This window comes from Aquimarina sp. TRL1 (assembly GCF_013365535.1).
Taxonomy (GTDB): domain Bacteria; phylum Bacteroidota; class Bacteroidia; order Flavobacteriales; family Flavobacteriaceae; genus Aquimarina; species Aquimarina hainanensis.
This window is the reverse complement of sequence record NZ_CP053590.1, coordinates 1,306,886-1,537,571: the sequence shown is the minus strand read 5'-3', so window position 1 is coordinate 1,537,571 and position 230,686 is coordinate 1,306,886. Positions and strand designations below refer to the sequence as shown.

Below are 230,686 nucleotides of genomic sequence, written 5' to 3'. Positions count from 1 at the left end.
CATCTATATAGGTAAAATCTCTTTCCATATTACCATGGTTAAAGACTTTAATAGGGGTGTTTTTCAAAATAGAAGAGATAAATAAAGAAGGTGCCATATCAGGTCGTCCCCATGGACCATAAACCGTAAAAAAACGGAGTCCTGTAGTTGGAATATTGTATAAATGGCTATACGTATATGCCATTAGTTCATTACTTTTTTTGGTTGCTGCATAGAGACTAATGGGGTGATCTACATTGTCTGTTACAGAAAAAGGTGTCTGAGAGTTGTTACCGTATACAGAAGAACTGGATGCGTAGGTTAAGTGTTTGATAGAGAAGCGACGGCAAGCTTCTAAGATATTGAGAAACCCTTCTACATTACTTTTTATATATATATCTGGATTTTCTAGACTATATCGTACTCCAGCCTGCGCAGCGAGATGAATAACAGTGTCAAAATCTTCTAACCGGAATAACTCCATTAAGATTTTTTTATCTGTTAAATCCATTTTTATGAAACGACAATTACTATGTGTTTTAGATGCAACGTATTGCCTGTTTTCAATTTGAGTTTTGTCAATTCCCAATTGTGCTAAACGATCATATTTTAATTGTGGATCGTAGTAATCATTAATGTTGTCAAACCCTAAAACCTGATGACCAAGAGTAAGTAATTTTTTTACGGTGTGATACCCGATAAAACCTGCTGCACCTGTAACTAATATTTTCATAATGCTGTTTTGCTTTGAGGCAATGGAATTGCTTGATTAAGGCTGTTTTTGTTTAATTATTGGCAAGTATTTTTTCTTTTTGCTGCTCTCTGGAAGCGTATTTTTTTAACCACTCCCCTTTAGGAGTTCCATGATCAAAAGGACTTAATAAAACAGGGAATCGGGTTTTTTGACGAGCTTGTTCATTCGTGAAGTTTTCATATTCAATTCTGTACAAAGCACTGTATAAGATAGCTCTCCCAGTTCCATGGTGACAGTGGATTAATACCGGATAGGCTTCTTCTTTATCTAAAATGCGATAAAAATCTTTGAGGTTTTTATCATTCGGAATCTGTTCAGAAGGAATATTGATATAGGTTACTTGATCAAGTTTTTCTATGGTAGTTTTTTCTGAGTGTAAAGAAGAATCTGTACTAGGATTTAAAGGGTCGCTCACTGAGCCGATTCGTAAATCAATAACAGTTTTTATCCGATGTTTTTTGATGTATTGAGTTATTTTATCAGGGGGCATAGCAGCAGATCTGTATACTCTGTCTTTAGCAATTTCTGTAAAACGATACTCGACATGTACGTGATAAGTATAATAGCATGTAAAGAGAATAGCAGTAGCTAGTAAAGAAAAAATGATTTTTTTAAAAACATTCATGATCAAACGATTAGTGGTTGTTTTTTAAAAATATTAAATCGTATCTCTCAAAAAATGCAATTGAAAAAAGCTAATTATTAGATAAAGATTATGCAACAAACCACTCCTTTTTTATGAGAGTTAATAACATATGCATAAAGATTTGTGTGTTTTTTGATAAACAGGGATATACTTTACCTAGGAGGGGAGTTTGCTAAAAAAGGTGAAATTATAGATTATTTCCAATCCCATGTGATTAACTCCCAATTTTTACCCCCAGAGGAATATGTAGAGAGCGTAGAAAAACCAACAGAATGATGAGCTGCTAAAGAGCGGATATTATTAGTGGCTACTTCGGTAATGAGCAACTCATAATGATCTTTTAGGAAAGATCGCATAGTATGGTATAAGTTTTTGAAAACTCCTTGTTTTCTATATGCCTTGTCGATACAGATTTGCCCCATAATAATATAGGAAGTTTGTTGTGAGATATATTTTTCTAACTCTGTAAACATAGGGGCTAATACAGGGATTTTTTCCCGAAAATCTATTGTCATACTCAGGGCATATCCGATAACAGTATCGTTATGCTTTGCAATAATATGAGGCTCGGAAAGATGCATCTTTTTTAAAGTCTCAAAATCATGAATAACGGTGACATATCCTTCTTTCTGTTTCTCTTTCGTAGAAATAGCAGTTGCTAAATTTTTCTTTTGAAGTTGTAATATTTGATAGAGTTCTTCTTCTGTCGTGGTACGGGAATAAGTATATAACGGAGTACTCATAATAATGGGATATAGTTACTTTGTAAAAGTACTAATTTGATAGAGATGCATGTTATCACTTTTCCCTTTTAGCTTTATAGGAGGGAGTTTTATAGCAGTAACATCATTTTTTATGTATTGAAGTGTTTGTTCTCCGATTAACACTTCATTTTCTTTTGCCTGCCCGCAGATACGAGAGGCGACATTTACCATATCTCCAATGGCAGTGTATTGATAGTGCCATTCGGCACCGATATTACCAATTGTAGCAATTCCCGTATTAATTCCTATGCCGAAATAAAGAGAAGGAACCCCCTCGGATGTAGCGTCAGTATTCATTGCTTTTTCCTTAATTCTCAATCCTGCTTTAACAGCTCTTTCTGCATGATTTTTTTGCTCATTGGGAGCATTAAAAACTGCCATGATTGCATCTCCCATATAGTTTACGATGACTCCTCCATGCAAGGATATCGCTTTCGTAGCAATATCTAAATAAATATCCAGCATATGTACAGTTTTTTGTGGATGCAATTTTTCACAGGTACTAGTAAAATTTCTGAGATCTGCAAATAGAACTGTAACTTCTCGTTCTATGCCTCCTAACTTCGGAACGGTTTTGTTTTCTAATAAATTCTTTCCTACTTCAAAAGGAATGTAGTGCTGGACAATAAATCGTAATCGTTCATTTGTAGCCTTTAAATCTTGACGCAATAAGATTAATTCATTGCGTTGTTGTTTCAGTGTTTGCTGGATGGTAGATTTAGGAGTAACGTCAGAGATCAGTACAAGAATAAAGTTTGTTTCTTGCTGTGTGTTATCTCTGTGAAAAGGAAGAATCGTCAAGTTTACATAGTGAAGTTCATTCGCAGGGGTTGTTTTATTGATGTTATCCAGGCTTATTTCCGGGCATTTTCCTTCAAAAAGCTGAGATAAATACTCTTCGTATCCGTAGAGCTCTGGTATAAAGTCTAATAAGGACTCGGGAAACTGTAAGGTTTCCTCTTTGAAAAAAGCAAAAGTATTCTGATCTCCTCCAGACTCTGTGATCATAAGATTCTTATCAACGACAAGATATCCTGTTTTTTGCTTATTCAGAATCAGCTGAAAAAGAGGGGGAACTGTAAACATATTGTTAGGGGCTTATTAGAGAGGCAAAAGATACTCGATTTTTTACAAAGAGAAAAACTCACGGGATAAATTGCTCTCCTGCTTTTTTAATCTTTTTTCCAGCCAGATTTCCTAGACCATCATAGCTGGCATACTTATATAAATTGTGTAAAGTAGGATAATTAAAAACAGTACCTATGATATGAGATAATGTGTGTTTTTCTCTGATAATTGCCATGCCATAATGAATTAATTCGGTAGCATGATGCCCAATGATGTGGATCCCAATAACAATTTTGGTTTTTGATTCGAAAATAAGTTTTAAAAAACCATTATCTGGATATCCCATGATCATTCCTCTGGAGATATCTCTATAATAGCTATACCCTACATTGTAATCAATACCATTTTCTTTTGCTTTCTCTTCTGTTAATCCAATTAAAGAGACCTCTGGAATGGTGTAAATACCGTATGGGAATATATCAGCTAGAGATTCCAGGTCAGCAGTTTTAAACATATGAGTTACTGCAATTCGACCTTGTTCCATACTAGTACTAGCTAGGGCTGGGAATCCAATAGTATCTCCCACAGCATATATATTGGGGATATTAGATTGGAACATCTCATTGACAATGATTGTTTCTCTGTCTCCTGTTTTAATGCCAGCATTTTCGCACTGGAGTAATTTGATATTTCCACTTCTTCCTGCAGCAAAAAGAAAAGAGTCTACCTGAAGGATTTCCCCAGATTCTAACGTCAGGTTTAGGTTTTGATCAGGATCATCAGGAATATGATAATTGACAATAGAATTATTAAACAAGATGGAAATATTTCTTTTTTTCATTTGAGTAACCAGTGCTTTGGATATTTCTTTGTCTAAAAAAGTTAATATTTCATCTTTATTATTTACGATGTATGTTTTAATCCCCATGGCGGCAAAAATAGTAGCATATTCACAGCCGATAACTCCTGCACCTAACACGCAAATTGATTTAGGAAACTTTTTTATGTTTAGAATCGAATCTGAGTCATGAATACGTTCATTGTCGAAAGGAATATTTTTTGGATGATAGGGGTAAGATCCTGTAGCGATCAGGATGTATTTTCCATAAATGGTTTCCGATGTTTCACCACTGATTTTGATATGATTTTTATCGATAAAACTAGCAGTTCCCTGAAACACTGTAACACCGTGTTTTTCTAGATTATACTTGATAATTTTATCCATTGTGTTTACGACAATGTTCTTCCTGTACATAAAATCCTGAATCCCGGTTTCCCTTCCCAGATCTTTATCAATTCCAAATACGCCTTTTTGATAGATACCAGATAAGTATAACGCCGTTTCCTTAAGAGTTTTGGAAGGAAGAGTTCCCGTTTGTACTCCTGCACCACCAAACGCTTGTTCTTTTTCTATTAGCGCTACAGTATTTCCAAAATAGGCTGCTTTTACTGCAGCTTTCTCTCCTGCCGGACCAGATCCGATAACAATTAGGTCGTATGATTTCATAGATATGAGATTTTAAGATTAAGTATAACCTCATGATATATGAAGTATACGTGTTTTAGTTTAGAGAGGGGATCTAATAATTCCTGTAGAGGATGTCTACTCTTTCAATTTACAAATTTTATAGCATAATTTTTGGGAGGAACTTAAAAATGAGCAAAAATGAAAGTCTAAGATTAAGATTTTTAGAGGGAAAAACACTTTTAGTCTGGTTTGATTCTATGTGTAATTCTTCGGTTAGTGATGATAGTTTTTACGATGACATTTAGTGACCCGGTAGTATCTCCTGCAAGAGGAATGTTCTGGTCGTTGTTTATATCTGCTGCCGACAAGGTATTGTCATGAGTGCCGAGTTCGGTACCTCTCACATCAAAAGAGAAAGTACAGGTATTTCCAGCGGCTAAATTCATTCCGCTAATAGAAAAACTATCAGAACCAGGAATAGCTGTAATTGTTCCTGTACAGGAAGAGGTTCCGTTTGGAGTTGCTGCTATTACCATTCCCGTAGGAAGGTTGTCTTCTAAAGATAAATTTGTAAGGTCTACTCCTGTAGCTGGGTTTTCAAGGATGATCGTTACGGTAGAGGTTTCATTGTATCCTACAGTAACAGGAGAAAATGTTTTACTGGCTACAGTAGGAAATGCAACTTCAGTAGATACGACAAAAACTCCACCCCAGATTCCTTCGCTGGCACTTCCTAAGTCCACGTTTAATGTTGTGGCATTATTAGGAACGAACCCGGTAGCATCAAACATATCGATATCAATTCCCCAGTTGAAAGCCTGGTTTGGGTTTTTAGTGGTTACATTGACTCCAAATTTAGAAATGGTGCTATTTAACGTATTATTAGCTGGATTTAGACCGTTGGCTAATGTGTTGTTATTAATTTCAATAAAATCTCCTGTTCTATTCGCTTCTCCATCCATCCCAAAATAACCAGCATCGGTATCAAAGGTCCCTGTTGATGGAGTTAATAATCCGGTAACCGTAAACATATCATTAGCCCCAAATCCAAAAAAATCAAAACCATCCCAAACACTTACACTACGGGTAATATCTGCGGGATCTTCATAAATGATAACCATCGTCCATCCTCCAAAAGGACCTGTAAAAGCACTTCCTGTTATCAAAGCAATATCTGCAACTGTATATGTTCCTGAACCGGCATTTTGAACAATAGGGGTGATATCGGCGACAGACATAAAAACATTCCATCCATTGAATGATGAATTTATACTGGTGATCCCAGCATTAATTGTTGTATAAGTTGCCGCTCCAGGCTCTTGTATTTGTACTTGTTGTATGTTAAGGGAAGGATCTGGGTTGGTAATTCCTCCAAATGTAGAATTATGAGATCCCCCCCAATATAGTCCTGCCCATGATACTGTAGAACCTGCAGGTAAAGCAAGGTCTGCACTACTTGAGTTTGTTCGCGTTGCATCTATATTTGCATACCCCATTTGAACAGCTGGATTATTGGTTTGAGGGGTTGCAGGACAATTGGCAACACATACTAGATTTGTATTTCCAATCATATCAAAATTCCCCCTTACATTTAGAGAAAAACGTTCTTCATAGGGTCTGGAAGGCCCTATTTCTACATCGACAATTGTAATAACTCCCTGATCAGTAATAGTAACAGCAGGGTCACTTACATTTAACAGATTTATAAAAAAAGATTCATTGCCTTCTACAATAATATCATCCAGTAATGCGATTGTTATAGTATCGGTATCTCCGGATATCCCGGAAAAATTCAAAGTTCCTGAAGTTGTGGTATAGTCTGATCCGGCAATTGCAGAATTATCAGCAGTGGTATAATCTACGGAAAAACTACCGGAAGTATCTAATCCTGTATGTGTGACTGTCAGTGTTACCGTGTTGTGATATTCATCAATAGAAATATCCTGAACGGTTAATGAAGTATTAAAGGTTGTAGTGGTGGTTACGGCATTAGCAAAAGCGAGATTTGCATTTTCCTGAATTATATCCCCAAAAATAACATCAGAAATAAAGCGAGTAACAATATCTAGATCAAAAGTATCAGAAAGTACTTGAATATTGTTGTTATAATTGGTAGCGTTAAAATAATGTTGTGCTTTTACAGATGTAGTTCCAATATAAATAAAAGCAAACCATATAATTTTAAAGATGCTTTTTGTTATCATAATAGCAATAAGTGAGGTTCTTACTTTTTTGAGAATCAGTTAAAAAGATACAAAAAAAAGATAAGTTATAAGTTTAATTGCTTGATTTATAAAAGCTTCATATTAATATTTGGATAAATAAAGAAGCATCTGTATACTTACATCATAATATCACATAGCTATGAGCGTATTGCCAAAAAAGTTGTTTAAGAAATTACAGAGCAGGGAAGTGAATAATGCACTTAGAACCTTGCCAGAAGTTTCTGTAGCTATAGATTTTGCTTCCAATGATTATTTAGGTTTTTCAACTTCCCAGACGATTTTTGAGGCAGTACATAATCGCCTAAAGTCAGCATTGGACCAACCAGTAAATGGAGCTACCGGATCTCGACTTTTGACCGGGAATCATATGTATTATAAAAAGACAGAATCTTATATAGCTTCTTTTCATAAGGCAGACGCTGCTTTATTATTTAATTCTGGTTATGATGCAAACGTGGGAGTCTTTTCATCAATTCCTCAGCGAGGAGATATTGTTTTTTTTGATGAATTCATTCATGCTTCCATTAGAGACGGAATACAAATGAGTAAAGCTTCTTCGTATAAATACGTGCATAATGATCTGGAAGATCTGGAACGAAGAATAAAACGAAAAATAGCAGAGGTAAATACAGAAAACACCGATGTGTATATAGTGACAGAGTCTGTTTTTTCTATGGATGGAGATAGTCCGGATCTGGAAAGATTGGTACAATTATCACAATTGTATAAATGTCATTTGATTGTAGATGAAGCCCATGCATTAGGGGTGTTTGGAGTTAATGGAGCAGGGCTTATACAGGAATTGGGGTTGGAGAACCAGGTGTTTGCTAGAATTGTTACCTTTGGGAAAGGGTTAGGGTGCCACGGAGCTGTTGTTTTAGGAACCGGAGCCCTGAAAAGGTATTTGGTTAATTTTGCCCGGAGTTTTATTTATACCACAGGGCTTTCTCCTCATGCGGTAGTAACCATTCATGAAACATACCATCAATTAGAGAAAACAAAACAAATAAATTACCTACAATCAAATATCACTTTTTTTAATCAGACAATTGAAGAGTTGGGATTAAAGAATATATTTATCAAAAGTAATTCAGCGATTCATTGTTGTGTAATTCCTGGGAATACGAGGGTAAAAAATATAGCGAAGAGTATCCGGGATGAAGGCTTTGATGTTCGGGCGATATTGTCTCCTACCGTAAAATCCGGGGCAGAAAGATTGCGCATATGCTTACATGCATATAATACTCAAAACGACATAAAAAAAATATTGGATATTGTTAAAAAACAGTATGTTTACAGTTCGTAAATAGAATTATTTATAGAAAAGACTGCAATTCCTTCTAAAAGCGTACTCCAAATAATAAACTACTTCCTACTTTTGTAGCCTTATTCTGTAACATTGACTGATCATAGGCAGTTTATATTGCTGAGAAGGAGTGTTTAGAAGAAATTTAGATTATTAATAAACCAATAAAAATACAGTTCATAGAAGAAGATTACAAAGAAGATACACACAAATGAGTCAAAATATATTTATAACAGGAATAGGAACTGATGTCGGAAAAACAATTGCTTCAGCCATTGTAGTTGAAGCATTAAAAGCGGATTATTTTAAACCGGTTCAAGCAGGAGATCTTCATTATTCAGACACGGATAAGGTTAAAGAGCTAATATCGAACACAACATCAAATTTCTATGAAAATGCATATGCACTAGAAACTCCGATGAGTCCTCATGCAGCAGCAGAAATAGATGGAGTAAAGATTGATATAGAGAATATTAAAATTCCTGAGCATGATGAGCGGGCAGTGGTAATAGAAGGAGCAGGAGGGATCTTGGTTCCCTTAAATGATGAGGATACTATACTGGATATTATTCCACTAGGAGCAAGAGTCATTGTGGTTTCCAGGCATTATTTGGGTAGTATCAATCATACATTGATGACACTTTGGATGCTAAAAGAACAAGGATTTAATGTAGCGTTGATTTATAGTGGGAAAGAACACAAAACTACAGAAGGAATTATTCAGAAAATGACAGAAACCCCTGTAATTGGAAGGATAGATGAGGAAACCTCCTTCACCCCGGAAGTAATTAAGAAATATGCAGATCAGTTTCGAGAGAATTTAGAAAAATTATAATTGATTTTATGAGCCTGAGAGATAGAGATAAAAAGCACCTATGGCATCCTTTAACCCAGCATAAAATTCATCCAGATGCGTTGCCAATTCAAAAAGCAGAAGGGGTCTGGTTATATGATGATCAGGATAAAAAATATATTGATGGAATAGCCTCGTGGTATACGGCAATGTATGGACATTGTCACCCATATATATTAGAGAAAGTACAGGGACAAATGCAGCAATTGGATCAGATTGTGTTTGCTGGATTTACGCACAAACCCGCAGTGGAACTTTCTGAAAAATTGATGGAGATATTACCTGCAAATCAAGAAAAGATTTTTTTCTCTGATAATGGATCTACAGCGAATGAGGTAGGGATTAAGATGGCATTGCAATATTTTTTTAATCAGGGAAAGAAAAAAAATACGATTATTGCTTTTGAAGACGGCTTTCATGGAGATACTTTTGGAGCTATGTCAGCTTCAGGTTTATCCGTATATAATGGACCGTTTGAAGATTTTTTTATAAAAGTAGTTCGGATTCCTACTCCTAATGCATCCAATATAGAAGAAGTAAAGAAACAGTTAACAAATATTTTGTCAGAACATGAGGTCGCAGTATTTATATATGAACCTCTGGTACAAGGAGCAAATGCCATGCATATGTTTGAGGCAAAGTATCTGGAATCAGTGCTTCAGATTTGTAAAGAAAATGATGTATTGCTATTAGCAGATGAAGTAATGACCGGTTTTGGAAAAACAGGAACTAATTTTGCTTCTGATCAGATGGATTGTAAACCTGATATTATTTCATTATCCAAATCTTTGACGGCAGGGTTTGTTCCAATGGCAGTGACTAGTTGTACACAAGAGGTATATGATGCTTTTTTGGATGACTCTGTCGGGAAAGCGTTTTTTCATGCCCATACATATTCTGCAAATCCAATTGCCTGTTCTGTAGCAGTGGCAGGAATTGAGCTTTTAGCATCAGTAGAGATACAAGAAAATATACAAAAGATCATTCAGTCTCATCAAGACTTTGATACCAAAATAAGAAACCATTCAAAGGTAAAATCAACACGACAATTAGGAGTTATTTATGCATTGGATCTGAATATAGAAATGGATCGGTATGGAGAAAAACGATATCAGATTTTTGACCACTTTATGCAAAACGGAGTTGTATTAAGACCTCTGGGAAATACCGTTTATATTCTTCCTCCATTTGTTATTACAGAAGAAGAATTAGAGATAGTTTATGATACAATCTATCAGTTATTAGAGAAGGTACTTTGATACTTTTTTTTAATAATACAAAAGCGATAAATAATTATTTGTCGCTTTTGTTATTGCTGCAAAGAATCGGATCGCTCATATCCCAATAAATCGATTTGCTCGTCTGTTTCTTGGATAATGACGTAAATTTCTTCATAAGACCATTCTCCATCAGTTTTGGTTCCTTCTACGTATAAGGTAGCAGTTCCCTTAGGACCTTTTATAGGAACAGATATATCAGCTTTTCCCGTATTATTTTCAATAGAAATACTTCCCTGCATAATTCCATTGGTTTCGATAGGCTCTCCCAATAACTCAATCAGATAAGTGTCTTGTTTTGCTTTAGCGATCCCTTCCTTATATGGATCTGAGCCGGTCATTAGAGAGCTAACCCCGAAGAAGAGAGATCCCAGAAAGACAAAAAATAAGACAACGATTGTAAGACATCCTCCAAGAGGAACTGCCCACCCCCAGTTTCGACTAAACCAACTTTTTTTCTCTTCCTGATATTCCATATATTTTCGTTTAATTCATTAAGTGATATACTGATGCCCCAAGGTGTATTTCAAGATCGTTTTGCTATCAGATAAGTAGTAAAAATAAAAATTACGTTACAGACTGTCTTTAGATAAAGAAGTCTATTTGTAAAATTATTACTTCAGTATTGAAGAAGAATAAACAATCCAGTACATTTGCTCAAAAATTAAGTATTGTTACAGCCTATTTCTATAACAGGTATCTCATCCGTTTCCCCATTAGGAGTATCGTCTGAAGATATATGGAATCACTATAACGAGGATTCTCATCAGATCACAGAGGAAAAGCTTGGTGAACAACTAAGTTTGGTTTCCCGTCTGGATAAAAACACAAAAGATGTAATTAAACAATTACGGAATAGTAGTCACCATTATAAGGAGCTTGATGACTCTGTTTTGTTTGGTATATATGCCGCAAGGCAAGCGATTAGAGATGCAGGATGGGAAGAGGATTACGATTTTGGGATAAATATAGGATCTTCGCGAGGAGCAACACAACTTTTCGAAAAGTACTATCAGGAGTTTCTATCTACAGGACAGTCTTCAACACTTAGCTCGCCAACAACTACCCTAGGAAATATATCTTCGTGGGTGGCACACGATCTACAAAGCACAGGACCGGAGATTAGTCATTCTATAACGTGTTCTACAGCATTACATGCGGTTCTAAATGGAGTGGCCTGGTTGCAATCGGGGATGGCAAATCGTTTTTTGGTAGGAGGTAGTGAAGCACCTTTGACTCCATTTACTATTGCGCAGATGAAAGCTTTAAAGATTTATGCGTCTGATGTAGGAGCGTCATATCCTTGTCAAGCATTAAATTTGGAAAAACAAAGAAATTCTATGTTTTTGGGAGAAGGAGCAGGAGTGGTATGCTTAGAGAAAGGAATACATCCGAATGCAAAGGCGCTAATAAAAGGGATAGGATATGCTACAGAGGTTTTAAAACATAATATCTCTATCTCAGCAGAAGCAGATTGTTTTCAGAAATCGATGAAAATGGCAATTGGAACAATCCCATATGATACTATTGATGCCATTGTAATGCATGCACCTGGAACGGTAAAGGGTGATATAGCAGAGTATAATGCGATAAAGATACTTTTTGGGGATCAGATGCCAGCACTTACAACTAACAAGTGGAAAATAGGACATACCTTTGGAGCAAGTGGTTTGCTAAGTCTTGAGTTTGCAATTCTGATGCAACAACATCAGACATTTATTCCGGTTCCATTTGTAAAAAACACAGGTAAGCCAAAGCAATTACGAAGAATTATTGTCAATGCTGTTGGATTTGGAGGAAATGCAGTTTCTATTCTCTTAGAACAGCCAAACGGTTAGATAGTGTACTTAATATGGTAGATGGTACAATTGTATTTTATATGTTACTGTAAGAAACATATATTACAAGTAAAAATTTAATATACGATAGTATGATGATGAGACGAAACTTTCTTCTGATAGGTAGTGTGTTTTTCTTTATGTTTTTAGGATATGCTCAAGAAACAATTCACGATGAATACACTTCCCAATTTATTGAGATTAATGGATATAAAATAAATGTAGAAACTAAAGGGAAAGGAAACCCCGTTGTTTTTATCGCCGGAGGTCCCGGAGATTCTCATGATTACTTACAAGGAAATTTTGGGAAATACTACAAAGATGCGCAAATGGTCTTTTTTGATGGTTTGGGAAGGGGGTTATCGGATAATGCAAAAAATACATCAGAATATAGTATTGACGGGGATGTAGAGATTCTGGAAGGAATTCGAAAAGCCCTGAAGTTAAAAACATGGTCCTTGGTAGGGCATTCTTATGGAACTGTAGTCGCACAAGCATATGTATTGAAGTATCCGGAAGCAATTAATAGGGTTGTTTTGATCAATGGATTTCACAGTGGATTAATGTGGCAAGCGAATTGTGATAGCTATAACCAATATGCTAAAACACATTTCCCTGAGCAATGGAAGAAAGTAGATTCTTTAAGAAGTCTGGGGTATGTATCTAGTGATTCCGTTTTCTCTAAAGCATATGGTAGTTTTCCTGTAAAATATGTGTATTACCACAATACTAAATTAAAACAACCAATGCCTGAAAAGGTTCAAAGATCTTGGAATTCAGAGGTGTACTACTCTATTGTGGGAAGAGACGCGGATTTTCATGTAACAGGGAGTATGGGAGAAATTGATTTTAGGAGAAAATTAAAATCAGTAAAAGCTCCGACTTTAGTAATTGCAGGACGGTATGATGGCGTTTCTACACCAGAATACGCTATACAGTATAAGCATTTTATGCCACAAGCACAGTTCGAAATGTTTGAAGAAAGTGGTCATAATCCATATTTAGAGGAACCGGAAAAATTCTTCCCTTTGTTAGAATCATTTCTTGGGTTAGCCAAAAAATAAAGGGATTGGTCTTTCGGATTTTCTTTGTATCAGTAAAGAACTTCAACTCTATAACTTTATAATTTAGCAAAGAAAAGGGTGTTCAGTAGAGCAACAGACAACAGGCTATTGTTATCCCTTTCATTAATTTGTAATTGCCGAATTAATTAATAGTAGAAGGGAAGCAGAAAGATAACTCGAGAGTAAGATCGACTTCTTTTTTGAATTTATTGTGATAGTGCAGTTGATTTTCTTACTTTTGGAACCTATTATTACTGTTAATTTATGAGTAAAATAAGACACGATTGGACATCTCAGGAAATACTGGATATCTATAATAAACCATTAATGGATTTGCTGTTTGAAGCAGCAACAATTCATCGTCAATACCACGATCCCAATACTGTACAAGTATCGACATTATTGTCGATAAAAACGGGGGGATGCCCCGAAGACTGTGGATATTGTCCGCAGGCAGCGCGATATCATACGGATATAGAAGGGAACGATTTAATGAGTGTTTCTCAGGTAAAAGCACAAGCTTTGAGAGCAAAATCATCCGGAAGTTCCAGAGTTTGTATGGGAGCGGCATGGCGTAATGTAAAAGACGGTCCTGAGTTCGAAAATGTCTTAGAGATGGTTCGGACTATCAATAAACTTGATATGGAAGTTTGTTGTACATTGGGAATGTTGACAGAGAACCAGGCACAACGTCTTGCAGAAGCAGGATTGTATGCGTACAACCATAATCTGGATACTTCCGAAGAATATTATAAAGAAGTGATCTCAACCAGAGGGTATGAAGATCGTCTTAAAACCATCGACAACGTAAGAAAAACTAATGTTACCGTTTGTAGTGGTGGGATTATCGGAATGGGAGAGAAACCAGAAGACCGCGCAGGAATGCTGGTAGCATTGAGTAGATTAAACCCTCAGCCAGAGTCAGTACCGATTAATTCTCTTGTCGCTGTAGAAGGAACTCCAATGGAAGAACAAAAACCAGTGGAGATTTGGGATATGATTAGAATGGTTGCCACAACCAGAATCGTAATGCCGGAGACTCAAGTGCGATTATCTGCAGGAAGAACAGAAATGAGCAGAGAAGGACAGGCGATGTGCTTTTTCGCAGGAGCAAATTCAATTTTTGCAGGAGATAAATTATTGACAACTCCGAATCCAGATGTAAATGAGGACATGAAAATGTTTAAACTTTTAGGCCTAAACCCTCAGAAGCCATTCCTTAAAATTACACAACCAAAAACGGTAGAAGCTGAGGACTCAGAATATGTACCATTGTCAGAAAAACCAAAATGGTCTAGACCTAAGCATAAAATAGAAAGAAACGAAGAGGCTAGAAAAAGAGCCAGAAAGCAGAAAATATAAGTTTCTTATCTGGATTGGTGTAATTATTGCACTGTTTTATTCGGTAATTGGGAATATGGGAGTTTTAGATTTAAAACAGATACCAAGGGTAAAAACGATTTCTAAGGAAGTATTTATAAAAGAATATGTCATTCCTCAGAAGCCTGTTGTCATAGAACGGCTAACTGAGGATTGGCCTGCTTATACAAAATGGAGTCTGGAGTATATGCAGGAAATTGCAGGAGATAAGGAGGTGCCTTTATTTGATGATCGCCCTATTAATTCTGAGTTTAAATTTAATGAGCCCCATGCGAGTATGAAGATGAGTGATTATATCTCATTATTAAAATCTCAACCTACTCGATATCGCATTTTCTTATATAATCTGCTTAAGGAAGTGCCATCATTACAAAAAGATTTTACATTTCCGGATATAGGATTACGATTGCTAAAAAAATTACCATTTTTATTTTTTGGAGGAGAGCAATCTACCGTTTTTATGCATTATGATATTGATTATGCAAATATTCTGCATTTCCATTTTCATGGTGAAAAACAATGTATCTTATTCCCTCCAGAGGAGACCAAGTATTTGTATAAAATTCCTCATGCACTTATCTCTCATCAGGAGATTGATTTTTTTAATCCAGATTTTGATAAATGGCCAGCATTACAAAAAGCCAAAGGATGTGTTACCAATCTTTCTCATGGAGAAACCCTATATATGCCCGAGGGATATTGGCATCAAATGACTTATACAACACCTGGGTTCTCTATGAGTATTCGAGCGACCCCCAGAGGAGTTGTTAATTTTACTAAGGCAGCCTATAATGTTTTTTTAATGCGTCATTTTGATAATTTAATGCGCCGATTAAGAGGTCAGAAATGGATTGATTATAAGAATAGTAAAGCGATTACTAAAACACATAAGGTGAATAATATCAAGGGATAAGGGTCGTGGTTTTTTCATAAACTAAATGAGATTCCCATCCTCTGTACAGTAAATAATCTGCCAGTTTTTTCCTTTTTTTGAATTTATCTGTTTCTTTTATGGTATCTAGCTTTTTGATAGCTAATTCATTAAGAGTTTTTAGGTATTCTGAATTTTCAATATCAGATAAAGCTGTAGTGATATTGCGAGTAGAAATATGTCGTATTTTTAATTCCTGAGTGATGCGATTTTTCCCCCATTTTTTAATCGAAAATTTTCCGCGGGCAAAACTTTTGGCAAAACGTTCTTCATTGAGATAATTATGCGCCAGCAAATGCAGAATTATTTTTTCTTTTGCCTCGGGAATAAGGGAGTAAGTAGCTATTTTTTTTTCCACTTCCTGATGACAACGCTCCTGATATGCACAATAATGTTCTAACTTTTTTATTGCTTCAGCAACGGTAACTACTTGTTGAGGTCTTTTATACATTGGGGGGTAAAGATACAATGATTAAGACGAATAAAAAGCAACAAAAGATAAAAAGCACCAGGGATGTGGTACCAAAAAAGAGGTGTAATCCCTGATGTTGTTTGTTTAGATATGGCTTCTCATGCTTTTTACTAGTTGCGCTTTTTTGATTAAGAATATGATTTCTTTCGTTTCATTTTCTCCTTTGTCATTTTCGAATTTATCCAATACACTTTTATAAGTATCTTCAAAATTCGGATCCTTAATATATTCTATTTTTTCTGCACTAATTGTTCTAAAGAAATCTTCGGCCCATAAAACCATTCCAGGTAATCCAAAATAGTTGGAAGGTCCACTAATAACCGGAATTTCTTTTGTAAACCATACGGTAATTAAAAATTCTTCTTTTTTAGAGGTCGCTTTAATACACTCAAACCCCATAATATTTTTTGTCTCATTGGTGATATTCCATTTTATATCTCCGATATTTCCGGTGGTATAAAATACACGTTGGAAAATCTCTTCTTTTTTTATGTACTCCATAGGGTTTTTTCGTGCTGTATAATGTAGCTTGTCCTCAGGGTCTAACCAGTATTCTTCCCTTCCCTTAGGCTTGTCTACTACAAGAGTGTCAAATGTGTAAATAGACTTATTGCTTTTAAGGTCTAAAGTTAGATTGTAGTAGTACTTATATCCGTAAGATAATGCCCTGTCTAGGTTCTTTTCCTCTTCAGGTCTGGAGTCATCAGTATCCACTCTATATTGGCTAAAAGGAACACTTTTATAGGTAACTTTCATCATTTGGGGTTCTTTGTTCTGAGCTAACAACTGAATGGAAAGTAAAAGAAAAAATAATTGTACAGTTTTCATTGTTCGTGTTTTTTAAAATTTGTGCGTTATACCAAATAAGAAGTATCCAGACAAGCTGGTGTTGATTACCTCCTGTCTAAGGGCTCCATTTGTTTCGGTTTGGATAGAATTAATGTTGTTTGGCGTGATCTTCAATAAATTTAATATAGATTTTGATTTTATAAAAAGAGAGGTTTTTTTGGTAAGGTTATATCTGGAATTAAAATCAATATCTGTTCTGTGAAAAGAATCAGTAGAAGTGTCGTAATAATCCCAAAAGAAAATTAACTCATATTCTAGTTTTTTGGTTTCTGATGAAATAAGAAGGTTATTTGTTATTATTTTTTGTTCAAAAGAAAGCTCATCATCAAAAAAAGATGAATTTTTAGATGCGGATGAGGTGATACTAATATCATCTAGGAAAAAATTTTGCGGTTCCAGGCTAATATTAGCACTTATTATAGCAGTATTATCTTTATATGTAACATTAGTATCTTGTATAATGGTAGGGGCATCAGAAAAAGAGTACTTAGTTCTAAGATCAAAGCTGATTTTATGATAGTTTTTAGAGAAGTAAAAACCTTTACCTGCACCTAAAGACAAACTCGTATGGTTCCTTCTTTTTAGTAATGTATTGTTATAAAAAATAATAGTATTCTCGTCTATACGATCAAAAATTGGTTGAATAAAATTATCGTCTATGGTGTGAGATACAGAAGAAGATAAAAATTTGGACTTAGCAATATTACTATACGAATACTGTAGCTGCATAACTCGATTTCTGTTTAGTAATAAGTTGAAATTTTCAGCAGAAGTTACTCTTGTATTGAAGGAGGTAGCAATCGTATCCAGAGAAAGGCTTAACTCATTTAGAAAAGAATTATCTGTATAGGAAGCGCTGATATTTTTGTTCGGAGATATTTTATATAAAAGAGAAGTGGTTATAGGTACGTACTCTCTTTGTATATCAGTGTTTTTTATTTTTTTTATGGTAGGAGAAACCTGTAGTGAATATTCTAATCTTTTTCCTTGCCCTCGTAAGATAGAAGTTATGCTGTAGTTATTGGTTCTTCTTTCTGTGTAAAAAGGATTTGTGTTTAAAGAAGAGTTGTTTTTTTCAGAAGTATTTAGATATAGGAAACCCACTCCTCCTGTCAATAGCTTAGAAGATTTATAATCCAAGCCAATTTCTGCGGTTGTAAATCGATTATCATCTTTGATATATTGCGATAGTCGACGGATAGTACTAGATGATTGTTGGGAGTTTATAATAGAATAATCACTTTCAGAAAGCTCATTTAAAGAAGAAAAATTGGAATAAAGAAGAAACCGATCATTAAATAGGCTTCGTATTTTTACCTCATTGCTTGTTATAAAAGCATCGGCATCCTTTTTATTTCTCTCATCAATAAGATCCTGATTAGGAATATAAACGGTTGTTGTAATTCCTCTTCGATCTGTTTTGTTAGTGTTCCCTCCATTTAATTCATAACGAATAGATGTGTTTTTAAGTAATTTAGCATTGATATAAAAATTGGCAAAGGAAAGATTACCAATAGCACTATTTTCTAAGGTTTCTTCTCGAATAGTATTATTAATATCTTTAGTGTTTATCAATTCGTTTTTTAGCTGATCGATATAATTAAAATAAATGACCCCTCCAGTCTTGTAGTGAGTAGCCTCTTTTCTGATGGTTAAACTTGTATTGTTTGTAATATCTTTTTTTAATCGTTCCTGATTATTTAAGAAGGAGGATACATTTTGTCTAAAAAACTGAGAAGTGTATTTTTTGAAAGAAGAAGAAATATTTTTGAATTTAAAATCTTTTTCAAAAATGTTATTTGTGTTTTGGGTTAAAAAAGCATTGAAGTTGTCAGAAAAAAACATTGCTCTTCCTTTTGCCAAGAAACTGTTCTTATAACCATAGCCTGTTTCTGCGGTAAATTTTAATACTCCTCTGAACTCTTTTTTTGTGTCTATATTAATGACAGGTTCTGTAAAATTAGAAAAATCAACATCAAAGCGGTCTTTGTAGTTGTTAATCACTTGCAGGTTGTCAATTATTCCGTAATCTATATTATCCAGAGCAATACTGTTTTGGTTGACAAAAACTTCTTTTTTATTGATCAGGACTTTTGTGATGGGAACCCCATTAAAAGCAATATATCCATCGTCATTAATGTCAAAACCATCAGATTTGTTTAATACATCACGTAGGCTGGCGTTTTTAGATAAGCGAAGACTGTCCGTTTTAATACGAACGGTGTCTTTGTATTTTTTGACAACAATAGCGACAGTTTCAAGATTGACTAAATCTTTTTCTAAAACAAAATCTTGAGACATTACATTTTTAGATGTAGCGGAAAAATTAATTTCTTTTCGGACAGTTTTATATCCCAGATATGAAACTTCTAATGCGACTATTGCTCTGTTTTCTACGGATAATGTATACACTCCCTGATCGTCACTAATTCCATAGGAAAGAATAGCGTTTTCAGTATCTGCGGAATAGACAATAAGATTTACTCCGGATAAAGCTGTTCCAGACGGATCAGATACAGTTCCCTCAATGGTGTATTCCTGAGCATAAGTAGATAAAAAGAAGCTGAATAATATGTAACTAAGCGCTAGCCTTAACTTCATATAGAGATTTTTTTTCACTAGGTTTAAAACTGTAATACGATGTTATGTTCCAAATAATCATAATGGCAGCAAAAGAATACAGATGCATAAACGCGCCTATGGATACATGCATTAATACAACTGCAATAAGGGTTATTTGCCTGGTTTTTTTGTAGTAGATAAGAAAAGGGTGTAATAGTTCTAGTAATACCACAGCAATTCCTGATATGGCTAGTACAATAGGAGGGATATAAAAAGAACTATTAAAAAAACTGGCTGTTGCTCTCCATATAGCGTCTCCATCCCACCAGTTGGGATCAACACACTTAGCAATACCAGAGAAAAAGTATACAAGTGTAAGATGGATTTGTATAATTCTTTTATAGGGTAAAGAATTCATGGAGTTTTGAGGTTTAAAGAGATAGTAATCTAGTGAAAAAAATCGACCTACAGGAAAAACGACGCAATAGAATAAAGACATAGTCATGAAGTGATCGTATCCATAATTAAATATAGGGAAGGATCTAAAAATAATTAACTGAAGTAATAAAGCTATAATTGCTGTAAAACGGGTTCCCAGACCAACAGCTAGTAAGATAAGTGCTGCAATATAAAAAAGAACAACATTGTCATAAAAAAAGTCGAGTAATGCGTAGTGTCTTAAAAAACCATAAAATTGGTCAAGTAGCGGAAAATATTCAGAAGTAAGATAACCGAGCTCTTGAGGAATAAGTGTTTTGTCTTTAGAAAAGAAGAAAGAGAGGTCAGAGGAGATTGAGAGAATGTCTATAATAGCTAACACAGGGATAGTACATCTGAAAAATGCTAAAAATAAGGCAGAATCCTTTGTGTTTTTAGAAGAGAAAATAAAACGATCTAATTGTAAGCGAGCTGAGGAGATCCCTTTTTTTATGAAAGTGAGAATTTGCTTCATAGCATTTGTTTTTATGAGTGTGTGATAGGTGGTTATTTTAATTGAGACAGATCGTATTCGATTTGCTTGTATATGAATGCGCTCGTTTTTTGATCATACTGCTCTTCTTTCCATATTTCTTTTGGATGGAGAGCTAATAACTTTACATTGTAATAGGCAGCATTTCTGGTGTTTTTCGCCGCGGTAAGCCCTACGTATTTAAAAATTTTATCTACATATTTATCATCGAATTTAGCTTGGGCTTCTAAGGCTTTGGAAGGCTTTTTTTTAAGTTCTTTTTTTCGATGTCTGTTTTCAGAAATTAGATTAAAAATCCCGGAAGATAATACCTGAAATCGAGACAAACTGTTTTTTTTATGAAGCCCGAAGGTGGTTACTTCTTTTATCTTGTTACAATCTTTATCCAATACCTCTACCACAAAAAACTTTTCTGTAGCCACATTGATTCCATAAAACCCGTATCCGGTATTTGTACCGCTTAGGATTCGGTAATTTTTTATAATCGGATTGTTTAGTATATAATCTAATGTCCCGTTTACAACAGGGTTTTCTATTTTGGTTTTGTGATGAAATTCGAGGTATGAATTAAGAAATAAAAAAGTAGAAGAAAGTATGATGATAAAAAAATGTATCAGCAAGAATGTTTTTAAAACCTTTTTCATAATGATGGATGTGTGATTGGTAGAATAACGTTCTTAGTTTCAGAAGAGAGGTAGCAACCCTCATAATGAATATTGCCACCTTTCTTTAGTTAATCAGATTAATAGTTGTTCAAAACCTCAGAAGAACTCTGGATTTCTTTTGTCCAGGTTTTTCTTCTTGATACAAACTTATCTGGGAATGTTTTCTCGTCTCTTACGAATTCTGCAGCTGCGATAGCTCTTTCAGAAACGTCTTCGTTTAAGTTGTCGATAGAAATAGTCTCAGAAGTATCCCCTATAGTAGAGAAAGAGAATAAAGAAAGAGTAACTACGAATACACCTAATGTTAAAATGATTTTTTTCATGATTTTTAATGCTATAAGATTAATAATTGTTTAATATTTGCTCCCCTTCGGCTGCAATTTCTCTGATCCACTTTTTGCGGTATGCGCTAAATTTATCAGAATGCACTTTATACGATTCAGTAAAACGGGTTACACCAGCAGCCTCAGCTTCTTGTGCACTATTGATTTTTACTAATTCTACAGAAGCGGTATTGTTCTCAATCGTCTTAAAAGAGAACAATGTCAATGTAGCTAAACAAGCTGTTGCTGCGATAACTGTCTTTCTCATGATTAATAGTTATTTAGAATTCGCTCGTTAGAAGAATCAGTGAGATCTGTCCATGTCTTTCTAGAACGAACAAACTTGTCAGGAAAAGTGTGATTAGACTCAGTGAAGTATCTTGTTCCTGCATCTTCAACTGCAACAACTCCTTCTTCGATAGATAATGCGCTATTTTCTTCTGTCAAAGAAGTAAAAGAACACAATGAAAATACACCAGCCATTAAAAGCCCAGAAAAAACTACTTTTTTCATAATTTGTGATTTTATTTTGATTTAGATGCCTACTCTTTTTAGGATTTTCGGCGACTTCCTTTTTTGTTACGTAACAATTTTGATCAATCTAAATATAGCAGTAGGGACAAGGTGATTGCAAGGGGAGTTAGTCTGTATTTAAGAATTAAGAGTGTTCGATTTATGAATAACGATCCATATTTGAAGAGGGTGTATGATAATAAATACGGTATTTGACCCTACATTCGACGGTTATATTTTTTTTGTCCTAAAATTATACCCTATCTTGATCCGTGAAAATCAATAAAACTGTAATTCACACATTATAATTTTCTAAAGGGGTATGAGAACAACAACTGTAATTATTCTTTTGTTGAGTATTGGTATTATGAGCAAAGGACATCTGCAAGAAAAGGCAGATATGGATACATCATCATTGATAGATAAAAGTTATATTGATTTAGGAGCCGGCTTCAGTCGGGCAACATCTTTAGCTATCAAAGAACAATATGTAGCAGCTTTTATTGAGAAAGCGAGAAAAGAAAAAGATACCTTGTATATCCTTGGAGGTTTTCAATTGTATACATTGGCATATAAAGGAGAGAAAGCAATCCAGTATGCAGATAGTATTATACACTACACAAAAGAAAAACCAGACTCTCAATATCCTGCGGTGGCTTATTTGGTAAAAGGAATAGAATACGATAAGCAAGGGAACTTTAAAAAAGCCCTGGACAATTTTATTATGGGAAATACCTATGCTAGCCGTTTCTTCAATGTAGAGGTAGCTTATAAATGTAATTATAAAATTGGGGTGTTAAAAGATCGTTTGGGGGAATATGAAGAAGCAATATCTATCCATAAACACAATGCAGTATTTGCAGAAAAACACAAGAAAAAGATAGGGAAGCAATCAATGATACTTTCCACCTTTGGACTTGCTTTTTCATATAAAAACCTAAAGAAATTAGATTCGGCATATTACTATAATGACTTAGGATTGCAAAGTGCCCGAGAAATAAAGAACGAAGAGTTAGTACAGCATTTTTTGCTGAATGAAGGGATTATTAATTATTGGGATCGGCAATATACAGTGGCTCGAGAGAAAATATCTGAGACTCTGAAGTATTTCGAAAAAGAAAACAAACAAAGTGATATAGGGGAAGCCTATTACTATCTGGGAAAAATTCAAGATCAAATAGGGAATAAGGAGCAGGCGATTGTATACTATAAAAAAGTAGATACGATATTTCAGAAAACCAAAGACTTAATTCCGGAAAGTAGAGAAGCGTATAACTATCTAACATCATATTATAGAAATCAGGGAGATCAAGAACAGCAATTAGTATACCTGGAGAAATTGATTGCATTAGACAAAGCATTGAATAGTAATCAAATTTATTTGAGTAAGAAGATTATTGAAAAGTTTGATATCCCTAAAATGATAGCAGAAAAAGAGGAGTTGATTACAAAGTTGGAGAGCGATAAGATAAATCTTAATTATATAGTTGGCGCTTTATTTCTATTGTTTGTTTTAATACTTGGTTATTTTTATCAACGACAACGGATGCTTAAGAAAAAATTTAATCAGATACTCAAAGAGGATACAAAAGAAGTTGAGGTTATCGTGCCACCATCTGATAAGGTAACTTTAGAAGTGCCACAGGAAATTGCAGAACATATTTTGAAATGCCTTGAAGAATTCGAGCAAAAAAAAGGATTCCTGGATAAAAACATTACACTGTCTTCTCTTTCCAAATTATTCAAAACGAATTCTAGTTATCTGTCTAAAACAATTAATTTTTACAGAGATAAAAATTTTCCGACATATCTCAATGATCTTAGAATAGAGTATGCTTTGGAAAAATTAAAAGAAGATCCTTCTTTTAGAAAATATACAATTAAAGCAATTGCAGGTGAAGTAGGATTTAAAAGTGCAGAAACTTTTTCTAAATTTTTCTTGAAAAAGAACGGAATGTACCCGTCTTATTTTATAAAACAACTGAGCAAAATGGAATCTTCATGATTTTTAAAATATTGACTTTATGTGATTTATGAGTCTTTATTTATGAATCAAGAGAAGTGCAAGGGGTGAAAACAGCTGTTTTTTCCTCAATAGATAATACTTTTACAATATCACTAAGACACGCAAACATGAAAAAAAATCAAAAAGAAAAACTAACATTAGAAAAATTTAAAGTATCAAAAATAGAATCGTCTTACGTTAGAGGGGGAGGTAGAAATGGCGCAGGTGACGGGGGAGGAGATACGGTTGATCCTGATAAACCTAGATGCATTGCTACATCTGCTATCGTGGTACAACAAGAAAACCACGTAAGGTAAAGCTAGTTAGTGGTCCCCTTTTTTACTTAGTTAACGAGTAAAATAGGGGATTTTTTATGTGCGAAGTTTTATATTTATACCAATTGTAATGTAAAAACCGCTAAAAAAGAATGTTTTTTTAGGGGGGAAGGTTACAAATTATGGTATTAAAGAGGATTTCCCTCTTTTTTTTCTAAATGTGGGTAATCCAACGTTAAGTATGAATAAAAAAAAATGGTTTAGCGGTATAATCCTCCTTTATTATATCGTTTTTTGGAATATAAATGCACAACAATTAAAGAAAACGACACTTCCTGTGTCTGTTGTGAAAGATACACTTACCAGTATAAAAGATATTAAAAACATACCGCAATGGTATTATAAAGATATAATAGCGGATAGTCTTCCAGGTATCAGCTTGGATAAAGCATATCAAAAATTGTCAATGACCGGAGGGGATACGGTTATTGTTGCAGTGATTGACATGCCGGTATATATAGCGCATCCTGCTTTGAAAGAGCAGATATGGGTAAATACTAAAGAAATTCCTAATAATGGAATCGATGATGATCAAAATGGTTATATAGATGATCTGCACGGTTGGAACTTCTTAGGAAAAAAAGATGGGTCAGGAATGCAATTTGTTCAGCAGGAGTACGCCAGAATACTTTTTAGGGATAACTTGATCTTTTCTGAAGGAGAAAAAAATGGAGATTCTGCTCAAAGACAAGAATACCTGAAAGCTAAAGAAAAGCATTCAAATAGAATGGCTGAAGCGGTTGAAATTCGTAAAAATGCAACTGTACTATATAAAGATTATTTTAAAGCTAAGAGATCCATAGAGCATTATTTTGGAGAAGTTGTTATGGAGGTTGATAGAATTGATAGTCTAAAGCAACGCTATTCTGATAATGACTCATTGCAATACCAGCTTTTATTATGGAATGATTGTATAAAGAACAGTTTATCAGAAGAGTGGGTGGTGTCTTATAAGAAGAAAGCAGACCAACGGATAGCTGTATTATTAAATATAGAAAGGGATGTTAAAAAAGAAGTGGATTCATTTCCTGAGAATAAGAACTATATCAATTATGGGCATCACAATATAGCAGCACATGCGTCAGAGATGAAACACGGGACGTTAGTTGCTGGAATGCTAGGAGTTTCCAGGAATAGTGCTATTGATAATTTTAAAGGAATTTCAGATCGGATTTTGGTTATGCCAATATGTGTATCTGCAAATGGAGACCCGCATGACAAAGATATAGCCTTGGCAATACGATATGCTGTTGACCAGGGAGCTAAAGTAATCAATATGAGCTTTGGGAAGGCTTTTTCTTTGCATCCAGAATGGGTTGACGAAGCCTTGGAGTATGCAGAAAAAAAAGGAGTTTTAGTAGTGACATCTGCTGGTAATACAGCAACGAACCTTAATGAAAATACCAATCGCTATTACCCGAATGATTATGGGACAAAGGAAAAAGAAGAGGTAGTAGATAATGTTATTATGGTTGGAGCATCCTCTTATTTGATTAATAGTAAATTGGCAGCGAGCTTTTCCAGTTATGGAAATCGCTATGTGGATATATTTGCTCCGGGAGATCAGATAAGAACGACAGTGCCAGAAGCTTCTTATAGAAAGGATAGAGGAACCTCTTTATCATCAGCATTAGTTAGTGGCATTGCGGCATTGCTCTACCAATATTATCCGACACTAGAGGTTGGTGAGATAAAAGAAATTATTTTGAAATCCGGGGTGAGATACACGTTTCCAGTGGCTGTACCCGGGGCTGAAAAAAATGAAAAAATGCCTTTTTCGAGTTTATCAAAATCAGGGTCAATTGCTAATGCGTATCGTGCTTTGTTAATGGCAGAAAAAAAAGTAGCTTCTAAGGCTGAATAAGTGTCGTATAGATGCTCTTTACCAGTTAAGAAGCACCACTGCAAGCAGTGGTGTTCCTCCCTTTTTCTTAACTGGTTGCTTCATAATATGAAGCGTTACTTTCTGGAAATGGTAGTTCCCGTTCCCATATAAGTGTTAATTGATTTGCGTTATCTTGATAGATAATGAACACATATCAAAATTAGAGAAGCTAACAAGGAAATCTTATTTTTTTGATCTAAAAAAGCAGTAGTTTCAGTAGATTTTTCAGAAAAGCTTGTCGGGACTATAAATAATGAGTGTAAATAATTGTTTTTTATTGGTTTACAGGGAGGGGTTGCTTTAGGAAAAAATGAGGTATCAGAAAGCTTTTTATTATCCTTAATTAAATAATTACCTTGTTTTTTTAGGTAGTTTCCTTCTAATTGTTAAGTTTTTTGTAAATAAATGAAAGAGTTTATTAGAAAAAATGTTAGCATTTTTGTTAAAAAACAAAACCTGAATTAGTGGTAAAATTGAATAATCCATATACTTTTTTTAATACCCTGGGAATTCGGATCCCTATGCTCCCACTTACCCAATATGAGAGATGGATAAAAGGGGTATCTTCCATAAAAGATTATCAGTTGATATGGAAACAGGCAGTGGTCAAAGAGGCAATATATCTTTCATCTCCTGTAGTGTATAAAGAGCTAGAACAATGGTTGGTCTTAGGAAATCAGATTTCTGATGAAAAAGCACGGCGTTTGGAGCATACCTTTATAAAATATCTTTCTCGGATGAGTAGCCGATGTACCCCTTTCGGGTTATTTGCCGGCTGTATTTTGGGAACCTTCGATCAAGAAGAAGAGGAGATAGTTCCTGTGTCTTATGAAAAATATAAGAGGTCTACGCGATTGGATATGAATGTGTTGGTTGCTTTGGGGCAAGAATTAGCTAAGGATGTTGTTATTCGCAAACAATTGAAGTGGTATCCTAATAGCAGTATATACCGTATCGGGGATCAGTATCGTTATATGGAATATACGTATGATGAAAACTATAGGAGAAGGTATAGTTTAGAAGCAGTGATGCAGCGCACTTATCTGGATAAAATATTGAATAAGGCTGAAGAAGGAGCTTCGATTATTACATTAGCATCAGAGATTACAGATCGAGATATAACGATTGAAGAGGCGACTGCTTTTGTAGAGGAATTAATTCATTATCAGATTTTGGTTAGCGAATTAGAACCTACAGTAACCGGGGCAGATTTTATGTCTCAATTGCAAAAAACGTTGCAGTTAGTACCTGGTGCTACACTTTGGAAAGAAAAAATAAATAAGTGGAAAGAAAAGCTTGCTATTTTGGATAGGAAACTAGGAAATTCGATTGAAGATTACCTGCAGTTAACAAAAGAGATTAGAGAATTGATTCCATTGCATAAGGAAGTATCTTATCTTTTTCAAACAGATTTGTTTCCCGTATTAGAAAAAAACAAGGTGCCTAAGCGAATAGGATACATGTTACAGCGTATGATTCCTGTTTTTTATGCAATTACAGCTAAAACAAAAAAAACGGCATTAGAACGATTTAAAGATAGTTTTGTAGAAAGGTATGAAACCAGAGAAGTTCCTTTGACGATAGCATTGGATACTGAGACAGGAATAGGTTATGGATCGGTAGCTGTGGATGATACTCCTTTTCTTGATGGAATAAGTGTTCCGGGCGTAAAACAAGAGACTGTTTATCAGTGGACAGATCAAGAAGAATGGTGGTTGCGGGAGTTAGAGAAAGCTAATGGGAGTTATAGTATGTCGATAGACGAACTTCCAATAGAAAGAGAAGTTGATTGGCAGCAACTACCAGATACATTATCTGCGATGGTGCAACTTATAACTGTAGAAGGAAAACAACAGTTGGTATGCAAAGGGGTGAGTGGGGGAGCTACTCGTTTATTTGGTCGTTTCTCTTCAACTGATGAGGAGATGCAGGCATTTGCCACAACAATTTCAGCACAGGAACAAATGATGGAAGAGGAGTGTATTTTGGCAGAAATAGTACACCTCCCAGAAGCTAGAACAGGAAATATTATTCAAAGAGCACAATTGAGGTCCTATGAAATTCCATACTTGGGAAGGGCAAGTGTATCACCTGCATATCAGCTGCCGATATCAGATTTGTGGGTGTTTGTTAGACAAGGAAAACTAGTATTGTATTCTAAAAAAAATAAGAAACAAGTGATTCCCTGTTTGTCTAATGCGCATAATTATGGAAACCTTCACGCTTTGCCGATATATCATTTTTTGTGTGACATGCAAGGGCAGCAAAAACAAAACTATTTAGGGTTTCAATGGGGAGAAATAGCAGAAAAACGCTCTTTTTTGCCTAGAGTAACGTATAAAAACGTAATTGTTTCCAGAGCTCGATGGCGTATTGTTATTGCGGATTTAAAAAAGATATTAGAAGCGACAAATGAGAAAGATTGGGTTGAGGAAATAACCCGATGGCGGATAGCAAAACAGATGCCAGACAGGGTGCAATTGGTAGAAGGGGATAATGTTTTATTGATTCATTTAGAGGTATTGGAGTCATTGCAGATGTTTTGGGCAATGGTGAAAAAGCGAAAGTATATTATTATACGAGAGTTTTTAAGTGATGTGGCGATGCCTTTGGTAGCAAGAGAAAAGGATAGTTATGCGCATGAACTAATTGTTTCTTTTTATAAATCATCAGATAAAAGCAAAAACGAATGTCATTAGAAACAAATGTACAGCGTACGTTTATCCCTGGAGATCAATGGGGATATTATAAATTATATTGTGGGCAGCGAAGTTCAGATAGCATTCTTTTAGAGGTAATAAAACCTTTTGTAAGTAAGGCTTTAGAGAACAAGTGGATTGATCAATGGTTTTTTATTCGGTATACGGATCCGCAATTTCATATTAGATTGCGTTATCGTGTTACCGATACGAAGTATTATGGAGTACTAATTAGGGAGTTGTATTTAGTGTTAAATCCATATGTGGAAAACAATAAAATTTACAAGGTGCAAATGGATACCTATCAGCGAGAGCTGGAGCGTTATGGAGAAAATACAATAGAAGAAGCAGAAACCATTTTTTTTTATGAGAGCGAAATGTTGCTTTCTGTATTGGAGTATGTAGAGGATCAGGAAGAATACGCGTTATTTATTATATGGATTATGGATAAGTTTTTGGATGGTTTTGGGTTTTCCTTCGAAAGGAAAATGACATTTACTACTTATAATTATGAAGCATATCTAAATGAGTTTTCGGCAGATAAGAAAACAAGAAGGCAGTTAGATATTAAATATAAAAAATATCGAAAAGTACTATGGCAATTTATGTCACCAAAAGATGTAGGTGAAGAGATGTCTTTATTTTTGGAGAATCAGCTACTGATAAAAGAGGAAAGGATGACCCAGGCGATAAAGCAGTTAGTAAAAAAAGATAGCGAAGCTGTATTAGCGGTATCACTTGATGCTTTGGTATCGAGCTATATTCACATGTTGATAAACAGGGCATTTCGATCTAGGCAGCGATTTTATGAAATGGTCTGTTATGGAATACTGGTTCGGTATTATAAAGAAATGTATTATAAGAAAAAGACATAAAAAAACCGGAAACATCGCATGATGTTCCCGGTTTTTTTAAAAAATATTATTGTATCAATGTTCCATCTTTATCATGGAAATGATATTCTAAGTACGTGTAAGCGTCTCTAGGTTTTATTTTGATCCATTTTTTATGGTCTAAAAACCATTGGGATCGAATGGATGGAAATCCTTTGGTCAGAAAGGCTTCGATAAATGGGTGTGCACTCAATGTTATCGATTTATGTCCTTTACTGATTAATTTTTCTAAGTCAACCTTGATTTTGTCTATTAAAACTATTGGCGCCTCAACTTCGCTGTTTCCTCCGTTAGGATTGATCTCACGGGTTTTAATATTCATTTCAGGTCTGACACGCTGTCGCGTTATTTGAATTAGGCCAAATTTACTTGGCGGTAAAATCTTGTGTTTCGCCCGATCGTCCTTCATCTCTTCTCGTAATTGATTGAAGAGGGTTCTGCGGTTTTCTGCATCATTCATGTCAATAAAATCAATGACAATGATACCTCCCATATCACGCAGACGTAATTGACGGGCAACTTCTCTCGCACTGATCAGATTTACCTCCAGTGCTGTGTCTTCTTGGTTTTTTGCTTTATTTGATCGGTTTCCGCTATTCACATCAATTACGTGCATAGCTTCTGTGTGTTCTATGACCAGATACGCACCTTTATTCATGGATACCGTTTTTCCAAAACTAGTTTTTATCTGTCGTTCTATCCCGTATTTTTCGAAAATAGGAATATTCGACTTGTGTAATTTTACAATTGATTCTTTTTTAGGAGCAATCTCCTGTAAGTAATCTTTTACCTGATCTACCAGTACCTCGTCGTCTACACAAATAGAGGTAAAGGAGTCGTTAAAAACATCTCTCAGGATTGAGGATGCTCTGTTCATTTCTCCCAATACTTTAGAAGGATGATGTGCCTTGTATAGCTTCCTACACAGGGCTTCCCAACGACCAATCAGATTTTGTAAATCTTTGTCTAGTTCTGCTACTTTTTTGCCTTCTGCTACCGTACGAACAATGATTCCAAACCCTTTTGGTTTAATACTTTTAACCAATCGTTTTAACCGATCTTTTTCTTCGGAAGATTCTATCTTTTGTGAGATAGAAACCCGGTTGGAAAAAGGAACTAAAACAATATATCTTCCAGCGATCGATAATTCCGAACTAATTCGGGGACCTTTAGTAGATATGGGCTCTTTCACTATCTGTACCAGTAGCGATTGATTTGATTTTAAAACATCGGTGATAACACCGTGTTTGTCAATGTCTTTCTCAAAAGGATAGTCCTTTAGAGAATAATCTTTTAGTTTACCTGTGCTTACACGTTTTATGAATTTTAATAAAGAAGCAACTTGAGGACCTAGGTCATGATAATGCAAGAAGGCATCTTTTTCATACCCAACATTAACAAATGCAGCATTAAGACCAGGAACAGCTTTTCGGATTTTGGCGATAAAAATATCTCCTACCGAGAAATTGCTATTTTCTTCTTCTTTATGTAATTCAATAAGTTTTCCATCCTTTAATAAGGCAAAATCTGTAGAGGAACCAGATCTGATGATCAATTCTTTGTTCACTCTCAATTAGATTTTTATCCATCTCAATAAGTATGTTGAGACAGATGGATTAAACAATTTTTTCACAGGAATTTTGTAATTCCAAATTGAGATAAAACCGCATATGGATAGCGGTATATGCATTGTTTTATCTCATATGTCAAAGAACTTTTTAAACGGAAAAAGTAGTTAAAAAAACTACTTTTTCTTGTGGCGATTAGCTCTTCTTCTTTTTTTACGCTTGTGCGTTGCTACCTTGTGTCTTTTACGTTTTTTTCCACTTGGCATAGTGTGTGTTCTTTTTTTGGTTATTAATTATCTTACTTAACTTCTACATTAGTTTTTACGCCTTCTACAAATACTTTAGCAGGCTTAAATGCAGGGATGTTGTGTGCAGGAATCTTAATAGTAGTGTTTTTAGAGATGTTACGTCCGGTTTTTTCGGCTCTTGTCTTGATGATGAAGCTTCCAAATCCTCTAAGGTATACATTGTCTCCTCCTTCTAAAGAATTTTTTACTTCTTCCATGAATGTTTCAACAGTCGCTTGAACGTCTACTTTCTCAATTCCTAATTTTTCTGAAATTTTTGCAACAATATCTGCTTTCGTCATTATAATACTAATTTAGGGGTTTCTTAATTTTTCGAGGGGGCAAATATAATAATTTAAAATCCAAAATATCAATACTTAAGATGAATTTATCATCTTTAACTAATTAAATTTGTAAAAATTGTAAATTTTAACATGAAGTTTGGTAAAAAACTCATTTTGTGGTACTTAGAAAACAAACGTTCTATGCCTTGGAGGGAAACCAGAGACCCTTATAGCATTTGGTTGAGTGAAATTATTTTGCAACAAACCCGGGTTGCACAGGGATTACCGTATTATTTGTCTTTTAAAAGTGCGTTTCCGACCGTATTTGATCTGGCAGCAGCACCAGAAGAAAAAGTATTGAAATTATGGCAGGGTTTAGGGTATTATTCCAGAGCAAGAAACCTGCATGCTACTGCAAAATACGTAGCAGATGAGTTAGGGGGGACATTTCCAGACTCATATGCTTCTCTATTGTTATTAAAAGGAGTAGGAGATTATACGGCAAGTGCTATTGCGTCTATTTGCTATGATGAAGCAGTGCCTGTTGTGGATGGGAATGTATACAGAGTTCTATCCAGGTATTTAGGAGTAGCGACACCTATTAATACTACTCAGGGGGTAAAAGAGTTTAAACAATTAGCTAAAGCATTGTTAGAGGTAAAAGAAGCGGCAACCTATAATCAGGCAATTATGGAGTTTGGAGCATTGCAATGCAAGCCACAGAGTCCTGATTGTACACAGTGTGTGTTAGATTCTGATTGTGTAGCTCTTAAAGAAAAGAAAGTAGGAGAGCTACCTGTGAAACTTAAAAAACAAAAAATTAAAAAGCGATATTTCTCATATCTGATAATACAGACCAACGAAGAGACAATTTTGCAGCAGAGAACAGGAAAAGGGATTTGGCAAGGATTATATGAATTTCCTTTGGTAGAAACGTCAGCGCCTATATCTTATGAAGAATTAAAGAAAGCTTCTGTTTTTACGGAGTTACTGGGAGCGCAGACATATGAACTCTCTCTTTATAAAGAGGAGGCGGTTATTCATAAATTATCACACCAACATTTGTATACTTGGTTTTATGTGGTGCAAGTGCAGTGTTTACCATTATTAAGCGCACCTCAGCAGAAAGTGCGCCTATCTGATGTAGAAAGGTATCCGGTTCCTATTTTGATAGGGAATTTTATAGAAGCCTTTTTTTAAGGTGTGCGGCTTTTTTAGTACATTTACATATAAGTAAATAGGTGATGAATCACGGAAAATGGAAGTTTTTTGTGAAAAAAATTGAGGAAAAAAGATACCGTTTTCTTTTTTTTGTCGTTTTAAAAGAACCCTAATAATATAAAAAGATGTCTGGAACATTGAATAAAGTAATGCTGATTGGGCATACAGGAGATGAGGTGAAGATGCATTATTTTGAAGGAGGTAATTGTATTGGACGCTTCCCGCTGGCTACAAATGACTCTTATGTGAATAAGAGTACAGGAGAACGAGTGGTTTCTACTGAATGGCATAATATTGTCGTGAGAAATAAAGCGGCAGAGATATGTGAAAAATACCTGAAGAAAGGGGATAAAATTTATATTGAAGGGCGACTCAAAACGAGGAAATGGCAAGATGAACAAGGAAAAGATCGGTATAGTACAGAAATACAATGTACTGATTTTACATTTTTAACGCCTAAAAACGAGAGTGGGCAACCAGGAGGATCAATGCCCGGGATGCAGCCTCAGCAACCTGCGGCAACAGAAAACCCCTCAACTTCTTCTGTAGAAAATACAAATGCGGAAGATGATGATTTGCCATTCTAAATCGATGTTTAATTAAACCTACGGAATTTGGACCCTGACCCTGAACCCTTATTTATACAATTTCTTACGATAGATATTGCTCAGGCTATTTATATAATACTATTGCTAGCACTGCTCATTTGTTCTGCCTTGATTTCTGGTAGTGAGGTAGCCTTATTTTCATTAACACCTGCGGATCTTAGAGAGGAAGAAGAAATCTCTGAAAAACAAAAGGTAATTTCTAAGTTATTGAGTAAGCCTAAGAAGCTGTTAGCTACGATCTTGGTAGCAAATAATTTTATCAATATCGCAATTGTCTTACTTTTGGATGCGTTGGGGAAAATATATCTTCAGGATATGGCAATTGTCTGGAGAGGATGGCTGGACCTTCGCTTTGTGATAGAAGTAATCCTGGCTACATTTTTAATTCTCTTGTTTGGGGAGATTCTGCCCAAAGTGTACGCTAGTAGAAATAGAGTGCAATTTTCATATTTGATGGCTAAGCCGTTGCAGATTTTGGATTGGTGTATTTCTCCTTTGAGTATTCCTATGCAGCGAGTTACAATAGGAATTCACAATCAAATAGGAAAACAAAAATCTAATATTAGCGTAGGACAATTATCTCAGGCGTTAGAGTTGACGTCTGATAATGATACAACAACAGAGGAGAAAAAAATTCTGGAAGGAATTGTATCCTTTGGAAATACGGATACAAAACAAGTGATGCGACCCCGTATTGATGTGTTTGCTATCAATAAAACAGCTCCGTATGAAACCATCATTCCAGAAATTATAAAGAATGGATACTCGCGGATACCAGTATATGAAGATAGTATTGATAAGATTATTGGAATATTGTATGTAAAGGATCTGTTGCCGTATATCAATGATAAAAAGCTAGACTGGAATAAGCTGTTAAGAGATCCGTACTTTGTTCCTGAGAATAAAAAATTAGATGATTTGTTGAGTGATTTTAAAAATAAAAAAAATCACCTGGCAATTGTAGTGGATGAATATGGAGGAACTAGTGGTCTGATATCATTAGAAGATATTATAGAGGAAATCGTAGGAGATATTAGTGATGAATTTGATGATGAAGATCTGATTTATTCTAAATTGGATGATCGTAATTTTCTTTTTGAAGGTAGGACTGCTTTAAAAGATTTTTATAAGGTATTAAAACTGGACGGGGATATAAGCTTGTTTGAGGAGAATAAAGGAGATGCAGAAACGATTGCCGGTTTTTTATTAGAAATATCAGGAAGCTTTCCTGCTAAAGGAGAAATCTTATCAATGGAGCATTACGATTTTACAGTAGAATCTCTGGATAAAAAACGAATAAAAAGAGTAAAAGTAACCATACATGAAACAAAGAAGGATATATAGCATTTTTATTTTTGCAGTTATATTGCTTTTGGGAGCGTGTGGGAAAGAAACGCTGCCTAAGCCCAAAGCAATGCTTAAACTATCTTATCCAAAGCCCTCTTATATTGACTTATTGTCTTATTGCGGATACTCTTTTGAGGTTAATAAACAGGCGATAGTAAAACCTATGGGGAAGCAAGGAAGTTGTTGGTATAATATAGAATACCCTACATTAAAGGCGACTATGTATATCTCGTATTTTAAAGTTAATAATAATCTGGATTCTTTGTTGAGAGATGCGCAAAACCTAACACAGGAGCATGTGGTAAAGGCAGACGAAATATTACAGGAGCCGTATGATGACAGAAAGAATAAGGTTTATGGGATGTTTTATGAGGTAAGAGGAGATGCGGCATCTCAATCTCAGTTTTATGCTACAGATAGTGTACATCATTTTATAAGCGGATCTGTTTATTTTAAAGCCAGACCTAATTACGATTCGATTTTGCCAGCAGCTAATTATATGAAAGGAGACATGAGAAAGCTGGTCGAAACCATACGCTGGAATGAATAAAGTGTTGTTCATAGCAGGGTTTTGTGATACTTTTAATGTGTGAATATCTGTAGCAAAATAGAATGTGCTTTACCCCAAAAGAGCTATCAATTTTTTTAATTTACTTTTATCAGCATGGAATACTCCAAAAAAAAATGGCTATATCTCATTGTTTTATCAATAGTCTGGGGAAGCTCATTTATATTGATAAAAAAGGCATTGATTGGCTTGAGTCCTTTTCAACTGGGGGCTCTTAGGACATTGTTTGCTGCATTTTTTTTACTGCTAATAGGATTTAGAACGATAAAAACAATTCGTAGAGAATTATGGAAGTGGGTGTTTTTATCAGCTTTGCTAGGAACATTTATTCCTGCTTTTCTTTTTGCTTTTGCTGAAACGGAAATTGATAGTGCAATTGCTTCCGTTTTGAACTCAACTACTCCATTGTTGACATTGTTGCTTGGAATTTTGGTTTTTTCTTTTCGGTTTCATAGTAATCAGGTAATAGGGGTGTTTGTTGGTTTATTAGGGAGTATGATGCTTATTTGGGAAGGGGCAGCTGTCAATCCTCATCAAAACTATTGGTATGCGGGATTGGTATTGATTGCTTCTTGTTGTTATGCTATCAATGTTAATATCATAAAGAAACATCTAAGCCAGATTTCTCCTTTAGCTATTGCGAGTGGAAGTTTTGTTCTGTTGATTATTCCATCCTGTTTAGTATTGCTCTTTTCTGACTTTTTTACTGTTTCTGTTATTGAAGATACCAGAGTGTATACCAGTATAGGGTACCTTTTGGTGCTTTCGGTAGTAGGGACGGGAGTAGCTAAGGTCTTGTTTAATAAATTGGTACAGATAAGTAGTCCTGTTTTTGCTTCTTCGGTGACCTATATGATTCCTGTAGTAGCATCTATATGGGGGATAGCTGATGGAGAGTCTTTTACTTCTTTGCAGGTAATGGCAGCTGGAATTATAATTCTGGGCGTGTACTTGGCGAATAGGAAAAGAATATAAAAAAGCACCAGAATACACTGATGCTTTTTTGTGATAGATGATATGTTTGTTTTATTTAAAATCTTCTGGACTTACACCTTCATTGACTTTAACTTCTTTGACGATAAAATCCATTTTTTGAGGACCTAAAGATTGTGATATTGTGAAAGGAAACTTAATGCCATTAACATCTTTGTAGTCGCCATACTCTATAGTGACACTCATTTTTTGTCCTGCTTGTTCTTGTACTGTTACTTCTTTGACTTTTAAGCCGGATACAGTATCAAAATAAGCAGTTTTTTTATCACTTATTTTTACTGCGTATGCTTTTCCGTTTGCGTAAGGTTCTTGTTTTAGTAAAGAAACTTCTGTTTGGTGTAGTTCTGGAAAAGGGTAAGAATCTTTTTTAGCTTGAGCAGTCTGATTATCATCAAAAACTATTTTTTGCCCTTGCGCCATGGTGTATCCCTTTTCTCCGTCAAAAACTATTTTTTGAGCAATCTGGTCATTAAAACTTACGGCTATTAACGATTGGTTTTTCGAGGTAGATTTGGCTGATAGTCCTAGAACAGCACCATTGAAATCTGCAGTAGCAGTAATAAATGTGGATTTTACAGAGGCTAATTTTTCTTTTCCTCCAATTGCTTTAAAATAATTATCCAGGATTGACTGGGCAGTGACTCCTTTTGGAACTTCACTGTTGTAATCAGGTTTTTCTACTCGAGTAGCGTATTTGTCAAAAAAATGTATCGGTATTTTCTTTCCTTCAAAAGTTGTTTTTTCTAAAGCAGGCACAATTTCACTTCCTTTCCCTACAATTAGAATTCGAGCTTTGTCTAAGTTGAAATAGGTGTTGGCAATTCTTTTTACATCCTCCTTCGTTACGGCATTTATTTTATTTATAAAGGTTTCGTAAAAATCGGTAGGGAGTTTTTCTGTTTTTATTTGTACGCTTCTATTGGCGATAGTTTTTTCGTCTTCTGATGATAAAATAAATTTTCCAAGAAAGCTAGCCTTTGCATTTTTTAAGACTTCATCACTAACGTCTTCTGTTCGGATTCTTTTTATTTCGTTGAGGATTTCTACCACGGCACTATCAGCGACATTATTTCGTACTTTGGCAAAAGCGCGAAAGACACTTTTGTAATTTTTATTTCTTGGAAGGGAAGAATAAGAGCCATAGGTGTATCCGTTTTTCTCTCTTAAATTTAAATTTAAGTATCCGCTAAAAGAACCTCCAAGGATATAATTAGTAACCAGAGCGGCATGATGATCAGTGTCAGACATTTTTATCGTAGCAGAATTTACTACCGCAATTTCAGCTTGTACAGCATTAGGCATGTCTACAAAATTGATTTGCCTGTATATGGGGTCTGAGATGTCAGATATTCCAAAAGAAGGTGCTTTTGCAGATTTCCACGGGCCAAAATATTTTTCGGTTAATTTCTCTGCTTGGTCTGCAGAGATGTCTCCACTAATAACCATATAAGCATTTGTTGGTACAAAATAATCCCGGTAGTATTTGTTTATGTCTTGTAAACTGATGTTGTTTATGGTTTCTTTGGTGATAAACTCTCCTGCCGGGTGTTTTTTTCCGTAAACAAGAGCGTTCCGTACTCTGTTCATCACTTCGACAGCACTGTTTTCTCCGGCTTTTATATTTTCCAGTGTTCGTTTCTTTTCTGTGGATAATTCTTCTTCTGTAAATTTTGGATGAAGAGCAGCATCTGCAAATAAAGAAAACACTTTGTCAGTGTATTTAGAAAGGCATTGAGCATACCCTCCATAGGTTCCAACATTGACAGTTGCTCCTAAGAAATCAACTTCTTCGTTAAAAGTGTTTTTGTCCATATTTTGGGTTCCTTTCCCCATTAAGGAAGAGGTTAAGGAACTGATTCCTGTTTTGTCCCCTTCTACATGAGGAGGGGTGTCTATGGATAAGCTGATACTTATTTTGGGAAGTTTTTTATTTTCAACCACTAATACCGTCATACCGTTACTAAGGATGAAAGAATGTGGTTTCCCAAGATTAATAACAGGGGTGGGACCTGATGCGGGTATTTTTGATCGGTCTACCTGAGCATTTGAATTGATAGCGATCAGCAGACAAGCAAGTATAAAGATTATATTTTTTTTCATCTGTGTGTTTTTATTGTTATTCGATAATCAATAATGATAATTGATGTTTTTTTTATTTTCCAGTTCCAGGAAGGTAATCCAGATTGAGTCGCTGATTTTTATTTAGATATTGTTTCGCTACTCGCTGTATGTCTTCTCGGGTAATGGATCTGTAAATTTCAATTTCTTTATTAATCAGGTCGGTGTCTTTGTATAATATATGGTATCTGGCAAGGGAGTTTGCGATCCCTTCGATGCTGGAATTAGCATTGACAAATTTATTTTCAAACTTGTTTTGAAGCTTTTGAAATTCTCTTTCAGAGATTAATTCATTTTGTAATTTATTGATAGCATTATCCATTTCTGTCTGGAGTTTTTCTAGACCAACATCTCCTAGAGGTAATGCTGCCATGATGTAGGTTCCATAATCTTCCTGTGCATCCGAAAAAGCGAATACTTCTAGAGCCATTTTTTTATCCGTAACCATCTTTTTGTACAACCTGGAGCTTTTTCCTCCACTTAGGACTGTAGAGATATAATCGAATACATATGCATCCCTTTCTACTTGTTTAGGAGTTCTGTATACCAAAACTTTTGCTGGAATTCGGATATTGGCATCGTATTCTTTAGCGTTAATTTCAGTAGTGATAGGATCCTCCAGTATGTTAGGTTTTACTGGTTTTTCTGAGATATTCTTGATGGGAGCAAAGTAGTCAGAAACAAAATTCATAGTTTCTTCTATTTTGATGTCTCCTGCGATTACTAGAGTAGCGTTATTAGGGTTGTAGTATTTTTTATTAAAGGCAATAAACTCATCTAAGGTGGCTGCGTCTAAGTGTTCCATACTTCCGATAACGGATTGACCATATGGGTGTTTTTTGAACAAGTGTTTATTTATCCCCGTTCTGTATATAATTTTTCCATAGGGAGAATTGTCGATACGTTGTCTTTTTTCTTCTTTGACAACCTCATTTTGAGTGTCGACTCCGATTTGATTTATAACAGGGTGGAGCATGCGTTCTGATTCCATCCAAAGAGCGAGTTCTAGTTTATTAGAAGGAAAGGTTTCATAATAATAAGTTCTGTCTTGAGTAGTGTTGGCATTGTTTCTTCCTCCATTGGCAGCGACAATGTCAAACCATTTTCCGCGTTCTATATTTTTGGTTCCTTCAAATAATAAGTGTTCGAAAAAATGGGCGAAACCTGTTCGCTTCGGATCTTCATCTTTTGCTCCTACATGATACATAACTCCAACTGTGACTACAGGAGCTTTGTTTTCCTGGTGTAAGATTACATGAAGTCCATTTTTTAGATTGTACTCAGTGTACGTTACTTCCTGCGCACTAATCGATGAAAAGATCATAAGCCCACAAGCAATTGCGCGAAATTTGTTTTTCATTTGTGATTATTTTAGTTACTCGAAACTGGTGTATTGAGATCGATTTTGGTGCAAAAATATGTTAAAAACATGAGAATATTATCAGGTAAATATGTAAGATTCTAATTTACAGTCTATTGTGATTTTTTTGTATCTTTAAAGGGAACTTAAAAACAAAGTAATCATGAAAAAAATGGCGATTTCTATTAGATATGGAATTTTGATTGCTCTGGGGCTTATTATTTATTTTTTAACCTTGTCTTTATTTGGAGTTCAGACCAATCCAATATATAGTTTGGGAAATGGAATTATTGTAGGTTTCGGATTGTATCAGTCAATGAAAGTGTATAAGCTATATAAAGGAAGCTCTTATGATTATCAAAAAGGTTTCATGGGAGGGATTTTTACAGGATTTAACGCTACCTTGATATTTACGGTATTTTTTGCGGTATATGTAACTAATATTAATGATAGTTTTTTACCAGAAATGTTATCGGGTTGGGATACCAGATATCATATAGGTGTGGGGACCGTTGTTTTTGTAGCGGCTGTTATGGGCTTTGCAACTACCACAGTATTAACGCTGTCATTTATGCAGCTCTTTAAAGAAAGTTGGAATATAAAACACTCGATTCCATCTTCATCAATAAAAGCATAAAATAAATATTTGTCAGTTAATTAATTAGCGTTATATTTGCACCTGCCTTTTTGGAAGGCATTATTTTTTATAGTTATAATTAATTAAACGTTACGCTATGTACGCAATTGTAGAGATAGCAGGGCAACAATTTAAAGTTGTTAAAGACCAAAAAGTTTTTGTACATCGTTTACCAGGAGAAGAAGGAGATAAAGTATCTTTCGATAAAGTTCTTCTTACGGCTGATGGTGATGCAGTTTCTTTAGGCGCCCCGGTTATAGAAGGAGCTCAGGTAGGAGCAAAAATTACAAGACATCTTAAAGGTGATAAAGTAATTGTTTTCAAAAAGAAAAGACGTAAAGGTTACCGTGTGAAGAATGGTCACCGTCAGGCGCTTACAGAAATTGTGATTGAAAGTATTGCAACTTCAGGAGCTAAAAAAGCAGCGCCAAAGAAAGCAGCAACACCAAAAAAAGCGGCTCCTAAAAAAGCAGCAAAAGGTGATGATTTAAAGAAAATCGAAGGAATAGGTCCAAAGATTGCTGAATTATTTAATAATGCAGGAATTGTAACTTTTGCTGACCTAGCAGGAACAGAAGTAGAAAAACTAAAAGAAATTTTAGTAGCAGCGGGATCTCGTTATGCTTCTAAAGTACCTGACACTTGGCCAAAGCAAGCTGGATTAGCTGCTGAAGGAAAGTGGGATGAATTAAAAGAATTACAAGACAGATTAGACGGCGGGATAGAAAAGTAATCCTGTTTATTATTAACCATAAAACCTAAAGAAAATGGCTCATAAAAAAGGAGTTGGTAGTTCGAAGAACGGTAGAGAATCAGAATCGAAACGCTTGGGTGTAAAGATATTCGGAGGTCAAGCTGCCGTAGCTGGTAACATCATTGTAAGACAAAGAGGTACAGCGCACAAACCAGGAGAAAATGTATACGCTGGTAAAGATCATACCTTACACGCTAAAGTTGATGGTGTTGTAAAGTTTACAAAAAAGAGAGATAATAAGTCATATGTTTCTATAGTGCCTTTTGAGGCATAAGCAATAAGAAAATATCTTATTTATATATAATAAAATTCCCTTTCGGATATACCGAAAGGGAATTTTATTTTTTGGGGAATTGATAGATGAAAAGGCTTACGTTGTTTTTGCAGTATAGATGAGAGAAGTTCTTGCTGATTGAGGCAATAAAACCAGGAAGAAAACTGTTTTTCTATAAGATATTTAAAAAGAAAAAAATAGCTTGATAAAATCACAAGGTTTGTTATCGAAGAAGTAATTTTTAAGAGTACTTTTTTTATATATCCTGTGAAAGTCACTATTTTTAAATAAAATTTAAAGCCTTTTAATTATGCGAAAATTAACAGTATGCACATTGCTATCAGCTTCAATCTTGTTTTCTAGTTGTTTAGGATCCTTTAGTGCTTTTAATCAATTGAGAGATTGGAATGACGGTCTTACGGATAATAAGTTTATGGATAACTTAATATTTTGGGCGTTGAACATCGTTCCTGTGTATGGGCTCTTTTTTATTGGAGATGTGATTATTTTTAATGTTGTCGAGTTTTGGAGTGGATCCAATCCGATTGCAATGAATGAAGGAGAAACAGAAGTGCAGTATGTAGAAAAAGATGGGAATAAGTTTAAGATGGTTGCTACGAAAAACAGATTACAGGTAGAAGTGGTAGAAGGAAAACGAAAAGGAGATAAGTTGGATATGGTGTATAGTCCTTCAAAGAAGTCCTGGAGTGCTATAAAACCTAATGGAGAAGTAATTAAATTATCTTCTTTTGAAGAAGGGTTCTATGTAGTACATTTGCCTAATGGAGAAAAAGTTAAGATAGATCCAATGGCTTCTAAAAATGAAGGATTGGCATTGTTAGACGGAAAGATTGCTTCGTATGAAAACTGCCTGCTGGCAGAAGCAAATTAATAAAATACAGTAGTCAGGGGTGTAATCATATGATTGCATTTTTGCAACACTTTATTCTAATAAAAAAAGCTCTATATTTTAGTATAGAGCTTTTTTTAATAGTTTGTTTTAGATTAGTATCTGTAGTATTCAGGTTTAAAAGGACCTTCTACAGTTACTCCTATGTATTCAGCTTGTTCTGGACGAAGTGTCTCCAATTCAGCTCCAAGACGTGCTAGGTGCAGTTTAGCTACTTTCTCGTCAAGATGCTTAGGAAGCATATATACTTCGTTTTTGTATTTATCAGAATTGTTCCATAGCTCTATCTGAGCTAATGTTTGGTTGGTAAATGAATTACTCATTACGAAGCTTGGATGCCCGGTTGCACACCCTAGGTTAACAAGGCGTCCTTCTGCAAGAATGATAATGTCTTTACCGTCTATGGTATACTTATCTACTTGTGGTTTGATCTCATCCTTGGTGTTTCCGTAATTGTCATTTAACCAAGCCATGTCAATTTCGTTATCAAAATGCCCAATATTACAAACAATCGCTTTGTCTTTTAAAGCTTTGAAGTGATGCCCCTGGACAATATCTTTATTTCCTGTAGTTGTAATAACTACGTCTGCATTGCCTATGATGGTTTCTAATTTTTTTACTTCGAACCCATCCATGGCTGCCTGTAGTGCACAGATAGGATCAATTTCTGTTACAGTTACAATAGACCCTGCACCTCTGAAAGAAGCAGCAGTTCCCTTTCCTACATCTCCATATCCGCAAACTACTACTCGTTTTCCTGCAAGCATGGTGTCAGTTGCTCTTCTGATCGCGTCAACTGCGCTTTCTCTACATCCGTATTTGTTATCGAATTTAGATTTGGTCACAGAATCATTAACGTTTATGGCAGGCATAGGTAATGTTCCGTTTTTCATTCTTTCATATAAGCGATGAACTCCGGTAGTCGTCTCTTCAGAAAGCCCTTTAATAGCATCAACTAATTCAGGGTATTTGTCTAAAACCATGTTGGTAAGGTCTCCTCCGTCATCAAGAATCATGTTAAGCGGTTCTCTTTTTTCTCCGAAGAAAAGTGTTTGTTCAATACACCAGTCAAATTCTTCTTCATTCATTCCTTTCCAAGCATAAACAGGGATTCCTGCTTCAGCAATTGCAGCTGCTGCATGATCCTGAGTAGAAAAAATGTTACATGAACTCCAGGTAACATCTGCTCCCAAAGCTACAAGAGTTTCAATAAGAACAGCTGTTTGGATGGTCATATGAAGACATCCTGCTATTCTCGCACCCTCTAATGGCTTGGTGTCCTTATACTCTTCTCTAAGGGACATTAAACCAGGCATTTCAGCTTCCGCTAACTCTATTTCTTTTCTTCCCCATGCAGCAAGAGAAATGTCTTTTACTTTGTAAGGTACATAAGGTGTTATTTTTGTACTCATAAGTGTTTATTTTGGTTTTATAGTGCGTTTATTTCTAGTATTTCGCTCCAATTTATTCTAAATTCGTTCCCGGAAATACAGCGTCAATTGCTGCGATTTCCGGATAGCAAAGGTACATAATAACTTTAAGAAAATATATGCCTCTTTACAAAACTATAACAGTAAATAATCACACTAAAGTGTTGATTTGGAAGATTGATGAATCGTTTGATTTTTTAAGTAAAGATGTTGTGTTGACTCCTCATTGTCAGCAGAGAGTAGATGATATGAAATCGGATATTCATAGAAGAGGTTTTATGAGTATTCGGCACTTACTCGCAGTGGTAGGGTATACGGATTTTGATTTGTATTATGATGCATCAGGAAAACCAAATTTGAAAGATGGAAAACAAATTTCTATTACGCATTCTTTTGAGTTTTCAGGAATCATTATTAGTGATAAGCCGGTAGGGATTGATATAGAAAAACAACGTGATAAAATACAGCGAATCGCTCGTAAATTTATAAACTATGAAAGTTCTTTTGTGGAGCAGCAGCTGTATAAAACCAGAGTGTTAACGGTAATTTGGGGGGCAAAAGAATCGCTGTATAAACTATATGCAACACCAGGATTGAGTTTTGAGCAACATATACAGATAGCTCCGTTTGATTTTGATGCATATGCTACAGTAGGAAAGATAGCCTATAAAGGGGAGGAGAGTGATTATACAGTTCGGTATTTAGAGTTTGAAGGATTTACCTGTGTGTTTACCTTACCCTTAGAAGAATAGGGATATTTTTAGTGAAAAAAATAAAATACAGATGCAGATTTCAGTAGAATTGACATTATCTCCTCTTCAAGAGGATTATGAAAAACATATAATCACTTTTATAAAACGCCTGAGACAATCAAAGTTTGAGGTGATAGAGACCCCCTTAAGTACACAAGTATACGGAGATTATGATGAGGTAATGAAGTTCTTGTCTCAGGAAATTAAGAAGTCTTTTGAAGCGATGGAGCAGGTATTGATACATATGAAATTAGTAAAAAGCAATAGAAGTAACTATGAGCCAGATTTTTGATTTCTTTTTGAATGCATATTCTGAGACTCCTACTTCTTTTATAGTGTTAGAAGCGATTGCTTTTGTGTTTGGGATTCTAAGCGTTTTTTATGCAAAGAAAGTTCATATCTGGGTATATCCGACAGGATTATTAGCTACAGTTATATCAGTCTATCTTCTCTATAAGGCAGCATATTTTGGAGATATGATGATGAATTTTTATTACTCTATAATGAGTCTATATGGTTGGTGGAACTGGTCCAGAAAAAATAACAACAGCCCTGTTGTTCCTGTTTCCAGAACAAATCTCAAGGAAAAACTAGTTGGATTTTTTATGTTTTCTATAACAATGTTTGTAACTTATATGGTATATGCTTTAACTGGGGTAGCGATACAGGGAGAAAATTGGATTGATATATTTACTTCCGGTGTGTTCTTTACAGCAATGTGGTATATGGCGAATAAAAAAATAGAAAATTGGACACTATGGATTTTTGCAGATATAATTACAGTTCCTTTATATGCTTATAGAGGTTTGGGGATGTTATCTTTGCAATATTTAATCTTTACAGTAATAGCGATTTTAGGGTATTTAGCATGGAAGAAAAGCTTAGACAAGAACAAGGAGATTGTGTGAAAATTGTTTTATTTGGTCCGGAATCAACAGGGAAGACAACATTGTCTAAACAATTAGCCTCTCACTATGAGGTAGCTTGGGTACCAGAATATGCTAGAGAATATCTTCAGAAAAAATGGGATACCTCAAAAGAAATATGCGCTTATGCAGATTTGCTCCCTATAGCAGAAGGGCAAATGCAATTAGAAAATGAAGCGGTAAGACGAGGAGGTAAACTTGTAATATGTGATACAGATTTGTTAGTAACTAAAGTGTATTCAGAGGCTTATTTTGATGGGGAAGTAGCGGATGTGCTTGATAAATTTGCTATTGAAAATGAATATGATTTATATTTGCTGACATATATAGATACACCTTGGACTCCAGATGACTTACGAGACAAACCCCACGAAAGAGAGCAGATGTTTCTCCGTTTTAAAGAGGCTCTGGAAAAATACAAGCGTCCATATGTGGTCTTAAAAGGAGATAAAATACCTCGTTTTAAGCAAGCCGTTAAAATAATTGATGAACTAATTAAAGGAAAGAAGTGAATATTTCGGATAAGGATATTAAGCTAATTAATCAAAGGGGGTTAACAGTAGAAAAAGTACTTTCTCAAATAGAGACATTCAAAAAGGAAATTCCTTTTGTAGCATTAAGGGATTCAGCAACAATTGGAAATGGAATTATTCAGGTAGCAGATCACCATCAATCAGAACTGATAAAGTTGTATGAGTCTCGTATTGCTAATCTGGATACGATTAAGTTTGTTCCCGCTTCAGGAGCAGCAACTCGTATGTTTAAAGAATTGTTTAAGTTCTTGGATAATTATGAATATGAGAAAGAAAGTTTGAATGCCTACACTAATTATGAAAAAGCAAATGCAATTCGTCTTTTTTTAATTGGTTTGGAGAAATTTCCTTTTTACCGGGTAGTTATGGGAAAAGTCAGAAGCTCTTATCCTAATTTTGAATCCTTGTCAGAAGGAAAACAATTGTATGTATTTGTAGAAATGATGCTCAAAGAAAAAGGGCTGAATTATGGTACTTTTCCCAAAGGGCTTTTTCCGTTTCACAATTATTCGGAGGATGTGTCTACTGCTTTTGAAGAGCATTTATATGAAGCGGCAGGATATAATTGTAATAAAGAGGCATTATCTAGAGTGCATTTTACAATCTCTAAAGAGCACCTGACAGCTTTTAAAGGGGAATTTAAAAGAATAGAAAAGAAAGTACAGGAAAAAACAGAAACGCGTTTTGAAATTTCATATTCATTCCAAAAACCTGAAACAGATACAGTTGCGGTAACAGAAAAAAATGAGCCTTTTAGAACAGAAGAAGGAGAAATACTGTTCAGACCAGGAGGGCATGGGGCTTTGATAGAAAACCTCAACGATATAGAGGCGGATATTATTTATATTAAAAACATAGATAATGTAGTAGTGAGAAAGTATCAGGATGAGGTGTCAAAGTACAAAAAAATTCTCGCAGGGAAATTAATTGAAATACAGGATGAGGTATTCAGGATAATGAATGCTTTGGATAAAGAAACCCCTTCTGAGGCAGAGTTAAAAGATATAAAAAAATTCCTGGTACAACAGTTAAACGTAAGATTACCATTGGATTTTGATAAATTTTCTGAAAAATATAAACTGGAGTTTTTAAGGACTTCTCTTAACAGACCTATTCGTGTATGTGGTATGGTGATTAATGAAGGAGAACCTGGAGGAGGACCTTTCTGGGTTAAAAATGAAAGAGGAAGGTTAGTGCTACAGATTATAGAAGCACCTCAGATCGATAAAAATGATAAGAGACAACAAGATATCTTAAAAACAGCAACGCATTTTAATCCGGTGGATTTGGTATGTGGAGTGCGAAACTATAAGGGAGAAAAATTCAACTTGACGGACTTTGTAGATCCTGAAACTGGATTTATATCAAAAAAGTCATTAAATGGAAAAACACTGAAAGCTTTGGAGTTACCAGGACTGTGGAATGGAGCAATGTCTAACTGGATTAGCGTGTTTGTAGAAGTGCCGTTAACTACGTTTAATCCAGTAAAAACAGTAAATGATTTACTGAAATCTGCTCATCAAACAAAATTATTTTCCTGAAAAAAATAGATGCTTCTGAAATACTAAAAAACTCCGATATAAACATCGGAGTTTTTTAGTGTGTAAAATTTCCACATTTTTATGTGGAATCTACATATTTGTTTTTCGTTGGTGATAATCTTTTTAGATATAATTAATTGAAAAACAGTGATTTATGATTTTTTTTCTTTTTCTGTTTTTTTGGAATAATTATTCCTATTTCTATAGTGTATTAAAGTTAAATCTAATGAAAAAGATAGCAATGATAATAGCAGTTGTAATAAGTGTCATCTCGGCACAGGGAATTTCAGCGCAGCAGGATTTAGCAATGAATGGAATTTATGAAGAGTTGAATAGTTTTAATAATGAATTGGAAAAGTTAAATCATTTATTAGAACAAAATGAATATACAGAAATTGAGATAGCAGAATTACCCGTTGCAATAGTAGATGCTGTTGTAAGAGATTATGTCGATTTACATATTTATGGGGCATTTTTCTCAAAAGACAATACCTATAAGGTAATCCTAAAAGGAGATAAAAATAAAACCAAAACTCTTTTTGCAAGTGCAAAAGGACAATGGATAAAGCCAGACAACGAATCTTAAATCTAGGGGTAGAAAAGGATATCGTTCCATTAGTGTCATAGTGAACGATATAAAGTTGTTTAGTGCTATAAAAAGAGACTCAATCCCAGGAGTCTCTTTTTTTGATTAATATATAATAACATACGACTTTTAATGTTTAACTTTAGGGGGAGATATAATAAGTACATTTATAGAGAACTTTATATTTGTATGATTAAGAAGAATGAAGAAGAATTAATTAAACAATATGTCTAAGATACTGATCGTAGAAGATGATGTCGCATTTTGTACAATGCTTAAGACGTTTTTGCAAAAGAATGATTACGAGGTAAGTACTGCATTTTCAGGAAGTCAAGCAGTGTTACAAATACAAAATGATACTTTTGATGTAGTGTTAACAGATGTAAGATTACCGGATAAAGATGGAATTGCTCTTTTATCTGATATTCTAAACAAAAATAACGATACTCAGGTGATCATTATGACGGGGTATGCTGAAATTAATATGGCCGTTAATGCCATTAAGCAGGGAGCATTTGATTATGTGTCCAAACCATTTAATCCAGATGCGATTCTTCAGGTGATAAAAAAAGCGTTAGAATCAGGAGAGTCCAAAGAAGAAATTACTCAGAAGCCAAAAAAGAATACAATTGATGTTTCTAGAAAAACGCCCAGCTCTTTTGTAAGAGGGGTTAGTGATGCTTCTAAGAAATTAGGGGATTATATTGCATTGGTTGCTCCAACAAGAATGTCTGTTTTGGTGATTGGCGATAGCGGTACGGGAAAAGAATATGTAGCGAGTAGCATTCATAAAGCAAGTAAAAGAGCTGAAAAACCATTTGTGGCAGTCGATTGTGGAGCTATTCCCAGAGAGATTGCATCCAGTGAATTTTTTGGTCATATAAAGGGTTCTTTTACCGGAGCGGTAAACGATAAAGTAGGTCATTTCGAAGCAGCGAATGGAGGAACATTGTTTTTAGATGAAATAGGGAATCTCAGTTATGAATTACAGGTACAGTTGTTAAGGGCACTACAGGAAAGGAAAATTAAACCTGTAGGGAGTAATAAAGAAATAGAAGTAGATATAAGAGTCGTAGCAGCAACGAATGAAGATCTCAGTCAGGCAGTAAAAGATGGAGACTTTAGAGAAGATTTATATCATAGGTTAAATGAATTTTCTATAAAAGTACCTCCTCTAAAAGATAGAGTAGAAGACTTGATTTTATTCGCTAACCATTTTCTGGAGGAATCTAATGTAGAATTAGATAAACAGGTTGTTGGTTTTTCAGAAGAAGTAATAGAAGCTTTTAAAAAATACGATTGGCCAGGAAACCTTAGGGAGCTAAAAAATATTATTCGCAGATCAGTATTGCTTTCTCAGGAAGGGATGATTTCACTAACAGTATTACCAAATGATATTGCTTATGCTTCCCATACAAGGAAACAGACATATGGATTGTTTAAAAATCAGAATGAGCAAGAACTTATTCTCGATGCTTTGGAAAAAACAAATGGGAACAAGGCAAAAGCAGCTCGTTTATTGTCAATAGACAGAAAGACATTGTATAATAAGCTAAAACAATATGATATAAGTCTTTAAGAGGTTACTTTTAGGTTTTCGATAAGTTTTTTAATTTTATGCATGGCAGTAGATGCCAGAGGAAGCATTGAGGTGTTTGTAGCATCCATATGTTCCAGTTCTTCGAGCATAGGAATTATTTCTTTAGCCTTTATTTGTTTGAACATTGGCAGTATTTTATGAGCTATTTTTTTGATCTGATCTTTGTCTTCTTTTTCAATAAGCGATTTTAGACTATTCATATTCTCAATGGTACTTTCATAAAATGTATCCAGAATAGCATGTAGGGAATCGGTGTCTCCATGAGCAAATAACATTAAATCTTCTAGAGAATATTGTTCGTTTTTTGAAACAAGGAGTTTGTTCTGGGAGGTGGGTAATGGTTCTTTTGTATTAATATTAAGGGTCTCCGCAATTAATTTAGTCAGTTCTTTAGGAGCATATGGTTTTCGTAAGTTTGCAGAAAAACCAGCATCCTTATATTCTGTGACAGAAGTATTGATCCTTCCTGATAAGGCAATAACAGGGATGTCCTTGTACTGATCCATTTTTTTTAAAGCATCAAGCAATTCGAAACCGTCCATTTTTGGCATTTGAATATCAGTTAATATTAAATCATACCTGTTTTCCCTGATCATGGATAGTGCTTTAATAGCATTGTCGCAAGAATCATAGGATAAGCCTGCCATAGAAACCACTTCACTGGTTAATGCTAGTTGACTACTCTCATCATCTACAATCAAGACTTTTTTATCAACAAAATCTAATATATCATTTGTGGCGTCATTCTCTTCGGGAATAATAAAATTAGAATCTTTGATAGGAATAGAAATGGTAAACTCACTTCCTACATCAGGATCACTTTTTAAAGATATTGCCCCATTTAATAAGGATATTATTTTTTTGGATATAGCAAGTCCAAGACCAAAACCTCCATATTTTTTATCAGTATCATCCTCTCCCTGAGTGAATTCGTCAAATATATATCTTTGCTGTTTTTTTGAGATGCCAATTCCGGTGTCCTTTACTTTAATGATCAGTTTTTTGTCAGAGATATCAGATTCGTCTATTTCGCTTTGGATAGTAATAGATCCTTCAAAAGTAAATTTATAAGCGTTACTTATGAGATTCGTGAGAACTTGTTTTATTCTGAAAGGATCGCTGAGATATTGCCTGTTTAGGGCATCAGTAGAAATTACCTTTATTTCGATGTCTTTTTTGCTATTAACCGGGATGGCATTAGAGATGGTGTTTTCGATGATTTTTTTTGGAACAAAAGGAAGCTCCTCAATAATCATCTTTCCAGCATCTAGTTTGGATAAATCCAAAAGATCATTAACCAGGTGTAAGATGTAATCAGAGGATTTTTTTAGATAATCCAGATAGTGCTTTTGCTTAGCATTTAAATGTGTTTTCTCTAATAGGTCAGAATATCCAATAACAGTGTTTAAAGGAGATCTCAAATCATGAGTAACCGTATTGATCAGAGATTCTCTCATTTTCAGAAGAGATTCTGTATATGCTTTTTCTGCCTCTAAGTCATTCCTGTACTTTTGACTTCTGGAAACATCTTTGATAATCATGAATAGAAAAAGAATTGTGATAAGCAAACTGATAGAGGAAATAAGAATAATTGTATTTGTCGTTTTATCCAAAACCTCATTAGAGGCTTTTAGACGAGAGTAATATTGGTTTCTTTCATTTAATTCGATAGTGGCAAGAAGTCCTCTAAGTTGTTGTGTAATAATTTGATCATTTTCTAATAATGTATTTTCTTTTTCCAGAATTTCTTTTTCGTGCTTTTTGTCTCTTTTTTCCAGTTCAGCAAGTACATGTTTCACCTTTGCAGCCAGAGAGTCAACAGTTTGATTGGTTAGTCGCTTAGCATTATCTTGCTTAGTTAGTTTGATAACGTTTACAATAGTTTTTCTGAATTCCGGAGTCAGGTTTTTAAAGCGTTCGTCATAGTTGGGATCACCAAAAGATTCATTCGCTTTTTTCAGTTCGTCAATAGCAGTTTCGTATAACCCTTTTTCATTTTGCTGTTTGTGAAGCAGCATTAAATCTTCCAGGTTTTTATTTTTACTGTCTACCAGATATCTGATGCTGTCAATTTTTTTTATTTGAATAGAGTCCCCGGATATTTTACTGACATTATCGATGGTTTTAAGAATAGAGTCGATTTTAGCCTTGTAGTTTTCCAGTTTTTCCAGGTCAGAGGTTTGTATAATAGTACGGGTAAGACTTTCTGCTTCATATAGGTCAGTCAAAGCAGAACTAACCATAAAAAGCTTTTCGTTATTTTCGTTCTTAATATCGGTGATTTTTGTGTAGTTGCTCACCTGGTGATTAATAACCCAAAAAGCAACAATGGCAAGGGCAGTAAGGATAATATACCCTACAATAATCTTTAATGTTACAGAAGTTTTCGACTTACTCATATGACTATATAACTCAGAATGAAAGAAAGCATTGTTCTAATAGAATAAAGTTATTATAAATCACCAAAACCTACTACTTTTGCACTTAGAATTTCGAGAGGGGTGCTGATTTGAATTAAAAACTTAGAGTCGGCTGAGAAGATACCCAATGAACCTGAGCAGGTAATGCTGCTAAGGGAGGAAGCATACTATTTTTATGTCTTTATACAGGAACTCTTCCTGATGGTTGTGCCTCAAAAGCGGATTGTAAGGAGGTTCTGCAGCATCGTACTCTTGTTTTTTTATGAAAGAAATGTTCAAAATAAAGAAGAACATGGTTTTTAGTAATTATGAAAAAATAAAGAGATGTCAAATAAAGTATATGGTATCATATGTATGTTGTTTTCTGTAGTAGGAATAGCACAAGAAAAAGTACAAGATTCTATAAAAAAAGAACCAGAAAAACTAGATGAGGTTTTAGTAAAAGCAGTTCGTGTAGAGGCAGATGCACCTATCACCTATTCTAATGTCAGTAAGGAAGAACTGTCAGGAAGAAACTTAGGGCAGGATATCCCGATATTATTAAATTATCTTCCGGGAGTAGTAACCACTTCTGATGCAGGAGCAGGGGTAGGGTATACAGGAATACGAGTGCGAGGTAGTGATGCTACCAGGGTTAATGTAACCCTGAATGGAATTCCTTTTAATGATTCAGAAAGTCAAGGGACTTTTTGGGTGAATTTACCTGATTTTGCCTCTTCAGTAGAAAATCTGCAATTGCAAAGAGGAGTAGGGACATCAACTAATGGTTCCGGAGCGTTTGGGGCAAGCCTGAATCTTTTAACAGATGCTGTTTCGGAAAAAGGATATGGAGAAATAACAAACTCATTCGGTTCTTTTGGCACTAGAAAACATACATTGAAATATAGTACTGGGCTTTTGGATAATAAGGTAGAGTTTTCGGGAAGGCTTTCGGCAATTGCTTCTGATGGATATATTGATCGGGCAGCTTCGGATTTGAAATCATATTTTTTGCAAGGGGCATATATTACAGATGGGACCTTGATTAAAGCAATTGCTTTTGGAGGTCATGAAATTACATATCAATCCTGGAATGGAGTTGATGAAAAAACATTAATAGATAACAGAACGTTTAATTCTGCTGGTCAGTATGAAGATGAAAATGGAAATATTCGATTTTATGATAATGAAGTAGATAATTATAAGCAAGATCATTATCAATTGCATTGGAATCAAAAATTTGATAATTACTGGTCGTCTAATATAGGGCTGAATTATACTTATGGAAGAGGGTATTTTGAACAGTATAAAGAAGATGAGGATTTTGAAGATTATGATTTTACGCCTATTAATATAGGGGGAGAGATTATTAATACCACGGATCTGATCAGACGAAGATGGCTGAAAAATGATTTTTATGTGATTAATGCCAATGTAAATTATAAAAAAGAAAATCTGGATATTAAAGCAGGAGGTTTCTTTAGTCATTATGATGGAGACCATTTTGGAGAAGTTATTTGGGCTCAATATGCAGGCGGGTCGGAAATAAGAGACCATTATTACTCTGGTAATGGAAGAAAAAATGAATTTACTGTTTTTGGAAAAACAACCTACAAAGTCAATGAAAAATGGAGTGCATTCCTGGATCTTCAGGGGCGATTCGTAACTTATAAAACAACTGGACTTACCTCTGACAGGGTTGCGTTACAGGTTGATGAAACATATGATTTTTTTAACCCTAAAATAGGAACAACCTATACGATTGATAAACAGAACCATCTATATGCTTCCTATGCTATAGCCCATAGAGAACCGAGAAGAGACGATTTTGAGAATGGAATCAATACGGCAGAAAAATTACAGGATGTAGAAGTTGGCTGGCGATTATTCTCTGATAAATTAGTATTGAATACCAATGCATATTTTATGTGGTATAAAGATCAATTAGTACTAACAGGAGCTATTGATGATGTAGGGGAGCCTATCAGAGCAACAAGTGGAGAAAGCTATCGATTAGGAATAGAAGTAGATGCACAGGTAGTGATATTAAAGGATAAGCTTTTAGTTAGACCTAATATAGCTTTGAGCGACAATAAAAACAAAGATTTTATCAAAACAGAAGGCGATGCATTAGTTTCTCTTGGAGATACTCATATTTCTTTTTCTCCTCAGATTATTGCAGGAAATGTGATTGAATACCATCCAGTTGAAAACATGACAATTGGTTTTTTATCTAAGTATGTAGGCGAGCAATATATGGGAAACATTGACAGTAAAAAATCAAAGTTAGACGATTTTTTTGTCAACGACCTGAATATCGTTTATGAAATTACAGGTTTTTCAGTGTTTAAAAGTGTTGTACTTAGTGGAGTGGTGAATAATATTTTTGATCATAAATATGAATCTAACGGATATTTTTATACCTATCAAGATGATTTTAGTACTCCAGGAACAATAACAACTGAAGAAGGGGTAGGGTATTATCCTCAGGCAGGAATTAATTTTTTGTTAGGGGCAACACTAAAATTTTAAAACAGTCTAACACGAAATGCATGCTTACGGTAGTGTAACCTTGCAGTTGGTATTAAGAATTGATCTAAAAAGCGAATAAAAATTGCTTTTTAGATCAGTTTGATTACTTTTACAACATAAACTTTAGGGGTGTCCTTATTTTTTGTAATGAAAGTGAGGTCTGAGAAATACCCTTTGAACCTGATGCGGCTAATCCCGTCGAAGGGAAAAGTTATTATCGATTTTTTTCGGTAGTATTTCTTCAATGGATGTAACGATATTGTATTCAATTATGTAGTTACAGTACCTAGAGTTTATGGCAATATAGCTAAGAACATGACCATAAACGTTAATAATCAACAACAAAAAATAGAAGAAAACAGCTCTGTACAGACGTTGTTACAGTTACTTCAGTTATCCTCTCAGGGAATTGCAGTTGCGATTAATAATACAATTGTACCAAAAACAGATTGGGAAACTCTTTTGTTCAAAGAAGGAGATAATGTTATTATTATTCAAGCGACACAGGGAGGATAAATAGAAGGAACTGCCTCAGACGAAGCCTGTGAGGGGTTCGTTTGAAACAAATTTTTAATTGAGAGGCTTGCCTCGGAGCATGAATCTCACCAAGTGAGTAAAGTAATAGCTCAAAATAAATCGTTAAAATACGTTACCATGAAGAAAAAAGATACAGCACCTCAGGAAAATGTAATTTCTACTACCCCGTTTCCTGCATCGAAAAAGATCTATGTTCCGGGAGAAATTCATCCTAATATAAAGGTTGCTATGCGTGAAATTACCTTGAGTGATACTGTTGATAGTTTCACAGGAAAGAAAACACCAAATCAGCCTGTTACGGTATATGATACCAGTGGACCATATACAGATCCTTCAAAAAAAATAAATGTACACGAAGGAATAGAGCGTATTAGAGAAGAATGGATTATGAGTAGAGGTGATGTGGAAGAACTAGATGGTTTTTCTTCTACATATTGTAATGAACGGTTAAATGATAAAAGTCTGGATCACCTTCGATTCAATCATATTCAAAAACCGAAAAGAGCCAAAAAAGGTAAAAATGTCTCTCAGATGTATTATGCTAAACAAGGAATTATTACTCCAGAAATGGAGTATGTAGCAATACGAGAGAATCAAAAACTTCAGGAGGCGAAACGATTGTCTGTACAGCATCCGGGACATGATTTTGGAGCTAGTATTCCCGATGTTATTACTCCTGAATTTGTGAGAGAAGAAGTTGCCAGAGGAAGAGCTGTAATTCCATCTAATATTAATCATCCAGAAAGTGAACCAATGATTTTGGGAAGAAACTTTTTGGTAAAGATTAACGCCAATATAGGAAACTCTGCTACTACCTCTTGTATTGAGGAAGAAGTAGAAAAAGCTGTTTGGGCATGTAGATGGGGAGCTGATAATATCATGGATTTATCTACAGGTAAGAACATACATGAAACCAGAGAGTGGATTATTCGTAACTCTCCAGTGCCAATAGGAACTGTTCCTATCTATCAGGCATTAGAAAAAGTAAATGGAAAAGCGGAAGATCTCACCTGGGAAATCTTTAGAGACACATTGATAGAACAGGCGGAACAGGGGGTTGATTACTTTACAATTCATGCTGGGGTTCGTTTGGCGTATGTGCCGATGACAGCAAAACGAATTACAGGAATCGTATCCAGAGGAGGATCAATCATGGCTAAATGGTGTTTAGCACATCATAAAGAAAGCTTTTTATATACGCATTTTGAAGAAATTTGTGAGATATTAAAATCCTATGATGTGGCATTTTCTCTTGGAGACGGACTCCGTCCAGGATGTATTGCTGATGCTAATGATGAAGCACAATTCGCAGAATTAGAAACACTGGGAGAATTAACCAAGATTGCATGGAAGCACGATGTGCAGACATTTATCGAAGGACCAGGGCATGTACCTATGCATATGATTAAAGCAAATATGGATAAGCAGCTGGAAGCCTGTGGAGAAGCACCTTTTTATACATTAGGTCCATTGACAACAGATATAGCCCCTGGGTATGATCATATTACTTCGGGAATCGGAGCTGCTATGATTGGGTGGTATGGAACCGCTATGTTATGTTATGTAACTCCAAAAGAACACTTAGGTCTTCCTAATAAAGACGATGTACGAACAGGAGTAATAACCTATAAACTGGCAGCACATGCTGCTGATTTAGCAAAAGGACATCCAGGAGCGCAACATCGAGACGACGCACTTAGTAAGGCGCGATTTGAATTTAGATGGGAGGATCAGTTTAATCTTTCTTTAGATCCGGAATTAGCAAGAGAATATCATGATGAGACGCTGCCGGCAGAAGGAGCAAAAATTGCTCATTTCTGTAGTATGTGTGGACCAAAATTCTGCTCGATGAAGATTTCTCAGGAGGTCAGAGATTATGCTGCTAAGAAAGAAATTGAAGAGAAATCAGCTCTGAAAATTGGATTGGAAGAAAAAGCGGAAGAGTTTAAGGAAAAAGGGAGCGAAGTATACTTATAATATTAATTGAGGGTACAAGTCATTTTGTACCCTCAGATAATGATTTTAAATAATATACGTATGGTGATCGTTCTTACCTCAGAAAAAAATATTTCAGAAGAAGCTAATGTTATCAATAGTTTGTTTGCTAATGGATTGCAAGTATTACACTTGAGAAAGCCTGAGTTTTCCAAAGAAAGATATAGGGAATTGCTGGATCAGATCGAGAAGCCATTTCACAATCGGATAATGCTGCATTACTATCATGATTTATGCAAAGAATATAAGCTTAGAGGAGTGCATATTCAAGAAAAACCTCGTATAGACTTGGGCGCAAAATTAGAAAAATATGTGCAGTCATATATAGAAAAAGGATATTGCGTAAGCAGCTCTTTTCATCTTCCTGAAACTATTGAAGCTTGTCCGGTCTCATTTGATTATGTATTACTGAGTCCTGTTTTTAGTTCGATATCCAAGCAAGGATATGAAGGAAGAGGATTTGATGTAACCCAAAGTTCAAAAAAAATTATTGGAATGGGAGGGATTAATAAGGAAACAATACGAGCCACATGTGATTTAGGGTATAAAGGTGTTGGCATTTTGGGAGGAGTGTGGAATACTGTTGATCCATTGACTAGCTTTATAGAAATCCAACAAGCATACGAAGCAGTAACGAAAAAATAGGAGTAATAGTTCTTTTGAAATGAGAAATAGACCGTATGTAATAACAATAGCAGGTTTTGATCCTTCGGGGGGTGCAGGTTTGGTTGCGGATAGTAAAACATTCGATCATTTAAAATGTTATGGACTAGCAGTATGTACAGCAAATACAATACAAGACGATAAGTGTTTTAAATGCTGTCATTGGATAGAAAAACAGGTAATTAAACGGCAACTGCAAACCTTGTTAGAGCGTTTTGATATCGAGGTTGTAAAAATTGGGATTATAGAAGATTGGGAATTACTACATGAGATTATAGATGTACTGACAGTGTATAATGATAGAATAAAGATTGTAGTAGATCCTGTATTGAGATCCAGTACCAATTTTGATTTCAAAAAACAAGAAGAGCAAATAGAAGTATTTAATGCTGTTTTGAAAAAAATAACATTGATTACTCCTAATTATGACGAAATAGAAGCTTTATTTCCAGAAAAAGATATTGAAGAAACAATAGCATATATCAGTGGGAGAACCGGTTTGTTGTTAAAAGGAGGTCATCGTTTAGAAGCTATAGGAAAAGACGAATTATACCTGCCATCAGGAGAGGTGTTTACCTATAATCCAAAAGGGAAAAACCATTCAGAGAAACACGGAAGTGGCTGTGTGTTATCGTCTGCTATAGCAGCTTATTTGGCAAGAGGATTTTCACTTCACAAAGCAGTCTATAGAGGAAAAAGATATACAGAGAAAGTATTGCAATCAAATAAAAGTTTATTAGGATACCATGGATAGAGTGTATTACATATCTCAGGGGAAAACTCCGGAAGAACATCTCGAAAACATAAAAAATGTTTGTAAGGGAGGCTGCAAATGGATACAACTTAGAATGAAAAATGTAGACACAGTTGTCTACTTACAAACAGCATTACGATGTAGAGAAATTTGCGATGATTATGAGGCTATTATGATTGTAAATGACAATGTAGATGTGGCAAAGGCAGCTCAAGCGGATGGAATCCATCTGGGGCTGAATGATGTAAGTCCCGAAGAAGCAAGAAAAGTGCTGGGAGCTAATTTTATTATCGGAGGAACAGCAAATACTTTCGACGACTGCAAAATGCATATAGACAATGGAGTCGATTATATTGGTTTGGGACCATACAGGTATACCAGTACAAAGGAAAACTTAAGTCCTGTATTAGGGATAGAAGGATATAAAGAAATTTTATCTGAAGTTAGAAACTATAAAGCCTCGGTTCCTGTCGTAGCTATAGGAGGTATAAAAGAAGAGGATGTAGGAGCATTACTAGAGACAAAAGTTTCAGGAGTGGCGGTGTCCGGAATGTTGACAGCAACAATGGATATAGAAGAAAAAATAAAAAATATAAACACACTGGCGGTTAGTAGATAAAGATATGGATAGGTTAAAAATAGCAGATAAGGAGTTTTCTTCTCGATTATTTACAGGAACAGGTAAGTTTAGTTCTTCTTTACTGATGAAAGAAGCCTTACTGCAATCAGAAAGTGAGTTGATCACAGTAGCGTTGAAGCGTGTAGATGTACATGATGATGAAGATGATTTATTAACCCATTTACAGCATCCTCGCATTAATTTATTGCCCAATACATCTGGAGTTAGAGATGCGAAAGAAGCTGTCTTTGCAGCGAAACTGGCAAGAGAGGCTCTGGAAACGAATTGGGTTAAGTTAGAGATTCATCCTGATCCTAAGTATTTGTTGCCGGACCCGATTGAGACTTTAAAGGCAGCAGAAGAATTGGTAAGAGAAGGTTTTGTGGTAATGCCTTATATTCATGCAGACCCGGTTTTGTGTAAACGGTTAGAAGAGGTCGGCGTACAATGCGTAATGCCTTTAGGAGCACCGATCGGAAGTAACAAAGGGTTAAAAACAATAGAGTTTCTGGAGATTATAATTGACCAAAGCAATGTTCCGGTAGTCGTTGATGCTGGGATTGGAAGCCCTTCTCATGCTGCATATGCAATGGAGATCGGTGCAGATGCCGTATTGGTTAATACAGCAATTGCAGTTTCCCAGAATCCAGTACATATGGCCGAAGCATTTCGAAAAGCAGTAGAGGCAGGTCGAATGGCATATAATGCAAAACTAGCTCCTGTGCGATCACATGCGGAAGCAAGTAGTCCTTTGACAAGTTTCCTGTCTGAAAATTAATAAAAAAGTATAGTGTAATTATATCCGGATGAACAGCTTTAAAAAAATATTCGAACAATATCCATGGGATGATGTTCTTTCTAGTATTTTTTCCAAAACATCAGAAGATGTGGATAGGGCATTGCATAAAGAGAAAAGAAATCTGGAAGATTTTAAAGCATTAATTTCCCCTGCAGCAAAACCGTATCTTGAACAAATGGCACAACAGAGTAGTTTGTTGACTAAAAAGCGTTTTGGAAAAACAATACAGATGTATGCCCCTATGTATCTCAGTAATGAGTGTCATAATATTTGTACATATTGCGGATTTAGTATGACTAATAAAATTCCGAGAAGAACATTAACGGATGCTGAAATACTTAAGGAAATCGGTTATTTAAAGTCTAAAGGTTATGACCATATTCTTTTAGTAACCGGAGAAGCAAATAGAACGGTAGGAGTAGATTATATCGATCATGCGATTCAGCTAATCCGATCAAACTTTGCAAATATTACAATAGAGGTACAACCCTTGCTCCAGGAAGAATATGAACGCTTAATTGCAAGTGGTTTGTATGCGGTATTAGTGTATCAGGAAACCTATCACAAAGAAGAATATAAAAAACACCACCCCAAAGGAAAAAAATCAAATTTTGATTTTCGGTTAGAAACCCCGGATAGGTTAGGAAGGGCAGGGGTTCATAAAATAGGTTTAGGAGCTTTGTTTGGTCTTGAAGATTGGAGAGCAGATAGTTTTTTTACAGCACTGCATCTTCAGTATTTGCAAAAAAACTATTGGAAAACAAAATACTCCATTTCTTTTCCCAGATTGAGACCTCATTCGGGAGGTTTAGAACCTAAAGTAGCTATGACAGATGCGGATTTGGTACAGTTAATTTGCGCTTTTAGGCTGTTGGATGAGGATGTGGAACTTTCCTTATCTACCAGAGAGAGTGAAGTTTTTAGAGAAAATATAGTTAATTTAGGAATTACCTCCATTAGTGCAGAATCAAAAACCAATCCAGGAGGATATGTTGTAGAACCAGAATCTCTGGAACAGTTTGAGATCTCTGATGAACGCCCTACAGAAGTGATTGTAGAAATGTTAAAAAAGAGAGGGTTAGAAGTAGTCTGGAAAGACTGGGAAAACAATTGGCAATAAAAAGATTACGGAGCTATAAAAATTGCTCCCAGCAGAAGTAAGTTTTTTTACTCTCTAAATAGGATGTAAATGTTCCGGTACTTGTGTTGAAATATTTTATAGTAGTTTCCTTTGAGTGTTTCGTAGATTTGTCCGGAGGTAGTTAACTGTATTTATTTTCAGTAGTATAAAATTTTATAAAAATAGATGAGGTTTAGTAAGGAAGAAAAAATACAATACAGCAGGCATCTGATTTTAGAAGAAATAGGAGAAGAAGGACAGCAAAAAATCGGTTCTTCAAAAGTATTGGTGATTGGTGCAGGAGGACTAGGGTGTCCGGTGTTACAGTATTTAACAGCAGCAGGTATAGGACATATTGGGATTGTAGATGATGATGTAGTGGATCAGACAAATTTGCAAAGACAAATTTTGTATACTATAGATGATATAGGGAAACCGAAAGCAATTACAGCTTCTAAAAGGTTGGAGAAGCTGAATCCATACATTTTTTTCAAAGTGTATAACGAAAGGCTTACCAAAGAAAATGTACTGGATATTTTTTCAGAGTATGATATTGTTGTAGATGGGAGTGATAATTTTCCGACACGCTATTTGGTAAATGATGCATGTGTTTTATTGGATAAACCATTGGTTTTTGGATCAATTTTTAAATTTCAGGGACAAGTATCCGTATTTAATTATAAAGGAGGAGCAACATACAGATGTTTGTATCCTACCCCTCCAGAACCAGATGCAGTTCCTAATTGTTCAGAAATAGGAGTACTGGGAGTATTACCTGGAATTATCGGAAGTTTTCAGGCGAATGAGGTTATCAAGATGGTGTTGGAAATAGGAGATGTTCTGTCAGGAAAACTGCTATGTATAGACGCATTGTCATTACAACAATATATACTCTCTGTAACTAAAAATGAAGCGTCGGATATTGTCACATTAGCCGATGATTACGATTTCTTTTGTGGGATACTGCCTGCAGGTAGAATAGTAGAAATTACTGCACAGGAAGTGCAAAACAATCTACAGGAATATCAAATCTTAGATGTCCGAACCCAAGAGGAGTTTGAACAGTTTAATCTTGGAGGGATTCATATACCCATTGAAGAAATGGATGATAAAATTCATCAAATTCAGTCAGACAAGCCGATTGTTGTTTGTTGTCAATCAGGAGTAAGAAGCAAGATCGCTATACGTAAAATACTTGCATTGAGAAATGATCTGAATTTGCTGAATCTAACTAACGGACTAGCTGTAATATCTTAATTTGTAATAAAAAGGGTATTTCCTTCTGCTCTAATAGTATATCGAAGCAAAGGATAACCACCTTCTCCTTTAGTTTGTATACCAGTAACGATATTGTATACATTGTCGTTTCCACAGTTAGAAGAAGCTAAAATACCCGTTACCGATAAAGGAGAACAATCGCTTATAGGAATATTCGGATCACTTAGTTCAAAAGCTGAAAACTGAGAATTTCCTTTGCTGTAAATAATGATACCTTTTATACCTCTTCCTGCGGTTGTTTCAATAACATGATTTCCGGAAAATTTTAAATCACTGTATTGAGGAAGGTTTAAATCAATTTGGAAATTGACATTTACCTCAGGTAAAAACGGGTTTCTTCTCGCAACATCGTCGCTGGAACAAGCAATTGTAATTAATGCTAAAACAAGAAAATAAAAATAGCGTCTCATAAAAAAGAAATATTCAAAATAAGATAAACACTGGTTATTTAAAAAAATAAAGACAGAGAAATAAAAAGTAAACATACTTCATTTGAATAAGAAAACCCAAATGATTGTGGCTCTTTTTTGTCTTTTTACAAGTATTAAATCGTTTTTCTTGTTGAAAAATACTCCTGTCCCATTACTTCTATCAGGTGTTTTTTTTTCTTATCTTTGTTATACTAAGATCCCATCTTTATGGGATTTTTTCTATTTTATAAACGATGAAGTTATGAGCAAAGTATCTTATTATACTGCGGAAGGATTAAAAAAATTAAGAGATGAATTAAATCATCTCAAAGATATAGAACGTCCTAAAGCTTCTCAGGCGATTGCAGAAGCCCGCGATAAAGGGGATTTAAGTGAAAACGCAGAATACGATGCTGCGAAAGAAGCACAGGGACTTTTGGAAATGAAAATATCGAAGCTGGAAGAAACCTTATCAGGAGCAAGGTTGATAGATGAATCACAATTGGATATTTCTAAAGCATTGATACATTCTACAGTAAAAATTAAAAATCAGACAAATGGAGCCGAAATGATATATAAACTAGTGGCTCAGAGTGAAGCGAACCTTAAACAAGGAAAAATCTCTGTAGATTCTCCTATTGGAAAAGGGCTGCTGGGAAAAAGTGTAGGAGACGTAGCTGAGATTCAGGTTCCGAATGGAATTATGAAGTTTGATGTGATTGAAATTTCCAGAGAATAATTAAATCTTAAAAAATCAAAAAAGCCTTTCTTAAGAAATCAAAGAAAGGCTTTTTTTGATTTTATCTTCGGGTTAAATACCCTATATTTCCGTTTTATAAACACAAAGAAACATCCTAAATGGCCTCAATATTTACAAAAATTATCAATGGAGAAATCCCTTGTTACAAAATTGCAGAAGACGAACACTTTTTTTCTTTTTTAGATATAAATCCTAATGCTCAGGGACATGCATTGTGTATCCCTAAAAAAGAGGTGGATAAGATATTTGATTTAGACGAAGAAACATATCAGGGATTGATGAATTTTTCAAGGAAAATAGCAATTGCTATAGAAAAAACAGTGTCTTGTAAGCGTGTTGGAATGGCTGTAGTAGGATTAGAAGTGCCACATGTGCACGTGCATCTGATTCCGCTTAATGATATGAGAGAAATGACATTTCAGCATAAGGTGTCTATGCAAAAAGAAGAATTCATGGCGCTGGCAGAAGCAATACGAGCAAACCTGTAAGCAGTGAAGATGAGTGAGTCAACAAGTAAACTCTCTTTGCAATTGCGAATTGACTGGAGTGAAATGGATACCTATCAGCATGTGAATAATGTTAATTTTATGAAATACATGCAAAGCGCCCGGGTTCAGTTTTGGGAAGTTAGTGGCTTGGCAAAACTTTATGAAGAAACTAAAAAAGGACCTATGCTTGTTTCTACTCATTGTGATTTTAAACACCCGTTGTTTTTCCCAGGCAATGTTTTAATTAAATCCAAAGTTGCCTTTGTCAAAAATTCTAGTTTTGGCTTATATCATGAACTGTACAATGATGATGGTGTATTGTGTGCAGAGGGTCATGATGTAGCCGTTTGTTTTGATTTTAACATCGACAAAACATTTAGAATTCCAGATGCCTTAAGAGCGCTGATGAAAGAGTATCAGTAAAGACGGTTAAGATTTTAGATAAGGAGACAATGTGTCCCAATACATAATAATAACGGTAATGGCTGTCAATAAGAAGAAAATGAAGTATGATAATCCAGAAAAATGCATGGATGCAGGTTTTGGACGGATCGTTTTTTTATGATACTTATATACTAATTCGATGTCTTTAGTCCATTGTCCAGGAAAAATGGAGGATTCACATTTGGAGCAGTGCATCGACTCTTCTATTGCAGGTTTTACAATGGTTAATAATCGGGAGCGTAATCGTTTTTGTCGAAAAGCAAGTGTTATACTTCCTTTGGCATAACATTCGGGGCAGTTATTGTTCAGAATCGCTTCTTTCAGGATAATTTGTTCCGTTTTCACTTGTATGTAGGTTTACATACTATAACGGATTTGTCATAATTATGTTATGCAAGAGGGTCAGATTTACGCAGGGTGATTTGAAAAGAGGTTCCCTTTCCTATTTCAGATTTATAGACTTTAATTCGCCCGGAGTGATAGCTTTCTATAATTCTTTTTGCTAGCGATAGTCCCAATCCCCATCCTCTGCTCTTAGAGGTGTATCCAGGTTCGAATATTTTAGAAAACTTGCTTTTTGGGATCCCTTTACCGGAATCTTTAACCTTGATATAGACTCTTTTGGTATCTTCGGTTAATGAGATATGAAGATTTCCTTTTCCTCTCATTGCATCAATCGCATTTTTAACAAGATTTTCTATTGTCCAGCTATATAATTGCCGATTCAGGTATACTTCTATAGGATAATCAGGAAGATTGATTGAAAAATTAATAAGTTTAGAACTTCTCGCCTGGAGATACAAATAGGTTTCTTTGGTTTCGTGGACGATATCCAGTTTTTCCAGATTGGGAATAGAACCGATTTTAGAAAAACGCTCTGTTATCTCTTTTAATCGGGCAATATCTTTTTCCATTTCTACGAGGTACTCAGGATTGACATTTTCTGATTTTAAAATTTCACCCCAACCGACTAATGAAGATAAGGGAGTTCCGATTTGATGAGCGGTTTCTTTTGCCATTCCTGCCCATAGTTTGTTTTGTTCACTGACTTTAGAGGTAGAAAAGAAAAAGTAAATAACACCGATAAGCAAGAAAATAATCAGGGCGATCGCAATCGGATAGTATTTTAATTTGTTTAACACAGCAGAATCTCCGTAATAAATATATTGAACACTTTCTTTTAGGTCGATAGTCATAGGATCATTTTCTGACTTTAGCTCTTCGAGATACTCTTTTAACTTTTCCGAATCCTCGTTGACTCCATCAGGAAGATTGGCGCATAAAGTAGGGTCAATGTTATCATTTTCATCAGTGATAATGATTGGGATTGTAGTATTGGACTTATTGATAATAATTGTCAGATCTAAGTAATCATCCATTAGGTCACTGTTAAAAGCTTTTTGTGCCTGTGCCCATACCTGCATTTTTATACGCTCGTCATCTTTTAGTTTTTGAAAAAAGAGAGAAGTGTTCCATAAGACAAGCCCGGTAATCACCAAAACAGCTACAATGATAAAATAGCTCGCAAAATTACGCTCGTCAGAAAAATTCATAGGATATTGATTTATTGAATTTCAAATATAATCGTTTTTAGAATGGTTTTATTGTTTGTGGATATTATGAAGAATAAACTTCCTTTTTCTACTCTGATTAGGGATAAACTTTAGTTATCTTTGTTTTAGAATTTATAGATATGATAACAATAGATCCTTCTCAGGTAACGACAGGGAAATTACACGGTATGATGTTAGGAGCCATAGGTCCCAGACCTATTGCTTTTGCGAGTACAATAGATGGAGATGGGAATCCGAATCTTTCTCCTTTTAGTTTTTTTAATGTTTTTAGCGCGAACCCTCCTATTCTGATATTTTCACCAGCAAGAAGAGTTAGAGATAATACGATTAAACATACGTTGGAAAATGCTCAGGAGACCAAAGAAGTTGTTATTAATATCGTTAATTATGATATTGTACAGCAAATGTCTCTATCCAGTACTGAATACCCAAAGGGAGTGAATGAGTTTGAAAAATCTGGATTGACAATGGTCTCTTCGGCGAAAGTAGCCCCTTTTAGAGTAGGGGAGTCCCCTGTTCAGTTTGAGTGCAAAGTAAATGAGATAATGCCGATGGGGAATGAAGGAGGAGCAGGAAACTTAATTATATGTGAAGTAGTTCTTATGCATGTAAAAGAAGAGGTGTTGGATGAAGCGGGTAAAATAGATCAACATAAAATTGATCAGGTTGCTCGTATGGGGGGAAATTGGTATTCCAGAGCTAATATGGGAATGTTTGAAGTGCCGAAGCCATTAACCACTATGGGGATTGGAATTGATGCACTCCCGGAAACAATAAAACACAGCACAGTATTTACAGGGAATGATCTCGGTAAATTAGGAAATGTAGAGAAAATCCCGTTACCAGAGGAAGCAATAGCCTTTGTTGATAATAGTACGGAGATTAAGACAAAATTAGATCAGGATAACGTTGAAGAAATTCATAAATTTGCCAAGCAGTATCTAGAAAAAGATGATATTCATACTGCATGGAATATTTTAGCAGCAAAATAATAATACAGAAAGATGGAAGTACAAGGTAAAGTAAAGATGATAGGTTCTACACAAACCTTTGGAAACAATGGTTTTAGAAAGCGTGAAATTGTTGTAACTACAGATGAGCAATATCCACAGCATATAATGGTAGAATTTGTGCAGGATAAATGTGACTTGTTAAACAATTTTGGCGTAGGACAAGATGTGAAAATTAGTATCAACCTTCGAGGTCGTGAGTGGGTAAACCCTCAGGGAGAAACCAAATATTTTAATTCGATCCAGGGGTGGAGAATTGAAGCGCTGCAAGCTGCTGGAGCTGGGATGCAAGCACCTCCTCCAACGCCTCCGGCAGATGCTTTTGAACCAGCATCAGATGTGTCGAATGATGAACACGATGATTTACCTTTTTAATAATAAGAAAAGAGATGTTTTTTGCAAACAAATGGGTTTGTTGAAATCAACAAAATAGCAAAAAGTCCGATACATTGTATCGGACTTTTCATATTGTGAATTATTATAACCTTTTAGTAACTCAAAAAGCAATGATGAACAAAATTAACCTAAAAGGTTCTAACAAATATTATCATTATTTTAATGAATTCAAAATGAATGTATAATGTTTAACCTAGAGATAAAGTAAAAAATTTGTTTTGTATATTCTTAATGATTCCATAGTGTTTCCTCCGGTTTCTCATGCAAATCCGGATGGGTTGTTAGCATTGGGAGGAGATTTATCTGTAGAACGATTAATAGCTGCTTATCAACAAGGAATTTTTCCATGGTTTAATGATGATCAACCTATTATGTGGTTCTGTCCGGATCCCAGAATGGTTCTTTATCCAGAAGAGATTAAAGTGAGTAAAAGTATGCGCAAATTATTCAGGCAAGAAGCATTTGAGGTGACTTACAATACTTGTTTTGATCAAGTAATAGAACAATGTGCTTCTATAGAACGGGTGGATCAGGATGGAACATGGATAACAAAAGAAATGAAGAGATCGTATAAAAAACTTCATCAAATGGGAATTGCAGTATCTGTAGAAGTTTGGAAGGAAAACAATTTAGTTGGTGGGTTATATGGTGTTTGGCTTAGAGAGAAGAAAGTTTTTTGCGGAGAAAGTATGTTTTCTCATGTTAGTAATGCTTCTAAATACGGTTTTATCAGTTGGGTGAAGGAATTAATGCGCTATGAAACCAAGATAATAGATTGTCAGATGTATACGGAACATTTAGCAAGTTTAGGAGGAAGGGAAATCCCAAGAGAACAGTTTTTGGCATACCTGAGGGAATAACAACTTATGTCTTTTTTTAATAATAAACTAATTTTTATGAGAGTATATAATTTTGGAGAAAAAAACTCAATACTGAATCATTTTGTATCAGAGATCAGAGATGAAGAAATTCAAAAAGATCGAATGCGGTTTCGCAAAAATATAGAACGAATTGGCGAAGTGCTGGCATATGAGATGAGTAAGGAGATTTTATATACTACTCAGGAAATAAAAACACCTTTAGGGGTGAAAAAGATGTCTTTGCCAGAAAAAGAACTGGTTTTATGTGCGGTACTTCGTGCCGGGTTACCTTTATATCAGGGGGTGCTGAATTATTTTGATTTTGCAGAGAGTTCATTTATTTCTGCTTATAGGGAGCATACGAATTCGGATACCGATTTTGAGATCATTACGAATTATCTGGCGACCCCTTCATTAGAAGGCAAAGTACTCGTAATTATAGATCCTATGTTGGCAACCGGAAGTACATTGGAAACAACTTATAAGGCATTGCAAAAACAAGGAGAGCCAAAAGAAATACACATTATATCTGTAATAGGATCCGCTAAGGGAGTTGCTTATGTACAGGATCACTTTCCTGTCCACACGTCTCTATGGATAGGTGCAATAGATGAGGAGTTGAATAATAAAGGGTACATTATACCGGGATTAGGAGATGCAGGAGATTTAGCATATGGAAGTAAATTGTAACGGCTTATACTTCCTTGTGCCTGAAACAATCTACTACATGATCATTAACCATTCCTATAGCTTGCATAAAAGCATAGATAACCGTAGAGCCAACAAACTTGAATCCTCTTTTTTTCAGGTCTTTGCTAATGATGTCAGAGGTGTCAGTAGTAGCAGGACAATCTTTGTGATGCGCCCAGGAATTAATAATAGGGGTATGGTTGACAAAGCTCCAGATATATGTGTCGAAACTGCCGAATTCTTCCTGTATTTTGATAAATGCCTGCGCATTTGATACGGTAGCATTTACTTTTAGTTTGTTGCGGATAATACCAGCATTTTGAAGTAAAGCCTGTTTTTTGTCATCTGTATACAATGCAATTTTTTGATAGTCAAAATTATCAAAGGCATTTCTGAAATTTTCTCTCTTTTTTAAAACTGTAATCCAGCTAAGTCCTGCCTGAAATGTTTCGAGAATAAGAAATTCAAATAATTCTTGCTCATCATGTAACGGAACTCCCCATTCCTCATCGTGGTATTGTTCGTATAAAGAATCACCAACACACCATGCACATCTGTGTATTTCCATTTTACTTTTTGTTATAAATATATTGTTTTTCTGTCTTTGTATATAAAAAAGCCCTCTAGAATTTAGCATTAAAGAAATGAATCTGACAATGAGGTAGCCACCGTATTATTCTTTCTTTTGCAGCTTGTGAAAAAGGATTTTTAGCAGCAAAAAGCTGTGTAAGAGCAGTTAGATGTTGAATAGAAGAGGGAAGAGCTTCTAGATAATTGTGAAAGAGATATAATGTTTTTATCGATGTTAATGAGCCAATAGTATCCGGGATAGAGGTTAGTTTGTTTTTAGAGAGGTACAATGCTTCCAGCGATTGAAGTGCTCCAATGGTATCTGGTAAAGAGGTTAGTTGATTTCTGTTGAGGTTTAAAATCCGGAGTTTTTTTAATTTTCCAATAGAATCCGGGATGTCGGATAATTGATTGTTGTAGACCAATAATATGTGAACGTTAGCAATATCACCTATGGATGCAGGCAAAGAAGTGAGTTGGTTATGATGGATGATAAGCCGCTGTAGGCGTATCATAGTACCGATGGATTCAGGAAGGCTGACAAGTTGGTTATAGGTTGCGTATAGATGGGTTAGGTTTTTTAGCGATCCTATAGACTGAGGGAGCTTTTTAAGTTGGTTCTTATTTAAAAAAAGCTGTGTTAATGCTTGTATATTTCCCAGAGATTCCGGCAGGACAGTTAGTTTGTTTTCTTGAAGAAATAAAAGAGTCAGTTTCTGTAAGCCGGAAGCTGTATCCGGAAAATTTTGAAGATTGTTTCTGATCAGGTGTAATTCTTTTAAATTGTTTAGCCTTTGTATAGAAGCAGGGAGTGTTTGTAAGTTGTTGTTGTTTAGGTATAATGTTTGCAAAGCGGTTAGGTTTCCTATAGTCTGAGGGAGTGCTTGAATTGAATTGTTTCTTAGGTTTAGTTCTTTTAAGTGTATAAGCCCCTGGATGGATTCTGGAATGGTAATCAGAGAATTGTCATTGGCTATGAGTTTTTCCAGAGCGGTCAAATTTCCAATAGAAGGAGGGAGTTTTTCGATATGATTAAGGTGAAGAAAGAATTCTTTGAGGTTGGGGAGGCTTCCAAAAGTATTCGGAAGTTCAGTTAGCTGATTTTTATAAATATTTAGTTTTTCTAGTCGCATTAACCCATGTAAGGAATCCGGGAGCTTTGTTATTTTGTTTTGTTGTAGTTCTAGTGATACTAAATTGGATAGTAACCGAATACTTTCAGGGATAGAGTGAAGTGCATTATTGTGCAGGATTAAGTGTTTTAGTTGCTGCATATTTCCAATAGAAGGAGGGAGTGTTTTGAGTTTGTTATTGTAAGCACTCAGGTAAGACAGTTTTTCTAGCGATCCAATAGTGTTCGGCAGGTATTGGATGTGATTCCATTCTAAGTGTAATTCTTTTAAGGAAGGTAAGTCGCCAATCGTATGAGGTAATGAAGAAATGCGGTTGCCTTCAAGATGTAAGATTTTTAGTTCTTTTAAGTTGCTGATAGCAGTGGGGAGTTGTGCTAATTTGTTTTTTCTGATAAATAGTTTTTCCAGATTTTTGAGCCCACAGATAGCTAGTGGAAATGAGGTGAGAAGATTATTATTTAGGTTTAATTTTTTCAGGGCATTCATTGTGCTGAGCTCTTCAGGGATTTTTTTAAGTTGATTATCACTTAGATTGAGCTCTTTTAGTCTGGTTAGCTGCTTTATGGAAGCGGGTAATGAAGAAAGTTGATTTCCTTCCAGGAATAGATATTGAAGATTGCGGAAGCTGCCAATTGACGATGGAAGTTTATCCAGTTGCCGGTATGACAAATCAAGGATATAAACCTGCTCTTTATGTAATAGCGCTTCAGATAATGAGCGATACTTTTTTGTCTCTTGAGCATTTGTACAATGTATGAGAATAAAAGAGAATAATATGTGGTAAAATAGCTTGATAGGTGTTTTTTTTGTAAGTAATGAGTTTTGAGGAAGCTGTTATTTCTTAGTAGATGTAAAAATAAGCACTTATCCAATACTATTAATTATTTGTTAAACAACAGGCTTCTTTTTAACAAAAGAATAATAATTAAATGCGTAAGTTTCCATCATTTTTTTCGAACTAAATAAAAAAATAAAGAAACACGCCAGTATTATGAAAGAAACATCAACATTATCTGTCAATCAATTGATTGATGAAGGAATTAAAAACTCCAGAAGCTATTCAGATTATAGAACATTAGTGAATGACTTAATTTCGGAAGGAAAATCTACAGCAAAAGAACAGACAGAAGACTTGTTAAATTATAGTACGTTAAATAATCGTAGGATGAAACGATTAGATAAGACGATCAAAATAGATGAAACAATAGCATCTGGCATTAAAGCAAAGAAACTGGATGTTACATGGTTAGTGCTTTCAGAAGGTTGGTGTGGAGATGCAGCTCAGTCTTTACCGGTTATAAACAAAGTAGCAGAAATTAATGAAGGGATTGATCTTAGGATTGTGTTGAGAGATGAGAATGATGCGCTAATGAGTCATTTTTTGACAAATGGAGGGAAGGCAATTCCTAAGCTGATTGCGATTGACAACTCTAACAGAGAAATTATCGGAACATGGGGACCAAGACCATCGACAGCAACAAAAATGGTTAATGATTATAAAGAAAAACACGGAGGTTTGGATGCCCAGTTCAAAGAAGATCTTCAGGTATGGTATAACAAAGACAAAGGGGAAAATATAGTAAACGACCTCAGTGGATTATTAGCCTAATTAGGGGGTTATTCACTGTAGTTAAAATAATACGTAATAGTGCCTTTTTGTTCCTTTACTTCGGAAGCAGAAAAAATAGCTTGATTTGCATAATCTAAGGCATTGTCAAAAAGGCATTCGTTTCTGGTTGTAGAGTTTTTTTTGTCTACTTTGCTATGAGATACATAGCCATTGGCATTTACCTGAACTTTTACAACGACTTTACCGCTTCCCTGACATGTATATATTGGATTGGGGAGATCGATTGCTTTTCTTCCCTTTAGGGTAAAGGTGAGGGAACTATTTCTGTTATTGGTTTCGTTAGTTTTTTGTTTTTGCTTATTGGTATCGGTATTGGTTTGTTCAGGAGTTTCTTCTTCTTCTTTTTCTTTGTCTTCTTCTGTAGAAACATCTCCCAGATTATTCGGACCATCCTCAGAAGATTCGGCGATAGGACTTTCTGTAAGTGCTTTTAAACGGTCTTCAAAAGAAGTATCATCAGGATCTTCAAAATCTTCATTATAGGCATTGTGTGTGCGTTTAGCAGCAATGAGTTTTCGTTGTTCCTGTATAGGATCCAGTTCCTCCTTTTCTTTTTCTAGCTCTTCCATAATATCTTCTACGGGAAGTTCGACTAGCATTTCTCCTTTGTTATTGGAGGTGCCCAGCATATGAATGTTGTATAGCCCAAGTAGTAAAATCCCCATGAGAAGGGAAGTAATAATTAAGGCTTTATATTTTTCTATGAAATTCATCAGTAAAGTAAACTCTGTTTCTATGACAATATTTTATGGATTGCTTATTTCAGGGGTTAATAAGGCTTCAAATTCTTCTATAGTAAGTGCCTTTTCGGTAGAAAAGTCTCCTATTTTGGTTCTTCTTAATGCACTCAGATATCCGCCACTATGTAATGCTTTTCCAAAATCATTAGCTAATGATCTGATATAGGTACCTTTGCTGCATACAACTCTAAAATCTACCTCCGGCAATTCGATTCGGGTAATTTCGAATTCGCTAATTGTAATTTTTCTGGATTTTATTTCAACAGCTTCTCCTTCTCTGGCATATTCATACAATCGTTTTCCATCTTTTTTTAAAGCAGAAAAAACAGGAGGGTATTGATCGATATCACCCAAAAACTGTTCTGTAGTTTTTTTTACAATTTCTGCTGTAATATGTTCTGTAGGATATGTTTGATTGATTTCAGTCTCCAGGTCATAGGAAGGAGTTGTTGCTCCCAGTGTAATAGTACCGGTATATTCTTTTATTTGCCCTTGAAAATCCTGAAGTTTTTTAGTGAATTTTCCTGTGCAAAGGACAAGTAAACCTGTAGCAAGAGGATCAAGAGTACCAGCATGACCAACCTTTATTTTTTTTAGGTTGAATTTTTTTCGGATATGCCATCTAATTTTATTGACTACCTGAAAAGAACTCCATTCCAGAGGTTTGTCAATTAGAATTACCTGACCATCTTTATAATCTTGTTCGGTTAGCATTTGGGGGTTATTTTATAAAACTAAAGCCGATGGCAATTAGTCCAACTATGATACAATATAAGGCAAAATATGATAACTTGCTTTTTTTAACCAAAGAGATCATCCACGTGCAGGCTACTAACCCAGATAAAAAGGCAGCAATAAAGCCAATAGTCAAAGGAAGGATATTAGCATTAGCGAAATCAATTTTCCCACCCAAAAGATCTTTAGCAATTTTACCAAAAATTAATGGAATTACCATTAGAAAGGAGAAACGAGCAGCCTTGGTTTTGTCATTTCCTAGTAAGACAGAGGTGGAAATCGTAGCACCACTTCTAGAAATTCCTGGCAACATTGCTATTGCCTGAGCAATTCCGATTACCAGGGCATTTGAGGTACTTATAGATTTCAACGTATCTTTTGCCTTGTCAGCCAACCAGAGAAGGACAGCGGTAACCAGAAGCATGTACCCTACAAATCGGATGTTACCTCCAAACAACTGTTCTAGTTCTTCTTCAAAAAATACTCCAATAATAATAGCAGGAATCATAGAAATGAGGATCTTAAATGAAAAAAGAGTTTCCTCATTTTTTTTGAAAGCGAATAAGCCCTTAAAGATATCCAGAATGTCTTTTCTAAAAATAACAATGGTGCTTAGTGCAGTAGCAAAATGTAAAACAACGGTGACCAGTAATGACTCTTCTGGAATGCTTTCTGCTCCCAAAATAGCTTTTCCCAGTTCTAAATGACCACTAGAAGAAACAGGTAAGAATTCTGTAAGTCCCTGAATAATTCCTAAGATAATTGCGTCTAAAATTTCCATGTGTATATTGCTATATAGCTACGTTGCTCTGTCAGTATCAGAGGGTCGGTAGATTTGTGCGTATTGATTAAGGTCTGCAAATATACTTACTAATCTCAAAGAAACTTAAAAAATAAGAAGAGAATGCACTGTAAAAAACGATGAGAAACAGAAGAGAGCTACTTTTTCTTTTTTTTGTCAGGATCAAGTAATATGGCATAGGCTTCAATACCAAATCCAAGTAATACAATCATAGGAGCAAGCCGAATTCTTCTGAAATTATAAATTTCAGGATTAAAAACAGCAGGATCATCACTACCACCACCAGCCATGAGAATAAAACCTAATGCGATTACGCCCAGACCTATCGCCATAACAATATAGTTTTTCTTTCTAAAGACAAAATCAGATTGTGATGGTGTTTTAGATTGTTTTTTCATGAGTGTCGTTGTTTATTTCATTAAAAATTACCTGCTCGTCTATTATCAACTTGGATATATGTCCCATGTTGCAATCTCGGGTAAAGATAGTCCATCTTTTAATAGAATACAAAGTAACTTTTTTATTCAGAAGAAGTGGTTGGAGTACATCTAATTTTAATTGATGTTGTAAGCCTCTGTTGATGTAGTAATAATGATCATCTCCCTGAATCTTTATTGCTATGTCGTCTCCGGGAGCTTCATAAATACGTTCGACAATACCAGATATTAGCATAACATCTTCAGGTTCTACATTGCGTACAGGTTTGAATGTTTGTATCACGATCCATAAGAAAATGATAAACAGAAAGGACATGATTATGAAGTATACTTTTGCGAATTTTTTCATAGTAACTAAAGGTCTTTTTTGCTCATCAGGCTTAGAATGATTCCGGTAAATATAAAAGGTAGACTTAATAACTGCCCCATATTTATAATCATATTCTCTTCAAAAGAAGCTTGGTTTTCCTTGAAAAACTCAATGATAAACCTGGCAGAAAACATAAGAACTAAGAACAGGCCAAATAAATATCCTTTCTGCTCTACAATTTTTTTCTTTTTGTAAAGGAACCATAATACGCCAAAAATGATTAGGTATGAGAAACCTTCGTATAATTGAGTTGGGTGTCGAGGGATTAAATCATCCTTCATAAAAATAACCCCATAATTTCCTTGAGTAGGTTTTCCGTAAATCTCAGAATTCATAAAATTTCCTATTCTGATAAAAAAAGCAGTAACAGGAATAATCAAAGCTACTCTGTCGATAGCCCATAAGAAAGATGTTTTTGTTTTTATGGTGTACAAGGTAATTCCAACCAAAATACCGATGGCAGCTCCGTGACTTGCTAATCCAGAGAAACCGGTATAATGCCATCCGCTATTCGTTATTTTTACCGGAAGAAAAATTTCTAAAGGATGATGGTAAAAATACGAGAAGTCATAAAAAATACAATGCCCTAATCGCGCTCCTATTAAGGTACCCAGAAGGATGTAAGTAGCTAGTTTATCTAAGTCCTTGAGGGGGATATTTTCTGAAATGTAGATTTTCTTTATAACTTGATATGCCAGAAGAATTCCTGCTACGAATAAAATACCATAATAGCGTAGTGGGAGTACACCAAAAAGTGTTGTAATCTCAGGGTCGATATTCCAGTGAATAGGTCCCATAATCTAGTAATAAAGATCGTCCGTTCTGAGATTTAGAAAACGTTGTGTGGCAATGTATGTACTAATCCAGGTAATGACAACTCCTATGATAAAAACCCCTATAAATAGAATAGCGAGTAAGATCGTATCGTTAAGTAAAGCAAGTTCTGGGAAGGCTTCGTTCAGGTAATATAAAACGGTTCCGACTCCCGCAATAGCAACAATAGCGCCAATCATACCTAAGCGTACACTTTTCCATACAAAAGGACGACGAATAAATTTTTTAGTAGCCCCTACCATTTGCATCGTTTTTATAATAAAGCGCTTAGAGTAGACAGACAATCGGATAGAACTGTTGATTAATAATACCGCAATAAATGTAAAAATTCCGCTGGCAAGTAATACCCAGAAACTAATACGTTTAATATTGTCATTCAGAAGAGAAATTAATGGTTTGTCATAGATAACCTCGTCCACAAACTCTTTTTTTGAGATAGTAGCACTAATTTCCGCGATTTTGGCAGCATCTACATAAGCGGCTTTTAAGTTGACATCAATACTGTTTTGTAATGGATTGTATCCCAGAAAATCCATGAAATTCTCACCAATATCTTTACTGTGCACTTCTGCAGCTTGATCTTTAGAAATAAAAGTTGTTGATTTTGTATATTCAGCCAAAGCCAGGCTCTTTTCTAATTGTTTTATTTCGACATCTTTGGTACTGTCTTTTAGGTAAATGGTTAAGGCAATTTTTTCCTTAAAATGATCCGCTACTTTTTTAGTATTTAAGACTAATAGACCCAAGAGACCTAGTAAGAAAAGTACGAGAGATATACTTATGACAACAGAAAAATAAGAAGAGATTAATCTTCGCTTTTGATACCTATCGAAAGATGAACTCATAAAATGTATTTTTATGGGGTAAAAATAATAAAGAATAGTTAATTACAGATCTCAAGAAAAAAATACTCTTTATGTTTTATACATTGATAATTTACTAAATAAATTATAAACTTAAAAATTAGCTAATTATTGAGAAGCTGTTATAGAAAAATGTAACCTAAAGAAAATATTTATTTAAATTAAAAAGACATGCATACAGTTATTATAGGTGTTGGGGGTGTTGGAGGATATTTTGGAGGTAAAATTGCTTATTCCGGTCAGAAAGTAACGCTTTTGGCTAGAGGGAAACATCTTGAAGCGATAAAAAAGAAAGGATTAGTCGTTAAGAGTATTGAGGGGGATTTTAGTGTAAAACCTTATCAGGTAACTAATAATATTGATATAGTAGAGAAAGCAGATGTGATTCTGGTTTGTACAAAATCTTGGCAGGTGCGTGAAGCCGCCCGACAAATACAACCTATCTTAAAAGAAGATACAGTTGTAATCCCTTTACAAAATGGGGCAGATAATGTAGAGAAACTAGAACAGGAACTCAAAACGGAGCATATCCTGGGGGGACTGTGTAAAATCTATAGCAAAATAGAATCCCCGGGAACAATTTTGCATTTTGGATTTCCTCCGGAAATCATTTTTGGAAATGTGTTTAACAAAGAATCCGAAAAATTAGAAAAAGTAAAACGCATTTTTGATACAGCAGGAATAAAAAATAAAATTGCAGACGATATTAATGTAGCCATCTGGAGAAAATTTATGTTTATAGCAGCTGTCAGTGGATTAGGTGCTTTGACAAGGGCAACTATTGGAGAGATGTATTCAGATATGGAGTTGCGAAAAATATTAGCGATGGTTGTCAGTGAAATTTATCAGGTAGCAAAAGCTAAAAAAGTCAACTTAGAAGAAACCGCAGTATCCGCTACTATGGATTTTATAGCAGGACAACCTTTTGATTCTACGGCATCTACACAAAGAGATATTTTAGAAGGGAGACCTTCAGAGTTAGAAGACTTTAATGGGTATATTGTCAAAGAAGGAAAACGATTAGGGGTAGAGACCCCAGCCAATAAATTTGTTTACTATTGTCTAAAACCGATGGAAGAAAAAGCAAGAAAATAGTTGTGAGTTCTGATTTTTGTCCGTTTTTAGAGAAGTACTAGGGCTACTTCGTCATAAGAAAAATAAGGAAGCGCTGAAATACTCTTATAAAATTGTAAATTTGCGGACTGAAAAACCAGGTTGATGAAATACGATTTTAACAAGATAGAAGCCAAATGGCAAGCATATTGGGCTGAAAAAGGTACTTTTAAGGCTGAAAATGCTAGTGAAAAAGAAAAATTCTATGTTTTGGATATGTTTCCATATCCCTCTGGAGCAGGGTTGCATGTAGGGCATCCTCTCGGATATATCGCTAGTGATATCTATGCGAGATACAAACGCCATAAAGGATTTAATGTCTTGCATCCGCAAGGGTATGATTCTTTTGGGCTTCCAGCAGAGCAATATGCTATACAAACAGGACAGCATCCTGCCATCACTACCAAAGATAATATAGCTAGATACCGTGAACAGCTGGATAAGATCGGATTTTCGTTTGATTGGAGTAGAGAAGTAAGAACCAGTGATGCAGCTTATTATAAGTGGACTCAATGGATTTTTATTCAATTGTTTGACTCCTGGTATGATCTTAAAGATAATATGGCAAAACCGATTAGTGATTTGATTGCCATATTCGAGAAAGAAGGAAATAAAGAAGTAAAAGCTGCATGTGATGATGCAATACAGACTTTTTCTGCGGGAGAATGGAATGCGTATTCAGATAAAGAAAAACAAGCAGTATTACTTACATATAGATTAACCTACCTGGCAGAAACTGAGGTAAACTGGTGCCCTCAGTTAGGAACAGTGTTAGCAAATGATGAGATTGTTAATGGAGTTTCTGAGCGGGGAGGATATCCTGTAATCAGAAAAAAAATGACCCAATGGAGTATGCGTATTTCTGCATATGCAGAACGATTGCTCCAAGGGTTGAATACTATTAATTGGACAGATTCCTTAAAAGAATCTCAGCGAAACTGGATAGGGAAATCGGTAGGAGCAAGCGTTACTTTTGATATAAAGAATTTTGAAGATACAATAGAGGTGTTTACTACTCGACCTGATACGATCTTTGGGGTTACTTTTATGACCTTGGCACCAGAACATGAATTGGTTGCAAAAATTACTACAGAAGCACAAAAAGAAGCAGTAGAAGCTTATGTAGAAGCTACGTCAAAAAGAAGCGAAAGAGAACGTATGGCTGATGTGAAAACAATCAGTGGAGTTTTTACCGGAGCTTATGCAGAGCACCCTTTCAGTAAAGAACCAATCCCGATATGGATTGGGGACTATGTACTAGCAGGATATGGTACCGGGGCTGTAATGGCAGTTCCTTGCGGAGATCAAAGAGATTATGATTTTGCGAACTTCTTTTCAGGAAAAGAAGGAATGCCTGTTATTAAGAATATTTTTGCGGATGCAGATATATCAGAAGCGGCATTCGTAGATAAAGAGAAAACAATTATTGCAAATTCCGATTTCTTAGATGGATTGAACTATAAAGAAGCGACTAAAAAAGCAATTTCGTCCTTAGAAGAGATTGGTCAGGGAAAAGGACAGACGAATTATAGATTGAGAGATGCGGTTTTTAGTCGCCAGCGATATTGGGGAGAGCCGTTTCCTGTGTATTATGTAGATGGGATGCCCCAAATGATTGAAAAAGAGTATTTGCCGATAGAATTGCCGGCAGTAGAGAAATACCTGCCAACAGAGACAGGAGAGCCTCCGTTAGGAAGAGCAGATGCCTGGGCTTGGGATACCAAAGCACATAAAGTAGTGTCTAATGATTTAGTTGACCACACTACAGTATTTCCGTTAGAATTAAATACGATGCCAGGATGGGCTGGAAGTTCATGGTATTTGTTTCGATATATGGATCCTTTGAATAAAGAAGAATTTGCTTCAGAAGAAGCGTTGTCTTATTGGGAGAATGTTGATTTGTATATAGGAGGAAGCGAACATGCGACAGGTCATTTGTTATATTCTCGATTTTGGACAAAGTTTTTAAAGGACCGAGGTTTTATAAGTGTAGAAGAGCCCTTTAAAAAACTGATTAACCAAGGAATGATTTTGGGTACCAGTGCGTTAGTGTATAGAGTTAGCGGTACTAATAAATATGTATCCAAAGGTTTGGCGTCTTCATATGAGACAGAGGCGCTACGTGTAGATGTGAACCTGATTAATGCATCGGATGAACTTGATATCGATGGACTAAAGCAATGGCAACCACAATTTGCTGATGCGGAATTCGAATTAGAAGACGGAAAATATCTTGTAGGAAGAGAAGTGGAAAAAATGTCCAAAAGATGGTTTAATGTTGTGAATCCAGATGATATTTGTAATGAATATGGAGCGGATACTCTTCGATTATATGAGATGTTTTTAGGACCGTTAGAGCAAGCAAAACCATGGAATACAGCAGGGATAACCGGAGTACATAATTTCCTGAAAAAATTGTGGAAATTATATATTGGAGAAGAAGGACATGTTGTTTCTGAAACAGCTCCGACAAAGGATAACCTGAAGACATTACATAAAACTATTAAGAAGGTAGAAGAAGACATCGAAAACTTTTCATTTAATACCTCGGTTAGTACATTTATGATCGCAGTGAATGAATTGACTGCTCAGAAATGCAATAGCAAAGAAGTGCTAGAACCATTATTGGTATTAATTGCTCCATATGCTCCCCATGTAGCAGAAGAATTGTGGAGTCTGATAGGAAATGAAGCTTCAATTTCTACCGCTTCTTTCCCAAAATTTGAAGCAGCACACCTTGTAGAAAGTACTAAAAATTATCCAATATCATTTAATGGGAAAACTCGTTTTACAATGGAGTTGTCATTAGAAATGAGTAAAGAGGAAATAGAAAAAGAAGTAATGGCTCACGAAAAAACGCAGCAACAGTTAGCAGGTCGTAGTCCTAAAAAAGTAATAGTAGTCCCAGGTAAGATTGTCAATATTGTGGGATAAGCTATTTTTATAAAAATAAAAACGAGAAAAGCAGGGGGTATTGGTTGTATATCTCCTGCTTTTTTTAAGAGGTAACCTGTCTATAGAAGGGGGATAAAGCTGTTTCGAAAAGGAGTGATTGTAAATTATCAAATCTTCAATTTTAGCTTTTTTTTTATTGTGTATTTTCTTTAAATAACATAATTTCGGCAAAAAAATAAAAATATGATAATAGGTGTTCCTAAGGAGATCAAAAATAACGAGAACAGGGTTGGGTTAACCCCTGCCGGAGCAATGGAGCTTGTTAAAAATGGTCACACTGTATATGTTCAGCATACAGCTGGAGTTCAAAGCGGGTTTAGTGACGAAGAATATGTTGAGGCAGGTGCTAAAATATTACCTACTATTGAGGAGGTATATAGCATTGCTGAGATGATTATCAAAGTAAAAGAGCCTATTGAACCAGAATATTCATTGATTAAAAAAGATCAACTAGTTTTCACGTATTTCCACTTTGCATCAAGTGAGCCATTGACAAAGGCAATGATCGAAAGCGGATCTGTATGTGTTTCTTATGAAACAGTTGAAGAAGCTGATAGAAGCTTGCCGTTATTGACTCCTATGAGTGAGGTGGCAGGAAGAATGTCTATCCAGCAAGGAGCTAAATATTTGGAAAAACCATTAAAGGGAAGAGGAATTCTTCTTGGAGGTGTTCCAGGAGTTGCTCCTGCAAAAGTATTAGTACTTGGAGGAGGAGTTGTAGGGACACAAGCGGCTAAGATGGCTGCTGGTATGGGAGCCGATGTCACAATACTTGATATTAGTATGAAGCGTTTGCGCTACTTAGATGATGTAATGTCGGCAAATGTGAATACTGAGTATTCTAATGAATATACCATTCGTAAGCATATCAAAAATGCTGATTTGATTATCGGAGGAGTGTTGATTCCAGGAGCAAAAGCTCCAAAGTTGATCACCAAAGATATGTTGAAAGATATGAGACCGGGAACTGTAGTGGTTGATGTAGCTGTTGATCAGGGAGGATGTTTTGAAACCACAAAACCTACTACACATCAGGATCCTATCTACATTATTGACGATGTAGTACATTATTCTGTGGCGAATATGCCTGGTGCTGTGCCATATACGTCAACTTTGGCACTGACAAATGTCACTTTGCCATACGCTGTACAATTGGCAAATAAGGGATGGAAAGCAGCATGTGCAGATAACGAACCTTTGAAAAAAGGATTAAATGTTATTAATGGAGATGTTGTATATCCTGCAATTTCAGAGGCTTTTGATCTTCCGTTAAAAGATGTTGAAACATATCTGAACTAAGAAACAAAGGACAATAGATTTCTATAATTTATATAAAAACCTCGCTTACGGCGAGGTTTTTGTTATTATATTAGCAAGTAACAATGTAAAATTATGTAATTATGATGGGATATTATATTCTTGGAGGAATCATTTTTTTGGTAAGCTCCTTGGTGAGTAGTCGTTTGAAAAGCAAATTCAAAAAATATTCTAACATGTATCTGTCTAATGGGTTAAGTGGTCATGAGATCGCGACAAAAATGTTGCATGATAATGGGATATATGATGTAAAAGTGATTTCTACTCCTGGTATGTTGACAGATCACTATAATCCAATGAATAAGACAGTGAATCTTAGTGAAGGAGTATATAATCAAAGAAATGCAGCAGCAGCAGCAGTGGCAGCACATGAATGTGGTCATGCGGTTCAACATGCGACGGCTTATAGCTGGTTGACAATGAGGTCTAAGATTGTGCCTGTAGTTGGTATAGCGGGAAAGTTTTCTAATATTGTGATTATGGCTGGGCTGGTTCTTACGGCTTCAGCTTCGGCAATAGGAAGTACTGTATTTCTGGCAGGGATTGTATTGTTTGCGATGACAACTTTGTTTAGTGTAATTACATTACCTGTCGAGTACGATGCGAGTAACCGGGCATTAGCCTGGTTAGAAAATACCAATACTCTGACAAAAGAAGAACATGGAGCGGCAAAAGATGCTTTAAAATGGGCAGCAAGAACATATGTGGTAGCTGCACTGGGATCTATAGCAACGCTTCTGTATTTCATCTCCATCTTTTTAGGAAGGAGAGATTAAAAAGTAGTACGTAAAAAACAAATAGAAGAAGCCTCAACTTGAGAATAGGGGAAATCAATGTTGAGGTTCTTCTTGTATATCAACACTTCGTAAATGCTAAGTGCATATTACTTGGGGTAAAGGTTGATAATGCTTCTGTCTATTCTTCTTCTTTAGGAAGCGTTCTTTGTTGTTTGTTTTGATTCTTGTGATTATCTTTTTGAAAAGAAAGCTGATGAGTTGTTTTTTCTGATATGGATATAATAGGGGTTAAAAAGAAAAGCAACGGTTCGTTATTATCTGTTACGATAATAGTTTCTTTTTTGGATTGATAATTAGAATCGTTAATAGCGATTTCATAGGTTCCTTTTGATAAATTATTTATCTGGAAATACCCATTTTCATCTGTAGAAGTTCCGTAAAAATTACCTTTAGAGCTAAAAAATATAGTTGTTCCAGGTATAGGAGCCTCTGTGTTTTCTTTCAGTATTTGTCCGTGTATATCATACGTTCGCTGTCCAAACAATGAACAGGTGGATATGAGTAGAATAAAGAAGAAAAAATAAGAATTCATTTCTTTTTATTTAGACGGTTTTTAAATAGTTACTGTGAATGCGAAAGTATTAAAAAATGAAAATGCTTTCTTTTTTTGTGAGAAGTTTAACCGATTCTTTTGGTTTTTAAAATGTTCATTTTTTTTGAGAATATTTTCATTAAACACTTTTGTTAATCATTGTTTTTCAGTTTGTTGTGTTTTTGTGTAAAAGTTTTTAAGTACGTTTTTACCCTTGTTTAAGTATTAAAATTGAGTTAAAAATAAGATTTTTCTTTCGAGACTAATCGAGATGTTTATGTCCTCAAGAGGTGGAAATTGAAAAACATTTTTTATAGTGGGGGCGGATTATATCTTTATTTGCCTGTCGATTTGCTGATCCAGTGATATAAAAGTCTCTGTTCTGGAAACCCCTTCGATTGCCTGAATGTTTTTATTTAATACAGTCATGAGATGTTCGTTGTCTTTACAAAGGATTTTGATAAAGATAGACCAGTTTCCGGTAGTATAATGGCATTCGATTACTTCAGGAATTTCTTCTAATTGTTTAACAGCTTTTGGGTTGCTGACGGCTTTGTCTAAGTATACTCCGACAAATGCCATAGTTTTGTACCCTAATATTTTAGGATCTATAATAAATTTGGATCCTGCAATAAGTCCAGAAGCTTCCAGTTTTCTTAAGCGTTGATGGATGGCTGCTCCCGAGATGTTTATTTTTCGGGCAATCTCTAAGATGGGTCTTCTGGCATCTTCCATAAGATTTCGTAAAATCTCTTTGTCTGTACCATCTATTTTTATACTATTTCCTTGATTCTTCATAGGGTGGGTGGTGCGGTAATGATCAAAATATTAATTTGATGCTTGGGTTGATTTAATTTTTTTAAAAGATATGTAATGATTAGCCGGTTACTCTATTAGGGTTGTACCCGAGATATTCACATTCTTTTTCTTTAAAAATGATTCCGTATTCCTCTAATTCTTTGAGGATAGGTTTATATACTTGTTCCTGTATAGGGATTTGAACCCCGGTAAGTGTTATTTCCTTGTTTAGAATTCTTAGGGTTGCCATTGCTACTGGTAGTCCTACTGTTCGTGCCATAGCTGTATATGTCTGATCTTCTCCTATACTGACCATGGTAGCATCGATTTGTTTTTGCTCACCATTGATCTCGTATCCAAATTTGTGATACATAACGATCATGTCTTTATCTCCTTCGTCTAATGTCCATTTGTCCATTAATATTTTTTGAAGGATTTGAGCAGGGGTAGCATTAGGAATGCCTATTTTTTTATCAGGATTAAAGAGGTCTAACTCGATTAGCTTAGCCCACATAATATCATCCTGATCAATTTTTAGATAATGTCTTAGTTTTAATTCTACGGAATCTGTAGGAGAATATGCCAGGAAAGAATTGGTGAACTCCCTGTAACTCATATTTTCGGAGTTTTCAATTGTGTAATCATCAGCGGTCATTCCTAGTTGTACAAATGTATTCCAGGCTCTGGAGAACCCTATTTTTCGAATAGTTCCTCTATAAAGTGTTAGAATATCATCAAGTCCGTAAATGCTTTGGTATTTTAGGGAGTTTCTGTTGGCATAGGCTTCAAATCCTCCGTATTCTTCTATTTCCAGAAATTCAGTCCTTCTAAAAAGTTTGTGATATGGAATGTATTTATAGGTGCCTTCTTGAAGAAATTCTGCAGCACCTCCCTGTCCGGCAACAACCACATTTCTGGGATTCCAAGTGAATTTGTAATTCCATAAATTGGTATCGCTTTCGGGAGCGACAAGTCCTCCGGTAAAGGATTCAAAAAGAACAACCTTAGCTCCTTGTTTTCTGATGCGATCTAATACCTGCATAGCACTCATATGATCGATTCCCGGATCAAGACCTATTTCATTCATAAATAACAATCCTTTTTCCTTGGCTTTTTTATCTAAGGCTTGCATTTCTTCACTTACATATGAGGCTGTTACCATTGATTTGTTGTATTGCAGGCAATCTTTTGCAACTTCTATATGAAATCTCGCGGGGAGCATAGAAACAACAATATCTGCATTTTTGATAGCTGCTTTCCGAGAGTCGCTCTTGAAAACATCTAATAAAATAGCAGTTGTATTAGGGTGGTTAGCTTCTAGTTTTTTGGCGTTTTCTAAAGAAATGTCCCCAATAGTAATATGTAGATTTTCAGTGACAGATTTGTCCTGTAAATATTTTATTAAAACAGCAGTAGACTTACCTGCACCAATAACCAATATCTTTCGCATACTTCATAAGAATTTTGATAACTTTGATACGAATGTAGTAAATAAGGGAAAAAAAAAGTTCGATATCACTAAGTGTTAATTGTGTTTCATTAAAATTTTTGTCTTTATTTATGAAAAACAGATAGAATATAATCAAATTAGGTAAAAAAAACAATGAATAAAGCAATTTTGATTACAGGGGTTGTTGCTGGTATGTTGGCGGTTATTCTGGGAGCTTTCGGAGCTCATGGTTTAAAAAAAATAGTGGACTTAGCAGCAGTTGACTCTTTTAATACAGGAGTTAGGTATCAAATGTATCACGCAATTGTATTATTGGTGCTGGGAAGTATGTCCAAAATAGAAGAACAAAGGAAAAAAAGTATATTTTATCTTTTTACTATGGGAATGGTATTGTTTTCAGGATCTATTTACTTACTGGTTGTAGATCAGTCATTAGGGATTGATTTATCAGGAATAGGGTTTGTAACCCCTATTGGAGGAAGCTTGTTAATCGTTGGGTGGTTTTTATTTTTACGGGCTATTATTAAGATAAAGTGATTTTTTTAGTGGTAGTGAATTAATTATTCCTAATTTTGTCGATACATATAACTAACACAACATATTTTTTTATGGAATCACGAGATCCAATTACGAAAAGGTTTTCGTTAGAAAATTATGGTATTGAGAATGCCACAATGAGGTATCAATTGTCGACAGATGAGCTTCAGGAAGAAACGGTATTAAAAGGACAGGGAAGGATTACAGAATCAGGAGCTCTTGCTGTAAATACAGGGGAGTTTACAGGTCGTTCTCCTATGGATCGTTTTATTGTCAAAGATGATATTACTGCTGATAAAGTTTGGTGGGGAGATATCAATATTCCTTTTGATAAAGACAAATTTGATGCGCTATATGCTAAGGTAACAGCTTATCTTTCCGGCAAGGAAGTTTTTGTGAGAGATAGTTACGCCTGTGCAGATGATGCGTATAGGTTAAATATCCGAGTGGTAAATGAGTATCCATGGTCTAATATGTTTGCCTATAACATGTTTTTGAGACCAACCGAGGAGGAATTAGAAGGATTTGCTCCAGATTGGTTGATTGTTAATGCTCCCGGTTTTATGGCGGATGCCTCTGTAGACGGAACACGTCAGCACAATTTTGCAATCCTGAACTTTGAAAAAAAGATAGCTTTAATAGGAGGGACAGGGTATACCGGAGAAATTAAAAAAGGAATTTTTTCAGCTTTAAACTTTATTCTTCCTGTAGAGAGAAACTGTCTTCCTATGCATTGTTCTGCTAATGAAGGGAAAGATGGTACTACAGCATTGTTTTTTGGATTATCTGGTACAGGAAAAACAACCTTGTCTACAGATCCTAAGAGAAAACTGATTGGAGATGATGAGCATGCCTGGACGGAAGAGAATACAGTTTTTAATTTTGAAGGAGGATGTTATGCCAAGGTGATCGATCTTTCTCAGGAAAAAGAGCCTGAGATTTATGGAGCGATAAAGAAAGATGCGTTGCTGGAAAACGTAATTATAGATAGTGAAGGAGTTGTTGATTATACTAATAGTACAATTACTCAGAATACAAGAGTGAGTTATCCGATTCATCATATCGAAAATATTAAGACCCCAAGTAAAGGGAAAACAGTAGAGAATATTTTCTTTTTGACTGCAGATGCTTTTGGGGTATTGCCTCCGATTTCTAAATTGACTAAAGAGCAGGCTTCTTTTCATTTCATTAGTGGTTATACTGCTAAGGTAGCAGGGACAGAAGCAGGAATCAATGAGCCAAAGCCAAGTTTTTCAGCTTGTTTCGGAGCTCCGTTTATGCCATTACATCCCAAAGAATATGGAGATATGCTAATGGATAAAATTGAAAAAACAGGAGCTAATGTTTGGCTGGTGAATACTGGATGGACAGGAGGAGCTTATGGTACGGGAAGTCGTATGAAGCTTAGGTATACAAGAGCGATGATTAATGCAGCCTTGAATGGAGAGCTGACAGATGTTTCTTATATAGAGGATAAGCATTTTGGTCTAAGTGTTCCGGAAACTTGTCCAGAAGTGCCATCAGAGATTCTTAATCCTAGAAATACATGGGAAGATAAGGAGGCTTATGATGCAAAGGCAGAAGAGTTGTTAGCTTCTTTTGAGAAAAACTTTGAACAATTTAAATAACATAGTGTAGAGAAAAATGTGTCGTGTTAGCTTTCGACACATTTTTTGATAAAAAGAAAGGGAGTGAAATTTTTCACTCCCTTTCTTTTTATGTTTCTTATTTGTTTATTAATGATAGTGTCACTAATTAAAAAAAGCATTTATTTTTTATTCACTTCTTTAATGTATTTCTGAAGCGCCATCGTCATTGATGGGGTTTCAGGGGTTGGTGCTTGTATGTTTACATCCAATCCGTGGGCTTTTGCAGCTTTAATGGTAGAGTTTCCGAACACGGCAATTCTAGTGTTGTTTTGCTGAAAATCTGGAAAATTCTCGAAAAGCGACTGAATACCAGAAGGGCTGAAGAAAACCAGAATATCATAAAATACATCTCTTAGATCTGATAGATCGCTAACAACAGTTCTGTAGAAAACCGCTTGTTTCCAGTTGACCTTTAATCCATCTAAGGTTTCAGGAATTTCTTTCTTTAATTTGTCAGAAGAAGGAAGTAAAAACTTTTCGTTTTTGTATTTCTTTATCATAGGAGATAATTCCTGAAAGGTTCTTTTTCCTACGTAAATTTTTCGTTTTCTGTAGACAACATATTTCTGTAAGTAGTAAGCTACAGCTTCACTTTGACAAAAATATTTAAGGCTATCCGGTACTTTATAGCGCATCTCTTCAGCAATTCTGAAAAAATGATCTACTGCATTGCGACTTGTAAGAATAATCGCAGTGTATTGTGATAAATCTACCTTTTGTTGTCGTACCTCTTTGGCGTCAACACCCTCAACATGAATGAATGGTATAAAATCAATTTTTACCTTTTCTTTTTCTTCAAGCTCAAAGTAAGGTGAATTCTCTACTTTAGGCTCTGGCTGCGAGACCAAAATTGTTTTCACTTTCATATTACTTAATTTTCATAAGTTTTAAGTTTAAGGTTTATCGGGCAATAAGCTTAAACAGCATAAAATACGGGGCAATTTCAAAGGCGCAAAGATATAAAATAAAATAAAATAAGTTGTTTAAAATAACGTTTTCATTCTTTTTGTAGATCATAAGAAGGATGATAAGGTTGATAAGAAGGGTCGAAAAAAGAATGATAGAAACCAGTAAATGTGTAGGGGATACTGTGTATGTCAGTATAATGTCAACTGGTAATAAAATAAGTCCTATGAAATTTCTGTAGGATATTTTTTGAAAAATATAGTCCTCAATGATCTCATCTATCGAAAAAACAGTTCCAAATATTTTTTCAACTAGCATTTTTCCGATTACAAATAATCCGTAAATCGTCATTATTTTAATAAAAAAAATGAAATCCTGCGAATGAGAGTTCCATTTCAAGGTGTTAAAACAGATGAAAGCAAATAAGGAGATGGAAATGATTTGCGCCAATATAAGCATGGCATTAAAAGAAGAGGATAAACGCTTAGGTTTTTGATGCAATGTAATATATTTACTGGTGTTGAACAGCCTGATAAAATCGTTAAACTGAGGAGCATCGATTGTTTTTGCAATGGCTAAAAAAACGAAGCAAAAAAGCAATGCAATAGTGATCCAATTGGTGTCCGATATGTGACGGGTAATCATATCCATAATTCAGCGATAAAATTACGCTTTAGATATTATATGGTAAAATATTATAGCGTACAATTTATACGGTTAGCACATTTCCTTGAGATCTTTCTTTCAGGAGCGATCTTCAAAAATCATAATTGTTGAGCGAAACAGACTAAAAAACCTTGTGAATATTTAATTATATTTGCCGGAAAAGAGCCTAAATGGTAGATGCTATCGTAATTATTCCTACCTATAATGAAATAGAAAATGTAGAACGTATTATAAGAAATGTGTTTTCGTTACAGCGTAGGTTTGATATTCTTATTGTTGATGATAATTCTCCTGATGGAACGGCTGTTTGTGTCAAAGAATTACAAAAAGAGTTTCCAGATCGTCTTTTTTTGAAAGAAAGAAAAGGAAAGCTAGGATTGGGAACTGCTTATATTACTGGATTTAAGTGGGCATTAGAGCGATCCTATGAGTTTGTTTTCGAAATGGATGCAGATTTCTCTCATAATCCTAATGATTTGATACGCTTGTATAATGCTTGTGCTAAGGGGACATCACATGTAGCAATAGGGTCTCGATATGTGACAGGAGTCAATGTAGTAAATTGGCCAATGACCAGAGTGCTATTATCCTGGGGGGCTTCTAAATATGTCCGGTTTATAACAGGGATGGATATTCATGACACAACTGCCGGATTTATCTGTTATAAAAGAGAAGTGTTGGAAAAGATACGACTGGACAAAATTCAATTTATGGGGTATGCTTTTCAGATAGAAATGAAATTCAAAGCCTATTTACTGAAGTTTAAAATAAAAGAAATTCCAGTGATTTTTACCGATAGAACCAGAGGAACCTCTAAGATGAGTAAAGGAATTATTTCTGAAGCTGTTTTTGGAGTGCTAAAAATGAAGATAAAAAGTTTATTTAATTTATACGAAATATAATCATGCAACAAGTACTAATTAAGAATGCTAATATCGTTAATGAAGGAACGATTTTTAATGGAGATGTTTATATAGAAGATGGTGTTTTTAAAGAAATCGCATCGCAAATTAGTGCCAAGTCTCCTGATGTGTTAATTATTGATGCAGAAGGGAAGTACTTGTTACCGGGAGTTATCGATGATCAGGTACATTTTAGAGAGCCGGGATTAACGCATAAGGCAACTATTGAGACAGAATCTAAAGCTGCAATCGCAGGAGGAATTACGTCTTTTATAGAGATGCCCAATACCGTGCCTCAAACCACAACAATAGAAAAATTAGAAGCTAAGTTTTCGATAGCGGCAGAGAGTAGCTATGCAAACTATTCTTTTATGTTTGGAGGGACAAATGATAATCTGGAGGAAATTATGAAAGTGGATTCCAAAAATGTGGCCGGACTAAAATTGTTTTTAGGATCCTCTACAGGAAATATGCTGGTGGATAATCCAGAGGTTTTGGAAAAGATCTTTGCATCTACGGATTTGTTAATTTCGGTACATTGCGAAGATGAAGAAACTATTAGAGAAAACACCAAAGTATATAAAGAAAAATACGGAGATGATATTCCGATTGAATTGCATCCGGTAATAAGAAGTGAAGAGGCTTGTTATTTATCGTCTTCAAGAGCAGTAGCATTAGCTAAAAAAACAGGTGCCAGATTACATGTGTTTCATTTATCTACAGCGAAGGAATTAGCTTTGTTTGATCATACAATTCCTTTGCAGGAAAAGAAAATTACAGCAGAGGTTTGTATTCATCACTTATGGTTTTCGGATGAAGATTATAAAGAAAAAGGGACATTGATCAAATGGAATCCAGCTGTAAAAACAGCAGCGGATAGAGATGCGTTGTTAGAAGGATTGTTGATGGATAAACTAGATGTTATTGCTACGGATCATGCACCACATACTGCCGAGGAGAAAGACAATGTGTATACGAAAGCCCCTTCTGGGGGACCTCTGGTACAGCATGCACTACCAGCTATGTTAGAATTGTATCATCAGGGGAAAATAAAATTGGAAAAAATAGTAGAGAAGATGTGTCACAATCCAGCTATTTTATTTCAGGTAGAAAAAAGAGGATATATCAAAGAAGGTTATTTCGCCGATGCAGTATTGGTAGATCTAAATGCTCCATGGACAGTTAATAAAGATAATATTCTATACAAGTGTGGGTGGTCTCCTTTTGAGGGGAGTACTTTCAAGTCCAGAATAACTCATACATTGGTTAATGGAAGTGTAGTGTATGAAAACTTTACGGTATCAGGGATTAAAAACGGAAAACGTTTGACTTTTGACCGATAAACCTTTAAGGGATATATAAAATACGTTTAATTAAGAAAAAATGAATAAGAAGCTTTGTTTGGTAATAATGACGATCGTGGTTTTTTCATGTCAGAGTATCGACAAAAAAGAAAAACCAGATCCTTTTATACAAGAAGAGAGGATGGTAGAAATTCTGACGGATATTGCTTATGTAAAAGCGGCAAAGATTTCTTATAAAAAAAAATTGGAAGAAAAATACTTTGATCCCGAAGCCTATATTCTAAAAAAACATGGGATTGACAGTCTTGTTTTTGAGAAAAACAGGGCTTGGTATATTACAAAATTAGACCGCTATAAAAAGGTTTTTGATAGTGTTAAAAAGCAATTAGAGAAGAGAAAAGTAGCCTATGAAGAACTCGAAAAAAAAGAAGATTCATTAAAAAGGAAAGAAGATTCACTTCGAATGTTTATTCATAATAAAAACAAAGAAAAACGGGAGATTAAACAACTGAAAAAGGAGCGTAAAAAGAAGTGATTATTTTATTTCTGTATCCTTGATTTATTTTTTTCTTTCAGGAAGAAATTAGCAGCCTCTGTAATGGAGGCTTCTATTTTTTCAAACGAATAAGTGAGCTCTTTTTTGATTTTTTCATTTTCATAAAATGTTTCCGAAAAAGCACTTTTGATAGAAGATCTGAATATAGATCGTTTGGTTCTGAAAAGACGATATCCGATTAATTGCAAGTAATATCCGGTTTTCATCAGAAAGACAGATGCTTTTTTATGGGGCGGTTTTTTATGAAGGGCGTGAGCAATAAGGGTGAATACGGTTTTGTAACTATTGTTCTCACTAACGAGAATATACCGTTCGTCAGAATAATTCCCTTTCATTAACCTGTGTGTGATTTTTACAACATCTGATACGGCGACATATCCAGTGATTCCCGGGGTATGATAAGATAACCCCCTGTGTATTTTAGAAAAAAGTAGCCCGCTTCCACTATCGTAGAAACCAGGTCCGATGATTATTCCCGGATTGACAATAACCGTGTCTAGTCCTTCCTTATTTCCTCTCCAGACCTCCATTTCTGCTCCGTATTTAGTAATGGCATATACCGAATGAGGTTCTTCGGAGTTCCATTCGGAGCTTTCATTGATATTTGTGTTTTCAGCTCCTTTGTTTAGAGTGGCGATCGAACTTATATAACATAGTTTCTGTACTTTTTTCTGTATACAGATATTGACAATATTGGCGGTTCCTTCGATGTTCGTTTTTCGAAGTTCTTTGTAATCTGCCGGGTCAAAAGAAATAAGAGCAGCACAATGATAAACATGGGTGACGTCGTTAAAAGCATCCGTGAGTCCCGGAACATCTTCTAGGGTACATTGAATCCATTGAATAACAGAGAATAAGGAGTCTCCTTCTTGTGGGTGATGGTAATTAAAAATATGCCGAACATACTCTTTTTTTGCTTCTGTACGATACAATGCCTTGATAGGCAGTTCTTCTTTTACCAGTGTTGCTAATAGATGACTACCGACTAACCCTGTTGCTCCTGTGACTAAAATCATGATATAATTTCTGCTGACTAAAGTATAAATTATTTGTTAATCTGAGAGTCTAAAAAGAGCAGAGTTACTATAAACCTCTTCTGTGGAAATGTGTTTTTTTATACAATACCCAATAGGATTTCTTCATGTATCGATAGTGTAATATTATCTCATATTTTTATATTTGTAGGTCATAATAGAAACATAGGAAAATGACTAAGAACTTTATAGAAGAGATCACTTGGCGAGGGATGTTACATGATGTAATGCCAAATACAGAAGAACATCTGTTAGAAGAAATGAGGGGAGCATATGTGGGGATTGATCCTACGGCAGATTCCTTGCATATTGGTCATCTTGTTGGAGTGATGTTATTACGTCATTTCCAATTAGCAGGACATAAGCCTTTTGCGTTAGTAGGAGGTGCTACCGGTATGATAGGAGATCCTTCGGGGAAATCAGCAGAGCGTAATTTGCTAGATGAAAAAACATTAAGACATAATCAGGAGGCGATAAAATCTCAATTAGAGCGATTTCTGGATTTTGATAGTGACGCAGCTAATGCAGCGGTTTTAGTAAATAACTATGACTGGATGAAGGAGTTTTCATTTCTGGAGTTTATCAGAGATGTAGGAAAGCATATTACGGTTAATTATATGATGGCAAAAGATTCTGTAAAGAAAAGGTTGTCTTCTGAATCTTCAGAAGGGATGTCTTTTACAGAGTTTACATACCAGTTGGTACAGGGGTATGATTTTTTACACTTGTTCAGAACGCATAATTGTACCCTTCAGATGGGAGGTAGCGACCAATGGGGGAATATTACCACAGGTACAGAGTTGATTCGTAGAATTGGAGGAGGAAAAGGCTATGCATTGACCTGTCCATTAATAACTAAAGCAGACGGAACTAAGTTTGGAAAAACTGAAGGAGGTAATATCTGGTTAGATGCTGCGAAAACATCTCCATATAAGTTTTATCAATATTGGTTAAATACCAGTGATGAAGATGCTGAAAAATATATTAAAATCTTTACTTTCTTAACTAAAGAGGAAATAGAAGCATTGATTGCTGCACATAAAGAAGCACCACATCAACGTGCCTTGCAGAAAAAACTAGCAGAAGAAATTACTGTTATGGTACACTCTAAGGAAGATCTGGATAATGCGATTGCAGCATCTAATATTCTGTTTGGTAAATCTACTTCTGCAGATTTAAAAGGATTGGACGAAGCTACATTTTTAGATGTGTTTGAAGGAGTACCTCAGGCAGAATTAACAAAAGATCTGATTACTGAAGGATTAGATATTGTTGGGGCATTAGCACAGCATACCGGTTTTCTTAAATCCAATGGAGAAGCAAGAAGAGCTTTAAAGGAAAACTCAATATCTGTCAATAAAGAAAAAGTATCTGATTCATATATGATAGCTACTACAGATTTGATTAATGATCAGTTTGTATTGTTGCAGCGAGGAAAGAAAAATTACTTCGTTATTCGTGTAAAATAAAAGATTAAAAAAAGAACAAAGCCTGTCGGAATTTTCCAGAGCAGGCTTTGTCAACCAACCAATCAATTATTGAAAAAATTCTCTAATGTTTAAGGGTGCTGCCCAATTTCGCCCAATTTTTATCGGCTTTTTCTTGCAGGTCTTCTGCACCTTCCTGTTTCCATTTTTTTAGGGTGTTAATACCCCATGAATTGTAAAACAAATACAATTTTCCATCCCGTATCTCAAATGTTTTAGGGTTTATGGAAACCTTTTCGCCATTAATGCCAATCGCATATGCGCAATATCCGCCATATTGAGGAATATACTTTATGGGATTTTTGTCAAATTTTTCTTTATTTGCGGCAGTAATGAACTGATAGCTTACACCGTTATAGGAACTAGTAAAATTGGGGTCCCCTTTAATTGCTTTATTGTTGAAATATTCTGTAACATCATATCCATTAGCAACAAGACCATTTTTGGTATTGTAATCCTGTTGCGCATAAAAAAACGTAACGACAAACAAGCAAATTATAAGAACCCTTTTTTTCATAGCATATTCTTTTCCGTAAGCAAAGAATAAGTCGGAGATAAAAAAGATTCCTTACATCTTAATTACAGAATTATAAGTAGAAGTGCTTTAAAGAAAATTAGTGGTTTCCGGATAAGGGATTAGTGCACTGATAAGTAAGCTGATACTGTTTTTGGCAATAATAGTAATCGATAATAACGTAGCGGTTACAATCAGTGCGGTAGAGGTGTTGTTTTGCTGAATATCCTTAAATTCATTAATCCCTTTTGTCAGTGCAGAAAACAAAAAGAAAACAGCAATGTTTGTCAGTACAGCAAAGACAAAACCGATAAATAAGTATACTCCTGAATAGGTTATAATTTCAGTGATTGATACTTGATCCTGTCCGGATAATGAAATTCGTATGATATTAGTGATAGACGGGATGATTTCACTTAAAATAAGCCCTATAGACAGGATAATCCCTCCGGTAAAAATAGAAAATGCAATATTATCTTCTCTTAACGATACTTTTTTTAAAAAAACTTTTTGAAGAATTTTGAAGGAAATAAATATGATGACTACTGAAACAAAAATAGATAGTAGTATTTCTATAGAGGCGAGCGTTAGTAGTTTCGTTTTCATATAATAGTTTTATGTGTTTGTCAGGATGATATTCCAGTGTTTTATGTTTGCAAAGTTACTGGGGAGAACGCCGATTGAGAAATTTTTTGAGGTAGTTTCCCATACGTAATAGCGTTTCCCTTTATAAGGTTTAAATTTTCCTTTGGCAGGAATATGAAGTCCCAGGATAGAATGTTTGTAGTAATTACTGTTTAAGATGGCTACCTCGTATCCAAAATGGTTCAGGATGGCAAAAATAAGTACAGTACGGGTGTCACAGTCTCCTTTTAGATTGCCCATGAATAAGGTAGGAGGTTGTATCCCGAAGGGTATATTACCAATGCAACATTTCTGGCATTTTTGCAAGATATCTCTAATTGATGCTTCGTATTTTTCGGGAGATTCGCACTGTTTGCTAAAAACGAAAGAATACGGAATATCTTGTACAAAGGAAACAACCATCTCGGCAAACTCGAATTGCGTTAGCTTTTTTTGTTTTTGAATTTGTTCGAACTCCTGAAGAATTAAATCCAGGTGAGGCGTATTCGTGTTTATAAGATATGCATAGAGATTTGCCCAGTGCATTTTTTGTAAGTGCGAAGTGTGATTGTCGTACGCTTTGGCAGAAGCAAAATAATCCCTTTCTCTAATAGAGAAATCTCCTGAGAATCTATTTCCGTAATTATCTTTCCACTTTCTTTGATGTGTCAGGATAAAAAGAGAATCCCCGTTAATTACTTTTTTTTCCTTAGATACAATTTCTGAAGTTTCTGGCTGGTAGTCATGGATGTTATCGCTGCTGAATAACAAGTTTTTTAAATAAAATATAGCTGCGAATAGGATGACATTAGGAATGAAATACTTTGCAGGTTTCTTTTCGATATACTTTCCGGTAAGCCACGAGAAAAGCAATAAAAAGAAGATAAATAAAGTAAATAAGCGGACAGGTATAAAAAAGCATACAAAACTACTGCTGATAAAAGCAATTAAGACTATTGCAGGATAGCCAAAGCAACCGAGCGTATTGTTTTTTTTCGAAGACATTCTATAGTACCATTAGATTACAACCCCTGATATCACTGTGATCGAATCGACCTAATACCTCGAAACTACCGTCTTTATATTTTTTACCTAGATCCTGAGTTGCAATAAAAGAACAGGAGTGTAGGTTTGCCAGGTCGATAACGTTAATCCCGCCTGTTTTTCCATACGGAATATAGGATAGGGCATCTTCTGTATCGCGAATAATTACATCCATCCAGGGAGGACAATTAAAGCTTCCATTGCCTTTGGAATACGCTTGAGATAATAATTCGGTCATTCCATACTCACTATGAATGGAAGGGACATGAAACCCTTCTGATAGGATACGGTGTAGTTCTTCTCTAATCAATTCCTTTCTTCTCCCTTTCATACCTCCAGTCTCCATAATAATAATATTTTTAAAAGATAAAGGATAAGCTTCTACAAGATCTAATAAGGCAAAAGATACACCAATAAGAAGTGTTTTTTTTGAACTTCCCTCGCATTGCTGTAGTGTTTTAATCAGTTTGTCGGTATCATGAAGATAAAAACCACTGCTACTTGTTTTGCTGTCTTTGATCAGTTGTTCAGCCATATATACCAGAGAGGAGCCTTCTCTTTCCAGATATGAAGGAAGCAATGCTAATACTGTATAATCGGTGATGTCTCCATAGAAATAAGAAAATGCTTTTCTGAAACTTTGTTCATATAGTGCTAAATCAGCTACATAATGTTTGCTGGTTATGGTTCCTGTGGTACCGCTACTGGTGAAAATTTTTGCGATAGAAGGGGTGTTATCAATAACAGGATATTGTTTGAAAAACTCAATCGGCATAAAAGGGATGTCGGTTATTTGTCGTACCGAAGTTTTTGTAACACCTAATAAATTGCAGAATCGCTGATATATTTTATTGTTCGTGTATTGATGTTGAAATACATTTAATGCTACCGTTTCAAAATCTTGGCTGTTTTTAATTGAGAAAATGGATTTCGACAGCATAAAAAGGAGTGTTTATTATGAAACAAAGGTAAAAAAAAACACTCCTACAAAGAGGAGTGTTTTTTTATAAAGTTTAATTAAAATTAATTAATAATAAGTTTTTTTGTGACAGATTTTCCACCTTCTTTGACCTGAATAATGTATACTCCAGTATTTAGTGGAGAAATATCCAGTACTTTTTCAACAAGTACTTTAAAAAGCACTTTTTTTCCTAAAACATTAAAGATGGTAATCGTTTTTGTTTTGGCAGAGGCAGAAGTAATGTATAACTTTCCTTCGTTGGCAGAAGCAGGGTTGGGGTAAATTCGCAATCCTCGTATACTTATTTCAGCCGCAAGGTCTTTTTCAGCATGGGGCGCCTGTGCCTTTACTCCCGGGGTAAAGGAGAGAGCCATGATGCAGGTAAAAATTAGTAATAAGTAGATTTTTTTCATATGATTAAGAGTAGTGATCTGGTTATCAAATATAAAGATACAAATTAAAAATAAAAAAATCGATTATAATAGAAAAATATGCGTTTTTTTGCCTGATTTTTCGTTTTTACTTATAAAGTCTGTATTTTTGGCGTATTATGAAGTTATAAAGAATTAATTCCGACGTGTTTGATAAATGATTTTCTACTGAGGTAGAAACCGTTTGTTGTATTCTGTTATTACGCTATAATTTAATTCTTTAATTTGATGGGTCATCATACTTCAAAATTTCAAAAATCATTATTATTTCTTAAGGCTGCAGTACGTGGTGAACAAAAAGAGTTCACTACAGGAAGTATTCGCAGAGCCGTTTTTATGCTGTCAGTTCCAATGATATTGGAAATGCTGATGGAGTCTATTTTCTTTTTAGTCGATGCTTATTTTGTTTCCAGCTTAGGAGCGGATGCTATTGCTGCGGTTGGACTGACAGAGTCTGTTATGACTCTGGTATATGCCATTGCTATTGGGGTTAGTATGGGGGTTACTTCTATAGTAGCGAGAAGAATCGGTGAAAAAAAGGTAAAAGAAGCCTCTAAATCGGCCGTACAAGCGATATTACTAGGGGTAGGTATTTCGGTTATTCTGAGTATTATCGGAATTGTATTTCCTAAGGAAATATTAGGTGTCATGGGAGGGGATGCTGAATTGATAGAGAAAGGGTACGGATATACTCAGATACTGTTAGGGAGTAATATTACAGTGGTACTGTTATTCCTGATTAATGCTATTTTCAGAGGAGCAGGAGATGCCTCAGTAGCGATGAAAGTATTGATTTTTTCTAATGTTTTGAACATATTATTAGATCCTGTTTTCATTTTCGGATTTGGTCCTGTTCCAGCTTTTGGAGTAAAAGGAGCTGCGATTGCTACAACCATTGGAAGAGGAAGTGCGGTTATTTGTCAGTTTCTGATCTTATTTTATGGAACCAGTAAGATAAAGATTCAGATTTCTGACCTAGTGTTTAGACTGAAATTAATGATGAACCTGTTAAGGGTTTCGGCAGGAGGGATAGGGCAATTTATTATTGGGACTTCTAGTTGGGTATTATTGATGCGTATTATGTCAGAGTTTGGAAGTGAGGTATTAGCAGGATATACAATTGCTGTAAGAGTATTGATGTTTACTTTGATGCCATCTTGGGGAATGAGTAATGCTGCTGCGACTTTAGTCGGTCAGAACCTGGGGGCAGGAGCTGCGGACAGAGCAGAACAGTCCGTTTGGAAAACGGGAAAATACAATGCTATTTTTATGTTCGTGGTATCTGTTTTTTACCTGCTTTGTGCAGAGATGATTATTAGGATCTTTAGCGATGATCCCTTAGTGGTGTCAAGTGGAGCATTGAGTCTTCGAATGATCGCAATAGGATATGTTTTTTATGCTTATGGAATGGTGATTATACAATCTTTTAACGGAGCAGGGGATACCAAAACACCTACGATTATTAACTTCTTTTGTTTTTGGCTTTTTCAGGTTCCGTTTGCCTATATCATGGCATTGGTATTTGATTGGGGTGTGATGGGAGTTTTGATTGCTATTTCTCTGGCAGAAGCATTGATCGCAATTATTGGAATTGTAATTTTTAAAAAAGGAAACTGGAAGAAAGTTACGATTTAAAACCAGTATGCTATCAAAAAAAGAAAATCTCCTTTCGTAACGAAAGGAGATTTCTAAAATCCCTAATTTGTAATAAATTATATAAAGACAATTAGTTTTTTACTGTGTAGTTAGTCCAAGAGAACTTAGAGAAATCAGCTCCTACACCATTAGCAATAGATACTACGTTATCAGCTCCGATAGTGATTGCGTTATCGTTAGTAGTGAATGTACCGTTGATAGTACCTCCTATTTTATCTTCTCCAACATTACCTTGCTGTACAGCACCAGTAATAGTTACAGTTCCGTCTCCTTTATCATCTTTAGTATCGATTCTGTTTCCGAAAGAAGCAGTTCCTACAGTTCCGAAGAATAAGTTGTTAATAGTCACTTCAGAACCTCTTCTGATTTCAGCACCAGACTTTAATGCAGTATCAGCAGATAAATTGATGATCGTTACGTTTTCGAAAGTTGGCTTAGAAACAGGAGTAGCAGCAGTGTTAGATCCGTTACTGTCACCTTCGATACCTCTTGGGTCTTCAGTAGCATCGCTGAAATCTTTTTCTCTTACTCCGAATGCGTTTGTTATTTTTCCTGTATATCCTTCTGTGAAATCAAACATATCATCTTTGATATTAACACATAAGATGTTTTCTACGTTTACAGTTCCTCCGAAGAATTCAACTCCATCATCAGCTCCGTTGAATACAGCGATGTTGTTGATAGTGGTTTTAGTTCCGATAGTATATAGAGAGATTCCGTTGAATTCTTGCTCTCCATTAATTTTTGCTCCTGTGTATTCCGCGATTACATAAGAAAGTGTACCAGAGTTATCTTCTGTGTCGGTTCCTCCGTAGTTTAATCCAGCAACTTCAGTTTCAGCAGTAGCTCCTTTGTTTGTTGGAGTTTTTCCGGCTACAACGATTCCTCCCCAGTCACCAGGTGCAGGGTTTGAAGCATCAGATGTAAAACGAATTGGAGCAGCAGCAGTTCCTTTTGCTTCTATTTTAGCTCCTTGTTCAACAGCAAGAAATACATCAGTACGACCAGATTTAGCCTTGATGATAGTACCTGCTTCTATTGTTAGTGTATTTCCACTTTTTACTTTTAAAGGTCCTGTAAGTAAATATTCAGTGCTGGCACTTAATTTGATATTTGTGTTGATGTTCCCTTTGAAATCTTGAGCATCAAAATCATCCTGAGCGTCGATCTCTAGATCAAATTTTTTGTTGTCGTTTCCTCCCCCATTGTTATCATCATCACTAGAACATGAGAATGCTAATACAGATAGAGCACAGATTGATAAGAATTTGATTGTTTTCATTGATAACTTTTTTTGAGTTTTTTTTGATGCTGCAAATAACTCAATCAGTTCTAAATCCATTGTAAAGCAGGCATTATAAAAATGTTATGAGTTGTTATCTAGTATTAATTTAGTGTTATGTGAGCACCGTATTCGGTTTGAGGTTTTTTAGTAAAAAACAATAGCCTTTCTGATAAGGAAAGGCTATTGTCGAAAATGTTTTTACACTCATGAAGAGAGGGAGTTATTTTCTGTGTTCCAGAATCATTCGTCGTAACTTTTGATTCTCTTTCTGTTATTAGAATTTATAACTCATTCCCAAAGAGAAGTTAATCCCTCTATTGTATGATCTCATAACAAGTTCTTGTGGAACGTCTCTAACCTGTTCTATTTTGTTGTCTAAAAGATTGGTTGCTTTAAGCTTAATACCTAATCGCTCGTTAAACTTTCTTTCTAAAATAAGATCGAGGTTAGCAAATGATTTTTGAACCGTATTGTTATTAAAGTTAGAACCAATACCATATACCTTGTCTGCTTGATAAGAGAAAACAAGAGTTGCTAAAAATTCTTTTTTGTCTACAATGTGTCTGTAAGAAATATCACTGTTAATCAATAGTGGAGCAGCACCTTCTAATTCAGATTCCTCTTCTGTAACAGAGATCCCTTGTTCCTGAAGTTCTTCAGCATCCTTGAACTTTAGGTTTGTGTACATATAAGTTGCATTGGCACCAAAAGTTACCTTTTGCACTTTTTCAGATGTGTCGTCTTCCAGGGTGTATAAGTTTTTCTTTATTTCTACTTCTACCCCTGCGATGGTAGCATCTCCAAGGTTTGCATAAGTAAAGTTTCTGTCTGCAGCAGAGATACGCTCGATTCTGTTGATTGCTTCATTGATTTGTTTTCCAAAGATAGTGGCAGATATAAGTTCGTCTTTTTTAGGGTATGTTTCCCATTTTAGATCAATATTATAGTTGTCCGAAGGTTTTAAGTCTGGGTTCCCTGACTCCAGATAATCAATTCCTTCATATACGAAAGGAGCTACTTCTTTAAATTGTGGATACGTATATGTCTGACTGGCAGCTAGTCGAAGGATGTGTTTTTCAGATACGTTGTATTTTAGGTTCAAAGATGGAAGGACATAAGTATTATCAATATGTAATGGTCCTCCGTTTTCATCATTAGAGTTGGTTAGGTTTGTTAACCATTCTACTTCCATTTTTATATCTTCGAATTTACCTCCGATATTTACAAAGAAACGGTCACTGATTTTGTAATCTAATCCTATGGATGCAGATTGGATGGTTTTGCCTCCATTGTAAGTAAATGGATCTAATGCATTGTCTCCTGATCCGAATCCTGTAGTGAATCTAAAAACATTGTTGTCTATTGCTTCTTGGTTAAGCGTTGCTTCTAGATTGTTTGGATCGACTGCTGTAGGTTTTGATAAGTTGTAGTCGAAATAGATTGCTTCAAAATCTCGTTGCGTATTTCTGTATGTATAGTCAAAAGTTACTTTTCCTTTATTTTCATCAGGAATTCGGTTTCCTAAGTATCTGGATAAAGATACCTTTGCTGTGATATCATCTTCTTTCAGGTTGTGATAATATCTACTATTGTTTCTAGGGGTTCCAGAAGCTAATAATGTTGTTTCATCAGCTGTGTTAATGATGAAAATATTTTTCTTTCGGTTTGGTTCATCGTTTTTTACAATATTATAAGATGCTCCAAGGTTTAGGTCGTATGATTCTCCTAGTTTGTGCTCTGATAATAGTTGGTTTACTGCTAATAGATTCTGAGATTGGGTTTGTTGTACCACTCTGGCAAGCTCATTTTCATTATCAGCTACATCAGGTTTTGTTCCTAGGTAGTCTTGCACTTTTTGATCATTAGATTGTACTAAAAGAGCATTGTATGAAATTTTGTTATTAGGATTGATTTTATAGGTGAAATTCCCCATTGCTACTTTAGTACTGGCATATTTAAACTCTTTTGCCTCAGGATAATTACTTCCAAAAGTTCCATCATTATTAAAGTTTATAGAAATTCCATCTCTAAATGTATATCCACTGCTAAATGAGCCTACAAGGAAAGCTGAAAAAGATCCTTCTTCTCCAACGTCATACTTTTTTCCCCAGTTTACAGATGCTCCCAGATTTAATGGGGTAACTCCTGATTTATTTGTAGCCAGGTTGTCATCAAATGGGTATACAGTCAAGTCTGTAACCTGATGTGTCGTATGATCTGCAAAACCAATCCAATTTGCTCCATCTATAGTTTGAAATTCTCCTACCCCTATGGTTTGTGAGTTAAAACCGCTAGAGATCCCTACAGTAAGTCCTCCTTTACCTTGAAGAACTTTACTGTTTATATTGATATTTGCTCCTGCAGCATCTCCTGTTTGCGAATAAGAAAAAGCCTTGCTTACACTTAGGTTTTGGATTACATCTGTTGGGAAAAGATCCAAAGAAATGTTTTTATTTGCAGGGTCATTTGAAGGTAAAGGAAGGTTGTTTAACGTAGTCGCATTGTACCTGTCACCAAGTCCTCTTACATATACTTTATTACTTCCTTCCTGCTTGGCAACTCCGGAAATTTTAGTAGCTGCTGCAGTAGCATCACTAACTCCTTTTCGCGATAATTCCTGTGCTCCGATCTTTTGTTCAATCTTTACAGCATTTTTTTGTTCTAAAAGTAAGGCTTCTTCCTTTTCCTTACTGGTTTCTACTTTGATTAGTACTTCTTCTAACGCAGCTGCTGTAGCACCTAGTTTTGTATCAATAACAACATTTTTTCCTGCTTCTACAACTACATTTGGTATTGTTACTGTTTCGTATCCCGTGAAACTAAACTCTACTATATATGTTCCAACAGGGATGTTGTCAATAGTATACTTTCCATCGAAATCTGTTGCAGTACCAATCGTTGTTCCCTTAAGTACAACATTAGCAAAAGGCAAAGGAGAATCATTGGATTCCTTATCTGTAATCATTCCGCTTATTGATCCTTTCTCCTGAGCAAAAAGTATCCCGACAAATAAGCATGCCAGGAAAGTAGTGATTTTTTTCATTTTTTGTTTTCTGAAATTTGGTGCAAAGAACCATAGTAACTGTTAAGTGGGTGTTACTCGAACATTAAATATGCATCACTTTAATGTTATTGAATTGTTACCCAGGTAATAGTGATTATATACAAAGAGAGGTGTAAGGAGGAGTACTGTTTTGATTTACAGGGAAGAAAGATGTTTTCTAGGAGCTTGAAAGTAGTGAAGAGTTGTTATTGAGAACCAGACTAAATTGTAAACAAAATGTTAAAAAATAAAGAGTTTGCAAAATTAAAACAGCCATTATATCGATATAATGGCTGTTTTAATTTTTTATGTACGCGTATACTTATATAAGTATGCGCGTATAGCATATGTAATAGTAATGTAGGCTTGGGGGTATATTATTGGTTATTGTAGTTAACAACAACATTATTCTTATCTGACCAGGTTGTGGCAGATGCTATCTTGTTATCAGTATAATTTACTTCAGATAATTTGTCTTCATTCCAGAAAAACCATTTTCCTGTTTTTATACCGTTATTATATTGTCCCATGGAGATCTTTTTTCCCGTAGCGTCATAAGAGACCCATTTTCCATGTAATTTTTTGTTCTTGTAAAACCCTTCTTGGCGTACTTGCCCGTTATCATGATAGAAAGTTCCCTTTATAAGATCTCCCTGTTTTTCAAAAGTAGGTTTTGTCTCCTGTGCAAATAAAGCAACAGAGCATAATAATGTTATTGAGGTGATAATTCTTTTCATTGCTGTCATTGTTAATACATTAATCGTCATTTATCTGATTATAAAAGTAATAAATATTTTACATAAAATCAATGTTTTGATAACATTAAATTAACATTGAAGTTTTAATGTGCTGATTGTTAGTGTTTAGTGTTTCTTGTTTTTTGTAAAAATGAAGTTGTTTTATTCTTAAAAGAGCGTGCTATTTTAGAGCAGTTTTTTTGTTACCAGAAGATAAATGGACTTAATTGTTTCTTAACATCTTTAACGTTAGTTTAAAGTTTGGGTAACATACAGAAGGCAGGAATAAAATAGTTTTGTCGAATCATATGATTGACATGTAGTTCAAAGAATCGTATTAGTTTTTGTCGACTTGGATTTTTGAAATACGAGGCTGACTAGGCCAGTCAGCCTTTTTTTATGCCTAAAAACTTCAAGGTGTGTTTTTTTGCGGTTTTTCTGTAAGATAATCTTTATAAAATATTTAGTTAACATTTAGTTAACATGAATGTTGGTTATTTGCCTCCGACAAAAACTAATACTTGATAAATGAGATTATTAACTACACTTGTAGTAGGGCTCTTGTGTGCTATTTCTTCGATACAAGGTCAGGAAGCTTCTACAAAATTTGGAAAAGGAATTTTAAACGTAGTAGCAAAAGATAGCTCCTGGAGTGTGAAATTTGCTCCCAGAATGCAATTTCTTTCAACTTCTTCATGGGATATAGATAATGGAGATATAGGGAAGTTAGAATCCAACTTTTTGGTACGTCGTGCTCGATTAAAGTTTAATGGTTTTGCATATTCTCCAAAGCTTCAATATAAGATAGAATTAGGACTTTCTAACAGGGATCTTTCCGGAGGATCAGAATTTACGGGAGATACTCCCAGATATATATTGGACGCTGTAGTAAAATGGAATTTTTATGAAAATTTTGTTTTGTGGGTTGGTCAGACAAAACTTCCTGGAAACAGAGAGCGTGTCATTTCTTCTGGTAATATGCAGTTAGTAGACCGCTCCAGGTTGAACAGCAGGTTTAATATTGATCGTGATATGGGACTTCAATTACGACACCATTTTAATATCTCAGATAACTTTATCATTAGAGAAGCTATTGCAGTTTCTCAGGGAGAAGGTAGAAATGTGACTACTGGAAATTTGGGAGGTCATCAATATACTGCCAAGGTAGAATTGTTGCCTTTTGGGAAGTTCAAAGGAAAAGGAGATTATAAAGGAGGAGATCTGAAAAGAGAGGAAACTCCAAAGTTGGCATTTGCTGCAGCATATGATTATAATAGTAATGCAGTGAAAACAAGAAGTAATATGGGGGATTATATGCGAACACAGACAGGGTTTTATGAAACTGATATTCAAACTGTTTTTGTAGATGCGATGTTTAAGTATAAAGGTTTTTCTTTTATGGGAGAATTTGCAGATAGAGATGCAGATGAGCCAGTTGCGGTAGACGAAAATGGAACGGAAACCGGTGATGTTGTACAGGTTGGAAATGCATTGAATATGCAGGCAGGGTACCTGCTAAAAAATAATTGGGAGATTGCAGGAAGATATACTTCTGTTAATTTTGATAAGGAAGTGAATAAATTAATAGAAGAACAGTATACATTAGGGATTTCAAAGTATATTGCGGGGCATAACTTAAAAGTTCAATCTGATCTTAGTTATACTACGATTGGAGGAAAAGGGAATGGTTTACTGTTTAGAATACAAATGGATATTCATTTGTAGGAAAATACGTTCTATAACAGGGACATAACAATAAGGTAACATTGAACTAGAAATTGATTGTAATATTTGCATTTTAAAAATAATTAGATGAGTGACATTTACATTTTAATGATTGTTGCGCTGGCTATTTTGGCAGTGGCAGATCTAGTGGTTGGGGTCAGTAATGACGCTGTGAACTTTCTGAACTCTGCCATAGGTTCTAAGGCAATATCGTTCAGAACGATAATGATCGTTGCAAGTATAGGGATTGCTGCGGGAGCTATTTTTTCCAGTGGTTTGATGGAAGTGGCGAGGAAAGGGATTTTTGTTCCCGGAGAATTTTATTTTGATGAGATTATGATCATTTTCATGGCTGTAATGATCACAGATATATTATTACTGGATTTTTTTAATACCCTGGGGATGCCTACATCCACAACGGTATCGATTGTATTTGAATTGTTAGGAGCAGCAGTATGTGTTGCTTTGATTAAGATCGGAGCAGATTCTTCTTTGACAACCTCTGATTTGGGGCATTTTATAAATACAAAAAAAGCAACTCAGATTATTTCGGGGATTCTTCTTTCTGTTGCAGTTGCCTTTTCTGTAGGAGCCATTGTGCAATATGTAACCAGATTATTGCTGTCTTTTCAGTTTGAGAAAAAAGCAAAATGGGTTGGTGCCTTATTCGGAGGAATTGCCTTAACAGCTATTCTGTACTTTATTTTTATAAAAGGTATTAAAGGAACTAGCTATGCAAAATCAATTGTAGATGTTATATATAGTGGAGGTGCAAGTGGATTATTAGATTGGGCGAATGATTTTTTCTCTACCTCTTTTGAGTCGGTGAAAGAATTGGCTAAAGCGAAAAAAGATTTTGTAAAAATCAGTGAAGAAGCAGGAACTGTTTCTCTTACACTAAGAGGGTTATTAGAGATATATGTTTTGCCAATAGTAGGGATTGGATTTGTAATTTTATCTGCATTGTCCTACTTATTGATAAGCGTTTTTAAAATCGATATTTATAAGATTATCATAATTGTAGGGACATTTGCGTTGGCATTGGCTTTTGCAGGGAATGATTTGGTAAACTTTATTGGAGTTCCTGTGGCAGCATGGCAATCATACGAAGCCTGGTCTGCTTCTGGAGTACCGGCGCATGAGTTTTCGATGGCTATTCTTGGTAAGAAAGTGGATACACCTACCTTACTGTTATTTGGAGCAGGATTGGTAATGGTATTGACATTGTGGTTTTCTAAGAAAGCCAGATATGTAGCAGAAACAGAGATTAACCTTTCTAGAGAAGGGGAATCCAGAGAACGTTTTACACCTAATTTCTTGTCCAGAGGAGTTGTTCGTGGTGCAATGTTAATGTCTCAGTACGCATCAGCAATACTACCGGCTTCAGTACAGGCGAAAATCGAAAAACAATTTGAGAAACCGGTTATTGCCATTGCCAAGGACAAAAAATATGAAATGCCGGCTTTTGATAAAGTAAGAGCAGCAGTAAACCTAATGGTAGCGGGAGTATTGATCTCTATAGCAACTTCTATGAAATTGCCATTATCTACTACCTATGTTACTTTTATGGTGGCCATGGGTACCTCTTTATCAGATAGGGCCTGGGGCAGTGAAAGTGCTGTATACCGAGTTGCCGGAGTATTTAATGTGATCGGAGGGTGGTTCTTTACAGCCTTTATCGCTTTTGTGGCATCTGCTACACTAGCTTTCCTGATTCATTTAGGAGGAACGGTAATGATTGCAATCCTATTGTTGATTGCTGTTGTGTTATTGGTAAGAAATACGCTGAATTACAGAAAGAGAGCGAAAGCAGAAAAAGAGGAAGATCGATTGAAGAAATCTGAAAGTAGTTCTGTTCAGGGTGTTATAGAAGAAAGTGCAGATAATATTAAGTCCTTTGTGAATAGAGCGAACAAGATTTATGGAAATACACTAGAGAGTCTTATAAAATATGATCTGATCGCTTTGAAAAAGACTAAAAAAGGAATTTCGAAACTAGATGCAGAAGTAGAAGAATTAAGAGATAATATTTTCTATTTCATTAAGAATCTCGATGAATCTAGTGTAAGCGCCAGTAACTTCTATATTACGATTTTAGGGTATATTCAGGACATTACACAATCCCTGGAATATATTACAAAATCAGGACATAAACATGTGAATAATAATCATAAAAAGCTTAGATTTAATCAGATAAAAGATCTGAAAGAAATTGATGTGCAAGTGAATGATTTATTTGGAAAAATAAAAAGGATCTTCGACACCCGGGATTTTGATCATATTGATACGATTATCAATGAAAAACAAGAATTGTATGATCGATTAAATCAAAAAATAGACAAACAAGTAGCGAGAACACGTACTGAAGAAAACAGTCCTAAGAATACGACTTTATACTTTGGCTTGTTGTTAGAAACTAAAGATTTGATTACTGCGACAATGAACCTGCTAGAGACCTACAGAGGACATAAGGAGTAATAAGATCCTAGATACTATAAAAGCAAAAGCCAAGTGTTTTTTTAACATTTGGCTTTTTTTTATCTTTATAGAATAATGCTTGATAAGATATGGATTAGGAAGATCGCTAAGTACTGAATAGAGGAGGTTCTTAGAAAGGGATAAGGAAATATTAAGTTAATGTTATATATAAAGAGCCTTATGTTAGTATATTGTTACTAAGTGTATAGAAGTGTGTATACTTCGTATTAAATAGTATATTTATCACTGGATGTGTGTAATCAAAAAACACTATGAATATAAAAGATATTACGATATTATTAGTAGATGATGAGCCTGATATTTTAGAGATTGTAGGATATAATCTCACTGCAGAAGGATATAATGTGATTACTGCAGAGAATGGTCTCGAAGCTATTAAAGTAGCAAAGAAAAAAAAGCCACAGTTGATTATTTTAGATGTAATGATGCCAGAGATGGATGGTATAGAAGCGTGTGAACAAATCCGTAAATTACCAGAATTACAAGATACTTTAATTACATTTTTGACAGCGAGAGGGGAAGATTATTCGCAGGTGGCAGGATTTGAATCTGGAGCAGATGACTATATCACAAAGCCGATTCGTCCAAAAGTTTTAGTGAGCAAGGTAAAAGCTTTATTGCGAAGACTGAAAGAAGAAGAAGCTGTCGTCAATGTGGTCAAAATAGGAGATCTGGAAATCAATAGAGACGAATATAAAGTCGTAAAAGATAAAAGAGAGATTGTGCTTCCAAGAAAAGAGTTTGAACTTTTATCCCTGTTAGCTTCAAAGCCAGGAAAAGTATTCAAAAGAGAAGATATTCTCGATCGGGTATGGGGAAATGAAGTAATTGTAGGAGGAAGAACTATCGATGTACATATTAGAAAACTTAGAGAGAAAATAGGAGATAACAGCTTTAAAACAATAAAAGGCGTAGGATATAAGTTTGTAGTATAATGGCAGATAATTTTAAAAAGTCGTATAAGTTTGCGCTTATTACGTCTTTGTATATCACTATATCATTAACGCTCATCATGAGCGTTTTTTTATATTTCTTTTCAGAAATAACCTTTTGGGTTTTGATTAGTATTGCCATAAGTATTTATGTAGCAGTATTTTTTATTATTCAGTACAGGACTGAAAAATTTATCTATACCAGGGTAAAAAAAATATATGATGAAGTAGAACTCTTGGATTCGGAAACGGTAGGGGAAACTCCTGTGACAACTAATATGGATACTTTAATCCTCGAGGTGGAGAAATTCGCAAAAAACAGAAAAACAGAAATAGAAAGCCTCAAAGTAAGAGAGGCATATAGAAAAGAATTTATAGGGAATGTTTCTCATGAACTGAAAACACCATTATTTACAGTTCAGGGATATATTCTGACGTTGTTGGATGGTGCTATGGAAGATCCTGTTATTAGAGAGAAGTATCTAAATAGAGCCGCTAAAGGAGTAGAACGACTCATCTATATAGTAAAAGATCTGGATATGATAACCAAGCTGGAAGCGGGAGACCTGAATCTTAATTATACCAATTTTGATATTGTAGAGCTGGTGCAGAGTGTTTTTGATTTGTATGAGATGAAAGCTTCTCAGAAAAATATTGTCCTGACTTTTGATATGAAGTATTTAGAGCCTGTGATTGTTCATGCGGATAAGGAAAAAATACAGCAGGTGCTTTCTAATTTAGTAGTCAATTCGATTAAGTATGGAAAGGAAGACGGAACTACAGAAGTAAGTATAGAAAACCTGATCAGAAATAAAGTTATTGTTCGGGTAACAGATAATGGAGAGGGAATAGCCCAGGGTCATATCCCCAGATTATTTGAACGCTTCTATAGAGTAAATAAAAGTGGTTCCAGAAAAGAAGGAGGATCTGGTCTTGGGCTGGCAATCGTTAAGCATATTATAGAAGCTCATCATGAGCGAATCTATGTAGAAAGCGATTACCGGGTAGGAAGTGAATTCTCATTTACGCTGGAACGGGTTAAACAATTCCCGGTAGTTGATATCAGTACTAAAACACCGTAATCCTTTATAGTGATTGATATCTTGTAATTTTTGAAGTGTAAATTCATCTTGAGAGCAACTGGGAACAATTTTGTTCTCACATAAAATCTTGGCTAAGTATTCTTGTTCGAATTGTCCGGGTGTAGGAATAAAGAAAGCCTTTTTCTTTAGTTTTGCCAGGTCCATAATCGTAGTGTATCCAGATCGGGAAATAATTAATTTGCTGTTATTGATAGCATCCTGAAGTGTATTTCCTGTGAGATAATTATGGACTGTAATATTGTTTTCGGTATAAGAACGGTGTTCTTCTTCTATAAGCCCTTTAACAAAAACAATTTTTTTATCACTCTGCTTGAATTCTTTTATAAGCTTTTCTTCCAGTAGACTGCGTTGCGGTTCCGGTCCGGAAAGCAAAATCATGATGTCGTATTTTTTAGGAAGGTTTTCATGAGTAAACCTGCTCAGGGGACCTAAATAGGTGATGGGGATATAACTTTTTTTAGGATGGCCCAGTTCTCCGCTGAGATTAGGAGATCCAGCCATATCAGGAACCCAGCAAGAGTCAAATTTTTTAATGTATTTGTTGTGGATTTTGGTACTGATTGCAGTGGTTTTTCCACTTAGTACGGTAAGTTGGTGTGTAATAAAAACAGAAGGGAGGCTTTTATGGCGTACCCCCAGTCGATTGTCAGAAATAATCCCGCAAAAATCGCCTGATGAAATAATCTCTTTCGTAGCCTTTTTCTCTTCTTTTATTGCCCGGGCAATTTTAGGCGTATTAAGAAGCATTTTAAGTTTGAAGTGATTGGCTTTTTTTGAATACGTTACATCGTATGAAGGAAGCTCCTTCATTTCTAGGGTCGGGAATTCTTTTTTTAAAAGCGATAAAGCAACTCCATCAGATGCAATAACAGGAGAAAAACCTTCAGACAATAAAGCATTCACGATAGGAATACATCGTGTAGCATGACCTAGTCCCCAGTTCAGAGGGGCAACGAGTACTTTTTTATTCATAATTCACAAAAGTAATCGTATCCCTCAATGCATATATTTCCTTAATTTTACCAAAAAATTAAATTTTAGGATAAAATTAGTTTTCATAATCAGAAGAATAAAAGAAAAAGTTTCTTTGTAAGAAAAAAGTAGAAACCCTAAATCAGGTAATCTGACAATAAAAAAGTAATCAGTGGGAAGTAAGAATAAACTAAAACGGTTTAATGAGAATAAAACATTCGTCAATGTAGTCGAACCGACAAGAGAAGAGGTTCTAAATAACGAATTGGGATATAAAGGAGCGTGGAGTAAGAAATTTTTTAAGAATGATCATCCGATTGTTTTGGAGTTAGGATGTGGTAAGGGAGAGTATACTGTTGGTCTGGCCAAGAGATTTCCGGAAAAAAACTTTATAGGCATTGATATTAAAGGAGCGCGTTTCTGGAGAGGTGCTAAAACCGCTATAGAAGATAAAATGGATAATGTAGGATTTATCAGAACTCAGATAGAATTGGTAGATCATATTTTTGAACCGGGAGAAGTTGATGAAATATGGATTACATTTCCAGATCCTCAGATCAAATACAAAAGAACAAAGCACCGTCTTACGAATAGTGTTTTTCTAAAGCGATATCACAAAATATTGAAAAAAGAAGGAATCGTACACCTAAAAACCGATAGTGAATTTATGCATGGATACACATTGGGATTACTTCATGGAGAAGGACATGAAGTGTTATATGCGAACCATAATGTATATCATAATGAAGGAGCTCCAGAAGAAGTAACCTCCTTACAGACTTTTTATGAAAAACAATATTTGGAACAGGACAAAGCCATCACCTATATTCAGTTTAAGATTAGAGATGATAAAGCATGATAATAGAAACCTTTAAGCTTTTTGGAGTCACGTTTATAGCTTCTCTCATTGGAGTTATTCCTCCGGGATTAGTTAATATGACCGTGGCGAGAACATGTCTCGAAAGAGGAAAGAAAAATGGAATGCTGGTAGCAATTGGAGCCAGCGTCATTGTTTTTCTTCAGGCGCTTATTGCGATTCTACTGGCAAAATATATTTTCAATAACCCATTTGTGAACAATATATTACTGCGTACAGGAGCAGTAGTCTTTCTGTTAATGGCAATATACTTTTTTGTAAAAGCAAAACAAAAAGATGTTAAAATAAAAGTATATGAACATGCCCATAGAAGAAGCTTTTTCAAAGGGGTCATGATGTCAACTATAAACGTTTTGCCGATTCCATACTTTTGTGCTGTGGCAGCAGGAATGAGTGTGAATGGAAAAATAGAATACGATAGTACCAGAGTATTTGTATTTTCAATGGCAGCAGCTTTGGGAACATTTGCGACATTATATGCATATGTAGTGTCCTTTCTCAAAATAGAAAAGAAAACAGAGACCATCACTAAGTATTCCAATTATTTTATGGGAGTACTTATGTTATTACTAGTAATCATTACAACCATTAGAATTATTTACACTTGGAGATAGCAAAAAACGACAATTTTTTTGAAAGGGTTTATGAAGTAGCGAGACTGATTCCAATAGGAAGAGTAACCTCATATGGTGCAATTGCCAAATACCTGGGAGCTGCCAGAAGTGCTCGTATGGTCGGATGGGCGATGAATGGATCTGGGGTAAAAGAAGATGTACCGGCGCATAGGGTAGTAAATAGAAAAGGAATATTAACGGGGAAGCATCATTTTAAAGGAACAAATTTGATGCAGCAATTGTTAGAAAGCGAAGGAATTGTAGTAGAAGATAATCAAATAGTGGATTTTGAAAAAGTGTTTTGGGACCCTATGAAAGAGTTGTAATAAACTTAAAAATAAAGACTGACCCCATATCGTGATATAAAAAGAACCAGAAGCGTTATTGTCAGGAGTAATTTATATATAAATCATTTCAATAATCTTGTTTTATAATCTTAACTTTTCACGTTATCTTTGTAGTCTTAGTGGATCATTGGAAGATTTATTTTTGGAAAAAGGAAACAAAAAATGAAGCTAGAAAAAGCAGCTATTTTAAAAGCATTAGAATCCATCACTGTAGCCGGAGAAGGTAAGAATATGGTAGAAAGTGGTGTTGTGAAAAATGTAATTACTTTTGGAGATGAAGTTATTGTTGATATCACATTATCGACCCCGGCTTTACATATCAAAAAAAGAGCAGAAGTAGACATCATGAAAGTAATTCATGAAAAAGTATACGAAAAAGCCAAAGTTAAGGTAAATGTTAAAGTAGAAGCTCCACCAAAACCAGAGGTGAATCAAATCAAGGGCAAACCGATTCCCGGAATTAAAAATATTATAGCAGTAGCTTCAGGAAAAGGAGGGGTAGGAAAATCTACTGTGACTTCTAATCTGGCAGTTACCTTAGCAAAAATGGGGTTCAAGGTAGGGTTGTTAGATGCAGATATTTACGGTCCTTCTTCCCCAATTATGTTTGATGTTGCGACAGAAAGACCATTGTCAGTGACAGTAGATGGGAAATCGAAGATGAAGCCTATAGAGAATTACGGAGTAAAGATTCTTTCCATTGGATTTTTTACCCAGCCAGATCAGGCGGTAGTTTGGAGAGGACCAATGGCAGCAAAAGCATTAAATCAAATGATTTTTGATGCTGCTTGGGGAGAATTGGATTTTATGCTGATTGACCTGCCTCCAGGAACAGGGGATATTCATTTATCTATTATGCAGTCACTCCCGATTACAGGGGCTGTAGTGGTAAGTACTCCTCAGCACGTGGCATTGGCGGATGCCAGAAAAGGAGTTGCGATGTTCCAACAGGAGAGTATAAACGTTCCTGTACTGGGAATTATCGAGAATATGGCGTATTTTACACCAGCGGAATTGCCAGACAATAAATACTATATCTTCGGCCAAGAAGGAGCGAAGCACCTTTCAGAAGATCTAAAAGTACCTTTCTTAGGAGAATTACCTTTGATACAAAGTGTAAGAGAAGCTGGAGACATTGGACGTCCGGCAGCATTGCAGGTAGACACACCAGCAGAAGAAGCTTTTAATGAAATAACGAAGAACGTAGTTCAGGAAGTTGTCAATAGAAATGAAAATTTACCCCCGACTGAAATAGTAAAAATAACAACAATGGCAGGATGCTCTGCAACAAAAAAATAAAAAATGACTCCAGAAGAATTAAGAGAAAATGTAGAAAAAGCGCTAGAAGAAATCAGACCATTTCTAAAAAGTGATGGTGGTGATATTTCTTTAATTTCTATTGATGAAGACGGAAAAAAAGTAAAAGTACAATTAGAAGGTGCTTGTGTAGGATGCAGTGTTAATCAAATGACATTGAAATCTGGAGTGGAGATGACGATTAAAAAGTACGCTCCTCAGGTAGAAGAAGTAGTGAATATAGAAGGATAAAATAGTACTTTTTCCATATTTACTGAGTAACTTTATAAAGAACTGAGGTTTACCTCATAGTTCAATATTGATTACAAACCAATACCTCATGGATTTCCTTGAGGTGATTTTTCTTTTTATTCGGTAATAAAATCCGTTAGTTTTTGAGGTCCTTCCAGCGGAACTCTGATGATGCGAAGGGTTCCATCTTCTGTCGTGGCGATCTGCCATTTAATCAATGTGATTGCTCCGTTTTCTATTTCTATACCTGTAATAGATCTCGGATGAACACAACTACCATCATTAAATAAGGCGAGCTCTCCTTTTTCCGGGAACCTAGGTCGATGTGTATGACCAATTACAGTAAACTGATTATTGTTTTTTGCAATCCATTTTTTGATTCGTCGCTCTACTTTAATCGTCTCCCGATAGTTTTTGGCAGGGCTTGTAGGGTCTGCAATTCCTATTACCTGAAGAGGTTTCCATAAAACCCGAACCAGAAAACGATTAATTCTCCATCCTACATAATTTGCAAAATCTGCCTGGTGCCCATGTAATAAGAATAAGTCTTGTTGAGTATTCGAATGCCTTAAGATAACAGCTTCGTGATATGTTAAATCAGGAAACAACGGAATGTCTTTATCTACTTTCGGATCAAAATAAGAACTCAGGTTTTTTTTTACATACTTGGGATCGCGATATATCATATCGTGATTCCCCCATATCATCAATAAACGATTATCTTTATGAAATAACTGAAGCTGCTCATATACATTTTTATGAGCCTTAAATATAGTTTTGAAGTTTGAATTTTCCCACAATTCATCCCCATCCCCTAATTCGCAATAAGTAAATCCTTGTTGGTAGTAATGCTGAATTGCGTGAAAATAAATATTTCTGTTATTGGCAAAATCATCAGCAAAACTATTATCTCCTCTATGACAATCGCTAAATAAGATAAACTTAGAATCGTCATTAAAAGGAACAATTTTAGCATTTTGATATGCACGGGTTAGCCGATAATCAGAAGACATATTTTTTTTCGAATTATACCTGTAAAGATAAGAATTGAAATGGGATAAAATAATAGATTTCTCAATCCGAAAGACAAGATGATAATTGTCATTGTTATAGGAGGGGCGAATGGGTATCTTTGAGTATAGTTAACAATAAATAAAGAAGATTTATGACGATTAATATTCAATATGTTCAGATGGCTACCAGTGATACAATGTCAGAGTTTATTACTAAGAAATTAGAGAAATTAGGAGAGCGATATGATTGGATTATAAAAGCAGATGTTTTTTTCAAAAAAGAAAATGACCCTACCGGTAAAGGAAAAATTTGTGATATACAATTAAGCCTTCCGGGACCACAAATTTTTGCATCTTCTAATGAAACTAGTTTTGAGTTGGCAGGAAAAGAAACACTATCGGACTTGGAAAAGCAACTTAAAAAACGAAAAGAAGCACTAAAAGCATATTAATAGTAATATGTATAAATTCAGTACATTAGAATAGGTGGGTTAGATACACACTTTTTCGCTTTATAACGGATGTTATAGAGGTACTTTTATTAACCTTAAAAATATAAAACTATGAAGAAAATACTCGTTCCTGTAGATTTTTCGGATTTTTCGAACTATGCATTAGAAGTAGCTGCAAAATTAGCAAGAAAACATGAGGCAGAAATTATAGTATTGCATATGTTAGGACTTTCTGAAGCTGTATTTATAAAAAAAGAATCAGAAGGTGTGGAACAAGCAATGTTCTATATGAAGTTGGCAGAAAAGCGATTCGAAACATTCCTTGATCAAGACTTTTTAGAAGGTATAAAAGTAACTGAGACAATCCATAATTATAAAGCATTTCATGAAATAAATGAGGTGGCTAAAGATAATGAGGTAGACCTTATTATAATGGGGTCTCATGGTACCGGAGGTATTGAAGAAGTATTTGTAGGATCCAATACCGAAAAAGTAGTAAGAACATCAGAAGTGCCGGTATTGGTTATCAAACAGCGAAGAGAAGACTTTGAGATAAAAGATGTCGTATTTGCATGTGATTTTAAAATAGAAAACCTGAAACCGTTTTTTAACGCCCTGCAATTATTCAATACCTTAGGAGCGACAATTCATCTGGTATATATAAACTTACCAGGAGAGAATTTTTTAAGTTCTTCCCAGATAGAGAAAAGAGTTGAAGAATTTCTTCATGAGGCAGGACCAGGACATTTGGAGTACATGAAAAATATAGCTTACAGAAACGATTATTCTGTAGAAAAGGGAGTGTATGAATATAGTGTCAAAATAGATGCTGACGCCATTGCAGTGCCGACGCATGGAAGACAAGGATTGGCGCATTTCTTTGCAGGAAGTATAGGAGAAGATATTGTTAATCATGCAACATTACCAGTAGTAACCTTTAAAATCTAAATAGACTGTCCGTAGAGATAGTGCATAGTTGTCAATATAAACTCATCAGATTTAATCTTCTGATGAGTTTATTTTTTAGTACTATTTAGAAGAGAATACTTTACGCGACGATTGAGAGATAAATACTCTGAGGTTTGCTTGGGGTTAAGTTTATAATACCTTGTGTGTTTGTAGTAAGGTGGGTTGGTTATAATAGGAAAAAATAGATCATAGCAAAGAAGAAAAGGAAGGAGTAATGAGGTGTGCTATTTTTTGAATCGGAATGGTAATGCTATAAGTTCCGGTATACGATGGACAAATCACACAATCATCAAAATAAAATAAGATGGAGTCCTCAGCAATAATAAAGTTGTTTTTGTATAGGTCGAAATCTCCTTCAGATAAACTCCAGCAATCATAATACATTTCTCCGGATGAAATAGTCTCTTTGATCGTCTTATTTATGGTAGTAAAAAGTTCTTTGTCAGTATCTTTTTTAAAGAAATCACCATGAGTAATAAAAGCAGCATTGTCAGTATCAAAGTTGAGACATTCAAACATATATGAAGAGTTAGCAGCTCCTGCATAGTAATTTTCCTTATAAACGAGTATGCTTATAGTGTTATTTTTAGAAAAGTACGCCTTATAATCCAATATTCTTTTGTCTTTTGATGTCGAGGGTAATAGGGAATCACAACTACGGTTTTTATTTTCTAATATCTCATTTTCAACCTTAGAGATATTTAGATAATCTCGTTCAATACGTTTATTAAAGATACTAAAAGAAGGGTGCTCTTTTTCGTGTAGATATGGGTATTTATAATCTAGAATATATTGATCAGTTTCTTTAAAAAATGCTTTGGATAACAACATCTTCTGCAATGATAATTTATCATCTTTGATGTTGAACAGCTGTTGTTTTTTCAGAGATCTCAGTTTCTCTTTTTGAGAATTCAGATCTTTTTCTGAGAATACCTCCTGGGTTTTTATAGCCAAGCTATCAGAGGTCTCAGCTGTTTCAATAACCGGGGAGGTCAAAACGGGGCTTTTTTCAGGTGTTTTTTTCTTACAGGAGAATATACAGAGAAAAGCAAAAAAGAAAACAGTATGTTTCATAATAAACAATAGGGTTTAGGATAAAGGTTAAGATTCAATATTAAGTAATGACTGAATTTTACTAAGGACGATTGCTTCGTATTTATTAATTCCCGAAAAAGAATCAGCAATGCCGATAGCAGTATGCCAGATCATTTGATTAATTCCCGGAGTAAAATAAGAAGGATTGTTATGTTTAAACGTTTTGAAAGAAGTTAAAGACTCCTCTGAGGTAACTCCATTTTCCTCATACCAGTCAAAGACAATTTCAATCTGAAAAGCAGCAGCAGTATAAAATTCGTCGGTGCTATCTTCTAATAGTGTCCATTGGGTATTGATAAACTCTTTCAAAAAAGCTCTTTCTGCTGCTCTTACATTTTTATCAGAAGCAGCAACAGCATAAAATAATTTTCCCAGGCTTTGATAAAATTCAACTTGATTCTTCATAACGGCATTATTTTGTCATAAAATTCGAGAGAATAAAAGTAATTGCTAATAAGTTTTCGGATTATGATAAATATCAGTTTCTCAAAATGGTTGAAACTATATATTTGAATCCATGCGGGTTTTCCATCAAAATAATAATGTTTTTAAACTACTTTTCGGAGCGATATCAGAAGGGATTGTGGTGGTTGATAAAAACCAGGTCATAGTAGCGACCAATAAAGCAACAGATAAGATGTTTGGGTATGAGCGGGGAGAATTGGTCGGAAAAACGCTCAATACATTAATACCAGATCAATTTCATAACGTTCATCAAGGATATTTTAAAGGGTTTTATCAGGAAGCTTTAAAAAAAAGACAAATGGGAGGAGTACGATCCGTCTGTGGCAAAAGAAAAGACAGTACAGAGTTTCCGGCAGAGACAGGATTAAACCCCTTTCAGATTGGAGGAGAAGGGTATATCATGGCGCTTATTGTTGATATTTCTGAAAGAAAAGAGAAGGAACAAGAAATCGTAGCGCTAAATGCCCGTTTAGAACAGAAAATTACTGAACGCACTGCAGAATTGAAAAAGACAGTAGCAGACCTGCGACAAGAGATGAAACGCAGAGAAATTGCAGAACATAAAATAAAAGAATCTCTGAAACACGAACGGGAATTAAATGAATTAAAGACGAAATTCTTATCCATGGTTTCTCATGAATTCAAAACACCGCTAAGTGGAATTATGACTTCTGCTGCACTGGCAAAAAAGTATACAAAAACAGAACAGCAAGAGAAACGAAAAAAACATCTTGATACCATTGCCCAAAAGGTAAAATACCTGGATAATATATTAAATGACTTTCTGTCGATAGAACGATTGGAAACAGGTAAGGTACAGTATAGAAAGAACCCATTTTCAATTGTAGAAATTGTAGAAAATACCATTGGGGATTTTAGGATGCTGCTTAAAGAAGGGCAGAAGATTAATGTGTCTTATCAGGAAAAACTAACAACTATTATATCAGATGATAAAATTGTAGAACTAATTATCTCCAATTTGTTGCATAATGCAATTAAATACTCAGGAGAGTATTCTACGATCGAAATAAGCGTATCACTGAAGAACAATAATCTATCCATATCTGTCTGCGATGAAGGAATTGGAATACCAGAAGAAGAACAGAAATTTATATTCAAAAGATATTACCGGGCAGAAAATGCATTACTAGATCAGGGAACTGGGATAGGTCTTAATATTGTGAAAACGCATTTGGAAAATCTAGGGGGTAATATTATTTTTACGAGCAAGCAAAATGAAGGAACCTCCTTTCGGGTAGTACTTCCGGTAAAAACCTAACTAAGAGAGAAGATGAAAAAAGTACTCCTAATAGAAGATGATTCGGCGCTGAGAGAAAATACAGCAGAGTTACTAGAACTGTCGGATTATGAAGTGGTAACAGCCCCTAATGGAAGAGTAGGTATAGAAATGGCAAAGGAAGAATTGCCTAGTGTTGTAGTGTGCGATATTATGATGCCTGAAATAGATGGATATGGAGTATTAGAAGCCTTGTCGAAAGAAAAGACCACCAGACATATCCCCTTTATTTTTTTATCTGCCAAAACAGAACATAAAGAAATAAGAAAAGGAATGGATATGGGAGCAGATGATTATCTGACCAAACCATTTGATGAAGAAGAATTATTAAGTGCTATAGAAAGTAGGCTGGCAAAATCAATACTCTTAGCGAATACAGCAGTAGCGAATGAAAATATAGAAAAAGAATCTCCCGAAGACCAGTTGAGAAATATCCATGAGTTGAAAAACTTTTTTGATGATAATGGAGAAGAACTTACATATAAAAAAGGAGAAACGATTTATACCAGTGGAGAACATTCTAATAAAGTCTATCTGATTCTCAAAGGGGTTGTTAAAAACCACAAAATGGATGAAAGTGGAAAAGAATTAACGACAGACTTGTATAAGGCAGATGATTTTTTAGGATTTACTTCATTTATGGATAATATTCCATATCAGGAATCAGCTACGGCTGTTGAAGAGGTTGTATTAGCAGGGATTTCTAAGACAACACTAAAAGAAGTATTGGCTAAAAGTCAACAAGTGTCTATGGAATTGATGGAGTTGTTGACAGATCATCTATCAGATATTAAAGAGCAATTGCTGCAAATGGCATATAGCTCTGTCAGAAAAAAAACAGCACAAACCATAATACAGTTTGCAGAAGTTTTGGGTAAAAAACCTGAAGAAACCATAAAAATATCGAGAAATGATTTAGCAAGTGTAGCAGGAATTGCAACAGAAAGCTTGATCAGAACACTTTCCTCATTTAAAAAACAAGAATTAATAGAAATAGAAGGGAGAAATATAAAAATTCTTGACCTTCAGGGCTTGCAGTTAATCGAATAATCATTCCTGATTTTTAGAAACTGATTTATATCATTCTTTAGCAGAAGTCATAATAATACATTTGTGTCATTATACAATGTGTTATAAAAATGAAGAATATCCTTATTCCCACCGATTTTTCTGAAAATTCGTGGAATGCAATTACATATGCGTTATCCTTTTTGGAGGATCAGCCATGCAACTTTTATATAGTGCATGTCTCTCCATTAAAGGTAAATGGGACTGCTTCTTTATATGGAATAAAAAATATTGTATTAGAAAACAAAGGCGATTATAATGTAGCCGAAGAGCAGGAGAAACTGCTAGGAAGAATGCGTGAATATGCAACGGGCAAAGCTCATCGTTTTTTTATGTTGCACGAACATTCTTTTTTTATAGAAGCTATCCGCAAACAGGTAGTAGAAAATGAAATTGATCTCATTATTATGGGAACAAAAGGAGCTTCGGGACTAAAAGAAGCAGTTATAGGGAGTAATACGGGGGATGTAATTACCAAAGTACAATGCCCTGTTTTGGTAATTCCGGAAAATGCAACCTATAAACCGCCGAAGGAAATCGCTTTCCCTACAGATTTTAATATCTATTATAAAAATAGGGTGCTAGATACGATTACTGAGATTATAACAATGAAAGATGCTATGTTGCGCATTCTCCATATCTCGAAGAAAAAACAAGAATTAACAGCACTACAACATAAAAACCAGATGTTTTTGGATGATAGCCTCTCCAAAAATGAGCATAGCTTTCATTTTGAAACCCATCAAAGTATTGAAGAAGGGGTTCAGAGGTTTGTAGAAAAAAACTCCATTGATATGATTGCTATGGTAGCAAAGAATCTTAATTTTTTTCAAAAATTACTGTTCAGACCGGTTGTAGAAAATATTAGTTACCATACAAAAATCCCATTTCTGGTATTGCACGAATAGAAGAAACAAGATAAAATCCAATAGAAAAATAAAACCAAAATGTGTAGTAATTTAATTGATAAATATAATATTCCGGGACCTCGATATACCAGTTATCCAACTGTTCCATATTGGGAGAATGATACATTTTCATTAAAAAAATGGAAGGAGTCAATTAAAAGATCCTTTAAGGAGAGTAATGATAAGGAAGGGATTAGTCTGTATATACATCTTCCATTCTGTGAGAGTATGTGTACTTTTTGTGGATGTAATAAACGAATTACGAGACGGCATGAAGTGGAAGGACCATATATTAGTACTTTATTAAAAGAGTGGGAATTGTATCGAGCTCTTTTTGATGGAAAGCCAACAATAAAGGAACTACACCTAGGAGGGGGAACACCTACTTTCTTTTCTCCAGAGAATCTGGCAGCTTTGATTCATGGGATAGTACGTCATGCTAAGATAGCAGAAGATCATGAATTTAGTTTTGAAGGACATCCGAACAATACCACCCGAGAGCATTTACAGGCATTGTATGATGTTGGTTTTAGAAGAGTGAGTTATGGGGTGCAGGATTATAATAAAGCGGTTCAGAAAGCAATTCATAGAGTACAGCCCTTCGAAAGAGTAAAAAAAGTCACCGATCTGGCAAGAGAAATAGGGTATACTTCCATAGGACATGATATTATTTTTGGTTTGCCCTTTCAGACAAAAACAGAAGTAGCACATACCATAGAAAGAACAAAAGAGTTATCTCCGGATCGCCTGGCATTTTATAGCTATGCGCATGTGCCTTGGATTAAAGGAAATGGGCAGAGAGGTTATAATGAAGCAGATCTGCCTAGTGGAGAGGAAAAGCGGATGCAATATGAAATAGGAAAAGGAATGCTATCAGAAGCTGGATATACAGAAATAGGAATGGATCATTTTGCATTAGAAAATGACACCCTATATGAATCTATGGAATCTCAGAGACTACATCGAAACTTTATGGGGTATACAGCTTCTAAAACCCAATTGATGATTGGATTAGGAGTGTCCTCTATTAGTGATAGCTGGTATGGATTTGCCCAAAATGTAAAAGGAATCGAAGAATACGAACATTTAATAAGAGAAGGAGTAATTCCTGTATATAGAGGGCACATTCTTACTGAAGAAGATGAAATTATAAGAAAACATATTTTGAACCTAATGTGTCATTTTGAAACTTTTTGGGATGATGATACATTTCGTTTTACAGAATTACCTGATGTACTCGTTAGATTGCAGGAAATGGAGCGTGATTCCTTGTTGGAAATTTTACCAAATGGAATTCGTATCACAGAAAAAGGACGCCCGTTTGTACGCAATATATGTATGTCATTTGATCTGAGATTACAACGTCATAAACCAGAGACACGACTGTTCTCTATGACGGTTTAAACTGTATATCTCATAGATACAATTGGTTTTATTTTGTTTTAGGCACCTGGATGTCCCCTGGCTTTTTTATACATCTTAAAGCTTGTTCCAGGTGCCTTTCATTATGATAAATCACTACTCTAAGCGTATCCCCCAAACGCAATTTGATCCATTTAGAGATACTGATAGATGTTTTGGTCTTGCTGAGGTTTTTAGTCGCACAATTCTCCAGTATTGATAATATATCATGAAGTTGATGGTTAAACTTTTTCAGTACTGAAATATCTAGTGAAGCATTATATGGATTTTTATCCGCAAATGTTCGCATGGACTTCATTGTTTTTCCTGGAAGCATCATATTAGCAAAATAATTCCCCAGTAATCCGCTTTTGAATATCGGATTATATGAATATGGACTGTGATGGATGCTGTTTTTCATTTCGGGAATGTAAAAATCCCCGTATAAGTTTAGGTGTTCAATACATTCTAATATATTCCATGCCTGAGGAGCTGGTCGCTGTTGTAGTGCTACAATTGATAGATGTTGTAATTGTTCTAGTTTTATTAGATGTTGTTTGGTACGTTGAGTCAGGTCCTCTAGTAAGGAGGTTGTTTTTATAGTCATGGTATTTCTTTTTATTATTGAGTAAAAGTCTTTAAAAAGAAATACAAAAACCTTGATTGAAATCAAGACTTTTTAATTCGGGATAAGGTTTCAGGGCTCATTCTCAGGTAGGAAGCAATGTATTTATGCGGAACTTCCTGAAACAGCTGAGGGCTTCTTTTTAGGACCCTCTGATATCGTTCTACCGGAGATGAGGTGAGAATATCTCTTTCTCTTTCCATTTGCTGATATATAAGCATCCCAACGATTTGCTTCCATAAGCTCAAATATTCGGAAGAACTATCTATAAAATCCATAAATGTCTTCTTGCGTAACACTTTTATCTGTGTTTTTTTTATTGCTTGTAAATAGAGTTCGGAAGGTGTTTCACTGATAAAAGAGTCCAGTGCAGCGATAAAATTATTTCTATATCCGAATCGAATGGTTTGTTCTTCGGTTTCGTCAATAACATAGATGCGAATGCTGCCCTCTTGAATGTAATATAGGTTAGTGTCTATGGTGCCATTTTTAGAAAGGAACCCATTTCTGGGGATACAGATTTCTTTTTCCCAAAGATCACTGGCATGAATTTTATCTGTTAATTGTTGAATAGGGTTCATTAGTGCTCAAAATAATCGATGGTATACTGCTCTGATGTAGCTCCAGGAGTATCCATACTTCTATTATTGAGTAAAAATAGGGAGTATTTTGAGATTCTTATGATCCAGAAGGAAGAATTCCTTTATTTATAGCATTCAAAATTAGAAGAAACCACTTCTGTTACAGCTTTGGGAGATAAGTAGGGAATTCCAAGTCCCAGTCCTCGAATAATAAATAAGAGCCCAATAATAACGACAAAAACAGGGATTGCTTTGAGGATGTGACGCCGAATATTTCCTGATAAAAAACGGCTGATGTATACTGTTGCTGTCATTAGAGGGATCGTTCCGATGCCAAAGGAGGTCATGTATAGAGCACCTTCTACTATCCCGCCAGTGGCAATTGCACCGAAAACAGCCATATAGACCAATCCGCAGGGAAGAAAACCATTTAAAAAACCAATGGTGAGAAAAGTGTCATTGCTCTTCTTTTTGAGTTCTTTTCCCAATGCATTTTTTACCTTTCCAATGATAGAAAAAACCGGTTTAGATATATTATATTTAGCAAGTAGCCGATCAGGGAGTAGGACAAACAGTACCATCAGTACCCCAATGATAATAGAAAGTTTCTGCTGTATTCCGAATAAGTACAGACTTTTTCCCAATACTCCAAAAAATACTCCTATGATTGTATAAGAAAGTAGCCTGCCGCTGTGATAAAGAAATATTTGAAAAACTTTTTTCAAAGAATTATTTCTGTCTACAGGAAGCATAAAAGCAATCGGTCCGCACATGCCAATGCAGTGAAAACTACCTAGAAATCCTAATATGAGCGCTGCTACTAACACCATTAATTCGACTTACAGTGTGATTGGTTTTTTGAATAAATATGGAACGCCCTGATAGTTCCATGAGATATTGATATTCCATCGACCTGCTACCAGGCGTTCCTGAGGAATTTCTACTTTTGAGCCTTCTAACTGTATTGGTATTTCAAAATCAAGATTCTCATTAGAAGGGCGATATAAAGTGATGGTTCCTGATATTTTTGCAGGATCTAAATCCTCGGGAAAATAAATTATTAACTGATCGTCTACCTGTCTTACATTCAGGCTGTTTTTTAATAAGCTCGTATTTTTTGCTGCATCAATTTCTTTCTGAAAAGCAAGCTCCTTTTTGTAATAATCTTCTGTTACAAGGTGATGATTGTATTTTTCCTGCGTATTCATTTTTATCACAAAAAACATGATAAAAGATATGAACCCTATAAATACAAGTACGATGGATGTTCCCCAGTTAATTTTCATCTGTTTATTTTTTTTAGATTTCTGAATAGAAAGAGGTTTGTGTTTCTTTATATCCAGGAATATGCATGAGAAGCTAATCGTTATCTGAGATATGATTAAATTTCTATATGCGCATTCTATATGGTTTTATCGGCACTGCCAAGGTGTATAATGCCTCAAGCCTTGCCTTGAAATTGAAAATTTATTTCTAATGAATACCTCGCGGGCTTGCCCCGAGGTAGTTTACTTATAACTTCTAGGACCTAAAAAAGCCGTAGTTGTTGTTTCTATTAATTCTCCGTTACTGTATACACCAATTTTTAATTCGTCTTTGTCTCCATTAAGGGCAGCTCTATTGATCTCAATAAAGAGAGTTCCTTCGGATAATCCTTGTTTTGGAACTGTGAATTTTTTATGTGTAACTAATTCAATTTTACCGCTATGAGACATAAGTTCGAAATGAACATTTTCTATTTCCAAAGTGGTTTTGTTTACGAGTTTATATGTGTATACATTACTAATGATATTATTCTCTTTTCTTTCGTATAATTGTCCAGGTAGTCTGAGTATGTTTGCCTCTACATCATTTCGTAAGAAAAGCATTCCGACAAGCACTCCGATAAGAATTGTGAGAACGACACTATATCCTATAAGTCGAGGAGTGAAAGAAAACTTGGCCTTTCGCTCGATATTTTCTTCACTGGCATATCGGATAAGCCCTTTCGGCATTTTTACTTTCTCCATAATATGATCACAGGCATCAATACACGCAGTACAGTTGATACATTCTAACTGCGTACCGTTTCTTATATCAATTCCTGTGGGGCATACTTGAACACATTGAAAACAATCGATACAATCTCCTTTTCCTAATGCGGATCTGTCTTCGTTTTTTCTGAATTTTGATCGACCAGTCTCTTGTTCTCCTCTTTTATGATCATAGGCTACAATGATCGATTTATTGTCTAATAAAACTCCTTGTAGTCTTCCGTAAGGACAAGCGATGATACATACTTGTTCTCTAAACCAGGCAAAAACAAAATAGAATACTCCTGTAAATATGAGTAAAGACACCAGTGTTTTAACGTGCTTTAATGGTCCGTCAGAGATATGATGTACTAATTGGTCACTGCCAATAAAGTAGGCTAAGAAAATATTAGCAATCAAAAAAGATATGAAAAAAAAGACGGACCACTTTAGCACGCGTTTTTTGATTTTTTCGGCATTCCAGGGTTGCTTATCTAGTCGAATTTGTTTTCCTCTATCTCCTTCTATCCAGTATTCTATTTTGCGAAAAACCATTTCCATAAAAATGGTTTGCGGGCAGATCCATCCACAGAAAATACGCCCAAATGCTACCGTAAACAGAATAATGAATACGATTCCTACAATCATAGAAATGACAAACAGATGAAAATCCTGTGGCCAGAAAGGCGCTCCAAAAATATTGAAGCGGCGTTCCATGATATTAAATAAGAACAGTTGATTTCCTTTAACTTTTATAAAAGGAGCTGTAAAAAGAAAAAGCAACAAAAAATAACTAACCCATTCGCGATATGCATAGAATCGCCCATTGGGTTTTTTGGGATATACCCAGGCTCGTTTTCCATCATCAGTTACAGTACTGATAGAATTTCTGAATTTTTCGTTTTCAAGCGCTTCCAAATGGGGTGTTTTTTAGGGTTTTATTTTGTCAATATATCTAGCCAAATCGGGAGGGAATTTGGCTAGATAAGGATACAGTATTCAGCAATTATTTGCTGTTTTCTGTTTCAGGGTCTTTCCAGATATCTCCTTCTGGTTCTTTAGGTTCGGTTGGAGTTGTACCTCCTAATGAAATAACATAACTGGCAACTTGTGCAATCTCTGAAGGTTTTAGGTTTTGTTTCCAGGCAACCATCCCTTTTCCATCACGTCCTCCTTCTGAGATGGTTCTGAAAACATTTTTAATTCCTCCTCCGAGAATCCAATATGGATCGGTAAGATTTGGTCCTATTCCTCCTCCTCCGTCAGCTTTATGACAAGCAACACAATTAGCGGAGAAAGTAGCTTTACCGGCTTTTAGATCCGAAGCATCTGTTAATAAGGTTACCGTATTGGCATCGATAAGGTCTTTTGCTGTACGTTTGTATTCTTCAATCGCGATTTTCGCTTCAGCAACTTCCATTTCATACTCTTCTGCCTGGGTATAATCATTCATTATATGGAATCGAACCAAGTAAACGGTTCCAAATATGATGGTCATATAAAACCCGTAGACCCACCATGGAGGCAAATTATTGTCTAATTCCTGTATTCCATCGTAGTTGTGATCCAGAATGATTTCTGCTTCATCTTCTATAGGTTTGCTATCTAAAAGTTTTTTGTATTTTTCTTTAATCCATTTATATTGTTTCTCTTTTTTCTCTTTTTCTGCTGCTTTAAACCGTTCTTGTGCTTCCGGGCTTAAGGCCATGAATAAGGTACCTTTTACTGCACTGATACAAATCTCAAAAGCAACAGCAAACAAGGCTACCAATCCTATGATTAGTAGTGTATATGGGTTTGCTACAAATGCAGATTCATCTCCGGATTCTACTACCCATTCTATTAAAATATACGTAATAGCAATAAATGCGATTACTCTAAGATATGATGAAATCGTTCTCATGAAGTCTTTTGTTTTTCAGTTTCTATTGGAATTTGGCTCACTTGTTTTATATAATCTTTTTTGGCAGAGAATACCCACCAGAACAATGCAATGAAGAATATTCCAAAGATTAATAAGGAGATAATTGGGTATATTTCGATACCTTCAATACTTTCCATGTGTCCTTTTATAAATTTTAGCATGTTGATTATTCTTTATGGGTTACACTTTCTCCGTCTTTTATTTTGATATCAGTTCCTAATCGTTGGATATAGGCAATTAATGCTACAATTTCACGATCTCTCATTTCAATAAATTCTTCTCCGTTTTCTAGAGCATATTTCTTATCAGCTTCATAACTTTCTGCAAATTCCGGATCATTGTATAGGTTTTTCTCTATTTGAGCTGCTTGTTCATCCATCCATTTCTGGGCTCTTTCGATTTCTTCCGGTGTGTATGGGACGCCAAGAGTGACCATCGCTTCCATTTTATCTTCAGTTAGGGATCTGTCTAGTTTATCCGTGATAAGCCATTTGTATGCAGGCATAATAGAACCGGGAGATGTACTTTGCGGATCATACATATGATTAAAATGCCAGTTGTCTGAGTATTTTCCTCCGATTCGCATCAGGTCGGGACCCGTACGCTTACTACCCCATAAGAATGGGTGATCATAGACATACTCTCCTGCTTTGGAATATTCCCCATATCGTTCTACCTCACTTCTGAAAGGTCGTATCATCTGAGAATGACAAGAAACACAACTTTCTCTGATATAGATATCTCTTCCTTCTAATTCTAATGGAGTATATGGTTTCACACTAGTGATTGTAGGAATATTGGATTTGACCATTAATGTGGGCACGATCTGTACTGCTCCTCCGATAAGAATTGCAATCGTGGCAAAAATGGTTAGTTTCACAGGTCTTCTTTCTAACCAGGTGTGGTATCCTTCTTTTGCAGTTCTGTATTTTGTGATTTTTTGTAATGGAGCAGCTTCTGCTTTTTCATCTGCTACTGCGGTTCCAGCTTTGATCGTTTTATACATATTGTATACCATGATGAACATCCCCAGAATAAACATCGTTCCTCCGATAGCTCTCATCCAGTACATAGGTATGATTTGATTCACTGTCTCCAGGAAGTTACCATAGGTCAGGGTACCATCAGGATTAAATTGTTTCCACATAGATGCCTGTACGAATCCGGCAACATACATCGGAAGTGCATAAATGATTATTCCTAGTGTACCAATCCAGAAATGCATGTTGGCAAGACCGGTAGACCATAATTTAGTTTTGAATAATTTAGGGATAAGCCAGTAGATCATACCAAAAGTAAGGAACCCGTTCCAGGCTAATGCTCCTACGTGTACGTGAGCAATTACCCAATCACTAAAATGAGCAATAGCATTTACGTTTTTTAGTGAGAGCATAGGACCTTCGAATGTAGCCATACCGTATCCTGTTATAGCTACTACCATAAATTTAAGAACAGGATCTGTTCGTACTTTATCCCAGGCTCCTCTCAGTGTTAATAAACCATTAATCATACCTCCCCATGATGGTGCGATTAGCATAACAGAAAATGCAACTCCTAAATTTTGTGCCCAATCTGGTAGAGAGGAGTATAAGAGGTGATGGGGACCGGCCCAGATATAGATAAAAATCAGAGACCAGAAATGTATAATGGATAATCTATATGAATATACAGGACGATTTGCAGCCTTAGGAATAAAATAATACATCAGACCTAAGAAAGGAGTCGTAAGGAAGAAAGCAACGGCATTGTGACCATACCACCATTGTACCAGGGCATCCTGAACTCCTGCATATACAGAGTAGCTTTTTAATGCACTTACAGGAAGCTCCAAACTATTAAATATGTGTAATACAGCAATTGTAACTACAGTAGCAAGATAAAACCATATTGCTACATAGAGATGCCGTTGTCTTCGTTTTAATATGGTACCGATGAGATTCCATCCAAAAACTACCCAAATCACGGCAATGGCAATATCAAAAGGCCATTCTAATTCTGCATATTCTTTAGAAGAAGTATACCCTAACGGAAGTGTAATTGCAGCTCCTACGATGATTAACTGCCATCCCCAGAAATTGATTTTACTCAGAAGATCATTAAACATTCGTGTTTTTAATAATCGTTGAGTTGAGTAATAAACCCCTGCAAATATGGCATTCCCTACAAAGGCAAAAATTACAGCATTGGTATGCAAAGGGCGTATTCTACCAAAACTAAGCCAGGGGATTCCGTCCGTAAGATTGGGGAATAAAAATAATATCGCCAGCAGTAATCCGACGGACATTCCTATAATCCCCCAGAGAACGGTGGCATACAAGAAATTTTTTACGATCTTATTATCGTAATAGAATGTTTCCATTTTCATATTTATGATTGTTTGTCTTTCGTTAATATTGTTGTTTTCTTTTTACCTTCTCCTACCAACTCGTCATCGAAAAGCATTCGAATGGATGGAGTGTATGTATCATCAAATTGTCCATTTCTAACAGAAACAATAAATGCTACAAAGAATACGATGGCGACAATAATACTGATCGTTAATAGTATGTAAATAACACTCATGGTAAAGTCTGATTTTATTCAAAAGTAGGAGGGAACAGATTCTAAAAAAATGACATTTATCAGGTTTAACCGTAAGTGAATATGTGGTAATAAAGGACAAGGTTACCAGTAGTTTGTTATCGTTGGTAAGTATAGTAAAAACAGGTGTTCCAGGAGGTTATGTGCGATAGGGGTAAGTTGATAAGAATAAAAAAATAAGGACCTTCCTCTTATTTAGAATGAGTCTGTTTAATCCAGTGATAATTTTTCTGTAAACAGTAGGTTAAATGATGATTTTTATCATTTTTTTTGTGATCGATAAAAGTTATAGTTTTTGGACTGACCAGATACCCTCCCCAATATGCCGGCATGGGGATTTCTTTATTCCGAAACAAAGAATCGTAATGAGCGAGCTGTTCATCTAATTGTTTTCTTGAAGCAATTTTGCTTCCTTGCATAGAAGCCCATGTGCTTAATTGACTTCCTCTGGGACGTGAGTCAAAATAACCTTGTGATAAATTTACAGGGATTTTAGTTGCTTTTCCATAAATATGAACCTCCCGGGCTGCTTTTTTCCAAAAAAAAGAAAGAGAAACCAGTGGGTTGTTTCTGATAGCGATTCCTTTTTCACTATTATAATTAGTAAAAAAATAGAACCCTTCCCAAGTAAATCTTTTTAATAAAACAATCCTGTTTTTGGGAAAACCATCATTTCCAATAGTTGATAATGACATGATATTAACCTCATCTTCGGGATGTGCTTTTTCAACTTCATAAAACCATTGCTGAAAATGTGCTATCGGATTATGACTTTCTTCTTTCATGTGATTTCATTAGTTTTCGACCGGACCAATTGGTAAGAATGGTTACATAGACTAGTACCGAGATGGAACTAAGTGGCATCAATATGGCAGCAATTACAGGAGATAACTGACCGGAAACTGCAAAATATAGCCCTATTATGTTATAGAAAAAAGAAAGGATAAAGCTGGATTTGATAATCTTTAATGTTTGTTTAGAGGCAAGAATAAAGTTGTGAATTTTGGTGAACTGCGAAGCATCCAAGATCGCATCACAGGCAGGAGAAAACACATTTACATTTTCTGAAACGACAATGCCGATATCACTTTGTGCCAGTGCTCCGGCATCGTTAAGACCATCTCCAATCATGATTACTTTTTGATCGTTTTCCTGCAAGGATTTGATATGTGCTAGTTTTTGCTCTGGTTTTTGATTAAATAATAGAGTAGTACCTTTGGGTAACCAGCTTTCTAATCGTGTTTTTTCTCCTTCATTATCCCCGGAAAGGATTCCCAGTGCATATCTCCCGGATAATTTTTGAAAGAGTTTTTTAACTCCTTTTCTATATCGATTTTGAAAAACATACCGCCCTTTGTATTCATTATCAGTACTGATATGTACGGTGGTAGAAAGTGAGTTTGATGGGATTGCATTGTCTACAAAGTGAGCGGCACCTACCTTTATAGATTTTTTATTGTAGCGGGCCTCCATTCCCATTCCTGTATGTTCCTGAAAGTCGTCCAGCGTCTTAATATGTTGATCATTGAGCAATTCATAAAGGGCTCTGCTCAGCGGATGATTAGATGCTCGTAATGTGTTCTTTAATAACATCTCTTCTTCTTCATCTAAGCTAACCCCTTCATAAGTGATAGCACTTTTCTGATTAGAGGTTATTGTACCGGTTTTATCAAAAATAAGTGTGTCTGCATTGGCTAATTGCTCAATAACACTGGCGTTTTTTAGATAAAATTTATGCTGTCCGAATAATCGAAGCATATTTCCTAAAGCAAAAGGAGAAGAGAGTGCTAATGCACATGGGCAGGCTATAATAAGTACAGCAGTGAATACCTGAATTGCTTTGGATGCGTCGTAAAAGGTCCAAAAAATAGTAGCCAATGCTGCGATACATAAAATAGTTATTGTGAAATACTTACTGATGGTGTTGGTAAGATTTGTAAATGCTTCTTCTTTGTTTGTTTTGAAAACATCGTTGCTCCACAATTGTGTTAGGTAGCTTTGCTTAACAGATTTTGTAGCTTCTATTTCGATAGCTCCAAAAAGTTGCCTTCCTCCGGCAAATAGTTTGTCTCCTGTTTTTTTAGTAACAGTTTCGCTTTCTCCAGTGACAAAACTATAATCGATCTGAGCATTTCCTTCTATTAAGACACTGTCTACTGTGATTAATTCTCCATTGCGAATCAGTATACGATCTCCTTTTTTTATATCGTAAACCTGTATGTTTTCTTCTGTTTTGGCGTTTGTTGTTTCGTCTGTTTTTATTCTGGTTACTGCTATGGGAAAATAGGATTTGTAGTCTCTTTCGAAAGAAAGAAATGCGTATGATTTTTGTTGAAAAAATTTACCGAGCAACAGAAAAAAAACAAGACCGGTAAGACTATCAAAGAAACCGGTTCCCAGATCAAAAATGATTTCCGCAGTACTTCTGAGAAATAAAACTAAAATCCCCAGTGCTATCGGAACGTCGATATTTAATACTTTGGAGCGTAACCCCTTATAAGCAGAAATAAAATATTCCTGAGAACAATAGAAAACAACAGGAAGTGAAAAGGTAAACATTAACCATCTGAACATATGTTTGTATTTTTCCAGCCAATATTCAGAGACTTCAAAATATTCTGGAAATGATAAAAACATAACATTCCCAAAAGCGAAACCTGCGATTCCTAATTTATAAATGATGCTTCTATTGATGCTCTTTTTGTCTTTCTTATAATCATTAAGGCTGATGTAAGGATCGTATCCGATGGCATTTAATAATAATACGACTTCTTTTAGGGAAAAGTTTGTGTTATTATACGTAATCCGTACGGTTTTTTTTGGAAAATCCACCTGAGAAGCAGAAATCTCAGGTTGTAGTTTGTGAAGGTTTTCCAGTATCCAGATACAGGAACTACAATGGATATGTGGAATATAGAGTCGTACAATTTCAATAGAGTCATCGTGAAACTCTAACAATTCTTCTTGGATTTCAGGGGTGTCCAGATAGTCATATTTACCGGCGGCTTCTTCTGGCTTAGCTCCGGGAGCTTTCTGTAATTCGTAATATGAATTCAGTTCATTACTAGAGAGAATATCGTAAACAGTTTTGCATCCATTACAGCAGAACTTCTTTTGATCAAACTCTATAATGGTAGTATCACAGTCATTACCGCAATGGAAACAAGTATCAGTCATCATATAGGTCCCCTTAATTTTTTACAAAATTCTAAAAGAAGTAAAGGGTGGGCAATGATAAATATCATAGTTTGATATCTGATCAAGAACTAGTTTTGGGGGGTAATTATGAATTACAGGGATGTTGAAGGGGACAGAGTAATATCCAAAATTAACAAATCGGTTATTGTTATTATCGCAAACCGAATAAACAAAATAATACAGATGAAGAATATATTATTGCCAACTGATTTTTCTGATAATGCATGGAATGCGGCTAAATACGCTATAGAAATCTTTAGAGAGGAGGAATGCACCTTTTATTTATTAAATACATATACCCCCCAGATGTATAGAGCTACTTATTTGGATGGGGCACCTATGGAAAGAGGATTGAATGATTTGGCAGCAAAAAATGCACTAAGTGAATTAGAACGTATCAAGAATAAAATAAAAAAAGAGCTACCTAACAAAAACCATCGTTTAGAGAGTATTACTTCTTGTGATATTTTGATCGATAAAATTAAGTCAATTGTTGTAGAAAAAAAGATAGATCTGATTGTTACAGGAACCAAAGGCGCTACCAATGCAATTGAAATTTTTATGGGAAGCAATACGGTAAATATGATAAAGTCCGTTACGAGTTGCCCTGTGCTGGCTATTCCAGAAGATTTCGGATTTATTACTCCATCGGAAATTGCGTTTGCAACAGATTTTAATCATTTCTATAGTAAGAATGAGTTGGAACCGTTAATAGAGATGGCAAAACTCTTCAAGGCTACCATCCGAATTGTTTATATCGAAAAAACACAAAAAGAATTGTCAGAGCAACAACAGTTTAATCTAAACATGCTACAGAAATACCTGGGAGAGATTCCGAGTACTGTATATCAGATTCCTGAAAAAGATTCTGTGTCCGAAACATTGAAAAACTTTACAAAAGAATTAGATATTTATCTTTTAGCCATGTTATATTATAAGCATAGTTTTATAGAGCGATTGACAAGAGAGCCGATTGTAAAGAGAATAGGGTTTCATACGCAAATTCCTTTTTTAGTTATTCCTGAAATAGGAATGAGTGATGCATTTACTAAAGAAAAGAAAAAAGAAACGCCAAAATTGGCGTAGTATTAATAGAAACTGAATAACCTCCTTTTTTTACCTGTCCTTTGATTTTAGTATAAATCAAAGGACAGATTTTTTTTATTTTTTTAAACTGTTAGGGCAGCTAAAAGCCGTAGTGGCTAAACCAGCTTCTTTAATAGCTTTATACCCTCCAGCGATATCTATTCCATTATGAATTCCTCTGCTTTTTAATATAGATAATGCAATGATGGATCGGTATCCTCCAGCACAATGCAGGTAGAAAGGAGCTTCATCGGGGAAAGCATCCAGATAATTGTTAATAGCATCCAGAGGTGTATGTATTCCGTCTTCCAGGTGTTCAGCGGTGAATTCTCCTTCTTTTCTTACATCAAATACAGAAGCGTTATTTTTTTTCAGTTGGTCCTTTAACTCTTCTGCAGAAATCGAATGAATCGTATCAACTTGTTTTCCTTCTTTTTTCCAACATTCTATTCCTCCCTTTAGATATCCAAGGGTGTTGTCAAATCCTACTCTTGATAGGCGCGTAATTGTTTCTTCTTCTCTTCCTTCTGGGGCTATGAGAAGAATGGGTTGTTGCACATCAATGATTAATGCACCTACCCACGGAGCAAATCCTCCATCGATACCGATAAAAATAGAGGAGGGGACATGTCCTTTGATAAAGGCGCTTTGATGTCTCACATCCAGAATCAATGCGTTGGTTTCTTTCGCTATAGATTCAAAAGCATCAGGGGATAAAGGGGTTGTTCCTTGTTTTATAATTGTATCAATGTCAGTATACCCTTCTTTATTTAATTTTACGTTTGCAGGAAAATACCCAGGTGGAGGTAACAAGCCATCGGTGACTTCTTTGACAAATTCTTCTTTAGTCATATCAGCGCGCAACGCATAATTGATCTTTTTTTGATTACCTAAAGTGTCTACGGTTTCTTTCATCATATTTTTCCCGCAAGCAGAACCCGCTCCATGAGCAGGATATACAATTACATCATCTGCTAGCGGCATGATTTTATTACGAAGGCTATCGAATAACTTTTCTGCTAATTGTTCTTTTGTGAGGTTTGCTGCTTTTTGGGCTAGGTCAGGGCGCCCCACATCTCCAAGAAATAAGGTGTCTCCACTAAAGATAGCATGATCTTTTCCCGTTTTGTCTCTTAGTAGATAGGTCGTGCTCTCCATTGTATGTCCAGGGGTATGTAATGCTACAATAGTTATTTCTCCTAATGAGAATTCTTGCAGATCTTTTGCAATAGTTGCTTTAAAAGAAGGAGCGGCAAGGGGACCATAAATAATTTCAGCATCAGTTTCTTTGGCAAGAGTGAGGTGACCACTTACGAAGTCTGCATGAAAATGAGTTTCAAAAATATATTTAATCACGGCATCATTTTCTGTTGCTTTATCGATATAAGGTTTTACCTCGCGTAGAGGGTCGATGATCGCCACTTCTCCTTTGCTCTCGATATAATATGCGCCTTGAGCCAGACATCCTGTATATAGTTGTTCTATCTTCATATGTGCTGTTTTAATTTATTTTATATTTCTATTCAAAAATAGAAATGAGTGTTTGTTTTATGTTTTGCAAACATATCAATAAAAGAAGTGCTTTTTGACTCTCAGGACATCTTCTTTGATATGCGGATTAATTTTCTTGATTTGCTCTATATGTAATCAGTTGTTTTTTTGCTTCAGAATATCCTAGCTCGAATACCTTATCCAGATTGTAAGCATTGAAAATTCCGTAGTTGACTAACTCTTCTGGTTCTACCAGAATATTGCAATGCTTGAAATTATTCTGGGCATTAGCTATGGACATCAAATAATATGCTCTTTGCATTACATTATATGCATGTTTAAAATCTTTAGCGGTAGGTTTTTTGACAGGAGTTACATTAACTCCTAAAATCATATCACAGTGATTTATCAAAGGGGTAATCGGAAAGTTATCCATGATCCCCCCATCGGCATATAATGCATTGCCTATTTTTATCGGAGAAAAAATCCCCGGAAAAGCGGCAGAGGCCAGAATAGGTTTGATAAGTTCTCCACTACTAAATACCTTACTGGTTCCTTCGATGAGATTCGTAGTCGTAATAAACAAAGTACGCTGTAATGATTCAAACGTATTCTCAGGGAAAAAAGAGCTGAAATCGTCATAGAATTTTTCAGAATCAAGGAACCCTGGTTTTTTTCGAGTGAATTTATTAAATCGGAATAAAGGTGTTTTCTTAAAAAAAGATTTAATCGCTGTAATGGAATATCCGCCTGCATAGAGTGCACCAACAATTGCTCCTGCACTACTACCGGAGATATACTGGGGGGTGATTCCAGCTTCTTCGAATGCCAGAAGAGCACCTAGGTGAGCAATTCCTTTATATCCTCCACCCGAAAGAACCAATCCTATTTTTTTCTGATGATTCATATGGTAAAAAGCATAAAATATATAGAATAATGTTTTACAGGCTTTATGAATAGAATACAATTAGTGAATAACTGTTTCTACAAAGTTACTTTTTTTTAATCATTGTCCAGAATACAGCAAAGGAACTTCTCTCATTGTATATCTTCATGTATTACTAATAGAGGAACAATCGTTTTGTAACTGATATTAATGTTTTTTGACCCTGTTATATATCGTTCGATTAATGTTTCTTTTTTTATGAACATTGCGTTAAGATCAATATTCATGATTTGGATAAAACTATTGATTGCTTCTTTAGTGGAAACATTCACAATAGGGTGATAGGATTGCGGAATATTACTAAAAAAAGACTCCAGTTGTTTTTTAGTATTTGTTTCTTCATTTTTGATGTGTTCTTCATTTTTTATATTTAAAATTTTCAGGTGTGCTGCGTGGTTTTGTAAGATTGTTTTTAATGGACTCAAGAGATGTGTAGGGCAGTTATTAGAGTTATCAACAGTATAGAGTACATTTTGAATCGATTCGAAAATATATCCTTTAGGAACAATAAGGACTGGGCAGCTGGTATTCCTAATAACATTCACGGTATTGCTTCCGAAAATAACTTCTTTGAATCCCGAGACTCCATTTGTCCCCATAACAATCAAATCAATATTTTTTGCAATTATGATTTGATTGATGGCATCAGTAAAAGGGTCATATTCTATTTCAGGAATAAAGTGATAAGATTGATGAGGATATTTTGCGCTGAGTGTATGAATCAAGCTAGTTAATTTATCGCTGTCCTCCTGGATAATGGAATCTTGTATTGAAGCAGATGCATCTGATGACATTAAATTTCCGGTTTGATATTCGGAGGTCTTTTGGACATGTAAAAGATGAAAGCTACAAGTCTCCCCTCTAAAAAAATCTAAAGCATACGTAATTGCATGTAATGAACTGGTTGAAAAATCGGTGGGTATTAAAATGTGGTTCATGACTTTTTAAAGATTTGAAGTCTCTAAAGTATGCGATCAGTTATAGGAGGGCAATGATATATATCATGCTATCTGCATAATGCAGTTTTTCTTTATTGTTGATTTTTGTAAGAGGTTTATATAAAAGAGAGTATGTATCCTGAGACAGCTCCTCCAAGGATAATCCATAGGGTGTTAATTTTTTTGAAAAAGAAAAAACAAATAAGACTACCGCAACAGATAAGAATGCTTTTCCAATCAATTAGAATATCGTTCCCCATTTTGATAAGTACCGAAATCATAATAGCTACGGCTGCAATATTTACAGCATCCAAAAAATAACTTAAAAAGACAGATTTTCTCATTTTAGGAATTAGAGGATTCAGGATAAGAACAAAGAGAAAGGAAGGCAGAAACATTCCTAAGCTAGCAGCAATTGCTCCCCAAAAGCCATTGAGTTGATATCCAATAAAGGTAGAAGTTGATAAAATTGGTCCCGGGGTGAATTGCCCTATGGCAATGGCATCTAGTAATTGTTGTCTGCTGAGAAGTCCTTTGGCAACTAATTCTACATCCAGATAGGCAAAGAGTACATATCCACTTCCATATAAAATACTCCCTACTTTAAGGAAGGTCCAAAAAGTTTTGGTAGTGGAAAATAATGTAGCAGAAGAAGATACAGATTGAAAGAATATTATTGGAGCTAAAGAAAGGTTTTTTTGGGAGGTATTGGAGGTTATGAAAAAAAATAGAGCGCCTATAATACCAGCAGCTAATAAGGCTGTAATCTCATTAATTCCCACAAAACTGGCAATAAGTGTTGCTATTCCTAGAATAGCTAGCGGAATATTTTTCAAGGCCTTTTTGCCTAGTTTTAATACAGCAGAAAGAATAATAACCAACACAGCAGGTTTTATCCCATACATAAACGCATGTACTTCGGGGATTGTACCATAGGTCATATATAACCAAGCTAGAAGCCCGGTAATAAGTACTGCCGGAAAAATAAAACAAATCCCTGCGATGAATAATCCTGGAATCCCTGCTCTTTTATGCCCACAATGCATGGTCATTTCGGTAGAATTAGGACCGGGAATCAGATTTGTTGCTCCCATCAGGTCTAAAAAATGCTGTTGGTCCATCCATTTTCGCTTATGGACGATTTCTTCTTCCATCATAGCTATATGGGCAGCAGGTCCTCCAAAAGCGAAACACCCTAGTTTTAAAAAAACAGTAGCAACTTCTGTAATGTGTTTTCTTTTGCTCATAGGTTATATGATGTTTGGTATAAAAATACGATAAAACATGTATAAAAAAAGAAGCCGTCTTATTACGAATAATAAGACAGCTATCTTCCAGTTGAGTTCAAGGGGGTGTGTATGTTGTTAAGTTAATTTTATCATATCCACTATATCAGAACCATAAGCCATAAACTCTTAATGAAGGATCTTGTGCACTGGTAAATGTTCCAGATGTATTGCTAAAGTTTTGAGTATTAGTAGAAAAAGATCCTTTGCTTTCATAGAATAACCCATCCGTACTAGTTAAAAAGTTAAGAAGGGGAGCAAGAGGTCCTTGTAAAGCATTAGCATTATTGTTTCCAGGACCAAGATATTCTAAGAATAACTTTTTATCCTCTATTTTATGTTTGAATATAAAAGGACTCCATATATTTCCATTAGCACTAGGAGTATTAACCCATAATGTAATATTACCATTATCATCAGGAATAATGTTCAATTGAAAAGCTTGAAAACTAATTCCAAAGGCAGCTATGTTGTTGTTAACTGTAGCAATTAAAGAATTAAATCCTTGAGAAATTAAAGGATTAGAGCCATAAGGAATGTGGTACAAAAATCTATTAAGTCCACTTCCTATTTTTAATACATCATTGGTAATAAAAGCAGGGCGATCTGCAAAACCTATAGATGCCATTGTATCTCCAACAGTAGCAATAAAAGATTGTTTGGAAGCATCATATATAAAGTTCTCGTAAGTAACTCCTTCTATTTCTACCGGGGGGCTAATAATAAGACCTTCTGTAGTAAAAGCAATTCCGAATTTAAGCTCAGAAACCGTTCCGTCTTCTGCCTGATTTCTAGGGTTAGCGTGATATCTGAGACCATCATAGTTTAGGTTATAGTTAGTTTCTCCATTTGCATTTATTATAATGAATTGTTGAAAAACAGAAGAAGTTTCAGAAGGAACAAGGTTTTGTCTCATTGCCAATAAATCAGGAACCTGGTTCCAGTCATCCTGCTGTGCAGGTTCGAAAACTAAGATTGCCTCATGTCGAGGTTCTCTAAATGTTATTTTTCCGTCATTTTTGCTAATATATTCGAAAATGGAATTTCCTTCGTATCCTGAACCAATCAACCCTGGTAGGTTACTGTCAGAAAGTTTATGGATGTGGTTTCTGGTAGTAAATACCAGTTCAGTAGTACTTCCTAAACGCACTTCATATCGGCTTGACTGAACCTCGGTATTAGCATCTCCATCCGATGTCATTTCTACTGTTCCATCAGCATTAAACTTCATAAAAAAAGTAAATCCTCCGTATTTTTGGTTATTAGGAAAATAAACAACTTTATAACCATTCGTCTCTGCTAAAAGTAATGTTTGAAGCTCAGCATTTCTTGCTTCAATTCGTTCGGTTGGGGATTGTTCAAAAACCGTTTCTTCATCATCACTACAAGAGGATACCACCATCATTAGTACTAATAATAAGTAACACGATATATTTTTTATTATATTTCGATTCATAATTTCTTGTCTTATTTAGTTAATAACTTCTAAGGTGTTTTGGTATACAACTTCTTGTAATTCATATAAGTCAATGCCAAATTCTGTGCTGAAATAACTCGCGACCATTTGTTCCTTTTGTCTGATGTGAGCTTTTGCTTCTTCACTGGAAATGCCCTCTACAATAGCATCAAATTCAGCTTTAGAGGTTGTAAGCATTGTTGCCACCATTTCTGCAAAATCCTCACTGTCACTACTAGAAGCGTAATCGGTGATATATCCCAATTCTCTCGCTTCTGCAACAGATCTGTTAAACCATTGTGCCGTATAGTTTTCTGGGTTAACTTCTCCATATGCAGGATCATAAGGTTTTGTTTGATTTAGAATATGAGCATATTCGTGTTGAATGGTTTGGAAATACCTTCTGGTCAATGTTAAATCTGTAAGGTCTAATTGATCTACATTAAAAAGAGTAATTTTAGTACCAGCTTCAGCTAACCCCAAAGTGATAGTCCCCGAAGGGTTATAATTAAACCCTCCGACTAATGTAAACTGTCTGGGAGAGATATTTTTAATAAAATCTTCTCCTCCTAATTGAGTATATGGCTTAACCCACACCGCCAATACTACTTCTAACAAGGGCTTTACATTCTCTTCCGTTGGAGGGTATAAGTAACGGTTTAGATTCACCTCATTCTCATTCCAGGCATATTGGATTTCTATATTATATGGTTTTACGAAATTTTCCCGTAACCAAATATCTAATTCTGATAATTGAGGAGGATTCGTATTAATTTGACTTTCTCTAACACTGTCTTCTCTAGTGCATGCCCCTATGATGAATAAGCATACTATTAGGGTAATTAAATGAATTATTTTTTTCATTGTAATAATCTCTTTTAATTAATATTTTTATCTAGGATTTGGTTGTAAACCAAATGCGATAGCGTCTGCGGGTATTTGCAGTTGCTTTCTGTTATCTTCTTTCGTAAGGACGAATTCATTGTCGAAGAAATCTCTATGAATAACCTCCATATTGTATCTTCTGATATCGAACCAACGTAATCCTTCGTTATGAAATTCTCTTCTTCGGAACTCAGCTATTCCATGAATTATAGGAAGTTGTGCTTCCGGGATGTCATAAAAAGGAGAGTACACTCCATTATCTGTAGCGTAGTATGATTTAATATCATCCAGAGACAATATATCAGTACCAGCGTCATATTGCCTTGTTTTAATAGATAAGAAAGTGTTCATATCCTGAAGGGCATTATCATCTTGTCCTAGCATAGCGTAAGCTTCTGCTCTATTTAATAATACTTCATCGGTAGAAAGCAATACATAGGTAGTAAATGCAAACCCAATATTAGCTGCAGCATTGGTAACTCTAAAGTACTCATCATATTTAGGAATGTTTAAAAATAAATCATTACCGAATACTCTATAAGCCCATCCTTTGTTATCAATAGGGTTGGTATTATTATCAAAAAGATCTGCTCTTAGGTCTGAAGATAATTGATATCTTGCAGAAGCAAAAAATCTACCGAATAAAGAACCTCCTGATACTAATAGTAGATTGGAAGGATCTTCTATAGCAGAATATCTTACAGTAGTCTCACTATATGTCAGATTTTGATAATCCCCTCCCCAGTCTCTTAAAACAGAAGCAGCATTATTTTCTAACACAATAGAACTGTGTTCTATTACTTTTTGCCAGTCTCCTTTATAGGTATAAAATCGCGAGGCAAATGCATTGGCAGCATTAATAGTAAAGTGAAATTTAGGAACGTTGTACCTATTTGTTACTAATGGAAGCCCTGCTGTTAGATCTGCTTCGATCATATCATATACTTCTTTTACCGAATTTCGTTTGTAATCTTTGATTACAATATCTTCCGGTTCTGTTACATATGGGATTCCAAGATCAGAGGCTGCAGTTGCAGGGTTGTATGTTTTCCCCCAAATATTAACCAACATGAAGTGCGCATAGGCTCGAGCCAACAGTGCTTCTCCCTTTAGATAGTTCAAATCACTTCCTCCTCCGAGTTCTTCTATTGCAGCTAAGGCATGATTAGCCTGAGCAATAGCTTTATAGGATTCATTCCAATAATTAGTAGGGAAATCACTATCAGGATCATCTACATCTCTCCAGAAATACATTTCTGTGTTTACACGTAGTTCTCTTGCGCTAGCCCCTTTGTCATCGGCATTGTCAGTTCTGGGTTCTATAAAAGTGGTATAAGAAGCTTCTGGGTATGCCTTGGTTAATAATTCTGCAATTTTTTCTGCATTGTCTATCTGTGTTCTATTATCTGGTACTTCATCTAAAAAAGAGTCACAAGAAAATAAAACTGTACTTATTGCTATTAATAGAGTACCTAGTATGTTTTTTATAAGTTTCATAGTCATCTTTTTTGTTTGTTAAAATCCTAGATTAAGTGAAAAAGTATATTGCTTAGCAACAGGGTATGAAACACCTCCTGTTCTGAAGAATTCCGGATCTTGTCCCTGTAACTTTTTATCAGAATAAATTAAAAAAGGATTTGTGGCCTGGAATGTTAACTTTAACGTAGATAGATGAATAAGATCCAGTGCTTCTTTTGAGAAAGCATAGGATAAGGAGATATTTTTCATACGAACGAAACCTCCGTCTGCGATTCTTTCAGAAGAAAAGTTATACGCATTATACGCTCTTCTGATTTCATTCACTCCTACTTCGTTGATAAGTCTTTGGGAAGGAATAACAGGAATAGTAGTTCTGTTTTCGTCTCCAGGAGCCAGCCATCTGTCTGTAAATTCCTTAGGGAATACAGATAGATCAGTATAATTTGAAGAATAATAAGGGTGTAATCGAATTTTATTACCCGCAGAGAAAGTAGCGAAGAAACTCAAGTTCCAGTTCTTATAGGAGAAATTATTAGAAATACCTCCGGTAAAGTTAGGCTCTATAGATCCTTCGTATTTTAGATAATCTTGTATATCTTCTATCTCTTGAAAATCAATACCTGTTACAGGATCTCTATCATCATTAAAGATAAAATTAGGTAACCCTCTGTCATCTAATTTATCAAACTGGAATGAGAACAGGGCTCCTCTAGGGAAACCAATAGCATTTCCACCTGTAGAAGAAACAAGGTCTAATACATTAGGTTTTTGCTGTAATTCTGTTATTTCCTGATCAAAATAAGATAGGTTGATTGTTGTGTTCCATTTAAAATTAGGTGTAACGATGTTTTCAGTGTTTAGCTGAAATTCAAGTCCCTTGGTATTCATAGTAGCGTTATTAGCTAACTTTAATCGCTCTCCTCCGATACCTGAAGTTCGTACTACGTCGATGAGGTCTTCTCCTTTTCTGGAGTATGCATCTGCAACAAAAGAGATACGGTTGTTGAAAAAACCTGCTTCTAATCCCAAGTTAAACTCAAATGTTTTTTCCCAGGTTAGCTCGGTGTTTTGAAGATCCTCTATGTTTATCGCATTTTCTCTGGTGCTAGGGTTGAATCGATCTGTTATTACATTTCTAAAAACAGGTAAGTTGTTACTTACATTATCTGCTAATAATCCTACAAGCCCGTAGCTTGGTCGGATTGCTAATTTAGAAATCCAGGATACATCCTGCATAAATGATTCCTGATCTATATTCCACTTCCCTCCAATATTATAGGTAGGTAACCAACGAGTACTGGCAGATTCTCCGGCTCTGTTAGATCCTTCGTAGTTTCCTGTAACATTGATAATGTATTTTTTATCAAATGCATAGGTAGCCGTAGTGAAAAAAGTAACTCCTCTTTCTCTACTTTGATTTAACCCAAAATAGTTTCCTCCATCTAAAATGAGTTTTGTAATAATATCAGGATCGGTAAAAGGAACTCCTCCTTTAGAAAATTGATATCCAAAACCTCTGTTAAAGCTTTGTTCTCTGTTTGCATATCGGAACTCTTGTCCAAGATATACTCGGAGATCGCTTCTATCACTTAACTCTTTATTGAAGTCCAGTGTATTTCTAAAATTATAAGTGACGATTTTGTTTTCTCTTCTTGTATAGATCCCCCCAGAAGGTAATACGACTTGTGGTCTGGCATTCGGATTTTCTGGATCATTAAACAGAAAAGTATTCTGATCTTCTACAATAGTTGTCTCATTCGCTCTGTAGGCTCCTGCTACATTGGAGTTTTCTCGTACTTTATGCTCATTTGTAGAGGTAGCGTATCGTGCAGTACCCAGGAAGTTATATTTTAATTCATCCGTTAGCTTTGCTTCAAATTCTCCCTGGAATTTAAGGTCTAAAACAGTTAATTCTGTTGTGTTGTTCTCCAGTTCGTTTAAAATATTAAAAGGAGCCCAGTTGTATCTTGTATATTCCAGGTTCCCATTGTTATCTCTGGGGCGGATAGCTCTACTGGTATTTAAGGCATAACTAAAAGGGTTGATATCAAAGTCCCTGTTGAATCCTCCATTTACTACATCGGTTTGTCTGTCAAATGCACCAGGCGCATTTTGGTCCCTGAAAGATCCTTGTAAAAGAACCGTTGCTTTATAATTGTCATTTAGGAAATATGTATTTCTGATATTTCCTGTTAATCTTCGTACTCTGTCAGCTATCGTCCATCCCGGATCTGCATAATAACCTATAGAAGCGTATTGTGCAGAATTTTCACCTCCTCCGGAGAAACTCAAAGAATGACTTTGGGTTGGTGTCTCACGGAAAAGCGTTTTAAACCAGTTAGTGTTGGATAATTCAAATTGCTGTAAAAAACGAGCTTTTGCCTCAGGAGTATTTTCTAAAAGGAATGAGTTTGTTGCAGGGTCAAAGGTATTTATTCTATTGTACATAATGTTATAGATTCCTCCGAATCTTCCCTGTAAGCTTTGGGGTAAGCTTAAAAACCCTTTAGATTCTAACTCTCTGTAGATAGAGACTGTTTCCTGAGAATTCAATAAATCGTATTGTGAATACTTCGGGATGGGTCTGATAGCATATTCAGCAGAGTAGCTGATATTTGTTTTCTGATTTCTTTTTCCGGATTTAGTAGTAATAACAACGACACCATTTAGGGCTCTTGCTCCATAGAGTGCTGTTGCAGAGGCATCTTTAAGAATTTCAATACTTGCTATATCTGATGCATTTAGCCCAGCTACAGCAGAACTTAAAAGGGTATTGGTATCTCCAGAAACTAAATCATTTAACGATAAGTTGATGATTTCTTCCTGTATGGCTCCATCTACAATCCAGATCGGTTTCGTATCTCCTAGAATAGAAGAAGAACCACGAATTGTAATCTTGGGAGTTGCTCCAAAGGTACCTGTTACGTTTTGTACACTTACTCCGGCAGCACGCCCTTCTAAAGATCGAGCAACATCAGGAACACCTTCTAGCTTTATATCTTCTGTTTTTAAAGATTGAGACGCTCCGGTAAAAAATACCTTTTTAATATTTTGGTAACCGGTTATAACGACCTCGTCCAGATCCTCAACATCATCTTCCATAGTGACATTGATTGTTAGACTATCTCCCACAATGACCTTCTTTGTTTTTACTCCCAGAAAGCTAAAAACTAGTGTCTGACCTTTGGAAACCGGAATTTCATAATTCCCGTCAAAATCACTGGTTGTTCCTTTATTTGTTCCCTCTATAACAATGGTTACTCCGGGAAGAGGAATCCCCTTGGTATCGGTTATTTTTCCTCTGGCAACTGTTTGTCTTTTAGCTTTTCTAGCTTCTTTAGTGACAATAATTTGTCGTTCTATAATTTTGAAAGCTAGATTTTTGTCTGTTAAAACCCGAGATAGGATTGAAGAAATAGATTCTTTTTTAGCATTGATAGAAATTCTTTTTTTATAGTCTGTTATATTGTCATTATAAAAGAAAATAAAGTTGCTTTTTTTCTCTATTTCTTTAAAAAAATCTTCTATACTGAGGTTCTTAGCCTCTAGGTTTATTTTATCCTGGCCATATGTGCTTTTTGCATAAATACTGCTTAATCCAAAGCATAAGCATAAAACATATATCTTAATCATACTCAATAAGAGTTTGTTAAGCTCTTTTTTTGATATAAAAAGAACTGGCTTACTTTTTTTATTCATATTTTTGTAGTCCGTAATTAAATGTTGTTCGACGCGATATTTAATTTATTCATTCAGAAGATGTTGGCGCATCTTCTGAATTTTTTTTGAAAATAAAATAGGGTATTATTGCTTACTTCATTGGCGGGCTGTTTTTATAATTAATGATTATTTTTTGGTCTTGCTTTATATATGTGAATTTGGTTGTTTCTTTTAGAACGTCTAATACCTCTTCTATAGAATCTTTAAGATCTAAAGAACCAGAAAAAGTAAGTTTTTCAATTTCAGGATGATCGCTTTCGATGTCAATGTTGTAATATCTGGATACCTTTTTGATAATATCAGATAAGTTCTTTTTGTGAAAAATAAAGACACCATCTCTCCAGGACATACATGCCAGAATATCTTCTTTCCCTCGGGTAATTTTTCGAGAGACTCTGTCATAAGAGATCTGATTGCCAGGTATAATTTTTAGAGAAGAACGCTTTCCGAAAAAATCAGCAGTACCATAATTAATTTTTACACTTCCGCTTTTCAAGGAAGTTTTCGTAAATGAGTCTTCGGGGTAGCTACTGACATTAAATACAGTACCGAGAACTTCTACATCATAGTCATGTGTCAATACATGAAATGGTCGTTCTTTATCATGTGCTACATCAAAAATAGCTTCTCCTGTCAGGTGTACTTCTCGTTTATCCTTTTTAAAAGTACTGGCATATGTCAATTTACTTCCAGAATTTAACCAAACTTTAGATCCATCCGAAAGTGTTAAAAAAGATCTTTTTCCATAAGGAACCACAATCGTATTAAATGTCTCTGTATGCGTATCGGTAGTTTCTGAAACTGCTACTTTTTTATTGTTAACCTGAATAGATTTTCCTGTTTTGGAATATGTAATACTAGGGTTTTCTTCATGTAGAGAAATTACTTCTTTATTATTTTGGATTACTTTGATGGTTCCATCTGTTAATGAAGCATTATTAATATTTGTTATCTCGACATATTGATATAAAGTATCAGATGACTTTTTATAATTATAGATAAAAGTTGCACCAATAAGAATAATAACAGAAGCGGCAGAAGAAAAGTAAAAGAAACGTTTTCTATTACGTTTTTCTTTTTGCTGTACTTTTCGAATAGAAGTGTTTATTCGATGTTGTAATTCCTTCTTTTCTTCTTTACTTATGATATATGTATGCTTTTTATTCACTAAGTTATTTTTATGAATTAATTATGTTAAAAAAAGATTAAAATAGAGGCTTTATATTAATAAAGCATTAAAAAATGAATTCATAGACAGCTGTTTTAATTTTTTTTTAAGAAAAATATATTTTTAATATGTTATTAGTATGTTTTTTTGTCTTTTTTGATTAAGTTTCTATCTTTAGGCAAAGATTATTAGAGAGTTCTTAGAAAAAGTGGGAGATTTATGGGAAATAAAATAGAACATGGAGTACGATTATGGAGAGAAATAAAGAAGGGTAATACCGTAGCTTTGAATGAGTTATATTGCCTGTATGTTGATTCTTTATTCTCTTATGGGATGAGGTATGTAAATAATCAAAATATTGTTAAAGATTCAATTCACGATCTTTTTTTGGATATTTATAAGTATAGGAAATCTTTATCTGAGGTTTCTAATGCCGAATATTATCTTTACAGATCCTTAAGAAGAAAAATAAGTAGACAAAGCAAAAGAGAAATTAAAGAAATTTCTTCTGAGAATATAGTGTTTACTTTTACAGAAGAACGATCAATTGAAGATGTTCTTATCAATGAAGAAACAGTGGAGGAACATACCTCCAGATTATCTGATGCATTATGTAGGCTCCCTGAAAAGCAAAGAGAAGCAATTCAATATCGGTATCACAACGAAAAAACATACGAAGAGATCGCTGAAATTATGGGAACCTCTATCGAAACTGTAAGGACTCAGGTATACAGAGCGATAAAAAAATTACGTGTCGAATTAAAAGATATGGAATATAGCGAAGGAGTATATCTTATATTTTTGTTATTCGGACTTTCTTCTTTTTTAGTCTTGTATTATTGATTTTTTTTAGGAATTCCAGATTTTTTTCAGGACGTACGGCTACAAAAGCACAATCTTGCTTTAGTTCGATACCTCCCACCTGATCTTTAGACAGCCCTCCTTGTTTCATCAATAGCCCGGCGATGTCTCCTTTAGAGATTTTGTCTTTTCTTCCTCCTGAGATAAACAATGTTATCCAGTTGGATGGAAGTAGTGGCTGTGCATTGTTCTGTATAGTAATAACCTTATGATTGTGAATGAATTCAGGTAAATTGCTATCTGTCGTATCTATAATATAAGCTATTCCTTTATTGTGCATTCTCGCAGTTCTTCCATTGCGATGGATGAATTCTTGACTTTTTAAAGGAAGTTGGTAATGTATGATAAACTGTAATTCTGAAATATCAATTCCTCTTGCTGCTAAATCCGTAGCAACAAGAATTTGATGGGTTCCATTTCTAAATTTAATTAAGGCTCTTTCCCGGTCTTTTTGTTCCATACCTCCATAAAAACATCCGTGTTGTATATGATTCTGTGTTAGGAAAGTGCTTACCTCCTGAATTGTATTCTTAAAATTACAAAAAACAATACCAGGCTTATTGCCGATATGAAAAATGAGGTCACGTAGGGTGTCTAGTTTTTTGTCAGAGGAAGTCGTTACCGATTGAATTGATAATTGCGTTTTTTTTTGATCCAGATAATTAATATATATCGGATCAGAAACTCCTACGAATGATGGAATTTGGGCTTCATGAGTAGCAGAGGTGAGCACTCGTTTTTTTAGTGCAGGGAGCAAGGAAATAATTTCTTTCATTTCTGATTCGAACCCAACTTCCAGTGCTTTGTCAAATTCATCAAGGACCAGTGTTTGTATATGCGCAGAAGTAAATGATTGCCTTCTTAGGTGGTCTGCAATTCTTCCTGGAGTTCCAATCAATATCGCAGGGAGATGTTGCAGTTCCACTTTATCTTTAGCGATAGGACGTCCTCCATAAATAGCGTTGACTTTATATCCGGTTCCCATTTCCCGGCAAACTTGCTCTATCTGGATAGCTAATTCTCTGGAAGGGACTAAAATCAAAGCTTGAATTTGGTCATTGTCAGGAGTTAGTCCCTCAATAACAGGAAGCAAAAAAGCAATAGTTTTCCCTGTTCCTGTTGGAGAAAGTAAAATAGTAGATGCTGTGGAAGAGATAGCCAGCTTAGCTTCTTCCTGCATTGGGTTTAGCTGAGTAATTCCCAGTTTTTTTAAAACAGAGGATTGATCTTTCAAAAAATTTGACATGCCGCAAAGGTACTGTTAATTGCAGAAGAGAAGAAGTGTTTATTATAAAAGTAAAGGAGAGTTCTTCCAGATCAGATATTTTTATATAGAATTACTATTGTTACCTGCGTATTCCTGTTTTGAGTTCTTTTTTTTGAATAAAACATATCCTCCTATCAGGAGTAACAATAAAAGTATGCTTCCTCCGATAACTAAAAAATAAGAATAAGAAGGTGTGTGAAAAACATTTTTTTTCCTTCCGTTGAGAATAAGAGGAGCCCAGAAATATGGAGATAATTCACTAGCTTGATGTGTTTGGAGATATTGAAGTTTAGCCTTACGCAAGGCAGATGACTTGTCTTCTCCTTTTTTGAGAAACTGATAAAAACTGAGAATAATTTCATTGCTGGATTTCTCATTAGTGCTCCATAAAGAAGAAATAACACTATTAGCTCCAGCGTGAAAAAAGCCTCTCGATAAACTCAAAATACCTTCTCCTTGTTTCATTTCGCCAAGTGCTGTTTTACAAGCATCGAGGATAACAAGTTCAGCATTGCTTTGGATAAAATATAGTTCACTCAACGACAAAGAAGCATCATGAAAAGCAATCCAGGGCTCTTTATTACTAACTGCATTAGCATGGGTAGAGAGATGAACAATACTATAAGGAGCAGCTTCCTTTATAAAATTGTTTTTTGAAGCTTTTTCTTTGGTAAATAGAGTGGTGGGGAACAAGCGACCGATTTCGTTTAATTTTTGTTCACTTCTACTTAAAGTGGTAAGCTTTTTATTTGAGAAACGAACCGGGGCAAAAGCAATAGCAGTAGGATTTACCATGCTATCTTTTTGGGCGAGTTTGTGAAGTAAAGAAAACGAATATTGATAATGAATGTCTACATCATAGATTAAAAATGGTAACTGATTTGATTCTTTTCCTAAGTAGGTGATTAATGATTCGAAAGGAAAAAGGTGCAATCGATGGTCTGGTATAACAACGATCTTCTTTTCTTGTGCTATGGTTGCTCTGATTTCTACAGGAAATAATGCCTGGTATATAGCAAATGATAACTTCTTAAACGCTACACGTTCTTTTGTAGAAAAAATAGGTTTAGTAAAAAAAGGCTGAATATCCCGAAGGTTTTTATTTAGAGAAATGGCTTCTGGGATTTTAAAGAAATGTGTTTGATTTTTAGTAATAAACAGACCGTATCCAGAATCTTCTGAGAGCATGTATTGAATACTGTTTCCTGTGCCGTTTTGTATTTGTGTTCTATATGCTTGTAGGGAAATTATCGATTGTTTTTTTTGGAGCGCATAATATGCTGGGTACTGTTTTTTTAGAAAATCAATAAAGACCTCAAGTTTTTTTCTTTGTTGTCGAATATGCTGTAGTTTTTCTGATTTAGTTTTTGTAGTATCGGTATAAAAACTTTGTTCAGCTGCCAGGATATTGTGTTTTAATGTTTGCTCCTTTTCAATAATCTTTCTGGGTAGATTCGTTCTTTTTCTGGCTTCTTCTTTGGTAAGATTTTCTAGGAGAGACAAGGATTTGCTTTTTTCCATAAAGTAAAAAGCTTCTGCGGGTTTTTGAAGTAAGTAACAAACAGAGGTAGCCAGCATATACAAATCTACTCCTTTAGACCGCCAAAAATATTTAGATTGTTTTTCGGTGCTTTGAGATCGAATTGTATCAATAAGCATATCTGCGGTCTTAATGGTTTCCAGAGCGTATAATAATTGTTGCTTCTTCTTAGAAACCTGATAATAGGAAAGCCAGGCATAGGCTTTGTCCTTGAGGTCATTTACTAATTTCACCTTTTGAGGCGCCCGCAATAAAACTTCAGAAGAAGGGAGTTTTTTATAGTTGGGAAGAGAAAACAGGTTTGCTTCATAGGAGATTGCTTTTTGGTAACTTTGTAAGGCATCAACGTATCTTCTTCTGGATAAATAGAAATCTCCCAGATTATCATGGATCATAGAATTAAGGGTATCTTTTTCTAATGCTTTTTGATAGTAAGTATAGGCAGTATCTGACTCTTTGATCTTAAAATATGCATACCCGATATTGTTGTATAGTGTAGTGAGGTGGTTTGTCGTCATCTGATCGTGATCTAATGAAAGTGCTTTCTGATACCATTCGATTGCTTTTTTGTAATCTGAAAGCTCATCATAACAATGACCATATCGGTTGTAGATCGTAAGTTGTACACCTATAGAAGGCGTTCTATTGAGTTCTTTTATCGCTTTCTCGGCTTTTTGTAAAAAAAGAATAGCTTTTTTACTATATGTTTCCGATTCCATTTCTGAATAAACAAAAGAAAAACTCAGGTATATCTTGTATAATTGAGGCTGTAATTGAGGATTGTTAGCAACTAGAAGAGCTGCTTCTTCGAGGTAATGAAGGGCTTGATGATAGTCTCCCCAATCTACTAGAATAGAAACAATCTGCACATAGGCTTTGATAGTAAACCGATCTTTTTGCTCGTTATTAATCAATTGCTGATAGTGTCTAAATGCCAGTGCGTGCTTGTCATTTTTTAATAATATATATGCTAGATTGTTTAGGCTATTATTAAGTTTTGAAGGAAGGGAGTCTTTAAAAGAAGAACGTATTTTCACAGCTCTCCGAGTGTTTCTTACAGCATTTTCATAATCGCTATTTCTAAAATTGAAGATTCCGATTTGATGGTATAATTGTGCTGTAAACAGGGAGTCATCAGCTGTCTTTTTAGGAAAAGATAAAGCATGTAGCTCTTTTGCTTTTTCAGGATACGATTTCGTTGTCGAAGTAGTAATCCGTTCATAGCTATTGAGAATTTCTTGTTGTAGAGGAGTGTTCTCTTGTGTGTATGATACATTATAAAAAAAACAAATCAGAAAAAAAGCAAATAATGAACGCATAATAAGGGTTTCATTAATCAATTGTAAATGCAATACTTAAATGTAGGCATCTTTTTTAACTAAAAAAAGAAACACCCTTCCACACTGTTTTTTTAAACCCGCATGTTCGGGATGGGCTGATTAGCCAGTTACTTAAAAAAAACGGTCTAGAAGAGTGTTCTTTTATAATACGCTTAGTAGTTTATTCTACTATCACATTGTATTTTGTAAATGTAGGGAAAGAAACAGGAGTTCCGTTGGTATATATTCTGTTTGTTATTTCCAAAGGGGTTTCGTTAAAATCAATTTTGTGTTTTGCTGCTTTAACGGCTACAAAGGGAGCTGCAAAAGAAGTTCCATATGCATAAGAAATATCTCCCAGATTATCTTCTATAGGGACTGCAGTACCTAGTGAAAGAAAATCCACGCTGTTTCTTCCGTAGTTAGAAAACGAGACTTTCCCATCCTTTCCTTCATTAAAACTTCCTACAGCAATGATATTATCAAAGGGGTAAGCAGAAGGGTAGTGGGGATAGAAATCAGTATTTTTATTACTGTTTCCGGCAGAGGTGATATGAGTGATGTGTGTGTTTTCTGACATAAGTTTAGGGAGTAAAACAAATGGAGTGTTATACCAGCCAAAACTCATATTGATGATACTTACCGATTCTTTTTTTGAGGCATAAATATAGCCGCAGATCAGGTCAAAATAGGAACCTTTTCCTTGATCATTCATTACTTTGACAGGGAGAATCTGATAATTGTTGATCTGTTCATTTTCCATATTAGTAATGATAACATTAGCAACTTTTGTTCCATGACCGTGATCATCGAAGGTATCAAAATCATGATTGACAAAATCCCAACCAGAAATCTCTGTTTGTCCGTTATATGAGCAGGGGGTTCTTGGTCTTTGTGAGGATTGCACAAAAGGGGATTGATTTCTTCTTACTCGAATATCTGTATGTAGCGTTGTCGTATTTCTTCCCGGATTGTATAGAAATGGAGTAGAGACAGGAAGTTTTTGTAAGTGAATTCCTGTGTCCAGAATAGCAATTGTTATTCCTGCATTATTTGCTTTGGTTCGAGATCGAATAAGGTCCGGAGATTGCGAATAAGGAATCCAGCCTGTAGTAACAGCTTCCATAAGATAAGAAAATTCATTATCGACACTTTCTATTCCAACGTCATCTTGCGTTATTTGACCTTTCCTACCTTCTATATCGATGCCTTCTTTGAATTCCCATTTTTCTATTTGTTGATTAGAACAATTACATGTTTGATAGGTTTTTACTTCATATCGTTGTCGGATGGCTTGTTTTTGAACGGTAGAAACCCCTTGTTTAAACTGAACAATGAGCTCATTTGAAGATTCAATAGGAAGATTTTGGAGTGGTGCATTTTTTGAAGATTGATTTTCAGGTGTTTTTGGAATTGATTTGACTATTGGTTCCTGTAATGGATCCCGACTACAACCGGAATACAAAAACAATAGAATCAAGATACTTACAAGAGGGGTTAAACGTGTCATTGTTGTTTAGTTTATATGGAGTTACTGTTTTATATAATAGTGTATGAACTATTAGTTCATTACCCGATTTTTTTTATCTTGTTTGTGTAATAACAAAGTTAAAATCGGTTAAGTGAAAGCTCGATAGGGGATGGTAAATATAGTGTATTTATTTTCAAGTATTTAGAGAGGTGTTGGGCAGCGTAAATAAATTTATAAGAAATTAATGCAATCAGGAAATCGTTTTATAGAAGCATTATTGAAGGGGGATAGTGTGGTGATCTCAGAAATATATGAGAGATTCTTTCCTAAGGTTTTACAATTTATTCTTCAAAATAAAGGATGCCATGCCAGAGCGAAAGATGTTTTTCAGGAATCTTTAATCAGTATCATACTTGCAGTAAGGGAGCGAGGGTTAGAAATAGATAATTTTGAAGCCTATTTGTTTACCGTAAGTAAAAATATGTGGCGAAGAGAACTAGAAAAGCAAAAAAAATGGGTAATAAAAGATAAAGAGGTTGCACTAGTAGATAAAGATACGGATATGGCAATGTTTGCAGTAGAGCAAAAACGTTTTGAACTGTATCAGGAACAATATGATCAGCTGTCAGAAAATTGCAAAGAGTTACTTTCGTTGTTTTTTAATGGAGTTTCTTATCAGGAAATTATCAAAGAGTTTTCATATGCGACAATTAATACAGCGAGACAACGAATCTTTAAGTGTAGAAGTAAATTAATGAAACTAATAAAATCCAAGATGTGATTTTCTATAATTCGAAGAAAGAATATGGAATACGATGAAACTGTATATAGAAAGATTGATGCTTACATCCGAGGGGAGCTAAGTGAGGATGATAAAAATGCATTCGAAGAAGAAATGGCAGCGGATATTAGGCTAAAAAAAGAAGTCATGATGCAGCTGTCTGTCAAAGATGTTGCTACGGATAATGGATGGAACCTCATAGAAAAAAAAGAATATAAAGAAGAGATTGATGCTGTTGTGAGCTATAGAAGAAGCGAAGTGTATGAAAGAGATATTCAAGCTGTAAAACAAGGAGGGAAAAGATATTTTGAGAAGGAGGAAAACCAGGGGAGACAAAAGAAAAAAAAGTATCTGTATGCTCTTTTAGGAGCCGTAGGAGTAATTATTTTCTTTTTTGTTACGCTATTCACTGGAGAACCTCAAACATCAGAATTATATGCTATGTATAATGAGTGGGATAATTTACCCTCGTTTGTTACACAAGGAACTCAAAAAAACATATTGATAATCGGGGAGCAGGCCTTTACAGAAAAAGAATATGAACGAGTTATAGCAATATTTACGGATGTAGTAGAGACCAATAAAACAGATCAGTTACCTTATGTGTTAGCGTATTTAGGAGCTTCTTATCTGGAGCTGGAAGCATATGAAAAAGCAATAACTGTTTTTGACCAGTTGTTAGAGACAGAAACTGTAGAAAGTAGTAAGGCTTATTGGTATAAAGCAATGGTGTACTTGCGAAAAGGAGATGTGGAGAATGTAAAGAAGCAGTTGCATTTGATTCTTAATGACCCAGAAAACTACAACTTTGACAAAGCAACGCAGCTATTAGAAGAATTATAAGAAAAAACAAGAACAAAGTTTACCGGTTTGATAAAAGTAATGCCCATTACCTGGGGTACGGGCATTAACTAGGTTTATTAGTGATAAGGTTGTAATGACTTTATTATCTTAACTTATGTATTGCAGAAGGAGTATTATTTGTAAAATCTAATCATAACCGTTTTCCTCCTAAAAAAAACAACCGTATCAACGTTTAATAAGTGCCAAATATATCTAAATCGCTTGTTGAGATGTATAGGTGTTTACACCTGATTTATAAAATTAACAACCCGAATAATTAATTAAAACTATTCGGGTTGTAACGTTATAAAAAAGTATGGCGTTTACTTATTATATAAATCGGTTTTGATCATTATTGTTGAACGACAAAAGAATCAATAATGTCACTTATTTCTTTATCTTTAGCTGTGGCTTCCAAATCGAATAAGTATTTGTAAAGCCTCTTGTTTTTTACTTTGGCAGATAGTGTTAAGTCTTTGTTTTTGCTAAAAACTGAACTCCACTTATTCCTTACTTTTTTCCAAACTTCTGTGTTTTCTTTCCACCATTTCTGGGCAGCTACACATTTGCTGTCATCAACTTTTGTATAAGTGTTAAGTCCAAACTCTTTTGCCAAAACAATATCTTCTTTGTTTGATGCTCTGATCACTTTATCATTATTCTGTAAATGATTCCATCCGGTTTTGGTGATTTCATGTCTATTTCCTCTAATAGTCACATTATAATCACTTCGTTTGGTATACTCTCTTCTTGGAAGAGGGGCACTAGTTCTGTTTTCCCAAAAGCTTTTGCCATCTACATGAACCCAGGTAGCAGACCCTTCATATCTAGGACTATCATCTACCTGAAATACTCTCTGAGTCCACTGACCTTTTACAGCCTCCGGAGATAATTTATTGAATTTCCAGTTGTTATTTGCATTAAATAAATATTGATCTGTATTTTGAAATAACCAATCTTGTCTCCAGTGTTTAATCACCATCGTATCATTGATCACTAACAAATGTTGCATGGCAATTTTATCATCAGCGTCTTCAACCAATTGTACCCATTCAATTGCTTTGGCATGTTTTTTCTTAGATGGCTTATAAGTCGAATCCTTGGAATAGGAAAATGTTTCGGCAAAATTAAAACCAACTTCATAACAACCGCACATGTCTTTAATGGCTTTTTGGTCTTGTTGTTTTTTTGTTTGTGCATTGATCAATGCTAGTGCACAGAAATAGATACTGATGAATGCTACTCTTTTCATCGGGGGTTTTTTTAAATGTTATTTCGGTACAAAAATATTAAATTTATTTAGATTTATTTAAAATAGAGAATATATTTGTAGCCGAATTTATGTCTTTATAACCCCGTGAGATCATTTTTGTTTAGTATATCGTTGATTATTAGTTGTTTTTCTTTTTCTCAGGAAGTTCAAAAAAAAACAGACTCTACCCATATTCAGGAACAAAAACTGGAGGAGGTTATGATTACAGCTACGCGTACCTATCGACAGGTTTCTTCCCTTCCTTTACCTGCTCAGATTGTAACCAAGAAAGAAATAGAAGCAATTAACTCAGTACGCTTAAGTGATATTCTTAACGAACAAACAGGGTTAATTACTATTCCTGATTTTGGAGGAGGAGAGGGAGTACAAATGCAAGGTTTTGATTCTCAGTATATCTTGATCTTAATAGATGGAGTACCTCTTGTAGGGCGTTCGGCAGGAACGCTGGATATGAATAGAATAACATTAGGTAATGTTAAACAAATAGAGGTCGTCAAAGGAGCTTCTTCTAGCTTGTACGGATCAGAAGCATTGGGAGGAGTAATCAATATCATTACAGAAAAGAAGTTTGATGGATTACATGGAAGTGTGAATTATCGTTTTAGTGATTATAATGTTCACGATGGAAATCTCGCATTGACATATGGAGCAGATAAGATATCTGTCAAAGGTTTTTTTAATCGTTATAGCAGTGATGGATATGATCTGAACCCTTTAGATATAACAAATACAGTAGACCCTTTCTCCAATTATACTATCAGTTCTCAATTGCGTTATGAGTGGTCAGAAAAGACAGCCATTCTGGTTTCGGGAAGATACTATGATCAGAAACAAGAGGTAGTCTCTTCTGCTGGAAATGAAGGAGAAGGGAACTTAGAAGAATGGAATGCACGTGTAAAAATCAGCCATTCTTTTTCTGAAAAAACAAAAGGATATCTGGATATATATAGTACACAATATAAAGCCGAAGAGTTTCTACAGGGTACTAACGGAGAAAAACTGGATGAGAGTTTTTTTGATCAACGATTACAGCTTCCCGAAGCTAGAATGACGTATACAGTGAATAAAAACCATTCATTTATAGGAGGGGTAGGATGGAAGAATGAACGACTTGAGCGAACCAGTTTTTCCGATAATCCTGAGTTTAATTCCCAGTATGTATACGTACAGTATGATGGGCATTTTTTTGGAAAATTGAATGTAATTCCCGGATTTAGGTTTGATAACCATAGTGAATATGCTTCTCATTTTAGTCCCAAAATAGCTTTGCGATATAATATCTCTGATAGAGTAGCAGTAAAGACCAGTGTAGGGGTAGGTTTTAAAGCACCGGATTTCAGACAATTGTATTTTGATTTTACAAATTCTTCTGTCGGGTATACTGTATTGGGCTATAATGCTGCTCCCACAAGAATTAGAGAGTTACAAGCTCTGGGTTTAATCAACAGAATTGTAATCCCGCTTACTGAATTTGACGGAAAACTAAAATCAGAAAGCTCAGTGAATTATAATCTTGGACTTGTTTATAAACCTATAGAAGGGCTATCAGTTGATATCAATGCATTTCGTAATGATCTGAAAGATATGATAGAAACTCAGGTAATAGCGAATAAAACAAATGGTCAGAACGTATTTAGTTATCAGAATATTAGCAAGGTATATACCTATGGGATAGAAACAAATGTAAAATATAAAATATCTCCTTCTATTCTATTTACTGCAGGATACCAATTATTGTATGCCAAGGATAAAGAAGCACAGGAGGCTTTTGAAAATGGTCAGGTTTTTGCCAGAGACCCGGAAACGTTGAGTGCTTTTCAGTTATCAGAGAAAGATTATTTCGGTCTGTTGAACAGGTCTCGTCATATGATTAATGGAAAAATCTTTTATACCCACCCCAGATGGAAATTAAATACCAATATCAGAGCGACCTATAGAAGTAAATATGGACTTTTTGATTCGAATAATAATACCTACCTGGATGATTATGATGTGTTTGTCGAGGACTATGTGATTTTGGATTGGGCGATTAATAAGACAATTTATGAATCGTATACAATGAGTTTTGGGGTGGATAATATATTCGATTATACAGATGCAGCGAATATTTCGAATCTTCCTGGAAGAATGGTTTATGGGAAAGTAATGTTTAAATTTTAATTTTTATTATATATGAGAACGACAGTTTTATTAGGAATGTTATTGCTTTTTGTAGGCGTAACTTCATGTAGTAGTGACGATGATGCTGCACCATTAATGGAAGTAGAATCAAGTAAGGCGTCTAATATTCATGCTCCTCAGCAAGGAGGACAAGGAAAGCCGGTTTCCGGACCGTTTACCAAATTTGATTTTAAAACAGGTAAGATAACTTCAAGTGACCAGGAATGGGATATTGCTTTTAGAGGAACAACTATTATCGTTAATGGAGGAGCTCCTTCAGGGACAACTGATGAGCCTGCTAGATCAGGAGAAGCGGCTGCCTATATAGCATCAGGAACCTCTTTAGCAGGTGTAACCTCTGTTGATACATCAAAACTGACTCAGGATGGAGCTGATGGTTTAGCTATTTCAACGGGATCCGGGGAAGGATGGTATACATACGATTCTACTACTCATATTGTCTCTCCAGTAGTAGGAAAAGTATTAGTAGTAAAAACCCGTGATGGGAGATATGCTAAGCTAGAAATCCTAAGTTATTATAAAGATGCACCAGCTCCGGCAGATTTAACTCAGGAAATTATATTGGGTAGTAGCAGATATTATACATTTAACTATGTGTATCAACCAAATGACGGAGTAACGACTTTTTAATATTTGATAATAAATATCATTGTAATTAAAACAATCAGTTAGGGACATCTTAGCTGATTGTTTTTTTTGATAAAGAGTCAAGCCTTTCTTAGAGAGATGTCTGTGAAATAATTTACATTTTTATTTGTGGGTTCATTAATAAATGAATCTCAGCAACGAATTAAAATTGTTATTTTTGACCTCAATATGATAATTGAAGAAAACAGCGAGATTTTTAAGATTCTTTCAGATGCGATTTCTGAAGGAATCATCGTAGTGAATGAAGAACGAATTATTGTAGCAACAAATACTTGTTCGGATGACATGTTTGGATATGAATCCAGGGAATTAGTAGGAAAACATCTGAATATACTGATTCCCGAGAGGTACCATATAGAACATAAGCAGCATGTGAGTAACTTCATGATGAATAGCGGGAAACGACAAATGGGAAGAGGAAGAGATCTTTTCGGTTGTAGAAAAGACGGAAAACAATTTCCGGTAGAAGTAGGATTGACCCCTTTCCATATTGGAGAAAAGCACTATGTAATGGCGTTGATTATTGATATTTCTATAAGAAAAGAGCAAGAACGATTGATCTTAGAGCTGAATGATAAGCTGGAACAACGGATTAATGAACGCACAGAAGAGCTTGGGAAAACAGTGTCAGAACTACGTGATGAAGTTAAGAAACGAAAGGAAGCAGAAAATAAGATAAAAGAATCCTTACGCAAGGAAAGAGAGCTTAATGAGTTGAAAACCAAGTTTCTTTCGCTGGTTTCTCATGAGTTTAAAACTCCACTAAGTGGCATTTTGACCTCAGCGACTTTGGCAGGAAAGTATGTCAAAACAGAACAACAAGAGAAAAGAGAAAAGCACCTCAATACCATAAAAAGTAAAATTAGGTACCTCGATGGAATTCTCAATGATTTCTTGTCTATAGAACGTATAGATAGCGGAAAAGTAAATTATAAGTTCACCTCATTTCCTTTGAGTAAAGTAGTCAATGAAGTACTGTATGGTGCTAATATGCTATTAAAATCAGGACAGAAGATCACTTATCCAGAGAATATTGAAGAATATATAGTTGAATTTGATGAGAAGATATTAGAATTGGTTTTATCTAATCTGATTCACAATGCAGTAAAATATTCCCCAGAAGATACAACAATTGATCTGGTTGTTCGAAAAGAAGGAAAGATGCTGGAGTTTATTGTTAGAGATGAAGGGATAGGAATTCCTGAGAAGGAACAAAAGTTTATTTTTAATAGATATTTTAGAGCAGAAAATGCATTACTTAATCAAGGAACAGGTATCGGTCTGAATATTGTAAAAAGCCACCTGGAAAGCCTCGGAGGTTCCATATCTTATATCAGCGAAGAAAATAAGGGGAGTACTTTTATTGTACAAATCCCTCAATAATTAATACCATAGGAAGAGACACAGTACCTGATAATTATCATGGTTTTATAGAAATTGGTTCAGTAGTTTTGAAGTACCATAATCATAACAAAACCGATCATTATGAGGAAAATTCTAATCCCTACAGACTTCTCTGAAAATGCAATGAATGCCTTTCGGTATGGAGCAGAACTTTATAAGTATGAACGCTGTGAATTCTTTATATTACATGCGTATGCAGATGAAGTTTATGCGGAAGAAATGATTCCTGATAGAAAAACTTTTGAAGCGTTAAAAAACGCAATTCACAAGAAAACAATTCAGCAATTAACAGAGGTTGAGACGACACTTAGGGGAATCTCTCCCAATCCAAAACATGAGTACCATAAAATAGCTGTTTTTGATGAATTGGTAGATGCTGCAAATGTATTGGCAGATCAAGAAAATATCGATCTGATTCTTATGGGAACCAAAGGACAAACTTCCCATAAATATGCTATTTTTGGGAGTAATACCCTGCACTTGATGAAATATGTAAAATGTCCTGTTTTAGCAATTCCTCAATCTTATGGCTCATATACACAACCTAAAAAAATCCTTTTTCCTACGAATTTTAAAATTCCATATAAGAAGAGAGAGTTGAGACTGTTATCTACGATTTCCAAGAGTTATAGATCGATGATTCACATGTTGTTTATTTCGGATTCTGATGAATTATCCTTCCGGCAAGAAGACAATAAGCTGTTTCTGGAAGATTGTTTTAAAGAAAATCACCTTACTTTTCACAGAGAAGCCTCCGAGAGCCTATCACAAGCAATCAATACATTTATAAGAGATAAGGCTATCGATATGCTGGTTATGGTTAATTCCAGACATTCATTTTTGGAATATATATTTTTTCAGTCGACGATTGATAAGATAGGATTACAGATTACGATACCATTTCTGGTAATGCAAAACTTACCAAGAAAATAAAAGACGATACACCATGAAAAAAATTCTATTACCAACAGATTTCTCAGAAAATGCATTTAATGCCATACGATACGCACTTCGTTTATATGAAAATGAAACCTGTACCTTCTATTTGTTGAACACATATACCCCTATATCCTATCATGATCAGTATTTATTAGAAAATCAACAGATGTATCAGTTAGAAGATATTTCAAGGGAAAACTCAGAAAAAGGACTGGAAATCATCATAGAAAAAATAAAAGAAGAATTTCAAAACCCGAGACATCATTTCATTCATAGGTCAGCCTTTAATACGCTTATTGATGAGGCATTGCAGGTCATTGATAATGAGGGTATAGATCTTATTGTGATGGGGACAAAGGGGGCTACTGGAGCAAAAGAAATTTTTATGGGCACCCATACGATGTATATGATAAAAAAAGCAAAGTGTCCCGTTATAGCAGTACCAGAAGAATATGCTTATATTACTCCAAAAGAAATCCTTTTTCCTACAGATTATAATCTGAATACAGATAATACAGCGCTTTCTTTTATCAAAGAAATAAGTACAAACCATCAGACCAAACTAACAATGTTATATGCTTATTACGGATTGTCGTTAAGTGATTATCAGGAAGAAACCAAAGTATTTTTGGATGAATATTTTAAAGAAAATACACATACATTTCATATTACAGATGGAATGGACGTAATAGAAGCAATTGAAGATTATCAGAAAAAAAATCCTATTCATCTATTGGCTATGATACATAATAAGCATTCTTTCTTTGATAATTTACTTTTTAAGCCTGTTGTAAATCAAATAGTGTATCATACAAATGTGCCTTTTTTAGTCATTCCGTCTATGGAACGAATGAGCAAATAGGAGCAAACTTCTTTGTAAAAAGTCTTTTTTGAAGAAAAAAAGTGCCGTTATTTTTTCGAATACAAAAGGAAAGTCTCTTTTTTTTGTCAATAATGAACAATTTTTCTTTTTGATCTTGATATATTCATTAAAAAAAAGTCTTTTTATTATTTAAATGATAAAAATTGAGTTGTTTTTGATTTTTTTATTGAGTTTTTGTCAGTATTTTTTGTTTTTATTAACATTTTATGTGTTTTTGATTTCTTGTGTTTTTTGTTAAAAAAATGAATGATTTTAACTAAACTCTTTTGTTTTAGTTCCATTATGTGCAATCCGATCAATTGTTTAATGCGAATCTCTTATTTTTTCATTTTGTAAGTCTCTATTTTTCTTTTAGTTAGGTAGCTTTTTTACATGCTTTTTGTATTGTTTTTTTAAATACTTTTGCCTCGAATTTTTAACCAAAATAATTATTTAAAGCACTATTTAAATTTTAAAAAAATGATTAAAAAAGCCCTTTTTCTAACCTTGTTTTCGATCGCACTAATAAGTTGCGAATCAGAATCTTTTGATACGACTACTACTTCAGGGACAGAAGTAACAATAGATGATCAAGTGAGCACCATATGTGTGGAGCCAAAAGGTCTTTCTACAGAAGATGTAACGAATGAAACTGTAAATGTCATATGGGAGCAAGACGCTATCTATAAAGAGCAGTCTTGGGAAGTAAGATACCAAAAACTAGATGACAACATTGCAAAAAATGATGAGCCAATCGTAGGTGAGGAAGGAAATATCCTTAACGTAGGAAGTAACAATGTAGAAATAAAAAAATTAGAATCAAGAACCACTTATAATGTATATGTACGCTCTAGATGTAACTTAGATACATATAGTGAGTGGGCAGGACCGATACAAATCACAACATTGTAATTCTTGTAGCATAAAAAGAATTCAGTGATATTGATTTTTTGATTAATAGAACCCGTTATAAGAAAGCGTTCAAGATATTTGAACGCTTTTTTTGTTAAATAAATACTAAATTAGACTAATTCGCATTAAAATGTAATATGTTGTTTTTGAGATGATTGTTTTATTGTTGTACTTTTAGTTTTGTAATTAACTAAACAAAATTTAACAATTAACACAAACTCATCTTTTAAACATGAAAAAATCACTTTTTTTATTGACCATAATTTTATGGTCATGTGCGAATGTATTTGCACAGGAAGAACTACCTCATCATTATTCCAAGTATAACCTGGAGATAAAAACAAATGCAAATAAGAGCGGAACACAAGAAGCTTCGGAAGTAGTAACCGAAAAAGGAGCTACTTGGTTACGATTGTACTTTGAGGAGGTAGAATTAGGTGCTAATGGGAAACTTACCATTACATCATTATTAGATGGAGCAACGCAAACACTAACAGCAAACACACTTAAAGAATGGAAAAACTCTACAGCTTATTTTAATGGAGATAAGGTAAGAGTAACATTGACTTCTGGAGCAAAATCGGGAGCAATTCGTCTAAAAGTGAATGAACTGGAAGTAGGAGAAAAGTCGTCCACAAAAACACAATGTGGATCTTCTGATGATAGGAGAGCTTCCTCAGATAGAGCAATTGGTAGAATTATGCCAATAGGATGTACAGGTTGGATTATTAGAAATGGAAAACTGGTAACAGCTGGACATTGTGCTACTAGTAGAGCACAATTAATAGAGTTTCAGGTTCCAAAATCTAACTCAGGAGGAAGTGTTGTACACCCAGGACCAGAAGACCAATATCCTATTGGAAACTTTGTAACTGAATATACAGGAGCTTCTACTGATTGGGCAGTTTTTACAGCAAGTGCCAATAGCCAAACAGGAAAAACGCCAATTCAGGCGCAAGGAAAATCATACAATGTAGTACAGAGTAATCCGGGAAGTACAATTCGAATTACGGGATACGGAGTCGATACAGGTAGAGATAATCAGACGCAGCAAACGCATTCAGGACCATTATCCTCTTCTACCAATACTTTTGTGAGATATAGAACAGATACTGAAGGAGGAAATTCAGGAAGCCCTATTATTGATGAAGCTTCAGGAAATGCAGTAGGAGTACATGGATATGGTGGATGTAGCAGAAGTGGAGGAAGTAATTACGGAGTGAGAGCTACTGTTTCAAATTTTTGGAGAGCCATGGGACTTAGTGGTGGCGGAGGATGCTCTGATGGAGATCAGGTCAATGTCACTTTTAGAAACAGTACCAATTGTAGCTTGAGTTTTTACAGAAATGGAAGTTCTCAGTTTACGATTAGTGCAGGACAATCCAGACAAGTATCGACTACTGTAGGAACAAACTGGCAGGCAAGAAACTCAGGGCAGAATGTAGATTCTTTTACAATTAACTGTAATTCCACAACGTATACTGCTTCAGGAAACTGTGGTGGTAGTGGAGATATTTGCGCAGGAGTAGCTCCATGGAGATCTGGGGTTTCGTATTCTGCTGGAGATCGAGTAACGTACAGAGGGTACTTATATGAAAAACGATCAGGTAGAGGATGGAATAGAATCGGTAGATGTGGTAGCAGAGCGTTAACAGAATCTGTAACAGAAGGGGTTGTAGAAACAGAAGCTTTCGAAAACCAGAAGTTTACAGTAGCTCCTAACCCGGTTGCAGGAGGAGAGATAGAAATATTCTTACCACCAACAGTAGATGCATCTTATGAAATTATTGACCTTTTAGGAAAGACTATTCAGAAAGGATCTGCAGAAAACACAATTAATGTATCAGGTCTGAAAAGAGGTGTTTATATGATAAAGATCTCATCTGAAGGTAAAAACCAAATACAACGAATTATTAAAAAATAACAAAGAAGTTTAGTTAATTATAAAATTAGAGCAGGGCTGTTTTTATGGCCCTGCTCTTTTTAATAACCCGATATTGTTTTATTTGATATCTAGAATATTCAGTTCCTAGACACACATGATTTCAATGTGAGTACATGATATGTCATAAGGAAGTGAATCCTTGTGTAGCGACATGTTTTAAATTCTAGTAAAAGAGGTAAACAAGCAAGGATATACCAGTAACCTCGCCTGTTTACCATAAGAACAAAAGGGGTTTTTTTATAAGTTAAAATTTAAACGAGCAAAAAGGAATCGACCAGAGTACCCGAATTGAGAAGTTCTTCTCGAATATACAAACTGATCCCCTGCAGTTCCTTCTGCTCTATTCTCATCAGGATATACATCTAATAAATTATTGGCACCTATTGTTATTTGTAGGTTTTTCAAAATAGAGGTTGATATTGATAAATCTGTTACAATTTTACTTCCATATATGGCATCATCACTTACGGTTGTTCCCTCTACTCGCAGGTCGCCATTAAAATCATCAGGATCTGTCACTTCTCCAAAGAATACATTTCTTAGAAGGAAATCCCAATTTCCTATAGATAGACTGTTTGTGAGGTTTACCTTTGCTCTCGGTTGAGCAAGGGTTAAGAAGGCTTCTTCTTGTCCATCAAAAAAACTACCACTCAATCCCGCATTTGCAATTTTTTCAGGAACTCTGATTTCTTCGACTTCTGTTTTAGAGAAAGTAGCAGACAAGTCATTTTTTAAGGTTACTTCATCTCCCAGAGATGCTTTATGAGAAATAACAACATCAAACCCTTGAGATTTAGTGTCAATGGCATTAACGAAAAAACGAGCACTCGTTGCTCCGGCAGTCTGAAATACCTGAGTTAGTTCAGGGTCTCCTCCGTTCCCAAAGCTTCCACTATAAATAATACGATCATCAATAGTAATCAGATATGCATCTGCTGTAATGGTAAGGTTTTTAATTTTGGCAGTAAGACCAGCGCTAAAGCTATTAGAAGTTTCTTCTTTTAGTTTTGCAATACCGATAAGGGACGCTGCTCGGCTATCATTCGTGAATGTTCCTTGTTCAAAAGGTTGATTGTCTACAAATACGGTACTGGTTCTGCTAAAAAACTGCTGATGTAGAGAAGGTGCTCTAAATCCCGTACTATTGGCTGCACGGATCGAGAAGTCTTCTGATAATTTATAGCGAGTTGCTACTTTATAATTAAATGTATCTCCAAAATCAGAGAAGTTTTCATAACGCCCAGCAACACTAAAGAGCCATTTATCTGTGAAATCAGCTTCTATATCAATATACCCAGCAATACTGTTTCTGAATTTATCAGTTTCATTATTAGGATCATATCCTCTAAAAACCTGTGATCCTCCTCCAAGAACGGACCCTGTAAAATTGTTACGAACAAGTAATCCGTCTGGGGTAGCACTATTTACAGGGTTTCCGTTAATATCATAACTGGTATAAGAGGCCTCTTCTCCTGCACTAATAGCATAGTTTTCTACCTTGAATTCAGCTCCCATCGCAATGTTTAACCCACTAAAAATGTCTTCATGAAATTTATTAGTGTCAAGGTTGGTTGTATTCTGCATAAATTTTAGTGCCCCTGCATCAAAGGTTCTGGGGGTTGCAACGCCCAGAGTTCCATTACTGGAGTTACTCACTGTTATGTCAAAGGTGTTTATTCCATAAGTATTCGAAAAATCAATATTCCAATCATTGATTTTTCCTTTGATTCCTGTGGCTAAGGATTTATCAATGATATCCGTACCTATATTAGGCAAAAAACCATTAGGGAATGCAGGTGTATTTGCTCTGCCATCTGCTTGAGCTGGTCTTCTGTAAAATCCGGCAGCCAATCCCTGACGATAACTAATACCACCAAAACTATAGACAGTGGCATTCTCTCCAACAGGAATTTCCATATTAGCGAAGAATTTACCCTCTCTTAGCTTAGAAGTACCTACTTTAAATCTAAAATCAGAACGACTCAGTCCTCTCGCAGCTAGTTCATCTTCATCAGCATCAAAATTTAATAGTTCTCTAAGCGAGGTAATATCGTCTTCATTGGTAAGGTCTAAGGCGGCAATCTGATCTTTTGTATCCTGATTTAGGTAGCTCAGCTCCTGAGAAGCAGTTTGATAGTCAGTCAATGTCATTGCTGCTACGATTCCTCCATTAGCAGCGAATACCCTTTCAGCACCGTGATATCCTCTGAAGATACCTCCCTGATAGTCTTTATTTCTTAAAGCAGGTTCTCTGGAGGATAGTGAACCGGAGAAATTGATATACCCCCCATTGTCCCCGATAGCTAATCCATAATTGGCTTCAATTTTCACCTTTTCTCCATCACTACCTCCTTCAAACTGGTTTGCGTTCTTACTAAAGTTTGCTCCGGTAGTCAAGGTAAGATCTAATTTTCCGGTATCTTTTTTTAGTACCAAATTAATAACTCCAGCGATAGCATCCGATCCATATTGTGCAGCAGCGCCATCTCTCAATACTTCAATTCGTTGTATCGCAGATGTAGGAATTGCATTCATGTCAGTCCCAACGCTACCAGCTCCTACAGTTCCATTAACATTAATCAGTGAAGAATTGTGCCTTCTTTTTCCATTGATTAAGACCAGTACCTGATCCGGACCAAGTCCCCGTAAGGATGCAGGGTCGATATGATCGGTTCCGTCGGAGACCGTCTGTGTTTGTGAGGTGAAAGAAGGAGCAACATAATTGAGTATTTCATTTACAGAGGTTTGAGGTCCTTGAGAGGCTATTTCTGTCACATCAATGACGTCAATTGCTACAGCTGTTTCTGTAGCTGTCCTGCTGGGGTTTCTGGATCCTACAATAACAACATCATCTAATTGAGCAGAAGCATCTTTTAATACGATATTGATAAAATCTTTTCCCTGGATGTCTACCTCGGTAGTTTCGAATCCTATAAAAGAAATAACTAATGTGGTGTGTTCTTCTGATATATTGATAGAAAAATTGCCATCAAAATCTGTTTGCGCACCTATGGAAGTACCTTTGACAATGATATTTGCACCAGGTAGCGGACTCCCATTTACATCCTTGACAGTTCCTTTAATTTCTCTGTAGAGTACTTCTTTTGTCTTTTTAGGTGCTTTTTTTAGTATAACCTGCTTTCCTATAATAGCATATGAGATATTCGTATCTTCAAAAAGGATGGATAGTACATTCTCCAGTGTTTCATTGTTTACATGAATAGATGTTTTTTGATCCAGATTAATCTCCTGATTCATGTAAAAGAATTTATAAGGGGCTTGGTTCCTTATTTCATGAAGGACATCACTGATTGGCGCTTTTTCAAAGTTTAATTGAATCTTACCCTGAGAAAAACCGGACGTCGCCATTATTTGAAAAACAGAAAAACAAAAAGCAATAAATGATAGCTTCATTTTAAGGATCATTGATTTATCGGTCATGAGAATACATGACCAGGGATTCCCTTTTTTTTTCATAATTTTGAAAAGTTTGATTGTTAGTACCTATTTTAATAATCAACATTCTAAAAAGGAGGTGTTGCCGCACTTCCTTTTTCTATGGATTGATTGTAATTGTATTATCTTTTATTTCATATGTAAATTCTAAAGTTTTGGAAAATGTCATAAAAATTTCTTCGATATTTTCTATGTCAAATTCACCTGTAAACCGTGTTGTGTTTAGTTTTTTATTATGACTGTGAATCGACACATTATAAGCACGTTCTATCCGTTTTGAAACTTCTGCAAAGGTTTCATTCTGAATAATAATCTTCTTACTCATCCAGGAAGTGTATACAGTAGTATTTACTTTTTTCTGATGAATCGATTGTTGTTTTTTATCAAAAACTGCTTGATAACTTGGGGTAAGAATCATTTTTTTTGCAGTATTGTTTTTCTGATGAATTGCCACAGAGCCTTCTACCAGTGTCGTTTTGATAGCTTCGTCATCCTGATAGGATGAAACATTAAATTGAGTTCCCAGCACACTGACATCGATATCTTTCGTTTTAACAATAAAAGGTTGCGCTTTGTTTTTGGTTACATCAAAAAAGGCTTCTCCTTCGAGGTATACAATTCGGTTTGTATCAGAAGGGTCAAAACTCTGAGGGAATTTTAAAGAACTGGAAGCGTTTAGCCACACTTTTGTCCCGTCTGCCAGTGTCAGTTGAAACATATTGCCCTTCGGAATAGAAATTTCCATAAAAGCAGCCTCTCTTGCGGTAGTTTTAGAAGCTAATACCAGTTGGTCCTTATTTTTTGTGCCGATTACTCCTCCTGTCTGATCGGTTAATTGGGTCTGACCTTCGAGGTCTATATAGGTTATACTCCCATCCGATTGAACAATTTTGACCTTATTATCGGAGTTGGGATATTCCGTGACGAAAGGAACTCTTTCTGAAGAGGGGAATATATCAGTATTAGTATATAAGAAATAAGCACCAAACAAGATTCCGCAAAGAAGGGCAGCAGCATATCTTATTGGATGAAAAGAGATTATTTTTTGAAGAAAAGAAGGTCTCTTTTTAGTGATAGCAGTCATAAACCTAAGATATGCCGAATTAGGGTCAACATCTTCTTTCTTTTCCTGTCTTTGATACCATTTTTTTATTTCTTCTTTGAAAAGCGTTCTGTTCCTAGCGTCATTTTGAAGCCACTGCCAGAGCATTTCCCGTTCAGAAGAAGAAATGGTGTTATTAAGGTACTTTTTTATTATCGTTAAATAATTGATCATTCTTAGGTGTATCTGTATATAAGATGCAGAAATGATAACATTCCCTTACTTTTATTTTATTTTTTTTAATTTAGCGGGGCGTACTCATCATGAAAAACAATATTACCTATACTGAAAAAGACCTTATTAAAGGCATTGTCAAAGGGGATAGAAAAAGCTATAAAATTCTCTTTGACACTTATTATATAGGATTACATCGGTATATGTTTAAGTTGTCAAATGACACAATATTGTCAGAAGATTTGATCCAAAATGTCTTTCTCAGAATATGGGAGAAGAAAGAGGAATTGAATATTACTTCTTCATTAAAAAGTTATCTTTTCAGATCCTGCCATAATGAATTCTTAATGCATTTGCGGAAACAAAAACGAGAAGGAGATGCATTAGATGCATTAAAATGGGAAATAATGTTTGAAGTTTTTTCAGAAGAAGAAACGCAGGACACCATATCGGAAGATTTGGTTAAATTAGAAAAAGTGATAGAAAAACTCCCTAAAAAGTGTAAGGAAGTTTTTAAATTAAGCCGTTTTGAACAAAAAAAACATAAAGAGATTGCGGAAATTTTAGGGATTTCTACTAAGACAGTCGAAGTACATATTACAAAGGCTATTCGATTTATAAAAACAAATGTTTCTATCTTTTTTTTGTGAAACTGTTTTTTATGAATAAATAAGGAATACTAAAAAAAGATCCTGCCCTCTGAAGAGGACAGGATGTTCTAATTATAGTTGAGTTAGTGTCCATCTTATCGCATTGCTAACCCTTTTACAGAAGTTTCAAAATCAATATTCTGGGTATTACTGACTAATAACCCCATACCTCCTGATTGAGAGGAGATTAAATATTCTGTTTGGAATTTTTGCTCTTGTTTTACAGCTTTAATATATTTTAATTTTACAATTTTAGAAGTATTCGTAAAAAAGTAACGCCCGTGAATTCTTCTATATTTAATTCGTTGTTTATTTGATTCCCTCTTTAATTCTTTATTGAGATTTGAAACGTATTTTTGAGCGATAAACTCATCAAATTCTACATAGTTTCTCGTATATACAAAAACAAAGTTTTTTGAATTATTAGGATCTATAAATAATTGATATTCTACTTTTCTGTTCTTAACTTTTTCTAATTCTTGTTTCGCCATCTTTTTGAATTTAGAAGAATCTGCAATGGACTCTATACGATTTTCGAATTCTTCTGCGGATATGAGTAAATATCCTTGGGGGAGTACAATAGTGTTTCCCTGAAAATCAATTTTTGTTTTAGTAGGAGCAGATTTTCTACCATTTTGGGACATTCCGTCTGTAGGAATATCGCAGCTGACACATAGGGAAAGGAATAGTAATGGTAACAGTTTTTTCATAATTGGGGGCGTATAAAATTAATATAATATATAGAGCCCCAATATGATTGTGTGTGATAGATTTCTTGTAAGATACTAAAAAAAACACAAAAACCATAATCATAATATGTTGTAAATGTATTGATTGGGATGTTTTTGAGAAAAAAGGAAGGAGATAAGATAAGTGAGATAGCCTTATTTTAGTAGTAAAGATAAAGGGAATAAGAGTGTTTTTTAGAATAAAAATAAATTAAGTAGTAAAAGATTATTTTTTGTAGGAAAAAAACAAAACCTTCCAATGTAAAAGGAAGGCTTTATCGAGTACCCGATCATTGATATTTGAATATTTCGAGGGAGTTTATTGTCAATTAGCAATCGTTTTATGGATTGATTTAAGGGGTTTTTATTTTGGATGAGACAGCGAGTTTTGCAGGTTCCAGTAATTCATCGATTTCTTCATGATATTCGAATCCGGGATAGATAACAGCTGTTGTGCTGTAATCCCCGGCGGGATAGTTTCTGCTATTTACTCTCACTGATACATCTGCACTTTCTCCAGGTCTCAATCCTCCACTAGGAAGCGTTCTTCTTACCGTAATAACATTTGTGGGAGTCTCAGGGGTTTGATTTTCGTAGGTGTTTGCTTTGGTATACCTGATGACATGGTTTCCTTGATTAATCCATTTAGTAACCGTAAAACTCTCTGTAGTCCCAGCAGTTGCATCTGGAGTAGTAATTGTCTCGGATTCCAGTTTTATCGGGTTTTTTATATCCACTATAACAACGGTAGTTTTGGATGCACTATGATCACTGTTTCTTGTTTCAAGAATAAATGATTTAGGATATTTAAAATCAATAGCAACTCCTTCGGCAGGATATTCTTGATCTGTCGATCCGGGAGCCTGAGAAGTATCCTGATAATAAAATAATTTTGAAGCATCGTAGCTAATAGTCGGAGTGAGACTGGTGAAATCTGTTCCTACAGGGACAAAAACATAAATTTTGTCAATTCCGCTATTGTCTTCTACTCTTTTGGCGATGTTAATATCATTTGAGAATTGTTGGTTTTTGCTTTTTTCAAAAACGAGGTCGGTTATTTTTAATGTTTCTACAGGAATATTTTTTTTGACGTACACATCGTAATGAAGTACTGCTTGTTGGTCTTTCAAAGAGGTTATCGTATATCGGTGTTTCTCATTGTTATTATAATCTCTGATATCTCCAACAGAAGGACTAATGCTGAAATTATCTTGATTAAAACCGACCGTTTTTAAGCTTAAGCTCAAAGGAGCGGTTTCTGAAACGATAATTTCAATTTTACCGGGAACAATCTCTGTATTGTTTACAATTTTAGGATCTGTAATTTGTATCGAGGAATATGAAGTTTCTTTCAGAGGGAAGTCATGGAGCATTGCCTCTTCTATTAAAAGATTTGTGTCTGTAGAAGAAGTATCGTCATTGGAATCACATCCAATTAATAAGGATATAAAAGTACAGCATAACAAGGTTGCTGATTTCTGAAAAAATCTCATATGATTATCTTTTTTGTTTTCGAGATACAAACCTAGGTAATATGCTCATGATCTCTAATTGAATTTGGTCTGTGGTTTTATTTTAAGGGTGAATGTTTTAAAAAAAAGGGTCATTGTTATTCTAAACTAAGAGGAAAAGAAAGGGTGTATGTGGTCCCCTTATCAGATGTTATACTCAGCGTTCCTTTTATTTGTTTGCTCAGTCCTTTGATAAGCTGCATTCCTAATGAGTCTTTATGCTTTGTTGGATCAAAATCTTTAGGAAATCCTATACCATTATCTTTTATTGCTAAGGTACACCCCTGATCCGATAGTGAAGCCTTAATCATAATAGCTCCATTATGAGTAGGAGGAAATGCATGTTTGATACTGTTAGAGATAATTTCATTTAGGATTAATCCGCAAGGTACCAGCGTATCTATATTTATAGGAGTGTCGACCACATCGGTGGTGATACTAATACCTTGCTCAGATAGGGCATAACTTGTTTTAAAATAAGAGGATAATCGCTCTATATAAGTTTTAAACGAAATAGAAGAAAGGTCTCCTTTTTTATACAAGTTTTCATGTATGATAACCATGGCTTCAATCTTATCCTGCACTTTTTGTAGGACCTCCTGAGGAGGTGTTTTGTTACCAAACTCATGTTGTAGATTTATTAAACTAGCTACAATCTGCAGATTGTTTTTGACTCTGTGATGCACTTCTTTTAATAAGATTTCCCGCTCTTGTAATGTGGTAGCTATTTTTTTGTTCTTCTCTTCTAATGCCTTGCTTATCTTTCTTTTATGAATATAAGCAAATATAGCAGTTGACAAAATAAATACAGATGCCAGGAGACCTATGATAAGGGTTGTTACAGCGGTTTGTTGCTGTTGGTTCTGAAGTTCTTTTATCTGTAATGAGTTGGTTAACAGTTGTACTTCTTTTTGTTTGTTTTCGACATCAAATTTGGTTTGAATCTGCTGGAGTTGCTTTGATTTTTCGGTAGTGAATAAGGAGTCTTTATAACGGGTATAAAGGCATAAGTAATAATATCCTTTTTCGAACTGCTTTGTTTTTTTAAAGAAGCGATGAAGTGCTTCATATGTTTTGACTAATTGAGGGGTAGAGTGAATTTTTAATGCTGTTTCCTGTGCTTTTAGGTAGTAATGCAATGCAGTTGTATTGTTTCCCAGTTTTTCATAAATGTTTCCATGATGCAGGTATTCTAATGCTATTTTTAATGAGAACCCGGCTTTTTCTCTAATTTCTAATGATTCTTGTGCATATTGTAAGGCTGGGGGGTATTCTTCTTTAGCAAGGTGGATTGCAGATAGATTTTTTAAAATATTTACAATTACCTGAATATTGTTTTCTTTTTTAGCAAGTGAGAGTGCTTCAGAAAAGGAAGCAGTCGCTTTTTCATAAGCTTCTTGCCTTAGATACATTTCTCCGATATTAGTCAGGATGTAGGATTTAAAATTGTGATCGTCGTTGTTTTTTGTCAGATCTAATGCTTGCTCAAAATATGTTTTTGCTTTTTGATTGTTTTTTAGGTGACAAGAGTGTAAGGTTCCCAGATTGTTTAAGATTCCTATTACAAGTTCATTTTTATTGTGTTTCTGGTAGATATTTAGAGCATCTAAGTAGTGTTTTAATGCTTTTTCATAATGCCCCATTCGAATATGAGTGACCCCTATATTTTGAAAACTTTTGGCAATACCAAGTTCATAATTTAACGCTTGAGCAACTTCCAATGTCTTATTGTAATAGCGTAAAGCTTGTTGAGGATTTCCTTGTTCGTTAGCAATCTTTCCTAATAATAAATAAAAGAAGCCAGCATCCTTAGAAATAGAGTCGTTGACCAGCGCCAGCCCCTGGCGGGCATAGTCAAAAGCCTTTTCCAGTTTGATCTCACTGTATTTTATCGTCAGTTTTTTATACAGCCCTATTTTTTCTGCTTGAGAAGCTTTTGGTAATTGTAATTCCAGGCTATCTGCTTGACTGATACTAGTCAAGGGAATGAAAAAGAAAAGGAATAAGCAAATGAAAAGAGATAATTTCATATGAACTATAGTATATCCAGGGCGTTAAATAATTCTTTTCTGTATGCTTTGCTAAAGGGAATTTGTTCATTGCCTATGATTACAAATCTATTTTCAATAGCGTCAATTTTAGATAAAGCGATAATATAAGACCGATGAATTCTCAGGAATTTGTCTTTTGGGATTTTTTCATAGAACTCTTTCAGAAACATATTTACCATTACTTTTTTGTCTTGTGTGACAATACGTGTATAGTTATCCATTGCTTCTATCCATAAAATCTCATGAATTGAAACACGGACTAATTTTGATCTATCTTTTATGAATAAGGTATTTGTTTGCTTTTGTTTTATAGGTGTATTGATGGCTGCGTTTTGTTCTTGTTGTTTTTGTACAGCAATCTGAATGGCATAAGATAATTCCTGAATTTTGAATGGTTTTAGTAAAAAACCAAAGGGGTTGGTTTCCAACGCTTCTTTAAATGTGCGTTCATCTCCGTTTGCTGTAAGAAATATAATGGGGGTTTTATTCTTCTGATAAATAGCTTCAGCTGTTTGTATACCGTTCTTATCTCCACTAATATTAATGTCCATGATAATGATATCTGGACTGTTCTCAGTAATACTTTCTATGGTATCAGTATAATTGTCACAGATATCAGTAATCTCGTATCCTAACTTTTGAAGACGAAGTTTGATGTCCAAAGCAACAGGAAATTCATCTTCTACAAGGAGTATTTTGGTGTTTTTCATGGGGCAGGGTTCGGAATAAACACGATTAAATCGTACGCAATATTAGTAAGTTGTACGATGGTATGGAAAGAAAAACAGTTGTATTAATGTTAAAGTATATGCATAAGCAAGAAATATGAGCTTTACAGCGCTCATACTTCTCTGTTGATTAACAAGAAAGAACTTATAATATTTTAAATAGTAATTATTCTATATCGGACTCCCGGATATCTTTGGAATCCCTTAGAAGTTCTTTTTCTATATTGTCGGGAATAGCAAGTGATAATTCGTTCAGCTGAATGACCAGACTATTATAGGCAATCACCAGTTTTTTTTTGGCTTCCAAAAGTTTTTCAGGAACAGGTTTTTTGCGGTTTTTAAGCTCATTTAAAAGACCGGACTCAGTAGATAAAACAACCATCCGGGAAGAGATAGGATTAACTTTTAATTCTTTTGTCAGGTTTTCGTTAAATGTATCAATTAATAAATCAATACTATCTGCATACTTTTTAGTGTAATAAGCATTTGAATTGTTCAGGGAACGGATCAGCTTTCTTAAGTTGTCAAAATCTTTATAGCTTTCCAGATCTTTTTCTGCCTGTGGAGAAAGCTTAAGAATCTTAATCTTGTTTTTCTCTTTTGCCAGACTATCAAGCACGATAGTTTCTTCAGTTTCTATACCAGTGTTACTTTGTTCTTGTTTGCAACCTATAAAGCATAGTATACTGATGATAAATATTGTGGAGAACGATCTAATCATAAAGAATTGAATTATTGTTCAAAAGTAAACTATTTCTCTTGTTTCAAAAAATAAAAGGTCACCAATAACGATGACCTCTTTTGTGCGGTTACTTATGAATCAAAGATTACATTTTTATGCATATCTCCAGGCTCCATTGACATAAACAACTTGTCTCCATCCATTTCTGGAGCTGTAGTAATACCATTTGTCATTGTATCGATATACTCGTAATCCATGTACGGTATAATACTGACCGTTTACATATACAGGACCTCCTCCGCCATCACCGGGATACATTTTATTGATTCCTTTTAGATCATCAGCAGACAAAGCATTTCGTTGAGCGCGGTAACTACCTCCATCTTTTTTGACAATAGTAGGTTGCCCATTTTTAGAAAAGGCTGTAGGACCGTACATCATAATAGAACCAAAATCTAGAGAAGTCGTGTATTCATCACCATCTCTTCCTCTTTCTGCATATGTTTGGAAGTTGTGCTGTTTTCCTGACTCGATGTTATTAAAATTGATTGTTAGAAAACGATCCCTATCAGTTCTGCTTTGCTCGTGCCATAACCCTATGGCATGTCCAATTTCGTGAATGGTATTTCCTGTACTACATCTGGTAGATAAGTTGATGTTTTGTCTTCCTCCTACCATTCCCACGCTAGAAGAACACCCATTTCCAGATCTAAAATAGATATAGTTAGGTTGATTTGTTCTTTTTACGAACTTTAGATTTGTTCTTGTTTCCCAATGATTAATTGCATCAGTAACTCTACTTTGATTAGGAAGGCTGCTTTGAACGGTGTAATAAACGGTATTATTTGGCCATCTTCCAGAAGTTCTTCCTACGCTTTTTGTTAGAGGAACAGGCGCTCCTTGTTCGATTACATAATGCGTATCATTTTTGTAGATATCCTTTTCACTAAGGATGATATCTCCTTCAAAAATGTGATCTCCGTTAATAGTTTCATAAGCAACTTTCATCCCTTCGTAGTACCCTTCGTTTACCATTCCGTTTTGGCTGAAATACGCTTTTTCGGTAAGGTCTGTGGCAGCAGTTTCGGAATCGATTAGCTGTGGTGTTTGGCTTTGTTCATCTTCAGAACAAGCCACTACTGCTAGGGCGGTTCCTAGCAGTAGCAATGACTGTTTAAATTTCATGAGTTTGTGTTTTAGTTCATTTTTTTAAACCACAAACTATGTTATTTATTGTTCTGAGCTATATAAAAACAATAAGAGAGTTACTGTGATACTACAGTGCATTTTCCATAATCTCTTGTACCACATCAGGATTTAAAAGTGTCGAGGTATCTCCTAAATTAGAGGTGTCATGAGAGGCAATTTTTCTCAAAATACGTCTCATTATTTTTCCACTTCTCGTTTTAGGGAGTCCATTGACAAATTGTATCTTATCTGGTTTAGCAATAGGTCCGATAGTATTGGACACCGTATTTCTAATTTCTGCAATTAGTGCATCGCTAGGTTGTATGTCATTGTATAGCGTAACATATGTATACAATGCATTTCCTTTTATATCGTGAGGGAATCCTACTACGGCACTTTCTACAACACTTTCATGTTCATTAATTGCGTTTTCGATAGGTGCTGTACCAAGATTATGCCCTGAAACAATTACAATATCATCTACTCTACCAGTAATTCTATAATTTCCGGAGGCATCTCTATAGGCTCCGTCACCTGTAAAATATTTGTTTTCAAAAGTCGAAAAGTACACTTCTTTATAACGTTGGTGATTTCCATAAATGGTACGTGCCATAGATGGCCATGGAAACTTGATTGATAAACGACCTTCTGCTTGTTTTGAGTTAAAAGCAATTTCGTTCCCTTGCTCATCGATTAATGCAGGTTGTACACCAGGTAAGGGTAATGTCGCAAAAGTAGGTCTGGTTGGTGTTATTCCGGCCATTGGAGAAATCATGATTCCTCCGGTTTCCGTTTGCCACCAGGTATCAACAATAGGACATTTTGTTTTTCCGATATTGTCATTGTACCAGTGCCAGGCTTCTTCGTTGATAGGTTCCCCTACGGACCCTAGTACTTTAAGGGAAGAAAGGTTGTGTTTATTGACCAATTCAAGAGGTTGTTTAGCCAGCGCTCTGATAGCAGTAGGTGCAGTATAAAAATGAGTGACATCTAATTTATCACAGATTTCCCAGAACCTTCCATAATCCGGATAACTCGGAACACCTTCAAACATTACAGTTGTAACCCCTGAAGCCAGTGGACCATAGATAATGTAGCTATGACCGGTAATCCAGCCAATATCGGCAGTACACCAATATACATCGTTTTCTTCCATTTGGAATACATTCTGGAATGTAAAGGTGGTACCAACCATATACCCTCCAATCGTGTGTACCATACCTTTAGGCTTTCCGGTAGAACCAGAAGTATATAAGATAAATAACATGTCTTCTGCATCCATAACTTCTGCTTCACAAGTAGTTTCTGCTCTTTGAAGTTCATCAAACCAGAACTTGTCTCGACCAGGAGTCATAGGAGTAGGTTCTACAGTTCTTCTGTATACAATAACGGTTTCTATGGAAGGGGTGTCCTTTAATGCTTCATCACACATTCCTTTTAGATTTACACGTTTTGACCCGCGATATACCTCATTAGCAGTAATTAACATCTTGCATTGAGAATCATTGATTCGGCTGGCAATTGCGGCACTGGAAAACCCAGCAAATACAATAGAATGAACTGCTCCAATTCTCGCACAAGCAAGCATCGCGATAGCAAGTTCAGGAATCATAGGCATGTATAGACAGACTCTGTCTCCTTTTTTGATTCCATTATTTTTTAGCACATTAGCAAAGTGACAGACTTTTACATAAAGCTGTCTGTAGGTTATATGTCTGGACTCTTCATCAGGATCATTGGGTTCCCAGATGATAGCAGTCTTATTTCCAATAGTTTCTAGATGGCGATCTAAGCAATTTTCAGTGATATTTAACTGACCTCCCTGGAACCACTTCACTTCTGGAGATGTAAAATCCCACTCGAGTGTTTTGTCCCATTTTTTTTGCCAATAAAATGTGTCAGCAACCGATTCCCAGAATTTTTCCGGTTGCTCTACGCTCTCGCGATATGCTTCTTTATAATCGGCGAAGGATTTTATTTTTAAATTATCATTAAACTCCATTGGATTAGGTTTTATTACTAAAAAATTAACGAATATCTTGAAAGATATAAATTAGAGTTTGAAAATGATTAATTATTAGATGTATGACATTCAATTTTATATCAACAACATCATATGCTCGAGATTGTGGTTTTTTGATAAATGAAATCAGGAGAATACTTATTGGAGATATGTGTTTTTCTTTCCAGGGCAAAGGGATTTTATTTTATAGAATACGGTTTTAGTATTTTTTATCGAATGTTGTTATTTTTTGAAAAATTCGTGATTAGAAGGTGAAAAACAAGATGTTTTTTGTAGAAAGTAAAATTGTGAAGTTGTTCATGACGAATGATTGGAAGTAAGTTAAATTATAAGTATTTTGCTGAAATCAAAATTGTCTTCTTTGGTCTGTGAAATCAAAATATATAAGAATATTATTTGCTTGTTTTATGTGAGGAAGAAGAAAAAACACATAGGTGGAATGAGTCATAATTATTCAGTTGATATTGATCGAATGATCTAGGCAAATTCTAAAAATCAATAAAAATAAACAGATGAAATATTGGGCGTTCTTCGCTTTGGTTGCTCTTATAGGGTGTTCCAAAGAAAAAGAAAAGGAAACAAAACCAATCTCAGAAAAAGAAAATAAAGAAGTAGTTAGAGAAACCCTTTTCAAGGAGATTTCCCCGGAGCATAGTCATGTTACGTTTAAGAACACTGTAACAGAAAATTTATACTTCAATTTTTTGAACTATTCTTATATCTACAATGGTGGTGGGGTTGCAGTAGGGGATATTGATAATGATGGTCTGGAAGATGTGTATTTAACATCTAATCAGCAAAGCAATAAATTATATCTGAATAAAGGAGGTTTTGTGTTTGAGGATATTACCCGGAAAGCAGGTGTCGAAGATGATAAGGGGTGGACTACAGGAGTTTCTATGATAGATATAAATGCTGATGGCTGGCTGGATATATATGTATGCAAATCAGGAGATCTCAAAAATGAAGGGCTTAGAAATAACCTGTTATTTATGAATCAAAAAGATGGGACCTTCAAAGAAGAAGCAAAAAAATATGGATTGGATTCGAATGCATTTTCTGTACAAGCATACTATTTTGATTATGATAAGGATGGAGACTTAGATGTTTATTTAGTAAATCACAGACCAGATTTTAATAACAATGTTACCATCGATCCCCGAATACAGCAAGATATTCGACCAGAAAGTACTGATCAGCTTTTTGAAAATCAGAAAGGAGTTTTTGTAGATGTTTCCAAAAAAGCAGGTATCCTTAACAAAGCTTGGGGATTAAGTGCCTCTATTGGAGATTTTAATAATGATGGTTGGATAGATGTTTTTGTTGCTAATGATTTTTTAGAGCCGGATTTTTTGTATATCAATAATGGAGATGGAACTTTTTCAAATAAAAACCTAACGCATTTTGACCATATTTCAGCCAATAGCATGGGATCCGATTATGCCGATATTAATAATGATCAATTGCCTGATTTAATAGTGTTGGATATGTTGGCAGATGATTACCAAAGAAGCAAAGAGAATATGGCAACCATGAGTACTGAAAACTTTAATGAACTGGTAGCAGCTGGGTATCATCATCAGTATATGTCTAATATGCTTCAATTAAATGAAGGAAAAGGAATATTTAGTGAAATAGGTCAATTATCAGGGATTACTAAAACAGATTGGAGTTGGGCTCCGTTGTTAGCAGATTTTGATAATGATGGATTCAATGATTTATTTGTAACAAACGGAATAGAGCATGATTTGTCCAATCAGGATTTTAGAAACAATATGAAGGCGAATATCATGCGGAGAAAAAAGGTAACTCTGGAAACGGCCATTGCTATGATGCCTTCAGCAAAGCTGAAAAATCGAATATTTAAAAATAATAGAGATTTCACATTCTCAGATAAGACCCTGGCATGGGGATTTGAAAAAGCAATAAACTCCAATGGAGCGGCTTATAGTGATTTAGATAATGATGGAGATCTGGATTTAGTAGTGAATAATCAGGGAGATATTGCTAGTATCTATAAAAATGAGCAAAAAAATCACTATGTGGGTATTGGATTAAAGGGAGCGGTGAAAAACCCAAATGGTATTGGAGCCAAAGTTACTGTATATACCAATCAGATGATACAGGAAAAAGAGGTGTATACCTCCAGAGGATATCAATCTACTGTTTCTAATCGATTGCTTTTTGGGTTAGGAGCAACAAAAACAATAGACAGTATATTGGTTCGCTGGGAAGAGGGTATAACAACGGTACTAAAAAATCAAGAAGGAGACCAATATCTTACAATAGCCTATGATGATGGAATACGGAATGGAGGAAAACAAAAGCAGGAAAAAACAGTATTTGCAGCAGTTAAAGCAATGGATTTAGGGATAGACTATGTGTATAAAGACAATACATTTGATGATTATAAGGTGCAATTGCTTTTACCTCAACAACAAAGTAAAAAAGGAGCGGCACTTGCGGTTGGGGATATTAATGGAGATGGCTTAGAAGACTTTTTTATAGGAAATGCGAAGCATGCTTCAGGGGCATTGTATATCCAGCAGAAAAATGGAACATTTGTCAGCTCTAATCAATCCTTATTTTCTGAAGATAAAGCGTATGAAGATAGTGATGCTTTGTTTTTTGATAAAGATGGGGATGGGGATTTGGATTTATATGTGGCCTCCGGGAGTTATGAGGATTCAGAAGCTAGTAAGTTTTTGCATGACAGAGTTTATGAAAATATTGGAAATGGAAAATTTAAAAGAGATTTGAATTTCCCATCTATAGCCACAGTGACAGCCACAGTGACAACTGCGGATTATGACGGAGATGGAGATTTGGATTTATTTATAGGAGGAGGAGTGATGCCGGGGAAGTATCCATTGGCAACGCCATCGTATATTCTGGAAAATCAAGAAGGAATCTTTGCAGATGTAACAAAAGAAAAAATTGAAGGAATTGAGAAATTAAGAATTGTAAGTGATGCTGTATTTTCAGATTATGACAAGGACGGAGACAAAGATTTACTGGTAGTAGGAGAATGGATGCCATTGACTGTATTTAATAATAAGAAAGGAGTGTTTACTAAAGCAGCGCTTCCAGAATTTTCGAATAAAAATGGCTGGTATTTTTCTATAGTCGCTTCAGATTATGATAAGGATGGAGATGTAGATTATCTATTGGGAAATTTGGGAACAAATAATAAATTTCGTCCTAAAAAAGAAAAACCATTTCATATTTATGCACGAGATTTTGACGGAAATAATAGTTTTGATGTCGTACTCAGTAAGGAATCTAATGGAGTCCTAGTGCCGGTTAGAGGGAAACAATGCTCCTCGGAACAAGTTCCAATGCTGACAACTAAGATTAAAACTTTTAAAGAATTTGCAAATTCATCTCTGGGGGATATCTATGGAGATAAAGATCTGGAATCTGCTACACATTACGAAGTACATGATTTTAGAACTACGATTGCTCAGAATCAGGGAGATGGAACTTTTTTATTTTCGCCCATAGCAGGCAGGGCACAATTCGGTCCTACGATGGACTTTTTAGTAGATGATTTTAATAATGATGGGTATCAGGATGTTTTTGGTATTGGAACATTATATGAAGCAGAGGTAGAAACGATTCGCTATGATGCTTCCAAAGGATATCTGATGATGGGAGAAGCTACAGGAACAAACGATAAGGTGTCTTCTGCTTTACTGGAAGATATAGAAGCAAGAAAGCTCGCTCCAATAGTAATAGGAAATGAAAAGTATATATTGATTTTAACCTTAAATAAAGGGGTTAAGGTATTGAAATACAAAAAATAAACCCTCGTGCTTTTTTTAGTTTTAAAAGCATCCAGTTAGAGTAAAGGTAACAGCGTAATGAAGTCGAATCTTACGATTTTATTACGCTTTTTTTTCGATCAGGTTGTTGCGAACAAAGTTCATTACGATTGTCAAAGGATATTTTATCGTACAATAATTTCATCTATAAAAATCCAGGTAGGTTTTCCTGCATTTTTTCGGTCTTGAGGAATTGGACGATTGATTCCTCTTATTTGCAAATATTGTGTAGAGAGATCAAGGTTTTTGATTTCTGCATAGCGAACCTTTTCTTTCCTCAGAGGAATGTCGATTGTTTTAATTTTGGTAAAATCTTTTCCATCAACAGAAGAGTATACTTCTATAGAAACTGGGGGATAAATCCAGTTACCGGGATCATTGATAAAATGAAAAGCAATTGTTTCTATTTTTTGAGGAATCGGATATGACATAGTAATATCCATATCAATTGAATCAAAACCAGCCCAGTGACCATCCGAAAAAGAAGAAGAACCAATAATTCCATCATGTAGCGCATGGATACCATTAAGAACTGTATATTTATCGGTTAGCGGGCTTTTAGAGGTTGCAATTCCTGCTAACCCTTTATGAATATTGATTTTTTTGCTTGTAATAGTTCCTTTTTCCTGTGCTCCCTCAAAAGCAAGTGCTTTAATAGTAGTTTCTTTATATATGGGTATTGGAGCAGTATATGTTTTACTGTGGGTAGAAGGAGTTGAGGAATCGGTGGTATAATGAATTGTCAGTTCCGGAAGATCACTTTTGAGCTGTATATAAGCTGTGTCTTTTGTCGGAGACAGGGAGATATCATACGTAACATCATAGAACTTTTTACTTTGTATTAATGAGGTTCCTTTTAGTAAGGGAGCGTATGTACTCACAGCGTCTTGAAAGCTCCAGGTCGTAAATAAATGACCTAGCATTTTTGGACTTTTATTTTTATAAGAATACTTGATTAGATTCTCTACAGCGTTTATTTTTTTGAAGCTACAGGGAAGAACACTAAAACCCTTGTCAATAAACATGTTGACAGAAGGGTAGGTTTCCATTGGTTCGTAATGCCAATCGCAGATAATAATATCTTTAGGGATTAAGTCTATTGCAGGAGCAGTACCGTTGAGAGAGGATTCCCAGGAACCATATTTATAGATATTGCCATCTATAAGACGATCTCCCCATATAAAAAGATCTACTTTTTTTTCCTTTGCAAAATAGTCATGAAAATCATTAACAACCTTAGCAAATACCTCTGCCGGATTTTTATCCTTGGTACTTTTGGCATGCGGAGAATCAATCAGGAATATTTCATCCATTCCCAGATGAAGCCCATCGGCATTAAAACCTTCCAGGATCTCGTCGATTAACGCGAATACAATTTGATTGACTCTCGGATTATAGGGATCCCATTCCCTACAATAAATATCTTTGTTACCTGGATATGCTCCAGGGGTTAAATCTAGTTCCGGATAGATTGTTAATAGAGAGTAAGTAGTTTCTGCCCATGATTGGTGACCAAAAGATTGAAATTGAGGAACTAATCTGATACCATTCTTATCACACTGTTCTTTGAATTTTTGAGCGCCGGATTTGGTGATAACAGAAGTAGGGTCCCTTAGTTCCGGATGCGAAGTGAAGTCGTAATGATAATCAACCTCTAAGAATAAAAGATTAACACCTAATGTTGCCAATTCAGGTAATTGTTTACTCAATTGTTCAAGTTTCTCATCAGAGGTTTGATCTAGCAGATGAATTGCTATTATTTTTTCCGAAGAAGAAGTATCAGTTGGTTGTTTCTTTTTAGAACAATGAATCATTAGAATAGCTAAGCAAAAAAAGAAGAGATTTTTTTTCATCTGTTTATTTTTATTGTTTTTTGTAATTAGCTTAGAGCTATCAGAACCATTCTTTTATTTCTAAAAAAAAGTCTGACAATTTTAAAACACGACATTTAAAAAAGTCAGACTTGATGAGTAGGGTTATTTCATTTGATTAATGAAAAATCATATTTCTGTCGACTGTGGTATATGTTGAATCACTTGCTTTTTTGTATTGTAATTTCACATCGTTCCAGTCAGATGCCCATCCTTTTACAACATTGTTTAGGTATACTATTTTTAATTTGTGCTTTCCTTTTTTCAGGATGATGTAGCCGTCTATTGGTTGATCTCCTTTCTTTACAGGTCTTTTGTTGTCAATCACTAACTGATCAGCAATCCAAACCTGATCCTGAACACTGTTGAAGATATAGGTGCCATCTTCTGGAAGGTCTATATATCCATCTAAATAAACGGCTCTAAAGTTTTCTTTTAATACATCGCTTCCCCATGCATAGGTAGTATTGGCTTGAGAAATACTATCCACTGTAGTACTTTCTATAGGAAGGTTTTTGTCAATTTCGTTAACATCTTTGAAGTGCCCTTTAATCGTGTTCATTTTTAATCCTTTTTTAGGCGAATCAACTGCTATCGGTTCGAAAGCTTGCTGCTTTTCTAGAGTGATAGTTCGTGTAGGACTCATTTTTCCATGCGGGAGTATTGACGCGATTTTAATGGTCGTATTGGTTGTAAATGTTAATGGCGCAGTATACTCTTTACTATTTTTATCAGGAGTTGTTCCATCAGTTGTATACACCATTTTTACAGGGTGAGTAGTTGTAAAGGAAATACTGGTGCTATCTGCAAACTTAATCTGATCAGTACTAGGTCCTTCAGGAAGTGGGATGTGGTAATTAATTTCATACGCATCCAGAATAGGATATAAGTGGTCTAGACGAGTTAGGAAATTTTCGAAATTCTTATTAGAAGGATCAGACCAGGTCACTTCTGCCAGTGCTATAATTCTCGGGTAAATCAGGTATTCTATTTGTGCTTCTGTACTGGCGTATTCTGTCCAGATATTTCCTTGTGCTCCAAGGATGTGTTTTCTTTTGTCCGTATCAATTTTAGAAGGGATCGGAGAGTAATTGTATGCTTTTTCTAAAGGAATATATCCTCCAAAAGCCATAGGCTCTACCTTGTAGTCTCCCTGATAGAAGTTGAAATATACAAAGGCAGCAGGTGTCATAATAACGTCGTGTCCTTCATTAGCTGCTTTGATACCACCTTCTTCTCCCTGCCAGGACATAATATTTGTGGTTGGAGTGATTCCTCCTTCAAGGATTTCATCCCATCCGATCATTTTTCGATCGTATTTTTTTAATATGTTTTCGACTTTAGCCATGAAATAACTTTGTAGTTCATGTTCATCTTTTAATCCCTCTTTTTTCATTAATTGTTGACATTCTTCTGATTTTTTCCATTGATCTTTAGGAACTTCATCTCCCCCTACATGGAAATATTCAAAAGGAAATAAGGATACCATTTCTTTTATTACATCCTCTACAAATACTAATGTCTCAGGTTTTCCTGGGCAGAGAACATTACTTTCGACTCCCCATAGTGTTCGGGTTTTATAGGTTTTATCATCACAGGCTAGTTCTGGATATGCTGCTAAAACGGCAACAGTATGTCCCGGAATGTCAAATTCAGGAACAACATCAATAAATCGCTCTTTGGCATAGGCGACAACTTCTTTTATTTGTTCTTGTGTATAAAAACCTCCATAAGTAGTACCATCTTCATTGACTCTATTGGAACTAATTTCTGTAAGTTTTGGGTATTTTTTGATTTCAATTCTCCATCCTTGATCGTCTGTAAGATGCCAGTGAAACTTGTTGATTTTGAATAACGAAAGCAAATCTAGTTGTTCTTTGATAAAATCAATGGAACTAAAGTGTCTGGAAACGTCCAAATGCATTCCTCTCCAGGAAAATGCAGGTTTATCTGTAATGGTTACTCCTGGAATTTTCCAGACTGTATTTTCTGTATTAGTGATCTCCTTAGCAGAACGAGGAATTAATTGTAGTAAACTCTGTAATCCGTAAAAAACTCCTTGAGGAGTAGCTCCTTTGATCTCTATAGTATCTTGAGAAACGTGTAGTTGATATGCTTCTGAATCTAGGCTTAGCTCAGCGTCTATAATAAGCCTGATTGTGTTTTTTTTCTGTGTGTCTTTATGAACTTCTAAAGAAAGACCTGTAAATTCTTTTAATTTCTTGGTAAAGAAATTGGCAATCGTAGTACTTTCATCACTATTGCATGAGATACTAGTGTTTTGAGATAATAAAAAGAAACCCTCGTTTTTTTCCAGCTGCAATGGGGTAGGGGTAATTCCTACATGATCATTAGAAACAATGTTTTTTGGTTTTTCTGTACAAGCGGTTAAAAGAATAAAAAAGAAGATAAAGAATTTAGAATTCATGGAGAATATAATTGGATTAGGAATATGATGTTAGAAAAACGAATGATTTATTTTGATAATGAAGCTTCTTTTTTTAACAGAGCTCTTTGCGGGAAGTTCGCTTTTGTTGTAGTATTCCTTTAGAAATAGATCGGAACATCATTGATGCTGGATTAAGGCATTTTTCAGTAGCTCCAATTGTTTTTTTATTAATTTTTTTGATCAGAGTTTTTACTGCTTCTTTACCGAGCATTTGATGAGGTAAGTTTATATCGTCGATATTATCAGCCTGGATATTTTTATCGATAAAAACTTTACTACATGGTATTTCATCAATTTTATTGAGTAATACCAAAGGGAAATTTGCTTGTGTAAGGTTCATCAGAGATACATAATTCTTTTTCTCAATAGTTTTAGGGCTCAGAGAGATGATTAGACCGTCTGTACATCCGTTGGTAAGCATTTTTATTAACGCGATTTCTCTTTCGCTACGTCCTTTGGATTGATAGATCATTAGTTTTGTCTGATTAGCCATGGTGTAATCAGCAATTTCGTCTACGAGTTCTAATGTAGAGATATTTCCCAAATCAGGAACAATTAGTCCTATAGTATTCGTCTTTTGTAGACGTAAGTTTTGCGCTATACTATTGGGTCTGTAATTATAAAGTTGAGCAATCTCTGTTACTCTTTTTTTAGTTTCTTTACTTATTTCTGTACTGTCACTAAGTGCTTTAGAAACAGTGGAAATTGAAACTCCTAATATACAAGACATCTCTTTTAAAGTGATATTCGGCATTGTTTTTTGTTTTTTGTGATAGATATATCTATTGCTTAGGAGACTTAAAAGGTATAGTCAATCTCAATTATCGAGATTGACTAACCTCTTTTTTCACTTCTTAAATTATTTGATGAGAACAATTAGAAATGGTATCTTTTAAAAGCTTCTATAGCTTCATAGTCAGCTAATCCTAGTTGATCATATAATTCGGCGGTGTTTCTGTTTCTTTCTTGAGCACGTACCCAGAATTCTCTCGCATCTTCTCCCTGGAACATCACTCTGTCTTTTTGTGATTGGTGGAACAAGATAGCATTGGTCTTTCTGTTTACTTCATCAGGGCTTAATGGTACCGCCATTTCTATTTCAGAAATATCCCATTCATGCCAAGCTCCTCTGTATAACCATACCCAACAATCTTTCATGAAAGGTTGCTTTTTTAGTAGAGGAAGCGCCTCAAAAATAGCATCTAGACATAATTTATGCGTACCATGTGGGTCTGCTAAATCTCCTGCAGCATATATTTGATGAGGTTGTACTTCGTTGATAAGGTCAATGATGATTTGGATGTCATTTTTTCCGATAGGATTCTTTTTGATTTTTCCGGTTTCATAGAATGGTAGATTCAAAAAGTGTACATTGGAATCATCTAATCCTAAATATCTGGTAGCTCCGTATGACTCCATTTGGCGAATTAATCCTTTGATTAATCGTGCTTCAGGGATGTCAATGTCTCCTTTGTTTTTAGAGTTTAAGGAATCTTTTATTGTATTAAAAATGGAAATATCTGAATCGTTTGCTAGCTTTTGTGCTACTTCAGCAAATTTTAAAGCTTCTTCATCGTTTACAGCAATATTTCCAGAGGTTTGATACGCTACGTGTACTTCGTGTCCCTGATCGATTAATCTGGAGAAAGTACCTCCCATGGAGATCACATCATCATCTGGGTGAGGACTGAAAATAAGAACTCTTTTCTTGGTAGGAAAAGCTCTTTCCGGACGATTGGTATCATCTGCATTTGGTTTTCCTCCTGGCCACCCGGTAATTGTATGTTGTAGTGTATTAAATATTTTTATATTGAGATCATATGCGGATCCTTCTAATGCAAGAAGTCCAGACATACCATGCTCGTTATAGTCTTTGTCGGTTAATTTTAATAATGGTTTTTTTACTTCCTGACTAAGCCAGGTAACAGCTTTTAGTTTTAGATCCTCTGTCCATATACATTGATCTACTAACCAAGGTGTTTTAATTCTAGTTAGTTCAGATGCAGCTTCTGCATCACAAATGATTGTGGTGTTTTTATGATCTTGAAGAAAAGTTGCGGGTATTGTAGAAGTAATATCTCCTTCGATTGTTTCCTGAAGGACAGAAGCTTTTTTATGCCCCCATGCCAAAAGGATGATACGCTTGGCATTCATTATGGTGTTAATTCCCATAGTGACTGCTTTTTTAGGTACATTTTCAATACCATTAAAATCAGAAGCAGCGTCTCTACGAGTAATGTGGTCCAATGTGATAATTCTGGTTCCTGAATTACGATGTGATCCAGGTTCGTTGAATCCGATGTGTCCAGATCGCCCAATACCTAATAGTTGAAAATCAATTCCTCCGTACTGTTTGATTTTCATCTCATAGTCAATACAATACTGATCTAATTCTTCTACGGGAATATCACCACTAGGGATATTGATATTCTCCGGATGAATATCTACATGATCGAAAAGATGTTGATGCATGAAATGATAGTAGCTTTGTTGATTTTCAATCTTCATAGGATAATACTCATCCAGATTGAAGGTCACAACATTTCTAAAACTAAGCTCACCAGATTTATGAAGCCTTACAAGCTCTTCATATACTTTAATAGGTGAGGAGCCTGTTGCCAGACCAAGAACACACTGCTCTCCATTTTCTTGTTTTTGAATGATAAGATCAGCAATCTCCTGCGCTACAATTTTTGAAGCATTAACAGAGTTTTCAAATATTTCATTGTGAATCTTTTCAAACTTAGTGTCTTCAAATTTACCAACCTGTTTGTACTTAATTTCTTTGATCATTTTTTAAGTCTATTTATAACTTATTGAGTAATTGTGATTATGATATGGGAGTTGAGTAAAAAGAGATAAGCAATATGCTTATCTCTTTTTCTAAACAAATTAACTTAAAAATTACCTCCAGCGATATCCCACCAGAGTCTGGTACCTCCAGTATCAGGACCGCCTAACAGAGATACTGCTTTTTCTACCTCGGCAGAATTTGCTACTTTATCAGAGTCAGCAAATTTTAAGCGACGTATTTGGATATCTGTATCGATTTCTCCATTACTCTTGTTGTTTACAACAGGGAATAATTTTGGATATCCTGTTCTTCTAAACTCACTCCATGCTTCCTGTCCGTCAGGGAACATAGCAATCCATTTTTGAGTTATGATTTTTTCTAATTTTACTTCATTACTAGCAGCGGCGTCCCAAGCAATAGTTACATTACTAACTGCCCCAGTATTATGAGCTGCTTCTACAGGATCAGTATAATCAGCAGCAACTTTTGTATTATCAGATGCATAAGAAGCATCAGCTACTCCATGCTGATCAAAAGAAGTGGCAATTCCAGCTTCGTAGTTGGCTTGAGCATCTCCAGCTCCAGCCCATCCTCTTAATGCTGCTTCTGCTTTTAAGAAATGTACTTCAGATGCCGTCATTAATTGAATAAGAGTTGTTCTGATAATACTTTCACCTATGTTAGAGAAAGGTTGATATTTTGGTTTGTCTGCATTAATACCAATTCTGATTCCTTTGTATTCACCAGGTGATACTTCTGATTCTTCAAAATACTTTTCTAATCTTGGATCTTCATATCCAGTAAGAATAGATTCCATAGAAGCTCCCATTCTGATATCGTTCCAGGAAGCAGCTATCGTAGCTAATGGATGTTCAACTTTACCATCTACTAAGAAGTTGTTCGTATTGTTATCAATCAATCCACCACTATGTGCTAACGACTTTTCTCCTTCTGTTTGCGCTTTGCTTGGATTTACTTTTGAGATTCGAATTGCTAATCTAAGACGTAAAGAGTTTGCGAATTGAACCCATTTATCTATGTCTCCTCCATAAGCTTGATCAGTAGCAGCAAATGTTCCGGGAACATCTGGCAAGCTGCTATCAGATAATGTAGTTATAGCGTAATCCAGTTCTTCAAAAAATGTGTTATAAACAGTCTCTTGAGAATCATAATAACCTACTAGTGGGTTTTCTCCAAATCTAGAATATACGATAGGTCCGTATATGTCAGTAACTCTGTGCATCGCTTCAACTTTTAATATCAAAGAAAGCGCATATAGTTTAGGATTTGTTTCTTTACTAATTCCTTCTATCGTGAATGCATTGAGCATGATATTAGAATAAGCAACATTCCAAGGGAAGTTGTTCCAACCATCTACTAATGCATAGGTCATATTATTAATGTTACTGGCAAAACCAGTTGGAGGCATCATGTATCCGGAATAAACATCCCCGTTAAGGTTTTGCTGTAATTGTGTACTCCAGGCAGGTTGATTTTGATAAATATTATTGAACATACCCGCAAAGAAATCAGTCGCTTCTAATTGATTCTTTGGGATTGTAGTGTCATTGGTGTTTATATCTTCGAAGTTATCTGTACAGGCGAAGATTAAGAACAGTAATGCAATACCTGATATTTTATATATACTTTTCATATTTCAAAAAGTTAAAATGTTAATTGTAAGTTGAATCCTAAGCTTCTGGTAGTAGGTTGAGAAAAGAGATCGATTCCTTGAAGACCTTCTCCAGTACTTGCAGATATGTTCGGATCGAACGGAGCATCTTTGTGGAAAAAGAATAGGTTTCTTCCTATCACAGAAAAGTTCGCGCTTTTTATGAATAAACTTTCAGGTAATTTAAATCTGTACCCTAAAGATAATTCTGCTAATCTAATGTTTGTAGCGTCATATACATATTCACCGGTAAACCCTTGTCTTCCTCCTACTGCAGTATAATATGCCTGAGGATCAACAGTACCTGTAAAAGGAGTACCGTCTTCGTTTACAAAACTTCCAGCTACAGCTCCAGCATTTCTAGCATCAGCAGTTCTTTGAGATAGCCCTCGCTCATCAAGGTATCCTTCAGTGATACTCAATACTTCTCCTCCAAATCTAGCATCTACTAATACATTTAAAGTAATGTTTTTGTATTCAAAGCTGTTGTTCCATCCTAATGTCCAGTCTGGATTTGCATTTCCAACTAAGTTGATTCCTCCATTTACAGGAGTGCCATCCGCTGCTAGGACAATATTTCCATTGGCGTCTCTTTCAGTTGTTTGTGCGTATATATCTCCAAAAGATCCACCTTCTTTAATAATATATCTATAGTTGATGTTAGAAGGTACTGCATCTGTTAGGATTACTTCGTCTTGATCTGGAGCTAACTCAGATCTAAGTTCTTTTACTTTATTGTCATTTACCGCATAGTTAAGGATACTATTCCACTCAAAGTTATCATTTCTGATAATAGATGCATTAATAGAAACTTCAAGTCCTTGGTTTTGTATGTTCCCTGCATTAATGAATGTCTGTGTAAGTCCCTGTCCAGAAGTTGGAGTTGAAATAGGGATAATCTGATCATTCGTATTTGTTTGGTAATAAGTAGCATTAAAACCTAATCTGTTGTCTATAAATTTAGCTTCTAAACCAAATTCCGTTGATTTTTGAAGTTCTGGTTTTAATGGAACCACAGAAGTAATAGACTGGATGAATGCTCCTTGTCCAAATGGAGCAGAGAATTGTGGTTGAGAAACAAAAGCAGGTAAATCGTTTCCTACTTCTGCATATGAAGCTCTAACCTTAGCATAGCTAATCGCTTCTGGTAATTCGAATGCTTCAGAAAGTATTGTTGTAATACCTACGGAAGGGTAAAAGAATGAATTGTTATCAGTATTTGATAATGTAGATGTCCAGTCATTTCTTGCCGTTAGGTCAAGATAAATCATTTCTTTAAACCCTAATGTTGTACTGGCGAAAACAGATTGTTGTTCTCTTTTTCCTGCTAATGTTTGTGCTAATGTAAAAGAATTAGCAAAATTAGAGTCAAAATTCTGAACGATAAATTGATTAGGAACTCGTAAACCTCCGTTTACTCCAGAGTCTAAATTTAACCCTTCTCCAATTTTAGAGTTTGTAATACTGGTACCGATATTAGCAGAAAGGTTCCAGTCTTCTCCAAAGTCTTTGTTAATAGTAGCTATTAAATCAGCATATAACTGAGTATCTTCAGTTTCTCTATAAATAAATCTTCCTGTTGCAGGAGCTAGAGTCGCTTCTGTAGTAGCGTATAATCTTTTCTCGAACTTATTGATTGTTCTGTCATAACTCCCTCTTGTTTGGAATGATAACCAATCATTAACTTTAAATTGTAATGATAATGCAGTAATTAACTTTTGGTTTAAGTCATCACTTTGGTTTCTGTTGATGATCCAATATGGATTTTGTTGAATATCTTCTTGGAAAATCCAGTTTTGTTGTGGGTGAATGTTTCCTGGAACAAAAGTTTCATAAGTGTTTTCGTAATTACTGAAACTATCTCCGCCTACTCTTGGATATAGGTAAAGACCTGTTAACGGGTTGAAATAAAGTCCATTTACTGGCTTGTTATCTATAGATTGAGTAGATAAAGTGATATTTGCATTGGCAGTTAGTCTGTCGTCAAATAGTTTAGCTGTCTCTCTAAAGTTTAAACTGTGTCTCTTTAGTTTATGAGAAGGAGTAATTCCTGATCCAGAAGTATTAGCATATGAGAAATATGTTTGAGCTTTCTCTGTTCCTCCTGAAATAGATACCGAGTTTATAGCGGTAACCCCTGTGTTAAAGAAGTCTTCTACATGATCGTCAGAAGCTCCTTTTCCGCCGTTCCAAGCATTGTTTTCTCCTGCAGCTCCAAGATATTCTGTTTGGAATTCAGGAAGGCTAGCAGCATTTTCAAATGTCAAATTCGAAGAATAAGTAACTTTAAAAGATCCTTCTTTTCCTTTCTTAGTAGTAATCAAAATAACACCATTTGCTCCCTGGCTACCATATAATGCAGAAGCAGAAGCACCTTTTAATACCGTCATGCTTTCGATATCATCTGGGTTTAAAAGAGATAATGCATCTCCACCATCACGGTTACCTCCACCAAAATCTCCAAATGCATTATTTGGTTGGTAAGAACTGTTGTTAGATAATGGAATACCATCTATAACGTACAAAGGTTGATTTGTTCTGGTAGAAGAATTACCCCTTAATGTAACCTTTACAGATCCTCCAAGTCCTGAAGAACTTCTGTTAACAGTTAAACCAGATACTTTACCTGATAAACTGTTGATCGGGTTGGCATCTTTAACTTTGGTTAATTCATCTGATTTTAAGTCTTGTGCAGCATAGGTAAGAGATTTTCTGCTCTTTTTAATACCTAAGGCTGTTACAACCACTTCGCTTAATTGATCGGCATCTTCCTCTAACTGAACATTGATAACCGTTTCGCTACCAACTGTTCTTTCTACTGCTCTCATCCCTAAATAAGAGAATTGTAGAACAGCTCCCTGAGGTGCGCTGATAGAATACTTACCGTCAAAATCAGTCTGAGAACCGGTAGAGGTTCCTGCGACAATGATATTAACTCCTGGTAAAGGCAAACCATCACTCATACTGGTAACTGTTCCGGAGATTTGAACATCCTGTCCAAATATCCCCAAGATGGAGAATAAGGAAAGGCCGATGAAAGTAAAAAATTTTTGTTTCATGTCTTATGGATTGTTAATTGATTGCCACAAAATAAACTTTTGAATTCATGAAAAAATTTTTTTTATATGTACAACATGTTTTTTACAACGAACGACATATATTCTCATATAATGTGGTTTTTCAGTAAAATGGGATTTTTAATTTTTTTGTTTTTTCTTTTAATTAATTATACATTTTGACGGTTTTTGCCGTAAAAAAATTACATATAAGTCATTTTTATTGATATTTATACATTGAGGGGAAGCGGAATACAGTTAACGATTAAGAAGAAGTACCATCTTTACTTTTGGACGGTTTATTTTTTGTTCAATTTTTTGAGATGGGGGAGCTATTTTAATGATTATTGGTACTCATTAAAGTCAAATCTAGTAGAGTTCCCACTACACATTATTATAGTGTACTTTAATATATATTATTTAGTTCCTAAGTATATCTTGAAAAAGAAATATGCTATGTATATAGCATTCTTATTAATGGCTTTAGGGATTCATTATCTGGTTCGGTCGGGTCTGAATTATTGGTTGGTTACTGAAAACATCTGGCCAGAAGTACAGGGTCGACATGATGCATTTGGATTTAATCATATCATTGCAGTAGTTCTGGGAGAACTGTATGTTATTGGTCTGACTTCTTCGATTAAGTTTACAGCAGACTTTCTTTATGAAAGAAACCAAAATCAACGATTAAAAGCACTACAATATAAAACAGAGCTCAAATATTTGAGAGCACAGATTCAGCCACACTTTTTCTTTAATACCCTGAACAATATTTACGCGTTGACAATGCAGAAATCTTCAGAAGCTTCAGATGTTGTTTTGAAATTGTCTGACATAATGAAATACATTATCTATGATGCAAGTAAGAAAAGTGTTTCACTTCTTCAGGAAATTAATTATATAGATAACTATATAGAACTTGAAAAAGTACGGTTTGGATATAAAGTAACATCAGAAATTAGTATTACAGGGAATGTAGATGAAGTTCAGGTACCTCCCTTGTTATTTTTGCCATTTATTGAAAATTCGTTTAAACATGGATTGTATTCTGGCTCTGATATGAATTTAACAGTTTCTTTTGAAAAAAATAAAGAAGAACTGGTTTTTGTTTCTAAAAATACATTTGATGAGGAGACCGTTCCTAAATCAAAAGGAGGAATAGGGCTAAAAAATATTGAAAGAAGGCTTCAACTACTATACGATAAGGATTATGTTTTGTACATTGCTGTTGAGAATAACGAATTTATTGTTGTCCTTAAAATCCCTGTACAATGACGGTAAAATGTATAATAGTTGATGATGAGCCTTTGGCCATAAATGTGATAGAGTCTTATTTAGAAGAGTTTAAAAATATTGAAGTATGCGGAGTGTATGAAAGTGCTATTGAGGCACTTCCTGCTATGGAAAGTGGTGATATTGATGTTGTTTTTTTAGATATTAATATGCCCAGAATGAGCGGCTTGGAATTCTTGAAAAGTTTACAAGAATATCCAATGATTATCATTACTACTGCATATAAAGAACACGCATTAGAGAGTTATGAGCTAGAGGTGTTAGATTATTTGGTAAAGCCAATTCCTTTTAGTCGTTTTCTGAAATCGATTAATAAACTAATGGCGAGGCTTCTTTCTGAAAAGAATGTAAGACTTACCTCAGATGATGATCCTCATATATTCTTGAAAGTAGAACGTAAATTAATGAAGATATATCTCAGAGATATTCTCTTTATAGAAAGTCTGAAAGACTATATAAAAGTTTGTACGGAAGATGGAAGTTATGTTTCGCATAAGTCCTTGTCGAGTATTAGCGAAGAACTACCGTCAGAAAACTTTGTGAGAATACATAAGTCCTATACTATAGCTATAGATAAGGTAAAGTGTATAGAAGGGAATTTAATTGAGATAGGAAGTAAAAAAATACCCATGGGGAGAAATTATGCAACCCATGCGAAACAACGAATATTAAAAAACGAAGGAAATTTATTTAAAGAGTAATACATTATGAAACTTAGTATTTTAGACTATGGTATAATAGTCACATTTTTATTATCCGTATTGTTAATAGGGGTAGTGGTATCAAAAAGGTCCGGTAAAAATTCATCTGAATATTTCTTATCCGGGCGTAGTATGCCTTGGTGGTTACTAGGTTTCTCTATGGTGGCAACAACTTTCTCTACAGACACCCCGAATTTGGTGACCAATCTGGTGAGAAAAAATGGAGTGGCAGGAAACTGGGAATGGTGGGCCTTTTTATTAACAGGGTTATTGACGGTTTTTGTATATGCTAAGCTCTGGAGGCGTTCTAATGTTAATACAGATATGGAATTTTATGAGCTGAGATATTCAGGAAAGCCAGCTCGTTTTTTAAGAGGGTTTCGTTCTATATATTTAGGAGTGATTTTTAATGTACTTGCTATGGCAGGGGTTACTTTGGCAGCAATTAAGATTGGTGGAATTATGTTTGGATTGCCTCCTTTGCACACAGTAGGATATGCAGCATTGATAACAGTAGTGTTTAGTGCGATTGGCGGTTTTAAAGGAGTTGTGTATTCTGATTTTTTACTATTCTTTGTGGCAATGGCAGGGTCAATAGGAGCTGCTTATTATTGTGTTAACCTTCCAGAGGTGAATGGTTTGGATGGTCTGATTACACACCCTAATGTAGTTGATAAAATATCATTGCTTCCTAGTTGGAGTAATAAAGAAATGATTATTAGTTTGCTGGTAATTCCGTTGGCAGTCCAGTGGTGGAGTTCATGGTATCCAGGGGCAGAACCTGGAGGAGGGGGTTACATAGCACAACGCATGTTAGCAGCAAAAGATGAAAGCCACGCGATTGGAGCAACCTTCTTTTTTAATATTATGCATTACGCATTACGTCCTTGGCCATGGATTATTGTAGCGTTAACATCATTAGTTTTGTATCCGGATTTAGCAAGCATAAAAGAAGCCTTTCCTGATGTTACAAATGATAAGCTAGGGCATGACTTAGCGTATTCGGCGATGCTTACCAAGTTGCCCTCAGGGTTATTAGGAGTGGTGGTAGCATCTTTAGTGGCAGCTTATATGTCCACGATATCTACACATTTGAATTGGGGAGCATCTTATGTAGTAAATGATGTGTATAAGCAGTTTGTTAAGAAGGATGCCTCAGAAAAAGAGCTAGTAAATGTAGGTAGGATTTCTACAGTATTATTAATGGCAATAAGTGCAGTTATTGCTTTGTTATTGACAGATGCGGTTCAGTTGTTTAAGTATATTTTAATGTTTGGGGCAGGAACTGGTCTGATATTTTTATTACGATGGTTCTGGTGGCGTATCAATGCATGGAGTGAGATTTCTGCCATGTTTTCTTCAGGGATTATTTCGATTATAATTAATATAGAAGTAGTAAAAAATTCTATGTTTGGAGATGCCGGGATTTTTCCAAGCTGGGGACAGATTCCTTTTGTGGTGGTTGTAACAACTATTATATGGTTGTTGGCTACTTTTCTAACAAAGCCTGATGAAGATAAGACCCTGTTTAATTTTTATAAAAAAATACAACCTGGAGGACCTGGTTGGGATAAGATACTTCAGAGAGCAAATGAAGAAGGAATAGATATAGTAGATAAAGAGGAAAAATGGGCGGTTCCATTAGGAATTGGAGCAATGCTTCTTGGTTGTGTATTAGTCTATGGAGCGTTATTTGCTACAGGAAACCTTATCTATGGAAAATATACAGATGCAATTATTTTTATAGTTGTGACACTGGTATCTGGAGGGTTACTTGTAAAAGTGTGGAATAAGATGAAAAATAATTTTTTGTAATTCATGACATTAAAAAATAGAATACAATCCGTTGACTTTTTACGTGGGTTAACGATAGTGGTCATGATATTAGTAAATACCCCAGGAGACTGGGGTTTTGTTTATAAACCTTTATTGCATGCAAAATGGAATGGTTTGACAATAGCAGATTTTGTCTTTCCTTTCTTTTTGTACATAGTAGGTATTTCTATTTCTTTTGTATACAAAGCCAAAACACCTGATAAAACAATTTATAAAAAGATAGCGATAAGGAGTCTTAAGTTGATTGGATTGGGACTGTTTCTTAATGCCTTTTTGCCATATATTCCTTTTGTAGAATCATGGGAGAAAATGAGAATCCCTGGAGTTCTTCAACGAATAGGGATTGTTTTTTTTGTGACCTCGGTATTATATCTTAATATGAGTAAGAAAGGATTGATGATATTGACGGCAGGAATTCTCGTAGGGTATTGGATATGGTTGGGATATATTCCTTTTCCTGGAGGAGATACTCCTACCTTGGAAAGAGCAGCTAATAATTGGGCAAATTACTTAGACTTACAGCTTTTGGGAACTCATATGTGGAAACCTGATTACGATCCGGAAGGGATAATAAGTACAATTCCTTCAATTGCTTCTGCGCTTACAGGGGTTTTTATAGGAGAAGTGTTAACGAGTTCAATGCTTCGAAAACATTTAAGATTATTAGGGTTAGGAAGCTTGTTGTTGGGAATTGGTTATATATGGAGCCTTGTTTTTCCTCTGAATAAGGCATTATGGAGTAGTAGTTTTGTTTTGGTTACTTCAGGATATGCTACACTTATTTTAGCGTTGATTTATTACCTTACGGATTATAAAGAGATTTCTTTAGGGAATATGTTTACCTATGTTGGTTCTAATGCTATTGTGCTCTATTTTTCGTCTATGTTTATCTCCAAAACGTTTTATCTGATATCAGTAGGAGAAAAGTATACGATTCATAGTTGGCTGTATGAGACTGTTTTTGTATACGAAGGGTTGAGTAAGGAATTCTCGTCGTTATTGTATGCATTAGTTGTTATTGTCTTTTATGTTGTTGTGGCTTATGTGTTGTATCGAAAGCGGATTTTTATTAAAGTTTAATCAATACGCATTATATCATTTTAACTTTTTTTAAGTACAGAGGATAAGAATAAGATATAAGTAATAATGCTATCTTGCGCATAAGAAGTGTAATTGCTAAGTAAGGATGCATGAGAGAAGTGTATAAATTTTGCCCTAGCTGTCAAAGCCCGTTAGAAGTATTTGAAGAAAAGTATTTAGCGTGTTCCAGTGATCACTGTAACTTCGTGCATTATGGTAATCCAACTCCGGTAGTCGCTGCAATAGTAGAATATGAAGAAAGACAGATTTTATTAGCTCATAATACGCAGTGGCCAGAGGATTGGTATGCATTGATTACTGGTTTTTTAGAGAGGAATGAGCACCCTGATGAGGCAGTGCTTAGAGAGGTTCAGGAAGAATTAGGGGTAATGGGAGAATTAGTTTCTTTTGTTGGGCATTATCCGTTTTATAGAATGAATCAAATACTGCTAGTGTATCATGTTAGGGTCAGTGGAAAGATCAATCTTAATGAAGAGTTGGATGATTATAAAATCATTCCTTTTTCAGAAGTGACGTATTGGCCTGCCGGGACTGGTTATGCGGTAAGAGATTTTTTGATATCAAAAGGAGAAACGCCAGTAGAAGTTCCGTTCTCCGGGATGTAATCACTGTTCTTTTTTTAGGATTTCAATATCGTCCAAAAGCCGATCAATTTCTTCCTCATCTGTTCCGTCATAAAAACCACGAATTCTTTTTTTGGTGTCTACTAAAATAAAATTTTCTGTATGGATCATATCATAAGGACCTCCATCTCCATTAGATTTGGCTGCCAGATACGATTTTCTGGCTAGATTATAAATCTGCTTTTTGTCACCAGTAACCAGGTTCCATTTGGTGTCATTGACCCCTTTTCTTTTAGCATATCGCTTTAATTGGGCAACAGTATCAATATCAGGGGTAACTGTATGAGATAGTAATAAGACAGAAGCGTCATTCATGAGTTCGTCCTGAATTTTTTTCATATGTCCTGTCATAACTGGACAAATGGATTGACAGGTGGTAAAAAAGAAATCTGCTACATATATTTTATTATCATATTCTTTTTCTGTAATGGTTTTTCCATTTTGATTGGTAAGGGAAAAAGGAGCGATTTTATGATACTTTCTGATGTGTTGTACGGTGCTGTCTACTAATTCCGTGTTGACCATCTCTGGTTCGTAAATAGGTAAAACCGGTGTAGGCTTTAGAATAGAATAAATAATAGAAATGATAATTGCAGAAAGTACCAAAAGAACAATTCCAAAAAACTTATATCTGGAAAAAAAACGAAGCATATGAGTAATTTAATACTGCAAAATTACGAGGAATGTTTTATTAGTACGACCAGTTTTTGCTAAAAAATCATTAAAAGATTCGTTCCACTCTTTAGATTTCTTTCATAAGCAGTACTAAAAGGTTACTTTTGCGTGATTTAAATTTTGAACATAGACCGATATGAGTCCATTTTTTGTAAAAGCAATACAATTATTGTTAAGCTTATCTTTTCTTATTATCCTGCATGAATTGGGGCATTTTATCCCAGCAAAACTGTTTAAGACCAGGGTGGAAAAATTCTATTTGTTTTTTGATGTTAAGTTCTCTTTGTTTAAGAAAAAAATAGGAGAAACAGTATACGGAATCGGGTGGTTGCCACTTGGAGGGTATGTAAAGATTGCAGGAATGATTGATGAGAGTATGGATAAGGAACAAATGGCGGGTCCTCCACAACCATGGGAGTTTAGATCAAAACCAGCTTGGCAACGACTAATTATTATGTTAGGAGGAGTCACAGTGAATATTATTCTTGGTTTTCTTATTTATATGGCGATTGTTTTTACCTGGGGGAGTAATTATGTAGGAGTAGCAGATATGCCTAAAGGGTTTAAGGTAGCAGAATCGTTTAAAGAATATGGATTTCAGGATGGAGATCGTATTCTGAAGACAAATGGAGAGAAGTTGGAAGATATGACTCGAATTAATGCATACCTGTTTATGAGAGATGTAAAGACAGTTGAAGTGTTGCATCAAAATGGAGAAATGGAAACGATTACGATACCTGATGATATTGGTAAAAAAATGTTTGAAACAGGAGTGTTGACTCCTTTTTCGCCAATAGGAGATGCTAAGATAGATTTAGTTCAGGAAGGTTCAGGGGCAGATAAGGCAGGATTAGAGGTAGGAGATATTATTACAGGTACAAATGGAGCTCCTGTAGCATATATGAGCGATTATTTTGAAGCCAGGGCTAAAGATAGTATTAAAACAACCCCCATAACTCTTACATATAAAAGAGAAGGGATTGAAAAAACAGCAACCATTACCCCGGATGAAGAAGGGATAATAGGAATTTCTTTTGGAAGAGATTATGAAGTGCAGAAGAAGGCTTATTCGCTAGGAGAAAGTATTAGTCAGGGATTCGAATTGGGATATTGGACACTACACGATTATATAGCACAGTTTAAATATGTGTTTACTAAAAAAGGAGCAACTCAGGTAGGAGGTTTTGCGGCAATAGGAAATTTATTCCCTGAAGCCTGGAACTGGAAAGCTTTCTGGGGGACAACAGCTTTTATTTCTATTATTTTGGCATTTATGAATATTCTGCCTATTCCTGCATTGGATGGAGGGCATGTTATGTTTTTATTGTATGAGATGATTACAGGGAGAAAACCGAATGATAAATTTATGGAATATGCGCAATTGGTTGGTTTTGTGTTGTTAATCGCGTTGCTGTTATTCGCTAATGGAAATGATATCTATCGAGCAATTTTTAAATAAGAACTTTTTTTAAAAAAAATAGTAAAAATGTTTTTTACAATTCAAAAAAGGTTCTATATTTGCACTCGCAAAACGGAAATACATTAGCGGATTGCAAATGAAATTCCTCCTTAGCTCAGTTGGTTAGAGCATCTGACTGTTAATCAGAGGGTCCTTGGTTCGAGCCCAAGAGGGGGAGCAAAAAAAGACTTACAATTCAATTGTAAGTCTTTTTTGTTTTTATAGGTTTTTTAAAAAAGGAATACATCGAAAAATAATTTTTGATAAGGAGGAAGAGTGAGATGGAAGATTGGTATTATTTAGGTGTTTTTTTAAGGAAAAGTTTAAAAGGTCAAAGATGTTCTTTTTAGCGTATTTAATGGCTTTTTTTAGTTGTTGAAATAGAATGTCTGGTCTGTTTTTTCTTGTAAGGTATTTAGTGAAGGGAAGATTGATATTGTTGTTGTTTAGAACTGTCTTTTCGTTGTGCTGGATTGTTGATTAGAGGAAGTAGGGTCGAGTGTGATCGGTTTTAAACTTATGTGCGATTAGCGAAAGTTAGAAAGAGGGTGATAAAGAGATTATGGTTTTTTTTGTGTAGGGCAGATTGATTGTTATATTGAAATAAAAAAAGCTGACTAAATAGTCAGCTTTTGTCTTGTGCGGGCGGAGAGACTCGAACTCTCACACCTCGCGGCACTAGATCCTAAGTCTAGCGTGTCTACCAATTCCACCACGCCCGCAATAAATATCGCTTAGCAAATAAAAACATTTGTAAAAGCGAGTGCAAATATAAGTAATACTTCATGATCTCAAAGGATTTTGAAAACTTTTTTTGAAAAAAATAAATCTTTTTTAAGACGGTACTGATAATGAGTGTGCTATGGGAGTAAAAAAAATGAGTATAAGAAGGTTTTTGTCTAGTATCCGGAATAAATCATTTTTAGTACTTTTAGAAAAAAAATAAATAGGCAAATGCAAAATATAAAATCCTACGTAGGAGAACATAAAGACCGCTTTATTAATGAACTGATGGAGCTATTAAGAATCCCGTCAGTAAGTGCGGATTCAGCTTTTGAAAAAGATGTAATCAGAACTGCAGAAGCGGTTAAAAAAAGCTTGGAGAAAGCAGGTTGTGATAAGGTAGAATTGTGTGAAACTCCTGGATACCCTATTGTATATGGGGAGAAAATAATAGATCCGGCATTGCCAACCGTACTTGTGTATGGGCATTATGATGTGCAACCGGCAGATCCGATAGAATTATGGGATAGTCCCCCGTTTGAGCCTGTAGTAAAAAAGACAGCGATTCATCCCGAAGGAGCTATTTTTGGTCGTGGGTCATGTGATGATAAAGGACAGATGTATATGCATGTCAAAGCTCTGGAATTTATGACAGAAACTGGACAGTTACCTTGTAATGTTAAGTTTATGATCGAAGGAGAAGAAGAAGTAGGGAGTAAGAGCCTGGGATGGTTTGTAGAGAGAAACCAGGAGAAATTAAGTAATGACGTGATTTTGATTAGTGATACGGGGATGATTGCTAATGATGTTCCTTCTATTACCACTGGATTGCGAGGATTAAGTTATGTAGAAGTAGAGGTAACCGGACCGAATAGAGATTTACATAGTGGATTGTACGGAGGAGCAGTAGCAAACCCGATTAATATTCTGACCAAAATGATTGCATCATTACACGATGAAAATAATCGTATTACAATTCCGGGATTCTATGATAAGGTAGAAGAATTATCAACAGAAGAGAGAGCAGAGATGGCAAAAGCTCCTTTCTCATTAGATGCGTATAAGAAGTCATTAGATATTAAGGCTGTATACGGAGAAGAAGGATATACGACTAATGAACGTAATTCAATCCGTCCGACATTAGATGTGAATGGAATTTGGGGAGGATATACAGGAGAAGGAGCAAAAACTGTTATCGCTAGTAAGGCATATGCTAAGATTTCGATGCGATTAGTTCCGAATCAGGATTGGGAAGAAATTACCCAGCTGTTCAAGGATCACTTTGAGAAGATTGCTCCAGAAGCAGTTACTGTAAAAGTAACTCCACACCATGGAGGACAAGGGTATGTTACTCCTATTGATAATATAGGATATCAGGCAGCCAGTAATGCTTATAAAGATACTTTTGGAGTAGCTCCAATTCCTCAGCGAGGAGGAGGAAGTATTCCAATAGTAGCATTGTTTGAAAAAGAACTAAAGAGTAAAACCATCTTAATGGGGTTTGGATTGGATAGTGATGCTATTCATTCCCCGAATGAGCATTTTGGAGTCTTTAATTATCTGAGGGGAATTGAAACAATTCCATTGTTCTATAAGTATTTTACAGCGCTAAGTAAATAATAAAGTAATAAAATAATGTAGAAAAGCACCTTGATTATCAAGGTGCTTTTTTGTTTTGTAAGAGAAACCAGCCGTAAGTATTTTTTAGAATAAAGAGAGGTAGAATAGTATATACTTTGGTTATTATATAGTTATCAGATTGTTGTGATTTGAATTTACTTTGAAATAACTAATAACATAAACTCAATTTATTATGAAAATTCGAATTGCTGTACTAACAATTTTAGTATTGTATATACCCATTATATGTCTGGGACAACAGACATCTGTCGATGCTAGAAAATGTAAGTCAAGTGAGGTAAATGCAGTAGCTTTTTCTCAAAATCCTACTGCGCAATCAGAGTATGATGCCTTTAATAAAAAAACAAAGGGACTTGTGCAAGAAGGAATTGGTCTCCAAAAAAGGGGCATGACCTATACCATTCCTGTAGTAGTCCATGTGTATGGGAAAATACAACATGGGAAAACAGTAGATTATAACACAATTCACGGAGCTTTAGAAGCATTAAATAAAGATTTTAATGGGCTTAATGATGACTTCAATAGTATAGATCCGGTATTTGATGGAAGAAAATCCACATTGAATATTCGATTTGCATTAGCAAAAATTGATCCTAATGGAGGAAGTACCAATGGAGTAATTATACATCCAGAAGCATCAGGAATGGGAAATTATGGCAGCCCGATTGTGGCAGCAGATGGTTGGGATAACTATAAGTATATGAATGTGTACATTACTGGCGACTTATATGGAGATGGAGCTTCTAATAACTCAGGGGTCGCCTGGTATCCAAATACTAGTATGTCGGATCAGAATATTGCTAGAGTTGTGTATAACGGACAATATCTGCACGGCAATACAAATAAAGAATTTGCATCTGTGTTTACTCATGAATTTGGACATTGGTTAAATCTGATCCATACATTTGAAGGGGGGTGTAATGACCCAAATGGGGATTATGTTAGTGATACGCCAACAGAGGATTCCAATTCTGGAGATAAGGGATGTACTATAGGAGCCAGTGAATGCGGAAATCTAATTAACTATGAAAATTACATGGGATATGATTCAGCATCTGGCTGTGCTAAGATGTTTACGATCGGACAAGTAAATAGAATGTTAGCGGCTTTAGAGCACCCATCGAGAAGACCGTTATGGCAACCAGCGAATTTAATAGCAACAGGAGTGGATCTTAAAGGGGCATCGTTGGTTGCTTCTAATAATACTGTAGAAGAAGCAGTGTCTAATAATGGATCGTTAGCAGAAGTGTATTATGATATTGAAATACAAGGAGGGAGTTTTTCATTATCTTCGGGAGCACTTGTAGAGGGGACTCATTTTTCATCAATAGCTCCGCAGGGAATCACTACGTCTATTTCTGTAATCACGAATCAAAAATTACGAGTCAGATATAGCGGAAAAGCCAGTAAACATACAAGTCTTGATAACCTGAAGGGAAATATCACCCTGAAGGATGCGATTATTTCTGGAGGAGTAAGTATTTTGAATTCAGCCAAGGTATCATTTGATTTCATGTTCTATGATCCTTTCGAGGTAGTGTATGTGGATAATCCTGATTATACTGCGAATGCAAGCACTACATGGACTTATTTTGTTTTACAAGGGGCAGAAACAAATAATTATGGAACTTTTTTTGAGAATAATGCTTTAAAATTAGAAACGTATACAAAAGCATTGATTTGTCTTCCGGGAAGTCTATATCCCGAACCATTAGTTTCTGGTGCTATGATTGACTCTAAAAATAACTGGGTGAATGGGGGAGCATATCCGGATTTACATGTCATTCGAAATGCTAACTATACCCAATGGGATGGTAAAACAGCGTATATAGGGTTTCAATTTGAGTTATATTCAGGAAAAACAAACTATGGATGGTTTCGGGTACGGGTAAATGCCGATGGCACATCATATACTTTATTAGACTATGCGTATAGTACGGAACCCTTTGGGGGAATTAAAGCAGGAAGTAAAGTAAGAGATGTCGCAACTCCTTCTTGTAATGATGGGATACAAAATGGAGATGAAACAGGAATTGATTGTGGAGGGTCTTGTTCTCCATGTTCTACTACACCGTATTGCATAGCAGGAAATCAAGGAACTAATTATATCAGTAATGTTACTTTTGGAGAGATTAATAATACAAGTGGTAATAGTACATATTCTGATTTTACAGCTATTGCAACCACGATTGTTCAGGGAGAGGCAGAAAGGTTGACAGTAACTCCTTATTATAGTACTCCTAATTGGGGAGCAAATGTAGTTGGAGGATGGATTGACTGGAATCAGGACGGAGATTTTACAGATCCGGGAGAAGAGGTCTTAATGAAGCCAAGAGGAGCAGGAATCGGACTGGCAGAAGTAATTGTACCTACCACCGCTAAGTTGGGAAAGACAAGGTTACGCATTCGGTATCATTGGTGGGATGCACCTACTCCATGCAATACGACAGGAGGAGATGAAGCCGAAGATTATAGTGTTATTGTTGTAGAGGCAAGTACAGCAACATGTACAGATGGTATTCAGAATGGAGATGAAACAGGAATTGATTGTGGTGGGTTGTATTGTGAACCTTGTAATACTACAGGAAATATTGTTTTCGTAGATATTAATGATATTGTGGTGAATACTACTTCAAATTGGGAATTTTTTAGAATAGAAATAGGGGATAACAGAGATTATGGGGCTTGGGTTTCAGGAGGAGAACTATCATTAGTTACTTATAACAAAGATATTGTATGTGAAACAGGGACTAATTATGTGAGCTTTCTGGGAGAAGGTATCGATATAGGAAAGGCTAGTAATTTTACACCTGAGAATCATAGTTATACGATCTCTTCTTCGTCATATGATACCTGGAAAGGCAAATCCGGATATGTTGGGTTTACTTTTAGTATCAATGGGGAGGTACATTATGGATGGTTCTATCTCACAGTGGCAATTGATGGATTGTCATATACAATAAAAGAGTATGCATATAATTCTATTGCAGGGGCGCCAATACGTACAGGAAGGAATTATACGGCAATAAACGAAAGCTGTGGGTTAGAGATGCATGCATATCCTAATCCCTATACAAAATACGCAACAATAGATCTATCTAAGTTACAGAAAGCTCCCGTAGAAATATGTGTGTATGATATGTATGGAAAACAGATTAATAGACAATTTTATAAAGCAAGTCCAACTAAATTTGTGTTGGGAGAGAAAACAAAAACGAGTGGCTATTATATAGTTAAGATCCATTCGAAAAGCAGATCGGAAGTTTTTATGATTGTTAAAAAATAATCTTTTTTCGAATTGAATTTTTATATAAAAGTAGCCCGCCTTTCTTAAAAGTGGGCTATTTTTTTGTAAAGTATTATTTTTGTTCTACATTTGTAGAGTTAATTCTAATAATGTAGAGCATGAAGTTGTCAAAAACAGAAGAACAATTGATGAAATATTTATGGAAGTTAGAGAAAGCTTTTATGAAAGATTTATTAGAAGAATATCCAGAGCCTAAACCAGCAACGACTACAGTAGCTACTTTGCTAAAGAGGATGGCTGATAAAGGTTTTGTAGCATATACTTTATATGGAAAATCAAGAGAATATTACCCCCTGGTTGAAAAAACAACCTACTTCTCTACACATGTGAATAGTTTGATCAAGAATTTTTTTAATAATTCAGCTTCCCAATTCGCTTCTTTCTTTACCTCGGAGACAAATTTATCCACTGCCGAATTAGAAGAATTGCGAAAAATTGTAGATCAAGAAATCGAAAAAAAGAAGAAATGATACTATATGTTTTAAAATCAACTCTATGCTTGTTACTCTTTTGGGGGTTTTATATGTTATTTCTGGAAAAGGAAAAAATACATAGATACAAGCGTTGGTATTTACTCGTTACTATTTTTATAGCATATATTATTCCGTTAATTACCATATCATATACCGTATCAGATGTGGAAACGACTCAATTAATTCAGGAGACTCCTGTTGGAGAAACCAAAGTAGAAGAAGAAGGATATCAGGAAGGAACAGAGGAATTAGTTAGGCTATTGATTTGGAGTATATATATTGTAGGAGTATTGATATTTGGAACTCGGTGTATTCGAAATTTATGGCACTTACAACAACAAATCCGGCATAGTGAAAAAAGGAATGATAGCACTTTTATTAGCGTATTAGTGGACAGAAAGATCCTTCCTTTTACCTTTTTGAGATACGTCTTTTTTTCGAAAGAAGCCTATGTAAATCAGGAAATTCCAAAAGAAATTATACTTCATGAAGAAACTCATGTAAGACAACGACATACCGTAGATATTCTGTTTGTAGAAATGTTTCAAGTTATTTTTTGGTTCAATCCATTATGGTTTTGGGTCAAAAGAGCGATGAAACTAAATCATGAATTTCTGGCAGATCAGGCTGTCATTGACCGACAGACATCTGTACAGGAATATCAACAATTGCTCATTAACTATCCGATCAGTTTTAATCACACTGCGATAATGAGCGAAATCAATTATTCATTAACAAAAAAACGATTACAAATGATGAAAACTTCATTTTCAAAAAGAAGAGCGGTCTTACGGCTGCTAATGATGATTCCAATTATGGGGATTAGTATGACATTGTTTAATTATCAGGAGACCATTGCTTCTGACCCTTTTGCTCCAGTAGTAAAACAGGGGAAAAAAACACTCCATTCTGAAGAGTTGCAAGGCGTGACAGCAGAAATGATTGCTCGTTATAACAAATGGGCAGAAAATATCAGAAAAGCACAGGAAAAAGGAAGACGAGTGATTATAAAGTCAGAGGAGTTGAAAGAAATGCGAAGAATTTATGGACAAATGAGCGAAGAACAAAAGAGACAAGCAGTTCCTTTTCCTGATGTTCCCCCTCCACCTCCGCCACCACTTGTTCGAAAAGGAGAAGTTACTGCAAAGATGGTGAGTAGCTTTAATAGATGGGCAAAGAAAATTAATAAAAGGATTGAAGAGAGACAAAGAATAATCTTAAAGGAGAAAGAAACAAATTATATGAAGATGATATATAATGCAATGACGAAGGAGCAAAAGGAGAAATCAGAGGCGTTTCCAAATATTCCTCCTCCACCCCCTCCACCAAAAATCTAATCAATAGAATTATAGAATAACCAATGCGGTATAAAAAGTGTTTGAATACTCAAACACTTTTTTGCGTTTTACAAGCTCAGATATCGGTTTTATGATATTTGTTTTTTCCATAATAGAAACAATCATATTTGTAGTTGATAGGTGGATTGAATGTAGAATCGGTTTTTAAAAAAATATAAGAAAGTGAGAAAAGATATCCTCTCTAAAGAAATATAGATACTATTTATATACATAGAACAAGAAGAACAGTATAGAGTTATAAACAATGTGTAACATTTTACTTACAATCAACGTTCTATATATACATTCAATCAAAAAACCTCAATCATGCTAAAACGATTTTTTATTTTATGCGCTGGCGCAGACGAAAAAATATTATCAGAGTGTTCTCACGGAGAGCAAAACAAATATGTCGGGATTGGAGCCACAGTTTTCTTTACCGCAGTCATGGCATTTATAGCAGCAGCCTATGCACTATATACTGTATTTGATACATACCTTACAGCAATCTTTTTTGGATTAATTTGGGGGTTACTTATTTTTAATCTAGATCGATTTATCGTATCTACTATTAAGAAAAAAGACCGGTTTATACGAGAGTTTTTACAAGCTGTTCCCAGGCTTATTTTAGCTGTTATTATTGCAATTGTTATTTCCAAACCATTAGAATTAAAAATATTTGAAAAGGAAATTGACAGAGTATTGTTAGAGCAAAAAAATGACTATACCTTATCAAATAAAGAACAGATACAAACTCAATATACCCCTCAGGTAGAAGCGTTGAATGAAGAAATAAAAGCATTAACGACAACTGTAGAAACCAAAGAAGCAGCAGTCAATGCATTATATGATACTTATATTGCAGAAGCTGAAGGAAGAAAAGGGACTAAAAAGATAGGCAAAGGACCGGTTTATAAAGAAAAAAGAGAAAAACATGATGCTGCTCTTGCGGCGTTGAAAGAACTGAAAACAACCACAGCAGCCAGGATAAAAACACTGGAAGAAAAAAAAGAAGCATTGGCAGTAGAATATCAGGAAGTAGTTGCTGCTTCTCAACCGGTTATTGATAATTTTGACGGGCTTATGGCTCGTATTGAAGCATTAGGGAAACTTCCTTGGTTCCCTTCGTTTTTTATTTTTTTACTCTTTTTAGCTATAGAAACTGCTCCTATTTTTGCAAAATTGATTAGTGCCCGTGGGGAATACGACTATCGAATAGAAGATAGGGAACAGGAAGTGAAATCATGGGTGGATCAGAAGAAAAACCAACGTACTGTTTTGGTAGCGACGGATCATACAATTAATGATAAAGTGTATCAGGATATTGCGGAAGAAGAAGAACTCTATGCATATAAGAAAAAAATAACAAGAGACCTGATGAAGAAACAGCAGGATGCTTTTTATAAAAAGCAAACAGGAATTTTATAGTTATGTTGGTTTATGAGCAGAAAGAAGCTCCTCTTTTTCTTTTAAAAAAAGAATGTTTTAATCGATATTAGAAATTAAAATTTTTCTGGGTTAGGTCTAAAATTAACTTTATGTAAGAAAGTTGACTATTCCTGCAATGCTAGCCCAAAGGGATCATCAATAGAATGTGCAGGTTTAGTAAACCATTTAGGACCGTCTTCAGTCATGTATATATGATCTTCTAAGCGAACACCAAATTTGTAAGGAACACAAATCATAGGTTCATTACTAAAACACATTCCAGGTGTTAATATGCTGTCTTCATGTCTAGCAATATATGGCCATTCGTGTATATCCAAACCAATGCCATGCCCGGTTCGGTGTGGTAATCCAGGTAATTTGTAGTCAGGTCCTAGTTTGTTTTTCTCGAGATGCTTTCTCACAGCAATATCGATATGAGAACAGGGATGCCCTAATTGTGCTGCATGAAAAGCGACCAATTGTGCTTCTTTTTCCAGATTCCATATTTTTCGTTGTTCATCACTAATAGTTCCATAGACATAAGTTCGTGTAATATCTGAAATGTAGTTATTCAAAATACAACCGGTGTCGATCAGAACAGTATCGTTTTCTTCCAGATTTTTAGGAGCTTTTACCCCATGCGGAAAAGAAGAATCTACCCCGAATAGAACAATGCAAAAATAAGAACCGGAAGCAATGCCATATCGTTTGTGTGCTTCATTAATGAAGTCTGTAACTTCCTGACTACTGATCCCTGGTTTTAATATACTTGCAGCAGCTTTCTGAACTTTCATAGTGATGTCCATAGCTGCCTGTATAATAGCAATCTCAGCAGGGGATTTTGTCATTCTGCATCCTGCGGTAATCACTTTGGCACTCATAAGTTGATAAGAGGACTGTAATTGAATAAATCCATCAATGACAAAAAAGGGAGTTGTTTCATCCATAGCGATTTTTCCTTCGGAGTATCCTTTTTTTTGCAAGATTTTCAATGATAATTCATATGGATTTTCATGTTCTTCCCAGCAATGCACAGTTCCCCGAATCATCATGAAATCCATAATTGTTCCTTTTTCGAAGCGAGGACCTATATAATGGAGACTTCCATCAGGGAATAAAAATGCTCCCATTAATCGTTCACTAGGGGACCATCGCATACCTGTAAAGTAATACAGATTGGTTCCTGCGTGTAGATAAAGGACGGGAACCTGATGCTTTTTCATAAGGAGGCAAGCCTTCTGTATTCTATCCTGGAACTCTTCTTTCTGGATAGAGGGGACAAGATGTGCGCTTGGTTGTATGGCATTTAATTCAATTTCTATGGTAGATCCACCGATTCCTAATGCATTCATAATGGTATACTAAAAAGAATTTGTTTTTGTTTTATTGATTTTTTCAAAAAGAGCGATCTGGATGATAAACAGACAGATCCAAAGATGTTTTTTGACCGGAAATAATCTCAGATACAAGTTTTCCGGTTGCAGGTCCCATACTCCATCCCATCATTGCATGCCCTGTGGCGATAGTCAGATTTGAACACTTTTCGGATTTTCCTATGTAGGCCATACCGTCAGGGGAAACAGGGCGTAGTCCACAAGAAGCTTTGGCAGTTTCTTCTGGCATTAGCTGAATCTCCGGATAGTACCTATTGGCAGCATTAGCAATAGTCTGTACCCGTATTGGATTAATATCGTGATTAATTCCTGCGATCTCCATAGTACCTGCAAAACGAGTAAACCCTTGCATAGGGGTCACAGCGACCTTTGCCTCGCATAAAATAGCAGGCATGTTTATTCCTAGATTTCTTGTCGAGTTAATAGAATATCCTTTGCCTCCTTCCAACAAAATTTTTAATCCCAGTTTCTTACTCAGCAGGTGAGACCAGGATCCTGCTGCTAATACATATTCATCTGCTTTGTAGGATTGTCGGGAAGTGACTACAGAAGAGATAGACTCTTTATTAGTAATGATATCAGTAACTTTTTCATTCAATAGAAAATCGACTCCTACATTGGTTAGGTAGGTTCTCATCTCTTCCATAAATGTTTGTGGTGTTGTATGTCCATCGCATCGATATAACAATGCACCTAGTGCAGCAATTGATATTTCGGGTTCGATGTTCTTTATCTCTTCAAGTGACAGTGATGTTACCGGAAGCCCTTCTTCCCTCGCAATAGCTGCCATACGTGTTTCCTCTTCCAGAACCTTTTCTGTTTGACAAAGCATGAGTAACCCTTTTTTTTCCAGATGAAAATTAAACTGTTCATCTGCTTTTATGTCAGAGTATAATTCGCTGCTAAAGAGGTTGATGTCTTTAATGGCTGTGACGTTTTTGGAGACATTTTTTTGTGTGCAGGACTTATTAAAAGCCCAAGCCCATTGTATGAAATCTTTTTGCATCCTGGGTTTGATAAATAGAGGACTGGTAGGATTAAACATCCATTTAATTCCTTTTTTCATTACTCCAGGAGCTGCCAATGGGATAATGTGGCTGGGGGTAAGATATCCGGCATTGACATATGACGCTCCGGTAGTAGCTGATGATTGATCAATAATGGTTACCTGATGTCCTTCTTTATGCAAGTAATAAGCACTACACAACCCTATAATTCCTCCTCCTATAATGATACAGTGTTTCAATTTTTTTGATTTAAGAATGTTAAATTACCTGGAAACCAAATGCATATGGGTCATTTTCGTCTATACTAATGGTGTTGTGACCATAGATACGTGCCCATCCTTGTATGCTAGGGATAATGGCTTTGGTAGTACCCAATGTTGTCTCCTCTTTAATTCGTCCTATAAATTTAGAACCTATATAGCTTTCATGGATGAATTCTTCCCCTTTTTTTAATTTTCCTTTGGAATATAATTGCGCCATTCTAGCAGAAGTTCCTGTTCCACAAGGGGAACGATCGATTGCTTTATCTCCATAAAATACAGCATTCCTTCCAGAAGAAGAAGGGTCTATAGGGGTCCCGGTCCATAAAATATGAGAGACATCTCTAATCGTTTCATTGTCGGGGTGAATAAACTGATCAGGATATTTGGTATTAATACGGTCACGTATCAATTGAGCATATTGAATAAGTTTGCTGGCAGTATATGCCTGAACTCCTTCAAAGTTTGGCTGTGGATCGATAATGGCATAAAAATTCCCTCCATAGGAAACGTCAAAGATGAGTTCTCCAAGTTCCGGGCAATCAATATTTAGATCTTCTGCTGCGAGATAAGAGGTTACATTAGTCAATTTTACCCAATCTACCTTATTTCCGGTTTGTTGATAATCAATTTCAACTAATCCTGCTGGAGCCTCCATTCTAATTTTACCAGGAATTTTAGGTGTAATTAGCCCTTCTTCTATAGCGATGGTGATGGTTCCAATAGTACCATGACCACACATAGGCAGACATCCAGAGGTTTCTATAAATAGAATTGCAAAATCATTTGTAGGATCGTGTGGTTCAAACAGGAAACTTCCACTCATCATATCATGCCCTCTAGGTTCAAACATGAGCCCTTTTCGAATCCAATCATACTCTTTGAGGAAATGTTGTCTTTTCGCACTCATAGTTTCCCCTTTGAGATCAGGTCTTCCAGTGGTGACCACTCGGACAGGGTTTCCGCAAGTATGCGCGTCAATGCACTTATAGATATGTTTCTTATTCATTGTTACTACTGTGTTTTTTGATGTATTCCATAATCCGCTGTTCGAGGATAGAGAGAGTTACGGTTCCCTGTTGCAGGATTACTTCATGAAATTCCCTGATATCAAATTCGCTACCAAGGGCTGCTGTTGCTTTTTTTCGAAGAGTCCTAATTTTTAACTCTCCGATTTTATAAGATAATGCTTGTCCAGGCCATGAAATATAGCGATCCGTCTCTGTTTGTATTTCATGAAGAGATAGTGCAGTATTGGACTGGAGAAAAGCTACGACAGCTTCTCTAGTCCACCCTTTGGCATGAATCCCTGTATCTACTACTAGACGGCATGCTCTCCACATTTCATAAGTTAGTTTTCCGAAATGTTCATAGGGGGTGGTGTAAATTCCCATTTCTTCGGCAAGGAATTCACTGTAGAGCCCCCAACCTTCTCCATAAGCAGATAAATAAAGGTTTTTTCTAAATTGGGGAATGCTGTCTCCTAATTCATTGTTTAAACTTCCTTGTAGGTGATGACCGGGAACTGCTTCGTGTACGGTCAATGAAGGAAGGGTGTATAAAGTTCTGCTGGGAAGATCATAAGTATTTACCCAATAATATCCGGGATCCGTACTGTTTTTAGAGGTTCCTATATATCTTCCTCCCGTATATTTAGGAGCAATGGAAGCGGGGACAGGAGCTACTCCATAAGGCTTTCGTGGTAAGGTTTTAAAAAACCTTGGAAGTTGTTCGTCAGCACGTTTTGAAATATCCCGGGCAATCATTAATAGTTCCCTGGAAGTTTTGGCATAAAATTGTTCATCAGTCCTAAGAAAGGTCAGAAAGTCAGAAAAACTGCCTTTAAACTCTAGAGAGTCGATAATTTTTTGCATTTCGGATTTTATACGAGTGACTTCTTTTAATCCAATATTATGAATGTCATCTGCAGTATACTGATCACTGGTTGTATAGTAATTAATTCGGTTCTGATAGAAAGCTTTTCCATTAGGTGTTTTGGAAACTCCCAACGTTGTTCGGGTTTTAGGTAGGTATTCTGTCTCAAAAAAAGCTTTTACTCTTTTGAATTGTGGAATTACCCTGGTTTCTATTACAGTTTTGGCAACCTGTAGAATAGAATCTTTCTGAGCCGAAGGAATCGTTTCGGGAAGGGAAGTAAATGGAGTATAAAAAGGACTATTCTGGTAGGTTGTTACGATCTGATCGTTATATGAAGCTTCATATCCTTTAAAAATAACCTTGGGTTGTGAGACTCCTTTTTTCAATCCAGCACGTAAATTTTCTAGATGTTGATCAATATAAGTAGGTATTGCCTGTAATTTATCGAGATATTTTTTAGTTTGTTCCAGATTGGTCAAAGGTCGGATGTGAAATGTAAGATTGATATGAAAACCGGAATCTGAGAGTAATGGGTTTAGGTATCTCTCAAAGGCATAAAAATCGATTTGTTCCTGTAGGATAAATCGAAGGAGTTGAGCAGAAATACGTTCAGTTTCGTTCAGTTTTTTCTGATCGATTTTAGCGAGTTTTTCTAGTAATTCCTGAGCGAAAGAGGCTTCAGACTGATAATACTCTTTGGTATAGAGCCCTAAAGGATATGTATGGGTATCATATCCTTTATGGTTTTCATATTCATTTATTAATTGAGTTAGAACGGTCGATGTATCAGGCGTTTTTTGCTGCTTACACCCTGTTATTAATAACCCAAATAGAATCAGGAATAAATAGCGCATATAGAATTTTTTATAGCGATGCTGTTGTTTGTTGATTGTTTACAGTTCTTGTAATGCCCAATGGGTTACTGTTTTTTAAAGCATCGGGCAATAATTGATCCGGCCAGCTTTGGTAACTGAAAGGACGAACCCAACGTTTTATAGAATGGACTCCTACTGCTGTAAATCTACTATCTGTAGAAGCGGGATATGGTCCTCCATGTAGCATGGAAGGGCAAACTTCTACCCCGGTAGGAACACCGTTAAAGATAATTCTTCCTACTCTGTTTTTTAAAGCTTCGATTACGGCTTCAAATTGTACGGCATCATTACCTTCGGCAAGAATAGTTCCTGTTAATTGTCCTTCTAAAGAAGAAATGATTTTTTCCATCTCTTCTTTGGTACTACAGGAAATTACTAGAGAAAAAGGACCGAATACCTCCTGATGTAGGGAAGGGGTATTTAGGAAAGTTTCTCCTTTTACTACACTTACTGCTTGTCTGGCGTGATTTACAGCTGTTTCATGAGAATATTCTGCTGTAACTGTCACACCTTGTTGTGCAATTAGTTGTTGTTTGTTTTTTTCGTAATTGCCAATTATAGAAGGATGTAGCATACAAGAGGGGTTTATCTGTATAATTTCTTCAGAAAGGGTCTTGATAAAAAGATCGAGTGCAGCTCCTTTAATTCCAATAATAAGTCCAGGGTTGGTACAAAACTGACCTGTTCCCAATGTGATTGAACTGGCATATGTTTTGGCATGCGTTGTTGCTTTGGAGCTTGCAGCTTCCGGGAGGAGAAGTACCGGGTTAATACTTCCCATTTCTGCAAATACAGGGATAGGCTCAGGGCGTTGTGATGCGAGATCGAATAAGGCTCGACCCCCCTGAATACTTCCTGTAAAACCAACAGCTTTTACCGCTGGATGTTTTACTAGCTGAACGCCTACTTCAATACCACTACTGTTGAGGTTGGAAAATACCCCTTCAGGCATTCCGGTTTTTTGCGCTGCTTTGTGAATGGCCATAGCCACGAGCTCTCCGGTTCCAGCATGCATCGGGTGTGACTTTACAATAACAGGGCATCCTGCAGCAAAGGCTGCAGCAGTATCACCTCCTGCAGTAGAATATGCTAAGGGGAAATTACTGGCACCAAAAACAACTACAGGTCCCAAAGGTACCAGCATTTTTCTGATATCTTGTTTTGGGATAGGGGCTCTCTCAGGGGCTGCTGTATCTATTGTAGCCTCTACCCATGATCCTTCACTGACCAAATCAGCAAAAGAACGCAGTTGCCCAATAGTCCTTCCTCGTTCTCCTTTGGCACGCCCTTCTGGTAAACCGGTTTCTGCCATATAAGTTTTTAGTAAGAGTTCATCCAATGCCAGTATCTCATCTGCAATGGCATTTAGAAAGCTAGCCTTTTTAGCTCCTGAGAAATTTCTGAAATGTTGAAATGCGTCTTTTGCCAAAGAAACCGCTTTTTCGATCTCCTCTTCTGTTGCCTCATAAAAAACTGTTGGGTTTTCTATATTGAGTTTGGGGTTGATCGTTTTGTAAGTGGTATTCCCCGATGCGATTCTTTGATGTCCTATATAGTTATGTCCGGTTATCATGCTTTGTTATATTTGGTTATATAGAGGGGTTTTAGTATTCATAGTCTTTTCAATTAAAAATTATTTCAGACCTGGAATTGTAATATGCTTAGATCTTAAGAAATAATGGGTTCCTGTAAACTTTTATAATCAGGGAGTATAGGTCTGTTATTGATTCCTGTTTGTATAATGTTCAGCACATTTGCTCTCTCTTCTCCTATAAGCGGAAGTCTTGGAGCACGAACATTTTCTGTTCCAATGCCTGTAGCAACTTCTGCCAGTTTTATATTTTGTACTAATTTAGCATTTATATCTAACTCTAATAATGGAAGAAACCAACGATAGATAGCCAAAGCTTCCTGTATTCTTCCTGCTTTTTGCAATTCATAAATGGCAACTGTTTCTGCTGGGAAGGCATCAACAAGTCCGGCAACCCATCCATCTGCACCCATTAATAAACTTTCCAAAGCAAGCGTATCTACTCCAGATAAGATTTTTAACCGATCTCCAAAACGGTTTTTGATCCGGGTAACATTGGAGATATCCCGGGTAGACTCTTTAACTGCCTGAATGTTGTCTTCTTTTAAGAGTTCTTCAAACATGTCTAAGGTTACTTCTATTTTGTAATCAACAGGGTTGTTGTATACCATAATTGGTAAAGAAGTGTTTGTAGCGACTTCTTTAAAATACGTAATGGTTTCCCGTTCTCCTGCTTTATATCGCATTGGAGGAAGCATCATAAGACCATTTGCTCCATCCTTTTCTGCCTGATGAGCTGCTTTAATGGCGTCTTTTGTTGTTTGTTCGGCAATATTCATAATTACCGGCACCTTATTATTTGTTATAGATGCTGTGGTTTTTATAAGGGTACTTTTTTCTTCTGTACTTAATGTACTTGCTTCTCCTAGTGTACCTCCCAGAATAATTCCATGAACCCCTGCTTCTAATTGTGCATTTATATTTACAGTAAACATATCAAGGTCTAAGGTGTCTTGTGTGGTGAATTTTGTGGTAACGGCAGGCATTACCCCTTTCCATTGTATTTTCATTCGAATCATTATTTGTGTCAAAGATATTATGATTATAAAGGCTTGATTAGGTATAAATTATCCATGTCTGATGTTATATTACCCTAAATGTGTAATTATTTAATAATTATGAGTAATATCGTCTTATATTTAGAATACGTATGAAGGCTTTACCATTTAAAATACCTAAAGGGTCTACGGATACTTTGATTGTTCAGGAGGATAAAGAAATGGTTTTCTATGATAAATTTCATCAACATGAAGAAATTCAGATTTCTTGTATCATTTTAGGAGAAGGTAGTGTTATTGTAGGAGATGCTATTACTGATTATCAGGCTGGAGATATCTTGGTTTTCGGTAGCCATGTTCCTCATGTACTTAAGAGTGAGCCATCAGGTCAGGAGTCTTATATGATTTCTGTTTTTTTTACTAAAGCATCTTTTGGGGCTGACTTTTTTGAGCTGCCTGAATTTGACGATTTTTCTAGTTTTTTTAGGAATTCTTTATATGGGATGAAAATTATTTCAGAAAAAGAGACGCTCAAAGCATTGTTTGTACAGTTGAAAGAGGAGCAGACAAAAATGGGAAGGTTTATGATTTTCTTGAACGTTCTGAGCCTTATCAATGCAGCGGACATTGAGCCGATTTCTTCTTTTATATCAAAAAAAATGTACTCAGATAATGAGGGGAATAGAATGGCTTCTGTATTTCAATTGGTGATGGATGAGTTTCACAGAGAAATTACGCTCAAAGAAGTTGCAGAGGTAGCAAATATGACCCCAAATGCTTTTTGTCGATATTTTAAGCAGCGAACGAATAAAACATTTTTTCAGTTTTTAACTACTATACGAGTTGAAAATGTAGGACGTTTATTGGCTAAACATAAAGAAATGACAATCCAGGAGGCTTCTTATCATAGCGGATTTAATAATTTGTCCAATTTTAATAAAAAGTTTAAAGAGATAAAAGGGGTAACCCCTTCTGTTTTTAAAAAACAATTATATGACTCTCATCTTTTGTAGTATTACCTGATTTTTATGCCAATATGTAAGGTGATGTAATTGGATAATTATTATTTTTTTGATGCTATTAACTGTGTGACTAATAATTTTAATTTCTCTATTTCCTTTTGTTGTTGGATAGTATAAAGTGTTAGTTCTTCTATTTTTTTAAGAAGTTTCATATCCATTTCTGCCTGCATAATACCATTTTGTTCGAATTCTTTTGCAGATGGGATTTCGGGTAAATGATTGTTTTTTTTAATAAATTTTTCTACTTCATTTATGCTTCTTAATCTATAGTCTTTTTTGAAAACATAATCTGGAGCGGCAATATTGAGATCTATTTTTACTTCTTTAGCATGAATATCTCCATTTACTGTTAATTTCATATCTGGATTAGTTGTACCTATTCCGATATTTCCATTATTCCGAATGACAAATTTATTCGTTCCAGAATTTCCATTAGGAGAGGTCGCGAATTTAAAGTCTTTACCATTTCTAGCAAAAAACTGTAAGGCATTTCGATAGTTTGAATCGGTATAATTGTCATCAAAACTACTGATATTTGCAGATTTACCATCATGATCAGTAAAGGTGATATACGTTCCTGCATTATTAGTGTTATTTGTTAATCTAATACCTTGCCCATGAGTGTTTAGGTTCAGTTTTAACCCTCCATTGATGTCTAGTTTTTGAATAGGATTAGATGTTCCAATTCCAATATTCCCATTATTAAGAATAACAAATTTATTCGTTCCGGAATTTCCATTAGGGGAGGTCGCGAATTTAAAGTCTTTACCATTTCTGGCAAAAAACTGTAAGGCATTTCGATAGTTTGAATCTGTATAATTGTCATCAAAACTACTGATATTCGCAGATTTGCCATCGTGATCAGTAAAGGAGATATAAGTTCCGGCAATATCAGCACTGTTTGTTAATTTAAGACCCTGTCCATGAGCATTTAAATTAATTCTTTCTGTTTGGGAATGAGAAAAATTGTAGATTAGAATGAATATCAAAACAAAAGTTTTTTCCATATTTTCTTGTCATATTTAGTCTGTAAAATTACAAGTTTCCTATATGATTTTGTAAAAAACCTATTGCAACTACAGAAATTAATCTTTAGGGCATGTAAAAAGACTTTGTATTCAATTAGCTAATATTTTAGGAACTCAATATTCATAACAATGTACAGTGGTTTTGTAATTTACTCCAATGAACGGGGTGATAGTGTATAGATAAGAATAATAGAGGTTATTACTTGATACTACTGAGATAGTTTTTACAAGGTAATTTTAATAATTGCTATGATATATGGTAGTCATTTTCCATTTCGCAGAACGTAGTCATTTTAGTATATTCATAAGGGGCTTTTTTATAATATTCGGATCCAGCTCTTTTAAATTGCGGTAAGTGTATAGAGTTTGATTACCTTATAGTTTAACAAGTCATCCCCTGGATCTTAATTTATGCCATTTAGACCTTAAATCTACTGGAATAAAATGTTCTTTTTTATCTCAGTCCCAGAATAAAAATAAACCGTAGCACTACCGTAATTTTCTTTGCCTGTAAATTCAAAACCTAAATGGTATCATACAATCCCCATTTTCTTTAATAAGAAAGAAGCATTCATATTTTGGCAAATTCCCTCTTTAAAGGTATAATCAAAATACAATTCGTCATTAATGATCTGCGCATCAAAGAACTTATTTTTTACCTCGGGTAATTCATGAGCAGTTTCACACAGACTCAGGTCATGGGTAGCGATAATACCTGTAGCATTTCCCCGAACCAGTTTTTCTACAAATTTTTTTGATCCGGCAGCTTTGTCTTTGCTGTTGGTTCCTTTTAAAATTTCATCCAGGATAATAAAATATTCGTGATTTTCCAGTGCATCAACAATTTTTTTGAGCTGGGTTAATTCCGAAAAGAAATAAGAAGCATCATCACTGAGAGAATCAGAAGTTCGCATACTGGAGATAAGCTTGATCGGATTATAAGAGCATGACTTAGCACAAATAGGGAGACCAATATTAGACATAAGAATTTGCAAAGCTACCGTTCTCAGAAAGGTGCTTTTTCCTGCCATATTAGCTCCAGTAATGATAAAGAACTGTTCTCGTTTTATGCAGATATCATTATCAACTCTCTTTTCTGGTAATAACATCGGATGCCCCAGTTCTTTAGCATCGACTACAATAGCATCTGTGGTAATAATAGGGTATATATAATCAGGGTTATTAAAAGCGTAGTTTCCTAATGAATTATATGCGTCAAAGAAGGCAATTACTTCAAACCATTTACTTACTTGTTCTTGGTGTTTCTGAATCCATTGTTCAATTCGGTAACTTTGAAGTAAATCCCATAAAAACAGACCATTGGCTAATACGCCAAACAACATATTATTTCGCTGGTCAAATGCATTGAGAATAGTAGCAAATTGCTTTAGAACAAGAGAAGTTTTTTCTTTTTCCGAGATGATATGTTGCTGTTGCTCCTGAAGTAGGGGAGCGGTAAAAGAGGCAGCTTCTATCTTATCAATAAGCTTGTAGTATTGCTCAAAAGTATCTTTTACCTGATTAGATTCACTGTAGAGTGTATTGATTTTTTTTAAACGAGATCCAGTAATAATCAGACCTACAAAAAACCAGTATAAAAAAACAGAAAAACTGATTGTCTCGGTAAACAATAAGATCATCATGATCACTGAAATAGTGGAAATGATCATAGGTAGCACTTTCATTACTTTGGGAACAAAGGGAGTGTAATTGTCCAGCCATTTTTCAATTACTGGGATAGATACATCAACCTGTACTAATGCAGCAATTGCACTAAAGTCTTGTCTCCATAGTGGGATTTTGGCTAAGTTTTTTACAGCTTCTTGCTTTTCTTTTAGTTGGTTGATATCGTTACTTTTTAAGAGAGTTGCCAGTTTATTTTTTCCGGCAAGGGTAACCGTACGGTTCATAAACTGAAAAAAAGAACGAGGACCAAAAAGATCAATATCATGGCTGTAAAAATGAGCAGGATCGATAAATTCCTTTCCTGAATCCAGATGATTGTAGTCATTGTTTGCTACTTTCACTTCGGATTCATTAATTTTTATCAGTTCGTTGGTTTTGTTTTTTTGTGCGATAAAACGGGTATGTCTATTGACTAAAAAGATAAATAAGACAGCTCCCAACACAAGTGTTCCAATAATTATTTGAGCATTTGGATAGCCAAAATAGAGTACGGTAATAATGGCGAAAAAAGTAATAAGTCGCAACATACTGGAGCGAACAAGTTTGCGTTTTATTTGGGATAAGGCTACTTTATGTAGTTCGATTTGCTGCTGATAGAAGTCTAAAGGCGTTCGCATTTGTTTTGGTGACAATTAGAGTACTTATAGATTTTTTAAGATTTCTTTTGCTTTCTTGGTCAGTCCGTTGACAACGAGTTCATAAGAGTGATCAATTAAGTCAATCAATAGATGAGTCGGTAAACCATCAGAGAAAGTAACAGTATTCCAGTGTTTTTTATTCATATGATATCCAGGAGCTACCTGTGGATGAGATTCTCGTAGTTCAATAGCGCGATCCGGATCGCATTTTAAATTGACACTAAACGGTAGTCGATCTAGTCCTGTCAGAGCAAAGGCCTTTCCCATAACCTTAAATACCAATGTTGTTTTATCAAAAGGAAATTCTTCAGTGACTCCTTTTTTTTGTAAACAATAATTTCGAAATTCTTCTATGTTCATATTATTGGAGGTTTACTGGTTTTTTGCATCATAGTTGAAGTAGGATTTTCATATGGGACAAATCCGAATTTTTTATAGAGTCCCTGAGCATCTTTGGTGTTGAGCATCCATTTTTGAACGTTGTTTACCGTCTTATATTGCAGGATATGACGGATCAACATTTTGGCATATCCTTTTCCGCGATGCTCCTCGATAATAAAAACATCTAGGAGGTAACCAAAAAGGATAAAATCAGTGACGACTCTGGCATATCCGATTTGTTCCTGATCGAGGTACATTCCGAAATTTAGTGAATGTTCTATACTAAGTGCGACTTCTTTTTTGGTTCTGCCCCTTGCCCAATAAGAATGGGTTAGAAACTGATGAATGCAATCTACATCCAATAGGTTTTTATCTGTAGAAATAGTAATATTCATCAAGAGTTATCTATTAATTTATTTGTTTCTCCTTCTTGTAATTCAATAGCAGAATAATCCAGCGTCCATCCAATTGATTGTGCCAGTGTTTCCATAATAGAAATAGCGGTTAAAGCTTCTTTTTTTGCAGATTCCAAGAGACCACTTTGGGGAATTTTATCGATAATAAATTGCTTCGCTTCTTTATTTATTTCTGTCAGATCTGAAGATGTCATAGGATTAAGCCAACCTTCTTTTTTGTCATAGTATTTAAAATCGGTTTCTATGGTCAGGATTTGTGGTTGCGGAAACTGTGTGAGAATAATGCGTTTTTTTTTAGTGTCACTCTCTAGTTTGATTTTGGAGAGATCAAATCCTACATGTGCTTTGGCATCAATAAGGATTAGTGCTTTTTTCTTTCCGGTAAGTAAGCTGAAAAATTTTTCTTTGACACTTTCATAGTGGTAGATTTCTGCAAAATCTCCCTCTACAGTCACTAGTTTGCACACGCTTTTTATTTTCTCCATAAGAATTACGGACTGTGATTCTATAGTGGTTCTTTTTTTAGAAGCACTAAACTTTGCAAAAATAAAGTAGGAAAAGATGGCTCCTCCGATCAGTCCAATAAATAATAACTCCATATTACTTTTTTATTTTGTTCACAAAATAAGGGCTGTATGAGATTTTATCATTGCCCCAGATTCTTTAATTTGTTTTTAATTTTTTAAATACATACTTGGGATACTTTATTTACTATCAGGAATAGGAGGTGAGTGTAGTCGGTACAAAATTGGTTTGCTGGGAGAAGCATCGTTGTCAAATGCTGCAATCTGTAAATTTAATAAGTACCTGTCATCTGTAATGTGTTCCGGCACATAAATCATTTCTGTTATGGTTGCATTATAGCGGGGTTGCTGGGGGTATCGCCAGAAAGCTTTATGTGCCAGTAATTTTCCGTCATCTTTTTCTTTGTCTACTGATGGTAGGTCAATCAACAGGTGATTTACTCCTGATTCTCGCAAGAATGTAGCAGCTTCTTCGGATAAATACGCCCAATTTGTATGAGAGTACTGCCTAGATAATTTATCTTCAGTATTGGGGAGTGTCCTGAGGATGACTGCTTCTACTGAAGAGGTTAATTTTGAAGCAATCATAGCTTTGGTGATGACTTTATCCCCTTCTTTTTCCTCTGGGGTTACTGATATTAATTGTGCTATAAAAAAGAATCGCTGTAAAGAACGATTAATGCTGTGGAACTCTTCAGTGATATGACCTACGCATTCGGTATGAGTTCCATGTCCGTGAGGATTAAAGATAATGTTGTTAAAATTGGTAGAGGCACCTTCTGATACTTTCCCGATCCAGTTTCCTTCCGTGACTGGGGTGATTACAGGAGGAGGGATATACCAGGCATTTACATTAGTAGTAGAAGCTCGTATAGGGATAGAGATATCAATAGGTGCTGATAGATCTATTGTATATTCGTTTTGGTGTTGTAGAATGATGCGATCCATAAGTGTTTAATTGACTACAGTACTAGGTTCGTTAGGTTAAATTTAAAAAGAAAAGATCACTTGCAATTCCATCGCTCAAAAACTTTCCTTTTTTGGTAATCAAAAGAGTGTTGTCTTCAATGGTAAGCAATTGCTTGTCGATAAACCGTTGGGCATGTTGTAATAGATAGGAGTGATATGAATCTCCATATTCTTGTAGTACTTTGGTTAGAGAAACTCCCCAGATGGTTCGAAGACCGGTCATAATATATTCATTATAGCGATCTTGAGTGCTGAGAGTTTCGATTTCTCTTGGTAACTCTTTTTGTGCTAATGCGTCTATATATTTGATGTTGTTGGGGATATTCCAGCTGCGTTGTATTCCGTTAAAGGAGTGTGCTGATGGTCCAATGCCTAAATAGGGTTTTCCTTGCCAGTATGCAGTATTATTTTTGCTAAAGAAGCCAGGTTTTCCAAAATTAGAAAATTCATAATTGATAAATCCAGCGGTTTCCAGAGTATCGATTAATAGTTCGAAATGCTGTTGTGCCACCTCGTCTCTGGGAGCTGGAATTTTTCCTTTTCTGATATAAGCATCTAGTGCAGTTTTAGGTTCTACAGTAAGTGCATAACTGGAAATATGCGGGACCTTGGAGGCTAGAGCGAGTTCCAGGTTCTGTTTCCAGCGATCAATTGTCATTCCTGGGATTCCATAAATTAAATCGATAGAAATATTGTCAAAATGTGCTGCTGCCAGTTGTAAACATTGTAGTGCTTCCTCTGCCGAATGGGCACGGTTCATCATTTCCAGATCTTCTTCAAAAAAAGATTGAATACC

At 35.3% G+C, this 230,686-nt stretch carries 200 protein-coding genes, 2 tRNA genes and 2 riboswitches (2 of these 204 cut by a window edge); of the genes, 97 read left to right on the top strand and 105 right to left on the bottom strand.

All coding sequences use genetic code 11. The features are described 5' to 3' along the window. The 6 genes from HN014_RS06160 to HN014_RS06135 form a co-directional block, all read right to left on the bottom strand. Positions 1-712: the 5' portion of an NAD-dependent epimerase gene (locus HN014_RS06160; protein WP_176028013.1), read on the bottom strand. 311 nt of this gene lie to the left of the window's left edge; the window shows 712 of its 1,023 coding nt (coding positions 1-712); its start codon is at positions 710-712; its stop codon lies beyond the left edge, outside the window. Positions 713-764: 52 nt separating this feature from the next. Further along, a complete protein-coding gene (locus HN014_RS06155) occupies positions 765-1,358 on the bottom strand; it encodes a tyrosine-protein phosphatase (protein ID WP_176028012.1) in 594 nt (197 codons plus the stop codon). 215 nt (positions 1,359-1,573) lie between these two features. Then, complete coding sequence (locus tag HN014_RS06150) at positions 1,574-2,122, bottom strand: GNAT family N-acetyltransferase (RefSeq protein ID WP_176028011.1); 549 nt, start codon at positions 2,120-2,122, stop codon at positions 1,574-1,576. Positions 2,123-2,137: 15 nt separating this feature from the next. Further along, positions 2,138-3,229 carry an adenylate/guanylate cyclase domain-containing protein gene (locus tag HN014_RS06145; protein ID WP_176028010.1) on the bottom strand — a complete coding sequence of 364 codons (1,092 nt, stop codon included), beginning with the start codon at positions 3,227-3,229 and terminating at the stop codon, positions 2,138-2,140. 58 nt (positions 3,230-3,287) lie between these two features. Then, positions 3,288-4,718, bottom strand: coding sequence for a Si-specific NAD(P)(+) transhydrogenase (gene sthA / locus HN014_RS06140; protein WP_176028009.1), 1,431 nt, complete (start codon positions 4,716-4,718; stop codon positions 3,288-3,290). Positions 4,719-4,918: 200 nt separating this feature from the next. Further along, complete coding sequence (locus tag HN014_RS06135) at positions 4,919-6,883, bottom strand: Calx-beta domain-containing protein (protein WP_176028008.1); 1,965 nt, start codon at positions 6,881-6,883, stop codon at positions 4,919-4,921. Between the two features lie 160 nt (positions 6,884-7,043). On the opposite strand from HN014_RS06135, the gene HN014_RS06130 reads away from it, so the two are divergent. The 3 genes from HN014_RS06130 (at position 7,044) to bioA (ending at position 10,322) form a co-directional block, all read left to right on the top strand. Then, positions 7,044-8,210: a pyridoxal phosphate-dependent aminotransferase family protein gene (locus HN014_RS06130; protein ID WP_176028007.1), complete on the top strand. Its 1,167-nt coding sequence runs from the start codon at positions 7,044-7,046 to the stop codon at positions 8,208-8,210. Positions 8,211-8,421: 211 nt separating this feature from the next. Further along, complete coding sequence (gene bioD, locus HN014_RS06125; protein ID WP_176028006.1) at positions 8,422-9,045, top strand: dethiobiotin synthase; 624 nt, start codon at positions 8,422-8,424, stop codon at positions 9,043-9,045. Between the two features lie 8 nt (positions 9,046-9,053). Then, on the top strand, positions 9,054-10,322 hold the full coding sequence (gene bioA / locus HN014_RS06120) for an adenosylmethionine--8-amino-7-oxononanoate transaminase (RefSeq protein WP_176028005.1): 1,269 nt from the start codon (positions 9,054-9,056) through the stop codon (positions 10,320-10,322). 50 nt (positions 10,323-10,372) lie between these two features. Here the strand turns inward: bioA and HN014_RS06115 are convergent, their stop codons facing one another. Continuing rightward, positions 10,373-10,816 (bottom strand): cytochrome c oxidase assembly factor Coa1 family protein, encoded by a 444-nt coding sequence (locus HN014_RS06115; RefSeq protein WP_176028004.1) that lies wholly within the window; start codon positions 10,814-10,816, stop codon positions 10,373-10,375. 195 nt (positions 10,817-11,011) lie between these two features. Here HN014_RS06115 and HN014_RS06110 point away from each other — a divergent pair, with 195 nt between their 5' ends. The 4 genes from HN014_RS06110 (at position 11,012) to HN014_RS06095 (ending at position 15,535) form a co-directional block, all read left to right on the top strand. After that, on the top strand, positions 11,012-12,178 hold the full coding sequence (locus HN014_RS06110; protein ID WP_176028003.1) for a beta-ketoacyl synthase N-terminal-like domain-containing protein: 1,167 nt from the start codon (positions 11,012-11,014) through the stop codon (positions 12,176-12,178). Between the two features lie 92 nt (positions 12,179-12,270). Next, a complete protein-coding gene (locus tag HN014_RS06105; RefSeq protein WP_176028002.1) occupies positions 12,271-13,242 on the top strand; it encodes an alpha/beta fold hydrolase in 972 nt (323 codons plus the stop codon). Between the two features lie 264 nt (positions 13,243-13,506). Next, positions 13,507-14,604 (top strand): biotin synthase BioB, encoded by a 1,098-nt coding sequence (bioB, locus tag HN014_RS06100; protein ID WP_176028001.1) that lies wholly within the window; start codon positions 13,507-13,509, stop codon positions 14,602-14,604. Between the two features lie 55 nt (positions 14,605-14,659). After that, the gene (locus HN014_RS06095) at positions 14,660-15,535 is read left to right on the top strand and encodes a cupin-like domain-containing protein (RefSeq protein ID WP_176028000.1); all 876 of its coding nucleotides are present in this window, start codon (positions 14,660-14,662) and stop codon (positions 15,533-15,535) included. On the opposite strand, the gene HN014_RS06090 is transcribed toward HN014_RS06095, so the two are convergent. The 8 genes from HN014_RS06090 to HN014_RS06055 all read right to left on the bottom strand — a co-directional run bounded on the left by HN014_RS06090 (position 15,525) and on the right by HN014_RS06055 (position 21,907). Further along, a complete protein-coding gene (locus tag HN014_RS06090) occupies positions 15,525-16,004 on the bottom strand; it encodes a regulatory protein RecX (RefSeq protein WP_176027999.1) in 480 nt (159 codons plus the stop codon). The genes HN014_RS06095 and HN014_RS06090 overlap by 11 nt on opposite strands. A 105-nt stretch (positions 16,005-16,109) precedes the next feature. Further along, positions 16,110-16,853 (bottom strand): GLPGLI family protein, encoded by a 744-nt coding sequence (locus HN014_RS06085; protein ID WP_176027998.1) that lies wholly within the window; start codon positions 16,851-16,853, stop codon positions 16,110-16,112. 12 nt (positions 16,854-16,865) lie between these two features. Beyond that, positions 16,866-19,475 carry a carboxypeptidase-like regulatory domain-containing protein gene (locus HN014_RS06080; protein WP_176027997.1) on the bottom strand — a complete coding sequence of 870 codons (2,610 nt, stop codon included), beginning with the start codon at positions 19,473-19,475 and terminating at the stop codon, positions 16,866-16,868. Then, on the bottom strand, positions 19,453-20,388 hold the full coding sequence (locus HN014_RS06075) for an HTTM domain-containing protein (RefSeq protein ID WP_176027996.1): 936 nt from the start codon (positions 20,386-20,388) through the stop codon (positions 19,453-19,455). The genes HN014_RS06080 and HN014_RS06075 overlap by 23 nt, the downstream gene beginning before the upstream one ends. Before the next feature lie 32 nt (positions 20,389-20,420). Then, entirely contained in the window at positions 20,421-21,050 is a 630-nt protein-coding gene (locus HN014_RS06070) for a hypothetical protein (protein ID WP_176027995.1), read from the bottom strand. Positions 21,051-21,148: 98 nt separating this feature from the next. Continuing rightward, on the bottom strand, positions 21,149-21,394 hold the full coding sequence (locus HN014_RS06065) for a hypothetical protein (RefSeq protein WP_176027994.1): 246 nt from the start codon (positions 21,392-21,394) through the stop codon (positions 21,149-21,151). A gap of 19 nt (positions 21,395-21,413) precedes the next feature. Continuing rightward, positions 21,414-21,662, bottom strand: coding sequence for a hypothetical protein (locus tag HN014_RS06060; protein ID WP_176027993.1), 249 nt, complete (start codon positions 21,660-21,662; stop codon positions 21,414-21,416). Between the two features lie 2 nt (positions 21,663-21,664). Continuing rightward, a complete protein-coding gene (locus HN014_RS06055) occupies positions 21,665-21,907 on the bottom strand; it encodes a hypothetical protein (RefSeq protein ID WP_176027992.1) in 243 nt (80 codons plus the stop codon). A 322-nt stretch (positions 21,908-22,229) separates the two neighbouring features. Here HN014_RS06055 and HN014_RS06050 point away from each other — a divergent pair, with 322 nt between their 5' ends. The 5 genes from HN014_RS06050 (at position 22,230) to HN014_RS06030 (ending at position 29,706) form a co-directional block, all read left to right on the top strand. Further along, entirely contained in the window at positions 22,230-23,912 is a 1,683-nt protein-coding gene (locus HN014_RS06050; RefSeq protein WP_176027991.1) for a helix-turn-helix domain-containing protein, read from the top strand. Positions 23,913-24,040: 128 nt separating this feature from the next. Beyond that, the gene (locus tag HN014_RS06045) at positions 24,041-24,229 is read left to right on the top strand and encodes a hypothetical protein (protein ID WP_176027990.1); all 189 of its coding nucleotides are present in this window, start codon (positions 24,041-24,043) and stop codon (positions 24,227-24,229) included. A 199-nt stretch (positions 24,230-24,428) separates the two neighbouring features. Beyond that, the gene (locus tag HN014_RS06040) at positions 24,429-26,111 is read left to right on the top strand and encodes a S8 family serine peptidase (RefSeq protein WP_176027989.1); all 1,683 of its coding nucleotides are present in this window, start codon (positions 24,429-24,431) and stop codon (positions 26,109-26,111) included. Between the two features lie 485 nt (positions 26,112-26,596). After that, positions 26,597-28,831 carry a lantibiotic dehydratase family protein gene (locus tag HN014_RS06035; RefSeq protein ID WP_176027988.1) on the top strand — a complete coding sequence of 745 codons (2,235 nt, stop codon included), beginning with the start codon at positions 26,597-26,599 and terminating at the stop codon, positions 28,829-28,831. Then, positions 28,822-29,706 (top strand): thiopeptide-type bacteriocin biosynthesis protein, encoded by an 885-nt coding sequence (locus HN014_RS06030; protein ID WP_176027987.1) that lies wholly within the window; start codon positions 28,822-28,824, stop codon positions 29,704-29,706. Before HN014_RS06035 ends, HN014_RS06030 begins: the two co-directional genes overlap by 10 nt. A 46-nt stretch (positions 29,707-29,752) precedes the next feature. Here the strand turns inward: HN014_RS06030 and HN014_RS06025 are convergent, their stop codons facing one another. Both HN014_RS06025 and HN014_RS06020 read right to left on the bottom strand, forming a co-directional pair. Beyond that, complete coding sequence (locus HN014_RS06025) at positions 29,753-31,291, bottom strand: ribonuclease E/G (RefSeq protein WP_176027986.1); 1,539 nt, start codon at positions 31,289-31,291, stop codon at positions 29,753-29,755. 299 nt (positions 31,292-31,590) lie between these two features. Further along, a complete protein-coding gene (locus tag HN014_RS06020) occupies positions 31,591-31,881 on the bottom strand; it encodes an HU family DNA-binding protein (RefSeq protein ID WP_176027985.1) in 291 nt (96 codons plus the stop codon). 132 nt (positions 31,882-32,013) lie between these two features. Here HN014_RS06020 and mutY point away from each other — a divergent pair, with 132 nt between their 5' ends. The 5 genes from mutY to HN014_RS05995 all read left to right on the top strand — a co-directional run bounded on the left by mutY (position 32,014) and on the right by HN014_RS05995 (position 36,582). Continuing rightward, positions 32,014-33,063 carry an A/G-specific adenine glycosylase gene (gene mutY / locus HN014_RS06015; RefSeq protein WP_176027984.1) on the top strand — a complete coding sequence of 350 codons (1,050 nt, stop codon included), beginning with the start codon at positions 32,014-32,016 and terminating at the stop codon, positions 33,061-33,063. Positions 33,064-33,209: 146 nt separating this feature from the next. After that, positions 33,210-33,671 (top strand): single-stranded DNA-binding protein, encoded by a 462-nt coding sequence (locus tag HN014_RS06010; RefSeq protein WP_176027983.1) that lies wholly within the window; start codon positions 33,210-33,212, stop codon positions 33,669-33,671. Between the two features lie 27 nt (positions 33,672-33,698). Continuing rightward, positions 33,699-35,036 (top strand): gliding motility-associated protein GldE, encoded by a 1,338-nt coding sequence (gldE, locus tag HN014_RS06005; protein ID WP_176027982.1) that lies wholly within the window; start codon positions 33,699-33,701, stop codon positions 35,034-35,036. Continuing rightward, positions 35,014-35,589, top strand: coding sequence for a gliding motility lipoprotein GldD (gldD, locus tag HN014_RS06000; RefSeq protein ID WP_176027981.1), 576 nt, complete (start codon positions 35,014-35,016; stop codon positions 35,587-35,589). Before gldE ends, gldD begins: the two co-directional genes overlap by 23 nt. A gap of 114 nt (positions 35,590-35,703) precedes the next feature. Next, positions 35,704-36,582 (top strand): DMT family transporter, encoded by an 879-nt coding sequence (locus HN014_RS05995; RefSeq protein ID WP_176027980.1) that lies wholly within the window; start codon positions 35,704-35,706, stop codon positions 36,580-36,582. Positions 36,583-36,633: 51 nt separating this feature from the next. Here the strand turns inward: HN014_RS05995 and HN014_RS05990 are convergent, their stop codons facing one another. Then, entirely contained in the window at positions 36,634-38,700 is a 2,067-nt protein-coding gene (locus tag HN014_RS05990; protein WP_176027979.1) for a pitrilysin family protein, read from the bottom strand. Between the two features lie 52 nt (positions 38,701-38,752). Further along, on the bottom strand, positions 38,753-40,078 hold the full coding sequence (locus HN014_RS05985) for a pitrilysin family protein (RefSeq protein WP_176027978.1): 1,326 nt from the start codon (positions 40,076-40,078) through the stop codon (positions 38,753-38,755). 163 nt (positions 40,079-40,241) lie between these two features. Between HN014_RS05985 and HN014_RS05980 the strand changes: the two genes are divergently transcribed. The 4 genes from HN014_RS05980 to HN014_RS05965 all read left to right on the top strand — a co-directional run bounded on the left by HN014_RS05980 (position 40,242) and on the right by HN014_RS05965 (position 42,635). Then, positions 40,242-40,715 carry a DUF4199 domain-containing protein gene (locus HN014_RS05980; RefSeq protein ID WP_176027977.1) on the top strand — a complete coding sequence of 158 codons (474 nt, stop codon included), beginning with the start codon at positions 40,242-40,244 and terminating at the stop codon, positions 40,713-40,715. A gap of 97 nt (positions 40,716-40,812) precedes the next feature. Continuing rightward, a complete protein-coding gene (gene rplU, locus HN014_RS05975) occupies positions 40,813-41,448 on the top strand; it encodes a 50S ribosomal protein L21 (RefSeq protein WP_176027976.1) in 636 nt (211 codons plus the stop codon). A 34-nt stretch (positions 41,449-41,482) separates the two neighbouring features. Further along, the gene (rpmA, locus tag HN014_RS05970; RefSeq protein WP_176027975.1) at positions 41,483-41,743 is read left to right on the top strand and encodes a 50S ribosomal protein L27; all 261 of its coding nucleotides are present in this window, start codon (positions 41,483-41,485) and stop codon (positions 41,741-41,743) included. Between the two features lie 310 nt (positions 41,744-42,053). Continuing rightward, complete coding sequence (locus tag HN014_RS05965; protein ID WP_176027974.1) at positions 42,054-42,635, top strand: DUF3332 domain-containing protein; 582 nt, start codon at positions 42,054-42,056, stop codon at positions 42,633-42,635. Between the two features lie 113 nt (positions 42,636-42,748). Here HN014_RS05965 and ahcY read toward each other — a convergent pair whose 3' ends face one another. Then, positions 42,749-44,065 (bottom strand): adenosylhomocysteinase, encoded by a 1,317-nt coding sequence (gene ahcY / locus HN014_RS05960; RefSeq protein ID WP_176027973.1) that lies wholly within the window; start codon positions 44,063-44,065, stop codon positions 42,749-42,751. 137 nt (positions 44,066-44,202) lie between these two features. Here ahcY and HN014_RS05955 point away from each other — a divergent pair, with 137 nt between their 5' ends. The 7 genes from HN014_RS05955 to HN014_RS05925 all read left to right on the top strand — a co-directional run bounded on the left by HN014_RS05955 (position 44,203) and on the right by HN014_RS05925 (position 50,000). Then, a complete protein-coding gene (locus HN014_RS05955) occupies positions 44,203-44,835 on the top strand; it encodes a 4'-phosphopantetheinyl transferase superfamily protein (protein ID WP_176027972.1) in 633 nt (210 codons plus the stop codon). Positions 44,836-44,866: 31 nt separating this feature from the next. After that, entirely contained in the window at positions 44,867-45,127 is a 261-nt protein-coding gene (locus HN014_RS05950) for a YkoF family thiamine/hydroxymethylpyrimidine-binding protein (protein ID WP_176027971.1), read from the top strand. Continuing rightward, a complete protein-coding gene (gene pnuC / locus HN014_RS05945; RefSeq protein ID WP_176027970.1) occupies positions 45,111-45,743 on the top strand; it encodes a nicotinamide riboside transporter PnuC in 633 nt (210 codons plus the stop codon). Before HN014_RS05950 ends, pnuC begins: the two co-directional genes overlap by 17 nt. After that, positions 45,704-46,273: an AAA family ATPase gene (locus HN014_RS05940; protein WP_176027969.1), complete on the top strand. Its 570-nt coding sequence runs from the start codon at positions 45,704-45,706 to the stop codon at positions 46,271-46,273. The genes pnuC and HN014_RS05940 overlap by 40 nt, the downstream gene beginning before the upstream one ends. After that, positions 46,270-47,835: a DUF4301 family protein gene (locus HN014_RS05935; protein WP_176027968.1), complete on the top strand. Its 1,566-nt coding sequence runs from the start codon at positions 46,270-46,272 to the stop codon at positions 47,833-47,835. Before HN014_RS05940 ends, HN014_RS05935 begins: the two co-directional genes overlap by 4 nt. 226 nt (positions 47,836-48,061) lie before the next feature. Beyond that, complete coding sequence (locus HN014_RS05930; RefSeq protein ID WP_176027967.1) at positions 48,062-48,421, top strand: hypothetical protein; 360 nt, start codon at positions 48,062-48,064, stop codon at positions 48,419-48,421. A gap of 226 nt (positions 48,422-48,647) precedes the next feature. Then, positions 48,648-50,000, top strand: a complete 1,353-nt coding sequence (locus tag HN014_RS05925; protein WP_176027966.1) for a sigma-54 dependent transcriptional regulator — start codon at positions 48,648-48,650, stop codon at positions 49,998-50,000. On the opposite strand, the gene HN014_RS05920 is transcribed toward HN014_RS05925, so the two are convergent. Next, a complete protein-coding gene (locus HN014_RS05920; protein ID WP_176027965.1) occupies positions 49,997-52,420 on the bottom strand; it encodes an ATP-binding protein in 2,424 nt (807 codons plus the stop codon). The genes HN014_RS05925 and HN014_RS05920 overlap by 4 nt on opposite strands. Before the next feature lie 88 nt (positions 52,421-52,508). Continuing rightward, positions 52,509-52,617, top strand: a riboswitch (TPP riboswitch). 148 nt (positions 52,618-52,765) lie between these two features. Here HN014_RS05920 and HN014_RS05915 point away from each other — a divergent pair. The 9 genes from HN014_RS05915 to moeB all read left to right on the top strand — a co-directional run bounded on the left by HN014_RS05915 (position 52,766) and on the right by moeB (position 62,696). Further along, positions 52,766-54,952, top strand: a complete 2,187-nt coding sequence (locus HN014_RS05915; RefSeq protein WP_176027964.1) for a TonB-dependent receptor — start codon at positions 52,766-52,768, stop codon at positions 54,950-54,952. Positions 54,953-55,067: 115 nt separating this feature from the next. Next, a riboswitch (TPP riboswitch) is annotated at positions 55,068-55,176 on the top strand. Positions 55,177-55,267: 91 nt separating this feature from the next. Then, positions 55,268-55,468, top strand: a complete 201-nt coding sequence (thiS, locus tag HN014_RS05910) for a sulfur carrier protein ThiS (RefSeq protein WP_176027963.1) — start codon at positions 55,268-55,270, stop codon at positions 55,466-55,468. Between the two features lie 138 nt (positions 55,469-55,606). After that, positions 55,607-57,466, top strand: coding sequence for a phosphomethylpyrimidine synthase ThiC (gene thiC / locus HN014_RS05905; RefSeq protein ID WP_176027962.1), 1,860 nt, complete (start codon positions 55,607-55,609; stop codon positions 57,464-57,466). Positions 57,467-57,526: 60 nt separating this feature from the next. After that, positions 57,527-58,129: a thiamine phosphate synthase gene (locus HN014_RS05900; RefSeq protein ID WP_176027961.1), complete on the top strand. Its 603-nt coding sequence runs from the start codon at positions 57,527-57,529 to the stop codon at positions 58,127-58,129. Between the two features lie 19 nt (positions 58,130-58,148). Continuing rightward, positions 58,149-58,901: a hydroxymethylpyrimidine/phosphomethylpyrimidine kinase gene (locus tag HN014_RS05895; protein WP_176027960.1), complete on the top strand. Its 753-nt coding sequence runs from the start codon at positions 58,149-58,151 to the stop codon at positions 58,899-58,901. Next, positions 58,894-59,520 carry a thiamine phosphate synthase gene (locus HN014_RS05890; RefSeq protein ID WP_176027959.1) on the top strand — a complete coding sequence of 209 codons (627 nt, stop codon included), beginning with the start codon at positions 58,894-58,896 and terminating at the stop codon, positions 59,518-59,520. The genes HN014_RS05895 and HN014_RS05890 overlap by 8 nt, the downstream gene beginning before the upstream one ends. Positions 59,521-59,524: 4 nt before the next feature. After that, positions 59,525-60,298, top strand: coding sequence for a thiazole synthase (locus HN014_RS05885; RefSeq protein WP_176027958.1), 774 nt, complete (start codon positions 59,525-59,527; stop codon positions 60,296-60,298). Positions 60,299-60,326: 28 nt separating this feature from the next. Then, a complete protein-coding gene (thiH, locus tag HN014_RS05880; protein WP_176027957.1) occupies positions 60,327-61,439 on the top strand; it encodes a 2-iminoacetate synthase ThiH in 1,113 nt (370 codons plus the stop codon). A gap of 186 nt (positions 61,440-61,625) precedes the next feature. Further along, positions 61,626-62,696 (top strand): HesA/MoeB/ThiF family protein, encoded by a 1,071-nt coding sequence (moeB, locus tag HN014_RS05875; RefSeq protein ID WP_176027956.1) that lies wholly within the window; start codon positions 61,626-61,628, stop codon positions 62,694-62,696. On the opposite strand, the gene HN014_RS05870 is transcribed toward moeB, so the two are convergent. Beyond that, positions 62,693-63,127, bottom strand: coding sequence for a hypothetical protein (locus HN014_RS05870; protein ID WP_176027955.1), 435 nt, complete (start codon positions 63,125-63,127; stop codon positions 62,693-62,695). The genes moeB and HN014_RS05870 overlap by 4 nt on opposite strands. 262 nt (positions 63,128-63,389) lie before the next feature. Between HN014_RS05870 and greA the strand changes: the two genes are divergently transcribed. From greA to HN014_RS05855, 3 genes are all read left to right on the top strand, one after another. Beyond that, positions 63,390-63,866: a transcription elongation factor GreA gene (greA, locus tag HN014_RS05865; protein ID WP_176027954.1), complete on the top strand. Its 477-nt coding sequence runs from the start codon at positions 63,390-63,392 to the stop codon at positions 63,864-63,866. Positions 63,867-63,985: 119 nt separating this feature from the next. Further along, on the top strand, positions 63,986-64,375 hold the full coding sequence (locus tag HN014_RS05860) for an HIT family protein (protein WP_176027953.1): 390 nt from the start codon (positions 63,986-63,988) through the stop codon (positions 64,373-64,375). 9 nt (positions 64,376-64,384) lie between these two features. Then, positions 64,385-64,798, top strand: coding sequence for a thioesterase family protein (locus HN014_RS05855; protein ID WP_176027952.1), 414 nt, complete (start codon positions 64,385-64,387; stop codon positions 64,796-64,798). Positions 64,799-64,804: 6 nt separating this feature from the next. Here HN014_RS05855 and HN014_RS05850 read toward each other — a convergent pair whose 3' ends face one another. Next, a complete protein-coding gene (locus tag HN014_RS05850) occupies positions 64,805-65,164 on the bottom strand; it encodes a hypothetical protein (RefSeq protein WP_176027951.1) in 360 nt (119 codons plus the stop codon). Positions 65,165-65,208: 44 nt separating this feature from the next. After that, positions 65,209-66,372 carry a HAMP domain-containing sensor histidine kinase gene (locus HN014_RS05845; protein WP_176027950.1) on the bottom strand — a complete coding sequence of 388 codons (1,164 nt, stop codon included), beginning with the start codon at positions 66,370-66,372 and terminating at the stop codon, positions 65,209-65,211. A 140-nt stretch (positions 66,373-66,512) separates the two neighbouring features. On the opposite strand from HN014_RS05845, the gene HN014_RS05840 reads away from it, so the two are divergent. The 4 genes from HN014_RS05840 to upp all read left to right on the top strand — a co-directional run bounded on the left by HN014_RS05840 (position 66,513) and on the right by upp (position 69,349). Further along, the gene (locus HN014_RS05840) at positions 66,513-67,385 is read left to right on the top strand and encodes a flavin reductase family protein (protein ID WP_176027949.1); all 873 of its coding nucleotides are present in this window, start codon (positions 66,513-66,515) and stop codon (positions 67,383-67,385) included. 12 nt (positions 67,386-67,397) lie between these two features. Beyond that, positions 67,398-67,778: a DUF3127 domain-containing protein gene (locus HN014_RS05835; protein WP_176027948.1), complete on the top strand. Its 381-nt coding sequence runs from the start codon at positions 67,398-67,400 to the stop codon at positions 67,776-67,778. Between the two features lie 239 nt (positions 67,779-68,017). Next, positions 68,018-68,659, top strand: coding sequence for a leucyl/phenylalanyl-tRNA--protein transferase (aat, locus tag HN014_RS05830; RefSeq protein WP_176027947.1), 642 nt, complete (start codon positions 68,018-68,020; stop codon positions 68,657-68,659). Between the two features lie 36 nt (positions 68,660-68,695). Next, complete coding sequence (gene upp, locus HN014_RS05825; protein ID WP_176027946.1) at positions 68,696-69,349, top strand: uracil phosphoribosyltransferase; 654 nt, start codon at positions 68,696-68,698, stop codon at positions 69,347-69,349. A 4-nt stretch (positions 69,350-69,353) separates the two neighbouring features. On the opposite strand, the gene HN014_RS05820 is transcribed toward upp, so the two are convergent. Next, the gene (locus HN014_RS05820; protein WP_176027945.1) at positions 69,354-69,917 is read right to left on the bottom strand and encodes a DNA-3-methyladenine glycosylase I; all 564 of its coding nucleotides are present in this window, start codon (positions 69,915-69,917) and stop codon (positions 69,354-69,356) included. A gap of 55 nt (positions 69,918-69,972) precedes the next feature. Next, on the bottom strand, positions 69,973-71,730 hold the full coding sequence (locus HN014_RS05815) for a leucine-rich repeat domain-containing protein (RefSeq protein ID WP_303246392.1): 1,758 nt from the start codon (positions 71,728-71,730) through the stop codon (positions 69,973-69,975). A 313-nt stretch (positions 71,731-72,043) separates the two neighbouring features. Here HN014_RS05815 and HN014_RS05810 point away from each other — a divergent pair, with 313 nt between their 5' ends. Next, a complete protein-coding gene (locus tag HN014_RS05810) occupies positions 72,044-72,661 on the top strand; it encodes a thioredoxin family protein (RefSeq protein WP_176027943.1) in 618 nt (205 codons plus the stop codon). A gap of 8 nt (positions 72,662-72,669) precedes the next feature. On the opposite strand, the gene HN014_RS05805 is transcribed toward HN014_RS05810, so the two are convergent. From HN014_RS05805 to HN014_RS05775, 7 genes are all read right to left on the bottom strand, one after another. Continuing rightward, positions 72,670-73,395, bottom strand: coding sequence for a hypothetical protein (locus HN014_RS05805; protein ID WP_176027942.1), 726 nt, complete (start codon positions 73,393-73,395; stop codon positions 72,670-72,672). Between the two features lie 33 nt (positions 73,396-73,428). Continuing rightward, positions 73,429-74,136, bottom strand: a complete 708-nt coding sequence (truB, locus tag HN014_RS05800) for a tRNA pseudouridine(55) synthase TruB (protein ID WP_176027941.1) — start codon at positions 74,134-74,136, stop codon at positions 73,429-73,431. 7 nt (positions 74,137-74,143) lie between these two features. Further along, positions 74,144-74,938, bottom strand: a complete 795-nt coding sequence (locus tag HN014_RS05795; protein WP_176027940.1) for an undecaprenyl-diphosphate phosphatase — start codon at positions 74,936-74,938, stop codon at positions 74,144-74,146. Positions 74,939-75,096: 158 nt separating this feature from the next. Continuing rightward, positions 75,097-75,357: a DUF3098 domain-containing protein gene (locus HN014_RS05790; RefSeq protein ID WP_176027939.1), complete on the bottom strand. Its 261-nt coding sequence runs from the start codon at positions 75,355-75,357 to the stop codon at positions 75,097-75,099. Then, on the bottom strand, positions 75,341-75,745 hold the full coding sequence (locus HN014_RS05785) for a hypothetical protein (RefSeq protein WP_176027938.1): 405 nt from the start codon (positions 75,743-75,745) through the stop codon (positions 75,341-75,343). The genes HN014_RS05790 and HN014_RS05785 overlap by 17 nt, the downstream gene beginning before the upstream one ends. A gap of 5 nt (positions 75,746-75,750) precedes the next feature. Then, complete coding sequence (gene lgt, locus HN014_RS05780; protein ID WP_176027937.1) at positions 75,751-76,563, bottom strand: prolipoprotein diacylglyceryl transferase; 813 nt, start codon at positions 76,561-76,563, stop codon at positions 75,751-75,753. 3 nt (positions 76,564-76,566) lie between these two features. After that, positions 76,567-77,445: an ABC transporter permease gene (locus tag HN014_RS05775; RefSeq protein ID WP_176027936.1), complete on the bottom strand. Its 879-nt coding sequence runs from the start codon at positions 77,443-77,445 to the stop codon at positions 76,567-76,569. Between the two features lie 189 nt (positions 77,446-77,634). Between HN014_RS05775 and HN014_RS05770 the strand changes: the two genes are divergently transcribed. The 4 genes from HN014_RS05770 to HN014_RS05755 all read left to right on the top strand — a co-directional run bounded on the left by HN014_RS05770 (position 77,635) and on the right by HN014_RS05755 (position 83,624). Next, complete coding sequence (locus HN014_RS05770) at positions 77,635-78,558, top strand: ketopantoate reductase family protein (RefSeq protein ID WP_176027935.1); 924 nt, start codon at positions 77,635-77,637, stop codon at positions 78,556-78,558. Positions 78,559-78,681: 123 nt separating this feature from the next. Beyond that, positions 78,682-81,510: a leucine--tRNA ligase gene (gene leuS / locus HN014_RS05765; RefSeq protein ID WP_176027934.1), complete on the top strand. Its 2,829-nt coding sequence runs from the start codon at positions 78,682-78,684 to the stop codon at positions 81,508-81,510. Between the two features lie 204 nt (positions 81,511-81,714). Further along, positions 81,715-82,830, top strand: a complete 1,116-nt coding sequence (gene ald / locus HN014_RS05760; RefSeq protein ID WP_176027933.1) for an alanine dehydrogenase — start codon at positions 81,715-81,717, stop codon at positions 82,828-82,830. 101 nt (positions 82,831-82,931) lie between these two features. Next, a complete protein-coding gene (locus HN014_RS05755) occupies positions 82,932-83,624 on the top strand; it encodes a zinc metallopeptidase (protein ID WP_176027932.1) in 693 nt (230 codons plus the stop codon). Between the two features lie 139 nt (positions 83,625-83,763). Here HN014_RS05755 and HN014_RS05750 read toward each other — a convergent pair whose 3' ends face one another. The 3 genes from HN014_RS05750 to HN014_RS05740 all read right to left on the bottom strand — a co-directional run bounded on the left by HN014_RS05750 (position 83,764) and on the right by HN014_RS05740 (position 86,425). Further along, positions 83,764-84,177, bottom strand: coding sequence for a carboxypeptidase-like regulatory domain-containing protein (locus HN014_RS05750; protein ID WP_176027931.1), 414 nt, complete (start codon positions 84,175-84,177; stop codon positions 83,764-83,766). A gap of 327 nt (positions 84,178-84,504) precedes the next feature. Then, complete coding sequence (locus tag HN014_RS05745) at positions 84,505-84,975, bottom strand: Lrp/AsnC ligand binding domain-containing protein (protein WP_176027930.1); 471 nt, start codon at positions 84,973-84,975, stop codon at positions 84,505-84,507. A 79-nt stretch (positions 84,976-85,054) separates the two neighbouring features. Continuing rightward, the gene (locus tag HN014_RS05740; protein WP_176027929.1) at positions 85,055-86,425 is read right to left on the bottom strand and encodes a saccharopine dehydrogenase family protein; all 1,371 of its coding nucleotides are present in this window, start codon (positions 86,423-86,425) and stop codon (positions 85,055-85,057) included. A 153-nt stretch (positions 86,426-86,578) separates the two neighbouring features. Between HN014_RS05740 and HN014_RS05735 the strand changes: the two genes are divergently transcribed. Both HN014_RS05735 and pckA read left to right on the top strand, forming a co-directional pair. Continuing rightward, a complete protein-coding gene (locus HN014_RS05735; protein ID WP_176027928.1) occupies positions 86,579-86,962 on the top strand; it encodes a DUF423 domain-containing protein in 384 nt (127 codons plus the stop codon). Positions 86,963-87,033: 71 nt separating this feature from the next. Further along, complete coding sequence (gene pckA / locus HN014_RS05730; RefSeq protein ID WP_176027927.1) at positions 87,034-88,590, top strand: phosphoenolpyruvate carboxykinase (ATP); 1,557 nt, start codon at positions 87,034-87,036, stop codon at positions 88,588-88,590. A gap of 140 nt (positions 88,591-88,730) precedes the next feature. On the opposite strand, the gene HN014_RS05725 is transcribed toward pckA, so the two are convergent. Continuing rightward, positions 88,731-89,477, bottom strand: a complete 747-nt coding sequence (locus tag HN014_RS05725) for a uroporphyrinogen-III synthase (RefSeq protein WP_176027926.1) — start codon at positions 89,475-89,477, stop codon at positions 88,731-88,733. 34 nt (positions 89,478-89,511) lie between these two features. Next, on the bottom strand, positions 89,512-90,168 hold the full coding sequence (locus HN014_RS05720; protein WP_176027925.1) for a DUF4271 domain-containing protein: 657 nt from the start codon (positions 90,166-90,168) through the stop codon (positions 89,512-89,514). A 185-nt stretch (positions 90,169-90,353) separates the two neighbouring features. On the opposite strand from HN014_RS05720, the gene HN014_RS05715 reads away from it, so the two are divergent. The 3 genes from HN014_RS05715 to HN014_RS05705 are packed head-to-tail and all read left to right on the top strand — an operon-like array spanning position 90,354 to position 92,924. Then, positions 90,354-91,085 carry a polyprenol monophosphomannose synthase gene (locus tag HN014_RS05715; RefSeq protein WP_176027924.1) on the top strand — a complete coding sequence of 244 codons (732 nt, stop codon included), beginning with the start codon at positions 90,354-90,356 and terminating at the stop codon, positions 91,083-91,085. A 2-nt stretch (positions 91,086-91,087) separates the two neighbouring features. Next, positions 91,088-92,428, top strand: coding sequence for a dihydroorotase (locus tag HN014_RS05710; RefSeq protein ID WP_176027923.1), 1,341 nt, complete (start codon positions 91,088-91,090; stop codon positions 92,426-92,428). Positions 92,429-92,468: 40 nt separating this feature from the next. Then, complete coding sequence (locus HN014_RS05705; RefSeq protein ID WP_176027922.1) at positions 92,469-92,924, top strand: DUF4296 domain-containing protein; 456 nt, start codon at positions 92,469-92,471, stop codon at positions 92,922-92,924. Positions 92,925-92,929: 5 nt separating this feature from the next. Here the strand turns inward: HN014_RS05705 and HN014_RS05700 are convergent, their stop codons facing one another. Next, the gene (locus tag HN014_RS05700) at positions 92,930-93,961 is read right to left on the bottom strand and encodes an NAD-dependent epimerase/dehydratase family protein (RefSeq protein ID WP_176027921.1); all 1,032 of its coding nucleotides are present in this window, start codon (positions 93,959-93,961) and stop codon (positions 92,930-92,932) included. Between the two features lie 191 nt (positions 93,962-94,152). Here HN014_RS05700 and tyrS point away from each other — a divergent pair, with 191 nt between their 5' ends. After that, positions 94,153-95,448 (top strand): tyrosine--tRNA ligase, encoded by a 1,296-nt coding sequence (gene tyrS / locus HN014_RS05695; protein WP_176027920.1) that lies wholly within the window; start codon positions 94,153-94,155, stop codon positions 95,446-95,448. A gap of 82 nt (positions 95,449-95,530) precedes the next feature. Here tyrS and HN014_RS05690 read toward each other — a convergent pair whose 3' ends face one another. The 5 genes from HN014_RS05690 to HN014_RS05670 all read right to left on the bottom strand — a co-directional run bounded on the left by HN014_RS05690 (position 95,531) and on the right by HN014_RS05670 (position 99,022). Then, positions 95,531-95,983: a YHS domain-containing (seleno)protein gene (locus HN014_RS05690; protein WP_176027919.1), complete on the bottom strand. Its 453-nt coding sequence runs from the start codon at positions 95,981-95,983 to the stop codon at positions 95,531-95,533. Positions 95,984-96,070: 87 nt separating this feature from the next. Further along, entirely contained in the window at positions 96,071-96,586 is a 516-nt protein-coding gene (locus HN014_RS05685; RefSeq protein WP_176027918.1) for a DUF350 domain-containing protein, read from the bottom strand. 9 nt (positions 96,587-96,595) lie between these two features. Then, positions 96,596-97,609, bottom strand: coding sequence for a hypothetical protein (locus HN014_RS05680; protein WP_176027917.1), 1,014 nt, complete (start codon positions 97,607-97,609; stop codon positions 96,596-96,598). A 1-nt stretch (position 97,610) separates the two neighbouring features. Further along, positions 97,611-98,588 (bottom strand): acyl transferase, encoded by a 978-nt coding sequence (locus tag HN014_RS05675; RefSeq protein WP_176027916.1) that lies wholly within the window; start codon positions 98,586-98,588, stop codon positions 97,611-97,613. Between the two features lie 83 nt (positions 98,589-98,671). Further along, a complete protein-coding gene (locus tag HN014_RS05670) occupies positions 98,672-99,022 on the bottom strand; it encodes a T9SS type A sorting domain-containing protein (RefSeq protein WP_176027915.1) in 351 nt (116 codons plus the stop codon). A 246-nt stretch (positions 99,023-99,268) separates the two neighbouring features. On the opposite strand from HN014_RS05670, the gene HN014_RS05665 reads away from it, so the two are divergent. Then, positions 99,269-100,675: an MATE family efflux transporter gene (locus HN014_RS05665; protein WP_176027914.1), complete on the top strand. Its 1,407-nt coding sequence runs from the start codon at positions 99,269-99,271 to the stop codon at positions 100,673-100,675. A gap of 91 nt (positions 100,676-100,766) precedes the next feature. Here HN014_RS05665 and HN014_RS05660 read toward each other — a convergent pair whose 3' ends face one another. The 3 genes from HN014_RS05660 to HN014_RS05650 all read right to left on the bottom strand — a co-directional run bounded on the left by HN014_RS05660 (position 100,767) and on the right by HN014_RS05650 (position 105,761). After that, positions 100,767-101,978 (bottom strand): hypothetical protein, encoded by a 1,212-nt coding sequence (locus HN014_RS05660; protein WP_176027913.1) that lies wholly within the window; start codon positions 101,976-101,978, stop codon positions 100,767-100,769. Positions 101,979-102,255: 277 nt separating this feature from the next. Further along, entirely contained in the window at positions 102,256-105,024 is a 2,769-nt protein-coding gene (locus HN014_RS05655) for a TonB-dependent receptor (RefSeq protein WP_176027912.1), read from the bottom strand. A 377-nt stretch (positions 105,025-105,401) separates the two neighbouring features. After that, positions 105,402-105,761: a toxin-antitoxin system YwqK family antitoxin gene (locus tag HN014_RS05650; protein WP_176027911.1), complete on the bottom strand. Its 360-nt coding sequence runs from the start codon at positions 105,759-105,761 to the stop codon at positions 105,402-105,404. 528 nt (positions 105,762-106,289) lie between these two features. Between HN014_RS05650 and HN014_RS05645 the strand changes: the two genes are divergently transcribed. The 4 genes from HN014_RS05645 (at position 106,290) to HN014_RS05630 (ending at position 111,999) form a co-directional block, all read left to right on the top strand. Then, complete coding sequence (locus HN014_RS05645) at positions 106,290-107,486, top strand: porin (protein ID WP_176027910.1); 1,197 nt, start codon at positions 106,290-106,292, stop codon at positions 107,484-107,486. Between the two features lie 87 nt (positions 107,487-107,573). Continuing rightward, positions 107,574-109,964 carry an inorganic phosphate transporter gene (locus HN014_RS05640; protein ID WP_176027909.1) on the top strand — a complete coding sequence of 797 codons (2,391 nt, stop codon included), beginning with the start codon at positions 107,574-107,576 and terminating at the stop codon, positions 109,962-109,964. A 272-nt stretch (positions 109,965-110,236) separates the two neighbouring features. Continuing rightward, complete coding sequence (locus HN014_RS05635) at positions 110,237-110,920, top strand: response regulator transcription factor (protein WP_176027908.1); 684 nt, start codon at positions 110,237-110,239, stop codon at positions 110,918-110,920. Then, positions 110,920-111,999, top strand: coding sequence for a cell wall metabolism sensor histidine kinase WalK (locus HN014_RS05630; protein WP_176027907.1), 1,080 nt, complete (start codon positions 110,920-110,922; stop codon positions 111,997-111,999). Before HN014_RS05635 ends, HN014_RS05630 begins: the two co-directional genes overlap by 1 nt. On the opposite strand, the gene HN014_RS05625 is transcribed toward HN014_RS05630, so the two are convergent. After that, positions 111,937-112,992, bottom strand: a complete 1,056-nt coding sequence (locus tag HN014_RS05625) for a glycosyltransferase (protein WP_176027906.1) — start codon at positions 112,990-112,992, stop codon at positions 111,937-111,939. The two genes, HN014_RS05630 and HN014_RS05625, sit on opposite strands and share 63 nt — an antisense overlap. A gap of 172 nt (positions 112,993-113,164) precedes the next feature. Between HN014_RS05625 and trmB the strand changes: the two genes are divergently transcribed. The 5 genes from trmB to HN014_RS05600 all read left to right on the top strand — a co-directional run bounded on the left by trmB (position 113,165) and on the right by HN014_RS05600 (position 116,378). Next, positions 113,165-113,851, top strand: a complete 687-nt coding sequence (gene trmB / locus HN014_RS05620) for a tRNA (guanosine(46)-N7)-methyltransferase TrmB (protein WP_176027905.1) — start codon at positions 113,165-113,167, stop codon at positions 113,849-113,851. Continuing rightward, on the top strand, positions 113,848-114,483 hold the full coding sequence (locus tag HN014_RS05615; RefSeq protein ID WP_368660069.1) for a LysE family translocator: 636 nt from the start codon (positions 113,848-113,850) through the stop codon (positions 114,481-114,483). Before trmB ends, HN014_RS05615 begins: the two co-directional genes overlap by 4 nt. After that, positions 114,480-114,809, top strand: coding sequence for an MGMT family protein (locus HN014_RS05610; RefSeq protein WP_176031044.1), 330 nt, complete (start codon positions 114,480-114,482; stop codon positions 114,807-114,809). Before HN014_RS05615 ends, HN014_RS05610 begins: the two co-directional genes overlap by 4 nt. A gap of 183 nt (positions 114,810-114,992) precedes the next feature. Beyond that, entirely contained in the window at positions 114,993-116,129 is a 1,137-nt protein-coding gene (locus tag HN014_RS05605) for an Mrp/NBP35 family ATP-binding protein (RefSeq protein ID WP_176027904.1), read from the top strand. Positions 116,130-116,132: 3 nt separating this feature from the next. Continuing rightward, on the top strand, positions 116,133-116,378 hold the full coding sequence (locus tag HN014_RS05600; RefSeq protein ID WP_176027903.1) for a NifU family protein: 246 nt from the start codon (positions 116,133-116,135) through the stop codon (positions 116,376-116,378). Between the two features lie 116 nt (positions 116,379-116,494). Here HN014_RS05600 and HN014_RS05595 read toward each other — a convergent pair whose 3' ends face one another. After that, positions 116,495-117,391, bottom strand: coding sequence for a metallophosphoesterase family protein (locus tag HN014_RS05595; protein WP_176027902.1), 897 nt, complete (start codon positions 117,389-117,391; stop codon positions 116,495-116,497). A 152-nt stretch (positions 117,392-117,543) separates the two neighbouring features. On the opposite strand from HN014_RS05595, the gene raiA reads away from it, so the two are divergent. Both raiA and HN014_RS05585 read left to right on the top strand, forming a co-directional pair. Further along, a complete protein-coding gene (raiA, locus tag HN014_RS05590; protein WP_176027901.1) occupies positions 117,544-117,843 on the top strand; it encodes a ribosome-associated translation inhibitor RaiA in 300 nt (99 codons plus the stop codon). A 111-nt stretch (positions 117,844-117,954) separates the two neighbouring features. Further along, on the top strand, positions 117,955-118,791 hold the full coding sequence (locus tag HN014_RS05585; RefSeq protein ID WP_176027900.1) for a universal stress protein: 837 nt from the start codon (positions 117,955-117,957) through the stop codon (positions 118,789-118,791). A 207-nt stretch (positions 118,792-118,998) separates the two neighbouring features. Here HN014_RS05585 and HN014_RS05580 read toward each other — a convergent pair whose 3' ends face one another. Together HN014_RS05580 and HN014_RS05575 are read right to left on the bottom strand one after the other, a co-directional pair. Further along, a complete protein-coding gene (locus tag HN014_RS05580) occupies positions 118,999-119,886 on the bottom strand; it encodes a DUF3298 and DUF4163 domain-containing protein (protein WP_176027899.1) in 888 nt (295 codons plus the stop codon). A 27-nt stretch (positions 119,887-119,913) separates the two neighbouring features. Next, positions 119,914-120,312 carry a hypothetical protein gene (locus tag HN014_RS05575; RefSeq protein WP_176027898.1) on the bottom strand — a complete coding sequence of 133 codons (399 nt, stop codon included), beginning with the start codon at positions 120,310-120,312 and terminating at the stop codon, positions 119,914-119,916. 112 nt (positions 120,313-120,424) lie between these two features. Between HN014_RS05575 and HN014_RS05570 the strand changes: the two genes are divergently transcribed. The 4 genes from HN014_RS05570 (at position 120,425) to hemN (ending at position 125,049) form a co-directional block, all read left to right on the top strand. Continuing rightward, the gene (locus tag HN014_RS05570) at positions 120,425-121,651 is read left to right on the top strand and encodes a PAS domain-containing sensor histidine kinase (protein ID WP_176027897.1); all 1,227 of its coding nucleotides are present in this window, start codon (positions 120,425-120,427) and stop codon (positions 121,649-121,651) included. A 12-nt stretch (positions 121,652-121,663) separates the two neighbouring features. Then, on the top strand, positions 121,664-122,719 hold the full coding sequence (locus HN014_RS05565; RefSeq protein WP_176027896.1) for a response regulator: 1,056 nt from the start codon (positions 121,664-121,666) through the stop codon (positions 122,717-122,719). A gap of 89 nt (positions 122,720-122,808) precedes the next feature. Further along, positions 122,809-123,645 (top strand): universal stress protein, encoded by an 837-nt coding sequence (locus HN014_RS05560; RefSeq protein ID WP_176027895.1) that lies wholly within the window; start codon positions 122,809-122,811, stop codon positions 123,643-123,645. Positions 123,646-123,684: 39 nt separating this feature from the next. After that, the gene (gene hemN, locus HN014_RS05555; protein ID WP_176027894.1) at positions 123,685-125,049 is read left to right on the top strand and encodes an oxygen-independent coproporphyrinogen III oxidase; all 1,365 of its coding nucleotides are present in this window, start codon (positions 123,685-123,687) and stop codon (positions 125,047-125,049) included. 28 nt (positions 125,050-125,077) lie between these two features. On the opposite strand, the gene HN014_RS05550 is transcribed toward hemN, so the two are convergent. The 11 genes from HN014_RS05550 to HN014_RS05500 form a co-directional block, all read right to left on the bottom strand. After that, entirely contained in the window at positions 125,078-125,653 is a 576-nt protein-coding gene (locus tag HN014_RS05550; RefSeq protein ID WP_176027893.1) for a DinB family protein, read from the bottom strand. Between the two features lie 62 nt (positions 125,654-125,715). Beyond that, positions 125,716-126,252, bottom strand: coding sequence for a Crp/Fnr family transcriptional regulator (locus HN014_RS05545; RefSeq protein ID WP_176027892.1), 537 nt, complete (start codon positions 126,250-126,252; stop codon positions 125,716-125,718). Between the two features lie 122 nt (positions 126,253-126,374). Continuing rightward, positions 126,375-127,079 carry a sulfite exporter TauE/SafE family protein gene (locus HN014_RS05540; RefSeq protein WP_176031043.1) on the bottom strand — a complete coding sequence of 235 codons (705 nt, stop codon included), beginning with the start codon at positions 127,077-127,079 and terminating at the stop codon, positions 126,375-126,377. A gap of 12 nt (positions 127,080-127,091) precedes the next feature. Further along, positions 127,092-127,538 carry a FixH family protein gene (locus HN014_RS05535; protein ID WP_176027891.1) on the bottom strand — a complete coding sequence of 149 codons (447 nt, stop codon included), beginning with the start codon at positions 127,536-127,538 and terminating at the stop codon, positions 127,092-127,094. Between the two features lie 222 nt (positions 127,539-127,760). After that, on the bottom strand, positions 127,761-129,182 hold the full coding sequence (ccoG, locus tag HN014_RS05530; RefSeq protein ID WP_176027890.1) for a cytochrome c oxidase accessory protein CcoG: 1,422 nt from the start codon (positions 129,180-129,182) through the stop codon (positions 127,761-127,763). Between the two features lie 88 nt (positions 129,183-129,270). Continuing rightward, a complete protein-coding gene (locus HN014_RS05525) occupies positions 129,271-130,167 on the bottom strand; it encodes a cbb3-type cytochrome c oxidase N-terminal domain-containing protein (RefSeq protein ID WP_176027889.1) in 897 nt (298 codons plus the stop codon). After that, a complete protein-coding gene (locus tag HN014_RS05520) occupies positions 130,164-130,349 on the bottom strand; it encodes a CcoQ/FixQ family Cbb3-type cytochrome c oxidase assembly chaperone (protein WP_176027888.1) in 186 nt (61 codons plus the stop codon). Before HN014_RS05520 ends, HN014_RS05525 begins: the two co-directional genes overlap by 4 nt. Positions 130,350-130,354: 5 nt before the next feature. Further along, entirely contained in the window at positions 130,355-132,553 is a 2,199-nt protein-coding gene (gene ccoN, locus HN014_RS05515) for a cytochrome-c oxidase, cbb3-type subunit I (protein WP_176027887.1), read from the bottom strand. Positions 132,554-132,555: 2 nt separating this feature from the next. Continuing rightward, on the bottom strand, positions 132,556-132,750 hold the full coding sequence (ccoS, locus tag HN014_RS05510) for a cbb3-type cytochrome oxidase assembly protein CcoS (RefSeq protein WP_176027886.1): 195 nt from the start codon (positions 132,748-132,750) through the stop codon (positions 132,556-132,558). A gap of 209 nt (positions 132,751-132,959) precedes the next feature. Next, on the bottom strand, positions 132,960-133,553 hold the full coding sequence (gene pdxH, locus HN014_RS05505; protein ID WP_176027885.1) for a pyridoxamine 5'-phosphate oxidase: 594 nt from the start codon (positions 133,551-133,553) through the stop codon (positions 132,960-132,962). Next, positions 133,534-135,948, bottom strand: a complete 2,415-nt coding sequence (locus HN014_RS05500; RefSeq protein ID WP_176027884.1) for a heavy metal translocating P-type ATPase metal-binding domain-containing protein — start codon at positions 135,946-135,948, stop codon at positions 133,534-133,536. The genes pdxH and HN014_RS05500 overlap by 20 nt, the downstream gene beginning before the upstream one ends. Before the next feature lie 201 nt (positions 135,949-136,149). Between HN014_RS05500 and HN014_RS05495 the strand changes: the two genes are divergently transcribed. Next, positions 136,150-137,052, top strand: a complete 903-nt coding sequence (locus HN014_RS05495) for a universal stress protein (protein ID WP_176027883.1) — start codon at positions 136,150-136,152, stop codon at positions 137,050-137,052. Between the two features lie 75 nt (positions 137,053-137,127). Here the strand turns inward: HN014_RS05495 and HN014_RS05490 are convergent, their stop codons facing one another. The 9 genes from HN014_RS05490 to HN014_RS05450 form a co-directional block, all read right to left on the bottom strand. Next, positions 137,128-138,543 carry a rhodanese-like domain-containing protein gene (locus HN014_RS05490; RefSeq protein ID WP_176027882.1) on the bottom strand — a complete coding sequence of 472 codons (1,416 nt, stop codon included), beginning with the start codon at positions 138,541-138,543 and terminating at the stop codon, positions 137,128-137,130. A gap of 127 nt (positions 138,544-138,670) precedes the next feature. Then, positions 138,671-139,450, bottom strand: coding sequence for a patatin-like phospholipase family protein (locus HN014_RS05485; RefSeq protein WP_176027881.1), 780 nt, complete (start codon positions 139,448-139,450; stop codon positions 138,671-138,673). Positions 139,451-139,581: 131 nt separating this feature from the next. Then, positions 139,582-140,427, bottom strand: coding sequence for a universal stress protein (locus tag HN014_RS05480; protein WP_176027880.1), 846 nt, complete (start codon positions 140,425-140,427; stop codon positions 139,582-139,584). Between the two features lie 116 nt (positions 140,428-140,543). Then, positions 140,544-141,674 (bottom strand): chromate efflux transporter, encoded by a 1,131-nt coding sequence (chrA, locus tag HN014_RS05475; RefSeq protein WP_176027879.1) that lies wholly within the window; start codon positions 141,672-141,674, stop codon positions 140,544-140,546. A 145-nt stretch (positions 141,675-141,819) separates the two neighbouring features. Beyond that, entirely contained in the window at positions 141,820-143,169 is a 1,350-nt protein-coding gene (locus HN014_RS05470; RefSeq protein WP_176027878.1) for a DUF4302 domain-containing protein, read from the bottom strand. 15 nt (positions 143,170-143,184) lie between these two features. Further along, positions 143,185-144,033 (bottom strand): putative zinc-binding metallopeptidase, encoded by an 849-nt coding sequence (locus HN014_RS05465; RefSeq protein ID WP_176027877.1) that lies wholly within the window; start codon positions 144,031-144,033, stop codon positions 143,185-143,187. Between the two features lie 27 nt (positions 144,034-144,060). Then, positions 144,061-145,551, bottom strand: a complete 1,491-nt coding sequence (locus HN014_RS05460; RefSeq protein WP_176027876.1) for a RagB/SusD family nutrient uptake outer membrane protein — start codon at positions 145,549-145,551, stop codon at positions 144,061-144,063. 18 nt (positions 145,552-145,569) lie between these two features. Beyond that, positions 145,570-149,166, bottom strand: coding sequence for a SusC/RagA family TonB-linked outer membrane protein (locus tag HN014_RS05455; protein ID WP_176027875.1), 3,597 nt, complete (start codon positions 149,164-149,166; stop codon positions 145,570-145,572). Between the two features lie 178 nt (positions 149,167-149,344). Beyond that, positions 149,345-150,421 carry a FecR family protein gene (locus HN014_RS05450; protein WP_176027874.1) on the bottom strand — a complete coding sequence of 359 codons (1,077 nt, stop codon included), beginning with the start codon at positions 150,419-150,421 and terminating at the stop codon, positions 149,345-149,347. Positions 150,422-150,640: 219 nt separating this feature from the next. Here HN014_RS05450 and HN014_RS05445 point away from each other — a divergent pair, with 219 nt between their 5' ends. After that, complete coding sequence (locus HN014_RS05445) at positions 150,641-151,264, top strand: RNA polymerase sigma factor (protein ID WP_176027873.1); 624 nt, start codon at positions 150,641-150,643, stop codon at positions 151,262-151,264. Here the strand turns inward: HN014_RS05445 and HN014_RS05440 are convergent. The 3 genes from HN014_RS05440 to HN014_RS05430 all read right to left on the bottom strand — a co-directional run bounded on the left by HN014_RS05440 (position 151,215) and on the right by HN014_RS05430 (position 156,918). Next, positions 151,215-152,528 carry a DEAD/DEAH box helicase gene (locus HN014_RS05440; protein WP_176027872.1) on the bottom strand — a complete coding sequence of 438 codons (1,314 nt, stop codon included), beginning with the start codon at positions 152,526-152,528 and terminating at the stop codon, positions 151,215-151,217. The two genes, HN014_RS05445 and HN014_RS05440, sit on opposite strands and share 50 nt — an antisense overlap. Before the next feature lie 81 nt (positions 152,529-152,609). After that, on the bottom strand, positions 152,610-155,408 hold the full coding sequence (locus HN014_RS05435) for a CHAT domain-containing protein (RefSeq protein WP_176027871.1): 2,799 nt from the start codon (positions 155,406-155,408) through the stop codon (positions 152,610-152,612). A 181-nt stretch (positions 155,409-155,589) separates the two neighbouring features. Beyond that, positions 155,590-156,918: a S8 family serine peptidase gene (locus tag HN014_RS05430; RefSeq protein ID WP_176027870.1), complete on the bottom strand. Its 1,329-nt coding sequence runs from the start codon at positions 156,916-156,918 to the stop codon at positions 155,590-155,592. 205 nt (positions 156,919-157,123) lie between these two features. Here HN014_RS05430 and HN014_RS05425 point away from each other — a divergent pair, with 205 nt between their 5' ends. Beyond that, positions 157,124-157,660: an RNA polymerase sigma factor gene (locus tag HN014_RS05425; protein WP_176027869.1), complete on the top strand. Its 537-nt coding sequence runs from the start codon at positions 157,124-157,126 to the stop codon at positions 157,658-157,660. 24 nt (positions 157,661-157,684) lie between these two features. Continuing rightward, positions 157,685-158,503: a tol-pal system YbgF family protein gene (locus HN014_RS05420; RefSeq protein WP_176027868.1), complete on the top strand. Its 819-nt coding sequence runs from the start codon at positions 157,685-157,687 to the stop codon at positions 158,501-158,503. Between the two features lie 352 nt (positions 158,504-158,855). On the opposite strand, the gene HN014_RS05415 is transcribed toward HN014_RS05420, so the two are convergent. Then, positions 158,856-159,755: a DUF6607 family protein gene (locus HN014_RS05415; protein WP_176027867.1), complete on the bottom strand. Its 900-nt coding sequence runs from the start codon at positions 159,753-159,755 to the stop codon at positions 158,856-158,858. 105 nt (positions 159,756-159,860) lie between these two features. Here HN014_RS05415 and HN014_RS05410 point away from each other — a divergent pair, with 105 nt between their 5' ends. The 7 genes from HN014_RS05410 to HN014_RS05380 all read left to right on the top strand — a co-directional run bounded on the left by HN014_RS05410 (position 159,861) and on the right by HN014_RS05380 (position 168,646). Next, complete coding sequence (locus HN014_RS05410; RefSeq protein WP_254884107.1) at positions 159,861-161,936, top strand: TonB-dependent siderophore receptor; 2,076 nt, start codon at positions 159,861-159,863, stop codon at positions 161,934-161,936. 12 nt (positions 161,937-161,948) lie between these two features. Continuing rightward, positions 161,949-162,587: an HmuY family protein gene (locus HN014_RS05405; RefSeq protein WP_176027866.1), complete on the top strand. Its 639-nt coding sequence runs from the start codon at positions 161,949-161,951 to the stop codon at positions 162,585-162,587. Between the two features lie 186 nt (positions 162,588-162,773). Continuing rightward, positions 162,774-163,988, top strand: coding sequence for an ATP-binding protein (locus HN014_RS05400; RefSeq protein ID WP_176031041.1), 1,215 nt, complete (start codon positions 162,774-162,776; stop codon positions 163,986-163,988). Between the two features lie 102 nt (positions 163,989-164,090). Continuing rightward, on the top strand, positions 164,091-164,942 hold the full coding sequence (locus HN014_RS05395) for a universal stress protein (protein ID WP_176027865.1): 852 nt from the start codon (positions 164,091-164,093) through the stop codon (positions 164,940-164,942). Positions 164,943-164,955: 13 nt separating this feature from the next. Continuing rightward, positions 164,956-165,810 (top strand): universal stress protein, encoded by an 855-nt coding sequence (locus tag HN014_RS05390; protein ID WP_176027864.1) that lies wholly within the window; start codon positions 164,956-164,958, stop codon positions 165,808-165,810. A gap of 480 nt (positions 165,811-166,290) precedes the next feature. Continuing rightward, positions 166,291-166,722, top strand: a complete 432-nt coding sequence (locus HN014_RS05385; protein WP_176027863.1) for a fibronectin type III domain-containing protein — start codon at positions 166,291-166,293, stop codon at positions 166,720-166,722. Between the two features lie 232 nt (positions 166,723-166,954). Next, on the top strand, positions 166,955-168,646 hold the full coding sequence (locus tag HN014_RS05380) for a T9SS type A sorting domain-containing protein (protein ID WP_176027862.1): 1,692 nt from the start codon (positions 166,955-166,957) through the stop codon (positions 168,644-168,646). A gap of 258 nt (positions 168,647-168,904) precedes the next feature. Here HN014_RS05380 and HN014_RS05375 read toward each other — a convergent pair whose 3' ends face one another. After that, positions 168,905-172,144 (bottom strand): TonB-dependent receptor, encoded by a 3,240-nt coding sequence (locus tag HN014_RS05375; protein ID WP_176027861.1) that lies wholly within the window; start codon positions 172,142-172,144, stop codon positions 168,905-168,907. 79 nt (positions 172,145-172,223) lie between these two features. Continuing rightward, on the bottom strand, positions 172,224-173,399 hold the full coding sequence (locus HN014_RS05370) for a FecR family protein (RefSeq protein WP_176027860.1): 1,176 nt from the start codon (positions 173,397-173,399) through the stop codon (positions 172,224-172,226). 89 nt (positions 173,400-173,488) lie between these two features. Here HN014_RS05370 and HN014_RS05365 point away from each other — a divergent pair, with 89 nt between their 5' ends. After that, a complete protein-coding gene (locus HN014_RS05365) occupies positions 173,489-174,049 on the top strand; it encodes an RNA polymerase sigma factor (RefSeq protein WP_176027859.1) in 561 nt (186 codons plus the stop codon). A gap of 95 nt (positions 174,050-174,144) precedes the next feature. Here HN014_RS05365 and HN014_RS05360 read toward each other — a convergent pair whose 3' ends face one another. The 7 genes from HN014_RS05360 to acs all read right to left on the bottom strand — a co-directional run bounded on the left by HN014_RS05360 (position 174,145) and on the right by acs (position 182,939). After that, positions 174,145-174,759 (bottom strand): hypothetical protein, encoded by a 615-nt coding sequence (locus HN014_RS05360; RefSeq protein ID WP_176027858.1) that lies wholly within the window; start codon positions 174,757-174,759, stop codon positions 174,145-174,147. Between the two features lie 371 nt (positions 174,760-175,130). Continuing rightward, positions 175,131-176,270, bottom strand: coding sequence for a hypothetical protein (locus tag HN014_RS05355; protein WP_176027857.1), 1,140 nt, complete (start codon positions 176,268-176,270; stop codon positions 175,131-175,133). Between the two features lie 116 nt (positions 176,271-176,386). Continuing rightward, complete coding sequence (locus HN014_RS05350; RefSeq protein ID WP_176027856.1) at positions 176,387-178,318, bottom strand: tetratricopeptide repeat protein; 1,932 nt, start codon at positions 178,316-178,318, stop codon at positions 176,387-176,389. Between the two features lie 5 nt (positions 178,319-178,323). Next, positions 178,324-179,049, bottom strand: a complete 726-nt coding sequence (locus HN014_RS05345; protein ID WP_176027855.1) for a LytTR family DNA-binding domain-containing protein — start codon at positions 179,047-179,049, stop codon at positions 178,324-178,326. 184 nt (positions 179,050-179,233) lie between these two features. Further along, entirely contained in the window at positions 179,234-179,788 is a 555-nt protein-coding gene (locus tag HN014_RS05340) for a hypothetical protein (RefSeq protein WP_176027854.1), read from the bottom strand. Positions 179,789-179,902: 114 nt separating this feature from the next. Beyond that, positions 179,903-180,934: a M12 family metallopeptidase gene (locus tag HN014_RS05335; protein ID WP_176027853.1), complete on the bottom strand. Its 1,032-nt coding sequence runs from the start codon at positions 180,932-180,934 to the stop codon at positions 179,903-179,905. 91 nt (positions 180,935-181,025) lie between these two features. Continuing rightward, positions 181,026-182,939, bottom strand: coding sequence for an acetate--CoA ligase (gene acs, locus HN014_RS05330; RefSeq protein ID WP_176027852.1), 1,914 nt, complete (start codon positions 182,937-182,939; stop codon positions 181,026-181,028). A gap of 533 nt (positions 182,940-183,472) precedes the next feature. Between acs and HN014_RS05325 the strand changes: the two genes are divergently transcribed. Next, positions 183,473-186,766: an FG-GAP-like repeat-containing protein gene (locus tag HN014_RS05325; RefSeq protein WP_176027851.1), complete on the top strand. Its 3,294-nt coding sequence runs from the start codon at positions 183,473-183,475 to the stop codon at positions 186,764-186,766. A gap of 143 nt (positions 186,767-186,909) precedes the next feature. On the opposite strand, the gene HN014_RS05320 is transcribed toward HN014_RS05325, so the two are convergent. The 6 genes from HN014_RS05320 to HN014_RS05295 all read right to left on the bottom strand — a co-directional run bounded on the left by HN014_RS05320 (position 186,910) and on the right by HN014_RS05295 (position 198,629). Further along, a complete protein-coding gene (locus tag HN014_RS05320; protein ID WP_176027850.1) occupies positions 186,910-188,637 on the bottom strand; it encodes an FN3 associated domain-containing protein in 1,728 nt (575 codons plus the stop codon). A 136-nt stretch (positions 188,638-188,773) separates the two neighbouring features. Beyond that, the gene (locus tag HN014_RS05315) at positions 188,774-191,083 is read right to left on the bottom strand and encodes a family 20 glycosylhydrolase (protein WP_176027849.1); all 2,310 of its coding nucleotides are present in this window, start codon (positions 191,081-191,083) and stop codon (positions 188,774-188,776) included. 73 nt (positions 191,084-191,156) lie between these two features. After that, positions 191,157-191,858 (bottom strand): LacI family DNA-binding transcriptional regulator, encoded by a 702-nt coding sequence (locus tag HN014_RS05310; RefSeq protein ID WP_176027848.1) that lies wholly within the window; start codon positions 191,856-191,858, stop codon positions 191,157-191,159. A 122-nt stretch (positions 191,859-191,980) separates the two neighbouring features. After that, positions 191,981-193,897: a glucosamine-6-phosphate deaminase gene (gene nagB, locus HN014_RS05305; protein ID WP_176027847.1), complete on the bottom strand. Its 1,917-nt coding sequence runs from the start codon at positions 193,895-193,897 to the stop codon at positions 191,981-191,983. Between the two features lie 104 nt (positions 193,898-194,001). Next, positions 194,002-195,552 carry a RagB/SusD family nutrient uptake outer membrane protein gene (locus tag HN014_RS05300; protein WP_176027846.1) on the bottom strand — a complete coding sequence of 517 codons (1,551 nt, stop codon included), beginning with the start codon at positions 195,550-195,552 and terminating at the stop codon, positions 194,002-194,004. 11 nt (positions 195,553-195,563) lie between these two features. Further along, positions 195,564-198,629, bottom strand: a complete 3,066-nt coding sequence (locus HN014_RS05295) for a SusC/RagA family TonB-linked outer membrane protein (RefSeq protein WP_176027845.1) — start codon at positions 198,627-198,629, stop codon at positions 195,564-195,566. Positions 198,630-199,082: 453 nt separating this feature from the next. On the opposite strand from HN014_RS05295, the gene HN014_RS05290 reads away from it, so the two are divergent. From HN014_RS05290 to HN014_RS05270, 5 genes are all read left to right on the top strand, one after another. Further along, positions 199,083-199,901 carry a sensor histidine kinase gene (locus HN014_RS05290; protein ID WP_254884106.1) on the top strand — a complete coding sequence of 273 codons (819 nt, stop codon included), beginning with the start codon at positions 199,083-199,085 and terminating at the stop codon, positions 199,899-199,901. Continuing rightward, positions 199,898-200,620, top strand: a complete 723-nt coding sequence (locus tag HN014_RS05285) for a LytTR family DNA-binding domain-containing protein (protein WP_176027843.1) — start codon at positions 199,898-199,900, stop codon at positions 200,618-200,620. Before HN014_RS05290 ends, HN014_RS05285 begins: the two co-directional genes overlap by 4 nt. 6 nt (positions 200,621-200,626) lie before the next feature. Further along, entirely contained in the window at positions 200,627-202,435 is a 1,809-nt protein-coding gene (locus tag HN014_RS05280; RefSeq protein ID WP_176027842.1) for a sodium:solute symporter family protein, read from the top strand. A gap of 3 nt (positions 202,436-202,438) precedes the next feature. Next, complete coding sequence (locus tag HN014_RS05275; RefSeq protein WP_176027841.1) at positions 202,439-203,536, top strand: acyltransferase family protein; 1,098 nt, start codon at positions 202,439-202,441, stop codon at positions 203,534-203,536. Positions 203,537-203,646: 110 nt separating this feature from the next. Beyond that, positions 203,647-204,162: an NUDIX domain-containing protein gene (locus tag HN014_RS05270; RefSeq protein ID WP_176027840.1), complete on the top strand. Its 516-nt coding sequence runs from the start codon at positions 203,647-203,649 to the stop codon at positions 204,160-204,162. Here HN014_RS05270 and HN014_RS05265 read toward each other — a convergent pair whose 3' ends face one another. Next, entirely contained in the window at positions 204,163-204,831 is a 669-nt protein-coding gene (locus tag HN014_RS05265; protein ID WP_176027839.1) for an SCO family protein, read from the bottom strand. A 160-nt stretch (positions 204,832-204,991) separates the two neighbouring features. Between HN014_RS05265 and rseP the strand changes: the two genes are divergently transcribed. Then, complete coding sequence (gene rseP, locus HN014_RS05260) at positions 204,992-206,314, top strand: RIP metalloprotease RseP (protein ID WP_176027838.1); 1,323 nt, start codon at positions 204,992-204,994, stop codon at positions 206,312-206,314. Positions 206,315-206,418: 104 nt separating this feature from the next. Continuing rightward, positions 206,419-206,492 (top strand) — tRNA-Asn (locus tag HN014_RS05255). A 462-nt stretch (positions 206,493-206,954) separates the two neighbouring features. Here the strand turns inward: HN014_RS05255 and HN014_RS05250 are convergent. Continuing rightward, positions 206,955-207,036, bottom strand: a tRNA-Leu gene (locus HN014_RS05250). A gap of 232 nt (positions 207,037-207,268) precedes the next feature. On the opposite strand from HN014_RS05250, the gene HN014_RS05245 reads away from it, so the two are divergent. The 5 genes from HN014_RS05245 (at position 207,269) to HN014_RS05225 (ending at position 215,223) form a co-directional block, all read left to right on the top strand. After that, positions 207,269-208,657 (top strand): dipeptidase, encoded by a 1,389-nt coding sequence (locus HN014_RS05245; RefSeq protein ID WP_176027837.1) that lies wholly within the window; start codon positions 207,269-207,271, stop codon positions 208,655-208,657. A 193-nt stretch (positions 208,658-208,850) separates the two neighbouring features. After that, on the top strand, positions 208,851-211,964 hold the full coding sequence (locus tag HN014_RS05240) for a M43 family zinc metalloprotease (RefSeq protein WP_176027836.1): 3,114 nt from the start codon (positions 208,851-208,853) through the stop codon (positions 211,962-211,964). 119 nt (positions 211,965-212,083) lie between these two features. Then, the gene (locus HN014_RS05235; RefSeq protein ID WP_176027835.1) at positions 212,084-212,455 is read left to right on the top strand and encodes a BlaI/MecI/CopY family transcriptional regulator; all 372 of its coding nucleotides are present in this window, start codon (positions 212,084-212,086) and stop codon (positions 212,453-212,455) included. Next, a complete protein-coding gene (locus HN014_RS05230) occupies positions 212,452-213,795 on the top strand; it encodes a M56 family metallopeptidase (protein WP_176027834.1) in 1,344 nt (447 codons plus the stop codon). Before HN014_RS05235 ends, HN014_RS05230 begins: the two co-directional genes overlap by 4 nt. A 327-nt stretch (positions 213,796-214,122) precedes the next feature. Beyond that, positions 214,123-215,223, top strand: a complete 1,101-nt coding sequence (locus HN014_RS05225) for a DUF4407 domain-containing protein (RefSeq protein WP_176027833.1) — start codon at positions 214,123-214,125, stop codon at positions 215,221-215,223. 125 nt (positions 215,224-215,348) lie between these two features. On the opposite strand, the gene HN014_RS05220 is transcribed toward HN014_RS05225, so the two are convergent. From HN014_RS05220 to HN014_RS05195, 6 genes are all read right to left on the bottom strand, one after another. Continuing rightward, complete coding sequence (locus HN014_RS05220) at positions 215,349-216,575, bottom strand: Xaa-Pro peptidase family protein (protein WP_176027832.1); 1,227 nt, start codon at positions 216,573-216,575, stop codon at positions 215,349-215,351. A 43-nt stretch (positions 216,576-216,618) separates the two neighbouring features. Continuing rightward, positions 216,619-217,863 carry an FAD-binding oxidoreductase gene (locus HN014_RS05215; RefSeq protein WP_176027831.1) on the bottom strand — a complete coding sequence of 415 codons (1,245 nt, stop codon included), beginning with the start codon at positions 217,861-217,863 and terminating at the stop codon, positions 216,619-216,621. Positions 217,864-217,882: 19 nt separating this feature from the next. Further along, positions 217,883-218,893 carry a 4-hydroxyproline epimerase gene (locus HN014_RS05210; RefSeq protein ID WP_176027830.1) on the bottom strand — a complete coding sequence of 337 codons (1,011 nt, stop codon included), beginning with the start codon at positions 218,891-218,893 and terminating at the stop codon, positions 217,883-217,885. Further along, the gene (locus HN014_RS05205) at positions 218,886-220,616 is read right to left on the bottom strand and encodes a DUF885 family protein (RefSeq protein ID WP_176027829.1); all 1,731 of its coding nucleotides are present in this window, start codon (positions 220,614-220,616) and stop codon (positions 218,886-218,888) included. The genes HN014_RS05210 and HN014_RS05205 overlap by 8 nt, the downstream gene beginning before the upstream one ends. 10 nt (positions 220,617-220,626) lie before the next feature. Beyond that, on the bottom strand, positions 220,627-222,210 hold the full coding sequence (locus HN014_RS05200) for an aldehyde dehydrogenase (NADP(+)) (protein WP_176027828.1): 1,584 nt from the start codon (positions 222,208-222,210) through the stop codon (positions 220,627-220,629). Between the two features lie 95 nt (positions 222,211-222,305). Further along, positions 222,306-223,238 carry a dihydrodipicolinate synthase family protein gene (locus HN014_RS05195; protein ID WP_176027827.1) on the bottom strand — a complete coding sequence of 311 codons (933 nt, stop codon included), beginning with the start codon at positions 223,236-223,238 and terminating at the stop codon, positions 222,306-222,308. Between the two features lie 140 nt (positions 223,239-223,378). Here HN014_RS05195 and HN014_RS05190 point away from each other — a divergent pair, with 140 nt between their 5' ends. After that, positions 223,379-224,239 (top strand): AraC family transcriptional regulator, encoded by an 861-nt coding sequence (locus HN014_RS05190; protein WP_176027826.1) that lies wholly within the window; start codon positions 223,379-223,381, stop codon positions 224,237-224,239. A 50-nt stretch (positions 224,240-224,289) separates the two neighbouring features. Here HN014_RS05190 and HN014_RS05185 read toward each other — a convergent pair whose 3' ends face one another. From HN014_RS05185 to hemW, 7 genes are all read right to left on the bottom strand, one after another. Continuing rightward, positions 224,290-225,255 (bottom strand): hypothetical protein, encoded by a 966-nt coding sequence (locus HN014_RS05185; RefSeq protein WP_176027825.1) that lies wholly within the window; start codon positions 225,253-225,255, stop codon positions 224,290-224,292. A 554-nt stretch (positions 225,256-225,809) separates the two neighbouring features. Further along, complete coding sequence (locus tag HN014_RS05180) at positions 225,810-227,579, bottom strand: DNA mismatch repair protein MutS (protein WP_176027824.1); 1,770 nt, start codon at positions 227,577-227,579, stop codon at positions 225,810-225,812. Positions 227,580-227,603: 24 nt separating this feature from the next. Then, positions 227,604-227,960, bottom strand: coding sequence for an MmcQ/YjbR family DNA-binding protein (locus HN014_RS05175; protein ID WP_176027823.1), 357 nt, complete (start codon positions 227,958-227,960; stop codon positions 227,604-227,606). Then, complete coding sequence (locus HN014_RS05170) at positions 227,957-228,376, bottom strand: GNAT family N-acetyltransferase (RefSeq protein ID WP_176027822.1); 420 nt, start codon at positions 228,374-228,376, stop codon at positions 227,957-227,959. The genes HN014_RS05175 and HN014_RS05170 overlap by 4 nt, the downstream gene beginning before the upstream one ends. Beyond that, on the bottom strand, positions 228,376-228,996 hold the full coding sequence (locus tag HN014_RS05165; protein ID WP_176027821.1) for a DUF4230 domain-containing protein: 621 nt from the start codon (positions 228,994-228,996) through the stop codon (positions 228,376-228,378). Before HN014_RS05165 ends, HN014_RS05170 begins: the two co-directional genes overlap by 1 nt. Before the next feature lie 105 nt (positions 228,997-229,101). Then, positions 229,102-229,869 (bottom strand): cyclase family protein, encoded by a 768-nt coding sequence (locus tag HN014_RS05160; protein WP_176027820.1) that lies wholly within the window; start codon positions 229,867-229,869, stop codon positions 229,102-229,104. Between the two features lie 31 nt (positions 229,870-229,900). Beyond that, positions 229,901-230,686, bottom strand: the 3' portion of a protein-coding gene (hemW, locus tag HN014_RS05155) for a radical SAM family heme chaperone HemW (protein ID WP_176031040.1). 351 nt of this gene lie beyond the right edge of the window; only the last 786 of its 1,137 coding nucleotides appear in the window; the start codon falls outside the window, past its right edge — the gene reads right to left on this strand; it ends in the stop codon at positions 229,901-229,903.

Excerpts from the sequence above, each read along its gene's own strand:
- HN014_RS06155 (WP_176028012.1), bottom strand. The coding sequence starts at position 1,358 with ATGAATGTTTTTAAAAAAATCATTTTTTCTTTACTAGCTACTGCTATT.
- HN014_RS06150 (WP_176028011.1), bottom strand. The coding sequence starts at position 2,122 with ATGAGTACTCCGTTATATACTTATTCCCGTACCACGACAGAAGAAGAA.
- HN014_RS06145 (WP_176028010.1), bottom strand. The coding sequence starts at position 3,229 with ATGTTTACAGTTCCCCCTCTTTTTCAGCTGATTCTGAATAAGCAAAAA.
- sthA (WP_176028009.1), bottom strand. The coding sequence starts at position 4,718 with ATGAAATCATACGACCTAATTGTTATCGGATCTGGTCCGGCAGGAGAG.
- HN014_RS06135 (WP_176028008.1), bottom strand. The coding sequence starts at position 6,883 with ATGATAACAAAAAGCATCTTTAAAATTATATGGTTTGCTTTTATTTAT.
- HN014_RS06130 (WP_176028007.1), top strand. The coding sequence starts at position 7,044 with ATGAGCGTATTGCCAAAAAAGTTGTTTAAGAAATTACAGAGCAGGGAA.
- bioD (WP_176028006.1), top strand. The coding sequence starts at position 8,422 with ATGAGTCAAAATATATTTATAACAGGAATAGGAACTGATGTCGGAAAA.
- bioA (WP_176028005.1), top strand. The coding sequence starts at position 9,054 with ATGAGCCTGAGAGATAGAGATAAAAAGCACCTATGGCATCCTTTAACC.
- HN014_RS06115 (WP_176028004.1), bottom strand. The coding sequence starts at position 10,816 with ATGGAATATCAGGAAGAGAAAAAAAGTTGGTTTAGTCGAAACTGGGGG.
- HN014_RS06105 (WP_176028002.1), top strand. The coding sequence starts at position 12,271 with ATGATGATGAGACGAAACTTTCTTCTGATAGGTAGTGTGTTTTTCTTT.
- bioB (WP_176028001.1), top strand. The coding sequence starts at position 13,507 with ATGAGTAAAATAAGACACGATTGGACATCTCAGGAAATACTGGATATC.
- HN014_RS06095 (WP_176028000.1), top strand. The coding sequence starts at position 14,660 with ATGGGAGTTTTAGATTTAAAACAGATACCAAGGGTAAAAACGATTTCT.
- HN014_RS06090 (WP_176027999.1), bottom strand. The coding sequence starts at position 16,004 with ATGTATAAAAGACCTCAACAAGTAGTTACCGTTGCTGAAGCAATAAAA.
- HN014_RS06085 (WP_176027998.1), bottom strand. The coding sequence starts at position 16,853 with ATGAAAACTGTACAATTATTTTTTCTTTTACTTTCCATTCAGTTGTTA.
- HN014_RS06080 (WP_176027997.1), bottom strand. The coding sequence starts at position 19,475 with ATGAAGTTAAGGCTAGCGCTTAGTTACATATTATTCAGCTTCTTTTTA.
- HN014_RS06075 (WP_176027996.1), bottom strand. The coding sequence starts at position 20,388 with ATGAAGCAAATTCTCACTTTCATAAAAAAAGGGATCTCCTCAGCTCGC.
- HN014_RS06070 (WP_176027995.1), bottom strand. The coding sequence starts at position 21,050 with ATGAAAAAGGTTTTAAAAACATTCTTGCTGATACATTTTTTTATCATC.
- HN014_RS06065 (WP_176027994.1), bottom strand. The coding sequence starts at position 21,394 with ATGAAAAAAATCATTTTAACATTAGGTGTATTCGTAGTTACTCTTTCT.
- HN014_RS06060 (WP_176027993.1), bottom strand. The coding sequence starts at position 21,662 with ATGAGAAAGACAGTTATCGCAGCAACAGCTTGTTTAGCTACATTGACA.
- HN014_RS06055 (WP_176027992.1), bottom strand. The coding sequence starts at position 21,907 with ATGAAAAAAGTAGTTTTTTCTGGGCTTTTAATGGCTGGTGTATTTTCA.
- HN014_RS06050 (WP_176027991.1), top strand. The coding sequence starts at position 22,230 with ATGAGAACAACAACTGTAATTATTCTTTTGTTGAGTATTGGTATTATG.
- HN014_RS06045 (WP_176027990.1), top strand. The coding sequence starts at position 24,041 with ATGAAAAAAAATCAAAAAGAAAAACTAACATTAGAAAAATTTAAAGTA.
- HN014_RS06040 (WP_176027989.1), top strand. The coding sequence starts at position 24,429 with ATGAATAAAAAAAAATGGTTTAGCGGTATAATCCTCCTTTATTATATC.
- HN014_RS06030 (WP_176027987.1), top strand. The coding sequence starts at position 28,822 with ATGTCATTAGAAACAAATGTACAGCGTACGTTTATCCCTGGAGATCAA.
- HN014_RS06020 (WP_176027985.1), bottom strand. The coding sequence starts at position 31,881 with ATGACGAAAGCAGATATTGTTGCAAAAATTTCAGAAAAATTAGGAATT.
- mutY (WP_176027984.1), top strand. The coding sequence starts at position 32,014 with ATGAAGTTTGGTAAAAAACTCATTTTGTGGTACTTAGAAAACAAACGT.
- HN014_RS06010 (WP_176027983.1), top strand. The coding sequence starts at position 33,210 with ATGTCTGGAACATTGAATAAAGTAATGCTGATTGGGCATACAGGAGAT.
- gldD (WP_176027981.1), top strand. The coding sequence starts at position 35,014 with ATGAAACAAAGAAGGATATATAGCATTTTTATTTTTGCAGTTATATTG.
- HN014_RS05995 (WP_176027980.1), top strand. The coding sequence starts at position 35,704 with ATGGAATACTCCAAAAAAAAATGGCTATATCTCATTGTTTTATCAATA.
- HN014_RS05990 (WP_176027979.1), bottom strand. The coding sequence starts at position 38,700 with ATGAAAAAAAATATAATCTTTATACTTGCTTGTCTGCTGATCGCTATC.
- HN014_RS05985 (WP_176027978.1), bottom strand. The coding sequence starts at position 40,078 with ATGAAAAACAAATTTCGCGCAATTGCTTGTGGGCTTATGATCTTTTCA.
- HN014_RS05980 (WP_176027977.1), top strand. The coding sequence starts at position 40,242 with ATGAAAAAAATGGCGATTTCTATTAGATATGGAATTTTGATTGCTCTG.
- rplU (WP_176027976.1), top strand. The coding sequence starts at position 40,813 with ATGTACGCAATTGTAGAGATAGCAGGGCAACAATTTAAAGTTGTTAAA.
- rpmA (WP_176027975.1), top strand. The coding sequence starts at position 41,483 with ATGGCTCATAAAAAAGGAGTTGGTAGTTCGAAGAACGGTAGAGAATCA.
- HN014_RS05965 (WP_176027974.1), top strand. The coding sequence starts at position 42,054 with ATGCGAAAATTAACAGTATGCACATTGCTATCAGCTTCAATCTTGTTT.
- ahcY (WP_176027973.1), bottom strand. The coding sequence starts at position 44,065 with ATGAGTACAAAAATAACACCTTATGTACCTTACAAAGTAAAAGACATT.
- HN014_RS05955 (WP_176027972.1), top strand. The coding sequence starts at position 44,203 with ATGCCTCTTTACAAAACTATAACAGTAAATAATCACACTAAAGTGTTG.
- HN014_RS05950 (WP_176027971.1), top strand. The coding sequence starts at position 44,867 with ATGCAGATTTCAGTAGAATTGACATTATCTCCTCTTCAAGAGGATTAT.
- pnuC (WP_176027970.1), top strand. The coding sequence starts at position 45,111 with ATGAGCCAGATTTTTGATTTCTTTTTGAATGCATATTCTGAGACTCCT.
- HN014_RS05940 (WP_176027969.1), top strand. The coding sequence starts at position 45,704 with ATGGAAGAAAAGCTTAGACAAGAACAAGGAGATTGTGTGAAAATTGTT.
- HN014_RS05930 (WP_176027967.1), top strand. The coding sequence starts at position 48,062 with ATGAAAAAGATAGCAATGATAATAGCAGTTGTAATAAGTGTCATCTCG.
- HN014_RS05925 (WP_176027966.1), top strand. The coding sequence starts at position 48,648 with ATGTCTAAGATACTGATCGTAGAAGATGATGTCGCATTTTGTACAATG.
- HN014_RS05920 (WP_176027965.1), bottom strand. The coding sequence starts at position 52,420 with ATGAGTAAGTCGAAAACTTCTGTAACATTAAAGATTATTGTAGGGTAT.
- HN014_RS05915 (WP_176027964.1), top strand. The coding sequence starts at position 52,766 with ATGTCAAATAAAGTATATGGTATCATATGTATGTTGTTTTCTGTAGTA.
- thiS (WP_176027963.1), top strand. The coding sequence starts at position 55,268 with ATGACCATAAACGTTAATAATCAACAACAAAAAATAGAAGAAAACAGC.
- thiC (WP_176027962.1), top strand. The coding sequence starts at position 55,607 with ATGAAGAAAAAAGATACAGCACCTCAGGAAAATGTAATTTCTACTACC.
- HN014_RS05900 (WP_176027961.1), top strand. The coding sequence starts at position 57,527 with ATGGTGATCGTTCTTACCTCAGAAAAAAATATTTCAGAAGAAGCTAAT.
- HN014_RS05895 (WP_176027960.1), top strand. The coding sequence starts at position 58,149 with ATGAGAAATAGACCGTATGTAATAACAATAGCAGGTTTTGATCCTTCG.
- HN014_RS05890 (WP_176027959.1), top strand. The coding sequence starts at position 58,894 with ATGGATAGAGTGTATTACATATCTCAGGGGAAAACTCCGGAAGAACAT.
- HN014_RS05885 (WP_176027958.1), top strand. The coding sequence starts at position 59,525 with ATGGATAGGTTAAAAATAGCAGATAAGGAGTTTTCTTCTCGATTATTT.
- thiH (WP_176027957.1), top strand. The coding sequence starts at position 60,327 with ATGAACAGCTTTAAAAAAATATTCGAACAATATCCATGGGATGATGTT.
- moeB (WP_176027956.1), top strand. The coding sequence starts at position 61,626 with ATGAGGTTTAGTAAGGAAGAAAAAATACAATACAGCAGGCATCTGATT.
- HN014_RS05870 (WP_176027955.1), bottom strand. The coding sequence starts at position 63,127 with ATGAGACGCTATTTTTATTTTCTTGTTTTAGCATTAATTACAATTGCT.
- greA (WP_176027954.1), top strand. The coding sequence starts at position 63,390 with ATGAGCAAAGTATCTTATTATACTGCGGAAGGATTAAAAAAATTAAGA.
- HN014_RS05860 (WP_176027953.1), top strand. The coding sequence starts at position 63,986 with ATGGCCTCAATATTTACAAAAATTATCAATGGAGAAATCCCTTGTTAC.
- HN014_RS05855 (WP_176027952.1), top strand. The coding sequence starts at position 64,385 with ATGAGTGAGTCAACAAGTAAACTCTCTTTGCAATTGCGAATTGACTGG.
- HN014_RS05845 (WP_176027950.1), bottom strand. The coding sequence starts at position 66,372 with ATGAATTTTTCTGACGAGCGTAATTTTGCGAGCTATTTTATCATTGTA.
- HN014_RS05840 (WP_176027949.1), top strand. The coding sequence starts at position 66,513 with ATGATAACAATAGATCCTTCTCAGGTAACGACAGGGAAATTACACGGT.
- HN014_RS05835 (WP_176027948.1), top strand. The coding sequence starts at position 67,398 with ATGGAAGTACAAGGTAAAGTAAAGATGATAGGTTCTACACAAACCTTT.
- upp (WP_176027946.1), top strand. The coding sequence starts at position 68,696 with ATGAGAGTATATAATTTTGGAGAAAAAAACTCAATACTGAATCATTTT.
- HN014_RS05820 (WP_176027945.1), bottom strand. The coding sequence starts at position 69,917 with ATGGAAATACACAGATGTGCATGGTGTGTTGGTGATTCTTTATACGAA.
- HN014_RS05810 (WP_176027943.1), top strand. The coding sequence starts at position 72,044 with ATGAAAGAAACATCAACATTATCTGTCAATCAATTGATTGATGAAGGA.
- HN014_RS05805 (WP_176027942.1), bottom strand. The coding sequence starts at position 73,395 with ATGAATTTCATAGAAAAATATAAAGCCTTAATTATTACTTCCCTTCTC.
- truB (WP_176027941.1), bottom strand. The coding sequence starts at position 74,136 with ATGCTAACCGAACAAGATTATAAAGATGGTCAGGTAATTCTAATTGAC.
- HN014_RS05795 (WP_176027940.1), bottom strand. The coding sequence starts at position 74,938 with ATGGAAATTTTAGACGCAATTATCTTAGGAATTATTCAGGGACTTACA.
- HN014_RS05790 (WP_176027939.1), bottom strand. The coding sequence starts at position 75,357 with ATGAAAAAACAATCTAAAACACCATCACAATCTGATTTTGTCTTTAGA.
- HN014_RS05785 (WP_176027938.1), bottom strand. The coding sequence starts at position 75,745 with ATGAAAAAATTCGCAAAAGTATACTTCATAATCATGTCCTTTCTGTTT.
- lgt (WP_176027937.1), bottom strand. The coding sequence starts at position 76,563 with ATGGGACCTATTCACTGGAATATCGACCCTGAGATTACAACACTTTTT.
- HN014_RS05775 (WP_176027936.1), bottom strand. The coding sequence starts at position 77,445 with ATGAGTTCATCTTTCGATAGGTATCAAAAGCGAAGATTAATCTCTTCT.
- HN014_RS05770 (WP_176027935.1), top strand. The coding sequence starts at position 77,635 with ATGCATACAGTTATTATAGGTGTTGGGGGTGTTGGAGGATATTTTGGA.
- leuS (WP_176027934.1), top strand. The coding sequence starts at position 78,682 with ATGAAATACGATTTTAACAAGATAGAAGCCAAATGGCAAGCATATTGG.
- ald (WP_176027933.1), top strand. The coding sequence starts at position 81,715 with ATGATAATAGGTGTTCCTAAGGAGATCAAAAATAACGAGAACAGGGTT.
- HN014_RS05755 (WP_176027932.1), top strand. The coding sequence starts at position 82,932 with ATGATGGGATATTATATTCTTGGAGGAATCATTTTTTTGGTAAGCTCC.
- HN014_RS05750 (WP_176027931.1), bottom strand. The coding sequence starts at position 84,177 with ATGAATTCTTATTTTTTCTTCTTTATTCTACTCATATCCACCTGTTCA.
- HN014_RS05745 (WP_176027930.1), bottom strand. The coding sequence starts at position 84,975 with ATGAAGAATCAAGGAAATAGTATAAAAATAGATGGTACAGACAAAGAG.
- HN014_RS05740 (WP_176027929.1), bottom strand. The coding sequence starts at position 86,425 with ATGCGAAAGATATTGGTTATTGGTGCAGGTAAGTCTACTGCTGTTTTA.
- HN014_RS05735 (WP_176027928.1), top strand. The coding sequence starts at position 86,579 with ATGAATAAAGCAATTTTGATTACAGGGGTTGTTGCTGGTATGTTGGCG.
- pckA (WP_176027927.1), top strand. The coding sequence starts at position 87,034 with ATGGAATCACGAGATCCAATTACGAAAAGGTTTTCGTTAGAAAATTAT.
- HN014_RS05725 (WP_176027926.1), bottom strand. The coding sequence starts at position 89,477 with ATGAAAGTGAAAACAATTTTGGTCTCGCAGCCAGAGCCTAAAGTAGAG.
- HN014_RS05720 (WP_176027925.1), bottom strand. The coding sequence starts at position 90,168 with ATGGATATGATTACCCGTCACATATCGGACACCAATTGGATCACTATT.
- HN014_RS05715 (WP_176027924.1), top strand. The coding sequence starts at position 90,354 with ATGGTAGATGCTATCGTAATTATTCCTACCTATAATGAAATAGAAAAT.
- HN014_RS05710 (WP_176027923.1), top strand. The coding sequence starts at position 91,088 with ATGCAACAAGTACTAATTAAGAATGCTAATATCGTTAATGAAGGAACG.
- HN014_RS05705 (WP_176027922.1), top strand. The coding sequence starts at position 92,469 with ATGAATAAGAAGCTTTGTTTGGTAATAATGACGATCGTGGTTTTTTCA.
- HN014_RS05700 (WP_176027921.1), bottom strand. The coding sequence starts at position 93,961 with ATGATTTTAGTCACAGGAGCAACAGGGTTAGTCGGTAGTCATCTATTA.
- tyrS (WP_176027920.1), top strand. The coding sequence starts at position 94,153 with ATGACTAAGAACTTTATAGAAGAGATCACTTGGCGAGGGATGTTACAT.
- HN014_RS05690 (WP_176027919.1), bottom strand. The coding sequence starts at position 95,983 with ATGAAAAAAAGGGTTCTTATAATTTGCTTGTTTGTCGTTACGTTTTTT.
- HN014_RS05685 (WP_176027918.1), bottom strand. The coding sequence starts at position 96,586 with ATGAAAACGAAACTACTAACGCTCGCCTCTATAGAAATACTACTATCT.
- HN014_RS05680 (WP_176027917.1), bottom strand. The coding sequence starts at position 97,609 with ATGTCTTCGAAAAAAAACAATACGCTCGGTTGCTTTGGCTATCCTGCA.
- HN014_RS05675 (WP_176027916.1), bottom strand. The coding sequence starts at position 98,588 with ATGCTGTCGAAATCCATTTTCTCAATTAAAAACAGCCAAGATTTTGAA.
- HN014_RS05670 (WP_176027915.1), bottom strand. The coding sequence starts at position 99,022 with ATGAAAAAAATCTACTTATTACTAATTTTTACCTGCATCATGGCTCTC.
- HN014_RS05665 (WP_176027914.1), top strand. The coding sequence starts at position 99,269 with ATGGGTCATCATACTTCAAAATTTCAAAAATCATTATTATTTCTTAAG.
- HN014_RS05660 (WP_176027913.1), bottom strand. The coding sequence starts at position 101,978 with ATGAAAACAATCAAATTCTTATCAATCTGTGCTCTATCTGTATTAGCA.
- HN014_RS05655 (WP_176027912.1), bottom strand. The coding sequence starts at position 105,024 with ATGAAAAAAATCACTACTTTCCTGGCATGCTTATTTGTCGGGATACTT.
- HN014_RS05650 (WP_176027911.1), bottom strand. The coding sequence starts at position 105,761 with ATGAAAAGAATTATCACCTCAATAACATTATTATGCTCTGTTGCTTTA.
- HN014_RS05645 (WP_176027910.1), top strand. The coding sequence starts at position 106,290 with ATGAGATTATTAACTACACTTGTAGTAGGGCTCTTGTGTGCTATTTCT.
- HN014_RS05640 (WP_176027909.1), top strand. The coding sequence starts at position 107,574 with ATGAGTGACATTTACATTTTAATGATTGTTGCGCTGGCTATTTTGGCA.
- HN014_RS05635 (WP_176027908.1), top strand. The coding sequence starts at position 110,237 with ATGAATATAAAAGATATTACGATATTATTAGTAGATGATGAGCCTGAT.
- HN014_RS05630 (WP_176027907.1), top strand. The coding sequence starts at position 110,920 with ATGGCAGATAATTTTAAAAAGTCGTATAAGTTTGCGCTTATTACGTCT.
- HN014_RS05625 (WP_176027906.1), bottom strand. The coding sequence starts at position 112,992 with ATGAATAAAAAAGTACTCGTTGCCCCTCTGAACTGGGGACTAGGTCAT.
- HN014_RS05615 (WP_368660069.1), top strand. The coding sequence starts at position 113,848 with ATGATAATAGAAACCTTTAAGCTTTTTGGAGTCACGTTTATAGCTTCT.
- HN014_RS05605 (WP_176027904.1), top strand. The coding sequence starts at position 114,993 with ATGAAGCTAGAAAAAGCAGCTATTTTAAAAGCATTAGAATCCATCACT.
- HN014_RS05600 (WP_176027903.1), top strand. The coding sequence starts at position 116,133 with ATGACTCCAGAAGAATTAAGAGAAAATGTAGAAAAAGCGCTAGAAGAA.
- HN014_RS05595 (WP_176027902.1), bottom strand. The coding sequence starts at position 117,391 with ATGTCTTCTGATTATCGGCTAACCCGTGCATATCAAAATGCTAAAATT.
- raiA (WP_176027901.1), top strand. The coding sequence starts at position 117,544 with ATGACGATTAATATTCAATATGTTCAGATGGCTACCAGTGATACAATG.
- HN014_RS05585 (WP_176027900.1), top strand. The coding sequence starts at position 117,955 with ATGAAGAAAATACTCGTTCCTGTAGATTTTTCGGATTTTTCGAACTAT.
- HN014_RS05580 (WP_176027899.1), bottom strand. The coding sequence starts at position 119,886 with ATGAAACATACTGTTTTCTTTTTTGCTTTTCTCTGTATATTCTCCTGT.
- HN014_RS05575 (WP_176027898.1), bottom strand. The coding sequence starts at position 120,312 with ATGAAGAATCAAGTTGAATTTTATCAAAGCCTGGGAAAATTATTTTAT.
- HN014_RS05570 (WP_176027897.1), top strand. The coding sequence starts at position 120,425 with ATGCGGGTTTTCCATCAAAATAATAATGTTTTTAAACTACTTTTCGGA.
- HN014_RS05565 (WP_176027896.1), top strand. The coding sequence starts at position 121,664 with ATGAAAAAAGTACTCCTAATAGAAGATGATTCGGCGCTGAGAGAAAAT.
- HN014_RS05560 (WP_176027895.1), top strand. The coding sequence starts at position 122,809 with ATGAAGAATATCCTTATTCCCACCGATTTTTCTGAAAATTCGTGGAAT.
- hemN (WP_176027894.1), top strand. The coding sequence starts at position 123,685 with ATGTGTAGTAATTTAATTGATAAATATAATATTCCGGGACCTCGATAT.
- HN014_RS05550 (WP_176027893.1), bottom strand. The coding sequence starts at position 125,653 with ATGACTATAAAAACAACCTCCTTACTAGAGGACCTGACTCAACGTACC.
- HN014_RS05545 (WP_176027892.1), bottom strand. The coding sequence starts at position 126,252 with ATGAACCCTATTCAACAATTAACAGATAAAATTCATGCCAGTGATCTT.
- HN014_RS05535 (WP_176027891.1), bottom strand. The coding sequence starts at position 127,538 with ATGAAAATTAACTGGGGAACATCCATCGTACTTGTATTTATAGGGTTC.
- HN014_RS05525 (WP_176027889.1), bottom strand. The coding sequence starts at position 130,167 with ATGAGAACGATTTCATCATATCTTAGAGTAATCGCATTTATTGCTATT.
- HN014_RS05520 (WP_176027888.1), bottom strand. The coding sequence starts at position 130,349 with ATGCTAAAATTTATAAAAGGACACATGGAAAGTATTGAAGGTATCGAA.
- ccoN (WP_176027887.1), bottom strand. The coding sequence starts at position 132,553 with ATGAAAATGGAAACATTCTATTACGATAATAAGATCGTAAAAAATTTC.
- ccoS (WP_176027886.1), bottom strand. The coding sequence starts at position 132,750 with ATGAGTGTTATTTACATACTATTAACGATCAGTATTATTGTCGCCATC.
- pdxH (WP_176027885.1), bottom strand. The coding sequence starts at position 133,553 with ATGAAAGAAGAAAGTCATAATCCGATAGCACATTTTCAGCAATGGTTT.
- HN014_RS05500 (WP_176027884.1), bottom strand. The coding sequence starts at position 135,948 with ATGATGACTGATACTTGTTTCCATTGCGGTAATGACTGTGATACTACC.
- HN014_RS05495 (WP_176027883.1), top strand. The coding sequence starts at position 136,150 with ATGAAGAATATATTATTGCCAACTGATTTTTCTGATAATGCATGGAAT.
- HN014_RS05490 (WP_176027882.1), bottom strand. The coding sequence starts at position 138,543 with ATGAAGATAGAACAACTATATACAGGATGTCTGGCTCAAGGCGCATAT.
- HN014_RS05485 (WP_176027881.1), bottom strand. The coding sequence starts at position 139,450 with ATGAATCATCAGAAAAAAATAGGATTGGTTCTTTCGGGTGGAGGATAT.
- HN014_RS05480 (WP_176027880.1), bottom strand. The coding sequence starts at position 140,427 with ATGAACCACATTTTAATACCCACCGATTTTTCAACCAGTTCATTACAT.
- chrA (WP_176027879.1), bottom strand. The coding sequence starts at position 141,674 with ATGAGCAAAAGAAAACACATTACAGAAGTTGCTACTGTTTTTTTAAAA.
- HN014_RS05470 (WP_176027878.1), bottom strand. The coding sequence starts at position 143,169 with ATGAATCGAAATATAATAAAAAATATATCGTGTTACTTATTATTAGTA.
- HN014_RS05465 (WP_176027877.1), bottom strand. The coding sequence starts at position 144,033 with ATGAAAAAAATAATTCATTTAATTACCCTAATAGTATGCTTATTCATC.
- HN014_RS05460 (WP_176027876.1), bottom strand. The coding sequence starts at position 145,551 with ATGAAACTTATAAAAAACATACTAGGTACTCTATTAATAGCAATAAGT.
- HN014_RS05455 (WP_176027875.1), bottom strand. The coding sequence starts at position 149,166 with ATGATTAAGATATATGTTTTATGCTTATGCTTTGGATTAAGCAGTATT.
- HN014_RS05445 (WP_176027873.1), top strand. The coding sequence starts at position 150,641 with ATGGGAAATAAAATAGAACATGGAGTACGATTATGGAGAGAAATAAAG.
- HN014_RS05440 (WP_176027872.1), bottom strand. The coding sequence starts at position 152,528 with ATGTCAAATTTTTTGAAAGATCAATCCTCTGTTTTAAAAAAACTGGGA.
- HN014_RS05435 (WP_176027871.1), bottom strand. The coding sequence starts at position 155,408 with ATGCGTTCATTATTTGCTTTTTTTCTGATTTGTTTTTTTTATAATGTA.
- HN014_RS05430 (WP_176027870.1), bottom strand. The coding sequence starts at position 156,918 with ATGACACGTTTAACCCCTCTTGTAAGTATCTTGATTCTATTGTTTTTG.
- HN014_RS05425 (WP_176027869.1), top strand. The coding sequence starts at position 157,124 with ATGCAATCAGGAAATCGTTTTATAGAAGCATTATTGAAGGGGGATAGT.
- HN014_RS05420 (WP_176027868.1), top strand. The coding sequence starts at position 157,685 with ATGGAATACGATGAAACTGTATATAGAAAGATTGATGCTTACATCCGA.
- HN014_RS05415 (WP_176027867.1), bottom strand. The coding sequence starts at position 159,755 with ATGAAAAGAGTAGCATTCATCAGTATCTATTTCTGTGCACTAGCATTG.
- HN014_RS05405 (WP_176027866.1), top strand. The coding sequence starts at position 161,949 with ATGAGAACGACAGTTTTATTAGGAATGTTATTGCTTTTTGTAGGCGTA.
- HN014_RS05400 (WP_176031041.1), top strand. The coding sequence starts at position 162,774 with ATGATAATTGAAGAAAACAGCGAGATTTTTAAGATTCTTTCAGATGCG.
- HN014_RS05395 (WP_176027865.1), top strand. The coding sequence starts at position 164,091 with ATGAGGAAAATTCTAATCCCTACAGACTTCTCTGAAAATGCAATGAAT.
- HN014_RS05390 (WP_176027864.1), top strand. The coding sequence starts at position 164,956 with ATGAAAAAAATTCTATTACCAACAGATTTCTCAGAAAATGCATTTAAT.
- HN014_RS05385 (WP_176027863.1), top strand. The coding sequence starts at position 166,291 with ATGATTAAAAAAGCCCTTTTTCTAACCTTGTTTTCGATCGCACTAATA.
- HN014_RS05380 (WP_176027862.1), top strand. The coding sequence starts at position 166,955 with ATGAAAAAATCACTTTTTTTATTGACCATAATTTTATGGTCATGTGCG.
- HN014_RS05375 (WP_176027861.1), bottom strand. The coding sequence starts at position 172,144 with ATGAAAAAAAAAGGGAATCCCTGGTCATGTATTCTCATGACCGATAAA.
- HN014_RS05370 (WP_176027860.1), bottom strand. The coding sequence starts at position 173,399 with ATGATCAATTATTTAACGATAATAAAAAAGTACCTTAATAACACCATT.
- HN014_RS05365 (WP_176027859.1), top strand. The coding sequence starts at position 173,489 with ATGAAAAACAATATTACCTATACTGAAAAAGACCTTATTAAAGGCATT.
- HN014_RS05360 (WP_176027858.1), bottom strand. The coding sequence starts at position 174,759 with ATGAAAAAACTGTTACCATTACTATTCCTTTCCCTATGTGTCAGCTGC.
- HN014_RS05355 (WP_176027857.1), bottom strand. The coding sequence starts at position 176,270 with ATGAGATTTTTTCAGAAATCAGCAACCTTGTTATGCTGTACTTTTATA.
- HN014_RS05350 (WP_176027856.1), bottom strand. The coding sequence starts at position 178,318 with ATGAAATTATCTCTTTTCATTTGCTTATTCCTTTTCTTTTTCATTCCC.
- HN014_RS05345 (WP_176027855.1), bottom strand. The coding sequence starts at position 179,049 with ATGAAAAACACCAAAATACTCCTTGTAGAAGATGAATTTCCTGTTGCT.
- HN014_RS05340 (WP_176027854.1), bottom strand. The coding sequence starts at position 179,788 with ATGATTAGATCGTTCTCCACAATATTTATCATCAGTATACTATGCTTT.
- HN014_RS05335 (WP_176027853.1), bottom strand. The coding sequence starts at position 180,934 with ATGAAATTTAAACAGTCATTGCTACTGCTAGGAACCGCCCTAGCAGTA.
- acs (WP_176027852.1), bottom strand. The coding sequence starts at position 182,939 with ATGGAGTTTAATGATAATTTAAAAATAAAATCCTTCGCCGATTATAAA.
- HN014_RS05325 (WP_176027851.1), top strand. The coding sequence starts at position 183,473 with ATGAAATATTGGGCGTTCTTCGCTTTGGTTGCTCTTATAGGGTGTTCC.
- HN014_RS05320 (WP_176027850.1), bottom strand. The coding sequence starts at position 188,637 with ATGAAAAAAAATCTCTTCTTTTTTTGCTTAGCTATTCTAATGATTCAT.
- HN014_RS05315 (WP_176027849.1), bottom strand. The coding sequence starts at position 191,083 with ATGAATTCTAAATTCTTTATCTTCTTTTTTATTCTTTTAACCGCTTGT.
- HN014_RS05310 (WP_176027848.1), bottom strand. The coding sequence starts at position 191,858 with ATGCCGAATATCACTTTAAAAGAGATGTCTTGTATATTAGGAGTTTCA.
- nagB (WP_176027847.1), bottom strand. The coding sequence starts at position 193,897 with ATGATCAAAGAAATTAAGTACAAACAGGTTGGTAAATTTGAAGACACT.
- HN014_RS05300 (WP_176027846.1), bottom strand. The coding sequence starts at position 195,552 with ATGAAAAGTATATATAAAATATCAGGTATTGCATTACTGTTCTTAATC.
- HN014_RS05295 (WP_176027845.1), bottom strand. The coding sequence starts at position 198,629 with ATGAAACAAAAATTTTTTACTTTCATCGGCCTTTCCTTATTCTCCATC.
- HN014_RS05290 (WP_254884106.1), top strand. The coding sequence starts at position 199,083 with ATGTATATAGCATTCTTATTAATGGCTTTAGGGATTCATTATCTGGTT.
- HN014_RS05285 (WP_176027843.1), top strand. The coding sequence starts at position 199,898 with ATGACGGTAAAATGTATAATAGTTGATGATGAGCCTTTGGCCATAAAT.
- HN014_RS05280 (WP_176027842.1), top strand. The coding sequence starts at position 200,627 with ATGAAACTTAGTATTTTAGACTATGGTATAATAGTCACATTTTTATTA.
- HN014_RS05275 (WP_176027841.1), top strand. The coding sequence starts at position 202,439 with ATGACATTAAAAAATAGAATACAATCCGTTGACTTTTTACGTGGGTTA.
- HN014_RS05270 (WP_176027840.1), top strand. The coding sequence starts at position 203,647 with ATGAGAGAAGTGTATAAATTTTGCCCTAGCTGTCAAAGCCCGTTAGAA.
- HN014_RS05265 (WP_176027839.1), bottom strand. The coding sequence starts at position 204,831 with ATGCTTCGTTTTTTTTCCAGATATAAGTTTTTTGGAATTGTTCTTTTG.
- rseP (WP_176027838.1), top strand. The coding sequence starts at position 204,992 with ATGAGTCCATTTTTTGTAAAAGCAATACAATTATTGTTAAGCTTATCT.
- HN014_RS05245 (WP_176027837.1), top strand. The coding sequence starts at position 207,269 with ATGCAAAATATAAAATCCTACGTAGGAGAACATAAAGACCGCTTTATT.
- HN014_RS05240 (WP_176027836.1), top strand. The coding sequence starts at position 208,851 with ATGAAAATTCGAATTGCTGTACTAACAATTTTAGTATTGTATATACCC.
- HN014_RS05235 (WP_176027835.1), top strand. The coding sequence starts at position 212,084 with ATGAAGTTGTCAAAAACAGAAGAACAATTGATGAAATATTTATGGAAG.
- HN014_RS05230 (WP_176027834.1), top strand. The coding sequence starts at position 212,452 with ATGATACTATATGTTTTAAAATCAACTCTATGCTTGTTACTCTTTTGG.
- HN014_RS05225 (WP_176027833.1), top strand. The coding sequence starts at position 214,123 with ATGCTAAAACGATTTTTTATTTTATGCGCTGGCGCAGACGAAAAAATA.
- HN014_RS05220 (WP_176027832.1), bottom strand. The coding sequence starts at position 216,575 with ATGAATGCATTAGGAATCGGTGGATCTACCATAGAAATTGAATTAAAT.
- HN014_RS05210 (WP_176027830.1), bottom strand. The coding sequence starts at position 218,893 with ATGAATAAGAAACATATCTATAAGTGCATTGACGCGCATACTTGCGGA.
- HN014_RS05205 (WP_176027829.1), bottom strand. The coding sequence starts at position 220,616 with ATGCGCTATTTATTCCTGATTCTATTTGGGTTATTAATAACAGGGTGT.
- HN014_RS05200 (WP_176027828.1), bottom strand. The coding sequence starts at position 222,210 with ATGATAACCGGACATAACTATATAGGACATCAAAGAATCGCATCGGGG.
- HN014_RS05195 (WP_176027827.1), bottom strand. The coding sequence starts at position 223,238 with ATGAAAATACAATGGAAAGGGGTAATGCCTGCCGTTACCACAAAATTC.
- HN014_RS05190 (WP_176027826.1), top strand. The coding sequence starts at position 223,379 with ATGAAGGCTTTACCATTTAAAATACCTAAAGGGTCTACGGATACTTTG.
- HN014_RS05185 (WP_176027825.1), bottom strand. The coding sequence starts at position 225,255 with ATGGAAAAAACTTTTGTTTTGATATTCATTCTAATCTACAATTTTTCT.
- HN014_RS05180 (WP_176027824.1), bottom strand. The coding sequence starts at position 227,579 with ATGCGAACGCCTTTAGACTTCTATCAGCAGCAAATCGAACTACATAAA.
- HN014_RS05175 (WP_176027823.1), bottom strand. The coding sequence starts at position 227,960 with ATGAACATAGAAGAATTTCGAAATTATTGTTTACAAAAAAAAGGAGTC.
- HN014_RS05170 (WP_176027822.1), bottom strand. The coding sequence starts at position 228,376 with ATGAATATTACTATTTCTACAGATAAAAACCTATTGGATGTAGATTGC.
- HN014_RS05165 (WP_176027821.1), bottom strand. The coding sequence starts at position 228,996 with ATGGAGTTATTATTTATTGGACTGATCGGAGGAGCCATCTTTTCCTAC.
- HN014_RS05160 (WP_176027820.1), bottom strand. The coding sequence starts at position 229,869 with ATGGATCGCATCATTCTACAACACCAAAACGAATATACAATAGATCTA.